At 57.8% G+C, this 230,686-nt stretch carries 205 protein-coding genes, 2 tRNA genes, 1 other RNA gene and 1 riboswitch (2 of these 209 only partly in view); of the genes, 136 read left to right on the plus strand and 72 right to left on the minus strand.

Annotation, left to right across the window (positions count from 1 at the left end; genetic code table 11):
* A protein-coding gene (locus tag IG617_RS10770; RefSeq protein ID WP_192109249.1) for a gamma-glutamyltransferase family protein crosses the window boundary here: on the plus strand, positions 1-1,533 show its 3' portion. 60 nt of this gene lie to the left of the window's left edge; the window shows 1,533 of its 1,593 coding nt (coding positions 61-1,593); the start codon falls outside the window, past its left edge; the stop codon is at positions 1,531-1,533.
* A 91-nt stretch (positions 1,534-1,624) separates the two neighbouring features.
* Positions 1,625-2,539: a LysR family transcriptional regulator gene (locus IG617_RS10775; RefSeq protein WP_192109250.1), complete on the plus strand. Its 915-nt coding sequence runs from the start codon at positions 1,625-1,627 to the stop codon at positions 2,537-2,539.
* Between the two features lie 27 nt (positions 2,540-2,566).
* Here IG617_RS10775 and IG617_RS10780 read toward each other — a convergent pair whose 3' ends face one another.
* On the minus strand, positions 2,567-3,634 hold the full coding sequence (locus IG617_RS10780; protein WP_192109251.1) for a Glu/Leu/Phe/Val dehydrogenase: 1,068 nt from the start codon (positions 3,632-3,634) through the stop codon (positions 2,567-2,569).
* Between the two features lie 237 nt (positions 3,635-3,871).
* Between IG617_RS10780 and IG617_RS10785 the strand changes: the two genes are divergently transcribed.
* On the plus strand, positions 3,872-5,680 hold the full coding sequence (locus tag IG617_RS10785; RefSeq protein WP_209008416.1) for a HoxN/HupN/NixA family nickel/cobalt transporter: 1,809 nt from the start codon (positions 3,872-3,874) through the stop codon (positions 5,678-5,680).
* An 18-nt stretch (positions 5,681-5,698) separates the two neighbouring features.
* On the opposite strand, the gene IG617_RS10790 is transcribed toward IG617_RS10785, so the two are convergent.
* The 3 genes from IG617_RS10790 to IG617_RS10800 are packed head-to-tail and all read right to left on the minus strand — an operon-like array spanning position 5,699 to position 8,541.
* On the minus strand, positions 5,699-6,451 hold the full coding sequence (locus IG617_RS10790; RefSeq protein WP_192109252.1) for a gamma-glutamyl-gamma-aminobutyrate hydrolase family protein: 753 nt from the start codon (positions 6,449-6,451) through the stop codon (positions 5,699-5,701).
* 60 nt (positions 6,452-6,511) lie between these two features.
* On the minus strand, positions 6,512-7,183 hold the full coding sequence (locus tag IG617_RS10795) for a response regulator (RefSeq protein WP_209008417.1): 672 nt from the start codon (positions 7,181-7,183) through the stop codon (positions 6,512-6,514).
* Positions 7,180-8,541, minus strand: coding sequence for a cache domain-containing protein (locus IG617_RS10800; RefSeq protein ID WP_192109253.1), 1,362 nt, complete (start codon positions 8,539-8,541; stop codon positions 7,180-7,182). Before IG617_RS10800 ends, IG617_RS10795 begins: the two co-directional genes overlap by 4 nt.
* Before the next feature lie 191 nt (positions 8,542-8,732).
* Here IG617_RS10800 and IG617_RS10805 point away from each other — a divergent pair, with 191 nt between their 5' ends.
* From IG617_RS10805 to IG617_RS10825, 5 genes are all read left to right on the plus strand, one after another.
* Entirely contained in the window at positions 8,733-9,833 is a 1,101-nt protein-coding gene (locus tag IG617_RS10805; protein WP_192109254.1) for a TRAP transporter substrate-binding protein, read from the plus strand.
* A gap of 85 nt (positions 9,834-9,918) precedes the next feature.
* Positions 9,919-10,953: a TRAP transporter small permease subunit gene (locus IG617_RS10810; RefSeq protein ID WP_192109255.1), complete on the plus strand. Its 1,035-nt coding sequence runs from the start codon at positions 9,919-9,921 to the stop codon at positions 10,951-10,953.
* A gap of 20 nt (positions 10,954-10,973) precedes the next feature.
* Positions 10,974-13,640: a TRAP transporter large permease subunit gene (locus IG617_RS10815; protein ID WP_192109256.1), complete on the plus strand. Its 2,667-nt coding sequence runs from the start codon at positions 10,974-10,976 to the stop codon at positions 13,638-13,640.
* A gap of 69 nt (positions 13,641-13,709) precedes the next feature.
* Complete coding sequence (locus tag IG617_RS10820) at positions 13,710-14,261, plus strand: TRAP transporter small permease subunit (protein ID WP_192109257.1); 552 nt, start codon at positions 13,710-13,712, stop codon at positions 14,259-14,261.
* A 29-nt stretch (positions 14,262-14,290) separates the two neighbouring features.
* A complete protein-coding gene (locus IG617_RS10825) occupies positions 14,291-15,820 on the plus strand; it encodes a TRAP transporter large permease (protein WP_192109628.1) in 1,530 nt (509 codons plus the stop codon).
* Between the two features lie 3 nt (positions 15,821-15,823).
* Here the strand turns inward: IG617_RS10825 and IG617_RS10830 are convergent, their stop codons facing one another.
* Both IG617_RS10830 and IG617_RS10835 read right to left on the minus strand, forming a co-directional pair.
* Positions 15,824-16,561: a response regulator transcription factor gene (locus tag IG617_RS10830; RefSeq protein ID WP_192109258.1), complete on the minus strand. Its 738-nt coding sequence runs from the start codon at positions 16,559-16,561 to the stop codon at positions 15,824-15,826.
* A complete protein-coding gene (locus IG617_RS10835; protein ID WP_209008418.1) occupies positions 16,558-18,570 on the minus strand; it encodes a PAS-domain containing protein in 2,013 nt (670 codons plus the stop codon). The genes IG617_RS10830 and IG617_RS10835 overlap by 4 nt, the downstream gene beginning before the upstream one ends.
* 203 nt (positions 18,571-18,773) lie before the next feature.
* On the opposite strand from IG617_RS10835, the gene IG617_RS10840 reads away from it, so the two are divergent.
* The 10 genes from IG617_RS10840 to IG617_RS10885 all read left to right on the plus strand — a co-directional run bounded on the left by IG617_RS10840 (position 18,774) and on the right by IG617_RS10885 (position 30,112).
* Complete coding sequence (locus IG617_RS10840; RefSeq protein ID WP_192109259.1) at positions 18,774-20,759, plus strand: AMP-binding protein; 1,986 nt, start codon at positions 18,774-18,776, stop codon at positions 20,757-20,759.
* On the plus strand, positions 20,756-21,577 hold the full coding sequence (locus tag IG617_RS10845) for an ABC transporter ATP-binding protein (protein ID WP_192109260.1): 822 nt from the start codon (positions 20,756-20,758) through the stop codon (positions 21,575-21,577). Before IG617_RS10840 ends, IG617_RS10845 begins: the two co-directional genes overlap by 4 nt.
* A gap of 12 nt (positions 21,578-21,589) precedes the next feature.
* Complete coding sequence (locus IG617_RS10850; protein WP_153771856.1) at positions 21,590-22,543, plus strand: branched-chain amino acid ABC transporter permease; 954 nt, start codon at positions 21,590-21,592, stop codon at positions 22,541-22,543.
* A 2-nt stretch (positions 22,544-22,545) separates the two neighbouring features.
* Positions 22,546-23,622, plus strand: a complete 1,077-nt coding sequence (locus IG617_RS10855; RefSeq protein ID WP_153771857.1) for a branched-chain amino acid ABC transporter permease — start codon at positions 22,546-22,548, stop codon at positions 23,620-23,622.
* A 109-nt stretch (positions 23,623-23,731) separates the two neighbouring features.
* On the plus strand, positions 23,732-25,060 hold the full coding sequence (locus tag IG617_RS10860) for an ABC transporter substrate-binding protein (protein WP_153771858.1): 1,329 nt from the start codon (positions 23,732-23,734) through the stop codon (positions 25,058-25,060).
* Between the two features lie 76 nt (positions 25,061-25,136).
* The gene (locus IG617_RS10865; protein WP_420826148.1) at positions 25,137-25,994 is read left to right on the plus strand and encodes an ABC transporter ATP-binding protein; all 858 of its coding nucleotides are present in this window, start codon (positions 25,137-25,139) and stop codon (positions 25,992-25,994) included.
* Positions 25,995-26,016: 22 nt separating this feature from the next.
* On the plus strand, positions 26,017-27,258 hold the full coding sequence (locus IG617_RS10870) for a phenylacetate--CoA ligase family protein (RefSeq protein WP_192109261.1): 1,242 nt from the start codon (positions 26,017-26,019) through the stop codon (positions 27,256-27,258).
* A 168-nt stretch (positions 27,259-27,426) separates the two neighbouring features.
* Positions 27,427-28,506: a ferrochelatase gene (hemH, locus tag IG617_RS10875; RefSeq protein WP_192109262.1), complete on the plus strand. Its 1,080-nt coding sequence runs from the start codon at positions 27,427-27,429 to the stop codon at positions 28,504-28,506.
* A gap of 143 nt (positions 28,507-28,649) precedes the next feature.
* Complete coding sequence (locus IG617_RS10880) at positions 28,650-29,645, plus strand: SPFH domain-containing protein (protein ID WP_192109263.1); 996 nt, start codon at positions 28,650-28,652, stop codon at positions 29,643-29,645.
* A complete protein-coding gene (locus tag IG617_RS10885; RefSeq protein WP_192109264.1) occupies positions 29,642-30,112 on the plus strand; it encodes an NfeD family protein in 471 nt (156 codons plus the stop codon). Before IG617_RS10880 ends, IG617_RS10885 begins: the two co-directional genes overlap by 4 nt.
* Positions 30,113-30,140: 28 nt before the next feature.
* On the opposite strand, the gene IG617_RS10890 is transcribed toward IG617_RS10885, so the two are convergent.
* The 3 genes from IG617_RS10890 to IG617_RS10900 form a co-directional block, all read right to left on the minus strand.
* Complete coding sequence (locus IG617_RS10890) at positions 30,141-30,995, minus strand: OmpA/MotB family protein (RefSeq protein WP_192109265.1); 855 nt, start codon at positions 30,993-30,995, stop codon at positions 30,141-30,143.
* A 29-nt stretch (positions 30,996-31,024) separates the two neighbouring features.
* The gene (locus IG617_RS10895) at positions 31,025-31,792 is read right to left on the minus strand and encodes a motility protein A (protein WP_192109266.1); all 768 of its coding nucleotides are present in this window, start codon (positions 31,790-31,792) and stop codon (positions 31,025-31,027) included.
* Between the two features lie 141 nt (positions 31,793-31,933).
* A complete protein-coding gene (locus IG617_RS10900) occupies positions 31,934-32,950 on the minus strand; it encodes a KpsF/GutQ family sugar-phosphate isomerase (protein WP_192109267.1) in 1,017 nt (338 codons plus the stop codon).
* Between the two features lie 201 nt (positions 32,951-33,151).
* Between IG617_RS10900 and IG617_RS10905 the strand changes: the two genes are divergently transcribed.
* From IG617_RS10905 to IG617_RS10915, 3 genes are all read left to right on the plus strand, one after another.
* Complete coding sequence (locus IG617_RS10905) at positions 33,152-34,615, plus strand: outer membrane beta-barrel protein (RefSeq protein ID WP_192109268.1); 1,464 nt, start codon at positions 33,152-33,154, stop codon at positions 34,613-34,615.
* A 103-nt stretch (positions 34,616-34,718) separates the two neighbouring features.
* Complete coding sequence (locus tag IG617_RS10910; RefSeq protein WP_420826149.1) at positions 34,719-35,981, plus strand: lytic murein transglycosylase; 1,263 nt, start codon at positions 34,719-34,721, stop codon at positions 35,979-35,981.
* 225 nt (positions 35,982-36,206) lie between these two features.
* Complete coding sequence (locus IG617_RS10915) at positions 36,207-37,157, plus strand: SGNH/GDSL hydrolase family protein (protein WP_476705547.1); 951 nt, start codon at positions 36,207-36,209, stop codon at positions 37,155-37,157.
* Between the two features lie 94 nt (positions 37,158-37,251).
* On the opposite strand, the gene IG617_RS10920 is transcribed toward IG617_RS10915, so the two are convergent.
* Positions 37,252-38,694, minus strand: a complete 1,443-nt coding sequence (locus tag IG617_RS10920; RefSeq protein WP_192109269.1) for a glutamate synthase subunit beta — start codon at positions 38,692-38,694, stop codon at positions 37,252-37,254.
* Between the two features lie 91 nt (positions 38,695-38,785).
* Positions 38,786-43,522 carry a glutamate synthase large subunit gene (gene gltB, locus IG617_RS10925; protein ID WP_192109270.1) on the minus strand — a complete coding sequence of 1,579 codons (4,737 nt, stop codon included), beginning with the start codon at positions 43,520-43,522 and terminating at the stop codon, positions 38,786-38,788.
* A 626-nt stretch (positions 43,523-44,148) separates the two neighbouring features.
* On the opposite strand from gltB, the gene IG617_RS10930 reads away from it, so the two are divergent.
* The 5 genes from IG617_RS10930 to IG617_RS10950 all read left to right on the plus strand — a co-directional run bounded on the left by IG617_RS10930 (position 44,149) and on the right by IG617_RS10950 (position 47,921).
* Positions 44,149-44,448 carry a BufA1 family periplasmic bufferin-type metallophore gene (locus tag IG617_RS10930; protein ID WP_153771868.1) on the plus strand — a complete coding sequence of 100 codons (300 nt, stop codon included), beginning with the start codon at positions 44,149-44,151 and terminating at the stop codon, positions 44,446-44,448.
* 73 nt (positions 44,449-44,521) lie between these two features.
* The gene (bufB, locus tag IG617_RS10935) at positions 44,522-45,424 is read left to right on the plus strand and encodes an MNIO family bufferin maturase (protein ID WP_192109271.1); all 903 of its coding nucleotides are present in this window, start codon (positions 44,522-44,524) and stop codon (positions 45,422-45,424) included.
* On the plus strand, positions 45,414-46,193 hold the full coding sequence (locus IG617_RS10940) for an HvfC/BufC N-terminal domain-containing protein (RefSeq protein WP_209008421.1): 780 nt from the start codon (positions 45,414-45,416) through the stop codon (positions 46,191-46,193). Before bufB ends, IG617_RS10940 begins: the two co-directional genes overlap by 11 nt.
* 45 nt (positions 46,194-46,238) lie before the next feature.
* Positions 46,239-46,823, plus strand: coding sequence for a DoxX family protein (locus tag IG617_RS10945; RefSeq protein ID WP_192109273.1), 585 nt, complete (start codon positions 46,239-46,241; stop codon positions 46,821-46,823).
* Between the two features lie 45 nt (positions 46,824-46,868).
* Positions 46,869-47,921: a threonine aldolase family protein gene (locus tag IG617_RS10950; RefSeq protein ID WP_192109274.1), complete on the plus strand. Its 1,053-nt coding sequence runs from the start codon at positions 46,869-46,871 to the stop codon at positions 47,919-47,921.
* A 69-nt stretch (positions 47,922-47,990) separates the two neighbouring features.
* Here the strand turns inward: IG617_RS10950 and IG617_RS10955 are convergent, their stop codons facing one another.
* Positions 47,991-48,437: an Hsp20 family protein gene (locus IG617_RS10955; RefSeq protein WP_192109275.1), complete on the minus strand. Its 447-nt coding sequence runs from the start codon at positions 48,435-48,437 to the stop codon at positions 47,991-47,993.
* Between the two features lie 254 nt (positions 48,438-48,691).
* Between IG617_RS10955 and IG617_RS10960 the strand changes: the two genes are divergently transcribed.
* Both IG617_RS10960 and IG617_RS10965 read left to right on the plus strand, forming a co-directional pair.
* Positions 48,692-49,114: a hypothetical protein gene (locus tag IG617_RS10960; RefSeq protein WP_192109276.1), complete on the plus strand. Its 423-nt coding sequence runs from the start codon at positions 48,692-48,694 to the stop codon at positions 49,112-49,114.
* A gap of 119 nt (positions 49,115-49,233) precedes the next feature.
* On the plus strand, positions 49,234-50,175 hold the full coding sequence (locus IG617_RS10965; protein ID WP_192109277.1) for an alpha/beta fold hydrolase: 942 nt from the start codon (positions 49,234-49,236) through the stop codon (positions 50,173-50,175).
* 26 nt (positions 50,176-50,201) lie between these two features.
* Here the strand turns inward: IG617_RS10965 and hisN are convergent, their stop codons facing one another.
* Entirely contained in the window at positions 50,202-51,008 is an 807-nt protein-coding gene (gene hisN, locus IG617_RS10970; protein ID WP_254170520.1) for a histidinol-phosphatase, read from the minus strand.
* 301 nt (positions 51,009-51,309) lie between these two features.
* The gene (locus tag IG617_RS10975; protein WP_254170521.1) at positions 51,310-52,230 is read right to left on the minus strand and encodes an N-formylglutamate amidohydrolase; all 921 of its coding nucleotides are present in this window, start codon (positions 52,228-52,230) and stop codon (positions 51,310-51,312) included.
* A 191-nt stretch (positions 52,231-52,421) separates the two neighbouring features.
* Here IG617_RS10975 and cpdR point away from each other — a divergent pair, with 191 nt between their 5' ends.
* The 5 genes from cpdR to IG617_RS11000 all read left to right on the plus strand — a co-directional run bounded on the left by cpdR (position 52,422) and on the right by IG617_RS11000 (position 55,168).
* Entirely contained in the window at positions 52,422-52,781 is a 360-nt protein-coding gene (gene cpdR, locus IG617_RS10980) for a cell cycle two-component system response regulator CpdR (protein WP_153771877.1), read from the plus strand.
* Positions 52,782-52,925: 144 nt separating this feature from the next.
* Positions 52,926-53,000 (plus strand) — tRNA-Val (locus IG617_RS10985).
* A gap of 175 nt (positions 53,001-53,175) precedes the next feature.
* Positions 53,176-53,301 (plus strand): type B 50S ribosomal protein L36, encoded by a 126-nt coding sequence (ykgO, locus tag IG617_RS10990; RefSeq protein WP_008551489.1) that lies wholly within the window; start codon positions 53,176-53,178, stop codon positions 53,299-53,301.
* 86 nt (positions 53,302-53,387) lie between these two features.
* Positions 53,388-54,044, plus strand: a complete 657-nt coding sequence (locus tag IG617_RS10995) for a tetratricopeptide repeat protein (RefSeq protein ID WP_192109279.1) — start codon at positions 53,388-53,390, stop codon at positions 54,042-54,044.
* Between the two features lie 107 nt (positions 54,045-54,151).
* Complete coding sequence (locus IG617_RS11000) at positions 54,152-55,168, plus strand: alpha/beta fold hydrolase (protein WP_192109280.1); 1,017 nt, start codon at positions 54,152-54,154, stop codon at positions 55,166-55,168.
* Positions 55,169-55,211: 43 nt separating this feature from the next.
* Here the strand turns inward: IG617_RS11000 and IG617_RS11005 are convergent, their stop codons facing one another.
* The 3 genes from IG617_RS11005 to IG617_RS11015 all read right to left on the minus strand — a co-directional run bounded on the left by IG617_RS11005 (position 55,212) and on the right by IG617_RS11015 (position 56,703).
* Positions 55,212-55,472, minus strand: a complete 261-nt coding sequence (locus IG617_RS11005; RefSeq protein ID WP_153771880.1) for a DUF2312 domain-containing protein — start codon at positions 55,470-55,472, stop codon at positions 55,212-55,214.
* Positions 55,473-55,575: 103 nt separating this feature from the next.
* Positions 55,576-55,872: a DUF1244 domain-containing protein gene (locus IG617_RS11010; protein WP_192109281.1), complete on the minus strand. Its 297-nt coding sequence runs from the start codon at positions 55,870-55,872 to the stop codon at positions 55,576-55,578.
* A gap of 15 nt (positions 55,873-55,887) precedes the next feature.
* Entirely contained in the window at positions 55,888-56,703 is an 816-nt protein-coding gene (locus tag IG617_RS11015) for an N-formylglutamate amidohydrolase (protein ID WP_192109634.1), read from the minus strand.
* A 272-nt stretch (positions 56,704-56,975) separates the two neighbouring features.
* Between IG617_RS11015 and IG617_RS11020 the strand changes: the two genes are divergently transcribed.
* From IG617_RS11020 to pyk, 3 genes are read left to right on the plus strand one after another with little or no spacing between them, the layout of a single operon-like run.
* Positions 56,976-58,283, plus strand: a complete 1,308-nt coding sequence (locus IG617_RS11020) for a glycerate kinase type-2 family protein (RefSeq protein ID WP_192109282.1) — start codon at positions 56,976-56,978, stop codon at positions 58,281-58,283.
* Positions 58,284-58,325: 42 nt separating this feature from the next.
* Entirely contained in the window at positions 58,326-58,814 is a 489-nt protein-coding gene (locus IG617_RS11025) for a DUF1036 domain-containing protein (RefSeq protein WP_209008422.1), read from the plus strand.
* On the plus strand, positions 58,811-60,247 hold the full coding sequence (gene pyk / locus IG617_RS11030; protein ID WP_192109283.1) for a pyruvate kinase: 1,437 nt from the start codon (positions 58,811-58,813) through the stop codon (positions 60,245-60,247). The genes IG617_RS11025 and pyk overlap by 4 nt, the downstream gene beginning before the upstream one ends.
* Positions 60,248-60,325: 78 nt before the next feature.
* Here the strand turns inward: pyk and mepK are convergent, their stop codons facing one another.
* Positions 60,326-62,140 (minus strand): peptidoglycan L,D-endopeptidase MepK, encoded by a 1,815-nt coding sequence (mepK, locus tag IG617_RS11035; RefSeq protein WP_338109965.1) that lies wholly within the window; start codon positions 62,138-62,140, stop codon positions 60,326-60,328.
* Between the two features lie 274 nt (positions 62,141-62,414).
* Positions 62,415-64,007, minus strand: coding sequence for a sigma-54-dependent transcriptional regulator (locus IG617_RS11040; protein ID WP_192109285.1), 1,593 nt, complete (start codon positions 64,005-64,007; stop codon positions 62,415-62,417).
* A 200-nt stretch (positions 64,008-64,207) separates the two neighbouring features.
* On the opposite strand from IG617_RS11040, the gene IG617_RS11045 reads away from it, so the two are divergent.
* The 5 genes from IG617_RS11045 to IG617_RS11065 all read left to right on the plus strand — a co-directional run bounded on the left by IG617_RS11045 (position 64,208) and on the right by IG617_RS11065 (position 69,647).
* Positions 64,208-66,034 carry a M3 family oligoendopeptidase gene (locus tag IG617_RS11045; protein WP_192109286.1) on the plus strand — a complete coding sequence of 609 codons (1,827 nt, stop codon included), beginning with the start codon at positions 64,208-64,210 and terminating at the stop codon, positions 66,032-66,034.
* Positions 66,035-66,072: 38 nt separating this feature from the next.
* On the plus strand, positions 66,073-66,978 hold the full coding sequence (locus tag IG617_RS11050; protein WP_192109287.1) for a heme-dependent oxidative N-demethylase family protein: 906 nt from the start codon (positions 66,073-66,075) through the stop codon (positions 66,976-66,978).
* A 94-nt stretch (positions 66,979-67,072) separates the two neighbouring features.
* Positions 67,073-68,452 (plus strand): ABC1 kinase family protein, encoded by a 1,380-nt coding sequence (locus tag IG617_RS11055; protein ID WP_192109288.1) that lies wholly within the window; start codon positions 67,073-67,075, stop codon positions 68,450-68,452.
* 122 nt (positions 68,453-68,574) lie between these two features.
* Positions 68,575-68,856, plus strand: coding sequence for an aa3-type cytochrome c oxidase subunit IV (locus IG617_RS11060; protein WP_192109289.1), 282 nt, complete (start codon positions 68,575-68,577; stop codon positions 68,854-68,856).
* A 119-nt stretch (positions 68,857-68,975) separates the two neighbouring features.
* Entirely contained in the window at positions 68,976-69,647 is a 672-nt protein-coding gene (locus IG617_RS11065) for a pseudouridine synthase (RefSeq protein ID WP_192109290.1), read from the plus strand.
* Between the two features lie 12 nt (positions 69,648-69,659).
* Here IG617_RS11065 and IG617_RS11070 read toward each other — a convergent pair whose 3' ends face one another.
* From IG617_RS11070 to rpsU, 3 genes are all read right to left on the minus strand, one after another.
* A complete protein-coding gene (locus IG617_RS11070; protein ID WP_192109291.1) occupies positions 69,660-70,253 on the minus strand; it encodes an NAD(P)H-dependent oxidoreductase in 594 nt (197 codons plus the stop codon).
* Between the two features lie 72 nt (positions 70,254-70,325).
* Positions 70,326-71,165 (minus strand): tetratricopeptide repeat protein, encoded by an 840-nt coding sequence (locus IG617_RS11075; protein ID WP_192109635.1) that lies wholly within the window; start codon positions 71,163-71,165, stop codon positions 70,326-70,328.
* 211 nt (positions 71,166-71,376) lie between these two features.
* Positions 71,377-71,607, minus strand: coding sequence for a 30S ribosomal protein S21 (rpsU, locus tag IG617_RS11080; RefSeq protein ID WP_153771893.1), 231 nt, complete (start codon positions 71,605-71,607; stop codon positions 71,377-71,379).
* A gap of 340 nt (positions 71,608-71,947) precedes the next feature.
* Between rpsU and IG617_RS11085 the strand changes: the two genes are divergently transcribed.
* Positions 71,948-73,342: an MATE family efflux transporter gene (locus IG617_RS11085; protein WP_209008423.1), complete on the plus strand. Its 1,395-nt coding sequence runs from the start codon at positions 71,948-71,950 to the stop codon at positions 73,340-73,342.
* Positions 73,343-73,376: 34 nt separating this feature from the next.
* Here the strand turns inward: IG617_RS11085 and IG617_RS11090 are convergent, their stop codons facing one another.
* The 3 genes from IG617_RS11090 to IG617_RS11100 all read right to left on the minus strand — a co-directional run bounded on the left by IG617_RS11090 (position 73,377) and on the right by IG617_RS11100 (position 75,315).
* Complete coding sequence (locus IG617_RS11090; protein WP_192109293.1) at positions 73,377-74,471, minus strand: 5-(carboxyamino)imidazole ribonucleotide synthase; 1,095 nt, start codon at positions 74,469-74,471, stop codon at positions 73,377-73,379.
* A gap of 33 nt (positions 74,472-74,504) precedes the next feature.
* Complete coding sequence (gene purE, locus IG617_RS11095; RefSeq protein WP_286175901.1) at positions 74,505-74,993, minus strand: 5-(carboxyamino)imidazole ribonucleotide mutase; 489 nt, start codon at positions 74,991-74,993, stop codon at positions 74,505-74,507.
* Between the two features lie 115 nt (positions 74,994-75,108).
* Positions 75,109-75,315 (minus strand): YdcH family protein, encoded by a 207-nt coding sequence (locus IG617_RS11100; protein ID WP_192109294.1) that lies wholly within the window; start codon positions 75,313-75,315, stop codon positions 75,109-75,111.
* A 337-nt stretch (positions 75,316-75,652) separates the two neighbouring features.
* Between IG617_RS11100 and IG617_RS11105 the strand changes: the two genes are divergently transcribed.
* On the plus strand, positions 75,653-75,832 hold the full coding sequence (locus IG617_RS11105; protein ID WP_153771897.1) for a YdcH family protein: 180 nt from the start codon (positions 75,653-75,655) through the stop codon (positions 75,830-75,832).
* 63 nt (positions 75,833-75,895) lie between these two features.
* On the opposite strand, the gene IG617_RS11110 is transcribed toward IG617_RS11105, so the two are convergent.
* Entirely contained in the window at positions 75,896-77,530 is a 1,635-nt protein-coding gene (locus IG617_RS11110) for an acyl-CoA synthetase (protein ID WP_192109295.1), read from the minus strand.
* Positions 77,531-77,609: 79 nt separating this feature from the next.
* Positions 77,610-78,374 (minus strand): sulfite exporter TauE/SafE family protein, encoded by a 765-nt coding sequence (locus tag IG617_RS11115; RefSeq protein WP_192109636.1) that lies wholly within the window; start codon positions 78,372-78,374, stop codon positions 77,610-77,612.
* Between the two features lie 194 nt (positions 78,375-78,568).
* Between IG617_RS11115 and IG617_RS11120 the strand changes: the two genes are divergently transcribed.
* Entirely contained in the window at positions 78,569-80,482 is a 1,914-nt protein-coding gene (locus tag IG617_RS11120) for a propionyl-CoA synthetase (protein WP_192109296.1), read from the plus strand.
* Between the two features lie 94 nt (positions 80,483-80,576).
* Positions 80,577-81,368 carry a glucose 1-dehydrogenase gene (locus IG617_RS11125; RefSeq protein WP_192109297.1) on the plus strand — a complete coding sequence of 264 codons (792 nt, stop codon included), beginning with the start codon at positions 80,577-80,579 and terminating at the stop codon, positions 81,366-81,368.
* 15 nt (positions 81,369-81,383) lie between these two features.
* Here the strand turns inward: IG617_RS11125 and IG617_RS11130 are convergent, their stop codons facing one another.
* Positions 81,384-83,192: an ABC transporter transmembrane domain-containing protein gene (locus IG617_RS11130; RefSeq protein ID WP_192109298.1), complete on the minus strand. Its 1,809-nt coding sequence runs from the start codon at positions 83,190-83,192 to the stop codon at positions 81,384-81,386.
* A gap of 249 nt (positions 83,193-83,441) precedes the next feature.
* Here IG617_RS11130 and rpmE point away from each other — a divergent pair, with 249 nt between their 5' ends.
* The gene (gene rpmE, locus IG617_RS11135; protein WP_153771902.1) at positions 83,442-83,666 is read left to right on the plus strand and encodes a 50S ribosomal protein L31; all 225 of its coding nucleotides are present in this window, start codon (positions 83,442-83,444) and stop codon (positions 83,664-83,666) included.
* Between the two features lie 156 nt (positions 83,667-83,822).
* Here rpmE and rcdA read toward each other — a convergent pair whose 3' ends face one another.
* Together rcdA and IG617_RS11145 are read right to left on the minus strand one after the other, a co-directional pair.
* Entirely contained in the window at positions 83,823-84,359 is a 537-nt protein-coding gene (gene rcdA / locus IG617_RS11140) for a protease adaptor protein RcdA (protein ID WP_192109299.1), read from the minus strand.
* A gap of 414 nt (positions 84,360-84,773) precedes the next feature.
* A complete protein-coding gene (locus tag IG617_RS11145; protein ID WP_192109300.1) occupies positions 84,774-84,977 on the minus strand; it encodes a DUF1192 domain-containing protein in 204 nt (67 codons plus the stop codon).
* Between the two features lie 124 nt (positions 84,978-85,101).
* On the opposite strand from IG617_RS11145, the gene IG617_RS11150 reads away from it, so the two are divergent.
* Positions 85,102-86,103 carry an NAD(P)H-quinone oxidoreductase gene (locus IG617_RS11150; RefSeq protein WP_192109301.1) on the plus strand — a complete coding sequence of 334 codons (1,002 nt, stop codon included), beginning with the start codon at positions 85,102-85,104 and terminating at the stop codon, positions 86,101-86,103.
* A 181-nt stretch (positions 86,104-86,284) separates the two neighbouring features.
* Positions 86,285-87,004, plus strand: coding sequence for a DUF1013 domain-containing protein (locus IG617_RS11155; RefSeq protein WP_192109302.1), 720 nt, complete (start codon positions 86,285-86,287; stop codon positions 87,002-87,004).
* Between the two features lie 83 nt (positions 87,005-87,087).
* On the opposite strand, the gene IG617_RS11160 is transcribed toward IG617_RS11155, so the two are convergent.
* The 11 genes from IG617_RS11160 to tkt all read right to left on the minus strand — a co-directional run bounded on the left by IG617_RS11160 (position 87,088) and on the right by tkt (position 99,112).
* A complete protein-coding gene (locus IG617_RS11160; RefSeq protein WP_192109303.1) occupies positions 87,088-88,119 on the minus strand; it encodes a peptidoglycan -binding protein in 1,032 nt (343 codons plus the stop codon).
* A gap of 3 nt (positions 88,120-88,122) precedes the next feature.
* The gene (locus IG617_RS11165; protein ID WP_153771908.1) at positions 88,123-89,112 is read right to left on the minus strand and encodes a flagellar motor protein MotA; all 990 of its coding nucleotides are present in this window, start codon (positions 89,110-89,112) and stop codon (positions 88,123-88,125) included.
* A gap of 172 nt (positions 89,113-89,284) precedes the next feature.
* Entirely contained in the window at positions 89,285-90,079 is a 795-nt protein-coding gene (locus IG617_RS11170) for an inositol monophosphatase family protein (RefSeq protein WP_192109304.1), read from the minus strand.
* 72 nt (positions 90,080-90,151) lie between these two features.
* Positions 90,152-90,715, minus strand: a complete 564-nt coding sequence (gene efp / locus IG617_RS11175) for an elongation factor P (protein WP_153771910.1) — start codon at positions 90,713-90,715, stop codon at positions 90,152-90,154.
* A 141-nt stretch (positions 90,716-90,856) separates the two neighbouring features.
* Positions 90,857-91,930, minus strand: coding sequence for a tetratricopeptide repeat protein (locus tag IG617_RS11180; RefSeq protein ID WP_192109305.1), 1,074 nt, complete (start codon positions 91,928-91,930; stop codon positions 90,857-90,859).
* A gap of 3 nt (positions 91,931-91,933) precedes the next feature.
* Positions 91,934-92,611: a thiamine phosphate synthase gene (locus IG617_RS11185; protein WP_192109306.1), complete on the minus strand. Its 678-nt coding sequence runs from the start codon at positions 92,609-92,611 to the stop codon at positions 91,934-91,936.
* A gap of 101 nt (positions 92,612-92,712) precedes the next feature.
* Entirely contained in the window at positions 92,713-93,780 is a 1,068-nt protein-coding gene (fba, locus tag IG617_RS11190) for a class II fructose-bisphosphate aldolase (RefSeq protein ID WP_192109307.1), read from the minus strand.
* Between the two features lie 258 nt (positions 93,781-94,038).
* Positions 94,039-95,232 carry a phosphoglycerate kinase gene (locus IG617_RS11195; RefSeq protein WP_192109308.1) on the minus strand — a complete coding sequence of 398 codons (1,194 nt, stop codon included), beginning with the start codon at positions 95,230-95,232 and terminating at the stop codon, positions 94,039-94,041.
* Positions 95,233-95,250: 18 nt separating this feature from the next.
* A complete protein-coding gene (locus IG617_RS11200) occupies positions 95,251-95,874 on the minus strand; it encodes a LysE family translocator (protein WP_192109309.1) in 624 nt (207 codons plus the stop codon).
* A 93-nt stretch (positions 95,875-95,967) separates the two neighbouring features.
* Positions 95,968-96,978, minus strand: coding sequence for a type I glyceraldehyde-3-phosphate dehydrogenase (gene gap, locus IG617_RS11205; protein ID WP_192109310.1), 1,011 nt, complete (start codon positions 96,976-96,978; stop codon positions 95,968-95,970).
* Between the two features lie 145 nt (positions 96,979-97,123).
* On the minus strand, positions 97,124-99,112 hold the full coding sequence (gene tkt, locus IG617_RS11210) for a transketolase (protein WP_192109311.1): 1,989 nt from the start codon (positions 99,110-99,112) through the stop codon (positions 97,124-97,126).
* 459 nt (positions 99,113-99,571) lie between these two features.
* Here tkt and IG617_RS11215 point away from each other — a divergent pair, with 459 nt between their 5' ends.
* From IG617_RS11215 to IG617_RS11245, 7 genes are all read left to right on the plus strand, one after another.
* Complete coding sequence (locus IG617_RS11215; protein WP_192109312.1) at positions 99,572-99,868, plus strand: DUF4164 domain-containing protein; 297 nt, start codon at positions 99,572-99,574, stop codon at positions 99,866-99,868.
* Positions 99,869-99,874: 6 nt separating this feature from the next.
* On the plus strand, positions 99,875-100,246 hold the full coding sequence (locus IG617_RS11220) for a cell division protein ZapA (RefSeq protein ID WP_192109313.1): 372 nt from the start codon (positions 99,875-99,877) through the stop codon (positions 100,244-100,246).
* Between the two features lie 56 nt (positions 100,247-100,302).
* Positions 100,303-100,458: non-coding RNA, 6S RNA (gene ssrS / locus IG617_RS11225), on the plus strand.
* Positions 100,459-100,481: 23 nt separating this feature from the next.
* A complete protein-coding gene (locus IG617_RS11230; protein WP_192109314.1) occupies positions 100,482-101,078 on the plus strand; it encodes a 5-formyltetrahydrofolate cyclo-ligase in 597 nt (198 codons plus the stop codon).
* Positions 101,075-101,899 carry a TIGR00282 family metallophosphoesterase gene (locus IG617_RS11235; RefSeq protein ID WP_153771921.1) on the plus strand — a complete coding sequence of 275 codons (825 nt, stop codon included), beginning with the start codon at positions 101,075-101,077 and terminating at the stop codon, positions 101,897-101,899. The genes IG617_RS11230 and IG617_RS11235 overlap by 4 nt, the downstream gene beginning before the upstream one ends.
* Before the next feature lie 120 nt (positions 101,900-102,019).
* On the plus strand, positions 102,020-102,763 hold the full coding sequence (locus tag IG617_RS11240) for a YebC/PmpR family DNA-binding transcriptional regulator (protein ID WP_153771922.1): 744 nt from the start codon (positions 102,020-102,022) through the stop codon (positions 102,761-102,763).
* An 86-nt stretch (positions 102,764-102,849) separates the two neighbouring features.
* Complete coding sequence (locus IG617_RS11245) at positions 102,850-103,155, plus strand: MazG-like family protein (protein ID WP_192109315.1); 306 nt, start codon at positions 102,850-102,852, stop codon at positions 103,153-103,155.
* 14 nt (positions 103,156-103,169) lie between these two features.
* Here the strand turns inward: IG617_RS11245 and IG617_RS11250 are convergent, their stop codons facing one another.
* A complete protein-coding gene (locus IG617_RS11250) occupies positions 103,170-103,931 on the minus strand; it encodes a sulfite exporter TauE/SafE family protein (RefSeq protein WP_192109316.1) in 762 nt (253 codons plus the stop codon).
* A 102-nt stretch (positions 103,932-104,033) separates the two neighbouring features.
* Here IG617_RS11250 and ruvC point away from each other — a divergent pair, with 102 nt between their 5' ends.
* The 18 genes from ruvC to serA all read left to right on the plus strand — a co-directional run bounded on the left by ruvC (position 104,034) and on the right by serA (position 123,683).
* Positions 104,034-104,549, plus strand: a complete 516-nt coding sequence (gene ruvC, locus IG617_RS11255; protein ID WP_153771925.1) for a crossover junction endodeoxyribonuclease RuvC — start codon at positions 104,034-104,036, stop codon at positions 104,547-104,549.
* The gene (gene ruvA / locus IG617_RS11260; RefSeq protein WP_192109317.1) at positions 104,546-105,163 is read left to right on the plus strand and encodes a Holliday junction branch migration protein RuvA; all 618 of its coding nucleotides are present in this window, start codon (positions 104,546-104,548) and stop codon (positions 105,161-105,163) included. Before ruvC ends, ruvA begins: the two co-directional genes overlap by 4 nt.
* On the plus strand, positions 105,160-105,405 hold the full coding sequence (locus IG617_RS11265) for an endonuclease (RefSeq protein WP_153771927.1): 246 nt from the start codon (positions 105,160-105,162) through the stop codon (positions 105,403-105,405). The genes ruvA and IG617_RS11265 overlap by 4 nt, the downstream gene beginning before the upstream one ends.
* Complete coding sequence (gene ruvB / locus IG617_RS11270) at positions 105,395-106,435, plus strand: Holliday junction branch migration DNA helicase RuvB (protein WP_192109318.1); 1,041 nt, start codon at positions 105,395-105,397, stop codon at positions 106,433-106,435. Before IG617_RS11265 ends, ruvB begins: the two co-directional genes overlap by 11 nt.
* Positions 106,436-106,592: 157 nt before the next feature.
* Positions 106,593-108,647, plus strand: coding sequence for a methyl-accepting chemotaxis protein (locus IG617_RS11275; protein WP_209008425.1), 2,055 nt, complete (start codon positions 106,593-106,595; stop codon positions 108,645-108,647).
* Between the two features lie 101 nt (positions 108,648-108,748).
* Positions 108,749-109,225, plus strand: a complete 477-nt coding sequence (gene ybgC, locus IG617_RS11280) for a tol-pal system-associated acyl-CoA thioesterase (protein ID WP_338109968.1) — start codon at positions 108,749-108,751, stop codon at positions 109,223-109,225.
* Between the two features lie 224 nt (positions 109,226-109,449).
* Complete coding sequence (gene tolQ / locus IG617_RS11285; RefSeq protein WP_153771930.1) at positions 109,450-110,157, plus strand: protein TolQ; 708 nt, start codon at positions 109,450-109,452, stop codon at positions 110,155-110,157.
* A 3-nt stretch (positions 110,158-110,160) separates the two neighbouring features.
* Entirely contained in the window at positions 110,161-110,613 is a 453-nt protein-coding gene (gene tolR, locus IG617_RS11290; protein ID WP_192109319.1) for a protein TolR, read from the plus strand.
* Positions 110,614-110,619: 6 nt separating this feature from the next.
* Entirely contained in the window at positions 110,620-111,576 is a 957-nt protein-coding gene (locus IG617_RS11295) for an energy transducer TonB (RefSeq protein ID WP_192109320.1), read from the plus strand.
* Between the two features lie 34 nt (positions 111,577-111,610).
* Complete coding sequence (gene tolB, locus IG617_RS11300) at positions 111,611-112,960, plus strand: Tol-Pal system beta propeller repeat protein TolB (protein ID WP_192109321.1); 1,350 nt, start codon at positions 111,611-111,613, stop codon at positions 112,958-112,960.
* Positions 112,961-113,078: 118 nt separating this feature from the next.
* Positions 113,079-113,564: a peptidoglycan-associated lipoprotein Pal gene (gene pal / locus IG617_RS11305; RefSeq protein WP_192109322.1), complete on the plus strand. Its 486-nt coding sequence runs from the start codon at positions 113,079-113,081 to the stop codon at positions 113,562-113,564.
* A gap of 181 nt (positions 113,565-113,745) precedes the next feature.
* Entirely contained in the window at positions 113,746-114,684 is a 939-nt protein-coding gene (ybgF, locus tag IG617_RS11310; RefSeq protein ID WP_192109323.1) for a tol-pal system protein YbgF, read from the plus strand.
* Entirely contained in the window at positions 114,668-115,990 is a 1,323-nt protein-coding gene (tilS, locus tag IG617_RS11315) for a tRNA lysidine(34) synthetase TilS (protein ID WP_192109324.1), read from the plus strand. Before ybgF ends, tilS begins: the two co-directional genes overlap by 17 nt.
* A gap of 202 nt (positions 115,991-116,192) precedes the next feature.
* Positions 116,193-118,115 (plus strand): ATP-dependent zinc metalloprotease FtsH, encoded by a 1,923-nt coding sequence (gene ftsH / locus IG617_RS11320; RefSeq protein WP_192109325.1) that lies wholly within the window; start codon positions 116,193-116,195, stop codon positions 118,113-118,115.
* Between the two features lie 167 nt (positions 118,116-118,282).
* Complete coding sequence (gene glmM, locus IG617_RS11325) at positions 118,283-119,626, plus strand: phosphoglucosamine mutase (RefSeq protein WP_192109326.1); 1,344 nt, start codon at positions 118,283-118,285, stop codon at positions 119,624-119,626.
* 244 nt (positions 119,627-119,870) lie between these two features.
* Positions 119,871-120,677, plus strand: a complete 807-nt coding sequence (locus tag IG617_RS11330) for an outer membrane protein (RefSeq protein ID WP_209008426.1) — start codon at positions 119,871-119,873, stop codon at positions 120,675-120,677.
* Between the two features lie 164 nt (positions 120,678-120,841).
* Positions 120,842-122,008, plus strand: a complete 1,167-nt coding sequence (locus IG617_RS11335) for a phosphoserine transaminase (protein WP_192109328.1) — start codon at positions 120,842-120,844, stop codon at positions 122,006-122,008.
* Between the two features lie 88 nt (positions 122,009-122,096).
* On the plus strand, positions 122,097-123,683 hold the full coding sequence (serA, locus tag IG617_RS11340) for a phosphoglycerate dehydrogenase (RefSeq protein WP_192109329.1): 1,587 nt from the start codon (positions 122,097-122,099) through the stop codon (positions 123,681-123,683).
* Positions 123,684-123,739: 56 nt separating this feature from the next.
* Here serA and IG617_RS11345 read toward each other — a convergent pair whose 3' ends face one another.
* On the minus strand, positions 123,740-124,633 hold the full coding sequence (locus IG617_RS11345; protein WP_192109330.1) for a DMT family transporter: 894 nt from the start codon (positions 124,631-124,633) through the stop codon (positions 123,740-123,742).
* 339 nt (positions 124,634-124,972) lie between these two features.
* On the opposite strand from IG617_RS11345, the gene IG617_RS11350 reads away from it, so the two are divergent.
* The 4 genes from IG617_RS11350 to IG617_RS11365 all read left to right on the plus strand — a co-directional run bounded on the left by IG617_RS11350 (position 124,973) and on the right by IG617_RS11365 (position 130,294).
* Entirely contained in the window at positions 124,973-126,262 is a 1,290-nt protein-coding gene (locus IG617_RS11350) for an adenylosuccinate synthase (protein ID WP_192109639.1), read from the plus strand.
* A gap of 260 nt (positions 126,263-126,522) precedes the next feature.
* Positions 126,523-128,244 carry a hypothetical protein gene (locus tag IG617_RS11355; RefSeq protein ID WP_192109331.1) on the plus strand — a complete coding sequence of 574 codons (1,722 nt, stop codon included), beginning with the start codon at positions 126,523-126,525 and terminating at the stop codon, positions 128,242-128,244.
* A gap of 76 nt (positions 128,245-128,320) precedes the next feature.
* Positions 128,321-128,426: riboswitch (TPP riboswitch) on the plus strand.
* A gap of 144 nt (positions 128,427-128,570) precedes the next feature.
* Positions 128,571-129,329, plus strand: coding sequence for an ABC transporter permease (locus IG617_RS11360; RefSeq protein WP_192109332.1), 759 nt, complete (start codon positions 128,571-128,573; stop codon positions 129,327-129,329).
* A gap of 26 nt (positions 129,330-129,355) precedes the next feature.
* The gene (locus IG617_RS11365; RefSeq protein WP_192109333.1) at positions 129,356-130,294 is read left to right on the plus strand and encodes an ABC transporter substrate-binding protein; all 939 of its coding nucleotides are present in this window, start codon (positions 129,356-129,358) and stop codon (positions 130,292-130,294) included.
* An 86-nt stretch (positions 130,295-130,380) separates the two neighbouring features.
* On the opposite strand, the gene rpoH is transcribed toward IG617_RS11365, so the two are convergent.
* Complete coding sequence (rpoH, locus tag IG617_RS11370) at positions 130,381-131,265, minus strand: RNA polymerase sigma factor RpoH (protein ID WP_192109334.1); 885 nt, start codon at positions 131,263-131,265, stop codon at positions 130,381-130,383.
* Positions 131,266-131,452: 187 nt separating this feature from the next.
* The gene (locus IG617_RS11375; RefSeq protein WP_192109335.1) at positions 131,453-132,478 is read right to left on the minus strand and encodes an RluA family pseudouridine synthase; all 1,026 of its coding nucleotides are present in this window, start codon (positions 132,476-132,478) and stop codon (positions 131,453-131,455) included.
* On the opposite strand from IG617_RS11375, the gene IG617_RS11380 reads away from it, so the two are divergent.
* On the plus strand, positions 132,477-132,842 hold the full coding sequence (locus IG617_RS11380; RefSeq protein WP_192109336.1) for a hypothetical protein: 366 nt from the start codon (positions 132,477-132,479) through the stop codon (positions 132,840-132,842). The genes IG617_RS11375 and IG617_RS11380 overlap by 2 nt on opposite strands.
* Positions 132,843-132,955: 113 nt before the next feature.
* Positions 132,956-133,030 (plus strand) — tRNA-Glu (locus IG617_RS11385).
* A 40-nt stretch (positions 133,031-133,070) separates the two neighbouring features.
* Here IG617_RS11385 and IG617_RS11390 read toward each other — a convergent pair.
* The 4 genes from IG617_RS11390 to IG617_RS11405 form a co-directional block, all read right to left on the minus strand.
* A complete protein-coding gene (locus tag IG617_RS11390; RefSeq protein WP_192109337.1) occupies positions 133,071-135,797 on the minus strand; it encodes an HAD-IC family P-type ATPase in 2,727 nt (908 codons plus the stop codon).
* A gap of 20 nt (positions 135,798-135,817) precedes the next feature.
* A complete protein-coding gene (locus tag IG617_RS11395; protein ID WP_192109338.1) occupies positions 135,818-136,591 on the minus strand; it encodes a DeoR/GlpR family DNA-binding transcription regulator in 774 nt (257 codons plus the stop codon).
* Positions 136,592-136,655: 64 nt separating this feature from the next.
* Positions 136,656-138,032 (minus strand): coiled-coil domain-containing protein, encoded by a 1,377-nt coding sequence (locus tag IG617_RS11400; protein WP_192109339.1) that lies wholly within the window; start codon positions 138,030-138,032, stop codon positions 136,656-136,658.
* A 104-nt stretch (positions 138,033-138,136) separates the two neighbouring features.
* On the minus strand, positions 138,137-138,658 hold the full coding sequence (locus IG617_RS11405; RefSeq protein WP_254170537.1) for a DUF1134 domain-containing protein: 522 nt from the start codon (positions 138,656-138,658) through the stop codon (positions 138,137-138,139).
* A gap of 247 nt (positions 138,659-138,905) precedes the next feature.
* Here IG617_RS11405 and IG617_RS11410 point away from each other — a divergent pair, with 247 nt between their 5' ends.
* The 7 genes from IG617_RS11410 (at position 138,906) to IG617_RS11440 (ending at position 146,006) form a co-directional block, all read left to right on the plus strand.
* Positions 138,906-139,352, plus strand: a complete 447-nt coding sequence (locus IG617_RS11410; RefSeq protein WP_192109341.1) for a YHS domain-containing (seleno)protein — start codon at positions 138,906-138,908, stop codon at positions 139,350-139,352.
* Between the two features lie 105 nt (positions 139,353-139,457).
* On the plus strand, positions 139,458-140,102 hold the full coding sequence (gene chpT / locus IG617_RS11415; protein WP_192109342.1) for a histidine phosphotransferase ChpT: 645 nt from the start codon (positions 139,458-139,460) through the stop codon (positions 140,100-140,102).
* Between the two features lie 135 nt (positions 140,103-140,237).
* On the plus strand, positions 140,238-143,012 hold the full coding sequence (locus IG617_RS11420) for a hybrid sensor histidine kinase/response regulator (protein ID WP_192109343.1): 2,775 nt from the start codon (positions 140,238-140,240) through the stop codon (positions 143,010-143,012).
* Between the two features lie 2 nt (positions 143,013-143,014).
* A complete protein-coding gene (locus tag IG617_RS11425) occupies positions 143,015-143,494 on the plus strand; it encodes a chemotaxis protein CheW (RefSeq protein ID WP_209008449.1) in 480 nt (159 codons plus the stop codon).
* A gap of 43 nt (positions 143,495-143,537) precedes the next feature.
* Positions 143,538-143,903 carry a response regulator gene (locus tag IG617_RS11430; protein ID WP_153771953.1) on the plus strand — a complete coding sequence of 122 codons (366 nt, stop codon included), beginning with the start codon at positions 143,538-143,540 and terminating at the stop codon, positions 143,901-143,903.
* A gap of 19 nt (positions 143,904-143,922) precedes the next feature.
* Entirely contained in the window at positions 143,923-145,140 is a 1,218-nt protein-coding gene (locus IG617_RS11435; protein ID WP_192109345.1) for a protein-glutamate methylesterase/protein-glutamine glutaminase, read from the plus strand.
* Positions 145,137-146,006: a CheR family methyltransferase gene (locus tag IG617_RS11440; protein ID WP_192109346.1), complete on the plus strand. Its 870-nt coding sequence runs from the start codon at positions 145,137-145,139 to the stop codon at positions 146,004-146,006. Before IG617_RS11435 ends, IG617_RS11440 begins: the two co-directional genes overlap by 4 nt.
* 60 nt (positions 146,007-146,066) lie before the next feature.
* On the opposite strand, the gene IG617_RS11445 is transcribed toward IG617_RS11440, so the two are convergent.
* A complete protein-coding gene (locus IG617_RS11445; protein WP_192109347.1) occupies positions 146,067-146,960 on the minus strand; it encodes a LytTR family DNA-binding domain-containing protein in 894 nt (297 codons plus the stop codon).
* 340 nt (positions 146,961-147,300) lie between these two features.
* On the opposite strand from IG617_RS11445, the gene IG617_RS11450 reads away from it, so the two are divergent.
* A complete protein-coding gene (locus IG617_RS11450) occupies positions 147,301-148,272 on the plus strand; it encodes an MBL fold metallo-hydrolase (RefSeq protein WP_192109348.1) in 972 nt (323 codons plus the stop codon).
* A gap of 148 nt (positions 148,273-148,420) precedes the next feature.
* Here the strand turns inward: IG617_RS11450 and ctrA are convergent, their stop codons facing one another.
* Positions 148,421-149,113 (minus strand): response regulator transcription factor CtrA, encoded by a 693-nt coding sequence (ctrA, locus tag IG617_RS11455; RefSeq protein WP_153771958.1) that lies wholly within the window; start codon positions 149,111-149,113, stop codon positions 148,421-148,423.
* A gap of 373 nt (positions 149,114-149,486) precedes the next feature.
* Here ctrA and fliI point away from each other — a divergent pair, with 373 nt between their 5' ends.
* The 3 genes from fliI to IG617_RS11470 all read left to right on the plus strand — a co-directional run bounded on the left by fliI (position 149,487) and on the right by IG617_RS11470 (position 151,897).
* Entirely contained in the window at positions 149,487-150,812 is a 1,326-nt protein-coding gene (gene fliI, locus IG617_RS11460; RefSeq protein WP_192109349.1) for a flagellar protein export ATPase FliI, read from the plus strand.
* Positions 150,813-150,840: 28 nt separating this feature from the next.
* Entirely contained in the window at positions 150,841-151,248 is a 408-nt protein-coding gene (fliJ, locus tag IG617_RS11465; RefSeq protein WP_192109350.1) for a flagellar export protein FliJ, read from the plus strand.
* 202 nt (positions 151,249-151,450) lie between these two features.
* Complete coding sequence (locus IG617_RS11470; RefSeq protein WP_192109351.1) at positions 151,451-151,897, plus strand: paraquat-inducible protein A; 447 nt, start codon at positions 151,451-151,453, stop codon at positions 151,895-151,897.
* Here the strand turns inward: IG617_RS11470 and IG617_RS11475 are convergent.
* The gene (locus tag IG617_RS11475; RefSeq protein WP_192109352.1) at positions 151,890-152,999 is read right to left on the minus strand and encodes a DUF2336 domain-containing protein; all 1,110 of its coding nucleotides are present in this window, start codon (positions 152,997-152,999) and stop codon (positions 151,890-151,892) included. The two genes, IG617_RS11470 and IG617_RS11475, sit on opposite strands and share 8 nt — an antisense overlap.
* A 208-nt stretch (positions 153,000-153,207) precedes the next feature.
* Between IG617_RS11475 and IG617_RS11480 the strand changes: the two genes are divergently transcribed.
* The 14 genes from IG617_RS11480 to arsB all read left to right on the plus strand — a co-directional run bounded on the left by IG617_RS11480 (position 153,208) and on the right by arsB (position 170,486).
* Complete coding sequence (locus IG617_RS11480) at positions 153,208-154,770, plus strand: aldehyde dehydrogenase (NADP(+)) (protein ID WP_192109353.1); 1,563 nt, start codon at positions 153,208-153,210, stop codon at positions 154,768-154,770.
* 165 nt (positions 154,771-154,935) lie between these two features.
* Entirely contained in the window at positions 154,936-157,311 is a 2,376-nt protein-coding gene (locus IG617_RS11485; protein WP_192109354.1) for a mechanosensitive ion channel domain-containing protein, read from the plus strand.
* A 149-nt stretch (positions 157,312-157,460) separates the two neighbouring features.
* Complete coding sequence (glpD, locus tag IG617_RS11490) at positions 157,461-158,984, plus strand: glycerol-3-phosphate dehydrogenase (protein WP_192109355.1); 1,524 nt, start codon at positions 157,461-157,463, stop codon at positions 158,982-158,984.
* Positions 158,985-159,051: 67 nt separating this feature from the next.
* Positions 159,052-160,551: a glycerol kinase GlpK gene (gene glpK / locus IG617_RS11495; RefSeq protein ID WP_192109356.1), complete on the plus strand. Its 1,500-nt coding sequence runs from the start codon at positions 159,052-159,054 to the stop codon at positions 160,549-160,551.
* 299 nt (positions 160,552-160,850) lie between these two features.
* Entirely contained in the window at positions 160,851-162,455 is a 1,605-nt protein-coding gene (locus tag IG617_RS11500; RefSeq protein WP_276529820.1) for an ABC transporter substrate-binding protein, read from the plus strand.
* Positions 162,456-162,573: 118 nt separating this feature from the next.
* Complete coding sequence (locus IG617_RS11505) at positions 162,574-163,581, plus strand: ABC transporter permease subunit (protein ID WP_192109641.1); 1,008 nt, start codon at positions 162,574-162,576, stop codon at positions 163,579-163,581.
* 91 nt (positions 163,582-163,672) lie between these two features.
* Complete coding sequence (locus tag IG617_RS11510; RefSeq protein ID WP_192109642.1) at positions 163,673-164,527, plus strand: ABC transporter permease subunit; 855 nt, start codon at positions 163,673-163,675, stop codon at positions 164,525-164,527.
* 4 nt (positions 164,528-164,531) lie between these two features.
* Positions 164,532-165,368 (plus strand): ABC transporter ATP-binding protein, encoded by an 837-nt coding sequence (locus IG617_RS11515; protein ID WP_192109357.1) that lies wholly within the window; start codon positions 164,532-164,534, stop codon positions 165,366-165,368.
* Positions 165,368-166,198: a dipeptide ABC transporter ATP-binding protein gene (locus tag IG617_RS11520; RefSeq protein WP_153771970.1), complete on the plus strand. Its 831-nt coding sequence runs from the start codon at positions 165,368-165,370 to the stop codon at positions 166,196-166,198. Before IG617_RS11515 ends, IG617_RS11520 begins: the two co-directional genes overlap by 1 nt.
* A gap of 218 nt (positions 166,199-166,416) precedes the next feature.
* Positions 166,417-167,031, plus strand: a complete 615-nt coding sequence (locus IG617_RS11525; protein WP_192109358.1) for a hypothetical protein — start codon at positions 166,417-166,419, stop codon at positions 167,029-167,031.
* Positions 167,024-168,226, plus strand: coding sequence for an HlyD family secretion protein (locus IG617_RS11530; RefSeq protein WP_192109359.1), 1,203 nt, complete (start codon positions 167,024-167,026; stop codon positions 168,224-168,226). Before IG617_RS11525 ends, IG617_RS11530 begins: the two co-directional genes overlap by 8 nt.
* A 267-nt stretch (positions 168,227-168,493) precedes the next feature.
* Entirely contained in the window at positions 168,494-168,847 is a 354-nt protein-coding gene (locus tag IG617_RS11535) for an ArsR/SmtB family transcription factor (protein ID WP_192109360.1), read from the plus strand.
* A 36-nt stretch (positions 168,848-168,883) separates the two neighbouring features.
* Positions 168,884-169,372, plus strand: a complete 489-nt coding sequence (locus IG617_RS11540; RefSeq protein ID WP_192109361.1) for an arsenate reductase ArsC — start codon at positions 168,884-168,886, stop codon at positions 169,370-169,372.
* A 58-nt stretch (positions 169,373-169,430) separates the two neighbouring features.
* Complete coding sequence (arsB, locus tag IG617_RS11545) at positions 169,431-170,486, plus strand: ACR3 family arsenite efflux transporter (RefSeq protein ID WP_192109362.1); 1,056 nt, start codon at positions 169,431-169,433, stop codon at positions 170,484-170,486.
* A gap of 34 nt (positions 170,487-170,520) precedes the next feature.
* On the opposite strand, the gene IG617_RS11550 is transcribed toward arsB, so the two are convergent.
* Positions 170,521-171,171: a GntR family transcriptional regulator gene (locus IG617_RS11550; protein WP_192109363.1), complete on the minus strand. Its 651-nt coding sequence runs from the start codon at positions 171,169-171,171 to the stop codon at positions 170,521-170,523.
* A gap of 147 nt (positions 171,172-171,318) precedes the next feature.
* Between IG617_RS11550 and IG617_RS21805 the strand changes: the two genes are divergently transcribed.
* From IG617_RS21805 to IG617_RS11560, 3 genes are read left to right on the plus strand one after another with little or no spacing between them, the layout of a single operon-like run.
* The gene (locus tag IG617_RS21805) at positions 171,319-171,453 is read left to right on the plus strand and encodes a hypothetical protein (protein ID WP_276529821.1); all 135 of its coding nucleotides are present in this window, start codon (positions 171,319-171,321) and stop codon (positions 171,451-171,453) included.
* A 4-nt stretch (positions 171,454-171,457) separates the two neighbouring features.
* Complete coding sequence (locus IG617_RS11555) at positions 171,458-172,699, plus strand: NAD(P)/FAD-dependent oxidoreductase (protein WP_192109364.1); 1,242 nt, start codon at positions 171,458-171,460, stop codon at positions 172,697-172,699.
* Between the two features lie 14 nt (positions 172,700-172,713).
* On the plus strand, positions 172,714-173,745 hold the full coding sequence (locus IG617_RS11560; protein ID WP_192109365.1) for a 4-hydroxyproline epimerase: 1,032 nt from the start codon (positions 172,714-172,716) through the stop codon (positions 173,743-173,745).
* Between the two features lie 42 nt (positions 173,746-173,787).
* Here the strand turns inward: IG617_RS11560 and IG617_RS11565 are convergent, their stop codons facing one another.
* From IG617_RS11565 to IG617_RS11580, 4 genes are all read right to left on the minus strand, one after another.
* A complete protein-coding gene (locus IG617_RS11565; protein WP_192109366.1) occupies positions 173,788-174,171 on the minus strand; it encodes a hypothetical protein in 384 nt (127 codons plus the stop codon).
* 132 nt (positions 174,172-174,303) lie between these two features.
* Positions 174,304-174,978 (minus strand): hypothetical protein, encoded by a 675-nt coding sequence (locus tag IG617_RS11570; protein ID WP_192109367.1) that lies wholly within the window; start codon positions 174,976-174,978, stop codon positions 174,304-174,306.
* Positions 174,979-175,048: 70 nt separating this feature from the next.
* The gene (locus IG617_RS11575) at positions 175,049-175,966 is read right to left on the minus strand and encodes a hypothetical protein (RefSeq protein ID WP_192109368.1); all 918 of its coding nucleotides are present in this window, start codon (positions 175,964-175,966) and stop codon (positions 175,049-175,051) included.
* 66 nt (positions 175,967-176,032) lie between these two features.
* Positions 176,033-176,722, minus strand: a complete 690-nt coding sequence (locus IG617_RS11580; protein WP_192109369.1) for a cyclic nucleotide-binding domain-containing protein — start codon at positions 176,720-176,722, stop codon at positions 176,033-176,035.
* 423 nt (positions 176,723-177,145) lie between these two features.
* Between IG617_RS11580 and IG617_RS11585 the strand changes: the two genes are divergently transcribed.
* Positions 177,146-178,054, plus strand: coding sequence for an MliC family protein (locus IG617_RS11585; protein WP_192109370.1), 909 nt, complete (start codon positions 177,146-177,148; stop codon positions 178,052-178,054).
* 61 nt (positions 178,055-178,115) lie between these two features.
* Here IG617_RS11585 and IG617_RS11590 read toward each other — a convergent pair whose 3' ends face one another.
* Positions 178,116-180,191, minus strand: coding sequence for an EAL domain-containing protein (locus IG617_RS11590; protein WP_192109371.1), 2,076 nt, complete (start codon positions 180,189-180,191; stop codon positions 178,116-178,118).
* Positions 180,192-181,944: 1,753 nt separating this feature from the next.
* Between IG617_RS11590 and IG617_RS11595 the strand changes: the two genes are divergently transcribed.
* The gene (locus IG617_RS11595) at positions 181,945-183,066 is read left to right on the plus strand and encodes an ATP-dependent DNA helicase (protein WP_192109372.1); all 1,122 of its coding nucleotides are present in this window, start codon (positions 181,945-181,947) and stop codon (positions 183,064-183,066) included.
* Between the two features lie 26 nt (positions 183,067-183,092).
* On the opposite strand, the gene IG617_RS11600 is transcribed toward IG617_RS11595, so the two are convergent.
* Positions 183,093-183,635, minus strand: a complete 543-nt coding sequence (locus tag IG617_RS11600; protein ID WP_192109373.1) for a TetR/AcrR family transcriptional regulator — start codon at positions 183,633-183,635, stop codon at positions 183,093-183,095.
* A 186-nt stretch (positions 183,636-183,821) separates the two neighbouring features.
* Here IG617_RS11600 and IG617_RS11605 point away from each other — a divergent pair, with 186 nt between their 5' ends.
* The 3 genes from IG617_RS11605 (at position 183,822) to IG617_RS11615 (ending at position 186,074) form a co-directional block, all read left to right on the plus strand.
* On the plus strand, positions 183,822-184,562 hold the full coding sequence (locus tag IG617_RS11605) for an SDR family oxidoreductase (protein ID WP_192109374.1): 741 nt from the start codon (positions 183,822-183,824) through the stop codon (positions 184,560-184,562).
* Positions 184,563-184,768: 206 nt separating this feature from the next.
* On the plus strand, positions 184,769-185,560 hold the full coding sequence (locus IG617_RS11610; protein ID WP_192109375.1) for a ChbG/HpnK family deacetylase: 792 nt from the start codon (positions 184,769-184,771) through the stop codon (positions 185,558-185,560).
* 142 nt (positions 185,561-185,702) lie between these two features.
* Positions 185,703-186,074: a VOC family protein gene (locus IG617_RS11615; protein ID WP_192109376.1), complete on the plus strand. Its 372-nt coding sequence runs from the start codon at positions 185,703-185,705 to the stop codon at positions 186,072-186,074.
* Here the strand turns inward: IG617_RS11615 and IG617_RS11620 are convergent.
* Positions 186,071-187,015, minus strand: a complete 945-nt coding sequence (locus IG617_RS11620) for a glutathione S-transferase family protein (RefSeq protein ID WP_192109377.1) — start codon at positions 187,013-187,015, stop codon at positions 186,071-186,073. The two genes, IG617_RS11615 and IG617_RS11620, sit on opposite strands and share 4 nt — an antisense overlap.
* A 110-nt stretch (positions 187,016-187,125) precedes the next feature.
* A complete protein-coding gene (locus tag IG617_RS11625) occupies positions 187,126-188,211 on the minus strand; it encodes a hypothetical protein (RefSeq protein ID WP_192109378.1) in 1,086 nt (361 codons plus the stop codon).
* Positions 188,212-188,434: 223 nt separating this feature from the next.
* Between IG617_RS11625 and IG617_RS11630 the strand changes: the two genes are divergently transcribed.
* From IG617_RS11630 to IG617_RS11640, 3 genes are all read left to right on the plus strand, one after another.
* On the plus strand, positions 188,435-190,891 hold the full coding sequence (locus tag IG617_RS11630; protein WP_192109379.1) for a Tex family protein: 2,457 nt from the start codon (positions 188,435-188,437) through the stop codon (positions 190,889-190,891).
* 253 nt (positions 190,892-191,144) lie between these two features.
* A complete protein-coding gene (locus IG617_RS11635; RefSeq protein ID WP_192109380.1) occupies positions 191,145-192,077 on the plus strand; it encodes a fatty acid desaturase in 933 nt (310 codons plus the stop codon).
* 4 nt (positions 192,078-192,081) lie between these two features.
* A complete protein-coding gene (locus IG617_RS11640; protein WP_209008428.1) occupies positions 192,082-192,915 on the plus strand; it encodes a phosphate/phosphite/phosphonate ABC transporter substrate-binding protein in 834 nt (277 codons plus the stop codon).
* Positions 192,916-192,921: 6 nt separating this feature from the next.
* On the opposite strand, the gene IG617_RS21810 is transcribed toward IG617_RS11640, so the two are convergent.
* Positions 192,922-193,047: a hypothetical protein gene (locus tag IG617_RS21810; protein WP_274611774.1), complete on the minus strand. Its 126-nt coding sequence runs from the start codon at positions 193,045-193,047 to the stop codon at positions 192,922-192,924.
* Positions 193,048-193,205: 158 nt separating this feature from the next.
* Between IG617_RS21810 and IG617_RS11645 the strand changes: the two genes are divergently transcribed.
* On the plus strand, positions 193,206-194,117 hold the full coding sequence (locus IG617_RS11645; RefSeq protein WP_192109381.1) for a LysR family transcriptional regulator: 912 nt from the start codon (positions 193,206-193,208) through the stop codon (positions 194,115-194,117).
* A gap of 15 nt (positions 194,118-194,132) precedes the next feature.
* Here IG617_RS11645 and IG617_RS11650 read toward each other — a convergent pair whose 3' ends face one another.
* Positions 194,133-195,014 carry a DUF3800 domain-containing protein gene (locus tag IG617_RS11650; protein ID WP_192109382.1) on the minus strand — a complete coding sequence of 294 codons (882 nt, stop codon included), beginning with the start codon at positions 195,012-195,014 and terminating at the stop codon, positions 194,133-194,135.
* Here IG617_RS11650 and IG617_RS11655 point away from each other — a divergent pair.
* Positions 195,013-196,059: an ABC transporter ATP-binding protein gene (locus IG617_RS11655; protein WP_192109383.1), complete on the plus strand. Its 1,047-nt coding sequence runs from the start codon at positions 195,013-195,015 to the stop codon at positions 196,057-196,059. The two genes, IG617_RS11650 and IG617_RS11655, sit on opposite strands and share 2 nt — an antisense overlap.
* Positions 196,060-196,068: 9 nt before the next feature.
* On the opposite strand, the gene IG617_RS11660 is transcribed toward IG617_RS11655, so the two are convergent.
* Positions 196,069-197,769, minus strand: coding sequence for an ABC transporter permease (locus IG617_RS11660; RefSeq protein WP_192109384.1), 1,701 nt, complete (start codon positions 197,767-197,769; stop codon positions 196,069-196,071).
* A gap of 179 nt (positions 197,770-197,948) precedes the next feature.
* On the minus strand, positions 197,949-198,929 hold the full coding sequence (locus IG617_RS11665; protein ID WP_192109385.1) for an ABC transporter substrate-binding protein: 981 nt from the start codon (positions 198,927-198,929) through the stop codon (positions 197,949-197,951).
* A gap of 320 nt (positions 198,930-199,249) precedes the next feature.
* Here IG617_RS11665 and gndA point away from each other — a divergent pair, with 320 nt between their 5' ends.
* Together gndA and IG617_RS11675 are read left to right on the plus strand one after the other, a co-directional pair.
* Positions 199,250-200,683, plus strand: a complete 1,434-nt coding sequence (gene gndA, locus IG617_RS11670; RefSeq protein WP_192109386.1) for an NADP-dependent phosphogluconate dehydrogenase — start codon at positions 199,250-199,252, stop codon at positions 200,681-200,683.
* A gap of 214 nt (positions 200,684-200,897) precedes the next feature.
* Positions 200,898-201,821, plus strand: coding sequence for an MYG1 family protein (locus IG617_RS11675; protein ID WP_192109387.1), 924 nt, complete (start codon positions 200,898-200,900; stop codon positions 201,819-201,821).
* Between the two features lie 51 nt (positions 201,822-201,872).
* Here IG617_RS11675 and IG617_RS11680 read toward each other — a convergent pair whose 3' ends face one another.
* Positions 201,873-202,790 (minus strand): LysR family transcriptional regulator, encoded by a 918-nt coding sequence (locus IG617_RS11680; RefSeq protein ID WP_192109388.1) that lies wholly within the window; start codon positions 202,788-202,790, stop codon positions 201,873-201,875.
* 166 nt (positions 202,791-202,956) lie between these two features.
* Here IG617_RS11680 and IG617_RS11685 point away from each other — a divergent pair, with 166 nt between their 5' ends.
* The gene (locus IG617_RS11685; protein ID WP_192109389.1) at positions 202,957-204,171 is read left to right on the plus strand and encodes an MFS transporter; all 1,215 of its coding nucleotides are present in this window, start codon (positions 202,957-202,959) and stop codon (positions 204,169-204,171) included.
* A 92-nt stretch (positions 204,172-204,263) separates the two neighbouring features.
* Here IG617_RS11685 and IG617_RS11690 read toward each other — a convergent pair whose 3' ends face one another.
* The 3 genes from IG617_RS11690 to IG617_RS11700 all read right to left on the minus strand — a co-directional run bounded on the left by IG617_RS11690 (position 204,264) and on the right by IG617_RS11700 (position 206,565).
* Entirely contained in the window at positions 204,264-205,082 is an 819-nt protein-coding gene (locus IG617_RS11690; protein ID WP_192109390.1) for a sugar phosphate isomerase/epimerase family protein, read from the minus strand.
* Positions 205,083-205,192: 110 nt separating this feature from the next.
* On the minus strand, positions 205,193-206,155 hold the full coding sequence (locus IG617_RS11695; protein WP_192109391.1) for a 2-hydroxyacid dehydrogenase: 963 nt from the start codon (positions 206,153-206,155) through the stop codon (positions 205,193-205,195).
* A complete protein-coding gene (locus IG617_RS11700; protein ID WP_192109392.1) occupies positions 206,152-206,565 on the minus strand; it encodes a VOC family protein in 414 nt (137 codons plus the stop codon). Before IG617_RS11700 ends, IG617_RS11695 begins: the two co-directional genes overlap by 4 nt.
* 635 nt (positions 206,566-207,200) lie before the next feature.
* Here IG617_RS11700 and IG617_RS11705 point away from each other — a divergent pair.
* From IG617_RS11705 to IG617_RS11715, 3 genes are all read left to right on the plus strand, one after another.
* Positions 207,201-208,196 carry an ABC transporter substrate-binding protein gene (locus tag IG617_RS11705; RefSeq protein ID WP_192109393.1) on the plus strand — a complete coding sequence of 332 codons (996 nt, stop codon included), beginning with the start codon at positions 207,201-207,203 and terminating at the stop codon, positions 208,194-208,196.
* Between the two features lie 94 nt (positions 208,197-208,290).
* Positions 208,291-209,175, plus strand: coding sequence for an ABC transporter permease (locus IG617_RS11710; RefSeq protein ID WP_192109394.1), 885 nt, complete (start codon positions 208,291-208,293; stop codon positions 209,173-209,175).
* Positions 209,168-210,199 carry a quaternary amine ABC transporter ATP-binding protein gene (locus tag IG617_RS11715; RefSeq protein WP_192109395.1) on the plus strand — a complete coding sequence of 344 codons (1,032 nt, stop codon included), beginning with the start codon at positions 209,168-209,170 and terminating at the stop codon, positions 210,197-210,199. The genes IG617_RS11710 and IG617_RS11715 overlap by 8 nt, the downstream gene beginning before the upstream one ends.
* A gap of 80 nt (positions 210,200-210,279) precedes the next feature.
* On the opposite strand, the gene IG617_RS11720 is transcribed toward IG617_RS11715, so the two are convergent.
* A complete protein-coding gene (locus IG617_RS11720) occupies positions 210,280-212,379 on the minus strand; it encodes a putative bifunctional diguanylate cyclase/phosphodiesterase (RefSeq protein WP_192109396.1) in 2,100 nt (699 codons plus the stop codon).
* 495 nt (positions 212,380-212,874) lie between these two features.
* Here IG617_RS11720 and IG617_RS11725 point away from each other — a divergent pair, with 495 nt between their 5' ends.
* Positions 212,875-213,534 (plus strand): GntR family transcriptional regulator, encoded by a 660-nt coding sequence (locus tag IG617_RS11725; RefSeq protein WP_192109397.1) that lies wholly within the window; start codon positions 212,875-212,877, stop codon positions 213,532-213,534.
* A gap of 186 nt (positions 213,535-213,720) precedes the next feature.
* The gene (gene fumC / locus IG617_RS11730) at positions 213,721-215,106 is read left to right on the plus strand and encodes a class II fumarate hydratase (RefSeq protein ID WP_192109398.1); all 1,386 of its coding nucleotides are present in this window, start codon (positions 213,721-213,723) and stop codon (positions 215,104-215,106) included.
* Between the two features lie 49 nt (positions 215,107-215,155).
* Here the strand turns inward: fumC and IG617_RS11735 are convergent, their stop codons facing one another.
* Positions 215,156-216,184: a LacI family DNA-binding transcriptional regulator gene (locus IG617_RS11735; protein WP_192109399.1), complete on the minus strand. Its 1,029-nt coding sequence runs from the start codon at positions 216,182-216,184 to the stop codon at positions 215,156-215,158.
* Between the two features lie 233 nt (positions 216,185-216,417).
* Here IG617_RS11735 and IG617_RS11740 point away from each other — a divergent pair, with 233 nt between their 5' ends.
* From IG617_RS11740 to IG617_RS11780, 9 genes are all read left to right on the plus strand, one after another.
* Positions 216,418-217,776: an ABC transporter substrate-binding protein gene (locus tag IG617_RS11740; RefSeq protein ID WP_192109400.1), complete on the plus strand. Its 1,359-nt coding sequence runs from the start codon at positions 216,418-216,420 to the stop codon at positions 217,774-217,776.
* A gap of 75 nt (positions 217,777-217,851) precedes the next feature.
* Positions 217,852-218,841 (plus strand): carbohydrate ABC transporter permease, encoded by a 990-nt coding sequence (locus IG617_RS11745; protein ID WP_192109401.1) that lies wholly within the window; start codon positions 217,852-217,854, stop codon positions 218,839-218,841.
* 10 nt (positions 218,842-218,851) lie between these two features.
* Positions 218,852-219,985, plus strand: coding sequence for a carbohydrate ABC transporter permease (locus IG617_RS11750; RefSeq protein ID WP_192109402.1), 1,134 nt, complete (start codon positions 218,852-218,854; stop codon positions 219,983-219,985).
* A 45-nt stretch (positions 219,986-220,030) separates the two neighbouring features.
* On the plus strand, positions 220,031-221,122 hold the full coding sequence (locus IG617_RS11755) for an ABC transporter ATP-binding protein (RefSeq protein ID WP_192109403.1): 1,092 nt from the start codon (positions 220,031-220,033) through the stop codon (positions 221,120-221,122).
* Positions 221,123-221,549: 427 nt separating this feature from the next.
* A complete protein-coding gene (locus IG617_RS11760; RefSeq protein WP_192109404.1) occupies positions 221,550-222,338 on the plus strand; it encodes a DeoR/GlpR family DNA-binding transcription regulator in 789 nt (262 codons plus the stop codon).
* Positions 222,338-223,417: an ABC transporter ATP-binding protein gene (locus IG617_RS11765; protein ID WP_192109644.1), complete on the plus strand. Its 1,080-nt coding sequence runs from the start codon at positions 222,338-222,340 to the stop codon at positions 223,415-223,417. Before IG617_RS11760 ends, IG617_RS11765 begins: the two co-directional genes overlap by 1 nt.
* A gap of 63 nt (positions 223,418-223,480) precedes the next feature.
* Positions 223,481-224,764: an ABC transporter substrate-binding protein gene (locus IG617_RS11770; RefSeq protein WP_192109405.1), complete on the plus strand. Its 1,284-nt coding sequence runs from the start codon at positions 223,481-223,483 to the stop codon at positions 224,762-224,764.
* Positions 224,765-224,833: 69 nt separating this feature from the next.
* Positions 224,834-225,718 (plus strand): carbohydrate ABC transporter permease, encoded by an 885-nt coding sequence (locus IG617_RS11775; protein ID WP_192109406.1) that lies wholly within the window; start codon positions 224,834-224,836, stop codon positions 225,716-225,718.
* A complete protein-coding gene (locus IG617_RS11780) occupies positions 225,715-226,536 on the plus strand; it encodes a carbohydrate ABC transporter permease (protein ID WP_192109407.1) in 822 nt (273 codons plus the stop codon). Before IG617_RS11775 ends, IG617_RS11780 begins: the two co-directional genes overlap by 4 nt.
* Before the next feature lie 11 nt (positions 226,537-226,547).
* On the opposite strand, the gene fhuF is transcribed toward IG617_RS11780, so the two are convergent.
* The gene (gene fhuF / locus IG617_RS11785) at positions 226,548-227,330 is read right to left on the minus strand and encodes a siderophore-iron reductase FhuF (protein WP_192109408.1); all 783 of its coding nucleotides are present in this window, start codon (positions 227,328-227,330) and stop codon (positions 226,548-226,550) included.
* Positions 227,331-227,821: 491 nt separating this feature from the next.
* On the opposite strand from fhuF, the gene IG617_RS11790 reads away from it, so the two are divergent.
* Both IG617_RS11790 and IG617_RS11795 read left to right on the plus strand, forming a co-directional pair.
* On the plus strand, positions 227,822-229,558 hold the full coding sequence (locus IG617_RS11790; protein ID WP_192109409.1) for an ABC transporter substrate-binding protein: 1,737 nt from the start codon (positions 227,822-227,824) through the stop codon (positions 229,556-229,558).
* A 95-nt stretch (positions 229,559-229,653) separates the two neighbouring features.
* Positions 229,654-230,686, plus strand: the 5' portion of a protein-coding gene (locus tag IG617_RS11795; RefSeq protein WP_192109410.1) for an ABC transporter ATP-binding protein. 35 nt of this gene lie beyond the right edge of the window; 1,033 of the gene's 1,068 nt are visible here — the first part of the coding sequence; the start codon lies at positions 229,654-229,656; the stop codon falls past the right edge of the window.

The following is a 230,686-nucleotide window of genomic DNA, read 5'->3' on the forward strand; positions in this document are numbered from 1 at the left end:
GCGGGAGCTGAAATTCTGGCCGAGGGCGGCTCCGCCATCGAGGCGATGATCGCGGCAGCGTCCACGATCGCTGTTGTCTATCCGCACATGAATGCAATCGGCGGTGATGGTTTCTGGCTGATCGCGGAACCGGGCAAGGACCCCAAGGCTCTCATGGCCTGTGGCAGTGCCGGTTCCGGCGCGACGATCGAGGCTTACAACAAGGCGGGGCATGGTGCGATCCCGACGCGTGGACCACTTGCGGCGCTTACGGTGGCTGGAACCATTGGCGGATGGGCCAAGGCCAAAGAGGCAGCTCAGGCAATTGGCGCCGGCAAGGTCCCGAATACCGAACTTTTGAGCTCTGCAATTCGGCACGCCAAGGAGGGGATCAGCGTTACGCGCAGCCAGACCGCACTGACCTTCGAAAAACTCGCGGAGCTGAAGGATCAACCTGGTTTTGCAGATGTTTTCCTGGTTGACGGCGAGGTTCCTGAAGAGGGCTCGCTGCTGAAGCAGGCGCGTCTTGCCGATACGCTGCAGCATCTGGCCCATGAGGGGTTTGATGAGTTCTACCGCGGCGATGTCGGGGCAGCGATCGCGGATGATCTGGAGCGCATCGGCTCGCCGGTGACCAAGGCGGATCTTGAGAAATTCGAGGCGCGTTTCAAGGACGCCCTTAAGGTCGAACTCAAGTGCGGCACCGTTTTCAATGCGCCGCCTCCGACCCAGGGGCTCGCCTCACTGATCATCCTTGGGCTGTACGACCGTTTGAAAACCGATGGCCGTGAGGGCTTCGACCTTGTGCATGGTCTGGTCGAGGCGACAAAGCGGGCCTTCCTGGTGAGAGATCGCATCGTCACCGACCCGTTGCGATTGCCTGAACCTCCCAGGACATTTCTGACCGCTGACTGGCTTGATGAAGAGGCAGCCAAGATCGACTTGCGCCGGGCGCTCGAGTGGCCGCAGATCGCGAAGCCTGGTGACACGATCTGGATGGGCGCGGTCGACAAGAAGGGCGTATCCGTCTCGTTCATTCAGTCGATCTATTGGGAATTCGGCTCTGGCTGCGTTCTGCCGAAGACGGGAATTACCTGGCAGAACCGCGGCGCGAGCTTTTCCCTTCGGCCGGATGCCTTGAACGCTTTGGAACCGGGCCGGCAGCCGTTTCACACACTGAACCCGGCAATGGCAAGGCTCCGTGACGGCCGCACGATGACTTACGGCACGATGGGCGGCGAGGGGCAGCCACAGACGCAAGCGGCGATCTTCGCGCGTCATGTTCTAAATGGCATGCCGGTTGGCGAGGCAATTGACGCTCCCCGCTGGCTCTTGGGCCGGACATGGGGCGATGAAACGACCTCCTTGCGTCTCGAAGCGCGGTTTGATCCGGATCTTGTCCGGGGCCTGGAAAAGGTTGGCCATGAGGTGGTTCAAATGGCTGATGATTACTCCGATACGATGGGGCACGCCGGCATGATTGTCCGCAATGCGAAAGGCGGCCTTGAAGGTGCGCACGACCCGCGTGCGGATGGCGGTGCGTCCATCGTCTGACAAGGGTGAAGGGCAAGGTCGCTTGCAAAGCTAATGGTTTTCGGGACACTTCTCGAAAGTTGGCAGTTTTTATCGTTGCTTCGGAGAGATCATGGACGCCATTACCCGCATGCGCTGCTTCATTCAGGTGGTCGACAGCAAGGGCTTCTCGGCGGCCGCCCGTGAAATGGGTCGGTCAAAGGCATTGGTCTCGAAATACATCGGCGAACTGGAGGATGAACTCGGAGCGCGTCTTCTCAACCGGACGACCAGACAGGTGTCCCTGACCGAGGTCGGTGAGGTCTACTACAAGGAGACGACAGAGATCCTGCAGCGGATCGATGACCTTCAGGCGTCTGTCCAGTCTTCTCACCAGGCGATACGTGGCCGTCTGAAGGTGTCGGCGCCACGCTCCATGGGCGACAGCCTGATCAATCGCGCGATGATGGAATTTCTCGTCGCAAATCCCGAAGTCAAAATGGACCTTCGCCTGGAGGATCGCTTTGTGGATCTGGTGGATGAGGGTTTCGATGTTGCGATCCGTGTCACCGACCTGGAAGATTCCAGTCTGATTGCGCGGAAAATTGCGCCCTTTCGCGCAGTCGTCTGTGCCACGAAGGAAGTGACGCAAAAATATGGTGTTCCAACGCAGCCGTCGGAACTGGCTTCACGGCCCTGCATTATCGACACGAATTACCGGCAAAAGCAGAACTGGAACTTCATTGTTGAGGGCCAGCGGATCGTGGTTCCGGTCAAGGGACCCGTCGAAGTGAACAGCGCTTCTGCAGGGCGTGATGCAGCACTCTGTAACTTGGGGTTTCTTCGAACCCCTCTGATGTTTGTGGCCGAAGATATTCAAAAAGGTTTGTTGACCACCGTGCTCGATGAATTCCAGCCGGACAATCTTGGCGTCTACGCAGTCTATCCGCATCGCCGGCATCTAACCGGCAAGGTGCGGGCGTTTGTGGATTTTCTGGTCGCGTGGTTCTCGGAGCGCAAAAAGGCAGGTGAGCCTTGCCCAGGTTAACAACGCCAATCGTCAACGGATGCCGGATCAGGGTCGCCGGTTGAGCCGCTCTTCGGCGATCTCATCTGCGATCTGTTCAGGAGGGCGGTTGGCTTCTTCTGCACGGCTGAAGATTGCGCTCATCGTCTCGGCTATGGCGAGTGTCTTGGCTCGGACAGCCTGCTCTCCGCCACCTGGTGTCGCCAGGGCGATGGAAATCACGCCGCCAGCATTGATCGCGTAGTCCGGGGCGTAGAGGATCCCTCGTTTTTTCAGTGCGACACCATCTTCTGTAGTCTGCAGCTGATTGTTGGATGCGCCGGCGACGATTTTTGCGCCGATCTCCGGCACCGTCTGCGCATTGAGGACGCCGCCGAGCGCGCAGGGGGCGAATATGTCGGCATCGACCCTGTGCGCATCCTCCGGCTTTACGGCGGTCGCATCAAAGCAGCTGACCGCTCTTTGGACCGCAGGCTCATGGATGTCGGAAACGATGAGGCTTGCGCCTGCTTCATGCAGGTGTTTGCACAGATCGAAGCCAACGTGGCCCAGCCCTTGAACAGAAACACGCTTGCCGGTCAGGTCGCTAGATCCGAAAACATGACTTGCGGCAGCTTTCAGCCCTTCAAACACACCAAGAGCCGTGAAAGGGGAGGGGTCGCCGAGCCCCGTCGCTCTGGTTCCGCGGACGTGGCGCGTCTTCTCGGCGACGGCTTCCATGTCCTCAGGCGAGACGCCAACATCCTCGGCGGTGATATACGTCCCGGAGAGCCGCTCGACATGAGTGCCGAAAGCCTTCATCAGTTCCGGCGTCTTGTCTTGCCGAGGATCGGCAATGATCACCGCCTTGCCGCCGCCAAGGTCCAGGCCGGCCAGCGCATTTTTGTAGGTCATTCCTCGTGACAGGCGGAGCGCATCGGTCAGCGCTTCGGCCTTTGACGGGTAGGGCCAAATACGACAGCCGCCGAGGGCCGGCCCCAGGGTCGTATCATGCACTGCTATGATAGCGGTCAGGCCGCTTTTCCGATCACGCGCGAACAGCACGTTCTCGTGGTCATCAAACTCGTCGTGTTCAAATGCAGTCGGGACGGGTGGCTTTGAAAACTGGACGTTCATGGTCGTTTCCCAAGGCTGTTATTTCTTGAGATGAATATGATCGACATTTAGAGGATTTTGCGTCCTTTTTCCCAATTGGGAATTTCATTCAGGAATAAAACTTACCTGCGTTGAGCATATGATGGAAAAATAATGCGATGAAGCCAAAGGCGGTTGCAGATCGCTCAGGCCTTGATCCTGCCGCGTTCTCGGGGCACAGATCCCTTGTCATTCTTGCCGATCGATCGGAAACCTGCCTTGTCTGCTGCATTTATGAGCCTTACGGCTCGGATTTTCCTGGCTTTTCTTGCCCTTTTTTCGGCGAACCTTGCGGCTTTGGCCCATCCACACGTCTTCGTGGAAGCGCGCACACGACTGGTCTTTGACGATGACGGAACTGCAACTGCGGTTCGCCACGTCTTTCGGTTCGATGATGCCTTCACGGCCTTTGCCATCCAGGGCTTCGACACGAATGGCGACGGGTCCTTTTCGCGTGAAGAGCTTGCCGAACTTGCCCAGGTGAATATCGAAAGCATGGCGGAGTTCGGGTATTTCACGTTTGGGGACAATACCCGGATCGAATTCGATTTTGATCCGCCAGAGGACTATTGGCTCGAAGTCGCGACTGTCCCGCTCAAGGACTACTGGGCGATGAAGCCGGAAGACTTTGAGGCGATGGCGGAGGACGTCCAGCTCAATGGCACAGAAATGCCGGAGACCGTTCAACTTCTGGAATTGCACTTCCTTCTGCCCATGAAGGAAGGGTCTGATGCCGATCAGACGATCACGCTCGATGTCTATGACCCGACCTATTACGTCGATTTCCGCTTCGGCCGGGAGCCTGAAGCCACTGGACTGGAAAATGCGCCTGGCAGCTGCAAGGTCGAGCGCAAAGAGCCTCCGGCGCTTGATGATGCGACAGCGTTTGCCCTTGCGCAGATTGGTCCGGAACAACGCAACCTTCCGCCAGAACTCCAGTCGGCTGCTGCCAGCCAGGTCAACCAGATGATCATCAACTGTTCTGTTGCGGCCGTTGGTGCAGGCAGCGATAGCGCGTCCGTTGTTGCTGAAACAGGCGAAACAGTGAATTCCAATGAGGCTGTATCAGCCACACCAGCGGAGCCGATCGATGTCAGCCTTGCGGATCGCTGGTTTGGTACGATCGCGCGTCTCCAGCAGGAATTTTATCAAAAGCTGATCGGTGCAATGCGGGCGTTTCGTTCCAATCCAAACGCTGGCTGGCTGCTGATTGGTCTGTCCTTTGCCTACGGCATTTTTCATGCGGCCGGTCCTGGCCATGGCAAGGCGATCATCTCGTCCTACGTGGTTGCCAACAATGAAACCTTGAAGAAAGGTATCGTGCTTTCTTTCGTTTCAGCGTTTGCGCAAGCGGTCACAGCGGTTCTGTTGGTGGGTGTTGCGGCCGTCGTCCTGAAACTCACGTCGATCGCGATTCAGGACACGGCGCGATGGTTTGAGATCGGGTCCTATGCCCTGGTCACAGCGCTCGGTGGGTATCTCCTGTGGCAGAAAGCCTTGCTTCCTATCTTCAGGCCGGCCCATGCGGGCCATGACCATCACTCGCACGATCACCATCATGCACACGACCATAGCCACGATGCTCATGGTCACCACGGCCATAACCATGCGCACCACGATCATGACCATCACATTGGCGAAGACGGGGTCTGCTCGTCCTGCGGTCACGCGCATGCGCCAACGCCGGACATGCTGCAGGGACATATGACGCTCGGCAGAGCCGCGTCGATTGTGCTCGCTGTCGGTCTACGCCCCTGCTCCGGAGCCTTGATCGTGCTTGTCTTCGCGTTGTCTCAGTCGATGTTGGGCGCAGGCATTGCGGCCACATTCGCAATGGCTGTTGGCACTGGAATTACCGTTTCCATTCTCGCCGGTCTCGCGGTGGGTGCCAAAGGGCTTGCGGTGCGATTGTTTGGGGATGGATCCGTCATGGCAACGCGTGTGCACCGGACGATCGAGATCGCCGGTGCCCTAACCGTTCTCTTGCTGGGATTGTCGCTTCTGATCGCGGCGATTGGCTGGGGTTAGCGCCGGAGATTTCTATTCTCAGGTTCTCTGGGCAGCGTAGGCGCGCGCGGCATCTCCAAATGCCTTGAACAGCTTTTGGGAGGGGCCATCGCTGGCAACCCAATATTCCGGATGCCACTGTGTCGCGACGACGTAGCCTTTTGCACCCGTCACGGAAACAGCTTCGATCGTGCCGTCGTCCGCTTGGGCCTCGATCTTCAGACCTTTGCCGAGGTCTCCGAGGGCCTGACGATGGAGTGAATTGACCTCAAACTTCTCGTCACCAATCACCTTGCCGAGCTGACCGCCTGATGCAACATCGACCGTGTGAGCGATCCGGAACCTTTCATCCTGGTGCTCGGAGGTCGGCGCGCGGTGATCAGAGCGGCCCGCCATCTCCTGAATTTCAGTCAGCAGTGTTCCGCCGAAGGCGACATTCAGCTCCTGCATGCCGCGGCAGATAGCAAAGACCGGAATGCCACGTTCAACAGCCCGGCGTAGAAGCGGAAGTGTGGTTGCATCACGGGCTGCATCATATGGACCATTGGCTTCAGTTGCCTCGGCGCCGTAGAGCTGTGGATTGACGTTGGAGCGTGAGCCTGTCGCCAGCACACCATCCACACGGTCGAGGACCGCGTCGAGATCCACTTCTGCGCCCAAAGAGGGTAGAATGACAGGTATCGCGTCGGCGCCGCTCAAGGTCGCTTGCAGATAGGTGGAGGGTGCTGCGTGCCAATCGTAGCCGTCGAGAGGTTTCACGTCGGCGGTGACAAGAATGAGCGGCTTTTTCATTTTCGGGAGATCCGGTTGGGTATCGTGTTTGTCTAATGTTTAGAAGATGCCTGTTGGGAGCTAATCCAGCAACTTGAGTTCCTGCGCGATCTTGTAGAGTTGGGCGGCATTCTTGCTGCCGACCTTTTCTCTGAGATTGAGCCGGTGGGACTCTACCGTGCGGACACTGATGCCTAGATTGGCTGCAATTTCCTTGTTCGGCTGCCCTTCGGCGATTCCGGATAGGACCTGTTTTTCCCGGTCCGTCAATCCATAAGGATCGTTCACCTGGGCCGGCACATTGCCGCCAACGAGTGTGGGGCCGACAGCGGAAGAGAAATAGTAACCGCCACTGGCCACGCTGGTGATTGCCGTCAGCATTTCTTTCGCCGAAATGTCCTTGAGAATGTAGCCTCTCGCGCCTGCCTGAACCACGCCGCGGACATACTCCGGATTGTCGTAAATCGAAAGCACGAGAATGCTGGTTTCGGGGAAACGCTTCCTGATTTCGTTGGCGGCATCCAGTCCGTTCATCACTGGCATTGAGACGTCCATCAAAATGATGTCTGGCCGAAGGGAATCCACCTGTTCAACGGCCTCGCGGCCATTCGTGGCTTCGCCGACGACTTCAAGCGTATCCGTCTGGGCAAGGCGCGCACGAATGCCGTCGCGAACGAGTTCATGATCGTCGGCCAGCAAGACGCGTATCGGGCGCATGTGCAAAGTGTCGGTGGTCTGTGCCATCTTCCTCATGCGGCTCTTTCCGAGGTCTTGTTGAGAGGCATCGTCACACGGATGCGGGTGCCTCCTTCTGCCATGTTCCGGAGCTGGAGAAAACCATCATGAGTTTCCATCCGCTCGCGCATGTTTCTGATGCCGAGACCGCCTCCCTGCGGCAACGGATGTGGCAGACCGCGACCATTGTCTTCAATTGTCAGGCTCAGGGTGTGGCGGCCGACAACCAGCGTAATGGAAACATGGGTTGCGCCGGAATGCCGTGCGACATTGGTCATGGCCTCCTGAACAACGCGGTAAAGCGCTGTCTTCGCGCTGTCTGACAGGCGATCGTGGGTCCGTTCGGGGGACACATCCACTTTGATGCCCGAGTGTGTTTCAAATTCCTTGCCCAAGCTCACAAGTGCGGTTGCCAGACCCATGTCATCCAGAACGCTTGGCCGCAGGTCCCTTGAAATGCGGCGCACTTCTGAAATGGCGCCGTCTAGAATCCGCATGCACTTGTCGGCATAGCCGCGCAGGACTGGTGTCCGGCTGGCTTCGGACTGGATCATCTCGATGCCATACCGAACCGAAACCAGCAGCTGGGAAATACTATCGTGAAGTTCGGTGGAAACGCGCTTTCTTTCCTGTTCCTGTACTTCGAAAATCCGATTGGTCAGCTCCTTGAGCTTGCTGTCGGCAAATCTCTGCTCGGAAAAGCGCACGCCAGCAATCAGCAGTCCTGCGACCACGATCGCAACCAGCGTGATTGCGAAGACGACGATAACGGTCTGCCTGATGGATTCCGAGAAGTCGGCACGTATGGCGGCAACTTCGCGGGCAATGTCATCGGTGTAAAGGCCGGTCCCCAGCATCCAGTTCCACTTGTCCAGAATGATTGCAAAGCCTAGTTTTTCCTCCACCAGTCCGGTGCTGGGCTTGTGCCATACATATTCATGGAAGCCGCCGCCGTTTTGCGCTGTCTCGATCAGATTGCGGATGACGAAATCGCCTTCAGGGTCCTGAAGATCCCACCATTTCTTGCCAACCAGGTGCGCAAGTTTCGGATGCACTAAATTTGTGCCGTCCAGTGAGTAGACGAAAAAATAGCCATCCTCGCCGAAGGTCATGTTGTGAAGGATCTGCTTCACGCTTTCCTGGGCTGCGGCGCGGCCACCGGGTTCGCCTTCATAGATGCGCTCGATCGATGTCAGCGCAAGATTGAGGTAATTCCGGATTTCCTGGCGCTTTGTGGCGAGAATCCGCTGTTCTACGGAGTGAGTTTCAATCTCGATAAGGCGCCGGGCCTGAAAGTAGCTGACACTTCCGATCAGGATGGAAACGGTGATCAGCGGCAAAATCGTGATCAGCATCAATTTTGTTTTGAAGGTCACCTGAGCCTACCAATTATTTCGCGAGGCACGCACGTGGCGCAGGAGTCTTATCGATCATTCAGTAGTATTACTGAGTTGGTGCGCAAAACCACGAATAGCGCTTAACTCCCTGCATCACCTAGACATAACGTCAGATCGGTGCAAGGGTAAGCGCCGATTGGATACGTATCCGATTTGGGAGGAAATAGTTTATGGATCGTCGTTCCTTTATCAAGAAGGCCGGCCTGGGTGCTGGTGGTGCTGTTGCAGCTTCCACTCTTGCTGCTCCGGCTATTGCACAGTCGACCACCGACATGGTCATTGTCTCTACCTGGCCACGGGATTTCCCGGGTCTGGGTGTTTCCGCGCAGCGTCTTGCAGCGCGTATCGGTGAACTCACCGATGGTCGTATCAATGTTCAGTATTTTGCTGCCGGCGAACGCGTTGGCGCATTCGACTCCTTCGATGAAGTCGCTTCCGGCAATGCTCAGGCCTACATCGGCGCTGACTACTACTGGAAGGGTAAGCACCCTGCGTGGGCCTACTTCACGGCTGTTCCGTTCGGTCTGACATATGCCGAAATCGACGCCTGGATCAAATACGGCGGCGGACAGGAACTCTGGGATGAGCTTGCTGGTGAATTCGGCCTGAAGAACTTTGCCTGTGGTAACACCGGCGTTCAGATGGGTGGCTGGTTCAACAAGGAAATCGAAACCGCTGATGACCTCAAGGGTCTGAAGATGCGTATTCCTGGCCTCGGCGGCGACGTCATGGCCAAGCTTGGCGCTTCGCCTGTTTCGCTTCCTGGCGGTCAGATCTACGAAAACCTCGTGTCTGGCGCTGTCGATGCAACTGAGTGGGTTGGTCCGTACAACGACTACTTCATGAAGTTCTACGAAGCTGCGAAATACTACTACTACCCGGGCATGCATGAGCCGGGCTCGCAGCTTGCCATGGGCATGAACGCTTCCTGGTGGAATTCCCTGTCCAAGACGGATCAGGCAATCATCGAAGCAGCTTGTAACGAAGAAAATGCACGTCAGATGGCTGAGACCAACGCTGAAAACGGCGTTTACCTCGACAAGCTGATCAATGAACACGGCGTTGAACTGAAGAAGTTCTCCGACGAAGTTTATGATGCATTCGGTGAAGCTGCTGAAGAAGTGTTTGAAGAAACCGTTCAGCACAGCGATCTGACCGCTCGTACGCACGAGAGCTTTGCAAAGGCCCGTTCAGAAATCGGCCGTTGGATGCTTCTTGCTGACACTGGTTATACCGAACAGCGTAACCGCGTTCTGGGCATCACTGTCTAAGTATTGCGGTTTTAAACGCAGGGGACGGGAGAAATCCCGTCCCCACTCTTGTTGCATCTAAATAAAACCAAAGGGCACATCCGCAATGACGGCCTTGAACACCGTTCAAGACGTGTCTGCCAACTCCAACGCGACAACGGGTTCGTCCAAGAGCCCCGTTCCAGTCCGGACTTTCGGTTGGATCATTCTCGCAGTGATGGCAGCGTTCTTGCTGAACAATTATCTCAACTACTGGCAGGGACTTCCCGGTGTTGCCCCGATTTTCGGCGGTGCCGTGAACGGTTCCATGCCGATCCTTTGGTCCTGGGTGCAGTTGGGCCTTTACGCCATTGCTGTGGTCCTCGCCTTTCTGCATGTCGGGCGGACGAAGCCCGTAACGCTTCGCGAGGATGCTAAGCGCATCAGTGACATCAACGCCTTTTTGATCCGTGCTGCTTTCTGGGCAGTCCTCATAGTCGGGCTTGTCGATACTGTTATTTCCTTCCTTCGCGTCGAAGGGATGCTCGAGGGCATTGTCGGGACAGGGCTTGCAGCTGATCTGGGTCGATCCCATTTCCGCGGCGGCTATGTTCATATGCCGCTTATCGCGCTTTCCGTCGTGATCGCCGCCTTCACCCGGACGCTCGGCTTTACATGGCTTGCGCTGCTCGTGGTTGCTGCCGAGCTCCTGATCGTGATTGGTCGCTTCATCTTCTCTTACGAGCAGGCCTTCATGGCCGACCTGGTGCGCTTCTGGTATGCAGCATTGTTCCTCTTTGCCAGCGCCTACACGCTTCTGGAAGAGGGGCATGTCCGCGTCGATGTGTTCTACGCCGGGTTCAATTCGAGGCTTAAGGGCAAGGTCAACGCCGTTGGCTCGCTTCTTCTTGGCATTTCCCTGTGCTGGGTCATTCTGATCATTGGCATGGGCGGCAAGCAGAACATCATCAATAGCCCGATCCTTTCCTATGAAACGACGCAGGCTGGCTTCGGCCTTTATGTGAAGTACTTGATGGCTGGTTTCCTGGGCGTTTTTGCTGTGTCCATGATGATCCAGTTTGTCAGCTACCTCATGGATGCCGTTGCCGATATGCGCGGTGAACCGGGCGGTCGTGACCACGACGTCCCCGCTGCCCACTAGACCGTCAGAGACTGCTTGATATGGAACTCTTCTTTCTAGCCCTTCTTGTGATCCTGATGGCGACCGCGCTTGGTTCAGGATTCCCGGTGGCCTTTGCGTTGCCGGGTTCGGCGATCATCACCATCGGCATCGCGGCCCTGTCCGGATATATTTTCTCGAGCGGAACAGATGCGTTCTTCGCGCATGGTGGTCCGGGCCAGTGGCTGAGTGCCGGCGTTACCAACTTCCGAGGGATCTATTGGGAGGCTGAGCGCGATACGCTGATTGCAATCCCATTGTTCGTGTTCATGGGAATCATGCTGCAGCGTTCGAAGATCGCTGAGGATCTGCTCGTGACCATGGCGCGCCTGTTCGGACCGGTTCCCGGCGGACTTGGCATTTCGGTCGTGTTTGTGGGTGCGCTTCTTGCGGCGACGACAGGTATTGTTGGTGCAACCGTTGTTGCCATGGGCCTGATCTCACTGCCTGCAATGCTGCGCAACAATTACTCTGTCCCGCTCGCGACCGGTACGATTGCAGCGTCAGGCACACTTGGTCAGATCATTCCACCGTCGATCGTTCTGATCATCCTTGCCGACCAGCTTGCCAGTGCGGTTGATCAGGCAGGTGCTATTCGGCAAACGCTCTACAAGCAGACGACAGGCGAAATTTCGATGCCGTCGGACTTTGCTGTTGTGTCGACCAGTGCCGGTGAAATGTTCCTGGGCGCGTTCCTACCCGGAATGGTTCTTGTGGGCCTCTATATGGCCTTCATTCTCGGGTTTGCGCTGATCAACCCGAAGGCGGCTCCTGCGGTCCACCACGAAGGCAAGTTTGACCGCAAGTTCGCGGTCCAGGTTTTCGTAACGCTTGTCCCGCCGCTGGCACTGATCTTCCTCGTTCTGGGCTCGATCATCGCGGGCATCGCAACCGTAAACCAGGCCGGTGCCATCGGCGCCGTGGGCGCCATGGTTATGGCCGGGTATCGACTGCGTGACGGTGAGCGCGGGGCCTATTCACCTGCAATCATCGCTATCCTCTCACTTTTGGCGATTGCGCTGGTTGTCAGTTTCATCGGTGCGATCAACATCAAACGCATCGAAACCAGTCAGGATCTTCTCGGGCTTGTGATTGCCCTGATTGCTGTCTCCATGCTGCTCATCGCGGTATTCTGGAGTGGTTGGCGCACACTGAAGATTGAAGACACGCTGCGTGGCGTAATGGTCGAGACAGCGAAGACCACCTCGCTTGTGTTCATCATTCTGGTTGGCGCGGCCATGCTGACGTCTTCCTTCCGGGCCTTCGGTGGTGAAGAGCTGGTCAAGGATTTTCTTCTTGGACTACCCGGTGGCTTCTGGGCACAGTTTCTAATTGTCATGATGGTCATCTTCATCCTCGGCTTTTTTCTCGACTTCATCGAGATTGCCGTGGTCGTCGTGCCGATCGTGGCCCCGATTCTCCTCGCTGATCCTTCCGCCAATGTGACCGCAGTCTGGCTCGGTGTGATGATCGGTCTGAATATCCAGACGTCGTTCCTGACGCCGCCGTTTGGTTTCGCATTGTTCTATCTGCGCGGTGTCGCTCCGGCGGTGGTCAAGACCATCGACATGTACAAGGGTGTTATCGCCTTTATTGGTCTTCAGTTGTTTGCTCTGGCGATCGTCGGACTGTACCCACAGCTTGTGAACTACCTGCCGAACAGGGCGTCGCTGCTGTCTGAAACGGCGCCTCCGCCGAAGAACCCGCGTCTGCAATATTGCATGGAGAACCTCGTTTATGAGGACTTCCAGCAAAATGGCGATACTATTCTGTCTGCAATTCAGACCGCTGAAGGGCTCGATGTGAGTTATCTTCCGGAAGATCTGCAAAAGGATCTCGCGAAAGGGTTTGAACAGGCTCGCAGCGCGATTCCTCAGATGACTGCTATTGTCGATGCAGAAGAAGCCGTCGCGGCTGCTGCGGGAGACTATCGCCCTCTTCACGGTGAAGTTCGTGCTCTTGAGCGTGATGCGCGCCGCATCGACGAGACCATTGAGGAGCTGAAGGTTATTGTCAGCCGTTCGGGTGAGACTGGGATCTATACCGTTGCTCAGGGCGAACGGGCTCAAGCGCGGATTGACGTACTGACGGTCGAGCATGACGCACTGCTTGCTGAGATTCCGGCTGAATGGGAGGAGGTCAACAAGACCTTCGCGGACATCCAAAAGGCGGAAACCAAGGCGCGTCAGACCTACCGGCGTACGGTCGATCAGGCCTATGAGCCTTTGAGCGAGGTTCGACTTATTCTATCCGATGCAGACAAGCTTGCGTCCAAGGAAGCCGAAATCGAAGGCTTGAAGGAAGCGATCTCGAACCTGGATGCAGCCGCAGCCGTGGAGCAGATTGAGGCCGTACGGTCGTCTGTGGGTGAAGTCGAAGGTGCGAGCGACATCCGCAAGGGCCTTTCTGCTGCGCGCAAGATCATGCGTGGGAAGACGCCAGACAAGGACGAGGCGATCGCAGAGATCGACAACTCACTGGCCGAGCTCAAGTCCGATCTGGAATGGCGTGAAAGAGGGGCGGCGGAGCTGCTGCCACAGCTTGCGGCCTATGATGAGGTCATCAAGGACAACATCGGTCTTCGCCAACAGTCCCGTCTGCCAGACGGACTTGCGCTGGACGTTGCCGCCTGTCTTTCCGGGCACCGCGATATTTCACTGAACTTCTAAGGTTTAGCGAAATAGGGGATAAGGAACGGGGGAAAGGCAACTTTCTCCCGTTTTTTGTAGGCACGAACCATGATGACGCAAATTCCAAGAGTGGTGACCCAGGTGAACCGCTTTGCCGCATCGATTGCGGCGGCGAGCTTGCTTCTTTTGTTCCTGACGCAGTTTTGCGTGGTCCTGCTTCGCTATGTTTTCGACACTGGCTTTGTCTGGATGCAGGAGTTGCCACTTTATTTTCATGGTGGGGCAGCCCTTCTGGCCATCGGCTACACGCTCCATACCGGTGGCCACATTCGGGTGGATATCTTCTATCGATCGGCAGGCGAAAGACGAAAGGCTCTTGTGGATGCTGGCGGCAGCCTTCTGTTCCTGCTGCCGGTCTCGGTCACGATCTTCTGGTATTCGCTTCCCTATGTGATCGCCTCATGGGCGGTCTTGGAGGGGTCGGCGCAGCCGTCTGGCATCCCTGCGATTTTTGTTCTCAAGACTTTGTTGCCGGTTTTCTCGCTTCTTCTGGCGCTGCAGGCCTTCGCACAATTTTGGAGCGCTTGTTGCGTGCTGTTTGGCGCGCGGGAGATTGATCCAGCGGCGCTTGATCCTGGCGCAGAAGAGGGTCTGCATTGACCTTGCTTTTTGAACATCTTGATCTGCTGATGCTGGTAGTGTCTTTGCTGATGCTTCTGCTCGGCTATCCGGCCGCCTTCACCCTTGGCGGTGTTGCACTTGTCTTTGCCGGAATCGGATTTTTCAGTGGCGTGGGCCCAACAATGGGTGCCATCCCGATACGTGTCTTCGGCACGATCAGCAATGAAACGCTGATTGCGGTGCCGCTCTTCATCGTGATGGGTATCGTGCTTGAAAGAGCGCGAATAGCGGAAGATCTCCTGACTGCGCTCGGATGGCTGTTCCGCAAGGTGCCAGGAGGTCTTGTTGTTTCGGTGACCGTCGTCGGAGCACTTCTTGCCGCCTCCACTGGAATTGTCGGTGCAACGGTTGTGACCATGGGCCTGATCTCGCTGCCTTCGCTCCTAAAGGCAGGCGTGTCTCCACGCTTGGCGACAGGATCCATCGCAGCAGCGGGCACGCTCGGGCAGATTATCCCGCCGTCGATTGTCCTCGTTTTTCTCGCTGATCAGCTCTCGAACGCCTATCAGACCAGCCAACGCGAAATGGGAAATTTCGCGCCTGACCCGTTTTCCATCGCCGACCTTTTCGCCGCAGCCTTCTTGCCCGGCCTCCTGTTGGTCGGCGTCTACGTCATCTATCAAGTTGCGGTGTCTTTGCGAACAAACTCTAGAGCGCGGGATCCTTCAACTGGATCCGCCGAGATGGCAACGGTTGATGTCTGGCTCGCGATGGGGCCGCCGCTTGCCCTGATCCTGTGTGTTCTCGGTGCAATTCTCGGAGGGGTTGCGACACCCACAGAAGCGGCGTCCCTCGGGGTGGCCGGTGCCCTTGTTCTCGCAGGTAGCAGGCAGGTGCCCGACCGTTCTTGGTTGCTGCTCGTGCCTTTGTCAGGCGCGTTCGCCGTTATCCTTACTCAATCTGCTGAGGCACTTTGGGTTGGAAGGGGGGCCGTCTTCACATTCGCCGTTTCTGTCATCGGGACGCTTGCCGTCACCGGAGGGCTGCTGGCCAATATCGTCGTTCTGTTCCGGAGCGGGATCTTGAGCGATGTCTTGCAGTCCGCGGTCGAATTCACCGCCATGGTCTTTGCGATCATGATCGGGGCGACGATCTTTTCGCTCATCTTTCGGGATCTGGGTGGTGATGAGACCGTCTCTGCTCTTCTCCAAGACCTTCCAGGGGGCACGCTTGGCGCGGTCCTGATTGTCATGGCGGTCATGTTCGCGCTTGGTTTCTTTCTCGACTTTCTTGAGATCGTCTTTGTGGTCGTGCCCTTGGTGGCGCCGATCCTGCTGCAGCTGCCGATGCCGGACGGCAGTCCCATGAGCCCAGCGTGGCTCGGAGTGATGATGGCAGTGAACCTTCAGACATCTTTTCTCACGCCCCCCTTCGGTTTTGCCTTGTTTTACCTTCGCGGCGCTGCGCCAAAGGAGGTTGCAACCGCTGACATATATCTGGGGGCAGCACCTTTCGTTGGCCTGCAGCTGTTGGCTCTGATCTGCCTTTGGTTCTTTCCGGACATCGCCACGTGGCTACCCAGGTATCTGTTTTCCTGAGTATCAGGACCAGGTGACCGCCGCGGCAAGCATGTATCCAGAGCCATAGACTGTCCTTATGAGGCTTGGCTTGTGCTCAGTGCTGAGCTTTTTCCGGATGCGTGAGATCCGGACATCGATCGAACGATCCATGCTCTCATCCCGGCCGCCGTGCTCCAGAAGATAGTCTCGGCTCAGCACTCTCTTCGGCGCGCGTAGCAACGCATCGAGCAAGCTTGCCTCCCCGGTGGAGAGGAACGTCTCTTCGCCGTCGGGTGAGGTGAGGCAGTGAGATGAGGGAAGGTATGTCCAGCCTTCAAAGCGCGCTTGCCGTATCGCTGGTTCCGGGGATGGATGATCGCCGGAGCGGCGCAGGATGGATCGGATTCTTGCGACCACTTCCCGGGGGTCGAAGGGTTTGACGACATAGTCATCGGCCCCCATCTCGAGGCCCATTACGCGATCAGATGAGTGATTTCTCGCCGAAAGGACGATGATCGGAACCGAAGATGTCTTCCGGATCTCATTGATCAGGGACATTCCGTCAATGTCGGGCAGACCAAGATCGATCAAGCAGACAGCAGGCGTCTCGAGCTGCAGGGCCTCCAGAAGTTCGCCCCCGGATGCGAATACACGCCCGGAGATCCCGAACGGTTTCATCGCTTCGGTCACCAGCGCGCCGATATCGGGCTCATCATCGACAATGAATGCAAGTGAAGAAGATATGTGGCCGGGGTCTGTGAAGCGGGCGGTCAAGGTCATATGCTCATGATCTGCTTGAGAACGATGGCGAGTTTTTCCGGGCGCAGCGGTTTGGTCAGGACCGGAAAGTCTATTTCCTTCTCCGGCGTCTCGAGATTGCCCCAATCCGCGTAGCCTGTCATCAGTGCTATCCCGAGATCTGCGCGGCTGGAGCGGATTTCTCGGGCAAGGGCAAGACCGTTCATCTGGCCGGGCATGACAATGTCGCTAAGTACTGCCCGAAGTTCAGGGAGCTCCGCTGCGAGAGATCTGGCGTCTTCCGCGCCCTCCGCCAAAAGAGCCGTGTAGCCGAGGTCGCGCACCTGCTCTGCGAGCACCTCCGCGATGTCAGCGTTGTCTTCAACGATCAGGAGAAGCTCGCCATCACCGAGTGGCAGTTCGTTTGAACCGTTTGCATTATTGAACGTGGTGGCATCTGAAATCGGCAAGGCAGGGAGAAAAAGTCTGATCCTGGATCCGTTGCCTACCGTTGAAAGAACCTCGATGGCTCCGCCCGATTGCCGCATGAAGCCATAGACCATAGACAGACCGAGGCCGCTTCCCGTTCCGAAGGTTTTGGTCGTAAAGAAAGGTTCGAAAATACGAAGCTTGGTGTCCTCGTCCATTCCGGCACCGGTATCGGAGACGTTGATACAGGCAAATTTTCCCGGCGTGACATCCAGGTCAGCCGCACGCCGCTCATCTATCTCTACCTCTTCGGACGAGATATGCAGCTCTCCGCCCTCAGGCATGGCATCACGGGCGTTGAACGCGAGATTGATCAGAGCCGTTTCCATCTGTGTCGGGTCTATCCGAGCTGCCACGTTCGGCGGACAATCGTCCACGACAAGTTGGACGGGAGGTGGAAGAGATCCCTGCAGCAGCGCGGAGACGTTTTCCAAAACGGTCGCAAGGGGCACGACCTGGGGATCGACCGGTCGGCCGCGGCTGAAGGCTAAAAGCCTTTGCGTCAGATCCGCTCCCCGCTGCGTTGCCTGCATCATCGGCGAGACACGTGCCTTCAAAGCCTCGGGCTGCAAAGGTCCCTCTTGCCGGCTGAGGCTCAACAGGTTGCCCATCAAAATTGTCAGCAGGTTGTTGAAATCATGGGCCAGGCCGCCGGTGAGTTTGCCCACAGCATCCATGCGCTGCGACTGCATCAACGTCGCTTCGCTGCGTTTTTGCTCGGTCGCGTCCAGGGACAACACGAACACGCCCAGCGTACGACCGTCCTTGGTCATGTCCGGGATCAGCGTTGACCGCATGGACACGGTCTCTCCGTCCGGACGTTTGCGAACATACTCGTAAGATACGGCATTCCCGCGAAACGCATGTTCGATATGTGGTGCGATCTCCCGAAAGAGCGTTTCGCCAACGACTTCTGCAGCGGGGCGATTTGCGACCGAGGCGATGGAGTGCCCGAACCACTCCGCATAGCGCCGGTTGGCGAACCGAAAAATCGGGCCAGGTGCCATATACGCAATGAGTGCTGGGATATTGTCGGTCACCAATCGGAGCCAGTCTTCACTCTGGCGTAGGGCGCGCGTGCGCTCCTCAACGGTTCTTTCCAGTTTTTCCTGCAATTTGCGGTCTTTGGTGACGTCCGTATAGGTGGTCACAAAACCTCCCTGGGGGAGAGGCGTACCGCTCACCGAAATAATCTGGCCGTTGGGTCTGACGCGCTCGAAGTAGTGGGATTCGAACAGCCGTGCCCGATCGAGGCGGCGCTGGATCTTGCCGCTCGTGTCGCCCGGGCCATATTCTCCGCGTTCCGCATTGACGCGCAAAAACTCCTCCAGGTGAGTTCCGCGCTTGGCGAGCGCCTGCGGAAAGTCGAGCATCTCCCAAAGTCCCCTGTTCCAGGCGACAAGACGCAAGTCCTTGTCGAAAACAGAGAAACCCTGATTTACGTGGTCCAGCGCGGCCTGTAGCAGGTCGATCTGTGACTGTACGGTTGTGGTCTCCTCCATGGCCAAGACACTATTTCGGCTGTTCGCGATTGGCCAGAACCTTTCCTTTCTGCCGTGCATTGAGCGCACCTGAAACAATTCGTCACAATTGAAACATACTGCGGCAATGTCGCCGTCCTAGCCTTTCCTTCGGGCTCATCAGTCCAGTTGGCTGTTTCAATAAAACAAAAAGGCCTTGAACGGCGTGGCCAATGGGTTGTTTGATGGGTTCATAAAATTCGACCCCGGCAAACGGGGCGAACCTAAAAGGGATGGAACACGCTATGGCAGGGTTGGCCGACGTCGCTTCGCGCGGCGAGGACACCTTTCCGAAGATTCTGCTGCGCAACGCGCGGGACTTCGGAACCCGGACAGCTTTTCGGGAAAAGGATTTCGGGATCTGGCAAAGCTGGACCTGGGCAGATGTTCTCGATGAAATTCGGAGCTTGTCACTTGGTTTGAAAGAGCTTGGGCTCGCCAAGGGTGACAAGGTTGCCATCGTCGGCTCCAACCGTCCCAGGCTCTACTGGTCCATGGTCGCAGCTCAGGCGGTGGGCGCCGTGCCGGTGCCTGTCTATGCTGATTCCGTTGCCGAAGAGATGGCCTTCGTTCTTGGTCATGCCGAGGTTCGGTTCGCAGTCGTGCAAGACCAGGAACAGGTCGACAAGCTTCAGTCGATGACGGATGAGGTGCCGAGCCTGACCGAAATCGTCTACGACGAGCCGCGCGGATTGCGTGACTATGACCATAGCCATCTTCATCACTTCGAGACTGTGCAGGAACGCGGCCGCGCTGTGCTCGCGGCCCATGAGAATGCCGCTGATGCCTGGGTGGAAGGGTTCTCTGACGCCACGGGCTCCGACATCGCCGTGATGCTGTACACGTCGGGAACGACGGGCAGGCCGAAGGGCGTCATGCTGTCCTTCGACAACCTCGTGATTTCGGCTCGTAACGGAAACCGCTTCGATAATCTTGATGAGACCGAGGAGGTCTTGGCGTATCTGCCGATGGCGTGGATCGGCGATCATGTCTTTTCCCTGGCGCAGGCCTTCACCGCAGCCTATTGCGTGAACTGCCCGGAAAGCATGGATACGATCGACGTCGACCGCCTGGAAATTGCGCCGACCTATTTCTTTGCGCCGCCACGCGTCTTTGAGAACATGCTGACGTCCATCCTTGTCCGAATGGAGGATGCTGGAACCAGCAAGAAAAAGATGTTCGACGTCTTTATGGGGGTGGCCAAGCGCGTCGGCGAAAGGATCCTTAATGGGGAACAAGTCTCCCTGAAGGACAGAGTTTTGTATGGTCTGGGTGAATTCTTTGTCTACGGGCCACTGAAGAACCGCATGGGTCTAACGCGCCTTAAGGTCGGCTATACCGCCGGTGAGGCGATCGGCCCGGAGATCTTCCAGTTCTACAGGTCGCTCGGCTTGAACCTGAAGCAGCTCTACGGTCAGACAGAGGCCAGCGTCTACATCACACTTCAGCCTGATGGGGAAATTTTCGGAGATACGGTTGGCAAGCCAGCGCCGGATGTTGAACTCAAGATCGCTGAAAGCGGCGAGGTTCTATATCGTTCGCCGGGCGTTTTCGTCGGCTATTTCAAGAATGACGAGGCGACCCGCTCTACCAAGACGGAAGAAGGCTGGGTCCACACGGGCGATGCCGGCTTCATCACCGACAACGGACATCTGAAGATCATCGACCGGGCTAAGGACGTCGGAAAGCTGACCGACGGGGCCCTGTTCGCGCCCAAGTATATCGAGAACAAGCTGAAGTTCTTCCCCAACATCAAAGAGGCGGTTGCCTTTGGCAACGAGCGCGAAAAGGTTGGCGTGTTCATCAACATCGATTTGACTTCGGTCGGCTCGTGGGCGGAACGGAACAACGTCAATTACGCCAGTTATCAGGAACTGGCTGCTCATCCCGATGTCTATGAGATGATCGAAAGCCATGTAGACCAGGTCAACCGGGACCTGGCGAGCGAGCCAATGATGGCCGGCGCGCAGATTCAGCGTTTTCTGATCCTGCATAAGGAACTCGACGCGGATGACGGCGAACTGACGCGGACGCAAAAGGTGCGGCGAACCTTCATTTCCGACCGGTATGGGGCTTTGATCGAGGCGCTCTACGACGGTTCGAAAGAGAAATACGTCAAAACGGAAGTGACCTTCGAGGACGGACGCACGGGGGCTATTGAAGCCACGGTAGAGATCCGGGACATGACGCCTCACTCTCTTGGTGCAGCCCATCAGGAGGCGGCAGAATGAACGCTATCATAAGCAACAATGAATTGCCGCAAGATGACTTCGCTGTGGAACGGGAAGACCTCCTGAGAGTCGACAATGTCTCGCTGTCCTTTGGCGGTGTCAAAGCGATCACCAACATCTCGTTCGACATCAAGAAGGGCGAGATCCGCGCGATCATTGGGCCCAACGGGGCCGGCAAGACCTCGATGTTGAACGTCATCAACGGCTTCTATCATCCTCAGGAAGGGACGATCACCTGGCAGGGCAAGGTGCGCCGGAAAATGAAGCCCTATGAAGCTGCCAGCCAGGGTATCGCCCGCACCTTTCAGAATGTGGCGCTTTTCAAGGGCATGACGACACTCGACAACATCATGTCCGGTCGGTCTCTCAAGATGCGCAAGAACTTCTTCCTGCAAATGGCCTGGATAGGGCCGGCGCGGACTGAAGAGATCGAACATCGGAAAAAGGTCGAGGAAATCATCGACTTTCTCGAGATCGAAGCGATCCGCAAGACGCCGGTCGGCAGATTGCCTTATGGCCTGCAAAAGCGCGTCGAACTCGGCCGAGCCCTCGCCATGGAGCCTGATCTACTGCTTCTCGATGAGCCCATGGCCGGCATGAACCTCGAGGAAAAGGAGGACATGAGTCGCTTCATTCTCGACGTGAATCAGGAATTTGGCACCACGATCGCCCTGATCGAACATGATATGGGCGTCGTCATGGATCTCTCTGACCGGGTAGTCGTCCTCGATTATGGCAAGAAGATCGCTGACGGGGCACCCGGAGACGTTCAGGCAAGCCAGGCTGTGATCGACGCTTATCTCGGCGTGAGCCACTGAGGGGAACCAGAGATGCTCTACGATATTTTCATTGACCCCTTCGTCCAGATGGTCGAGATGCCCGACTTTTTCCTGCAGGTCTTGTGGGAAGGGTTTGTGGCGGGGATCCTTTATGCGCTGATCGCGCTCGGCTTTGTTTTGATTTTCAAGGCCTCAGGTGTCTTCAATTTTGCGCAGGGCATCATGGTGGTGTTTGCGGGTCTGACGCTCGTGGGGCTTCATGAGAACGGCGTTCCAGCTTTCCTCGCGCTGATCCTAACCATCGGCGTCATGGGCGTTCTGGCCTATGGTATCGAACGTGTGGTCATGCGCCCCCTGGTCAATCAGCCGGATATCATCTTGCTGATGGCGACCATTGGGCTGACTTACTTCCTGATCGGCTTTGGAGAATTCGTCTTTGGCGGGGAGCCGAAGCGCATGATCGCCGAGGAATTGGGCCTGCCGACCGGCTCTACCGCTTTCGAGATGGGTGAACGTGGTCTGGTCATCCTGCAGCACATTGATATCGCAGCAGCCGTGATCGCGATCATCATGGTGACTGCGCTTGGCATTTTCTTCAACAAAACGCGGATCGGCCGGGCGCTTCGTGCCGTTGCGGATGACCACCAGGCGGCGCTGTCCGTCGGGATTTCACTCAATCAGATCTGGGCAATCGTGTGGTTTGCAGCGGGTCTTGTTGCCTTGGCGACGGGCATCATGTGGGGCGCGCGTTCGGACGTTTCCTTTGCGCTGGAGATCGTCGCATTCAAGGCGTTGCCGGTCCTCATCCTTGGCGGCTTTACGTCGATTCCAGGCGCGATTATCGGCGGATTGATCATCGGCTTCGGAGAGAAGATCGGTGAGATCTACTGGGGCGGCCTCGTCGGTGGCGGGATTGAATCCTGGCTCGCTTATATCATCGCCCTCATCTTCCTCTTGTTCCGTCCGCAGGGTCTCTTCGGCGAAAAAATCATCGAGCGGGTGTAATCATGTTTTATCGCGAAGCTGGCCAGTTCAAGACAAGCTATGAGGCGGATCAGTCGCTCTTTCCAATTCGGCAGGACCGGATCGGTCTGGCTGTCATCTTGCTCGTCGCCTTTATCGTCATTCCACTGACCGCGAACGACTTCTTCCTGACGTCCATCATGATCCCGTTCCTGGTGTTTTCACTGGCGGCGATCGGTCTCAATGTGCTCACCGGATTTGCTGGTCAGCTGTCGCTCGGGTCGGGCGCATTCATGGGCGTTGGTGCCTATGCGGCTTATAAGCTGACCAGCATCTTTCCGGACGTGAATGTCATTTTTCTGGTTCTGGTCTCTGGCGTGTTTTCCGCCGGTGTCGGTGCGATCTTCGGGTTGCCCAGTTTGAGGATCAAAGGCCTCTATCTGGCTGTTACCACTCTTGCAGCGCAGTTCTTTCTCGAGTGGTGCTTCATCCGGATCCCCTGGCTTTACAATTACAATGCATCAGGGGCGATCGAGATACCGAAACGTGAGATGTTCGGGGTGACGATTTCGGGCGCGGAAGCCACGCCGATCGCACGTTACTTCGTGGTGCTGGTCATTACGGTGCTGATCGCAGGATTGATCGCAAATGTGATGCGTGGGCGGATCGGACGGTCCTGGATGATGATCCGCGATATGGACATCGCTGCCGAACTGATGGGGATCAGACCGCTTCAGACCAAGCTTTTGGCCTTTGCCGTTTCGTCCTACATCTGTGGTGTTGCGGGGGCGATGATGGTGTTCTTCTGGCTGAACGCTGCTGAGCCATCATCCTACTCCATCACCCTGTCGTTCCAGATCCTGTTCATGGTCATCCTGGGCGGCCTTGGCAGTATCGCGGGGTCCTTTATGGGCGCGGCCTTTATCTGGATCCTGCCTGTGTTCCTGAAATTTGTGCCGGGTGCGATTGGCATCGAGATCGGGGCCGAGACTGTTGAGCATCTGACTTTCATGATCGTCGGTGCCCTGATCATCTTCTTTCTGATCGTTGAGCCGCATGGTTTTGCGCGGCTCTGGCAAATCGGGAAGCAAAAGCTTCGAGTGTGGCCTTTCCCTTACTAGGCAGCCGCGCTCTGACAACGCCATCTGGACTTCGAACCTGTCCGGGGAGGAATGGCGAAACCGGTTCGGCAGTCGCAATCTCAATCAGCGACTGCAAGGGAGGAAATGGATGAAGAACTTCAAGCAATTTGCGATTGGCTCGGCCGTCGCACTTGCCATCGGGGCATCCGGATACGTCGCGGAAGCCGCTGCAGAGGATGGCAACTATGTGCCGCTCCTGACCTATCGGACCGGACCGTACGCCGGATCCGGCATTCACATCGCCAACGGCATGAATGATTACCTTCAGATGCTCAATGAGCGTGATGGCGGTATCGGCGGCGTGAAGATCGTGATCGAGGAGTGCGAGACCGGCTACAACGCTCAAAAAGGCGTTGAATGTTACGAGGCAACCAAAGGCAAGAATGCCGTTGTCTACAATCCCTATTCGACCGGGATTACACTGCAGCTGATCCCGAAGGCAGCTGTCGACAAGATCCCTGTTCTGTCCATGGGGTATGGCCTCTCAGCTGCGGCTGATGGCAACACGTTCCCATGGGTCTTCAATGTTCCTGACACCTATTGGGATGGTGCTTCCGTTGCCATCAAATACATCGGTGAGCAGGAAGGCGGCCTCGAGAACCTCAAAGGCAAGAAGATCGGTTACATCTTCCTGGACGCAGGCTATGGCCGTGAGCCGATCCCGTTGTTCGAGCAGATGGCTGAAAAATTCGGCTTCGAGTTGGTCAAATACGCGGTTCCGGGCAAGGAAATGCAGAACCAGTCTTCTCAGTGGCTGAATGTTCGCCGTGACCGCCCAGACTACATGATCATGTGGGGCTGGGGTGCGATGAGCCCGACTGCAATCAAGGAAGCCGTCAAGATCCGCTATCCGATGGACAAGTTCATTGGTGTCTGGTGGTCGGCTGGAGATGATGACGCTGCTGCTGGCGGCGAGGGTGCCAAGGGCTACAAGGCAATGAACTTCTCCGGAGTGGGCAGCGACTATCCGGCTATCCAGGACATCAAGAAGCTTGTCGTCGATGCCGGTAAGTCTCAGACGGATCCGGAGAGCATTGGCTCAACGCTTTACAACCGCGGTGTCTTGAACTCGGTCATCATTGCTGAAGGCATTCGTGCCGCGCAGCAGCTGACCGGAAAGAAAGTCATCACCGGCGAAGACATGCGCGCGGGCCTGGAGACGCTTGATCTCACCAATGAACGTTTGGCCGAACTTGGTCTGACCGGCTTTGCTCATCCAATGAAGGTGACCTGTGAAGACCATGCGGGCAGCCACCCTGTCTTTATTCAACAGTGGGATGGAGAAAAGTGGGCTGTTGCCAGTGGTTGGATCGAGCCAATGAAGGACCTGGTTCGCCCACTGCTGGAAGCAGCGGCAAAGGACTACGCTGAAAAGAATGCACCGTGGCCAAAGCGCACGGAAGCCTGCCCGAACTGATCGGTCAGCACGGCCCGTTTCGGGCCAACTGTCCCGCCGCATGTTGCGGCGGGGCTCTTTCCGGAGTGATTTGAGAATGACGATCCAAGCGATGACCAAGCCCAACGACGCACAGACCGTCGACGCGGGCGCAGAAACGATCCTGTCGGTGAACAACATCGAGGTGATCTACGACCACGTCATCCTTGTCTTGAAGGGTGTCTCCCTGACCATACCGAAAGGTGGCATCGTCGCCCTTCTCGGTGCGAACGGCGCTGGCAAAACCACGACATTGAAAGCGGTGTCCAACCTGCTGCGCGCCGAACGTGGTGAAGTCACCAAGGGAAAGATCCTTTTCGACGGCGATGAGGTTCAATCACTGTCACCCAATGAGCTTGTACGCCGCGGATGCATACAGGTCATGGAAGGGCGGCATTGCTTCGGCCATCTTTCGATCGAGGAGAACCTTCTCACCGGCGCTTACACACGCAAGGACGGCGCAGCGGCAGTGCGTGCGGATCTCGAGATGGTCTACAATTATTTCCCGCGCTTGCGAGAGCGCAGGCAGAGCCAGGCAGGCTACACGTCGGGCGGTGAGCAGCAGATGTGCGCCATTGGCCGCGCCCTGATGAGCCGGCCGAAAATGATCCTTCTCGACGAACCGTCAATGGGTCTGGCACCGCAGCTCGTTGAGGAAATCTTCGAGATCGTCAAACAGCTAAATGACAACGAGGGCGTGTCGTTTTTGCTGGCCGAGCAAAACACCAATGTTGCCCTGAGATACGCGACCTACGGGTACATCATGGAATCCGGGCGTATCGTTCTTGATGGGGATGCCAAGGCACTCCGTGAGAACGAGGACGTCAAGGAGTTCTACCTGGGGGTCGGCGGCGAGGGGCGGAAGTCTTTCAAGAACGTCAAGCATTACAAGAGAAGGAAGCGCTGGCTGGCCTAGTCCTGCAACGCGGAGACCGATCATGAACGATGAAATGTTTGATGCGCGCGAGCGGGTGACACCTGCTCAGCGCGAGGCGGAGCTTTTTGCCAGGTTGCCTGATTTTCTGGCTTTTTCTGCCTCCAATGCCCCCGGCTGGGCGCGGCATCTTGCTGGCCAGAACTTAGCGGCTGTGACAGATCGAAACGCCCTGGCATCGCTTCCGGTCCTGCGCAAAACTGACCTTTTGCGGTTGCAAAAGGAAGAGCCGCCCTTCGGAGGGTTTTTGGCTGGCGACCTGACCGGCGTCGAGCGTGTGTTCATGTCTCCGGGTCCGATCTGGGAACCGCAGGCGGTAGGTGAGGATCCCTGGAACGGTGCGCGCGCTCTTTTTGCAGCGGGCTTCCAAAAGGGCGACTTAGTTTTCAATGCCTTCTCCTACCACCTTACGCCGGGCGGATTCATTCTTGATCATGGCGCGCGGGCTCTTGGCTGCACGGTCTTCCCGGCAGGTGTTGGCAACACGGACATGCAGATTGAAGCGATCGAGGTGCTCAAGCCCTCCGGTTTCATAGGCACACCGGATTATCTCAAGGTGCTTCTTGACCGGGCCGCTGAGCAGGGGCGTGACGTTTCGTCGATCAAGAGAGCTCTTGTTTCCGGCGGCGCTCTCTTTCCCTCCCTGCGTGAGGAATACGAAGCGGCGGGCATTTCTGTCGGCCAATGCTACGCGACGGCAGATCTTGGTGTCATTGCCTACGAGAGTGAGGCGCGCGAAGGCATGATCGTCAATGAGGACTACATTGTCGAAATCGTCCGTCCTGGCACTGGAGATCCTGTTCCGGAAGGAGAGGTCGGCGAGCTTGTGGTTACGTGTTTCAATCGGACTTACCCTCTGATCCGGTTCGGGACTGGAGACTTGTCGGCTGTGCTGCCCGGACAGTCTGCGTGTGGCCGGACCAACAGCCGTCTCGCGGGATGGATGGGGCGCGCGGACCAGCGTACCAAGATCAAGGGCATGTTCGTGGATCCTGCCCAAGTTGCCGAAATTGTCGAGGCGTATGACGAGATCGAGAAAGCGCGCCTGACGGTCAAGCGCCTTGGCGAAAGCGACGACATGATGCTGTCGGTTGAAACGGCAGCCGCCGAAGACGAGAACCTGCGTGACAGACTAACGCATTCCCTGCGGGATGTGACCAAGCTCAGGGGTACGGTGTTGCTCGTAAACCCTGGTGCGCTGCCGAATGATGGCAAGGTTATCAGTGACGAACGGGACTATGGCTGAGCGGTGCTCGATCTTCTTGATTTTGGGGGTTCGGATGGCTTCGCTTTAATTTAGAATCATTATGATCTAAAAGCTGAGCTGAAGCGTAAGGAATTATGCCGCATTGGCGAGAGCCACTTGCGCAGTCTATTGCTCCCACGAGACCAACAGAAATCCAGCGGAAATCTTATGACCGTCCAACCGACTTCACCCGTTTCTGCAGATGTTGCAGCTGAGATGCGGAAGGTTCACCTTCCATCTGACCATCCTTCGGTCAAGACCGGTAAGATCGGTGTTCTTCTGGTCAATCTTGGAACCCCGGATGGCACCAGCTATTGGCCCATGCGGCGCTATTTGCGCGAATTTCTTTCAGACAAGCGGGTGATTGAGTGGCCGCGGGCGCTTTGGTATCCGATCCTTTACGGCATCGTCCTGATGACGCGTCCGGGCAAATCGGGCAAGGCCTACGAGGAAATCTGGAACCATGATCGCAACGAGTCGCCGCTTCGTACGATAACGCGGAGCCAGTCAGACAAGCTGTCTGAGATCATGGGTGATCAAGGAGGGCGTTTGTCGATTGACTGGGCTATGCGGTATGGCAATCCGTCGATCCGCTCGCGGCTCGAAGCGCTCAAGGCCGATGGTTGTGATCGAATCCTGATCTTTCCGCTCTACCCGCAGTACTCTGCCGCAACAACGGCAACGGTCAATGACGAGGTTTGCAAGGCGCTTTTGGACATGCGGTGGCAACCCGCGATCCGCACCGTGCCGCCCTACCATGATGACCCGGTCTACGTGAACGCGCTGGCAAAGTCCGTCGAGCAGCATTTAGCCGCTCTGGATTTCGAGCCTGATGTGGTGTTGACGTCCTACCACGGCATTCCGCAGTCCTATTTCAAAAAGGGTGACCCCTATCACTGCCATTGTCAGAAGACGACGCGGTTGATGCGAGACGTGCTTGGCTGGAGCAAAGACAAGCTGCAGGTGACTTTCCAGTCGCGTTTTGGACCCGAAGAATGGCTGCAGCCATACACCGACAAGACCGTCGAGAAGTTCGCCAAGGAGGGCGTCAAGAACATTGCCGTCATGAATCCTGGGTTTGTCGCAGATTGCCTTGAAACGCTTGAAGAAATTGCCGGCGAGGCTGGGGAGATCTTTGAAGAAAATGGCGGAGAGAATTTTTCCCACATCCCTTGCCTGAACGACAGCGGCCTTGGGATCGAGGTTCTTGAGCATATCGTTCGCCAGGAACTGGGCGGCTGGATCTGATCAGATCTGGCCACAACTACATCCGTCTAGGGGAGCCAAGTGCTCCCCTTTTTTGTGTCTCACCGTATCTTGCGGGGTGGCCTCGACTGAGAAACAAACGCATACTCGGAGAAAGTCCCAAGCCTCGCACTTTGGAGCGCTAAATGCCTCAGGAATTCTTCGGTTTCGATATCGTTTTGCTCGTGGTTCTGGTTCTCGTCATTCTGGTCATTTTCGCCGGCGTGAAGACGATCCCGCAGGGCTTCAATTATACCATCGAGCGTTTCGGCAAATATCGGCGCACACTTTCGCCCGGCTTGAACTTCATTGTCCCGTTCATTGACCGCGTTGGGCACAAGCTGAACATGATGGAGCAGGTGCTCGACGTCCCTTCCCAGGAAGTCATCACCCGAGACAACGCCACCGTGACGGCGGATGGTGTGACCTTTTATCAGGTGCTCGATGCAGCACGTGCTGCCTATGAGGTCCTGGGGCTGCAGAACGCGATCCTGAACCTGACCATGACCAATATCCGGTCTGTCATGGGGTCGATGGATTTGGACCAACTGCTTTCAAACCGCGATGAAATCAATGCCCGACTGCTGAATGTCGTCGATGCGGCTGCGGAGCCATGGGGCATCAAGATCACACGTATTGAAATCAAGGACATCAATCCGCCGCGGGATCTTGTTGAGGCGATGGGCCGCCAGATGAAGGCCGAGCGCGAAAAACGGGCTTCGATTCTGGAGGCGGAAGGCAAGCGCCAGTCCGAAATTCTCAAGGCTGAGGGTGAGAAACAGTCGCTGATCCTGCAGGCCGAGGGGCGCCGTGAATCTGCGTTTCGGGATTCGGAGGCGCGCGAGCGTGAAGCTGAGGCCGAAGCCAAGGCAACCAGCATGGTGAGCAAGGCCATCGCGGATGGCGATGTGCAGGCGATCAACTACTTCGTTGCAAACAAATATGTCGAGGCATTCCGGGAACTTGCGACCTCCCGAAATCAGAAGACGCTGATCCTGCCCATGGAGTCGACGTCTCTTCTCGGCGCGCTTTCCGGCATCGGGGAAATCGCAAAAGAGGCGTTTGGCAACACTGACGGCAAAGCCGCGCGTGGCTCCGGCAGAGTTCCGGATGCCGGTACAGGCGAGGGAGCCGACAGTTGAGCATTGTTGAACGGCTGATTGCCGAGCTTGGCCCGTGGAGCTGGTGGATCCTTGGCTTGCTCTTGCTGGGGCTCGAGATCCTTGCTCCAGGAACCATCTTCTTGTGGTTTGGCGTTTCTGCGATTTTGGTGGGAACACTGGCGTTGTTCGTCGACCTGAGCTGGCAGACCGCGCTGGTGATCTTTTTGATCTTGTCGTTCGTCAGTTTGATTATCGGTCGACGATTGATGGCCAAGCTTTCTTCGGAGGCGGGTGATCCAGGTCTCAACCGCCGCGGAAGCCGCTATATCGGCCGTGTTTTCGTGCTGGAAACACCGCTTTCGCAAGGGGCTGGCAAGCTATCTGTCGATGACACGGTTTGGCGCATCACCGGCCCGGACCTTTCAGCTGGAACCAAGATTCGTGTCACCGAGATCGATGGCGCACGGCTTGTGGTTGAAGCTGCAGACGAGACGGCTGAGGCTTAGGCTTTGCAAGGCGGCAATTGGCTCGTCGTCAGAGCTTGTGGCCGGGGGGCACCGGCGGCGCTTCAGCTTTCAGGAGAATGCCGATCCGCCTGTTTGCTGCCAGATAAGGGTCATTCGGGAACATCGGCTCAGTATCTGCCTTGCCGATGACACCAAAGAACTGATCGTCGGGTACGCCATACTCATTCAGGATCTGCCGGGCGACATTCGCGCGCTCGGTCGACAGGTCCCAGCCTGTATAGGACGGGTCAGGTGACTGGCGGCCAGCGGTTGTGTGACCTGTGATCTCGATACGGTTCGGCATCTGGGACAGGACGGGAGCCATTTTGGCCAAGAGCCGTCGTGTCGTCTCATACGGATACTTCGAACCTTCCCGGAACATGGATCGACCGTCCTGATCGATCAAGAGGATGTTCAAGCCTTCTTCCGACTCTTCCAGAATGATGTTGCTGGAAATCTCGGTGATTTCTGGCATCTCCTGCCAGGCTTGGCGCAAAGAAGCGGCTGCCGTCGCAAACTGACGTGGCTTCTCGATCTCGGCTTCGGTGGTGTCGTGCGTGTTTGCCTCGGGACCCTGCTTGCTACGACTGTCGTGGCGAACCTGAGAAAAATCGGAATCGGCCTCCTGAGGAACCTGCGTGATGTCCTTCATGTATTGACGGATCGGGATGCCCTCGACCTCAATGATGCCAGTGCGCTTGGAGGTGTCTTTCACACCGAATGCTTCGCGCATTGAGCCTGCCACCACCTGGAGCTTTTCCTTGTCCTGAATGGAAAAGGAAATGATCAGAACGAAGAAACACACAAGCAGAGACATAAGGTCGGCGAAGGTCACCAGCCAATCAGGTGCACCGCCGCCGCCTTGCTGCTTCTTTCTCGCCATTGAGTGCGTCCTTTACCGTTTAGCGCGAGTTAGGCAGCGTCAGCCATTTCGGCGCGTGCCTTATCCGGCAGGTAGGCGATCAACATCTCCTTGATCAGCGCCGGGCTCTTGGATTCGCGGATCTGAAGCACGCCATCAATGATGAGGGTCTGGTTCACTTCGTCGACATCGAACTTTGCGTCGAGTTTCTCGACGAGGGGCAGACAGATGATGTTTGAAATAAGGGCGCCGTAGAGTGTGGTCAGCAGCGCAACGGCCATAGAGGGACCGATGGCAGCGGGGTCGTCCATGTTGGCAAGCATCTGCACCAGACCCACCAGGGTCCCGATCATTCCAAATGCAGGCGCGGAATCTCCGAGTGCCTTGAACACCCGTTTGCCCTCGGAAAGTCGCGTGAGCTGAAGGTCACGTTCGCGTTCCATGGATTCCTTGATGAATTCGAGCTCGTAGCCATCGGCGATGTATTGGACGCCCTTTGCCAGCACCGGATCGGACACATCCACGTTTTCCAGACCAAGCGGACCGGACTTGCGGACGATTTCACCCAGGTTCGTGATCTCCGAGATCAGATCCCGCGGGCTGGCGCTTTTGCCCGCGAGGGCGACCTTGATGCCTGTTCCGAAGGCGCTGCCGATGTCAGAAAGCTGAAAACGGATCAGCGTCGCGAGCAAGCCGCCGCCGATCACGATGAGCATTGAGGGCACATCGACGAACTGGCCGAAGCTTCCGCCCAGGAAAATCGCGGTCACAACGATGCCGAAGGCACCAATAATCCCGACTAGCGTCGCCAGATCCATTACGCACACCAAAACTACAGGCTCGAGAGCCGTTACAATTTGATGTTCATTCTAAGGTCAGCAAGGCTAATCAATTCCTAACCGCAGCAATCTAAGTGCGTCCCGCGGGGGCGAATTGAAGCAACTTTTGTGAAATGCCCGCTATGCGGCGCCAATGCGCAACAGGTCATGCAGGTGAATGATACCAACTGGACGATTGTCCTCGACAACGAACACGGTTGTGATCTCGGAGGCGTTGATCATCTCGAGCACAGAGCCGGAGAGCGTTGACGGCTCGATGGTCTTTGGGCCTTTGGTCATGATTTCCTCGACCGGTTTGTCCAGGAAATCCGTGCTGATATGACGTCGAAGATCGCCATCCGTAATGATGCCGATGAGGCGGTGCAGGTCATCAGTAACACCCAGGACGCCAAAACCCTTCTGCGACATGAGAACGATCGCGTCGCGCATTGGCAGACCGATAGGGGCGAGCGGAACAGCATCACCGCTATGCATGATGTCTCTTGCTGTTTTCAGGCTGGCGCCCAGGCGGCCTCCTGGGTGGAAGGTCCGGAAGTCCTGAGCGGTGAACCCGCGGTTTTCCAGAAGAGCGATTGCCAGCGCATCGCCAGTTGCCATTTGAACGAGGGCTGAACTCGTCGGAGCGAGACCATGAGGACAGGCTTCTGTTACCGCTGGCATCTTCAGAACAATGTCGGCGGCTTTGCCAAGCGTGCTGTTCTCTCGCGATGTAATGGCAAGCAACGGCACCTTGAAACGACGTGTGAAGGCAACGATGCTTGCAAGTTCCTGTGTTTCGCCAGACCAGGAGAGGGCGATCACGACATCGTCACGTGTCACCATGCCCAGGTCGCCATGGCTTGCCTCGGCCGCGTGCACGAAGAACGCAGGAGTACCGGTCGAGGCAAGCGTGGCGGCGAGTTTGACGCCGATGTGGCCGCTCTTGCCGATGCCGGAGACAATAACGCGGCCAGGAATTTTTGAAATCAGCTCTGCCGCTTCCACGAATGATGCGGAAAGACCATTCTGCAAGGCGGCGCGCAATGCGCTCAGACCAGCAATTTCGGTTTCAAGCGTGCGTTCTGCCGTTGCAAGGAAACTTGGTGTCTCTGATTGCGAGGCGGTCACGGCTGCTGAATCCTTGGAGAGGTCTGGCATTGGGTATCCTTGCTCTTTTACTTGCCCCGAAGGATCGTGTCTAAGCTAGGTTTGATAGAGGTGCAAGTTGAGGGGCGCACCTCATCTGCGGCACCGAGCGATTTTCCGCGACCGTCCTCAATTTGCGAAAATCAACAAACAATTAACCATGATTGGGCACTTTGGCGGTACGTGCCATCAGCCCTTTCAAACCGGTTATAAATGCGACGCCTTCCGCTCATTTTTGTCAGCTTGCTCATGATCTCAAGTGGTCTGACCAACGCCCAGGATCTTGGAGCGGATCTGCGTGGAGGGCTGTCTGCTGACGATAGCGGCAATTCGGATGACCAGGACGGCGTTGATGAGGCGGCAACAGACGCTTCCGACCCGGGTGTCTTCGCGCTTCGTGGTTCTTCCAATGACGCGACAGCAGAGGATGGATCGACGGGTCTCAGTGGCGCTGGCCGGGTTTCGCCGGCCCGGCCTTTTGCTGACCGACTGGCAGCGGTTAGCCGACTGCAATCTACCGGAGGACCGTCGCCAATCGATAGCGTGTTCGGCGGTGACACGAGCTTCGATCAAGCCGAAGGCATTCGCCTGGGAACTTTCACGATTTTGCCAGAGGTCACGATCACTGGCGGCTGGACCGATAATACCTCTCAGACAGCTTCGGGAAGCTCGGGTAAGCAATACACGATTGCCCCCAACATAACGGCATCCTCTGGCTGGTCGCGCCATCAGTTGGACCTAGCCCTACGAGGCAGCTATATCAGCTACCCGGATGCTTCTGATGACGACGACCCCAACTTGACCGCGTCGGCGGCCCTTCGGCTGGATCTAAACAGCCGGACCACCGTCAACGGCACTGCGTCATATACCTATTCACGGGAAGACGCTTCGAGCGCTGAAAGCTCCGGAGACAGCGATGACATCCATCAGCTTTCGGCAGGTCTCGGCGTCACACGGGACGCTGGCCTGCTGGCTGTGACCTTGCGTGGGGCGCTCGACCGAAATGTTTACACCGCGGATGACGATGGCAGCACCTCGAGTGGGCGCGATAACTCGCTCTATTCTGCCAATTTGCGACTGGACGCAAACACCGGTGCGTCGCTTTCGCCATTTGTTGAAGGTTCTCTCCTGGTCCGCCGGTATGATCGAAGCTGCAGCGATTCCATTTGCGAGAAGCGGAATGCAAATGGCTATCAGCTCCGTGGCGGCGTGAACATTGCATCAGGGCCAAAACTGTCAGGAGAGATTGGTGCCGGGTGGCGAATTGAAGATCTTGATGACGCGCGTCTGGACAGCCTCTCTGGGATGGTCGTGGATGCGTCGCTTGTGTGGTCGCCGTCACGTCTGACGACCGTGACCGGCGGTCTTGGAACGAGCTTCGAAGCGACGGACATCGACGGTGCGTCCGGCTCGATCATCTACTCCGGCGACCTGCGGGTCGCCCATGAGTTCAGCGATCGTATCGTTGGAGAAGCGGGTGCGGGGTACAATTACCGAACCTATCAGGGCGCCTCTATCGAAGAGCAGACATTCACAGGTCTGGTCGGGATGACGTTTGCCCTGACGCAGAACATCGCTCTTCGAACTGAGTACAACTATCAGAAATTCACCAGCTCGAGCGAGGGGGGCGATTATGACCAGAACACGATTCAGGCTGGTGTCCGGTTCCGTCATTGAGAGTGTGAAACCGGCTGAACGACATGATTCTGCCGCGAGGCGGTGCCAGCATCTCGCAAGTCGAGCAGCTGGTTTTGAAACAGGAAGGCACTGGGAGGCCTCTATGAAAACTCTGGGAAGTTTCACTGTGCCAATGATCTCGGACATAGCTAAGAAGTGGGCAGAAATGCGCCGAATTTCGTTGACGCTTTTGGTAACCGCTTTTGCTGCGCTGTTTTCGGCGGCTGCAATCGCAGACCAGAGATTTGACCGATTTGTTGCCGACTTCTGGCCAACTGCGAAGGCTTCTGGCATTTCGTCGTCGACTTACCGTTCTGTGTTTACGGGCATGGACCCGGATCCTGACACGCTACGACTGATGGAAAAGCAGTCCGAGTTCGTAAAGCCGGTCTGGGACTATCTTGATAGTGCCGTCTCCGAGGCGCGGGTGACCCGTGGTCGCGAGCTTTTGACTGAATATGATACTGTTTTGCGGAATGTCGAAGCCCGATATGGCGTTGACCGCGAGGCTGTATTGGCCATCTGGGGCATGGAGACCAACTACGGTGGCTTCATGGGCAAGCACAACGTTATTCGAGCGCTTGCAACCCTCGCCTATGCTGCCCCACGGCGAACCAAATTCTGGCGCAGCGAACTGGTGAAGGCACTGTCTATTGTGCAGGCTGGCCATGTTCGTTTCAGCGATATGGAAGGTTCCTGGGCAGGGGCGATGGGCCACACTCAGTTCATGCCGTCGAGCTGGGAAGCTTATTCCGCGGATTATGATGGCGATGGACGGCGCGACATCTGGACGTCGGTTCCGGACGCGCTCGCGTCGACCGCCTATTATCTGAAGAAGCATGGATGGCAGACCGGCAAGACATGGGGCTATGAGGTTGTTCTGCCGCGCTCCTTCGATTTCCGTATGGCGGATGATGATATGAGCCTGACGCTGGGTGATTGGCGTCGTCAGGGTGTTCGCCGGGCGAACGGGCGTGACTTTCCGCGGCCAGGTGACAAGGCAATTCTGGTCATGCCGGCGGGAGCCTCCGGACCGGCCTTTCTGATGCTACGCAATTTCTACGTGATCAAGCGCTACAACAACGCGACTGCCTACGCGCTTGCGGTTGGTCACCTGGCCGACCGGATTATCGGCGGCGGGACGCTGGCTGGCGACTGGTCGCGCGAATATATGCCTCTCTCAAGGTCCGAAACGGCGGAGCTGCAGTCGGAGCTTAACCGTCGCGGATTTAATGTTGGGGCAGCAGACGGCAGGATCGGTCCCGCGACCCGGCGTGGCATTCGAGCATATCAAAAAGCTAGGGGATTGATCCCCGATGGTTATGCTTCTGTGGTTTTGCTGGCAAGGATCAAACTGGACAGCTAGAATTGCCGGCAATGCACTCCGGATGGGACAGTTCCAGTGGCTCTTCGTCGGTTTGGCGCAAATTTCTCTCTGTTGGCTAACGTTCGGAGCGCTTGCCTGATCGCGATCACGCTTGTCTTTTGCGTGTCGATCTTTGGCGAGGCGATGGCGCAAAGTTCGGGCGCTGTTATCCGGCCAGCGCCTGGGAAGTCGAGAAGCTTCAATCCGCTCAGTCCGTTTTTGAAGATGTTTGGTGTAGAGACCAGAAAGCGCCGCACCACGAGATCCAGGCAGGCGGATACTAGTACCCACCGCACTTCGACTGCGGCTGCCCCGAGGTTTGTCGAGACTCCCAAGGACCCTGATGCCGGCATTATTCTGGTCGTTGGGGATCGAATGGCTCGGGGTGTCGCCGATGGCCTTGCGTTCACACTTGCCGACAAACCCATGGTTCGTGTTGAAACCCTGACCGAGGACAAAAGCGGCCTTGCGGGCGACAACGCTCCGGACTGGAACGCGCGTGTTCTTGCGAAGGTGCGCGGGGCGGACGTCAAGGCCGTTGTCATCACAATGGGCCGAGAAGATCTGGGCAAACGCTTTCCGTCCGAACCGCCGATAGAATTTGGTGTCGATGGCTGGTGGTCCACCTATGAGACGAAGGTCGGTAGCCTCGTGCGAACCATCCGTCAGGAGCGCAAACCGGTTCTTTGGGTGGGTCTGGCGCCGACAGGCAACGCGCTTACAAACACCGACATTGTCTTGTTGAACGATGTTTTTCGCGGTCAAACGGAAGCCGAACGCGGATATTTCATCGATCTTTGGGACGTGTTTCTGTCGGACGCAGGTGAATATTCCTCCTACGGTCCGGATGTGGACGGCAAGAACCTGAGGCTGCGCACTAACGACAAGATCGGCTTTACCTGGGCAGGATATCGGAAGGTTGCGTTCTTTGTTGAACGCCAGCTTTCACGTCTTCTTGGAGGCTATGGGGGGCTTGCTTTCGAGGGCGTCGAAGATGACCCTGATTTCATCGTTTTAACTGGGCGAACCACATCCCCGGAAGATGTGCTGCTTGGCGGTGATGTCGATCAGGAAGCTGGTGAGGGTGAAACCCTGGCACACCAGTATTTCGTTGAGGGCAGGCCACTTCAATCAGTGGCCGACCGCGTCGACAACACGGCACGGATTTCTCAATAGCTGGCGATTTCGGAATTTCGGTCTCGTCAGCATCAACCGTGCAAACAAAAAAGGCTGCCGTTCGGCAGCCTTTCCGTCAACTATACTGCGAGTTCTAGACCGGCAGATTGGTCGTGCCGGTGAGGAACTTGTCGACAGCCCGTGCGGCCTGTCGTCCTTCCCGAATGGCCCAGACAACCAGTGACTGACCACGGCGAACGTCGCCTGCGGCGAAGACCTTGTCGATGCTGGTCTTATAGTCGTCCGTGTTGGCTTTCACATTTGTGCGACCGTCCAGCTCGAGCTTTTCACCTGCCTGAGCGATATAGGTGTCGAGCCGTGGACCCGAAAAGCCGATTGCTGCGAGAACGAGATCTGCACGTAGTATGAATTCGGTGCCTTCAATCGGGCGACGTTTTTCGTCTACACGCGCGCATTTTACGCCAGTCACATGTCCGTCTTCGCCGACAAGCGCGAGAGTTGCTGCCGAAAACTCGCGTTCAGCGCCTTCCGCCTGGGACGAGGATGTTCTGAATTTCGTTGGCCAGTAGGGCCAAACCGTCAGCTTGTCTTCCATCAACGGCGGAATGGGACGGATATCCAGCTGTGTGACGGACAGCGCGCCCTGGCGGAAAGCGGTGCCCACGCAGTCAGATGCGGTATCGCCGCCACCGATCACGACAACATGTTTGCCTGCGGCCCAGATCGGGGCCTCATTGCTTGTGGCGCTAATTTCCGGCTCACCGCCGACACGGCGATTTTGCTGGACGAGATAGGGCATCGCCCAGTGGCAGCCCTCCAGCTCCATGCCACCGACACCGGGATCGCGGGGGCGTTCCGCACCAGCGCATAGAATCACGGCGTCATGGCGCTCCGCGAGCTCATCTAGAGACACCGTGCTGCCTACATCGACGTTGTAATGGAAGGTGACACCTTCGGCTTCCAGTTGCGCCACACGCTTGTCGATGTAGTGCTTTTCCATCTTGAAGTCTGGAATGCCATAACGCAGCAGGCCACCAGCCTTGGGTTCGCGCTCATAAAGGTGAACCGTATGACCGGCACGAGCCAGCTGTTGTGCTGCTGCCATCCCCGCAGGGCCGGATCCTACCACGGCGACTGCCTTGCCGGTCTTGGAAGCAGCTGGTTCGGGAACAATCCAACCCTCGGACCAGCCCTTGTCAGCGATGGCTTGCTCAACGGACTTGATGTTCACCGGAACGTCTTCAAGGTTGAGCGTGCAGGCTTCTTCGCAGGGCGCAGGGCAAATACGACCCGTAAATTCCGGGAAATTGTTGGTGGAGTGCAGATTCCGCACTGCCAGCTCCCAGTCACCCTGGAAAACAAGATCGTTCCAGTCTGGAATCTGGTTATGAACCGGACAGCCGGTCGGTCCGTGGCAGAACGGAATGCCACAGTCCATGCAGCGTGCTGCCTGGCGCTGAACTTCATCTTCGGCCAGAGGGATGGTGAATTCCCTGAAGTGGCGAATACGGTCGGAGGCAGGGGCGTATTTCTGTTCCTGCCGATCGATTTCCAAAAACCCGGTTACCTTGGCCAAGGTGACCTCCTCATAAGTCTCTTGTCACATTGTCGGCTGCGACCGGGCATTGGAAAATGCCCGAGAGCCGGTTCAAGTCCAGATTTACGCGCTATTCCGCCGCCACCATGCCGAGGCGCTTCTCCTCCATTTCACGGAGCGCACGGCGGTATTCGACAGGCATGACCTTGACGAATTTGGGACGATAAGTTGCCCAGTCATCAAGAATGGTCTGCGCCCGCGTCGAGCCGGTGTGAAGCACGTGCTTGGTCAAAAGCTGGCGCAGGCGTTCATCGTCATGGCGTGTCATGTCACAGCTGACGTCGACGCGGCCCTTATGCTCAATGTCACCGCCATGGTGATGCAGCTTTTCAAGCAAGTCGTCTTCTTCAGACACAGGCTCGAGTTCAACCATCGCAAGATTGCAGCGGCTGCCGAACGTACCATCTTCGTCCAGAACATAGGCGATGCCGCCGGACATGCCGGCCGCGAAGTTGCGCCCGGTCTGACCAAGGACAACGATAACGCCGCCGGTCATGTATTCGCAGCCGTGATCGCCTACACCTTCTACGACGGCGAGAGCACCCGAGTTGCGCACCGCAAAGCGTTCACCGGCCACACCGCGGAAGTAGCATTCACCGGTGGTGGCTCCGTAGAGTACGGTGTTGCCGACGATGATGGAATCTTCGGGTACGATCCGCGTGTTCTGCGGCGGTCGCACGATGATCCGTCCGCCCGACAAGCCTTTGCCGACATAGTCATTGGCATCGCCTTCTAGGTTGAGCGTGACGCCCTTGGCAACAAAGGCACCGAATGCCTGGCCGGCGGTGCCCTTGAGCATGATTTTCAAGGTATTGTCCGGAAGGCCTTTGGCGCCATAGCGCTTGGCAATCTCGCCAGAGAGCATCGCGCCAGCCGATCTGTCGACGGAGCAGATTGTCTCTTCAACGATCGTCGGTTCCTTGGACTCCAGTGCAGGCTTTGCCGCAGCGATCAGGCGACGATCGAGGATGTCCGTAATTGGATGTTCCTGACGCTCGGTCCAGCGCCTTTCTTCCGGCTTTGCTTCTGGCTGGAAGAAGATACGGCTGAAGTCGAGGCCCTGGGACTTCCAGTGGCTGATTGCCTGTTCCTTGTCGAGGAAGTCAGACCGGCCAATGATCTCGTTAAGGTTCTTCGCTCCGAGAGCTGCCATCAGTTCGCGCAGTTCTTCTGCGACGAAGAAGAAGTAGTTGACGACGTGCTCAGGTGTGCCCTTGAACCGTTTGCGCAGGACCGGGTCCTGGGTCGCAATGCCGACAGGGCAGGTGTTGAGGTGACACTTGCGCATCATCAGGCAGCCAGCGGCGATCAGGGGGGCTGTCGCGAAGCCGAACTCGTCCGCGCCAAGCAGGGCTCCGACGAGGACATCCCGGCCGGTGCGAAGGCCACCATCGACCTGCAGGGCGACGCGTGAGCGCAATCCGTTGAGAACCAGTGTCTGCTGGGTTTCAGCCAGGCCGATTTCCCAAGGGCTACCGGCATGTTTGATCGAGGTCAGCGGTGAAGCGCCCGTTCCACCGTCGAAACCCGAGACGGTGATGTGATCCGCGCGCGCTTTCGCGACGCCTGCGGCAACCGTGCCAACGCCGACTTCAGACACGAGCTTGACCGAGATGTCGGCCGCCGGGTTGACGTTCTTTAGATCGTAGATCAGCTGGGCCAGATCTTCGATCGAATAGATGTCGTGGTGCGGTGGCGGCGAAATCAGGCCGACACCTTGCGTCGAGTGCCGCACCTTCGCAATGACCGCATCCACCTTGTGGCCTGGCAGCTGTCCGCCTTCGCCAGGTTTTGCACCCTGGGCGACCTTAATCTGGATCATGTCGGAGTTGACCAGATATTCGGTGGTCACGCCAAAGCGTCCGGAAGCAACCTGCTTGATTGCAGAGCGCTGCGGGTTGCGGGAACCGTCGGGCAACGGATTGAACCGCTCCGGCTCTTCACCGCCTTCGCCGGTGTTGGACTTGCCACCGATCTCGTTCATCGCGATCGCGAGCGTGGAGTGTGCTTCGCGAGAGATTGAGCCAAAGGACATGGCGCCGGTCACAAAGCGTTTGACGATGTCTTCGGCCGATTCAACCTCAGAGAGGTCGATTGGGTTGCGACCCAATTCGTCTGCGCTCTTGATCCGGAACATACCTCTGATGGAGTAGCGCCCGGATTCAGTGTTCACCATGTCGGCGAAAGACCGGTACATGTCCGGAAGCTTTGAACGCACGGCATGCTGAAGGACGGCAATGGAGTCCGGTGTCCACATGTGGCTTTCACCGCGCATGCGGTAGGCGTATTCACCACCGATCTCGAGCGAGCGACGCAGAACGGCTACATCACCGAATGCCTCATCGTGGCGCTGAACGGTTTCAGAGGCGACTTCATGCAGGCCGACGCCTTCGATCGTGGTCGCCGTTCCCGAGAAATACTTCTTCACGAATTCGGTCGACAGACCGACCGCGTCGAAAATCTGCGCGCCGCAATAGGACTGATAGGTGGAGATGCCCATCTTGGACATGACCTTTAGGATACCCTTGTCGATCGACTTGATGTAGCGCGACACAACTTCGCCAGCATCGACCTCTTCAGGGAAATCAAGTTCGGCATGCATCGAGAGTAGGGTCTCAAAGGCGAGGTAAGGGTTGATTGCCTCGGCCCCGAAACCGGCCAGAACACAGAAGTGATGGACTTCCCGCGCTTCCCCGGTTTCGACGACAAGGCCGACCGATGTGCGCAGGCCCTTGCGGATCAGGTGATGATGAACCGCGGCGGTGGCCAGCAGAGCCGGCAGCGCGATGCGCGTGCGGCTGATCAGGCGGTCCGAAAGGATGATGATGTTGTCGCCGTACCGGACAGCTTTCTCGGCGCGCTGACAAAGCTCTTCCAAGGCAGCTTCCATGCCATCGGAGCCCTTTTCAGCCGAATAGGTGATGTCGAGCGTCTTGGCGGAAAACTGGTTGTCACCAATCTCGCCAATGGCACGAATCTTCTCGAGATCTTCGTTCGTCAGGATCGGCTGCCGGACTTCCAGACGCTTCGAGGACGACAGTCCCTTCAGGTCGAACAAGTTGGGGCGCGGGCCGATGAAGGACACGAGGCTCATCACCAGCTCTTCACGGATCGGATCGATCGGCGGATTGGTGACCTGCGCGAAGTTCTGCTTGAAATAGGTGTAGAGCAGTTTCGACTTGTCGGAGAGTGCCGACAATGGCGTGTCAGTGCCCATGGAACCGATGGCTTCCTGGCCAATGGTCGCCATGGGTGTCATCAGCAGCTTGATGTCTTCCTGAGAGTAGCCGAAGGCCTGCTGGCGATCGAGCAGGCTCTCGCCGGCAACCGGCGCGCGGCCGCGCACTTCTGGCATGTCTTCAAGAACGATCTGTGTGCGATGCAGCCAATCCTTGTAGGGGTTGGCTGTCGACAGTTCCCGCTTGATTTCGTCGTCGGAAACAATCCTGCCTTGCTCGAGATCGATGAGCAGCATCTTGCCAGGCTGGAGACGCCACTTGCGTACTATGCGTTCTTCGGCGACCGGCAGAACGCCGACCTCTGAAGACATGATGACAAAGTCTTCGTCCGTGACGATGTAGCGGGCAGGACGCAGGCCATTGCGGTCAAGCGTTGCGCCGATCTGGCGTCCATCCGTGAAGGCCACGGCAGCCGGACCGTCCCAAGGTTCCATGATCGCGGCATGGTACTCGTAGAAGGAGCGGCGGTTTTCATCCATGAGAGGATTGCCGGCCCAAGCTTCCGGGATCAGCATCATGGCTGCATGGGCGAGCGAATAGCCGCCCATGACGAGGAACTCGAGGGCATTGTCAAAACATGCCGTGTCCGACTGACCTTCATAAGAGATCGGCCAGAGCTTGGAGATGTCGTCGCCAAACAGCGGTGAAGACACGGAAGCTTGTCGCGCGGCCATCCAGTTGACGTTGCCGCGCAGAGTATTGATTTCGCCGTTATGGGCAACCATCCGATAAGGATGAGAAAGGTCCCAGGATGGGAAGGTGTTGGTCGAGAAACGCTGGTGCACCAACGCAAGTGCCGAGATGAAGCGCTCGTCTTTAAGGTCCTTGTAGTAGGCGCCCAGCTGATAGGCCAGGAACATGCCCTTATAGACGATCGTGCGGCTCGACAGCGAGACGTTGTAAAAACCCTTCTCAACGGCATCGGTCTCGGCACGGATTGCGTTGGAAATCACCTTGCGCAGGACGAAGAGACGGCGCTCGAATGCGAGTTCATCTTCGTTTTCGGCGCGCTTGATGAAGACCTGACGTGAGACGGGTTCGGTCGCGGCAATGTCAGGGGCCTTCGACAAGGAGGAATTGTCGACGGGAACATCGCGCCAGCCGATGAGGCTTTGACCTTCGGAGTCGATTGCGCGCTCGATGATTTCCACGCACTTGGCGCGGAGGGCATCGTCCTGGGGCATGAACAGGAAGCCGACACCATAGTCGCCCTGTTTGGGCAGCGTGATGCCCTGTGCCGCCAGTTCTTCAGCGAAGAAAGAATGCGGGATCTGCACCAGCATGCCTGCGCCGTCGCCCATCAGGGGATCTGCGCCAACAGCACCACGGTGTGTCAGATTTTCCAGAATTTGAAGGCCATCTGCAATCACGCGATGGGACTTTTCGCCCTTCATGTGAGCAATGAAGCCGACGCCACAAGCATCGTGTTCGCGCGACGGGTTGTAGAGCCCTTTGTCGGCGGCCTCGCTCAGTCGTGTGGCCAGAGAAGATTTGGTGGCGGTGGTGTTCTCCGCTTCCAGTCCTTCGGCCTGCATGGCTGTGCTGGTCGTCAGCTCTGTCTTCGTCATGTGCGCCCTCACGTTTACCCCAGTTTTACCGTGGCTAAAGCGTCGGGTCACGTTCGGGTCGCGTTCCTGTCCGGACGCGGCTCGTGCGACGACCCTGGCTGCCAGCCTCGGCTCTGTCGAAATATCTAACGTTCCGCCCCCATTAAAGCGAACCGTCGCATTGACGCAGCAGTTTTGTACTGCCACCGAGTGCCCGATCTCCGCCGGGCCTTCGCTTCAGAATTGCCCCCATTTGGCAATTCTCTGGTCGGCTCGGGATGGAAGCCTGTTTCTATCCGCGCTTTTAAGCTGCCACAATCCAGGCACGCTAAAAGGGACAGTGGTCCTGTCCTATTCCGAGCGGCGCGAACATGCCAGATTTCGAAGCGAGGAGCAAGAGCGTTTATATACTCTAAAATTATATTTGTTTCGCCTCTCAAGTTGCGAGTGGCCATTTTAATAACTTTAAACGCATTGGCGAGTAAGAATGTTGCGCGGCTGCGTTTGGGGTATGGTTCCTGCTCTCCCAAAGGTCACAGCCGTTTGATTTCCTATTGATGGAAGAAATGCTCATTTCTTTCTCATGACACGGCTGAATCAGGAACGAAGCCTGTCGTGTTCAGAGATCCTAGACGGAGGAAGTTTCGATGCAGAAAAAGGTCATGACTGCCGCGATCGTTGCAGGCGCTGTTGCAACCGCAGTAGCCGGTGTCGCCGCACCAACAGCCGCAAATGCGCAGGCCAAGGAAAAATGCTACGGCGTTTCCCTCAAAGGCAAGAACGATTGCAAGGCAGGCGCGGGCACGACTTGCGCAGGCACCTCAACGGTTGACTACCAGGGCAACGCATGGACCCTCGTGCCAACGGGCACTTGTGTTTCCATGGAGCTGCCTGATGGCCGCAAAGGCTCTCTGACTGAGCTCGACCGCGACCTTCCGAAGGCGTAATCTAACGTTCAGCGATCGTGCCCGGGCAGGGAAACCCTGCCCGGGACCGTCTCAATGCCCCATGAGAAGTCCGATGACCCACTCATTCGCCACGGAAACATCCAGGAACGACAGGGTTTCCCCTCAGTTGCCGGCGCGGGCGGGTGCGGGTCTCAAGGGTGAGCATGTGCTGCAAATTCTCGAGACCAGACCGGACATTGGTTTTTTCGAGGTTCATGCGGAAAACTATATGGGCGCTGGTGGTGTGCCTCATCGCCAGCTCGAGGCTATTCGCCGCGATTATCCGATATCACTCCACGGCGTAGGCTTGTCGATCGGTGCAGAGAGGCCGCTCGACACGGATCACCTGCAGCGTCTCAAGTCGCTGAATGAGCGCTATGAGCCGGGTCTTTTTTCTGAGCACCTCGCCTGGTCGACCCATGACACGACCTACTTCAATGATCTCCTGCCCGTACCTTATGATGAAGCGACGCTATCACGCGTTTGCGACCATATAGATGGGGTGCAGGAGACGCTTGGGCGGCGGATGCTTCTCGAAAACCCATCGACCTATATTGCTTTCGAGCAGAGCTCCATGACCGAGCTTGAGTTCCTCAAACGGATTGTCGAGCGCACGGGCTGTGGTCTGCTCCTGGACGTCAACAACGTCCACGTTTCCTGCGTCAACCATGAGAGGTCTGCAGAAGACTATCTGGACGCTTTTCCGATGGCGGCGGTTGGTGAGCTCCATCTTGGAGGGCATGCGCCGGATGAGGATGATGCTGGACGTCCGCTGTTGATCGATGCTCATGACCGGGCTGTGGATGATGCCGTTTGGCGGCTCTACGAAAGGGTCGTTGATAAGTGGGGGCCACTGCCGACATTGGTCGAGTGGGACAATGATGTTCCTGCATGGCCGGTGCTGTTGGCTGAAGCGGATGCCGCAGATTCAATTTTGGCTCGGCGTGGTAAAGAGGAGGCGCGGCTTGTCGGTTGACGGTCAACCTGCTGCACCTGCACTGCCTGAGTTCAGTGAGGCCCTTCTGGACACATCCCTGCCAGTTCCGAGCGGTGTCGTTGGGCCTGATGGCAAACCTGCGCCCAAGCGTTTCACCGTCTATCGGAACAATGTTGTTGTCAGCCTCGTTGAGGCGATCGAACAGACATTTCCCGCGGTTCAACGCATGATTGGAGAAGACTACTTCAAGGCGCTCGCGCGGGAGTTTGTTGTCGAGAAGCCACCGAAATCACCGGTCCTGATGTGGTACGGAGCCGAGTTTCCCGCATTCCTGGAAACTTTTGAACCTTTGGCTGCTTATCCCTATCTCGCGGATGTTGCGCGGGTCGAATGGAACTGGCTGCAGGCCTATCACGCGGAAGATGCCATGCCGCTTTCACCCGAGGAACTTGCCGAGGTTGCGCCTGACGCACTTGGCAACATGACATTCAAGATTCATCCGGCTGCAATTGTTGTGGAGTCTGCCTGGCCAATCCTGTCCTTTGTGGCCGTGAACAGGTTTTTGCCGGATGATGACATGGCCATCGATCTCAAAGATGCGCAAAGTGTACTGATTACGCGACCGGATCTGGACGTGGAATTGATGCTGCTGCGGCCCGGCGGGGCATTGTTTTTGGAGCAACTGCGCTCAGGATCCACATTGGGTCAGGCCGCTGAGGCCGCAAGTGTCGGGGTCGAGAATTTTGACCTGTCAGGTGTTCTGACAGATTTTTTATCCGCAGGGGTCTTTCGTACCCTTGCATCATGAGGCTGTGCCGGCTCGGTTCTGGTCACATTGCCAATTGGGGGAAATATGAGCACGCTTATCGGACTACTCGTCAGTCTCTATCATACGGTTTTCGGCACGCTGGAGCGCCTTACGAATGGATGGTTCATCGGGCTTGCCGCCCGGTTTGTCTTCGCAAGCGTTCTTCTTGTCTATTTCATCAATTCTGCCCTCACAAAGATCGGCACCGGAATCTTGGGCTTCCTGTCTCCGAGCTCCGGTGCATATGCACAGATCCTTCCGGGGATGATGGAGCAGGTCAGTTACGACACAAGCCAGATTGCCTTCTTCCCCTTTGGGCTCATCGTTCTTTTGGGAACGTGGAGTGAATTTATCCTTCCGGTGCTTGTTACCCTCGGGCTTTTCACAAGAGCGGCCAGCCTCGGGATGATCGTCTTTGTGGTGGTCATGAGCTATGTCGACATCACCGGTCATCATGTTGATGCGGCAACCATCGGGTCGCTTTTTGACGGCAACCCCGGTTCGCTTATCGCTGATCAGCGTTTGATGTGGGTTTTCGTGCTTCTGGTGCCGATGCTGAAGGGCCCAGGTTTCGTGTCGCTCGATGCCCTACTTGGTTCCTATTATCGCAAGCGTGAACGCTACTACTGAGCAAGTGATCTTGCCCCGGTCTGATAGAGCTGATTAAACCGGGGCATGAATTTTTCCAGCGATAATTGGGCGGGAGCCACGGCGCCGGTGATGGCTGCCCTGGCCCGTCATTCCACCGGGCTTGCCCCCGCATATGGTTCTGATCCACTGACCGAGAGCGTCACGGCCCGGTTTTCGGAGATCTTTGAGACTGACGTCTCAGTGTTTTTCGTCGGGACGGGCACTGCGGCCAATTCGCTCGCCCTTGCTTCTTTCGCCAAGCCCGGCGGTGCGATCTTCTGTCATCCCGATGCTCACATTCAGGTCGATGAGTGCGGTTGCCCAGAATTCATGACCAGCGGTGGAAAGCTGGTCTCGGTTCCTGGCACGGATGGCAAGTTCACGGCTGAGGCGTTGCAGGAGGCAATGTCAGCTTTCCCTGATGGGGTCGTCCATCACGGGCAGGTCGCCAGCGTTTCCATTACGCAGTCGACCGAGTGCGGCACTGTTTATACCCTTGATGATATCGCCCGGATCAAGAGCGTTGCGCTTGAGCGGGATGTTGCCCTGCACATGGATGGCGCGCGATTTGCCAATGCGCTGGTTTCGCTTAGCGCAACACCGGCCGAGATGACGTGGAAGGCAGGTGTAGACGTGCTCTCCTTCGGCGCAACCAAAAACGGTTGCTGGTGCGCCGAGGCAGTTGTGTTCTTCAATCGGGAACAGGCGCGCGGGTTCGAGTATTTCCGCAAGCGCGGTGGGCACCTGTTTTCCAAAAGCCGCTTTGCTGCCGCGCAGTTCGAAGGCTACTTCGAAGAGGATGCCTGGCTTGGGACAGCGGCCCATGCGAATGAAATGGCGCAACGGCTTGCCGATGGTATCCGATTGGCTGGTGGACGGACGGCTTGGCCGGTTGAAGCTAATGAAGTGTTTCCAGTCCTCAGGCGCGACCTGGTTGAGAGGCTTCGCGATGGTGGCGCGGCGTTTTATGAATGGTCGGCCAAGGGTCTGGATCTCTCCATTGCGCCGTCAGCGGATGAGGTCTGTTTGCGACTGGTCACGAGTTTCGCAACTTCCGAAGATGATGTGGATGTTTTCCTGAATTTGCTCGGAACATAGAACACCTAGATGCAACAAAGGGCACCCGGTTTCCCGGGCGCCCGATCAGTTCTCGACAAACGAGAGTGTTTAGTGAGATTTGGTTTCGATCTGCTTTGGTGAGCTAGCGCCAATCTCAATCTTGCGCGGCTTCATGGCTTCCGGGAGTTCCCGGATAAGATCGATGTGTAGGAGGCCGTGCTCCAAATGAGCGCCTTCAACGCGGACGTATTCCGCGATCTGGAAACGGCGTTCGAAAGCACGTGAAGCGATGCCGCGATAGAGAATGTCGCGTTCGGCTTCTTCTTCCTGTTTCTCACCCTTGATCGTCAGCACGTGTTCCTTCGCCTCGACCGTGAGATCGGCTTCGGCGAAGCCTGCCACAGCCATGGTGATGCGATAGGTGTTCTCACCCGTGCGTTCGATGTTGTAGGGCGGATAGCTCGGTGCGTCGGAATTTGCGGTGTCGAGCATTGAAAACAACCGGTCAAATCCAACGGTAGAGCGATAAAGCGGTGAAAAGTCCAAGTGACGCATGTGTTCTGTCCTCTTTAGTTGAGCAACGGATATGGTCTTGCTTCCCGGTCCCCCGATCTGGCGAGATGGAAAGCTTTATGTAGGCCCGATTGGCGCCCACAGAATGTAGATGGTGGCTGGCTTTTTCGCTTTCAAGTGGGCCGGCTTCTGCTGAACCGAAGATGAACAGGTGCTTCCGTTTCGGTTCAACCGCCTTGGGGCAAAGTCTCTTCAACATCAGTACAGCGCTGGTGATGGAAACGAGGAGACACGAGATGTTCATTGCCAAGAAATTCATAACTGCACCAGTTGCCGCTGCTCTTGTCGCTGCAACTCTGATCGGCACCGCTCAGGCGGGTCCTCGCCAGCAGCAGGGTCCCGAGGCGCGCGGTAGCGCGGTCACGCTTGAAGTTGACTATCGGAAAGGGCAGCACAAGGGACGTGGGCATGGCCCTAAATGGGGTCATGGTGAAAAGCGCGGCCATTGGGGCAAGATGGGCCCGCGGCAGGTCCGTCGCAGCCTGAAGCATCGCGGCTTTCACAAGATCCGTATCCTAGGTGAGCGCGGTCCTGTTTATATGGTCCGTGCGCATGGCTGGCGCGGCATGCCGATGCGTCTGGTGGTTGACGGTCATACCGGCCAGATCCTGCGCAAACGTCCAATCCATCGTCACGGCCACTGGAACTATCGCTGGTGATCCGTCGATTTCGAACTGCATCACACGGCCGTTGCCATTTTGGCTGCGGTCGTTTGCGGTTGTAGGGCGCGCTGGCTGCAGCTATCAAAAGGGTGGTGAAACCTTGATGGACAGTGCCCGTGACCTTGATCGACCATCCGGACAATCCCATCCCCGAGGGCTGCAATTCGGGTTCGATACAGACCAGCGACGGTGTAGCCCTTCGCTACGCTCACTGGCCTGCGACAGGCGGACCGCGCCGCGGAACTGTCACGCTCTTGCAGGGACGGGCTGAATTCATCGAAAAATACTTCGAGGTTATCGAAGACCTGCGCCAGCGAGGCTTTGCGGTGATCGCGTTTGACTGGCGGGGCCAGGGCGGCTCCGAGCGGCTTTTGCGCAATCGTTGCAAGGGCCACATCGGTAACATGAAGCGATTTCGCGAGGATCTTCACACGATCCTCCAGAAAGTATCGCTGGCCGAGTACCCGGGACCCCACTTCGCCCTTGCTCATTCCACTGGTGGTGCGGTTCTGCTGTCCGATGCGCTTCGCTTGCGCACCATGCTTGACCGGGTTGTTCTCAGTTCGCCGCTTACGGGGATGCTGGATAATGGCTGGAAGGAGCGCTGGTCCTTTCGAGTTGCCACCGCCTTCAAGTGGATTGGCCTCGGTCGGCTTTATATTCCCGGTGGCAACGGTGATCTCTTTGTCGACTTCGAGGAGAACCGGCAGACCCAGGATAGAACCAGGTTCGAGCGCTTCAATGCGGTCCTTCGGCAAGCGCCGGAGCTGGGACTTGGTTCGCCGACGATCGGCTGGCTCTATGCGGTCTCGAGAGCCATTTTGTCGTTCCGCAAGCGGGAATATGGACCAAGTGTCTCCTTACCATGCCTCGTCGTCGCTGCGGGCAAAGACAGGATTGTCTCGACGCCAGCCACCGAAGAACTGGTGTCGCGGATGAAGTCGGCAGGTTATCTGGAAATCGCCGGCGCTGAACATGAACTGCTGATGGAGCGGGATGCCATTCGCGATCAGTTCTGGGCGGCCTTCGATGCGTTCATCCCCGGTCAGGCTGGCTGACAGGGGATTTTACTCTCGGGACTTGCTCAGATCGCGGCGGTGGCCAACCCCTTGAGAACCAGTTCGTGCAGTCTCGGGTCACCGCTTGCAACGATTTGCCCGCCGTCTGCTGCGGAGCCTCCGGTCCAATTGGTCATGACGCCGCCAGCCCCCTCTACGATCGGGATCAGCGCGACAACGTCATAGGCCTGTAGGCCAGTTTCGACAACGAGGTCGGCGTGACCCGCGGCAACCATGCAATAGCCATAACAATCTGTGCCATAGCGCGCCAACTTGGTTTTGGCTTCGATCGCATCATAAGCGGTCCGCTCCTCACCCTGGAAGAGCGCGGGCGTGGTCGTGAACATGACCGCATCAGCCAGGTTCTGGCAGGATCTCGTCTTTAACGCCTTGGTGCCGATCGGGCCTTTGTACCAGGCAGTGTCGCAGTCACCGACGTAAGCTTCCCTGACATAGGGCTGCATCATCATGCCCAGACGCGGGGTGCCTTTTTCTGCCAGGCCAATGAGTGTGCCCCAGGTCGGCAAGCCGGTAATGAAGGCGCGGGTTCCGTCGATCGGATCAAGCACCCATACGTATTCCGCATCGGTGTTCTCGGGCCCATGTTCCTCGCCAAGGATCCCGTGATCGGGAAATTCAGCATTGATCAGGGCCCGCATGGCGGTTTCTCCTGCCTTGTCGGCGACGGTCACCGGATCGAACCCACCTGCCAGCTTGTTCTCGACATCGTGCCCGGTTCTGAAGTGCGGCATGATGGCGTCGCTTGCCGCCGTTGCGAGACGTTCGATAAAATCCGAGTAGATATGCGAAATTCGCATGTCTGCATTGTTCATTGAGCATACCTTGTGGTTGGGTGGCTGTTCTTCTTGGCTGGCTGAGTATCAAGATTATTACTTATATAAATCAGGTGCTTGTTTTGATACAGATTGAAGCGCATTTACTTGAAAACTGGGCATTTGCTCAGCATTTGATCAGGCTTTGCCTATAAGCTGTGCTTGACGTTTGTGCGATGCGGTGCGAGTTTTATTGCAGCGCGAAACGATCTTTCGTTTTGTGCCGCCCTCCTTGGGCGTTTCCTCCCTAGACTCGGGCCGCCTTTTGAGCGGCCCTTTTTTTATACTTTTTTGCTGGAGCTTACTCTGCGGCCAAGGCGTCGCCGATGAATGAGGCGTCTGGCATCGAAGTCAGGTCCCGCGCAAATCGCGCAAGATCGTCCGCCAGGGCGTTGAAGCCACTATGGGGTGCGTGGGTGACTTCATCCATATACAGGCCGCGATTGATTTCAATCTGAAGCGCATGGAGACCCCGCGCTGGACGGCCATAGTGTTCCGTGATGAAACCGCCGGCATAGGGTTTGTTGCGGTTGACCGAGTAGCCCATGCCGGACAGGAGTGAGGCCGCATATTCTGTCAGCTCTGGCGCGCAGCTTGTTCCGTAGCGGTCCCCGAGGATGAAGTCCGGGCGCTGGTCCGTTGTCTGGCACTTCACGGTCGACGGCATGGAGTGGCAGTCGATGAGAATTGCATGGCTGAATGTCACGTGCGTTTGCGCGAGCAGACGACGCAAGGTCGAGTGATAAGGCTTGTAGATGCCCTCGATCCGAAACAGGGCTTCACTGACCGGCAGCCTATGATGGTAAATTTCCTGCGCTTCACTGACAACGCGCGCCACTGTTCCAAGGCCGCCTGCAACCCGAATGGAGCGAATGTTGGCGTAGGAAGGCAGCCGCCCCTCGAACATCTTGGGGTCCAGCTCATAGGGCTCCCGGTTCACATCAAGATAGGCGCGCGGGAAATGCGCTCTCAAAAGGGGGGACCCGAGCGGAACGACATGCTTGAAGAGGCTGTCGACGAAGGCATCTTCAGACCTGCGAATGCTGTGGCTGTTCAGCCGCGAAGCCTCAAGAAAGCTCTGCGGATACTGGCAGCCAGAATGCGGTGAGTTGAAGACAAAGGGTAGGCGCTGATCCGCCGGAGCAAGGACCTCGAAGGGAGGATGGCCGTTGAAGTCGACCTGATCGGTTCCGTATGGATCGCTGGGGTCGCTCGTTGCCAATTGATACCCTTTCGTTTCCTGATCTAGCATGGTGCCAAGGAATTAACACTCAGTCCACAGAAACTGCCCACCGTCCCCATCAGATCGGTTTCACTCTATCTTTACGCGGGATTCGCACTATAACCGAGCGGGAGGTTGGCGGGGCGTCACCCGTTAGAAATGGTTCCCTCATGAGGTAATGGTTGCAAACGATGTCGCGTATCCTTCTTGCGGAAGATGACAATGACATGCGTCGTTTCCTGGCCAAGGCGCTTGAAAATGCCGGCCACGACGTTGTGTCTTTCGATAACGGCAAAAGCGCCTATGAGCGTCTTCGGGAAGAGCCCTTTTCGCTGCTTCTCACCGATATCGTGATGCCTGAGATGGATGGCATCGAGTTGGCGCGCCGTGCGACGCAGCTGGATCCCGATTTGAAGGTCATGTTCATCACCGGCTTTGCGGCCGTTGCGCTCAATCCGGAATCTGATGCGCCTAAGGATGCAAAAGTCCTTTCCAAGCCTTTCCACCTGAAAGACCTGGTTCAGGAAGTGGATAAAATGCTCGCCGCCTGACGGTTGAGATCGGCTTTTGGCCGGTATCCGGTTGCTCTGTGGAATTGTTTGACGGTTCTGTGAAAAAGGGTGTTGCGTCGGTCACGGATCCTCGTTATATCGCTCCCCACCACAGCGTTTCGGCGCAGTGATACCGAATAATTCGGGCGTGTAGCTCAGCGGGAGAGCACTTCGTTGACATCGAAGGGGTCACAGGTTCAATCCCTGTCACGCCCACCATTTTTGCGCTATTGGCCACTACGGGCTTGATCGGCGCGGGTCTTCCCGGACCAAGAAAATCGGCGCAATGGATTTTCCATGCTGCGGTTTTTCCGGAGAGGGCCAGTCACAGCGAGCGCTTGGGGCGCTCGTTTCATGTTTACGGGTAAGTAAGGCCCTTTCGGGGGACAGTGTCATGAAGATCAAGAATTCGCTTAAAGCGCTTATGGGACGTCACCGCGACAACCGCATGGTTCGCCGTAAAGGCCGCGTCTACATCATCAACAAGAAAAACCCGCGCTTCAAAGCCCGTCAGGGCTGATGCGGGGCGCGATCTCGCGCCTTTGTGATCTCTTGATTGTCCGTTTAACGGATTGACCGCTGCGGCCGACAAGATATCTTGTCGGCATGCGGCTTTTTTTGTTTGTCATTCTGATTCTCGGAGCCATGGGCTCCTCCTTCGCGGAGACGACCCCTGATTTGGGGCCGGAGGCCGATGTCCCGTCTGTCGATGATCTGGACACCCTGATACCGGAAGTCGACGCAGACCAGCCGGCTGTGGTCGATCCGGACGGCCCACCTGGCGCTTCTGAGCTTGATGCCCTGTTTGTACGCCTCAAAGATGCTGAAGGCACTTCCGAGGCGGATCGTATCGCAAGAGAGATTCAGCTTCTCTGGCTGGATTCGGGCAGCGATACTGTTGATCTGATGATGGCGCGGGCTGGTCAAGCGCTGAAGGCCGAAGATCACGCTTTGGCCCTCGATATGCTCGACATTATCGTGACGCTTTCTCCCGATTTTGCAGAAGGCTGGAATCGCAGGGCGACGGTCTTTTACATGCAGCGGGATTTCGCCCGTTCTCTTGTCGATATCGAACGAACGCTCGCGTTGGAGCCGCGCCATTGGGGCGCCATGTCAGGACTTGCGATCATCCAGCGCCGTCTTGGACAGGAAGACCGGGCGCTGGACACCTTCAAGAAGGCCGTCGAAATTCATCCCGGTCTGACCAATGCCCTGGATACGATTGAGGCCTTGGAAAAAGAAGCTGCCGGCGAGCCAATCTGAATAGCTCGAGGCCCTGCCTAGCCGACCCGTCTTGCTCTTCGCTTCCGCTGGTCGGACAAAGCATCTCCGAGCGATTCAAACGCCCTTATGAGGCTACCCCTTAGCGAATGGACATTCAGGCGTTGATCTTTTTCCTGGCCGCTCTTCCGGCGGTTTTGTTGCTCTACACCCTTGTGAGAAGCCGCCGTATCGCAGGAAAGCTGGCGCCTGAAGGCGAGTTGAAGACCGCCGGAGGTGTTCGCTTCCACTATCACTATCGAAGACGCTCGTCTGGATCTGAGTCGCGACCCGTCCTGGTGTTTATCCACGGAGCCAGCGGGAATGCCCTGGACCAAAAAATAGCGTTCCAAGGACGGTTCGGTGAGGACCATGATCTGCTATTCGTGGATCGGCCCGGGCTTGGGCACAGCAGCCGAAAAACGCCTGATCACAACGACCCGATTGAACAGGCGCGATCGATCGGAGCGCTCCTGGATGCCTTGGGCATCTCCTCCTGTTTCGTTGTTGGTCATTCCCTCGGCGCGGCTGTCACTGCTGCCCTTGCGCTGGAGCGATCCGACCTCGTGCGGGGTCTGGCCTTTGTCGCAGCGGCGACACACCCTTGGCCCGGCGGTGTGAACTGGTACTACCGGGTCGCTGCGCTGCCTGTTTTAGGGCCTGTATTTTGCTGGACGCTGACGTTGCCTGTTGGGGAGCTTCTGGCCCCCAAGTCGATCGCGCACGTATTTGCCCCCGAGCAGATGCCACCGAATTATGCGGCCGAGATTGGTTTGCCTCTGCTTTTTCGTCCGCACAGTTTTCGTGCCAATGCGCAGGACGTTGCCAACCTCAAGCGAAATCTATCTAGGCAGTCTGAACGGTATGGAGAAATCGATCAGCCGGCACTTGTCGTCACCGGTACGGATGACAGCGTCGTCTGGCCGAGCATTCACAGCGACGGGCTGATGCAGGATCTGGTGAATGCGAGGTTGCTGGTGCTCGAGGGCGCCGGGCATATGCCGCACCATACCCATTCAGCTCAGATCGCAGCGGAGATCCGCAATATGATGGCAGCTTTGGTGGTGGGGGAGGATATGCGTTCTGCTTCTGGGCCGTCCGGCGCGCAGAACGGGTCGGTAAGGTAGGCGTTCAGCGGCAAGGATGCCGCTGAACTGCGTCGTGCTGGCTTTAGCCTTCAGCGGAGCCAGCCATGCCGAGAGCATGGAGATAGAGATCCAGAACGGCCTCTTCCTCTTCCCGCTCATGGGGCTGTTTTTTGCGCAGGGAGACCACCTTGCGCAGGATCTTTACGTCGTAGCCATTGCCCTTGGCTTCCGCGTAGACGTCCTTGATGTCATCGGAGATGACTTTCTTTTCTTCTTCGAGGCGCTCGATACGCTCTACGAAAGCGCGCAGCTGATCGCCGGCCACTCCGCCCGGATCTGACATGAGAATGCTTCTCCTTGTTGGTATTGTTATCGCTTGGTTTGAAGTTGGAATGTGCCGTGCCAGAGATGATTGGCAAGGTCAAGCCGCTTCACTGTCCCAGCCATCAATGCTCTGGTTTGTTCACTTCGAAGGCGGCTTTTTGTTCTGCAGTTGCTTCACTCTGGAATTTTTCCTTCCAGTCCGAATAGGGCATTCCGTAGACGATTTCTCGCGACGATTCCTTGTCCATTTCAAGGCCGTGCTCCTCGGCGGCGTCCCGGTACCAGTTCGAAAGGCAGTTTCTGCAAAAGCCGGCCAGGTTCATCATGTCGATGTTCTGAACATCAGTTCGGCCCTGCAGGTGTGAAACAAGGCGGCGAAACACTGCCGCTTCGAGTTCGGTTTGCGTGTTCTTGTCCATGATGTCTCTCCTGGCTCAATCGTTGCGATCGCTTCGCGATTGATGATGGCTGATTTGCCTGAGGTCGGAACGCTGCCTCAGATCTTCAAGGATCGGCTGCAATCGATCGGCCCACTCCAACACGCCAGGCCCATCGGCGATCAGGTCCTGTCTGACCTCAAGCAAAGCGTGGGCAATGCCCCTGCGCGTGGCGTGGCGATACATGGTGTCGTTCTTGAGAGCTCCGTCGTACGGCTCGTTATCGCCGACCACAAGGTCGCCCTGGGCTTTCAACTGGTCGATGAAAGGGCGCACGGCGCGCTTGTCGCTGTCCCACAAAATTCCGGCATGCCAAGGTCTCGGGACCCCGCGCCAGACGGCCGTATAACTGTGGATTGAGATGATGACCGGTGGCGGGGCCTTATCAAGCATCTGGTCAAGGGTTGCGTCGACAAGATCATGGTAGGGGCGATGAAAGCGGGCGATACGGCTCTCCCGCTCTGCATGGTCAATGCGAGCATTGCCGGGAACCACGGCGCCGTCCGAGAGCCGCATCACGATCGTCGGGTCGTCCTCGCCGCGATTGGGGTCGATCAGAAGCCGGGAGTAGGTCGTCATCAATGCTGGCGTGCCAAGGCGTTCGGCCAGTTCCACCGTCAATGGCCGGGCGCCGATGTCGTAGCCGATATGTCTTTCAGATTCTACCGCTGGCAGGCCCAGATCGCCATACTCTGGTGGCACCGCATTACTCGCGTGATCGCACAAAAGCAGAAGTCCGCCTGTAAGATCCCCTTCTATGGTCTCGGTGGGATCGAAATGGGCACTTGAGGGCGCGCTGGAAGCGTTGGGCATGGCGGCGGCTGAACTATCTGAATGGTCAATTGTTGTGGTCACACGCACTCGCCGTGCGCGGTTTAGCTTTAGACCAAGCGCTACAGTGAACCAAGCCTGTTGGTTCCTAGATCCACGTAAGGTGCGATCAAATTCAGGAAAGCTGCTATTTCAGGCGGTAACGGCCTTGGCGTGGCGGGAACAAGTCTGCAAATTGATGGAAACCTCGTGATTCTCTTCAGATACATACGGTTCCTGCCGCGACTGAAGAAAGCGCACATGAAAGGCAAAGCATGACTGAGGAACGCCCGAACCTGGAGTTGCTTCGTGCCATGTTCGATGCAGCCGTAGCCGCGGCGCTTCCGGAGAACTGTCTGCCACCGTATTTACCTGCTCCGGCGGAAACTGGACGCATTGTTCTGCTGGCCGCCGGCAAAGGCGCTGGGGCTATGCTGGAAGTGGCGGAGCGGCATTATCGCGAAACCTTGGGGTTGGATCGTGATCGGTTGATCGGGCTCGGCGTGACCCGCCATGGCTATGCCCGCCCCACCGGAACGATCGAATTGATCGAGGCAGGTCATCCGGTGCCGGACGAAGCTGGTGTGAATGCGACACGTCGATGCCTGGAGTTGGTCAAGGCTGCAGGCCGTGACGACCTCATCGTTGTTCTGCTTTCTGGCGGTGGGTCGGCCAACTGGATCGCGCCTGTCACGGGCGTGACGCTTGATGACAAACAGGCGCTGACGAAGGCTTTGTTGCGATCTGGCGCGACAATCGACGAGATCAACAAGGTGCGCAAGCATCTCTCGCGCATCAAGGGTGGTCGGCTGGCGGCCCTTGTCGGCGATGCACGCATGACGACCCTGGCCATCTCTGATGTGCCCTATGATGATCCCGCAGCAATAGCCTCCGGCCCGACTGTGCCAGATGGATCGACGCTCGCGGATGCCCAGGAAATTTGTACGCGCTATGATATCGAACTTCCCGAGTCGGTGCGCGTGGCCTTGAATGACCCTGCGAACGAGACGCTTAAGCCAGACGATCCCGCGTTTGAGCGCGCGGAGTTCAAGATCGTCGCCAGGCCTCAAGCGTCTCTGGAAGTTGCTGGCGAGGTTGCGCGGCTTGCAGGTTACGAACCTATTTTTCTCGGAGACAGCCTGGAGGGTGAAGCCAGAGACCGTGCGCACGAGCATGCCGACCTTGCAAAGGAACTCGCCAAAGAAGGACGGAGAGCGGTCTTGCTCTCGGGTGGTGAGCTGACGGTCACAATTGCCGGTGATGGCAGCGGCGGGCCGAATCAGGAATATGCACTGGCACTGGCACTGGGATTGTCAGAAACGCCGATGGTCTCTGCGCTGGCAGCCGACACGGATGGAACGGACGGTGGAAAAGGTTTGGCGAGTGATCCTGCCGGCGCCTATGTTTTTCCGTCCACCATTAGCCGTGCACGTTCTTTCGGCCTTGATCCCGCCTCATTTTTGGTCAGAAACGATAGCACGCGTTTCTTTCATGCGCTTTCGGACCTTCTTGTCCCCGGTCCGACTTTTACAAACGTCAACGACTTTCGAGCTATCATCGTTGACAATACTGACATGTCCTAGCAAAAAGCTAATGTTATAAAGCCGCGAGACAAACGACTGAATATGAGCAACGATGGGGAACGACGCCGGACGGGGCCTCTTGGGCTTTTCCGCTTTGCTGTGAAGACAGCATTGGGCGCATGCGTGACTCTGCTGCTTTTGTCAGCAACTGGTGGTGTGGCAAAGGCAGATCTTCGTCTATGCAACAAGACGGAGAGCAAGGTCGGGATTGCAATCGGTTACAAAGACAAGACCGAATGGATCACCGAAGGCTGGTGGAATTTAGACGAGAATTCCTGTGAAACACTCGTTCCAGGTGCTCTCGTGTCACGCTACTATTACATCTACGCTGTCGATTATGACCAATTCGGCGAATGGGGGGGGCGCGCGTTCATGTGTACGCGCGAAAAGGAATTCACCATTCGTGGTATTGAAGACTGTGTGGCTCGCGGCTTTGAGCGCACAGGTTTTTTTGAGATCGACACGGGTGAGCAGAGTAGCTGGACAGTTCAGCTGACAGAGCCCGTGCAACAGGGGACAGGCGGGCGATGAGACGTAACCGACGAGTTAAGATACTAGCAACTCTCGGACCCTCCTCTTCAGAACAAGACATCATAGAAAAGCTGTATTGCTCCGGTGCGGACGTGTTTCGCATCAACATGAGCCATACTGACCATGATCGTCTCAAGATGCTCGTTGAGCGCATCCGTTCGGTTGAGGAAAAGGTTGGACGGCCAATTGGAATTCTGGCTGATCTGCAAGGACCGAAACTTCGGGTTGGCATCTTCAAGGATGGCCCGGTCATGCTTGAAAACGGTGCTACCTTCACCTTGGACACAGATCCGGCTGAAGGCGATGTGAACCGGGTACAGCTGCCGCATCCGGAAATCTTGAAGGCGCTCGAACCGACCCACCGTCTGCTTCTGGACGATGGCAAGATTCAGCTTCGCGTCGTCGAGTGCACGGACACTTCAGCAGTGACTGAAGTCATCGTCGGCGGCAAGCTTTCCAACCGCAAGGGCGTCAGCGTTCCCGATTCTGAAATTGCGACGAGCGCGATGACGGAGAAGGATCATCGCGACCTTGTCGCTGCTCTCGAACAGAGTGTTGACTGGGTCGCGCTTTCGTTTGTTCAGCGCCCGGATGATATCGCTGAAGTGCGCAAGATCACACGCGGTCGTGCTGGTGTTCTGGCAAAGATCGAAAAGCCCCAGGCGATCGGCCGTTTGGCTGAGATCATCGAGCTTTCGGATGCCATCATGGTGGCGCGTGGCGACCTCGGCGTTGAGATGCCGCTTGAGCAAGTGCCGGGGCTGCAGAAGCAGATCACGCGTGCTGCAAGGCGTGCAGGTAAGCCGGTCGTGATTGCAACACAGATGCTTGAATCCATGATTACTGCTCCAGTGCCTACGCGCGCTGAAGTCTCTGACGTTGCCACTGCGGTTTTCGAAGGCGCTGATGCGGTCATGTTGTCTGCAGAATCGGCTGCTGGCGATTTCCCGGTTGAAGCTGTCGAGACGATGGACAAGATCGCCCAGGAAGTGGAGCAGGATCCGAATTTCCTGAACATCATCCATGCGCAGCGCACAGAGCCGGAAGCGACAGGTGCTGATGCGATTTCCGCAGCGGCGCGGCAAATTGCTGAAACGCTGAACCTTGCGGCTGTCGTCTGTTACACGACTTCAGGTGCTACTGGTTTGCGCGCTTCTCGTGAGCGTCCATCCTCTCCGCTTATCGTGTTGTCGCCGGTTGTTGCGACGGCACGTCGGCTTGCACTGGCCTGGGGGCTTCATTGTGTGGTCAGTGAAGACGCTGCCAATGAGGATGACATGGTCGATCGCGCTTGCCGGATCTCCTTCACCGAAGGTTATGCCAAGCCTGGTCAACGGATCATCGTGACGGCCGGGGTGCCTTTCGGAACGCCTGGTTCGACCAACATGCTGCGGATTGCATTTGTCGGCAGTGATGGTCAGGGCGGCATTTGACAGTCTAATCGATTAGACGGACCAATATAAAAAAGGCGGCCGCATTGGCCGCCTTTTTTGTCTGATCGGAAGAGTGTCTCAGCGAGCGAATGTTACCGGCAGGACAATGACGGCCGGGCCGTCGAAGCGATCCGTACGCAACGCGCCATATGGGAAGATCTCGAAGCCGCCGCTGACGAATCTGTTGCCTGGTGCCAGGAAGTTTTCCAGCGTTCTCTGCTTCGGGTGACTGAGTGACGCAAAAAGCCCATGCCGGGTGGTGCCGCTGCCGGAAATCAGACGGGGCTCGGTTTTGTCCGGTAATCCGGCAAAGCCTGCAAGCGGATCCTTGATCTCATCAAGCGGGATGCGGCCAGAGACCGACCTCGCGACGGCGTTGGTCGCTGCGCCTGGCCGCGGAAGTTGCGGAGCTTGCATAGAAGATGTGCTGCGTGGCGCAGGGGCAGGCTTGGAAAGCGAAGGAATCGCGGTCGCAGACGCATAGGCGAGCGTTGCCGGGGCTAAGGTATCAGACGCTGGTGAAACCGTGCTGCCGCCAGTTGCTGCAACGATAGCTGCGACCGGATCCGTCGCTGGTGCCACCGGCGGAACGGGTACGTTTCCGGAAATGCTTTGTTCGTTCAGCGCAGCCGCCTGGGTTGCCGCGACCAGTTGGTCAGCCGGTTTTTGCGCCGGTAGTTTTGTGGCGACGTCGAACCTGCTGCTGTCGGCGAGCGGCGCCGGGGGAGTAGGTGTGATGCCCTGTTCAAGTGCGACGCGTTGACTGTCGAGCGTATTGGGAGCCGCAGCAGATGCCAGCTGCGTTAAGGCGTCAGCTTGGGCCGGTACCTCTGGTGCGAGAGACGGCTTTGAAGACGGAACAATGCCCGCAATTATGATCCTGTCATCGGCCTGAGGAGCAACTTCGGGTTCTGATCCCTCTTTCACCACGGGAATTGGCGGTGCCTCGGTGACGGGAGCAGCAGCTTGAGCTGGTGAGGAGTTGTCACCAGACCTGCGAACGCCGGGCAATGCCCCTGGCGGCAGCGGTGCGTCGTTCGGTCGAACGGCCGCGACCCTGGAACGTTGTGCCACGTCATTCGAATTGTTGTTGCGGAACAATGAAGCGAGCAAGTTTCCACCGCCCGAGGCCTGCGCCTCAGCAGGTGCGGGCCGGACAATGTCACCAGAATTGCGTACCGACTGACCAGTGGTTCCGCCTGATCGCACGACAGGTGCGGGGCTTCTGCTGGCGACGATCGTCGGACTGCTTGAACGCTTCTTGCCGGATTTGCTTTCTGCCAAAGCGAGTTTGTATCCCTTCATCGGTTTGCCATCCGACGGGAAATGCAGCGTCTTGCCATCCGGGAAGACCTTGGCAAGCTGAGATCGGGACATGCGCGGCCAGTGACGGACACTGCCCGTGTCCATGTGAACGAAGGGCGAGCCCGACCGCGGATAATAGCCGACACCGCCGACCTCCTGGCGCAAGCCTGTTGCGCGCAATTTGGCCAGGTTCACGCCGGGGATATAGAAATCCATAGCCTTGCCGAGCGTATGCTGGCTGTTTTTGGCCACGCCACGTGAGCGCTTGCGAAGCATGTTGTTGGTTGCAGGCGAGCGATAGCTGGAAACGACGTAAATCGGCTGCTTGCCACGAACCTTCTGATAGACCTCCCAGACAAGATCGAGCAGTTTTGGATCGATGTTGGTGATCTCGTTGCGGCGCCAGTCGCGCAGAAACCGATTGGCTTCGCGCAGACCGGAGGGGATATAGCGGCCGTTCTTCTTGAAGGTGACTTCAACGCGTTCTTTGGTGTGGGTGTTGTAGAGCTTCAACGTCCGGGTCTCGGCGGACGCAGTGCCGATTGCAAAAATAGGCAGTGATGCCAGCAGACACAAAAGGGTTGCCACACGCTGCAGCCCCCTTACGGCGTCGAATCCAACTAACCGTTTACGCAAAATACCATCTCGCCGTTGTTGATGGCCCTTGGCCCATCCCTTGCTCCCCAGCAAAAGCAAAAATAGCTCGCGCAGGTTAAGAAGCTTTTACCCTGTTTTCATTTGAGCCAAAAACGTGGCGGAATTGCAACTTCGCTTTCTTTTTTTGAGAAAGTTTTATCCTGAAAAAGATTGGCCAAAATTTGGCCCCGATCGTCTGGGGCTCCGCAATGGCTTTGCCTTTGTGTCAGGCCGCCGCATCCTTGTTGCCGTCCTGATCTTCCAGACCATATTCCTTCAGCTTTCGATAGAGCGTCGAGCGGCCAATGCCAAGGCGCTTGGCCACCTCTGTCATGCGTCCGGAATAGTGGTTGATTGCGGTTCGAATAAGCTCTTCTTCCACATCCACCAGCTTGCGGACATGACCGTCATTGTCGAGGCTTCGCATGAAGCCGAAGGGGGCTGCGTGGCGAAACGCATCATGAGATGCAGCCGAATGTGTTTGCGCGATTTGGTCGTGGTTCGGCAATGCCGTGTCTGAAGCCGGACTGCCGGCGGCGGGCGTCGACGGGGCTTCTGCTGCCGCTGACATGGGCGCTGCATGAGCCGACATTGACGAACGGCTGGCCACCTGCGGGTTATGGTCTATGGCTGCAGCGACTTGCGGGAAATCATCGGCGGTCAGGCTCGCTCCGTCGCACAGAACGACGGCGCGGAACACGGTGTTCTCAAGCTGACGGATGTTGCCTGGCCAATTGTAAGCCTGAAGCATGGCAAGGGCGTCAGGCGCGATGCTCGCGACTTGCGGCTTTCGCTCTTCGGCGGCAAAGCGCGCCAGAAAGTGACGGGTCAGTGCGGGGATGTCTTCATGTCGATCGCGCAGCGGCGGGATCCAGATCGGGAACACATTCAGGCGATAATAGAGATCTTCGCGGAAAGCGCCTTCTTTGACCTGGTCGATCAACCGGCGGTTCGTCGCAGAAATCAGGCGGAAATCGACTTTCACAGGGCGCTTGGCGCCGATGGGGTCGATCTCGTTTTCCTGGATCGCACGCAGCAATTTGACCTGAACCTCCGGTGGCAATTCGCCGACCTCGTCGAGGAAGAGGGTACCGCCGTGGGCCTCCTGGAATTTTCCGACATGTTTGTCGACCGCGCCGGTGAATGCCCCTTTTTCGTGGCCGAAGAGAATGGATTCGACCAGATTGTCGGGAATGGCGCCACAGTTGACCGTCACGAGCGGCTTGGATTTGCGGTCTCCCGACCCCTGAATAGCGCTGGCGATCAGCTCCTTGCCGACGCCGCTCTCACCTTCAATCAGGATCGGAATGTTCGAAGAGGCAGCACGTTTGCCAAGGTTGATCACACGTTCCATTGCTGGCGAATGTGTGATGATATCCGAGAAGGTCAGTGTGCCGGAGGCCTGCTTCCGAAAGCGGGTGATTTCGCCTTCAAGCGCGGAAGTCTTTAAGAGATTGCGGATGGAGACATCCAGGCGCTCTGGACCCACGGGCTTGACGACGAAGTCCTGCGCGCCAGCGTTCATCGCACTGACAACTGCATCGATCCCGCCATGCGCCGTCTGAACAATCACTGGGATCGAAATCTTTTGGCCGCGAATTTTGGTCAGGACGCCGATGCCATCAAGCTCTGGCATGACCATGTCCAGGATGACGAGGTCGACATCGGCCCCCTCCGGTCCGGTCAGGATACGCACCGCCTCAGCGCCGTTTTCAGCGAGTTTGACCTTGTGTCCAAATTTTTGAACAGCCTCTTGAAGCAGACGCCGTTGGATCGGATCGTCATCGACTATCAGGATTTTGCCGCTATTGGACTGCATCTTCGCCGTTCCCGGATGTTCTATTCTGTCTCAATTCGGGCCATTTTGGTTTGATACCGGTAAACAAATCGTCCTGTAGGTCGAAAAAAATCAGTGATGGACAGATTGCGAAGACAGGCCTGCAAAGCCTACACATTTGGGTAGCTGGTCTTGGTGCTGATCTGTGCCTGCCTGATTTCTTTCAGTTTCGGAGATAACAAATGCCCTTCGACAAAATCGTCCGCACTGTTGCAGAAGGGGCTGCGGCCGAAACACTGGGGCCCTTGCCTGAGTGGGACCTGAGCGATCTGTATGACGGGATCGATGCACCGGAAGTTGCCGCCGACCTGCAGGCTGCGCTTGATCGGGCCAAGACCTTTGAAACCTCCTACAAGGGCAAGCTCGGCGAGTTGGCTTCCGAAAATGTCAGCGCACTCGTTACGGCCATACGGGCTTACGAAGATCTCGAAGACCTTCTCGGGAGGCTGATATCCTTTGCCGGTCTGGTTTACGCCGGAGATACGACCGATCCAAAGGTTCAGAAGTTTTATGGCGACGTGCAAGAGCAGATCACCTCATCGAGCTCCCATTTGCTGTTCTTCACGTTAGAGATGAACAGGATCGACGACCCGGTGCTTGAGACGGCACTCGAAGACAAGGCACTCGCGCATTATCGTCCTTGGATCGAGGACCTCCGCAAGGAAAAACCGTTTCAGCTGGAAGACCGCGTCGAGCAGCTGTTTCATGAAAAATCCGTGACTGGACGTGGTGCCTGGAACCGGCTCTTTGATGAAACCATTGCATCGCTCACGTTTGATGTGAATGGCGAAACTCTGTCAGTCGAGCCGACGCTGACCTTGCTTCAGGATGCGGACCCGCAGAAGCGCGAGCAAGCTGCCGAAGCCTTGGCTCAGACTTTTTCGGAAAATTTGCGAACCTTTACGCTCATCACGAACACGCTGGCCAAGGACAAGGAGATTTCTGACCGTTGGCGCAAGTTTGGTGACATCGCGGATAGCCGTCATCTTGCGAACCGGGTCGAGCGGGAGGTTGTCGATGCCATGGTCGCCGCCGTTCGGGAGGCCTATCCGAAGTTGTCGCACCGTTACTATGCGATGAAGGCGAAGTGGCTCGGCGTTGAGAAACTCAATCACTGGGACCGCAACGCGCCGCTTCCACAAGCTGACAAGAGCGTCATTTCCTGGGATGAGGCGAAAGGAACGGTGCTTTCGGCTTATGGTCAGTTTTCGCCCGATATGGCGGATATCGCCCAGAGGTTCTTCGACGAAAACTGGATCGATGCACCCGCACGATCTGGGAAGGCTCCGGGCGCCTTCGCTCATCCGACGGTCCCGAGTGCGCATCCCTATGTGCTGGTCAACTATCAGGGTAAGATTCGGGATGTCATGACGCTTGCCCATGAGCTTGGGCACGGCGTGCATCAGGTTTTGGCGGGACACAATGGGCCGCTTATGGCTCCCACTCCATTGACGCTTGCCGAAACTGCCAGCGTGTTTGGGGAGATGCTGACGTTTCAGTCGCTGCTGGAAAAGGCAGAAACAAAAGCTGCGCGAAAGATCATGCTGGCGGGCAAGGCGGAGGACATGATCAACACGGTTGTTCGCCAGATCGCGTTTTATACCTTCGAGCGCAAGCTTCACACGGAACGCCGAAACGGCGAGTTGACGTCGGATCAGATCGGCGACCTTTGGCTGGATGTCCAACGTGAGAGCCTCGGGCCGGCCGTGCAGATCAATCCCGGCTACGAAACATTCTGGACCTATATCCCTCACTTCATTCATTCGCCGTTTTATGTGTATGCCTATGCGTTTGGCGATTGTCTCGTGAACTCGCTCTATGCGGTCTATCAGGACGCGGAAGAGGGTTTTCAGGACAAATATTTTGAGCTGCTCAAGGCAGGCGGAACCAAGCATCATTCCGAGCTTCTGGCTCCGTTCAATCTGGACGCGAGCGATCCTGCCTTCTGGAAAAAGGGCCTGTCCGTGATCGAGGGCATTATCGACGAACTTGAGGCAATGGAAGACTGAACCTCCCTAGTGCGGGGAGGCGGTTCGAAGGCTAGCTCATGTCTTTCAAGCATACGCCATATGATGGTTCGAAGCAGCCGTTCACGGTTGGCCTCGAGCCGGTTTCAGAAGCGTTCTGGCTGGAACCGGACGACCACATTGCGGAACATTTGGAACGCAAGGGGGAACTCCTGCGATCCAATCGCGACGCCGTTTTCCGCGCCGAGGCGGATACGGAGCAGGCCCAGCAGGAAACGCTGGCGCTGGTTGTCGACCATCTGCAACGCTGTCATGCTGAGCGCTATGACCTTTCGGCAGAACTGCCGCGCCCGCGCGGTCTGACGAGCAGTGCTTTTCAGGATGACGACGCGCCGCTCGTCGTTGCAGCGCAGATGGTTCAGGAGGATCTGGTTCTCATGCGGCCTAGCCCTGAGGGCTACCGGCTCGCTGCCGCCTGTCTTTGCTTTCCGTCATCATGGTCTCTTGTGCAGAAATTTGGTCAATCCATGCATGACATTCATTTGGGTGTGCCCGGGTTCAACGGTGCGCGCATGGGACATGTCGTTGGCCGCATTTTCGAGAACCTGAAGACCGGACAGCTGATAGAGCGCTATAATTGGTCTATCTACGATGATCCGGATTTGCATCATCCACAACCCAAGCGCATTGCAACAGACACTGCTGAAGAAGACGCTGCATTGCTCGGCCGTTTGTTTTTGAGGGTGGAGCGCCAGACATTACGCCGCCTTGAAGGGACGGGTGACATCGTTTTCACGATCAAAGTTCATCACGATCCAATGTCTGCGCTGCGGGCCCACCCACGCAGTTCTGAGTTGGCCAATGGTCTGCGGCAGCAGCTGCTCGACCTTGAGCCGGATCAATTGGCCTACAAGGGTCTGACTGAACATCAAAGTCGTCTTGCGGATGCTCTCCAGGACCTGAGCCCACCGTCAACGGTCGCGTGATTCTCTCAGCAGTTGGTCTGGTGACTGGTCAAAGTTGGTCTGTGTTCTAAATGAAGACATGGAAATCGAGGCGTAGCAAAGGAGTCCGCTCGAGATGGCACTGGAAAAAGACCGGGAAGGCAACCGGCTGACAGCGCGTGTCGGGCGCTATGCAAAAGTGGGAACCAATGTTGGCGGAATTGCCGCCAAGCTCGCCGGCGCACGTTTGCTTGGTTTCGATATCGACAATGAGAAAAATGCGGCTGAAATCGCTGCTGCCCTTGGCGGGCTAAAAGGACCACTGATGAAGGTGGCGCAGCTGCTTTCCACCATCCCGGATGCCTTGCCGCCTGAATACACAACAGCGCTGGCCGAGCTTCAGGCCAATGCACCCCCGATGGGCTGGGCCTTCGTGAAGCGCCGGATGCGCGCCGAGTTGGGCGCGGACTGGCAATCCCGGTTTCGGGAATTCGGGAAGGAGCCGGCGGCCGCTGCATCTCTTGGCCAGGTCCATCGGGCGGTTGGCACGGACGGGCGCGATCTTGCCTGCAAACTGCAATATCCTGATATGGCTTCGGCCGTCGAAGCGGACCTCCAGCAGTTGCAGATGCTGTTTTCACTGCATCGGCGCATGCAGCCTGCGATCGATACCAGGGAGATCGCGAAGGAAATCAGTGCTCGTGTTCGCGAGGAGCTGGACTACAAGCGCGAAGCTGCCAACATGGCGGTCTATCGAAACGTTCTTCACGACCGTGACGATATCCGTGTGCCGGATGTTGTCGAAGAGCTGTCGACAAAACGTCTGTTGACCATGGGGTGGCTCGAAGGCGAACCTCTGCTGTCGTTCAAGGAGCATTCGCTTGAAGAGCGCAACAGGATTGCAACGACGATGTTTCATGCCTGGTGGCATCCTTTCAGCCATTTTGGCCTGATCCACGGAGATCCGCACCTCGGAAATTATGCCGTCTTTAGCCATGAGGGTGCGCCAGCTGGCGTAAACCTCCTCGATTACGGATGTGTTCGGATCTTTCCCGAAAGCTTTGTCGGGGGCGTTGTGGATCTTTATTTGGGGCTACTGGAAGGGGATGATGCACGTGTTGTGGCCGCCTATGAGCGCTGGGGATTCATGGGGCTGACCAAAGAGCTGATCGAAATTCTGAACATCTGGGCCCGCTTTATCTATGGGCCGTTGTTGACGGACCGCGTGCGGTCTATCGCCGACGGGGTCAGCGCAGCCGAATATGGCCGGAAGGAAGCTTTCAAGGTGCATAAAGCCCTTAAGGAACTTGGTCCGGTGACCGTTCCTCGTGAGTTTGTCTTTATGGATCGGGCAGCGATTGGTCTTGGCGGCGTCTTCTTGCATCTGCGCGCGGAATTGAACTTTTTCCGTCTTTTTAACGAACAGATTGACGGGTTTTCTTCCTCCGCGGTCGCCGAGCGGCAGGAGAAAGCGCTTCGAGCAGCTGGTGTGCCACTGACCCAAACTGCTGCCTGAGAGGCATTTTGCCGCAGTTATGCCTTTCGTAACGCCGTTATTCTTTGAGGAAAGCGTTGCCCGCGTATATGGCTTTATTGTAAACCCGCTATCGAACTCGCAATTTGAACCTGGGGGACTGAATGTCTGACAACTCCGCGCCTGCAATGGACTACGAAGCGCACGAGCGCACGTATGAAGGCTTCATCAACTTCTCCAAGATCGGCACTGTTGCTGTCCTGAATGTCATGCTGTGTCTGATCCTGTTTGCGTTCGGTGGCACTGCGGCGACGATTTTTGGTTGGCTCATGCTCGTTGCGACGCTGATCGCGACTGCGATTGGAATGGCGCTCGGTGAAAAGGGCTGGGTACCGTCCGCGGCAGTTTTCGGTCTGACCGCGGTGATTGCGATCCTGACCGTCTGACCTGGTCTGATTGCCTTTTGGGACGGTCGGCGTAAACGCTGGCGACAAACTCGAGTTGAGAGGCGCAGGAAAGATCTTCTGCGCCTTTTGTTTTGTCGCTCTTGCGCTATAAGCGCGGCATGGCTTCTACGCAGCTCTCTTCCTTCATCTACGATCCTCCTCAAGACCCGCGTCTCGAGGTGATACATGCTGATGACGATATTCTGGTGGTGAGCAAACCTTCGGGGCTGTTGAGTGTTCCAGGCAAGGCGGAAGAGCATTCCGACTGTCTCGAAGCACGCGCCAAAGTTGCTTATCCCGACGCACGGATCGTCCACCGGCTTGATATGGATACATCAGGTGTGATGGTGCTTGCGATGAACCCTATTGCCCATCGTCACCTGGGACTGCAGTTCGAACGCAGGAAAACCGCGAAGAGCTACATCGCCAGGGTCTGGGGAACAATGGAGGGCGAGCTGGGCGAGGTTGACTTGCCGCTTCGCTGTGACTGGCCGAACAGACCAAAGCAGATGGTCTGTCACGAGCATGGCCGGAACGCCGTCACTGGTTGGCAGGTGCAGGCGCGCGAAACTCGAGCCACAAGGGTCAAACTCTTGCCAGTTACAGGACGTTCGCACCAATTGAGAGTGCACATGCTGGTGCTCGGAAACCCCATTCTTGGGGACCGCTTTTATGCAGAAGGGGAGGCCTTGGCTGCGGCAGACCGACTTCAGTTGCATGCGGAAGAGCTGACGTTTCATCACCCTACGGGGGGCGAGCGCGTCACATTCAGCGCAGAGTGCCCCTTCTAGTTTTGCGTAGCCCTAAATCGCCTTCTTACCCATTGCTTCGATTTTTCGGAGCCAGGCGTTTCTATTTTCTGAACTGACCCTGTCGACCATTCCGAAAATTGTGTCACGAACTGGTTTGAATCCAATGAACCGAAGAATATTGCGTTCAAGGCTTTTCAGACCGTGCGCCATGTACCAGAGACGGAAGAAAAATGCGGGCATCCCCATGGTGACAATCACCCGCGCTGACTTTCCTTTTAGCCGCCCCTTCGGGAATTCGCCCGGGCCGGTCGGCTCAAACGCCGTGTCCTTATGCAGCACCTGTTCCAGGAAACCCTTCAGGAGTGCAGGCATGCTGCCAAGCCAAAGCGGGAAGACGATCACCATGTGATCGGCGGAGAGGACAGCGTCCCGGGCAGGGATCAGGCTCTCGGGAGACGGAGCGTTTTCGAAATGCTCCGGCGAGCGCAGGAGTGGAAACTCCAAGCGAGAAACCTCAATCAAGATCACACGATGGCCTGCAGCTTCTGCGTCGCGCCGATAGGCGTTTGCGATTGCATGGCAAAAGTGACCTGATGCGGGATCTGGATGTCCGTCGACGACGACAATCGATTTGCGTGGGGGCATTGCGATCTCCGGAGTGAAAGACAAAGCTCCGGAGATTTTACATGTTGATCGAATGTGCTGCGTTGACAGAGATCAGAGTGATCTTTGTCCCTTGTTCACGCGAGCCAGGCCTTCTCTTGCGAGATCATTCGAGGCGTCGAGGTTGAGCGCCTTGTTGTAGTTGCGCCGCGCATCTTTCGTCTTGCCGAGCAGCTCGAGTGCAACGCCACGATTGGCCCATGCGATCGACGAGCGCTTGTCCAGGTTGACGGCAACCGACAGATCAGAGAAAGCCGCGTTGGGATCGTTGATCGCAAGGTAGGAGATGCCGCGTGCGATATAGGGCTCATCCGCATTGGGGTTGAGACCAATTGCTGTCGCAAAATCCTCGATCGCGCGCTGATGCTGGCCCTGTGCCTGATGGATGAGGCCGCGGTTGTGAAACGCCCTGGCGTCGGAGCTGTTCCTGGCTATGACAGCGTTGAAATCGTTCAGGGCAGGACCGTATTGCCCAAGCTGCCTGTATGCATTGCCGCGACCGACATAGGCCACATCATAGTCCGGCTTGATATTGATCGCCCGGGTGTAGTCGGAAATGGCGGGCTGCATTTGCCCGAGCCGACGATGCACCAGCGCCCGGTTGGCATAGGCTTGATAGGACTGCGGGTCGAGCTGTAGCGCTGTGTTGAAATCGGCGATCGCCTTGTCGAGTTTGCCAGCCTGACCATAGGCAATACCCCGGGTGTTGTAAGCACCTGCATCGCGCGGGTTCGAATCGATCACAGCCGTGAGTGATTCGATGTTGGCGGAAGAGCCGACAGCTGTGTCGACAGGAACGCCCTGATAAATACCGGACGATTGGCATGCGGCCAGCAGAAGCGTTCCCAACAGCAAGGCAACCGATCGGAGCGACGCAAATCGCTTTGTATTCATGAGAATAAGAGCGGATTTGTCATGCTTCATCGATGGGACTGCCTGCTGATCGATAGCGCTTTTCGCCGCGCCTGAATTTACCTTGCGTCTGTTCTTTGGCTAGTAAAGCCATTGGACAATTGCAAGCGCCAAAAGCCAGCTGCGGTCGGCAGCCGGCTTCATTCATAGCGTAGAAAGATTACTTTTCCGAAAAACGTCGGTCAGGCGCAGATTAACCGCGGCCGCCTGTACGGCCCGGGAGAAGACCTTCGCGCTGAGCAAGCTTGCGAGCCATCTTACGGGCACGACGAACAGCTTCGCCTTTTTCGCGGGCTTTTTTCTCAGACGGCTTCTCGAAATGACCGCGGAGCTTCAGCTCGCGGAAAACGCCTTCGCGCTGCAATTTTTTCTTCAGCACCCGAAGTGCCTGATCGACATTGTTGTCGCGAACCAGAACCTGCACGCCTCTGTTTCCTGTATTGTGACGGTTCCCGAGTGCTTCGCGACCGCAATTTCCGATTAGAAGACTAGTAAAGCGATTGTGGCGGCCAGCAAAAATCCCGACATCCCACTCGCTTTGGCGCGCGTCATATCAAAGGTTGCAGCTTCTGTCCACAGGCCTTTGGGTGCTTCTGGGTGTCGTGAGGGAATAATTCGACACTTTTTATTGCTGCGCGCGGCTGGCCAGGCTGCTGGACAGCCTCCTCCTTTGGGACTAGAGGGGGTACTCACCCCTCTTTGGATCGCGAGGGAATTCTCCCATCGCGGACTACAAGCTTTTAGCACCAGTCATGGAGGCCGACTTGGCCGTCGACGACCGATCAGGACAGTCAGACACAGGGCTTTCTCGGCTTTGGCGCAGCGATATTCGACCGACGCTGGCGCTTGGCTTGCCTCTTGCCGGTGCACAGATCGCGCAGATGGCGATCAACACGACGGATGTCTTGATGATCGGCCGTCTGGGGGCGGAAGAACTCGCCGCATCGGTGCTGGCTTTCAATATGTGGATGCTGCTCTGGTTCTTCGGCATGGGCATCATTCAGGCTGTCATTCCCCTTGGCGCTCAGGCGCGTGGTCGCCGTGCGGCCCGTGACCTGCGCCGGACAGTCAGAATGGGTGTGTGGGTGGCCGTGCTCTATTGCCTCCCTGCCTGGTGCATCACGTTTTTCGCGGAAGAAATTCTCGTGGCTCTCGGTCAGGATCCGGATATTGCCGAGATCGCCGGAGGCTATATGGATGCGCTGCAGTGGTCTCTGCTGCCAGCGTTGGTCATCATGGCTATCCGCGGATTTTTGACCGTTATGGAGCGCTCGCAGATTGTTCTCTACGCGACGCTTGCGGGACTCGTTGTGAATGCTGCGCTGGATTATGTGCTTATCTTCGGAGAGTTCGGTTTTCCGCGACTGGAGCTGGTTGGGGCAGGGATTGCCTCTGTCTTTACCTCGGCTGCCACCACGGCGATCCTGCTGATCTACACGAGCCGGCAGCGCCAATTGAAACGATATGCGGTCCTGGGACGACTCTGGCGATCGGACTGGCAGGTGTTCTTCAAGATCTTGCGTCTCGGCTTGCCGATTGGAATCACGCTCGTGGCTGAAGGAGCGCTTTTTGCGGCGTCTTCGATCCTGATGGGCTGGCTTGGCACAATCCCACTGGCTGCGCACGGGATCGCGCTGCAGCTTGCGTCCATCACCTTCATGGTTCCTGTGGGGTTGAGCCAGGCCGCGCTGTCACGCGTTGGCTATGCGGCGGGTAAGAAGGACTTCGACGGTGTTGGGCGTGCGGGTTGGACCGCGCTTGTGATCACAGTGGCCTTCATGAGCTGTTTTGCTGTGGTTTTCTGGATCGTTCCGGCGCCACTTGTCTCGCTCTATCTCGACCTCAACAACCCCCAATCTGCGGAAGTCTTGTATCTGGCAACCTCCTTCCTGGCGGTGGCTGCGATTTTCCAGATCGTTGATGGCGGGCAGATCATTGGCACCAACAACCTGCGTGGTTTGGGAGATACGACCGTCCCACTGATCTACGCCGTGATTGGTTATTGGGTGATTGGTATCAGCCTATCTCTCGGGCTCGGCTTTGGAGCTGGCCTGGGCGGCGTTGGTATCTGGAGCGGTCTCGCGGGCGGGCTGGCCTTTGTCGGCATCCTAACCAACATTCGCTTCTACAGGCGTGAGAGTCTCGGCTTGATGAGCTGAGGCTACGTCTAAAGCGCGGCCTTACCACATTGGATCAGATCGACTTGGGCTTGATGCGGTTCACGTGACCCATCTTGCGGCCCGGTCTGGCTTCCGCCTTGCCGTATAGGTGCAGTCGAGCGGATGGGTCGGCGAGAACTGCAGGCCATCTATCGCATTCGTCACCGATCAGGTTTTCCATAACAACATCGGAATGGCGGCTGCCTGAGCCAAGTTGCCAACCGGCCACGGCGCGGATGTGCTGCTCGAACTGGGACGTCAGACACGCGTCTTCCGTCCAATGTCCGGAATTATGCACACGCGGAGCGATTTCATTGACCAGAAGCGTTTCTTCCGTGCCTGAGCCGCTCAAGAACATTTCGACACCCATCACGCCGACATAATCGAGGCTTGACGCGATACGCTCCGCCATGTCCCTTGCCGTTGATGCGGTTGAAGGCGAGACCTGTGCAGGCACGGTCGACGTTTTCAGAATGTGGTTCTCGTGGTGGTTCTCGGCGATGTCGTAGGCTTGGCAGGTGCCGTCGACGTCGCGCGCGACAATCACGGAAACTTCGCGCTCGAAAGGGATCAGTTTTTCAAGCACGGCCGGAGCGCGACCGATCTTGTCGAAAGCGCCCTTGGCGTCGTCTGCGGTGCGGATTATGACCTGACCTTTGCCGTCATAGCCAAAGCGACGGGTCTTCAGGACGCCGGCACCGCCGAGACGGTTTAGGGCAGCTTCCAGATCGTCGTTGCTGTCGACGGTCGCAAAGTCGGCGATTGCGACGCCGGCTGAACGAAGAAATTCCTTTTCGCTCAGCCGATCTTGAGAAACTTCAAGAGCCTTTACGCCGGGGCGAACCGGCACCCGGCTTGCAAGATGTGCAGCAGTCGGTCCTGGAACGTTTTCGAACTCATAGGTCACGACGCCGCAAGAAGCAGCGAAGGTGTCGAGTGCTGAAATGTCCTCGTAGGGTGCGACCGTATGCGTGAACGAAACATCGAAGGCGGGGCTGCTAGGGTCCGGACAGAAAACATGGGTCTTCAATCCAAGACTGGCAGCCGCCAGCGAGAGCATCCGGCCGAGCTGGCCACCGCCGAGGATCCCGATTGTATCTCCGGGCTTGAGGCGGATCTCGTTGCTCATGGACGGTTCCTTCGCAGATGTGATGGCTGGTGGTTAGCTGTCGACGGGCCGCTCGGTCACCGCGGCGGTTCGTGCCGAGCGGTAATCGTCGAGTGCCTGTTCGATTTGCGGGTTCATCAGCGCGAGAACTGCGGCGGCAAGCAAGGCCGCGTTGGTCGCGCCCGCCTTGCCGATCGCCAATGTGCCAACTGGAATGCCTCCGGGCATCTGGACAATGGAAAGCAGGCTGTCTTCGCCGGAGAGGGCACGGCTTTCGATCGGCACGCCAAAGACAGGGAGTGGGGTCAACGCAGCAGTCATTCCGGGAAGATGAGCCGCGCCGCCAGCGCCTGCAATGATGACCTTGAAACCTTCGTCTTTTGCGCTCTTGGCAAAATCGTACATTCGATCGGGTGTGCGGTGAGCCGAAACAATGCGTGCATCGAAGGCGATCCCGAGCTCGTCCAGAACATCGGCAGCATGTTTCATCGTCGGCCAGTCGGACTGGCTCCCCATGATGATGGCAACTTCAGCTTTTGGCACGTGGCTTATCCTGGATGCTTGAGCGTCTTTTGGAAAGGCGCGGAGTATAGGCAGGTACGGCACCTATGCAAGACTAGATTTCCAACATTGCCAGGACGCTTAGGCGCCAAGAAACTCACGCGATTATATCGGGGAACAACTGGTCTTCGAGACTGGAAATACGGTCCTTGATGAGGAGCTTCTTCTTTTTGAGCCGCTGCATCTGAAGGGCGTCGGCATTGCCTGCAATGGACAGGGCCTCGACAGCCGCATCGAGATCGCGATGTTCCTGGCGCAATTGTGCCAGCTCGATTCTTACGGCTTTGTCTTCCGTGTCAGCCATTTCACTCCCCCGAAAGCCTCTCAGCCGGTGAGCGTTTCCTCACGGCGACGGGTTTCTTCACAAACATCCACAGGCAGAGACATGTAGATGACCCCGAAGGCGACCTAGGCATGCCACAGTGCGTCTTCGCTTGCAATTCTATAAGCTGCTGAAGGCACTCTCAGTTTCAATTTTCTCAAGGGTTTGATCGTTCAATTTTAGCCTTTCTAAAGGCTGAAATCTGAAAGGTGGCCTAAGTCGGCAAAATAATTCTCCCGTTACGTAAACAGGGTTCGACAAGGCCTGTCAGCTTGTGGCACGATAATCCTGTTTGGCCCAACAGACAGGAGGCAATTCCATGTCCATGCAGTCGCATCTCGCAGAACTCGAGCGCCGTCACGCCGCACTGGAACGCAAGATCGAAGTAGCACTTCTCCACCCGAGTACGGACTCACTGGAATTGGCCGATATGAAACGAAAGAAGCTCAAGATCAAAGATCAGATCGAGCGAATACGAAGCGACGAAACGCTCCACTAACGCGGAGCTATTTTGAAAAACGCCGCGGCCCTGACCGCGGCGTTTTTTGTTTCTGACGTCTGCTCAGAGTAACTTCGCCTGCTCACGCAGTGCGTACTTTTGGATCTTGCCCGTCGACGTTTTAGGGAGTTCACAGAAGACTACGGTCCTGGGTGACTTGAAGCCGGCGAGATGTTCCCGGCAGAAGGAGATGATCTCCGCGTCGGTTCTTTCGGTGCCCTGTCGCAATTCGACGAAGGCACACGGAGTTTCCCCCCATTTTTCGTCGGGCCGGGCGACGACCGCGGCAGATGCAACATCTGGATGCTTGTAAAGCACTTCTTCGACTTCGATGGAGGAGATGTTCTCTCCACCTGAAATGATTATGTCCTTTGACCGGTCTTTCAATTGGATGTAGCCGTCCGAATACTTCACGCCCAGGTCACCTGAATGAAACCAACCGCCGGCGAAGGCTTCTGCGGTGGCTTCCGGGTTCTTCAGGTAGCCTTTCATCACCACATTGCCCTTGAACATCACTTCGCCGATCGTCTCGCCGTCGGCGGGAACGGGTTGCATTGTTTCCGGGTCAAGGACGGTCAGGCCCTCCAGGGCCACATAACGCACGCCCTGGCGGGCTTTTTTGGCCGCCTGTTCAGCCGGGGGCAGCGTGTCCCATTCCATCTGCCAGTCGTTCACGACGGCCGGGCCATAGACCTCTGTCAGGCCATAGAGATGAGTGACGTTGAAGCCGGCGTCTTTCATGGCCAAGAGGACGCTTTCAGGTGGCGGAGCGGCGGCTGTGAAGAACTCGACCTCACGGCCGAGTTCCCGCTTGTCTTCCGGCGCAGATCCAAGAAGTGTCGACATGATGATTGGCGCACCACACAGATGTGTCACCTCCTCATTCGCGATCAGATCCCACATGACTTTCGGACGGACCCAGCGCAAACACACATGGGTGCCGGCGACCACTGAGATCGACCAGGGAAAACACCAGCCGTTGCAGTGAAACATGGGCAAGGTCCAGAGATACACCGGATGCTTGGCCATGGACGTGGTGAGAATATTCGCCTGCGCCAGGAGGTAGGCCCCTCTGTGATGATAGACGACGCCTTTCGGGTTGCCTGTGGTGCCAGAGGTATAGTTCAGCGAAATTGCGTCCCATTCATCGGCGGGCAGTGACCACGCGAAATCGGCATCTCCCTCAGCGACGAAAGCTTCGTAGTCGAGTGTGCCGAGCCGCTTTCCATCCTGCGGAAACTCAGGGTCCGAATAGTCAATAACGATCGGCTTCACGCTGGCGAGCGCAAGGGCTTCCTCCATGACCGGCGAGAACTCGCGATCCGTTATCAAGACCTTTGTATTGGCGTGATCCAACTGAAACGCAATGACCGCGGCGTCCAGGCGGGTGTTCATGGAATGAAGCACTGCGCCGGTCATGGGCACGCCGTAGTGGGCCTCGAGCATGGGGGGTACGTTTGACAGCATGACCGTCACGGTGTCGTTCTTGCCGACGCCCACATCGGCGAGCGAGGAGGCCAATTGGCGCGCGCGGGCATAGAAGGTCCGGTAATCGGTTCTTTGTGTGCCATGAACGATCGCAGTTCTTTGGGGAAAGACATCTGCGGCGCGGGCGAGGAAGCTCAACGGGCTTAGCGAGGCATGGTTGGCCTCATTCTTTTCCAGACCGAGTGAAAATGGATGTTCGCCGCTGCTCATGACCTGACCCTCCCTGATCGTTATTTGAGCGCTATCAAAACGATAATTCGGACAGCCTGCAATCTGTCTAAAGGCCTAATCAACCTGCCAGGGCCGTCGCACCATCCCAGACCAGTTTGATGCCGACAACGGTCATCATCGCGTAGGTTAGCTTGTAAAAAATACCCTGATCCACGATCCTGACCAACCAAACGCCTACGATTGTTGCCAGCGGCGCGAGCGGCAGCAGCATGGCAGAGGTCGCAAGGTTTACAGTGTCAAACTGGCCAAGCAAAAAATACGGCACCAGCTTCACCGCATTGACGACCGAAAAGAATATCACCGCTGTGCCGGCAAAGAGCGTTGGAGCGAGCCTGAGCGGGACCATGTAGAGCTGGAATGGCGGGGCTCCGGTATGGCTGACGAAGCTGGTGAAACCTCCAATGGCTCCCCAGAACAGTCCCTTGCCCACGTTGTGATCGCGCGCCTCGTTCGCGCGTGCGCTTTTAAGAACGTAGTCGGCGACGAAAATCAGTGAAATGACGCCGACCAACAGGCGGACGAAGGCCTCGTTCACCAGCGTGGCCGTTGCCCAGCCAACCGCGATGCCGGCCATGGCCGCAGGCAGCAAAATCATCAGGCTGCGGCGGTCCGCATGGCCCTTGTAGGCAATCAGGCCAACCACATCCATCGCGACCAGGATCGGAAGCATGATACCGGCTGCCTGAATTGGCGAAATGACAAGTGCGAGGATCGGGACCGCCAGCATCGCCATGGATCCGCCAAAGCCGCCCTTCGACAGGCCGGCGAGGATGACCGCCGGAATCGCGGCGGCGTAAAAATAGGGATCGGCGATCGGATGCATGAAGATCGTTTCGAAAAAAGCGGAAGCGCGAAGGGGAGCGACAATCAATCATGGCTTTGCTCCTAGGTAAAGTCCCGGCCCCTGCGAATGTCTTATGGCGAGGGTCTTGCGCGACACTCGCATGATACCGCACTCTCTCCGCAAAAGGGCTGTCGTAGAGTGAGGTGCGATGGCCCACGGGAGGAGAAACCACAATGACAAGCCGCTATGCTGCAACCTATCAATCCTGGAAGGATGACCCGCTTGGTTTCTGGGAGACGGCTGCCTCCGAGATCGACTGGTCTTTGCGAGGCGCGCAGGTGTTCGATCCCGATCAGGGTCAGTACGGTCGATGGTTTCCAGGCTGGGAATGCAACACCTGCTACAATTGTCTCGATCGCCATGTCGAGCGGGGGCACCGTGGTCAGCCAGCGCTGATTTACGACAGCCCGATCACCGGCAAGCAGGCGAGCTACAGCTACGAGGAGCTGCTGGACCGCGTTCAGGCTATGGCTGGTGTGCTGCTGGACCAAGGAATCCAAAAGGGCGACCGGGTGATCATCTACATGCCGATGATTCCCGAAGCGGCAATGGCGATGCTGGCCTGCGCTCGTATCGGCGCAATTCATTCGGTGGTTTTTGGCGGTTTTGCTGCTGCAGAACTGGCGACCAGGATCAATGATGCGACGCCAAAAGCCATCATAGCAGCCTCTTGCGGCATCGAGCCGGGAAGGGTCATTGCCTACAAGCCCTTGATCGATGCAGCGGTCGAGCAGGCCTCCCACAAAATCGAGACCTGTCTCGTAATTCAAAGAGAGCAGGCGGTCGCGGCTCTGCAAGAGGGCCGGGATCATGACCTGGGAGCCCTGATGCAAGAGGAGCTCGCAGAAGGCCGGGAGGTCGAATGCGTTTCCGTCAAGGCGACGGACCCGCTCTATGTCCTCTACACGTCGGGAACCACAGGTCAGCCCAAGGGCGTCGTCCGAGACAACGGTGGCCATATGGTTGCCTTGAAGTGGTCGATGTCGAACCTTTATGGCATCGAGCCGGGCGAGGTTTTCTGGGCAGCATCAGACGTTGGCTGGGTCGTTGGTCACTCTTACATCGTCTATGGCCCGCTTCTGCATGGCTGCACCACGATCATGTTCGAAGGCAAGCCGGTCGGGACACCCGATGCCGGTGTTTTCTGGCGTGTGATCTCGGAGCATTCCGTGGTCTCGCTGTTCACCGCTCCGACGGCCTTCCGCGCCATTCGCAAGGAAGATCCTGAGGGCAAATTGATCGGTGACTACGACTTGTCGCAGTTCAGATCATTGTTCCTCGCGGGTGAACGTGCAGATCCCGATACGGTCAACTGGGCGGCTGAGCAGCTTCAGGTGCCTATTGTCGACCATTGGTGGCAGACCGAGTCGGGTTGGTGCATGGTTGGAAATCCGCTCGGTCTCGGGCGATTGCCCGTGAAACCGGGGTCCCCGACGGTGCCTATGCCGGGCTACGATGTCCAGATACTGGATGACGCCGGACATCCGCTTCCGGCAAATACGCTTGGCAATATCGTCGTGAAACTGCCGATGCCTCCAGGATGCTTGCCGACCCTATGGAATGCGGAGCAGCGTTTCCACGACGCCTATCTCGCCGAATTCCCAGGCTACTATAAGACCTCGGATGCGGGCATCATCGACGAAGAGGGATATCTTTCGATCATGTCCCGGACGGATGATATCATCAACGTTGCGGGGCACCGTCTGTCGACCGGTGCCATGGAAGAAGTTCTTGCGACGCATCCGGCCGTGGCGGAATGCGCTGTGATTGGCATTGCGGACAAGCTGAAGGGTCAGCTGCCTTGCGGTTTTGCTGTGTTGAAAGCAGGGGTCGAACAGTCTCACGAGGAAATTGAGGCCGAGCTTGTCAAATTGGTGCGTGAGAAGATTGGGCCGGTTGCCGCTTTCAAACTAGCCATCACCGTGGATCGCCTGCCGAAAACCCGTTCGGGCAAGATCTTGAGAGCGACCATGCGTCAGATCGCAGACCAGGAAAGCTACAAGATGCCAGCAACGATTGATGATCCCGCGATCCTGGATGAGATCGCCGAAGCACTGCAGGAGCATGGCATAAGGGTTCCAAACTGATCTGGTAAAACCCATCGACAGCTGGAAAACATGCTCTTATGGTTCGGGTCGCCGCTTCGGCGGCCCGATTTTTTATAAGGCCAAGAGGTTTTCTGTGTCCCTTGAAAATAAGGTTGCCATCATCACTGGCGCTGCCCGTGGTATTGGCTTTGCAGTCGCAAAACGGTTCGTCATGGACGGTGCCAAAGTGGTTATTGCCGACGTCGATGATGAGGCCGGGCAATCTGCAGCCGATGATCTGAACAAGATTGGTGATGCGACGTATGTGCATTGCAATGTTGCCGAGCGTCTCGATGTTCGCAATCTCGTGGCTGAAACGATCAACGCCTACGGTGATGTCGATATTCTCGTGAACAACGCAGGTGTCGTTGTCGGCGCAGATTTTCTGGAGCTCGAAGAAGAGGACTTCGACCGGGTTCTCTCAATCAACCTCAAGGGCACGTTCCTGTGCAGCCAGGCGGTTGCCCGTCACATGGCGGAGAAGGTTCAGGACGGTGGCGAGCCGGGCACGATCATCAACATGTCCTCGGTCAACGCCGTGCTGGCGATTCCGAACCAGATTCCCTACTGCGTCTCCAAGGGCGGTGTCTCGCAATTGACCAAGACCACTGCGCTTGCTCTGGCGCCCTATGGCATTCGTGTGAATGCCATAGGACCTGGTTCGATCATGACGGAGATGCTCTCGTCAGTGAACGACGACCCGGCAGCTCGTAACCGGATCCTGTCGCGCACACCGCTTCAACGGGTGGGTGAACCTTCCGAGATCGCTGGTGTTGCAGCTTTCCTCGCCTCTTCGGATGCGAGCTATGTCACCGGCCAGACAATCTACGCGGACGGTGGCCGTATGCCGCTGAATTACACAGTGGCTGTCCCTGACGTCGACTGACTTCTCTGGGATCGGTTAGATCTGACTTGCTTTGCTGGCCCCTGCATCGAATTGCAGCCGGGCCAGTTTTGCATAGAGGCCTGCACGAGCTGTGAGTTCGGCATGGGTTCCGATTTCCACGATCCGTCCCGCATCCATAACGACAATTCGATCGGCTTTCAGAACGGTCGCGAGACGATGCGCGATTACGAGCGTTGTTCTGCCTTCCATAAGCCGGTCAAGGGCTTGCTGGACGAGCTGTTCGCTTTCAGCGTCGAGCGCGCTGGTTGCTTCATCCAGCAGCAGGATCGGAGCGTCCTTGAGGATCGCACGGGCAATCGCGATCCGTTGCCGCTGCCCCCCGGACAAGGTCATGCCCCTTTCGCCGACCATTGTGCTGTAGCCGTCGGACGTGGCTGAAATGAAGTCATGCGCTGATGCAGCACGGGCTGCAGCTTCTATATCTTGGCGTCTCGCATCCGGTTTCCCATAAGCGATATTCTCGGCGATGCTTGCGGCGAAGATTGCCGCGTCCTGAGGTACGAGCGCCATATGGCTGCGCAGACCCTTGGGGTCAAGTTGTCTCAGATCCACCCCGTTCAGGGTCACCTGTCCGGAAACGGGATCATAAAAACGCATCAACAGATGAAACAGGGTCGATTTGCCCGCACCGGAAGGTCCAACGACCGCCACCGTTTCACCAGGTTCGACTTTCAGTGATACGTCGTGAACCACCGGAGTGTTCTCGGCCGCCTCATATGCAAAAGAGGTGTGGTCGAAGTCGATGCTGATTTTTTCAGGCGAGGGCAGGGTTTTCGGATTTGCCGGAGGTGCGATCCGGGGTTCGATCTCAAGCAATTCACTCAGGCGCTCTGCGGCGCCAGCGGCCAGTGAGAGCTCGCCCCAGACCTCCGACAGTCCGGCAAGAGAGCTTGCTGCGAGGATTGAGTAGAGCAGGAACTGGCCAAGCTCTCCGCCGCTCATCGTTCCGGTGAGAACGTTGTTTGCGCCGATCCAAAGAACGGCGACTACGCTCGCTCCAATGATGAACATGGCAAAAAACGTCAGTATCGCGCGCTCACGTGTTGCCTTCCTTGCTGCGTGGAAGGCACCTTCGGCCGCGTCCGAGAACCGCTTTGCCGACTGCATTTCATGGGTGAAGGCCTGAAGGGTGCGGATGTTCCCGAGCATTTCACTGGCATAGGCGGCTGCATCGGCGAGGGTGTCTTGTGCGAAGCGGGAGCGTTTGCGGACCTTGCGGCCAAAGCCGATCAACGGCAGGAGAATGATCGGTATCGCGGCAAGGACGATGATCGACAGGCCCGGGCTGGTGACGAGCATCATGATCACCGCGCCGATAAAAAGCACGAAGTTGCGCATGGCTAGGGACGCGCTTGCGCCGAATGCGGATTTTATCTGGGTGGTGTCGGCGGTGAGACGGGACAGGATCTCGCCCGACTTTGAGCGGTCGTAAAACGCCGGGCTCAGTTCCGTCATATGGGCGAAGACATCGCTTCTCACGTCTGCGACGACGCGTTCCCCGATCCACATGACCAGGTAGTAGCGAATGGCACTGGCCAGTGCGAGAGCTGCGACCACGGCCAGCAGGAGGCCAAAGTAGTTGTTGATGAGATCGGAGTTGTCTCCGCCAAAGCCGCGATCGATCATCTGACGGACGGCGGTTGGCAACACCAGAGTGAAGACTGCGGCCGAAATCAGGGCGACCAATGCTCCGGCGACCATTGATTTGTAACGGCCAAGGTAAGGCAACAGCCGCGCGAGCGGCCGCAAAAACTTGCGCCGTTCATTCGTATCATCGCGTTTTGCCTGTTCCGTGCCGGCCAATGTTCGTGCCCCTAAATCAGTCCTGATTCCATGCCGATAGACTTGGGTGATCGGGCCGTGAAAACCAAGAGGTATTTTGCCGCGCCGGAATCGCGCAGACCCCTTGTTTCATCCCACTGCATGGGGTATAGCCCGTCTCCATGTTTCCTGGGCTGTATCCATTGGCGGATTGGCGGCCCATTAGTTTCGTTTGCACCTCAGAGCTATTTCCCTCGATCGGAAGCGCTCGATGTGCAGGAAAGGACAGCCATGAAAGCGGATACGCATCCCGACTACCACACCATCAAGGTCGTGATGACCGATGGTACAGAATTCACAACTCGCTCCACCTATGGTGCTGAAGGCGATACGCTGACCCTCGACATCGATCCGACATCTCACCCGGCATGGACCGGTGGCGACCGTCAGATCATGGACCGTGGCGGTCGCGTGTCCCGCTTCAAGAACAAGTTCGCAGGCTTCCTCGGCTCCTAAGAGCTGCGAAGTTAAGCGCTTGATACGAGACCCGGCTTTGGCCGGGTCTTTTTTTGTGCGAATGTTTGCGGTCTGAGCCTGGAAAGCCTGCGCTTAAACGAAGAAAGCCGCCTTGCGGCGGCTTTCAAGATAGTTCTCGTACATGGCTCTTATGGATCAGCCTGCGTTTCCAAATGCAGCGTGCAGCTGGTTGAGCTGCGCCACGACCGGGTTTCCTTCGGTGTCAGCAGCTTCCTGTTCCTTGTCCTGGTAGAGCATCTGATCCAAGTGCACGACGCGCTCTTGCAGGCGCACCGAACGGTTGACCAGTTCCTTCAGGCTGTCGGGCAGGTCTTCCCAGGCGGGGCCTGTCGAGGCGCTGCTCAAACGGTCGAGGCGCACCTTGTTCTTTTCGGCGCCAGCTTGTTCCCGGGACATTTCGCCCTCGTTGACGGCGCGTTGCAGGAGAAGCCAGGACGCCAGCTGCATGAGACGCGTTGTCAGACGCATCGATTCTGTTGCATAGGCGAGTGAGGCCGGGCGTTCCAGAAGCTTTGCTTCCGTGCGTCCGTCTCCATCGAGATAGACAGCGGTCTCTTCAACGAGCGACATGCCTTCCTGAAACAGCGACTGGAATGTGTCCGAGGTGGCCAGTCGGGGAGCGAAGTGTACCGCCTCGGGAGTTCCGTTGAGGTTGGTGTTCTCATCCGTCATGGTTCGATACGCCTTCTGCTACTGCTCATTCGTTTGCCGCAGGATGTCCTCCTGGCTACCACTACGCGCATGGGACATGCTCTTCATAGGGCTGTGCCACGGTGGGACGGTGCGGCGCCTTGAACAATTGAATTGCAACGGGCGTGCCAGTTGGGCCCAAGGCTCGTACGAACGTGACTGAGAAGATCATAACGCCAGGGCGGGTCAAAAAAAAGAGCCGCGAAGGCCGCGGCTCGAAGTCATTAACAGGGAGGCGTCAAACAGAGTGGACTTGAGCCACTCAGAGATCCAGATGACTGGATAACTATGGTTATCGCGTAGAAAGCTTAATAGCTGGTAAATAGCTAAAGTTTTACCTAACAGATTGAACCAAATTCAGACAGAACGTCTCTGAATGAGATGTAATTGGTAAATTTAACTATTCTCACTTTTGAAGAGGGCGTCGGCGGCGCTGCGAATATTACCACGCTCTGAAAGGACACCTCGCGTGCGTGTGATTTCTGCTTCTAGGAGCGTGATCCGTTCTCGAAGCTCGTCCTCAGAGGGCCGGGACAAATCTTCGCCTACGACAACCGGTTTTGCTGCTTTCGAGGGTCTTGCCTGGTGTTCTTCGTCCATTTTCGGTCTCGTCGTCCGATCGCGCCATCAGTTGGTTTAACTCTGAACCTATCGCGACATGGCTCGATTGTCAGCTGCCTGCCGGCGCGCTACACGGGAGTGAGTTCTGATTGGAGGAAAGCGCATGACCGATTTGCCCGAGAAAATGCTAGCGATCGCAATCACGGCGCCCGGCGGTCCGGACGTTCTGGCTGCCGAGGAGCGCCATGTGCCTGTGCCGCTTGGCGAAGAAATCCTCATCAAGGTCGAGGCTGCCGGCGTTAATCGTCCGGATGTCCTTCAGAGAATGGGTGCTTATCCGCCCCCGAAAGACGCATCGGATCTGCCAGGTCTTGAGGTGAGTGGCACCGTCGTGTCCAAGGGCATCGACGCCAAGAGCTATGAAATTGGCGAGAAAGTCACGGCATTGGTGGCGGGCGGAGGTTACGCTCAATACTGCAAGGTGCACGAAAGTCATGCTCTTCCGATCCCTGAAGGCATGTCGATGATTGAGGCCGCGGCGATCCCGGAGACATTCTTCACCGTCTGGAGCAACGTCTTCGACCGGGTGGGGCTGAAAGCAGGCGAACGCTTTCTGGTTCATGGTGGGACGTCCGGAATCGGCACAACGGCGATCCAGCTTGCAAAGGCCTTTGGCGCAGAGGTCTTCACCACCGTTGGATCTGAAGAAAAGGCAGAGGCGGTTCGGGCGCTCGGAGCCGATCACGTGGTCAACTACAATAAGGTCGACTTTGTTTCAGCGTTTCTGGAGGCCACAGCCAAGGAAGGCATTCACGTGATCCTGGATATGGTCGGCGGAGACTATGTCGAGAAAAACTGGAAGGTGGCAGCGGTCGAGGGACGGATCTGTCAAATCGCGACGCTGAACGGTTTTGCCGAAGACGTGAATTTTTCTCGTCTCATGATGAAGCGATTGACCCATACGGGATCGACGTTGAGACCGCGCGATACAGCGTTCAAGGCTGCGATCGCGGCAGCCTTGAAGGAAAAGGTCTGGCCGCTTCTTTCGTCGGGAAAAATCCGGCCCGTCATGGACTCCACCTTTCCCCTTGAGCAGGCGGCAGACGCGCACCGGCGCATGGAAAGCTCTGGTCACATTGGGAAGATTGTACTGACGGTCGAGTAATGCCTCGGTCCTGGATGTTAGGAAGATGTGTTCCGCAAAGGGAGTTTTCCAGAACCCTTTGCGGGAGTGTTTGCCTTTGGGCAAAGGACACATTATATAGTGTTCAGCTCCCATGAAACTTGAATGGATTTTTGCTTTTTCACCTTGCCGGGTGAGGAAGCCCACAGGAGGAATTTGACCGATGGCGAACACGCCGCTGATGCCGAAGGCAACCGCCGTCTGGCTTGTTGACAATACTGCGCTGAGCTTCACTCAGATCGCGAGTTTCTGCAAATTGCATCCGCTTGAAGTGAAGGCGATCGCCGATGGCGAAGCCGCGCAGGGCATCAAGGGTCTTGATCCGGTTCTGACGGGCCAGTTGGGCCGTGAAGAACTGGAAAAAGCGCAGACAGATCCGAACTACGTTTTGAAGCTGCAGGGCTCCAAGGTCATTGTTCCTGAATCGAAGCGTAAAGGCCCGCGCTATACCCCGGTGTCTCGCCGCCAGGATCGTCCTAACGCGATCTTGTGGCTCGTGCGGAACCATCCCGAGCTCAAGGATGCGCAGATCATGCGCCTGGTCGGCACGACGAAGCCGACCATTGCGGCCATTCGCGACCGGACCCACTGGAATTCGGCCAACCTTACGCCGTCAGACCCGGTGACGTTGAGCCTCTGCAGCCAGCTTGAACTGGACATGGAAGTTGAAAAGGCTGCCAAGAACGCTCCGCCGCGGCCTGAGGGTGAAGTCGAAACGTTGATGCCAGTGGAAGAGACCACGAGCGAAGAAGCCTTGGCTGCCGCCTTCAGCAAGCCGATCGAACGTGAGGTCGAGGAAGAGATCGATGCCGATGCGGTTTTCGCGAAGCTGAACTCGCTCAAGACCGAAGGCGACGGCGCGGACGAGGAAGAGCAGTCCTAGTCGCGTCTCCAGGCGATACATCAAATTCGAAAGCCGCCGGTCGTTCCGGCGGCTTTTTTGTTGAGACTCGGCCGGTAAGCGCTCTAGCGCTCGGTCAGTTTGAGTTCGATGCGACGATTGCGAGCAAGAGCTTCGGGAGTATCGCCTTCTTCCAGGGGCTGGAATTCCCCAAAGCCAGCCGCGACCAAGCGCTTTGGATCGACACCCTTTTCAATCAGGTATCTCACAACCGATATCGCGCGGGCGGCGGACAGCTCCCAGTTGTTTCTCAGTCGGCCGGATCCGGACAGCGGACGGGCATCCGTGTGACCATCCACCCGCAGCACCCAATTGATTTCATCGGGGATTTGCAGGCTGAGTTCCTGAATGGCTTCGGCCAGCTTGTCGAGTTCGCCGGTGCCGTCCGGATTCACCTCTTCCGAGCCTGATGAGAACAGGACTTCAGACTGGAACACAAACCGATCGCCGACGACCCGAATGTCGGAGCGCTGGGACAGGATTTCGCGCAGGCGGCCGAAGAAGTCCGAGCGATACCGGGAGAGTTCCTGCACCCGCTGGACAAGCGCTGCGTTCAGGCGGCGTCCTAGGCTTGCGATCTTTGTCTGACTTTCGCTTTCCTTGGCCTCTGCAGCTTCCAGTGCTGCATTTGCGGCCGCGATCTGGCGTCTCAGAGCGGAAATTTGCTGATTAAGCAGCTCGACTTGCGCCAAGGCCCGTTGGGAAATCTGCTTTTCGTCATCGAGAAGGTTTTCCAGGCGTGCAGCGCGGCCACCGGCCGCTTCCGCACTGCCCGAGCTTGCATCCAGCAATCCAAGCAGGCGGTCACGCTCGCCGGTCGCGTCCCCAAGGCTCGCTTGCAGCCCTGAGATCGTGTCTTCCAGTTCGCTGGAATTGGCCCGCTCGAGCGCCAGAAGCTCGGTCAGCTCGCTGATCTGTGTGTTCAGCCGGTTGAGGACCGTGTCGCGGCCGGACAGCTGCTGACTCAAGAAGAACTGAGCGAGCATGAAGATCGACAGCAGGAAAATAATGACGAGCAAAAGCGTCGCCATCGCGTCGACGAACCCAGGCCAATAGTCTGTGCTTTGAGTACGGCGACGACCGCGCAGACTGGCCATGGATCAGTCCTTAGCTCGGTCGAAAGCGGATGAAATGGAGGTGAGGAGACTTTCGATGCGCTTTTGCTGCTCGCCCTGGCTCTCGGCCCAGTCCCGCATCATCTGCTGTTCGGAACGAACGTGTTTGACGAGACCTTGAATGCCTTCGGCGAGGTTGGACATGGCGTGGGCTGCGTTCTTGCTTCCACCTTCCTCGATTGTTTTTCGTAGCTCGGAAATCGATTCCTGGATCTGTTCGGTGTTGTTTGAAGGGGCCGCCAGGATTGGACCTTCTTCAGGTTCAATGTCGGTGACGGTCGACAGCCAGTCTTCGAGTTCATTGTAGAACCGGTTCTGGGCCTGTCCGGCCTGAAGATCCAGAAACCCTAGAACAAGGGACCCGGTCAGACCGAAAAGCGAGGACGAGAACGCGGTGCCCATGCCCGACAATGGGGCCTCCAGGCCCGCCTTGAGATCTTCGAAGATCACGTTCGCATCGCCCGATCCTACATCGAGCGATTGAATGGTGGCGCCGACGGCACTGACCGTTTGCAGCAGACCCCAGAAGGTGCCGAGAAGGCCGAGGAAAACGAGCAGGCCCGTCAGATAGCGCGAGATCTCACGCGATTCCTCAAGGCGCATGCCGATGGAATCCAGGATGGACCGTGCCGTCGTCGGCGTCAGCGCCATTTCACCGACCTTGTTCCCAAGGAGTGTCGCCATTGGGGCAAGGAGTACGGGAGCGCGCGTATCGAGGCCGGGATCGCCGATGCGGAAACTGTTGACCCAGGAAATCTCCGGGAAGAGACGGATCACCCGGCCAAACAGCAAGAGAATGCCGAACACGGCGACCATGATGATGAGGCCATTGAGGCCCGGGTTGCTCATGAAGGCGACAGAAATTTGCCGGTAGAGAATGAAGGCAATGAAGGAAACGATCACCAGAAAGATGATCATGAAGGAGAGATATGCCTTCGGGCTGGACAGACTATAAGGGTCAAAGTCGCGTGCCATGAGTCGCCAATCAATCGCCTGTTGTTCCTAGCAAGATTGATAGCGTGATTTCCTAAAGGTTGGAAACCGTTATTCGTAAGTTAACCAACGACAACAGGCTCTCACGGGCTTTCCGGCCGGGCAGGCCGCCGAACGGTCAGGTTGGGTTTCGCTGAAAGGTGAGTGCTCGGTATCAGCTGTTGGCCAGCTTGATCAGGCGCAGGATGTGCTTGTGGGCAAATTCATTACCGACAGCGACATTGCCTGTTTCCAGCATCTTGTCCTTGCCTTCGGTGTCGGAGACATAACCGCCGGCTTCGCGAACCATCAGGAGACCCGCCGCGATGTCCCAGGAGTTGAGGTCGTGCTCCCAGTAGCCGTCAAGACGGCCAGAGGCGGTCCAGGCCAGGTCGAGGGCAGCGGCGCCGCAGCGGCGAATGCCGGCCACCTCGGGCATAATATGCCGCAATTCCTTCAGTGCGCGGCCATGATCACCCTTGCCGATGAAAGGAAGGCCCGTGCCGAAGACCATTTCTGGTAGTTCCGAGCGTCCCGCGACGCGCAGACGGCGGTCATTCAGGAACGCACCGCGTCCACGTTCGGCTGTGTAGAGCTCGTCCATGACCGGGTTGTAGATCACTCCGGCGACGATCTGGCCCTGACGCTCCAGGGCAATGGAGGTCGCGAAAATCGGAATGCCGTGAAGGAAATTTGTCGTGCCGTCGAGCGGGTCCACATGCCAGCGATGCTGGCCATCTGTTCCTTCGATCTCGCCGCTTTCTTCCATGACCAGACCGAACTGCGGCCGTGCCTTTGTCAGCTCTGCCTTGATGATCTCTTCGGCCTTGCGGTCGGCTGCCGAGACGAAGTCGCCTGGGCCCTTGCGGGAGACCTGGAGGTTTTCGACTTCGCCAAAGTCGCGAACGAGACTGCGTCCGGCCTTCATAGCGGCCTGAACCATGACATTAAGGAGTGCTGTGCGGGCCATTTTGTGTGCCGTCGGTTCTTGGGTCCGTCCTGAAATTCACAGGCCGGGCCAGGTCAAATGGAATGAGGAGTTTTAGTCGGCGCGGCGTACGTATTCCATCGAGCCGGTGTCGACGATGATGCTTTCGCCCGCCGTAACGAATGGAGGGACCATGACGCGCACGCCATTTTCCATCATCGCAGGCTTGTAGGAGGAAGACTGTGTCTGGCCTTTGACGACTGCATCGGCCTCTGCGATCTGGAGCGTCACAAACTGCGGCAGCGTGATGCCGATCGGACGCTCTTCATGCAGCTCCACGGTGACCATCATGCCGTCTTGCAGGAACGCAGCGCGGTCTCCGACGAAGTCAGCCTGCAGTTCCAGCTGCTCGTAGGTCTCAGTGTCCATGAAAACGAGCTGGTCGTCCTGAGTATAAAGGTACTGGAAGTCCTTTTGCTCCAGGCGCACGCGCTCAACCTTGTCTTCCGAACGAAAACGTTCGTTGAGCTTGCGGCCGTCGATCAGGTTCTTCAACTCCACCTGTGCAAACGCTCCGCCCTTGCCAGGCTTGACGTGCTGGGTCTTGACGACTGCCCAGAGCGTGTCCTGATGCTGGAGAACGTTTCCTGGCTTGATTTCGTTACCGTTGATTTTCATGGAACGACCGACTTGATTGACTTTGTGAAACGAAGATGGATGGCGCAGGACAATACGCAACGGTCCGCGCGAACCAATGTGGGCCTGTCCTACACAATTGCCTGACTGTTTCAAGGAAAAAAGGCGAATTGCGTTACCGCGTCAGGGTGATTTCTGGCTGGGGTCTTCAGCTTCAGGAATAAGCGTCGCGGAGAATTGCTCTGCTTTCTTGCGCGCCTGGAGACGGGTCTCGTCGTCGAGACTTTCAACGTAACCGTCGAGCTGAAAGTCAGAAACGCCGAGCGCCCGGGCCACATAATGCCAGCCAGCAGCTGCCACAGGGTCCAGTTCCCGGCCTCGGCCATAAGCGTACAGTCTGGCAAGGCGGTTCATGGCGACCGGGTTGCCGGCCGTTGCCGCGCGCTCAAACCAGTCGCCGGCCTCCTGCTCATTCGGCTCTACGCCTTTGCCCTGAAAGCGCAGGATGCCGTAGTAGATTTGAGCGGATGTGTGGCCGCGCCGTGCGGCCCGACCAAGCCAGAACGCTCCCTGACCAGCGTCACTCACGCCGCTCAGCCCTTCCAGAAACGACAGGCCGAGCGCGTATTGAGCGTCAGGGTCGTTAAGGGAAGCTGCTTCCTTCAGAAGCTCACGCGCCTTGTCCTCATTGTGCGGCCGGCCTTCCCCTTCCTGATAGAGGAGTGCCAGATTATAGAGGGCGGACGGGTTGCCAGCCTCTGCCGCGATTTCAAAAAGATCTGCGGCCTTTTTCTTGTCCGTGGGGACGCCTTTGCCGAGTAGATGGAATTGCGCGAGCTGCAGGGACGCTCCGGGATCACCCTGTCCTGCAGCAAGCTGGTACCACTGGGCGGCCTTTACAGGATCCTGCCGAATGCCGAGCCCTGTTTCGTGCAAGACACCCATTAGCGTTTGTGCTGCCACGTCTCCGGCTTCGGCTAGTGGCGTTGCCAGGGCCAGAGCTGTCAGATACCAGCCACGCTGAAATACGCCGTAGGCAAACTCGGCATCCGGCGATGTGCCCTCGGGCAGCTTTGGCAAGGGCGTTTGTGTGGGGCCCTTGAGGGTTACTTCGGGAAGAGCGGTTTTGACCGTCTCGGCGGCGCTATCAGCAGCTGTTTCCGGCGCCGTTTCTTGAGCCGTGGCCAGTCCTGCCCCGGCCACCAGAACGGAGGCGCCCAGGATCAAGGCTTTTAAAATGACGGCTCGCGATTGCATGGATTAGTCCATGTCCTCAAACGGGTGATTTTCCAAAATGGCATTGACTTCAGCGACTGCCGCAGCGGTTCCTTCTGCATGCTGCCAGATTGCGTCCTTCAAGGCCACGAAATCTGCACCGGTCGCGGCAGCTTCTTCAACCGAAGCTATTGTGTTGCCTCCAAGGGCCACGCAGGGAGTTTCGAAAAGCTGGGACCACCATTCGGCCTTGGAGAGTGTTTTGGGGTGTGGCGATGCTTGTTCTTCAAGGTCAAGGCGACCGAGAAACAGGTAATCAATGCCGGTTTCCGCTGCTTCCATGTCCTCATGCTTCAGCTTCGTTCCACCAGCACCAACGATTTTCGCGGGCTGAAGACTTTCCACCGCGAGCTTCACGTCTTCCAGTGACGTGTCCACATGGGCACCGTCGGCACCGCAGCGACCTGCGACCTGGGTATCGCCGTAGATAAGCGCTGCTGCGCCGCCTGCCTGGATAACCGGCACAAGTGTCTCGGCGGCCGTTTGCAGTTCCTTGGAATTCGCTTCGGGCATGTAGATCAGAACGGACGCGATATCGCCGCCCTTGAACGCGTCCTCAAGCGATACAGCGAGCGAAGCTGTTTCAAAAGATGGCGGCGTGATAACAAAGAGGCGCGGACGGTTCACGGGTGTTTCCGTTTCTTGGTCTTGAGGGAATTCCAACGTTCTATTGTCCCTAAAGACGGCGAAAGAGGGACGCAAGGCCCCTCTCTCTTAAAGTTCAAAAGATATCGGCAGGGCGTTCGCCCCGGTTTGGCTTCAGATCAACCGATCTTTGGGTCCAGGCTGCCGCTCTTATACTTGGCCGCCATTTCGGCCAGTGTCGCAATCTTGCCGATCTTGGAAGCCTGTCCTGCCGTGTTGAAGTCTTCAAGCCGGGAGACGCAGAGCTTTTCCATGGCCTCACGGGCAGGCTTCAGATACTTGCGAGGATCGAACTCGCCGGGGTTCTCGGACAAGATCTTGCGGATCTGGCCGGTCATGGCCATGCGGTTGTCCGTATCGATGTTGATCTTGCGCACGCCGTGCTTGATGCCGCGTTGGATTTCCTCGACCGGAACGCCCCAAGTTTGGGGCATCTCACCGCCGTATTGATTGATGATGTCCTGCAGGTCCTGTGGGACCGAGGAAGAGCCATGCATCACCAAGGGCGTGTCGGGCAGGCGGCGGTGGATCTCTTCGATGACATGCATGGCCAGAATGTCGCCGTCTGGCTTACGCGTGAACTTATAGGCGCCGTGCGATGTGCCCATGGCGATTGCCAGTGCATCGACCTTGGTTTCCTGGACGAATTTCACAGCTTCATCCGGGTTGGTGAGAAGTTGGTCCTCGGTCAGCTTGCCTTCCGCGCCGTGGCCATCTTCCTTGTCGCCCATGCCGGTTTCCAGCGAACCCAGCACACCAAGTTCGCCCTCGACCGAGATGCCGCCCAGATGAGCCATGTCTGTGACGGTCTTGGTGACACCGACATTGTAGTCCCAATCGCCAGGTGTTTTGCCGTCGGCTTCAAGGGACCCATCCATCATGACAGATGTGAAACCGGCCTGGATCGCCGTCATGCAGGTCGCGGGCTCATTGCCGTGGTCAAGGTGAACACAGACCGGGATATGCGGGTAGATCTCGCAGACAGCGTCCATCATGTGCTTGAGCATGATGTCATGGGCGTAGGCTCTGGCGCCGCGCGACGCCTGGATGATCACAGGTGCGTCGGTCTTCTCGGCCGCGGCCATGATGGCGAGCGCCTGTTCCATGTTGTTGATGTTGAACGCGGGGACCCCGTAGTCGTGCTCAGCGGCATGGTCGAGCAGTTGGCGAAGGGTAATGCGAGCCATTTAATTCTCCCGTTGTCCAGCGCAGCAAATCCGAGAATGACGGGTCGAGATCACCTGTCTATGTTTGCAACGCATCAAATTGATGTCGTTCTAACAAATACATCTGCTTTTGAAAGGCAGGTGGCAGGGAGCTAAATCGATTAAATTACAAATAGTTCCGTAATTTTAGGAACATTTTTAATTTGGCAGTCAAATTAATTATTGCAACAAGAAAATGCACTGCCCCGGAGAAAAGCGGGGCAGTGCCAATGGTTGTTTTTAAGCTTCCAGAGCTTTGACGCCGGGAAGTTCCTTGCCTTCCAGCCACTCGAGGAACGCGCCGCCAGCGGTGGAGACATAGGAAAAGTCGTCCGCTGCGCCTGCATGGTTCAACGCGGCAACGGTGTCTCCGCCGCCAGCGACCGAATTGAGTTTGCCGGATTTGGTGCGCTCTGCTGCGTGGCGCGCCGCTGCAACGGTCGCCTTGTCAAAGGGCGCGATTTCAAAAGCGCCGAGCGGACCGTTCCAGACAAGCGTGTTGGCCGCGTCGATCTTTTCGGCGACCTTGGTTATGGACGCTGAACCGACGTCGAGCATCATGGCGTCTGATGGAATGGCATCAAGCGCGACCGTTTCATTTTCGGCGCCTGCCTTGAATTCCCGTGCAACAACGGCGTCGGCAGGAAGAACGATTTCACAGCCGGACTTTTCTGCAGCGGCCATGATCCGGCGAGCCGTATCTGCAAGATCATGTTCGCACAGCGACTTGCCGACATTGATGCCATTGGCGGCCATGAACGTATTGGCCATGCCGCCGCCGATCACCAGCATGTCGACCTTGCCGACGAGGTTTTCGAGGAGGTCAATCTTCGACGAGACTTTTGCGCCGCCAACGACAGCAAGAACCGGGCGTTTGGGCTCGCCGAGTGCAGAGCCGAGTGCCTCCAGTTCGGCCTGCATGGTCCGGCCAGCATAGGCCGGTAGCAGCTTTGCGATGCCCTCTGTGGAGCCATGGGCGCGGTGCGCGGCGGAGAAGGCGTCATTGACGTAAATGTCGCCCAGTTCAGCCAGGTCCTTGGCAAATGCAGGATCATTTTTTTCTTCGCCCGCGTGAAAGCGCGTGTTTTCGAGCAGGAGAACATCACCGTCGGACAGTTCAGCGATCGCGTCTTCCGCGGACTTGCCAACACAGTCATCGGCAAAGTCGACGGGAGCGAGCAAGAGATCCGCAAGCGGCTGTGCCACCGGTTCAAGCGACATGTCGGCGACGCGTTGTCCCTTAGGACGGCCGAAATGCGCGAGAAGAATGACCTTTGCGCCTTTTTCAGAGAGCTCATGAATGGTGGGCAAAACGCGTTCGATGCGCGTGGTGTCTGTTACCTTGCCGCCGTTCATGGGAACGTTGAGATCCACACGAACAAGAACGCGCTTGCCGGCGATATCCGAGAGGTCGTCGAGTTTTTTGAAAGTCATGTGTCTTGAACCCACCAATCAAGGACGAGAAGAGCTTGTTGTCGCGGCAATCCCGATGCCGAACAACGTCAGAAGAATGCCGAAGGTACGCTCCATCCAGAGTTTCATGCGCATGAAACTCTGCCGGACCGGGGCCAGCGTGAAGAAAACCGTGACCAGGACAAACCAGATGAAAACGCCGGACGCCATGATCACGCCATAGCCGATCTGTGTCCAGAGTGGGGTCTCGGGTGAGGTCACCTGGAGAAACACACTCATTGCGAACATGGTGGCCTTGGGATTGGTTACATTCGTGAGGAAACCCCAGCGAAGGGCCTTGAGCGGAGGCATGCCTCCGTTACCTGTTTCAGCCGGCATTTCTCGCGCCGCGCCACGGTACATGGTCACGCCAAGAAACACGAGATAGGCCGCGCCGATCAGCTTCAAGGCGTTGAAGAGAAAGATCGATTGCGACACCAAAAGGCCGATACCGGCTAGGGCGTAGGTTACGTGAACGGCCAGGGCCAGGCCGATGCCGAGCGCGGTCATGATGCCGGCAAGCCGCCCTCCGACAAGAGAGTTGCGCAAAACCAAGGCAAAGTCGGGGCCAGGGACAATGGCGACGACGATCGTCAGGGTGATAACGGTCAGGAGCTCAAGCAAGCAGCTTTCCTTTCTAGACCTTGATAAAAAAGGCGGATGCGAAAGATCCGCATCCGCCTGTCATTTTGGAACGAGCGTTCATCCCATGGCAGCTTAGATAAGCTTTTCCATTGCTACCGCGGTGTCGGACATGCGGTTGGAGAAGCCCCATTCGTTGTCGTACCAGGTCAGGATGCGGACAAAGGTTCCGTCCATGACCTTCGTCTGATCCATGTGGAAGATCGACGAATGGCTGTTGTGGTTGAAGTCAACGGAAACAAGAGATTCTTCGGTAAATCCGAGGATGCCTTTCAGCTTGCCGTTGGCAGCTTCCTTGATCGCAGCGTTGATCTCTTCGACCGATGTTTCGCGCTTGGCGATGAAGTTGAGGTCGACAACCGAGACATTCGGGGTCGGGACGCGGATAGCGACACCGTCCAGCTTGCCGTTCAGTTCCGGCAGAACCAGGCCGACGGCCTTGGCAGCACCGGTCGAGGTCGGGATCATCGACATGGCAGCGGCACGAGCGCGGTAAAGATCCTTGTGCATGGTGTCCAGCGTCGGCTGGTCGCCCGTGTACGAATGGATCGTCGTCATGAAGCCTTTTTCGATGCCGACTGTCTCATTCAGGACGTAAGCTACCGGTGACAGGCAGTTGGTGGTGCAGGACGCGTTGGAAACAACGAGATCATCTGCGGTCAGAGCGCTGTCGTTGACGCCGAAGACGATGGTCTTGTCTGCGCCGGCTGCAGGTGCGGAAACCAGAACGCGCTTGGCACCTGCTTCAAGATGAGCTGATGCCTTTTCCTTGGCCGTGAAGATGCCGGTGCATTCCATGGCGACGTCGACGCCGAGTTCACCCCAAGGCAGATCCTTGGGATCGCGGATGGCGGTGACCTTAATAGGCTTGCCACCGCCAACGGTGATGGTGTCGCCGTCGACCACGACTTCAGCCGGGAACCGGCCATGTACGGAGTCGTAGCGAAGCAGATGTGCGTTGGTTTCTACAGGTCCCAGATCGTTGATGCCGACGACTTCAATATCGGTCCGGCCGGATTCAACAATTGCGCGCAGAACGTTGCGGCCGATGCGCCCAAATCCGTTGATTGCTACCTTGGTAACCATATTCCACTCCCACATTTCTAACGCGCCTGATCAGGCGCCTGTGCGTTGGCCGCCACTTCGCGGCCGGAACGGAAAGCGCCCCAGTGACACTTTCCGGTTGAGCTGCTCGCGGGAAGGCGCGGGCAGCTTCAAAAAGTCGTGTGCCTTAGGCCTCGAGCTTTGCCTTGGCAGCGGTCACAACGGCATCCGCCGTGATGCCGAAGTGCTCATAGAGCGCCTTGTAAGGACCGCTGGCGCCGAAGCTGGACATCCCGACAAAGATCCCGTCGTTGCCGATGAAGTGATCCCACCCCATGCGGATACCGGCTTCAACGGCGATCTTGACCGGGCTGCTGCCGATGACCGATGCCTGATAGTCTTCTGACTGGGTTTCAAACAGCTCGAAGCAAGGAACCGATACGACGCGGGCGGCAATTCCGGCTTCTGTCAGCTGTGCATGCGCGTCAGCCGCTATTTCTACTTCTGAGCCGGACGCAAAGATCGTTACGGCGGCTTCGTCTTCGCTATCGATCAGAACATAGGCGCCGCGTGCGCAGAGGTTTTCTTCCTCATAGGATTTGCGCTGGGCAACGAGGTTCTGGCGGGTCAAGGCGAGAACAGAAGGCGTGTCATGGGCTTCCAGCGCCAGCTGCCAGCATTCCAGCGTTTCGGTGACATCCGCCGGGCGGAAAAACCGAAGATCCGGGATCGCGCGCAGGGCAGCAAAGTGTTCCACCGGCTGGTGGGTCGGGCCATCTTCGCCAAGACCGATCGAATCATGGGTCATGACATGGATGACACGCTGTTTCATCAGCGCGGCCAGGCGAAGCGACGGGCGGCAATAATCCGAGAAGATCAGGAACCCACCGGAATAGGGGATCATGCCGCCGTGAAGCGCCATGCCGTTCATGGCCGCAGCCATGCCGTGTTCGCGAATGCCCCAATGGATATACCGACCGGAAAAATCATCCGGCGTTACTGGCAGCGTCTGCTTGGTCTTGGTGTTGTTGGAGCCCGTCAGATCGGCAGATCCGCCGATGGTTTCCGGGATCACTTCGTTGAGCACACCCAACACAGCCTCGGAGGCCTTACGCGTTGCCATGGTGGGCTTTTCTTCGGCGAGCTGCTTTTTGTAGTCCTGAACAGCCGTAGCAAAGCCAGCCGGCAGATCGCCGCGGTTGCGGCGCTCGAACTCGGCGCGGGTTTCCCCGTCTTTCTCTGCGAAGCGCTTTTCCCAATCCTTGTGGGCCTGGGCGGAGCGAAGACCGGCGATCCGCCAGGCATCGAGAATGTCGCTCGGGACTTCAAATGGTTCATGCGGCCAGTTGAGTGCTTCGCGTGTTGCGGCGACTTCATCCGTACCAAGCGGGGCACCATGAACGCCGTTGGTTCCGGCCTTCTTCGGAGAGCCAAAGCCGATCGTGGTTTTGGCCGCGATCAGCGTTGGGCTGTCGCTGGACTGTGCCTGGCGAATCGCGCCTGCAATGGCTGCGGGATCATGGCCGTCGACCGAGATGGTGTTCCATCCGGACGCGCTGAAGCGGGCAACTTGATCGGTGCTGTCCGTGATGCTGACTGCGCCATCGATGGAGATGCCGTTGTCATCCCAGATTACGATCAGTTTGTTCAGCTTGAGATGACCTGCAAGAGACAGGGCCTCCTGACTGATGCCTTCCATGAGGCAGCCGTCACCAGCCAGCACATAGGTGAAGTGGTCGACGATATCCTTGCCGAAGCGGGATTCCTGAAGCTTTTCGGCGATGGCCATGCCAACCGCGTTGCCAAGTCCCTGCCCAAGCGGGCCGGTTGTGGTCTCGATGCCGGCGCCATGACCGAATTCCGGATGACCGGCTGTGCGTGCACCGATCTGGCGGAAGTTCTTGATCTCTTCGAGGCTGAAATCTTCGTAGCCGAGAAGATAGAGCAGGCTGTACAGAAGCATCGAACCATGACCAGCGGACAGCACGAAGCGGTCACGGTCGGCCCAGTTAGGGCTCGTAGGGTCAAACTTCAAAAACTCGGTAAAAAGAACAGTTGCGATATCGGCTGCGCCCATGGGCAGGCCGGGGTGGCCGGACTTGGCTTTTTCCACGGCATCGATGGCAAGGAAGCGGATCGCATTTGCCATGCGCTGATGTTTTTCAAGATCGGTCATTTTTGTCCCGTAGCTTGCGTCGGCGGCGCGCCGGATAAATTCAAAGCCCAAGGTGCGGACGTCAACCGTTTGCGTTTGCAAGCGTTTCCCTTGCGACTTGGCAAGAGAGCCGGTCAACTCAGTCCGAAAGGCGCCCGACAAATATCAGGAACCTTGCGCGAGTCAATAAAAGGGCGAAGCGGCGAGCGGTCACAACAGATGTGAAATGCAGTTGAGGATTCTGCCATGGCTGCCATTGACGGGTCTAAGGCGCACTGCCTAATCTCCTGTGCGGCAATTTTCTGACCTCCTTCAGCTTGTAATGGGAACAGGATGTTGTTGCTGCTTGCTCGAAGGCAGCTTGAACAGACAGAGCTAACGCAGCTGTCTAAACTGCGATCCTTTTTAGTGATCGGATTGCAGCTGTATTGGACTGTTTGCTGTGCTGATGCGCGGCCATGGGGGTTGGGTGCGGGTTGAATGACGGAACAGGACGGTCATAAACCGAAGGATGTCAGTGCTGCCTTGCAGCGACTGTCAAAGGCTGTCGGCAGTCTTGAGAGCTCGGTGGAACGCCGCATGCACGCCGATCGCTCCTTGAATGGCTTGCAGGAAGACCTGCAGCGCTTGAGTGAGGACCGGTCCCGTCTCGCAAATGATCTCGACAAGACGGAAGCGCGGGCCAGCCGGCTTGAAGGCGCAAACAAGGATGTCTCTCGCCGGCTTGTTTCCGCAATGGAAACGATCCGAAGCGTGCTCGACACGCACGAGGGATAGACGCAGATGGCGCAGATCAACGTGACCATCAACGGGCGCTCCTTTCGCATGGCTTGCGACGACGGCGAAGAGGATCGCCTGATCGGCCTTGCCGGACGGTTCGATGGCTGGATCAATGAGCTGCGCGGCGCCTTTGGCGAAATCGGCGATCAGCGGCTGACCGTGATGGCGGGTATCATGGCGACGGATCAGCTCGCAGAGCTGGAGCGCAAGGTCAGCCGCCTGGAAGCTGAACTCGAAAAAGAACGCACCGGGCGCGAAACCGTCCTTGAGCAGCACAGCAGTGCTGAGACGAATGTGGCCCAGGCTATCGAAGAGGCTGCGTCGCGTATTGAAGCGCTCGCACAGGGGCTGAGCAAAAGCCTTAGATCCGAATAAGACGGATTCGATTCCTGCAGGGTAGAAAAACCTCGGTTGGACAGCTATATGCTGATCTGCGGCTGCGCGATACGTCAGGAATCATATCCCCGGGGCCTTACGCATCCCTTCGGGAGCTGTCCCTGCTTCGGACCGTGGTCTGTTGCATACGGTGCCCACCTACACAGTAGGTTTCCCGGGATTGCAACTTCCAACGATCGTGCGGCCGTCTCGTTTTCTTTAAGTCCGGGTTGTCATGCCTCTCTCCGATCCCTCAAATGCAGAGAAGAAGCAGAAGCTTCGCCTTGAAGCTCTCGCGCGTCGTGCTGCCATGGACCCGATCGCAAGGGTGGAGGCGTCACTCGCTCTTGCAGGGTATTGCGAGCAACTCGAGCTTCATGATGGCGCGACTGTCGCCGGCTTCTGGCCGATCAGAGACGAAATCGATCCGCGTCCCTTGCTTGATGCCTTGCGCGCCAAAGGGCATCAGCTCTGCCTTCCCGTCGTTTCAGAGCCGCATCTTGTCTTTCGCGCATTTGGCCGCGAAACGGCATTCGAGCCCGCGGGTTTTGGGACGCAGGCCCCCGGACCTGAGGCAGAGGAAGTCAGGCCCGACGTGCTACTGATGCCTTTGGCTGCTTTCGATACATCGGGCAACCGCATCGGATACGGCAAAGGCCATTATGATACTGCGATCGCCGCGCTTGAAAAAACAGGCCCCCTTTTGTGTATTGGACTGGCCTTTTGCGCGCAGGAGATGAGCGATATACCTGCCGAACCGCATGACAAGCCTCTCAATGGTATTTTGACCGAAACGGGCTTTCGACGCTTTCAACACATCGAGGCTTCATGAAACTGCTTTTTCTCGGCGATCTGGTCGGACGTACAGGGCGCACCATTGTCATCGATCAATTGCCAGCGCTTGTTGAGGAACAACAACTCGATTTCGTCGTCGTGAATGGAGAGAATTCGGCCTCGGGCTTCGGGATTACCGAAGCCATTCTGCAGGATGTTCTGGATGCCGGCGCTGATGTGGTGACGACCGGCAATCATGTTTGGGATCAGCGGGATACGCTGGTCTACATCGAGCGGCAGGACAGACTTCTGCGGCCGGTCAACTATCCTAAGGGAACGCCGGGGCGCGGGGCACATCTCTACACGGCGCGCAATGGTGCTCAGGTGATGGTCGCCAATGTGATGGGGCGCGTTTACATGGACGCTCTTGATGACCCCTTCGCCGCGATTGAGCGGGTGGTCAACGAATGCCCGCTTGGGGATGTCGCGGATGCCGTGATCATCGATGTGCACGCAGAAGCTACCAGCGAGAAACAGGCGATGGGGCACATGCTTGACGGCCGCGTCAGCCTTGTCGTGGGTACTCACACGCATGTTCCGACCGCCGATCATCAGATCCTGCCCGGTGGCACTGCCTATATGACCGATGCAGGTATGTGCGGCTGCTATGACAGTGTCCTGGGCATGGATAAGGAAGAGCCGGTCAATCGTTTCCAGCGCAAGATTCCGGGCAACCGGTTCACGCCGGCAACAGGCGATGCAACGATTTCAGGTGTGGCGGTTGAGACCGATGACCGAACAGGCCTGGCGCTGCGCGTCGCGCCAGTGCGTATCGGTGGCCACCTTGAGCCGGTGCTTCCCGATTTCTGGTCGACATAATATCGAGGCGACCAGGTGATGCGCCGGTCGTTTGGGCTGCAGTCGCTGGATTTTACCGGCGGCTTTGCCTATAAGCGGCGCAGATTTTAAAGACACATCCGCATAAAGCCGAGAAGAGCCATGGCAGGACATTCAAAATTTAAGAACATCATGCATCGCAAGGGGCGCCAGGATGCTGTGCGGTCCAAGATGTTTTCCAAGCTGTCCAAGGAAATCACCGTCGCCGCGAAGATGGGCGACCCGGACCCGGATGCGAACCCGCGTCTGCGACTGGCGGTCAACAACGCCAAGGCACAGTCCATGCCCAAGGACAACATCCAGCGTGCGATCAACAAGTCGCAAACGGGTGACGCGGAAAGTTATGAAGAGATCCGCTACGAGGGCTATGGCCCGGCAGGCGTTGCTGTCGTTGTTGAAGCCCTGACAGACAATCGCAACCGTTCAGCGTCCAATGTTCGTTCCTATTTCACCAAATGCGGTGGATCCTTGGGTGAAACCGGCTCGGTTTCGTTCATGTTCGATCGTGTTGGCGAAATCGTCTACAAGCCGGAAGCCGGCGAAGCGGACGCGGTGCTTGAAGCGGCCATTGAAGCTGGAGCGGAAGACGTGCAGTCGGATGAAAACGGTCACACGATCTACACCGCCTTTGAAGATCTGAATGAAGTCGGCAAGGCGTTGGAAGAGGCGTTGGGCGAAGCCGATTCCACCAAGATTATCTGGAAGCCGCAGAACCTGACACCGGTTGACGGGGACAAGGCCCAGACGCTGATGAAGCTGATCGACATGCTTGAAGATGACGACGATGTTCAGAACGTCTTCTCGAACTTCGACATCGATGAAGAAACGATGGCGTCGCTGGCCTGATCCGCGGCTTATCAATTTGAGCGAGATAACCCCGGCCTTGTGCCGGGGTTTTTGTTTCTAAGGAATGGTTACTGGCGGGAACGGTAATGAAACAACGCATCTTTGAATTGACGCAACTTGACCCGAAATCGCTTCAGGAGCGTTCGCTCAAGCTTTGTGAAGAGGCCGGGGAACTGGCCCAGGCTGTTCTTTCTGCGACCGGGGCGCCGAGCTCAGCCTACAAGAACCTGAAGCTTGATGACGTGCGTGAGGAGGCAGCTGACGCAGCAATCGTGGCTCTGAGCGTTCTGGCGCAGACCTGTGATGATGAGGCCATGTTCCAAGAGCAACTCGATCAGCTGTTCGCGCAAAAGTGCGACAAGTGGCAGTCGGTTCTTAAGCGCGGCGTCTGACCGTCAACTCAGATCTACCTAAGCCATGCATCCAGGGCTGGCATGCTGGTGATCGCCGCGATGGCAATCAGGGAATAGGCGATCAGGCGGTAGTATTTCGGGTCAGCCTTGCCGAAGCTCTTCGAGCCGACGAACAGCCCAAGCGCATAGGCGGGTATGCCCGCGACTAGGAAATGACCGACCTCCAGCGTAAAGAAGCCGTTCAGCCAATAGGCCAGGATAGTGCCGATACTCGCGAGGGCGAAGAAGACAATCAGGTTGGCGCGGACGATTGCCGGCTCTTTGGCGCTTGAAAGCCAGAAGGCGACGACAGGCGGACCGGAAACCTGGCTGATTCCGCCGAGCACACCGGCGACGGCGCCCACGCCAAATGAGACCGCACGGGTCGGTTTGCTGTGATAGCGCCATCCCGACACGAGAAGAGCAAGCAGGCCAGCAACGATCGCAAAGATCACCCAACGCAGCATCAACACGTCACCGTTGGCCAGGAACCATGTTCCGGTATGAACGAAAATGACGGAGGCGGCGACCGCCGGAATGACCGTGTTCCAGTCGCATATCCGAACTGCGCGAACGACCAAAGGCATGGCAATGGCGAAGTCGAGAAACAGAAAGCCGGCTGCGGCCGTCGGCGGATAAACAATAGCGGTTGCCATTGGCATGAAGATCATGCCCGCGCCGAAGCCTGCAAAGCCGCGCACTGTTCCCGCCACAAAAAGAACGGCCCCCAGGAACTTGAGTGTTCCGGGTGAAAACGAAGAGAAAATATCGAACATGAGCCTCTGAAACCGGCAAGGCATGGGAAAAGCGCTTAGATGACCTGCCTATCGGCCGGTTGAGCTGGCGTCAACGCGGAAGTTTTGTTACCGGTTTGTTCCATGACACATCCGATTCGAGTTCTCGGCATCGATCCGGGGTTGCGGCGCATGGGTTGGGGCGTGATCGAGGCGATCGGAAATCGATTGACCTTCATCGCTTCCGGCACGGTGACTTCTAACAACAAGCAGGATCTGGCTGAACGTCTCGTCCAGCTGCATGACGGCCTGTCCCGGATTGTCGAACTTCAGGCGCCCATGGAAGCAGCGGTGGAGCTGACGTTCGTCAACAAGGATGCCGGGGCGACGCTGAAACTCGGTCAGGCCCGCGGTGTCGCGCTCCTGGTTCCAGCCCTTGCAGGGTTGCACGTGTCCGAGTATGCGCCGAACCTGGTCAAGAAGACGGTCGTGGGCACAGGGCACGCGGAAAAAGATCAGATCCGGGCGATGGTGAAGGTGCTGATGCCCCGGGCGACCTTTGATACAGATGATGCGGCAGATGCGCTGGCGATTGCTATCTGCCATGCCCATCATCGCGGTTCGACAACTGGAAGACTGGCACGGGCAGGCGCTGCATGATCGGAAAACTCAAAGGCACCATCGACAGCTACGGCGAGGATTATGTGATCCTCGACGTTCACGGTGTCGGCTATCAGGTCCATTGCCCCTCGCGCATCCTTCAGGCCCTGCCGCGTGCAGGGGAAGCCGCAGTCTTGGCGATTGAGACCTATGTTCGCGAGGACATGATCAAGCTCTATGGCTTCTCGGATGATGCAGAACGGGAATGGTTTCGTCTTTTGATGACGGTCCAGGGTGTTGGCGCGAAAGTGGCGCTGGCAATCCTGGGCATTCTCAAAGCCAGTGAAGTTGCCAACGCAATTGCCCTTGGCGACAAGGCGACGATCTCGCGTGCGCCTGGCGTCGGCAAGCGCGTTGCCGAGCGGATCTTGGCCGAGTTGAAGGACAAGGCGCCAAGTTTCGCCTCAGTGGATGCTGAGACAATCGCGGTGTCGCAGACCGTCAATGAAGACATTGCCGCAAGACCTGTGGCCGAAGCCGTGTCGGCTCTGACCAACCTTGGATATGGACAACCGCAGGCCAGTGCTGCGGTAGCCAAGGCGATGCAATCGGCAGGTGAGGACGCTTCCACGGAGACGCTGATCCGTCTCGGCCTGAAGGAACTCGCGCAATGACCGCCGTCATTTTCATTCTGATTGCAATTGTGTTCTTCGTGCTCGGCATGGGCGGGATCATGTATATTGATCACAAGTTCGCTCTCGCCGTCGATGGACGGACCTATTCCATGAAGGGCCGCAAGATTGACACTGAAGACCCTTACGTGCGCCGCCAGTTCAAGAAATTCTACGCCATTCGCGTTGTCTATTCTATCAGCCTGCTTGCACTCCTGATCGTGGTGGTCAGCTATGTCGGATGATCAGCGCCTCGTCACGCCGGAGATCCGCGGCGATGAAATCGACGGCACGATGCGGCCGCAGGCTCTCGATGATTTCGTGGGGCAGGCGCAGGCACGCGCCAATCTGAAGATTTTCATCGAAGCGGCCAAGGCGCGCGGTGAAGCGCTTGATCATGTGCTCTTCGTTGGCCCTCCGGGTCTCGGAAAGACGACCCTGGCCCAGATCATGGCGCGGGAGCTTGGCGTGAATTTTCGCGCAACTTCAGGGCCGGTGATCGCGAAGGCTGGTGATCTGGCGGCGCTTTTGACCAACCTTGAAGAGCGGGATGTTCTTTTTATCGATGAAATTCACCGCCTAAATCCGGCGGTGGAGGAAGTGCTTTATCCCGCGATGGAAGATTACCAGCTGGATTTGATCATCGGCGAGGGGCCCGCCGCCCGGTCGGTCAAGATCGACCTCGCGAAGTTCACCTTGGTTGCGGCGACGACGCGGCTCGGCTTGCTGACAACGCCTCTGCGTGACCGCTTCGGTATTCCTGTCCGGTTACAATTCTATACGGTTCCGGAACTGGAGCACATCGTCAATCGCGGCGCGCGCATCCTTGGTGTCGGCATGACCGAAGACGGGGCTCATGAGATCGCCAAGCGCTCGCGCGGAACGCCGCGCATTGCCGGCCGCCTGCTTCGCCGCGTGCGTGACTTTGCCGTGGTTGCCGGCAACGAAAACGTGGATCAGGCGCTGGCGGACAAGGCCTTGTCACAGCTCGAGGTCGACAATGCCGGTCTGGACAGTCTCGATCGCAGGTATCTCAGCCAGATTGCCATGAACTTCGGCGGAGGGCCTGTCGGCATCGAGACCATTGCGGCTGCACTCTCAGAGCCGCGTGATGCGATTGAAGAAATCGTGGAGCCCTATCTGATCCAGAACGGCTTCCTGCAGAGGACACCGCGCGGACGGGTTCTGACACCTCAGGCTTTTCAGCATCTTGGTCTTGCTGTTCCCAAGAGACCAGATGCGCCACAACTCGGTTTATTCGCCGAGCCCGAGTAGAGTCTTGCGGACTTCTTTTTTTGCGAAGTTCTGCCAAAATTAAATCTTTCTTGGTGAAAGCCGGTTGAATATCCCTCCGTATTTTTTGGGGGGTGTAATGATTCGTAAGCGTCTATCCACAAAGCTTGCTTTGATGTTTTTTGCCGGAACACTGACAATGTGTGTCGCCATTGTCGCAGTGACATCAAACCTTGCCAGCGGGGTCGCCAATTCCCAGGCCGATACCGCTCTCAAAAGTGCCACTCTCGGAAAACGCAAGACACTTGAGCTTGCTTTGGAACAGGTGACGGACAGCGCACGCTTTTTTGTGTCGCTGACCGAGGCCAAAGACAGTCTGATGAAAATGACTGTCGGCTGGAAAAACCTGAAAGAGGGCCAGACGGAAACCCTCCGCAAGATCTTTGTCGAGGACAATCCGCATCCCGCCGAAAAGCGTCATCTGCTGATCGAGCCGGACGCCAAGAACTACTACGTGAACAATCACAAGATCATTCACGCAGCCTATGTCGAGCTTGTTGGTCAGGGCCTGTTTTCAGGCGTCGCCATCGCCGACCCTGATGGAAACATCACGTATTCCTTCAACAAGGGCGCCGAATTTGCACGCCACGTTGATGATGCCCAGCTTTCGGAAAACCCGTTCGCAGCGGCATTGGGACCTGTCGTGGCGGCCAACGCGGCCGGCACCCTGAAGGCCGGAGAAGTATTCCCGTCCGGTTTCATCACCGGTGCCGACGGCAGGGTCAGTCTCGTTCTAGCAGCTCCTGTATTTTATTTGGATCGCTTCTTCGGTGCGGTTGGCCTGGAAGTCGATATGGCGCGGTTTGCATCGTTCCTCAATGATAGCAGCGGTCTAGGCAGCAGCGAAAACATCATGCTCGTTGACTCCAAGGGCACGCTTGTCGAAGTCGGAGACAACGGATTCGCCGAGCGGACCTTTGAGCTCTCGGCCATTCAGTCGGGCGCGGGAATGCTCTCCATCGATGGAATTGATTATCGCTTCTCTCGCGCCGACAGCATGGTGCAGACCAAACCTTTCGGCGTGATTGAGGCTGTGCAGCAAACGGAGCTCTCTGCCGCGGCGAACAAGATCACCTTTGGCGCGATCATCTCCGGTGTTCTTTGCATGTTGCCGATCGTTGGCCTTATCTGGTGGCTGACCGTTCGCATGTTTGCGCCGCTCAACACGCTGTCTGGCGCCGCGCGCAAAATCGCTGATGGTGACCTCGAGGTTGCTGTGGATGCAACCGAGCGTTCCGATGAGATCGGCGAAATGGCGCGCTGTATCGCGATCTTCAAGGAAAACTCGGTCGAGCGCGAACGCTTAGCATCTGAACGCAAAGTTGGCTACATCGCACGTGAGAAGCGTGAAAACCAGATCGACGCGCTGATCAATTCCTTCCGGACGGAAGCGCAAAGCGTGTTGTCTTCGGTCGAAGAGAACATTTTCCGTGTCGAGGAACTGTCAACGACGCTCAGCGACCGGTCCGCATCTGCGGCCGGGCGCAGTTCTCAGGCGGTGGGCGATTCTGAAAACGCATCGGCAAACGTTCAGGCGGTTGCCTCTGCCACAGAAGAGCTGAATGCGTCCATCTCCGAGATTTCCCGGCAGGTCGCCACGACCGCGGAAATCGTCGGCCAAACGACCTCCAACGCCCAGTCTTCCAATCAGAAGATTGCCGGACTGGCCGAGGCTGCCAACCGGATCGGGGATGTTGTGTCCCTGATTTCCGAGATCGCCGAGCAGACAAATCTTCTTGCGCTCAACGCGACCATAGAGGCAGCCCGCGCAGGCGAGGCTGGCCGCGGCTTTGCGGTTGTTGCCTCCGAGGTGAAGTCGCTCGCAGGACAGACGGCCAAGGCAACAGAGGAAATCTCGACCCAAATCGCTGCGATCCAGGCGTCGACCTCGGATGCGGTTGGTGAAATTGCGCTGGTGTCTAACTCGATGGATGAGGTCAACAATTATACCGCAACCATCGCCGACGCTGTTCAGCAGCAGGGATCGGCTACCAACGAGATTTCGCGCAATGTGGCCCAGGCAGCTGAAGGCACGTTGAATGTGTCGTCTGCGGTGGCCTCTCTCAGCGAGGACGTTGCCGAAAACTCCACTTCGGCGGAGCATATGCGTGAAGCAACATTGGAAATGAAGCATCAGGCGGAAAACCTGCGGACCTCGGTCGAGCGCTTCCTTTCGGACGTGGCAGCCGCCTAATTTTCGAGCTCGTGTAAAACACCAGACGGCCCGGCAACAATTGTCTTGTTGCCGGGCCGTCTGCTATTGGGGCTGAGATGACAAACGCAGAGGATATGCGCGTGACGACCTGGCCCGACCTTTCCGGCCGTATTATGGACGGCAAACACTTGCTGCCGGTTCGCGTCTATTACGAAGACACTGATTTTACTGGGATTGTCTACCATGGCGCCTATGTTCAGTTCTTCGAACGGGGCCGGTCCGACTTTCTGCGGCTTGCTAACATTCATCATTCCGAGCTGAAGGCCGGTGTGGATGGTGCTTCGCTCGCATTTGCCGTTCGCAAGATGAACATTGAGTTTTTCAAGCCGGCGACGATCGATGATGTCCTCGAAGTCAGAACCGTTCTCGAGGAGCAAAAGGGCGCCCGCATTGCCTTGCGCCAGGAAATTCTGAGGGAAGGGACTTTGCTCGTCTCGGCCGACGTTCTGGTCGCCGTGATTACGGAGGACGGACGTCCAACCCGTCTTCCGCTTCATCTTGCGCAGCGTCTCGCACAACTCGGAAGCGCGGCTCAAATACCCGGTGATCTGGAATAGTTCCTGAAAATGTTTAGAGTTCACGGACGATTCTTAATTGTCCGGTAACCATAATTGATTCTTTTGAATGCTGACCCCAAGACTAGGCGTCAGTCCCAGTTTCGCCAAAATCGGCAGTCACAGAGACGTTGAGCCTGACACGTCAGCACTAGGGGCAATTTGGCGCGCCGAAATTCGGTTCGCTTGAACAGGTACAGTCTTTCGCCCAAGAGGTCTTTTGTTTCATGAATGAACTTGTCCAGTCGACGTTGGCGGCGCAGGAAGGCGATATTTCGTTCTTCGCCCTCTTCTGGGAAGCACATATCGTCGTCAAGATCGTCATGCTTGGCCTGATCGGCGCTTCCGTATGGTGTTGGGCGATCATCGTCGACAAAACGCTGCTCTATGGGCGCACCAAACGCCAGATGAACCGTTTTGAGACGGTTTTCTGGTCCGGTCAGTCTTTGGAGGAGCTTTACGGCACGCTCCAGAACCGTGTGAACCATTCCATGGCTGCGCTTTTTGTTGCAGCGATGCGCGAGTGGAAGCGCAGCCACGAGGGTGCGCGCCCTGCCATTGGGAGCCTTCAGCAAAGGATCGACCGGGTCATGGATGTGACCATCCAGCGCGAGGCGGAGCGTCTTGAGAGCCGGCTTCTCATACTTGCGACGGTTGGTTCCGCAGCTCCCTTCATCGGGCTCTTCGGCACGGTTTGGGGTATCATGACCGCTTTCCAGGCGATCGCCAGCTCGCAGAGCACCAACCTGGCCGTTGTCGCGCCGGGGATCGCAGAAGCACTCTTTGCAACCGCGCTTGGCCTCCTGGCCGCTATTCCGGCCGTCATTGCCTATAACAAGTTGTCGTCTGATGTCGGCAAAGCCGTTGGCCGCATGGAAGGCTTTGCGGACGAGTTTTCGGCCATCTTATCCCGTCAGATCGACGAAAGGACCTGAGCCATGGGCATGCAGGTCGGAGGTGGTCAAGGCGGAGGTGGCAGACGCGGTCGTCGGCGTCGCCGGCATCAGCTGGTCAGTGAAATCAACGTCACGCCATTCGTGGACGTGATGCTGGTGCTTCTCATCATCTTCATGGTGGCGGCGCCGTTGCTGACGGTTGGAGTGCCCATTGATTTGCCGGAAACCCGGGCGAAGGCGCTGGAAGGCGATACGGAGCCGCTTACGATTTCCGTGAATTCTGCGGGACAGATTTACATTCAGGACACGGAAATCGCCATTGATGAGGTCGTGCCCAAACTCGAGGCGATTGCCGCTAACGGGTATGACGAGCGTATCTACGTACGCGGTGACCAGGATGCTGACTACGGCGTCATGATGAAGATCATGGGCCGAATAAATGCGGCCGGTTTTAAGCGCCTCGGCCTTGTGACCCTCGAAGAACAGGATTCATAGACCACCATGCGTGCTGGTCTCGTTGCGTCTTTGGCCGGCCACGCGGCCGTTTTGGTCTGGGGGCTTGTTGCTCTTCCGGATGCCGAGACCTTTTCGACCAGCCCGGTGGACTCCCTTCCTGTCGAGCTCGTGCCTGTCGAAGAATTGACCAGGTTGCAGAAGGGCGAGAAGACCGAAACCGAGATCCGTGACGTGGCTGCACTGACACCGACAGAGGCCCCGCCCAGGGAGGCTCCGCAGCCGGACGAAAAACCCGGCGATGCAACGGCTGAACAGGCACCTGCTCCGACACCAGAGCCGGCACCCGAGCCCGAGCCTGTTCCGGAACCTGAGCCAGAGCCAGAGCCCACACCGGAACCTGAACCAACGCCCGAACCGGAGCCCGCTCCCGAGCCAGAGCCCACGCCTGCCGCAGAACCAGAGCCTGAGCCGGAACCTGCGCCAGTTGAAGAGCCCAAGCCTGTGGTCACCAATGTGACGCCAAGGACCAAGCCGACGCCGCCGCGCCCGACACAGACGGCCCAGCAGCCGCAGGACGAGAATTTCAATCCGAACCAGATTTCGGCTCTTCTCAACAAGGTTGAGCCAGCTGGTGGCAGCACGTCGACGACGCAGGACCAAGCATCGCTCGGTAGCCGCCAGGGTGCGGAAAATGTTCGCATGAGCCAATCCGAGCTTGATGCTTTGCGCGGCCAGATCGCAAGATGCTGGAGCCCGCCTGTCGGTGCTGTGGGGGCTGAGACGCTCAAGGTCAGGGTCATGTTCGGTCTGGATCGTTCGGGGCAGGTCTCGGGCAGCCCCGAGGTGCTGACATCGAGCTCTCATCCGGCTTTCCGCGCGGCATCCAGCAGCGCAGTGCGCGCAGTCATGCGGTGTGCTCCCTATAACCTGCCGGCGGCCAAATATGACGCCTGGCAGGAAGTGATTATCAATTTCGATCCGCGCGAACTTGTTGGCGGATGAGACGTTACAGAGGAAACAAGGAGCCTTGCTAAAGATGCGCGACGTGCCGAGTTATGCCCGTTTCCTGTCCCGTTTGAAAACGGCGGCAGCTGCCTGCCTGTTGACCGCTGCTGCTGCCCTGCCGGCTGCACCTGCCCTTGCACTCATCGAAATCGATGTGACGCAAGGCCAGATCGAACCGATGCCGGTTGCTCTGCCATCGTTCGGTGCCGAGGGCGGCGATCCGAAGCTTTCGCAGGATATGACGGCCGTGATTGCCGCTGACCTGAAGCGTTCGGGCCTGTTCAACCCGCTGGATCCAGCCAGTTTCATTCAGAAAAACATGAATGTGAACACGACGCCTCGTTTCGGCGATTGGCGCACGATTGGAGCGCAAGCCCTGGTCAGCGGTTCCGTGACCAAGCAGGCTGATGGCCGCCTGCGCGCGGAATTTCGTCTGTGGGATGTCTTCGCGTCTGAGCAGATGCTTGGGCAGCAATTCTATACAACGCCTGAGAACTGGCGTCGTCTGGCCCATATCATTGCAGATGCGATCTACGAGCGGCTGACAGGTGAAAAAGGCTACTTCGATACACGTATCGTCTTTGTTGACGAGACCGGCCCGAAGGACAAGCGCGTCAAGAAACTTGCGATCATGGATCAGGATGGCGCCAACGTTCGCTATCTGACGCGCGGCGACGATCTTGTCCTGACGCCAAGGTTCTCTCCGACAAGCCAGGAAATCACCTACATGTCCTACGGTGCTGCCGATCCGAGCGTCTATCTGCTCAATATCGAGACCGGCCAACGCGAGATTGTCGGAAATTTCCCGGGCATGACCTTCGCACCGCGTTTCTCACCAAATGGGCAGCAGGTCATTATGAGCCTGCAGCAGGGTGCGAACGCGAACATCTTCACGATGGATCTGCGGTCCCGGAAAACCACGCGCCTGACAAATTCCGCGGCGATCGACACAAGCCCGTCTTTCTCACCCGATGGCAAGCGCGTCGTGTTTGAATCCGATCGGGGTGGATCACAACAGCTCTATGTCATGAATGCCAACGGCGGCAATGCGCAGCGCATCTCATTCGGGCCGGGCCGCTATTCCACGCCAGTCTGGTCGCCCCGCGGCGATCTGATCGCCTTTACGAAACAGCATCAGGGCCGCTTCATGATCGGTGTGATGAAACCTGATGGTAAGGGCGAGCGGATCCTCACGGAGGGCTATCACAACGAAGGGCCGGCTTGGTCACCAAATGGCCGTGTTCTGGTGTTCTTCCGCGACACGCCGGGCGCGAATGGCGGACCTCAGGTCTGGACCGTCGACCTGACCGGATACAATGAGCAGCGTGTTGCGACACCTGCCTTCGCGTCGGATCCGTCCTGGTCGCCCTTGATCGATTGACGGATTTAGTTTTTGTCTGTGTTAACGTCTTGCTAACCAACTTTGCCAAGGTCGTCTTAACCAGCTTTGTATAGAGATCGTTCACCCTGTCGGGGCCGGTGGGGATAGGAGAATGAAGATGTTGGAATTGGGGAAGTTTGCGCGAAGCGCAAAAATGTTGCTGGCGATTGGCGCCATGCTGTTTGTTGCAGCTTGTGCCCAGACCCAGCCCGACGGCCTGAAAGGCAACGTCGCACCCGGAACTGGTCAGGACTTCGTCGTGAACGTCGGCGACCGGGTTTACTTTGAAGAAGATCAATCGACGGTCAATGCGCAAGCGCAGGCAACCTTGGACAAGCAGTCTCAATGGCTCGCTAAGTATTCCAAGTACACGATCACGATTGAAGGCCATGCAGATGAGCGTGGCACGCGCCAGTACAATATTGCTCTTGGTGCCCGCCGTGCGGCGGCAGCCCGAGACTACCTGGTGTCGCGCGGCGTTTCGGCGTCGCGCATCAAGACGATTTCCTACGGCAAGGAGCGTCCGGTCGCTGTTTGTAACGACAACAGCTGCTGGTCCCAGAACCGTCGTGCTGTGACTGTCTTGAACAACGTGACCAACTGATCCCTGGATCAAAGCGCTGAAGAGAGGGTCGGATGTTTCCGACCCTTTTTTCGTTTTTGCGGCGCGCAAGCCTTGGTAATTGTTGTTGCATCTGCCAAAATTTGGCCGAAGTCGGCGCGCCCTGTGGTATCCAGCGATACAGATGGCTCAGGCTTCATGCCGAGATAACCAGGAGGATAGTATGGTGACATTTCGAGGACTTGCGGTCCTCTTGGCAGCGTTAGGACTGGCTGTTGTGTTGGCAACGCCTTCCGAAGCGCAGCTTTTCGGTCGGAAGAAGGATGATTCAACAGTTCGTGTAAATGAGCTGGAGGAGCGCCTGAGAGTTTTGACCGGCCAGATCGAACAGCTGTCATTTCAGATGCGTGAATTGCAGGATCAGATGCGGCGCATGCAGGAAGACAACGAGTATCGCTTCCAGCAACTCGAAGGCGGCACGCCGGGCAAACGCTCGGACATCGGGCAGCCGTCTCAAACAAATGGCGCGCAGGAGTTTTCAGGCGCGCCGAAATCGCTTGGAACCTTGCCAGCGTCCGGTTCTGGTGACGCGGATTGGTCGGCGACCGGCGGATATGAAAATGGCGCGACGAACTTGCCAACCAACGGACCGATTGACCTATCGGCACTCGCTGGCGGCGCTGCCGACGTTCCATCAGGTCCGACCGGCCTCGACGCACCGCAGGACCCGCTGACGACACAGTCGGCTCAGACTTTTGCGGGCCTGAGCGCAAGTGGTGATCCGCGTGAGGACTACGACCGCGCCTACAGCTATGCGGTCAATGGCCAATATGCGGCCGCAGAAGAAGGCTTTCGCTCCTTCATCGAGACCTATCCTGACGACAGATTGGCCTCCAACGCTCAGTTCTGGTTGGGTGAGAGCCTTTTGGCGCAACGCAATTACCGCGATGCTGCCGATGCCTTCCTGAAGACCTACACGGACAATCCGGGAAGTGACAAAAGCCCCGACAGTTTGCTGAAGCTTGGGCTTTCCCTGAACGGCCTTGGCGAGGGCGATGCCGCCTGCGCGACCTTTGCCGAGCTGTTGAACAAGTTCCCAAATGCTGCACCTGCCGTGCTCAGCCAGGCGCGGGAAGAACGTAGCCGTGCGCAGTGCTCCTGAGCTGCACGCCGGCGATCAGGTTCTAAGCTCAGATCAGATCGACCGGACCTTCAAGAATTTTCATGCCTTTTCCTGTCTCGCGATCGGCGTGTCAGGCGGCTCTGATTCACTCGCCCTTCTTTGTCTGCTGCATGACTGGCAACAACGCTCGCGTTGGCCCGGTCGCCTTCTTGTCTTGACCGTGGATCATGGTCTTCGGGACGAAAGCCCACAGGAAGCAGAGTTTGTAGGTGATCTTTGCCTCAAGATTGGCGTCGACCACAGGACGCTTCGTTGGACGTCTGCCAAGCCAAAATCAAATCTTCAGGACGAGGCCCGAAAGGCGCGTTACAGGCTTCTTGCCGAGGCAATGTCCGAGGACAATGCGGAAGCGCTTGTTCTGGCTCATCATCAAGATGACCAGGTCGAGACATTTCTTGATCGGCTTACGCGGGGCAGTGGCGTTTATGGCCTCGGCGCAATGCGTGCGGACGAGCGCTCTGGTCCAGAGGGATTGCGCCTCCTGCGGCCATTGCTGGACGTTCCAAAATCACAGTTGCAGGCGACCTTGCAGCAGATGGGTCAGGGTTGGTGCGAAGACCCCTCAAATGACAGCACGGACTACAAGCGTGTTCGATTGAGACATCTGGCGGCGGAACTCGCTGCGGAGGGCTTGGATGTCGAACGTCTGGTCGACACTGCAGGACGGCTTCGGCGCGCCGCCGATGCCATCGATTCATGGGTTGACCAAGTCTTGCAGAACAATGTTGAGGAGCATCCCGCCGGACCGCTTGCCTTGCACAGCGAGCAGTATTCCGGATTGCCGGAGGAAGTTCGGCTCAGACTGCTTTCACGCCTGATCCTGAGGGTAACGAGAACCGCGTATCCGCCGCGGCTTGCCAAGCTTGAGGCCCTTGATCTTGCGCTGTGCACCGATGAAAACGTTCGCTCGACCCTTGGTGGTGCGCAGATTGTGCGCTTTGGAGACCGTTTTTGTTTCTGGAAGGAAGCGGGGCGGCACCCGCCGGAAACCGCAAACCTGTGCGGGCAGGGGAGTATGGTTTGGGACGACCGTTTTCGTATTTCGTCAATGCGGGGTGCAATAGTCGAAGAGGGTGTGATGATTGGGCCATTGGCTGGAGCACCTGCAGCGGACGGTGAGTTCACCTTTCCTGAAGGCATGCCGAGGGACGCTTTTGCCACATGTCCGGCAATTTGGCGGCGCGAGAAGCTCTTGCTGGTTCCCGGTCTTTTCCATTCCGATCCGGAGATTGAGGCTTCGATTGCAGTGGAACACCTGCGAAAATTGCCAATGCGCACGGTTTAGCTTTGCAAAAACGCCGTCGATTTTTTGCCGGCTTTGTCGTGGATAAGAAAAAAAGCACCTGATTCATTTCGAGATTTAAGAAAAAAGTCAGTGCAGTTGCGCAAGAATGGCGCACCGCCTTGGCAGAGGGCTCTCTGCGACCTATCTTGGGATCAAGTACAAACCCGCGCACGTTGCCGCCCTTGGCGGTAAAGGGATCGAAATGAACGCAAATTTTCGCAACTTCGCACTTTGGGTGATCATTGCTTTGCTGCTGATCGCCTTGTTTCAGCTGTTCCAGAGCCCAGGCCAGCGGAGTGCGACCAATGAGGTCGCCTTCTCGCAGTTCCTGAATCAGGCCGAGCGCGGTGAAATCCGCGATGTGACCATTCAGGAGCAGCAGATCTCCGGTCACTACAACAGTGGTGGCTCGTTCCAGACCTATTCGCCGGAAAACGCGCAATATGTCGATCTACTCCGTGAGAAGGGTGTGCTGATCAACGCACGGCCGCCTTCAGAGAATTTCTCGCTGCTTGGCGCGCTTTTCTCATGGCTGCCGATGCTGATCATTCTCGGCATCTGGATTTTCGTGATGCGCCAGATGCAGGGTGGAGCTGGCGGCAAGGCGATGGGCTTCGGCAAATCGAAGGCCAAACTGCTCACCGAGGCTCATGGACGCGTTACGTTTGAAGACGTTGCTGGTATCGACGAAGCCAAGGAAGATCTTCAGGAGATCGTTGAGTTCCTGCGTGATCCGCAGAAGTTCCAGCGCCTTGGAGGCCGGATCCCACGCGGTGTTCTTCTGGTCGGTCCTCCGGGCACCGGTAAGACGCTCACCGCACGGGCCGTTGCGGGTGAGGCGAATGTGCCGTTCTTCACCATTTCGGGTTCTGACTTTGTCGAAATGTTTGTTGGCGTCGGCGCGAGCCGTGTCCGCGATATGTTTGAGCAGGCGAAGAAGAATTCTCCTTGCATCATCTTTATCGATGAAATCGATGCTGTTGGACGTCACCGCGGCGCTGGTCTCGGCGGCGGCAATGATGAGCGCGAGCAGACATTGAACCAGTTGCTTGTGGAGATGGATGGTTTTGAGCCCAACGAAGGCGTCATCATCATCGCTGCGACCAACCGTCCTGACGTTCTGGATCCGGCGCTCCTGCGTCCGGGCCGTTTCGACCGTCAGATCGTTGTCCCGAACCCGGATGTCACTGGCCGCGAAAAGATCCTCAAGGTTCACATGCGCAAGGTGCCGCTCGCGCCCGATGTCGATGTGAAGACACTGGCACGCGGTACGCCTGGCTTTTCTGGTGCTGACCTAATGAACCTTGTAAACGAAGCGGCGCTTCTGGCAGCTCGCCGGTCCAAGCGTCTGGTGACGATGGCCGAGTTCGAGGATGCCAAGGATAAGGTGATGATGGGCGCGGAACGCCGCACCCTGGTCATGACCGAAGAAGAAAAGAAGCTGACGGCCTACCATGAAGCCGGTCATGCATTGGTCGCGCTTCATCAGGAAGCGTCTGATCCAATCCACAAGGCAACCATCATTCCGCGCGGACGTGCGCTTGGAATGGTCATGCGCCTTCCGGAGAAGGACCAGGTGTCCCTGACGCGGGCGAAGTGCAAGGCCGACCTTGCTGTTGCCATGGGTGGGCGCGTGGCCGAGGAAATGATCTTCGGCTATGAAAAAGTCACTTCCGGCGCGTCTGGCGATATTCAGATGGCAACCAAACTTGCCAGGGCAATGGCGACGCAGTTTGGTATGTCAGACAAGCTCGGCCCGCTGCTCTATGGCGAGAATCAGGAAGAGGTGTTCCTCGGCCATTCCGTCGCCAAGAACCAGCATGTCTCCGACGAAACGCAGAAAATCGTCGATGCGGAGATCAAGTCCTTCGTCAATCAGGGCTATGAGACCGCAAAGAAGGTTCTGGGTGATTACGAGGACGAGCTGCACACCATTGCCAAGGGCCTTCTTGAGTACGAAACCCTGTCGGGTGACGAGATCAAGAACCTCCTGAAGGGTAAGCCGCCGGTGCGCGACACTGATGACGATCAGCCGATTGGACGGTCTTCGGCTGTTCCTTCTGCAGGGGTCAAGCGTGGCGGTGACGAGCCAAGCGGCGGCATGGAGCCTCAACCGCAGGCCTGATCCAGCCATAGTCCACTAAATGAAATGCTCGGTCCTTGACCGGGCATTTTTCTTGGCAAATATCCGTAACATTCGCTCATAATTTTTGAACCGTTTTGTGGGACGATCCGGGTTAGGGTCTGGGCTCAAAAGACCTGCGACGAACACTTACAGGGACATCAATTCTCATGCGCAAGTTCTTCGGAACGGACGGCATCCGCGGCCGTGCAAATGTATTTCCCATGACAGCCGAAATGGCGCTCAAGGTCGGCATGGCCGCTGGGCTGGCCTTCAAGAATGGTGAGCATCGCCACCGGGTCGTGATCGGCAAGGATACGCGTCTGTCAGGGTATATGATCGAAAATGCGCTTGTTGCCGGATTTACGTCCGTTGGTATGGATGTCTTCCTCCTTGGCCCGATGCCGACACCTTCCGTTGCCATGCTGACCCGATCCCTGAGGGCCGACCTTGGGGTGATGATTTCCGCATCTCACAACCCATTCCACGACAATGGCATCAAGTTTTTCGGACCGGACGGGTTCAAGCTTAGCGATGGCATTGAGCTTGAGATCGAGGCCCTGGCTGAAAGCGATATGATCAATCGTCTTTCCGGTTCGGGAGAGCTCGGCAGAGCGCGGCGAATTGAAGGGGCGCAGCAGCGTTATATCGAATTTGCCAAGCGTACTTTGCCGCGCGAGATGAGTCTCGAGGGTCTGCGCGTAGTCATCGATTGCGCCAATGGTGCCGCCTACAAGGTTGCCCCAGAGGCACTTTGGGAGCTGGGCGCAGATGTTGTCAGCCTTGGAGTGTCTCCTGATGGTTTCAACATCAACAAGGATTGCGGGTCGACCTCCACGGATGCGCTGGCCAAAAAGGTCCATGAAGTACGCGCCGATATCGGCATCGCTCTTGATGGCGATGCAGACCGGGTGATCATCGTTGACGAGAATGGCAACGTGATTGACGGTGACCAGTTGATGGCCGTCGTCGCCCAATCCTGGCAGGCTCACAACCGCCTTTCCCAGCCAGGTATTGTTGCGACTGTCATGTCCAATCTTGGGCTCGAGCGTTATCTCGGTGACCTTGGGCTGTCACTTGCACGGACCAAGGTTGGTGACCGCTATGTGGTCGAGCATATGCGGGCACAGGGCTACAATGTGGGCGGTGAGCAGTCTGGCCATATTGTTCTGTCTGATTTTGCGACGACGGGAGACGGCTTGATCGCAGCCCTTCAGGTCATGGCCTGTGTGAAAGACATGGGCCGGTCGGTTTCCGAAGTTTGCCGGCGGTTCGATCCAGTGCCTCAGCTGTTGAAGAATGTGCGCTACAGCGGTGGTACCCCACTTGAGCAGGCTGACGTAAGGGCCGCTATCGAAGATGGTGAGCATCGGCTTGGTAATTCGGGCCGGCTTGTCATTCGGGCGTCCGGAACTGAACCACTCATCCGCGTCATGGCGGAGGGAGATGACGCTGGCCTCATCAAGCAGGTCGTCAATGACATCGCCGATGTTGTTGCCAGGACGGCCGCCTGACGACATCACGAAATGCTGTTGAACGTATGAACTCACGAAGAGGCATCACTTTTTAAGTGGTGCCTTTCTTTCATTTATATTAACGAGATCTTGCGACGTTAAGTTTATATTAAGGTAAAAAAACGGCGTTAAAGAACAGGGTTAAGTCGACCTTAATCATTTTTGACCAATCTGCCCTTGATGTATCTAGCGCGACCCGCAGAGGATTATGCGGACGCCTGACGTAAAGGACGAGGACATGGTCATGTTTTTAAAGCGATTGTCTTTGACCGGCGCCGCAGTGGTTCTTTCAACTGCGGCCATGGCGGCGGATCTTCCGGCCCCGGTCATTGAGCATATTCCGGAAGTTCCGGCTGCCGGCGGATGGTATCTGCGCGGCGATATTGGCTACAAGGTTTATGAGGATCCGACCGGCCGGTTCAACGATCCCGTTGCCGGTGATTTCCGTTATCAGCGTGAGACCATGGACGATGCCTGGATGATCGGCGTTGGTGTCGGTTATCAATTCACCGACTACTTCCGCGGCGATGTCACGCTCGACTATGAAACTGCTGCAGAAGCCAAGGGCTATGCGGTTTGTGGAACTTGTACCGGTGGGTTCTCAGAAGAGAGCACAGACATTGATGTCTGGACTGTGATGGTCAACGGGTATGTGGATATTGGTACGTGGCACAATATCACGCCTTATGTTGGTGCGGGCATTGGTGCGGCCTACGTTCGTACGAGCGGCACGACCTCTGTGAACCCAGGTGCCTCCGCCGTTAAATACGACGGCGACCACGGCGAATGGAACTTTGCCTGGGCGTTGATGGCTGGTGCTTCCTATGCGGTGACGCCGAACTGGAGCATTGATGCGGGCTATCGCTACAAGAATCTCGGCACCGCCAAAACGGTCAAGTATTACAACACCGGGTCCGGCAACACGCGCTCCGAGTTCAAGGATCTGACCGCCCACGAATTCCGTCTGGGTGCTCGCTATACCTTCGACAGCTATGCGGCGGCTCCAGCTCCGAGCTACTACCCGGCACAGCCGATCACCAGCAACTTCTAAGCTGGTCTTCATAAGCGATTTGGAAAGCCGGCCCAGCGGGTCGGCTTTTTCTGTTTGCGCGACAGTTACCTCGAATTGAATTGACGAACTGCCGGAACAGTCCTATCCCCATCAGTGGGCCACCCCTCCCCAACGAGGGGCTCCTATCTGTGAGGGTAGATTACATGACTATAGGAATCTCGAAGCCGGACGTGCGTCCGGCCAATCCAAATTTTTCGTCCGGACCCTGCTCCAAGCGACCTGGCTGGTCCCTTGAGGGCCTCGCCGATGCGCCGCTTGGCCGGTCTCATCGCGCCAAGGTTGGAAAAGCCAAGCTGGCCGAGGCGATAGACCTGACACGCGAAGTGCTCAAGGTTCCCGCCGACTACCGGATCGGCATTGTCCCCGCATCAGACACCGGCGCTGTCGAGATGGCCATGTGGTCTCTTCTTGGTGCTCGTCCGGTCGACATGCTTGCCTGGGAGAGTTTTGGTTCTGGCTGGGTCACGGACGTTCTGAAACAGCTGAAGCTGGACGGTGCCCGCAAGATCGAAGCGCCCTATGGCGAGTTGCCTGATCTAGCAAGTGTCGACTTTTCCCACGATGTCGTCTTCACCTGGAATGGCACGACCTCCGGCGTTCGCGTTCCGAACGCGGATTGGATCCCTGCCGACCGTGAAGGCCTGACGATCTGTGACGCCACGTCTGCTGCGTTTGCGCAGGATCTGGAATTTTCCAAGCTCGATGTTGTGACGTTCTCCTGGCAAAAAGTGCTCGGCGGGGAGGCGGCGCACGGGGTCTTGATCCTGAGCCCACGGGCGGTCGAACGTCTCGAGAGTTATGTCCCATCCTGGCCTTTGCCAAAGATCTTCCGCATGACAAAGGGCGGCAAGCTGATCGAAGGCATCTTCAAGGGTGAGACGATCAACACACCGTCCATGCTCTGCGTCGAGGACTATCTCGATGCCCTGAAATGGTCTCAGTCCATTGGGGGCCTGGAAGGCTTGAAGGCTCGCGCAGATGGCAATTTGAAAGTCCTCGCCGACTGGGTCGAGAAGACCAACTGGGTGGAATTTCTGGCTGTCGAGCCGGCGACGAGGTCCAATACGTCGGTCTGTTTCAAGGTGGTTGACCCGGACGTGACGGCGCTTCCTGCGGATGCTCAGGCTGCATTTGCCAAGGCGATGGTTGCTGCGCTTGATGCCGAAGGCGTTGCCTACGACATCGGTGCCTACCGCGATGCCCCCTCCGGTCTGCGGATCTGGTCGGGAGCCACAATCGAAGCGTCTGACCTCGAGGCTCTGGTTGCCTGGCTTGACTGGGCTTTCGCCGATCAGAAAGCGCGCCTCTAGAGGCTGCAAATTCTTCAAGTGACACGGAAAATGTGCTCGACCGGTGACCCGGCCGAGCCCTCTTCAACACAATTGAGGAGTGCGCCTTATGGCTCCGAAGGTACTGATTTCAGATAAGCTGTCGCCTGCCGCCGTCCAGATCTTCAAGGATCGCGGGATCGACGTGGATTTCCAGCCTGACCTTGGCAAGGACAAGGAGAAACTCCTTGCCGCCATTGGCGACTATGATGGTCTCGCAATTCGGTCGGCCACAAAGGTCACGGAAAAGATCATTGCCGCAGCCGATAACCTCAAGGTGATCGGTCGGGCCGGTATCGGCGTCGACAACGTTGATATCCCGCATGCAACTGCACGCGGCATCATCGTCATGAACACCCCGTTCGGCAACGCGATCACCACGGCTGAACACGCAATTGCGATGATGTTCTCGGCGGCACGGCAGATTCCGGCCGCGGATGCATCGACCCAGGCGGGCAAGTGGGAAAAATCCCGGTTTATGGGGAAAGAGATCACCGCAAAAACGTTGGGCCTGATCGGTTGCGGCAATATTGGTTCGATCGTCGCCGATCGGGCGATCGGCCTCAAGATGAAGGTGGTCGCTTTTGATCCGTTCCTCACGCCCGAGCGCGCCGTGGTGTTGGGCGTCGAGAAAGTCGAGCTCGACGAGCTTTTGCGCCGTGCCGATTTTCTGACGCTGCACACGCCTCTGACGGACAAAACCCGTAACATCATCGATGCGGCGGCGATCGAAAAAATGAAGCCTGGCGCATTCATCATCAATTGCGCCCGTGGGGGCTTGGTTGATGAGGCGGCAGTTCGCGCTGCGCTGGACGAAGGTAAGCTCGGCGGTGCCGCCTTTGATGTCTTCGTTCAGGAGCCGGCAAAGGAAAATACCCTGTTCGGTGCTCCCAATTTTGTCTCGACGCCGCATCTTGGGGCATCAACCAGCGAAGCACAGGAAAATGTCGCGCTGCAGGTCGCGGAGCAGATGTGCGATTTTCTGCTGGAGGGGGCGGTTTCCAACGCGCTCAACATGCCATCGATATCGGCGGAAGAAGCTCCCAAACTGACGCCATTCGTTCAGCTCGCCGAACAGCTGGGTTCTTTTGCCGGACAGCTCACCGAGAGCGGGATCAAGAAGGTGCGTCTGGAATATGCTGGCGCTGTGGCCGATCTCAATACAAAGGCGCTGACTTCAGCCGCGTTGACAGGGGTTCTGACCCCTCTGCTTCAGACCGTAAATATGGTGTCCGCCCCTGTGGTTGCCCGTGAGCGGGGGATCGAAGTGGAAGAAATTCGCCGCGAGAAAAAAGGTGCCTATGAAACCTACATCCGGCTGACCCTGGTCACGGAGCATCAGGAGCGCTCCGTTGCGGGAACCGTCTTCGCAGATGGCAAGCCAAGGATTATCCAGGTCAAAGGCATCAACATGGAGGCGGAACTGGGCGCGCATATGCTCTATGTCACCAATGAGGACAAGCCTGGTTTCATTGGTCATCTCGGAATGGAACTTGGGAGCGCAGGCGTGAACATTGCGACCTTCAATCTTGGACGTATCGCAGCTGGGCAGGATGCGATTTGTCTTGTCGAAGTTGACGGCAAGGTGCCCCAGGAGGTGATGGACCGTTTGGCTGCGGTCTCTCATGTGAAGCAGGTGAAGTCTCTGTCGTTCTGAGAACGGGCATCCAGCCAATTTGTTGGAGAGGCGGTCCTTTGGGCCGCCTTTTCTTTTTAGGTCAGACCGAGGCGGCGGAGGATGATGCGGCCGTCGAGAACCAACAATCCCAAGAGCAGCAGGCCAAGTCCGCCAATCTGGAAGCCCGTCAGGCTCTCACCTAAAATTATCACGCCAAAAAGGATCGCGGTTGCCGGTACGATAAGGGTCACCAGAGATGCATTGGTCGCGCCGGCGTCCGCAAGGAGCCTGAAATAGATCAGGTAAGCCGCCGCTGTTGCGACCAGTCCAAGGGCCAGGACGTTGGCCCAGACTTCAAATGAAACACTGGTCATCGTCCAGCTGCCTGACGACAGAACGGCGATCGGCAACATGATGAGGCTTGAGCCGGTGAGCTGTCCGGTCGCCGATATGACTGGCGGCAGATCCTTGAAACGCCTCGCATAGGCGGCGGCCAGCCCATAGGACAAGGCTGCCCCCAGACACGCCAGTTGGGCCCATAGTGGATCGTGACCAGCTCCTGTCAAATTCGGCAGGAGCATTATCGCGACACCTGCAATGCCCAAGACGACACCTGCAGCCCTATGAAACTGGACGGTCTCCTGCTGGAGCAGAACTGCGGCAATGACAAAGGTGAAAATCGGGGTCGTCGCGTTGAGGATCGACGCCAGTCCCGCGGAGATTTCGGTCTGTCCCCAAAAGAGAAGCGAAAAGGGAACGGCGTTGTTCAGCAGTCCCATGACGAGAAAAGAGACCAAGAGCGTGGGAGAGAGTGGGAACGAGATGCCCCGGAGTCGTAAAACGAAATGAAGGGCCAAACCTGCAATCAAAACTCGAAGAAAGACCAGAACAAGTGGTGGAATTTCCGCGACTGCCACCTTGGCGAAGAGAAATGAACCGCCCCAGATCGTGCCGAGCAGAAGCAGCAAAAACCAGTTCGCCAGTGTCATTGATCTATCCATCATCACGGGTTGTTCGATTGCACTGCCTAACAGCTGTGAGCAGTAGACGACACCCGAAAACCGATGTGAGAGACAGCTGTAGCAGGGTATCCGGCATTCATCGCGAACTGCCGAGAACGGGCGGCTTAGTGCGGTGCCGATTGAGTTAGGTATCTGATATTGAACGACTTTTAATGCTCCTGCGAAAAAGCGGCTCCAGGGCTCGCAAGTTGATGACCAAATGGCTATAGTCCGCCGCGTTTGCCTCGGATACCCGTTCGGGGCTCGATGTGTTTGCGCCTTATTCAAAAGGCGCCTGTAATGCCGCTTCAGGAGGGCGTTTATTCCATGGCCAATGTGGTTGTCGTCGGATCGCAATGGGGGGACGAAGGCAAAGGCAAGATCGTTGACTGGTTGTCCGAGCAAGCCGATGTGATTGTCCGTTTCCAGGGCGGCCACAATGCCGGCCATACGCTGGTGATTGATGGTGTCAGCTACAAGTTGTCCCTTCTGCCTTCAGGCGTCGTGCGCGGCAAGCTCTCGGTCATCGGCAACGGTGTCGTTCTGGATCCGCATGCTCTTGTGGACGAACTTGAGCGCCTCAGGGTCCAGGGCATTGTTGTCACGCCGGAGAACCTGCGCATTGCAGAGAATTCGACGCTGATCCTTTCGCTTCATCGCGAGCTGGACGCCCTGCGCGAGAATTCAAACACAGGGACGCGTATCGGCACCACCAAGCGTGGTATCGGTCCTGCGTATGAGGACAAGGTCGGCCGCCGTGCGATCCGCTTGATGGACCTCAAGAACCTGTCGACGTTGCCAGCAAAGATCGACCGTTTGCTGACCCATCACAACGCTTTGCGCCGTGGCCTCGGGCAGGACGAGATTTCGGCGCAGGCGATCTATGACGAACTGTCGAGCGTTGCCGACAAGGTGCTGCCTTTCATGGATTCCGTCTGGTACCTGCTCGATGGGCAGCGCAAGGACGGCAAGCGCATTCTGTTTGAAGGCGCCCAGGGTGCACTGCTGGATATCGATCACGGTACCTATCCGTTCGTGACGTCTTCGAACACGGTCGCAGGACAGGCGGCCACAGGCTGTGGTCTTGGTCCAGGTGCCATCGACTATGTGCTTGGTATCACCAAGGCCTATACGACGCGCGTTGGCGAAGGGCCGTTTCCGACTGAGCAGCAGAACGAAGTCGGTGAGTTTCTTGGCACACGTGGCCATGAATTCGGCACTGTGACTGGCCGTCGGCGGCGTTGTGGCTGGTTTGATGCGGTGCTGGTCCGTCAGACGGTTTGCACCTCGGGCATCAATGGCATAGCGCTGACCAAGCTCGACGTTCTTGATGGTCTGGAAGAGATCAAAATCTGTGTCGGCTATGAGCTTGACGGAGAGCGAATCGATTATCTCCCCGCGTCACAAGGTGCGCAGGAACGGGTCGTGCCGATTTACGAAACCTTGCCGGGTTGGAAAGAATCCACAGAAGGTGCACGCACCTGGGCCGATTTGCCTGCGCAGGCCGTCAAATACGTTCGTCATGTGGAAGAACTGATTGGTGCACCGGTTGCGCTTCTTTCGACCAGCCCGGAACGCGACGATACAATCTTGGTTCAAAACCCCTTCCAGGGCTGATTTTCCAAGGTTTGCAAATGCTTGAGACCGGCGCCGCTTTGTTTCCGGAAGGGACAATGCGGCGCTTTTCTTTTTGCTTGGTTCCCCAGGCGGAGCAGCTGCTGTTGATGATTGCAGAACTTGAAAGAGTTGCGCGGGAGGTGTGTTGGGATCACGGGACTTGTGACCGCCAACAAGGGCTTCGCCTGCGCAAGAGTTTGGTATAAGCCTGTCTAAAGACATAAGAGATTTGACCGGGCGCACATCCGACGGGCAGGAAGATGGCTGACTACTATTCCATTTTGAAAAAGACGATCGCATCGCTGCCGGAAAACAACGGAGCAGCGCGGCGAAGTGTTTACAGCCGTGCCCGCAACGCAATCGTCAACCAACTCAAGGCCTACGAGCCGCCTTTGTCTCCCTCCGAGATTACGTCTGAGCAGCTGCGGCTTGAGGAAGCCATTCGGAAGGTCGAGGCAGAAGCCGCGCGCGAGAGTCTTGGCCTGACATCGAAAGCCAAGGCGCCGCCATCAACTGAACCTGCGGCCACTCCAGCCCCCCAGGCTCCTACGCCGACTGCGAAAGCCACCGATCCAGTTGGTTCTGCGCCCGAAACACCGTCCGCGCCGCAAAATAAACCAACAGAACCGGTCCGAACCGAGCCGGTTTTGCCGGAGCCATCGACGTCTTCGCCGCTGAAAGATGTGGTTGAAGAAGCCGAAAACCTCGGTGAAGCTTCCCACAAAGCGGTCCAGGACACAAAAGATGCCATGGTCGGGGACCGTCCTTCGGAACGGTTGGAGCCACTCTTTGGTGCCAGTGAAGAAACCCACGATGCGCTTGATGACACGGGACTGGACGAGGGTGCATCCGCTGACGCGGTAGCACCTGCCATCGCGGATAAGACGGAGCGCGCCAAGTCCCGCCGCAAGCCACGTGAACGCAAGAGTGCGTCTGCAGCGCTCAAGGGAGACGGCAAGTCCTCCATCTTGCCGATGGCATTGGTTGGCGTGTTGGTGATCATCGCGATCGGAATCGCAGCGGTCCTTTATTCCCAAAGGGATATGGTCTCCGGCATCGTGGCAGGGTCAGATCCTGTGGTCACGGAAGAACCGGTCGAAGCTGCTGTCGACGATAGCCAGCCCACCGAGACAACAGCCCCGACAGAAACCGAAACTTCAGTCGAAACGGACGTTGCGTCGAAAAATGAAGACCGCTTGCTTGATGAAGATGGCGAGCCTGCGGCTGCTCCTGATGCGCGGAGTGTCACGACCACGCTGATTACCCCGGGCGAAGACAGTGTGCCACGCAGCACGCCATCCGAAGCAGAGACACCGGATGCGCCGGAAACTGCCGAGGTGCCAGAGGTGACGCCGGAAGAACCGATCGTTCCTCCCACGGTAACATCCGAGGACCGCGTCCCGTCGATCGTGTCTACGCCGCCGGCAGATGCCACGCCGGGTGTCCAAAAGTCGATCCTCTATGAAGAGGGTGAGAACTCCAATGGTGCGGGAACGGCGTCCCAGGGTGAGGTCGTTTGGTCGGTGGATGAAGAGACCGATCTCGAAGGCAATGCACAAAGCGTGTTGAGCGCTGTTGTTCGCATCCCTGAGCGTAACGTTGCGGTCGATATTCGCATCAAGCCGAATGATGATGCGTCTCTACCCGCGAGCCATCTCGTCGAGATCAAGTATGATTTCCCGGAGACATTCTCTGCGGGAGATGTGGTGAATGTTCCAGGTCTGGTCATGAAACCGACCGAAGAGGCCCGCGGCGACGCTTTGATTGGGGCGTCGGTCAAGGTTTCGCCGGGATACTTCTGGATTGCACTTTCCAGCATCAGCAGCGAGATGGAGCGCAATATGGGGCTTCTGCGCGAGAGGGGCTGGATCGATATCCCGATGCTCTACGACAACGGCAAGCGCGGTATCCTGACCCTTGAGAAAGGCGAGGCCGGCAGTTCGGCTGTGGAGCAGGCGATCGCGGCGTGGCAGGCCGGCTAGACACGGCCTCTTTCCAGAACAGTTGATTTTTTAGATGCACCTGCTTGTCTTTTCGGGTGAGCCGGTGCATTTTCACTCTCGGTCCGAGGGGTGTTCCTGCACAGGAACTGAGATGGCTTAGAGCCGAACCCTTAGAACCTGATCCGGGTCATGCCGGCGAAGGGACGGAAGCCTTTAGCCTTTCCCGGATCTCCATTGTCGGTTTCGGTTTGTCCGAAGACGGGAGATCCTGTTGTGTTGAGAATTATCCGTGCGTTCGCGCGCGCGCTGCCGTTGAAACATGAAGCCTCCTGCAGTGCTTTCAGCTGCTCGCTGAGGCATGCAGCATGATCGTCGCGGCGTTTTCTTCCGCTTTTCGCATTGCTGTAGGCCTCTTGCTCTTCGGTCTGGCTTGGGACCTGCTCGTCCGGCTGCTCGAGATTCCACCCTACATGCTGCCAGGCCCGATGCGGGTCGCCTCTGCGTTTCACGAGCGCGGTTTCTTTCTTCTGGAACACGCGGCTCTGACGGCTTCGGAGACGCTCATCGGCTTTTTCTTCGGCGTTCTGGCTGGATCGGTGTTGGCAATCTTGATGTGGTTGTCGCCGCTCGCTCGCAGGGCAGTCTTGCCCGTAGTCCTGGTCACCCAGGCCCTTCCGGTCTTTGCCATCGCTCCGATCTTGGTCCTGTGGCTCGGATTTGGCCTGACGTCCAAGATCGTCATGGCGGTTCTGGTGATCTTTTTTGCGGTAACCTCAGCCTTTTATGATGGTCTGCGCCGCGCCGACAGCGGCCTTGCCGACCTTGCGCGGCTCTATCGGATCTCCCGCTTCAAGGAGCTGCTCTACTTCCGCATTCCCGCAGGATTGCCGGCGCTTGCGTCCGGTATTCGGATTGCTGCCGTTTTCGCACCGATTGGCGCGATCGTCGGGGAGTGGGTCGGCGCCAAGGGCGGTCTTGCCTTCATCATGCTCCAGAGCAATGCGCGGATGCAGACGGACGTGATGTTCGCCGCCCTGATCCTGCTTGCGCTCATGGTGCTTGCCCTTCGTTTTTCCGTCGACGCTCTCACGCGGCGGCTCGTTCCCTGGCAGCGCGAGGACTAGTGCTGCCTTTTTCTGGAGGAAATCCCTTGAAAACCCTATTCTCATCGCTTCTTGCAGCTGCTTTGCTTGTGGCAACGCCCGCGGTGGCAGCCGAAAAGCTCACGGTGCTATTGGACTGGTTCACCAACCCGGATCATGCGCCGGTGATCACGGCCAAAACCAAGGGTTTCTTCGAAGCCGAAGGGTTGGATGTCGAGCTGATCGAACCAGCAGACCCAGCTATGCCTCCAAAGCTTGTGGCCGCAGGGCAGGCCGATATTGCCATCTCCTATCAGCCGACCTTGCATGCGCAGATCCATGAAGGATTGCCCCTCAAGCGCATTGGCACTCTCGTCGCGACGCCGTTGAACTCCGTCATCGTTCTGGAAGATGGTCCTATCAAGGAGCTTTCCGATCTCAAAGGGAAGAAGGTCGGTTTCTCCGTTTCGGGGTTTGAGGATGCGATGCTGGGACAGATGTTGAAGTCTGTCGGCCTCAGCTTTGATGATGTTGAGCTGATCAATGTGAATTTCGCGCTGTCGCCGTCTCTGATGTCAGGCCAGGTCGATGCTGTGATCGGCGCCTACCGGAATTTCGAGCTGACGCAGATCGAGATCGAGGGCAAGAAGGGCAAGGCGTTCTATCCTGAAGAAAATGGCGTGCCGGTTTTCGACGAACTTATTTACGTCGTCCACAATGATCAGGCCGAAGATCCGCGCTATGCCAAGTTCATGGCGGCGATCGAGGCTGCAACCATCTATCTGATCAATCATCCTGAGGAGGCCTGGGAGGCTTTCATCGGCGCTTATCCGAACCTGGATGATGAGCTGAACAGCCGTGCCTGGGTCGACACGTTGCCGCGCTTTGCCAAGCGGCCATCAGCACTCGACGAAGGACGCTATCAGCGTTTCGCCGAGTTTATGGCAGCAAATGGTCTCATTGATGAGGTGGTTCCGGTCGAGAGCTACGCAGTCGAAATTCGCTGAGCAGCGCGTCTATCTGAACGGCGGATAGACAAAGAAAAACCGGGCGCCAAAGGCGCCCGGTTTTGTATCTCATATAGGACACTAGGTCAGGCGCTTGGGTGCTCAAATTCACGAGCGCTGCTGCGCACGGCCTTTTGAACCTTCTCAAATGCGCGGACCTCGATCTGACGAACCCGCTCGCGGCTGACACCAAATTCTCCAGAAAGGTCTTCCAGGGTCATCGGATCCTCGGTCAAGCGGCGCGCTTCGAAGATACGGCGCTCGCGGTCGTTCAGCACATCCATGGCGTCGGTCAGGAGTTTGCGCCGTACATCCAGCTCCTCCTGATTGGCCAGCATGGTCTCCTGGCTCTCGGAATCGTCAACCAGCCAGTCCTGCCATTCGCCCGCGTCAGCCTCGGCGCGCACAGGCGCGTTCAGGCTCGCGTCGCCGCCAAGGCGCCGGTTCATGGACACGACCTCTTCCTCGCTGACGCCAAGAGTGGTCGCGATCTGATTGACCTGATCCGGCTTCAGATCACCCTCGTCCAGAGCCTGGATCTTGCCCTTCAGGCGACGCAGGTTGAAGAAGAGACGTTTCTGATTTGCCGTGGTGCCCATCTTTACGAGGGACCAGGAGCGCAAGATATATTCCTGGATCGCTGCCTTGATCCACCACATCGCATAGGTGGCCAGGCGGAAGCCCTTGTCCGGCTCGAAGCGCTTGACGGCCTGCATGAGGCCCACGTTGCCTTCGGAAACGACTTCTCCGATCGGCAGGCCGTAGCCGCGATATCCCATGGCAATCTTTGCAACGAGACGCAGGTGCGAATTCACCAGGCGTTCGGCAGCCTGAGGGTCTTCATGCTCCTTGTAGCGCTTGGCGAGCATGAACTCTTCCTGCGGCTGGAGCATTGGAAACTTGCGAATTTCATCGAGGTAGCGGCTCAATCCGCCTTCCCCGGCAGTCAACATCGGTACATTCCGGGCCATTGAATGCGCCCCCTTTCTCCCGAGTAAACGTTCCCTCTGGAAAGCCTGGTTCCGCAGATCCCCCACGCAAACCAAGCCTCAATTCTCGAGGCAAACGCACCTTATCGGCGGCCGTTCCCCGGCCCGCCGTAGACTTTAATATAAGTAGCAATTCGGCGATTGCATGGCTTGGAAAGAGAAAGCTATCCTAAAATTTTCGTAATGCTCGCAAAAGCTCTTCGAAATCAGTAGGATACGGGCTCTCAAATCGGAGCGTTTCTCCGCTCACGGGATGGGCAAATGCCAATAGTCCGGCATGCAGCGCCTGCCGGGAAAAACCCGCGATCGCGCTCTTCAGCGGCTCTTCGAGACGATTGACCTTGGTCTTGTAGCCCGCTCCATAATCCTGATCACCGATCAAGGGATGATGGATATGGCCCATGTGGACCCGGATCTGGTGGGTGCGACCCGTCTCCAGGCGGCACTCCATGAGAGAGGCGAGCGCGGGTTGATCTTCAGAGCCAAAACGTTCCTTCACCTGCCAATGAGTGATGGCGTGCCGGCCACTGGTTTTGACAACCGCAATTTTCTGCCGATTGACATTTGACCGCGCCAGGTTTGCGTCGATCGTGCCTTTGAGGCTTGAGGGCGCGCCCCAGACCAGCGCCGAATAGGCGCGCTCGAGCGGCCCGGTCTTGCCATGGTCGGCGAATTGCGCGGAAAGGCCCTGATGTGCGACGTCGGTTTTGGCGACGACCAGCAGGCCACTGGTGTCTTTGTCGATGCGATGGACGATGCCAGGCCGCTTTACACCGCCAACGCCAGAGAGGCTGTCGCCACAATGATGGATCAATGCGTTCACAAGTGTGCCGGTCCAGTTGCCTGCACCGGGGTGGACCACAAGCCCTGCGGGCTTGTCGACAACGATGAGATGGTCATCCTCAAAGATGATGCTGAGAGGAATGTCTTCTCCCAGCGGCTCAGGATCTTCCGCCTCCGGAACGGTCAGGGCCAATAGCTGCCCTTCGTTGACCCGGAATTTGGGCTCCAGTATCTTGGCGCCGTCCACGGTGACCTCGCCGGCACGGATCAGCGCTTGCACGCGATTGCGGCTCAAAGTATCCAGCTGTGCTGCCAGGACGGCATCCAGGCGCTTGCTGGTGTCTTCTGCATCAACCTGATAGGTGAAGTCCGCGTCCATGTCGGCCGTGTCTTCCGGAGTATTATCGTTCATGAATCAACCTGAGCTCGACGGAAAAGGGGGCCAGGGGCCTGAGGATCAACCGCTTGATCCGGCGACCTTGCGTGTGCAAACGCGGCTTAAGCGTTTGCTGGCGGGATCGTCCCTTGTCATGTTTGCGGGATTTATCGCTGTCTTCGCAGCAATCTTCTACAAGATCAACTATTCTGATGGCAGTGTTCCGAAAGGAACGATTGCCTCAAGCATCGCAATTGGTCCCAAGGCTGTCGTCGAGGACATGGAACTTGTCGATGGCAGACTGGTTGTCCTGATCCGTGAAGGCGAGGCAACAGCACTTCTTCACTTTGATACAGCCACTGGCAGCTTGCTCGGCCGGACCAATCTCGTCTCGCGCTGATATGCAGTTATGAACAGGCCTATGCGGTAAATTGCGAAAAGGGGCTTGCGCGGATCCGTCCATGGTTTTATACGCGCAATCCTCAGCTCGCGACAGTGTTCACGAGCAACTGTGCGCCCATCGTCTAGCGGTTAGGACGTCGCCCTTTCACGGCGAAAACAGGGGTTCGATTCCCCTTGGGCGTACCACTCTGCTCTTTTGAAATTTTGTCTTTGATTTTTCGGGCTGTCAGGCTTTGTCTGTCGTCGGCGCGCCAGTAAGTGCCATCCTCATACGTTTTTCGATTTCCAGGATAACGTAGAGCACGAAACCCAGCGCGATGATCAGCGCCATATCCTTTGCCGCAAGAGGCCTGGTCTCGAAAACAAGCTGCAATGCTGGAAGATACGTCATCGCCAGCTGCCCAAGCACCACCATCGCGATCGCAATCCAGACCGGTCTCGTGCCCAGCCAGGCGCTGAGGGAAAAGCGGCTGACATGCATGGTACGGACAAACAGCAGCTGGAAGATCTCCAGGAAGACGAGCGTATTGACCGTTATGGTGCGTGCATATTCTACCGAATGCCCTTGATCCTGGATGTAAACAAACATGCCGAAAACAGCGGCCATGAAGAGCGCTGACACCAATGCGATGTGCCAGACAAGCTCTCCGGTGAGCAGGGGCTGGCTGCGCTTTCTGGGTGGACGGGACATTGTCCCCAATTCGCTCGGCTCAAAGGCCAGTGCCATGCCGAGGGTCGATGCGGTGATGAGGTTGATCCAGAGAATTTGAGCAGCGGTGATCGGTAGGGTCAGGCCGAAAAGGATCGCCGCGGCCACGATCATGGCTTCGCCTGTGCTTGTTGGCAGCGTCCAGCCTATCACCTTGACGATGTTGTCATAGACGGTTCGTCCTTCACGCACCGCATCTGCGATGGAGCGGAAATTGTCGTCGGCGAGCACGAGGTCTGCAGCTTCGCGCGCGGCCTCACTGCCTTTAAGACCCATGGCGATGCCGGCGTCGGCGCGCTTGAGTGCAGGGGCGTCGTTGACGCCATCTCCGGTCATGGCGACGGTCATGCCGAGTGTCTGAAGTGCGGCGACCAGCCTCAATTTGTGTTCCGGATTGGTTCTGGCAAAGACGTCGGTCTCCATTGCGCAATCGCGCAATTCGGCGTCAGTCATGACGTCAATGTCCGCGCCGGTCAGAATGTTGCCGGGCTTTTCGAGGCCAATCTGGCGGCTAATGGCAGCAGCTGTTCCGGCGTGATCACCGGTGACCATCTTGACCTGAATGCCCGCGGAACGGCAGTCGGCGACCGCTTCGATGGCCTCCGGGCGCGGAGGATCCATCAGGCCGACAAGTCCGATCAGAACAAGACCCTGCTCCAGATCTGTGGAGGAAAGGCTGGTCTGATTTGGTGAGGCATGTTTTTCAGCCAGGGCAAGAACCCGCTGTCCGGCGTTCGCGAGCGCTTCCGCGCGTTGGTGCCATTGCCGTTCGTTCAGCGGCTCAGGCGTCCCATCCGACCCAAGTTCTTGGGTGCACATGGCAAGAATGCGCTCAGGAGCACCCTTGATCGTGATGAGGGTCTGTTCAGAAGCATCGCTGGATTGGGGGCCGGTTCGGGTCAGCGTCGCCATGTAGCGGTAGCTGGCGTCGAAAGGCAGCAGCGCGACACGATCCCGGGGAGCTTCCTTATTTGGAGAAATCTTTCGAGACATGGCCAGCAGAGCGCCCTCCATCGGGTCACCTTCGACCTTCCAATGCCCGTCGTCCTGATGGAGCATGGCGTCGTTGCAGAGCTCTGCCGCGCGCGCGAGCCGGAAAAGATGCAGGTCGGCAGATGTGGCTTCAATCGGTGAAGCATCGTCTGATCGCAGGATCCTTCCACTTGGCTCATAGCCTTCCCCTTCGACGCGGAACTCGCCGGTAGTGAGGCAAATGTTGGTGACCGACATTTCGTTGAAGGTCAGGGTTCCGGTCTTGTCGGTGCAAATGACGGAAACGCTTCCAAGCGTTTCGATCGAGGGAAGGCGCCTGACGATTGCATTGCGTTTGGCCATGGCCTGGACGCCGATGGCGAGAGTGATCGTCAGAACCGCTGGCAGACCCTCGGGTATAGCGGCAACGGAAAGCCCGACAATGGACATGAACAGCAACTGGGGATCCTGATGAAGGACCGCATAGCCATAGGCAAACAGCAGGGCTCCGAGAATGAGGATCAGGGCCGTGAGCCAGCGGGCGAATATACTCATCTTGAGAAGCAGAGGTGTCTGCAGTTCCTCAATGCCCGAGAGCAGGCCGCTGATCCGCCCGATTTCGCTCTGCGTGCCGGTGGCGATCACCACGCCAAGACCCTCTCCCATGGTGACCATCGTGCCGCTGTAGGCCATGCAGCTTCGCTCTGCGATGGCCACATTCTCTGGGACGGGTGAGGTCTGTTTTTCGACCGCGACGGACTCGCCCGTCAGGATCGCTTCCTGGATAAACAGGCTGTTGGCGCGCAGCAGGCGCAGGTCTGCGGGGACACGCTCGCCCGCTTCAAGCACGACGATGTCACCGGGAACAACGTAGCGGCCTTCTGTTGAAAGCCGCCGCGCGTCTCGCAGGACGGTTGCCTGAGGCGAGAGGATCTTGCTGATGGAGGCCATCGCGTTCTCTGCCCGGCCCTCCTGGACAATCCCGATGAGGGCGTTGGCGATGACCGCGGCAAGGATGACCAAACTGTCCGTCAGGTGGCCGAGCATCAGGGTTATCCCTGCGCAGCCGAGAAGGACGTAGATCAGAACGCTGTTGAACTGATGGAGAAACCGCCGCAGCAGGCTGCGGGGCTTTGCCGATGGCAGGGTGTTCGGCCCATATTCCTGAAGCGCGCGCGCTGCCTCTTCAGGCGACAGTCCAGATTGCCGACTGTGAAAGTGCTTCAGGGCGTCATCTACAGGGAGCGAGTGCCATGGAGCGTCTGTGGACATGCTGGGTCCCGTTTGTCGGATCAGTCCCCGTCGACTTCGCCGGTCTCGATCAGGTCGACTTCTTCTTCTTTCGCAATCTGCCGGATCCGCTCTGATGGGCATTGATCTGTGACAAAGGTGTCGACCTGCGACAGGTGCCCGACGCGCACAGGGGCTGTGCGCTCAAACTTGGTGCTGTCCGCCACCAGGATCACGTGCCGGGCGTTTTCCATGATCGTCTGCGTGACCCGAACTTCGCGATAGTCATAGTCCAGAAGTGAGCCGTCCGGATCGATGGCCGACGCGCCAACAATAGCGAAGTCGACCTTGAATTGACGCATGAAGTCGACGGCAGCTTCACCGACGATGCCGCCATCAGCATGGCGCAAGACACCACCGGCAACGACCACCTCGATTTGCGAGTAGCCGCGCATCAGGCTGGCGACATTGATGTTGTTGGTAATGGCCATCAATCCGCGATGCTGGAGCAATGCCTGCGCAACGGCTTCGGTCGTCGTGCCGATGTTGATGAAGAGCGACGCGTTGTCGGGAATCACTTCCGCGACCTTTGAGGCGATGTCGGCCTTCTCCTTGCTGGAGATAATCCGCCTTGCTTCGTAACCCACGTTTTCAATGCCAGACGACAGCAGGGCGCCACCATGGGTTCTTGCAAGCAGGCGAAGCTCACATAGCTCGTTCAGGTCCTTGCGGATCGTCTGGGGACTGACATCGAAGCGTTTTGCCAGATCATCAACACTGACCCGGCCGGTCTGACGTGCGATCTCCAAAATGGCGTTGTGTCTGGCAATCAGCATTACTGTTGTTGTGTCCTCGGCCGATGACCTGTCACGGTGGGCTTGGCGTTATTGCGGGGGAGGCTCAGGCCACATCCCGTTTTTTGGTTCCGGGCGTGCCGGCCCGCTTCGCGGCGTTGGGCTTGGCGGCCGCTTTTGTCTCTGCCATAGCGCCCTTTTCCGTTGAAGGTCTGGCGGCGACCTCTCCGGATTTTTTACTTGAGGCCTGCGGCCGGGCGGATCCGGCGCTGGGCGTCTTTTGGGTGGGCGCTGCCGTCGGTGCGGCCTTATCTGACTGGGCCGCGTTGGCGCGGCTTGAGCGCACGATCCGGTTCACGAGTGCATTAGCGTTGGCAATGGCCGCTTCTGATGGTTTGGACGCGGGCTTTTTGGTGTTCTCAGCGGTGGCGGTAGGACTGGGCGAGACAGCCTTGCTGCTGCCGGGTTTGGCGGCCGCCTTGGCGGGCTTTGCTTTTCCTGCTGCCGCAGGTTTCCTGCCGCTGGAGATCTGGGCAGTCAGCGCGGCGAGTTCTGAGCGAACGGATGCAAGCTCCGGAGCTGCTCTCAAGTCCTGGCGCAACTTTCCAACCTGGGCCCTTGCGCGTTCGAGGGTCCTCTCGCGATCATGAACAATCGCAGTCAGCCTGGCCTTTTCGTTCTCTGCCCACTTCAGATCGCGCTGGAGTTTCTGGACCTGGTCGTCCGTTGGCTCCTTGCTTTGGTCGAGGATGAGGGACAGCCGGGTCACCTCGGCCTGGGCGGAGATATACTGGGTTTCAGCGTCGACGAGATTGGCTTCGAGCTTGGCAACCATGGCCCGAAGCTCAGTCTCATTGGTCTGTAGCAGCGGGTCGGACGCTTGATCGGCACGCACACCACCCTCGGTTTGCGCCAATTGCCCCTTCAAGGTTGCAATCTGTGCCTCGAGGCCGGTGATCGTGGTCAAAGCCATCATGTCGTCAGATGGAGCCCATGCAGCGACAGGTTCTGCCTTTTTCAGAAGGTCCGCGTCGGCACGCGCTGCAGCGAGTGCCTGTTCGGTTTCTGCAAGACGAGCGCGGGTTTTTTCGAGTTCGGTGGCAAGGGCACTTGATCTTGCCTTTCGACCACCGGCTTTTTGCTGTGCGGCTTCAAGCTCGGCCTTAAGAGCAGACAGTTTTTGCTTATGCGAAGTCTGCATCTTGACCATGTCGGCGGTCAGTCTGCCGGCTTCCAGTCTGTGTTTGGCGCTATTCTGACGCTCGTTCTCTGCCAGTCGCTCAGCTTTCCGCAGGGCCAGCGCATGCTTGGCGCGCTCAACGTCTTGTGCTGCGCGGACTTCGATGAAACTGGCCGGATTGACCGCTTTCATTGCCTCCTTGGTGAGGCGTACCGCGCGCTTGTAGATCGCGGGAAAGATGGCTGCCGCCAGCAATGTGGCGAGGAAAAAACCGAGTGCAATATACATTGCCGCTTCGATCACGACCGGCTCCGTCAATTGTTCAAGAATACAAAAAGCATCCCATCAATAGACGAGCCGGTCAATTCAGCCAAGTTCTAACGTTGTGCAAGCGTGGTTTTGCCGCCTCAGAAAGGGTTCCAGGTCGGTTTGTCGGTGAACTTCAGATAACCCATGTTGATGCCAAGGCGTGCACCAACGCCTGCGCGCACCGGTACGACGACGATGTCGTGGTTCGTGAGCACGGTCATGCCGACACCTCCGACGAGATAGGCCGACCCATTCACGCCGAGGAAGCGATTGTAGATCGCTTCGATCGACGGAAGGTCATACACCAGCATCATGGTACGTGCGCCGTCACCGCCGAAATCCCAGCCCACCGATGGGCCTTGCCAGAAAATCTTATGGGTGCCGGCGTTGCGCGTATAAAGGTGGCCCTCGCCAAAACGCGCGCCGGCGACAAAGGCGCCAGAGCCTTCTTCACCCAGAATATAGCCATTGGGTTCGCCAAATTGGCTGAAGGCCCGTTCGACAACCGAAGCAAGCCCGCCTGAGACCGATCCAAAGAACTGGTGGCCTGCAGTCACGATCTCGTCTTCGCCATAGGTCTGCGGCGGCAGCGTGCTTCCCTGATCGGCTCGCCCGTCCATCGTGGTGGCGGAAAGGACGCCAAGCGCGAAAAGAGCCAAGAGAGCTCTCCGTGCGAAGGTAGTTGCGAGCCAATTCATTAAGCCGGTCTCCTGTGCAGAGGCGTTTCGCTGCGTGTCGGGCGCGGGATTGAGCGCCATGATGATGTAGACTCTACTGGGTTCGATCGATGATTCGCCTTATCGATCGGAAGAATCAGGAAGCGAATCAATGCCAAAGTGTATTGTAAATAGGTCATGTGTGTGGCTGATGTCCGCAGTGACGTGCTTTGGCATCATGGTCTTTGGCGAAAGTTTCGCACGTCCCCAGATTTTTATCCCCGATCCCATTGCCGGCTATGCGATTGGCGGCCACGACCCGGTGGCCTACTTCGTGGACCGGCGACCGCGTCAGGGAAGCCGCAAGCTGGAACTCAAATGGGGCGGTGCCGAGTGGGTTTTCGTCAACAAGGGCAATATGGAGGCTTTTAAAAGATCTCCAGATACTTACGCGCCCTTGTTCGCCGGCTGTGGCGCTTATGCCCTTGCGGAAGGTTTCGCAACCGCCGGCAATCCCTTCATATTCGCGGTCGTCGATGGAAAGCTTGTTTTCTTCCACTCGGTCGTCAATCGCTTTTTGTTTGTCGTCAACGCCAAGCAGTTAATGGCCGATGCCGAGGTCCATGCGCAGAAAACCGGGTGCAAACCTGCTTTGTAAGTTCCGCCTCCGGCTTGGCAGCGTAGTCTGTCGTGTGTATCCCTGAGTTAACCGTTATTCGAATCACCTTGCTGGCCCCGCGCCCTTGAAGAGCTTTGAAACGCCATGTCCGAACTCAAAGAACTTTCCTCGCTTGATCTGTCCGCTCTGGTGGCAAGTCGTGTGTGCCACGACATCATCAGCCCGGTCGGGGCGATCACCAACGGCCTCGAAGTCCTGGACGAGGAAGGCTCGGAGGACATGCGCGAGTTCGCCATGGACCTTATTCGCAAGAGCGCGCGCCAAGCTTCCGCAAAGTTACAATTTGCTCGTCTTGCATTTGGTGCGGCGGGTTCTGCGGGCGCCGAGATTGACCTGGGCGATGCTCAGGTGGTCGCGACGGGCTTCATGGAAAATGAGAAGTCCGATCTGGACTGGCAGGTTGCGCGGCACCTGATGCCGAAAAACCTCGTCAAACTGCTGCTCAATCTTATTCTCATCGCGAACCAGTGTGTTCCGCGCGGTGGTGAGATTTCCGTCCTTATGGAGGGCGAGCCGAGCAGCCCGAGCTTTATTCTGACCGCGAAAGGCTTGAACCCGCGCATCCCTCTGGGCATGCAGGAAACTCTTTCCGGTGAAGAGCCTGAGCGTGTTGACGCCCATTCGGTTCAGCCGATTTATACGGTTCTTCTTGCGCGTGAATGTGGAATGTCTCTGTCCATGTCAAAGGAAGAAGACACAGTACGCATCACCGCCCAAAAGGCTGCATAAACATACTTTCTAAAAGTCTTCGAGGTGCTTCAGCGTATCTTAACTGTTTCGGCCCAACCTCACTGACATGGACATCCCGGTCCAGCCGCCTCTAGTAGGCGCGGAACCAGTAACCAAGTCGGGTGAGCGCAGGCCATGGACGACCTCCTCAGGGAATTTATAACTGAGACGAATGAAAGTCTCGATGTTGTTGACGTAGAGCTCGTAAAGTTCGAGCAAGAGCCCAACAACGCGACGATCTTGAACAATATTTTTCGTCTCGTTCATACGATCAAAGGAACATGCGGCTTTTTGGGCTTGCCTCGACTTGAGGGGATTGCGCATGCCGCAGAGACCCTCATGGGCAAGTTCCGCGAGGGAGTGCCTGTCACACCCGAGGCGGTTTCCCTTATCCTGAGTTCGATTGATCGCATCAAGGACATTCTTGGCGAATTGGAAGCGGCTGAAGGCGAAGAGCCTACAGGCGACGACAGCGATTTGATCTCTGAACTCGAGCGCATGTCGATGAGTGCAGAAGCTGTCGTAAGTGGTGGTGAAGCCGCTGAGCCAGCCGAAGAGCCGGCAGCGGCTGCCGACGTGCTTCCTGAGCAGACCATGGAACGCGAATTGCGTCCTGGTGAAGTGTCTCTGGATGATTTAGAGCGTGCTTTCCGTGAAACCGAGATTGAGGTCGAGGTTGCTGACGGAGAAGCCGGGGCTCCTGCAGCTGCTGATGAAGCAGCCGCTCCAGTAGAAGTCGCCGCTCCTGCCAAGGTTGAGGCAGCTGCCAAGCCGGCCGCCAAAAAACCTGAAAAGGAAAAGGACGAGCCTGCGGAAAAGAAAGCCGGTGGTTCTTCCGTTTCCAATCAGTCGATCCGCGTTGCTGTCGATACGCTCGAACACCTGATGACAATGGTTTCCGAACTGGTGCTGACACGCAACCAGCTTCTGGAAATTGTTCGCCGTCATGAAGACAGCGAGTTCAAGGTTCCTCTGCAGCGCCTGTCCAATGTGACTGCCGAATTGCAAGAGGGCGTGATGGCGACCCGGATGCAGCCAATCGGCAACGCGTGGCAGAAGCTTCCACGTATCGTTCGTGATCTCAGTCAGGAACTTGAGAAGCCGATCGAACTGGAAATGATCGGCGCCGAGACCGAGCTGGATCGTCAGGTCCTTGAGATGATCAAGGATCCGCTGACCCACATGGTTCGGAACTCTGCCGACCACGGTCTCGAAATGCCCACCGAGCGGCGTGAAGCCGGTAAGCAGGATAAGGGTACCATTACCCTTGCTGCCTATCATGAAGGCGGGCACATCATCATCGAAGTGCGTGATGATGGTAAAGGTCTCGACGTTGACAAGATCAAGCAGAAGGTCATCGAGCGCGGGCTCGCGACCGAAGCCGAGATCGACAAGATGTCGGATGCGCAGATCCACAAATACATCTTTGCTGCCGGGTTCTCGACAGCTGCTTCAGTCACCAGTGTCTCCGGACGTGGCGTCGGCATGGATGTCGTTCGCAACAACATCGAACTGATCGGTGGTACCGTTGACCTGCGCTCGACTCCGGGCAAGGGCAGCAGCTTCATCATCAAGATCCCGCTGACACTGGCGATTGTCTCGACCCTCATCATTGAGGCCGCCGGCGACCGCTTCGCAATTCCTCAGCTGTCGGTTGTTGAGTTGGTGCGTGTTCAGCACAATTCCGAACATCGTATCGAGCGGATCAAGGACACACCGGTCCTCCGTCTTCGAAACAAGCTCCTGCCGCTTGTGCATATGTCTCAGCTTCTGGGTATCTATGAAGGTGAGGACATCGAGAAGGCGATCGATGACGACAACGGCTTCATCGTTGTCATGCAGGTCGGTAGTCAGACCTTCGGTGTTGTGGTTGACGGCGTCTTCCATACGGAAGAAATCGTGGTCAAGCCCATGTCCACCATGCTGCGGAACCTCAATATGTTCTCCGGCAACACCATCTTGGGTGATGGCTCGGTTATCATGATCATCGATCCAAACGGTGTCGCAAGTGCCATGGCCAGCCATGCATCCAGCGCGGTCGCCGAACAGAGCGAAGACGAAGCAGAAGAGACGGGCCGCAAGGCGCATACAAGTCAGTCGTCTATTTCGCTGCTCTTGTTCCGTGCCGGTGCTCCAGAGCCCAAAGCGGTGCCGCTCTCCCTGGTTACACGCTTGGAAGAGTTCGAGGTCTCGAAAATCGAGCGCTCAAATGGCCGCGATCTGGTTCAGTACCGTGGGGCTCTCATGCCGTTGGTCTACATCAACGACGGAGATCAGCATAAGCTCGAGGGAACCCAGCCGATGCTGGTCTTCTCAGACAGCGGTCGCTCCATGGGCCTCGTTGTCGATGAGATCGTCGACATTGTCGAAGATAACATGAACATTGAAGTCGGCTCCGAACGTCCAGGCGTTCTTGGTTCGGCGGTCATCAAGGATCGTGCAACTGAGATTATCGATCTCGGTTACTATCTCCCGCAGGCCTTCGAAGACTGGTTTATGCGCAAGGAAATGGACATTCAGGCCCTCACCAAGAAGGTTCTGTTTGTCGATGACAGCTCGTTCTTCCGCAACATGCTGACGCCGGTTCTGAAAGCGGCTGGTTACGATGTGACCACTTGTGACAGCCCACGTCAGGCACTTGATCTGCTAGAGGATGGCAGGAAGTTCCATGCTGTTGTCAGTGACATCGAGATGCCGGAAATCAACGGCTTCGAATTCTGCGAAGCCATTCGTCGGGATCCTCGCTTCCGGAACATGCCGGTCCTGGCCCTCTCGGCCATGGTCACGCCGGCGTCGATTGAACGGGGACGCCAGGCCGGCTTTGACGACTATGTCGCCAAGTTTGACCGCCCCGGCCTTATCGCCGCGCTCAAGGATGTGTTCTCTGGTGAAATGGGAGTTGCAGCATGACCATGATCGAAAACAATGTTTCGGCTGGTGGTGACACAATTCAGTACGTCACCGTGGTGATCGGAGGCCAGTTGTTTGGCCTCCCGATTTCCCAGGTTCACGACGTGTTCGTGCCGGAAAGCGTGACGCGCGTGCCTTTGTCTGCTCCCGAAGTGGCAGGGGTTCTGAACCTCCGCGGACGGATTGTAACGGCGATCGACATGCGCCGCCGCCTCCATCTTCCGCCTCAGGAAGATGGTCAGATGATGGCTGTCGGTATCGAGTACAAGCACGAAAGCTACGGTCTCGTGATCGATGCTGTCGGAGAAGTGCTCAACCTTCCGGGCAGCTCCGCAGAATCCAATCCGTCCAACCTGGACAAGCGTTGGGCCGAGATCTCAGGCGGCGTGCATCGTCTCGATGGCAAGCTGATGGTCATTCTGGATGTGGCCCGCCTGCTTGGCACGATGTTCCCAGAGCCAATGGCAGCGGCAGCAGCGTGATAATCGGCCGGCTTCGTCCGGCCGTTCAACGGAGACAAACGAGATGAAACAATGTCTTGTCGTCGATGATTCAAGTGTCATCCGGAAAGTGGCTCGCCGCATTCTGGAAGACATGAACTTCGATATTACCGAAGCCGAAGATGGCCAGCAGGCTCTGGACGAATGCCGGAAGACCATGCCGGACGCAATCCTTCTGGATTGGAACATGCCGGTCATGGATGGTCTGGAGTTCCTGACCAGTCTTCGTGGCGAAGATGGCGGTGAAAAGCCGATTGTCGTGTTCTGTACGACGGAAAACGACGTGGCTCATATCGCCCGCGCGATCCGGGCTGGTGCCAACGAGTACATCATGAAGCCCTTCGATCGGGAAATCGTCGAAGCAAAGTTTCAGGAAGTCGGCCTCATCTAATTGCGACTGGACCCTGTAAATGGCCTTTGCACAACAAAATATCACGACCGGGGCAAACCCGGGCACGGATCCCATCCGCGTAATGGTCGTCGACGATGCCGTCGTTATCAGAGGTTTGCTGACCCGTTGGTTGGACTCTGATCCCGGACTTTCGGTCGTCGGATCACACAGAAACGGCAAGCTTGCCGTTGACGACATTGAAAAGAGCAACCCGGACGTGGTTGTTCTCGATATTGAAATGCCGGAAATGGACGGCATGACCGCGCTGCCGCTGATGCTGGCCAAGAAGCGTGACCTTGTGGTCATCATGGCCTCAACACTGACACGCCGGAATGCGGAAATCAGCTTGAAAGCACTTTCGCTTGGTGCTGCCGATTATGTCCCCAAGCCGGAATCCACTTCCGAAGTCACGACCTCAGTCGATTTCCGCCGCGAACTGATCGACAAGGTCAAGGCGTTGGGCATTCGCGCCCGGCGGATGCGTGGCCCTGGACGCACCATGCGTGCTGCAACGAATGCAGGACGGACGGTTTCCCAGGCTCCTGTCGGTCGCTTGGCGAACACACGTGAGCCGCTGCGGATGGCGCAGGGTGGAACGGGTGCCGCCGCGGCCCCGGCTGCCGCCTTCAAGCTTCGTCCCTATGCAGCGGTCAAGCCGCGGATCCTGGCAATCGGGTCTTCCACTGGCGGACCCCAGGCACTTCAGCAGGTGATGAAGGACATTGGAACCGCCATTCAGGACGTTCCGGTCGTCATCACCCAGCATATGCCGCCAACCTTTACCGCCATTCTTGCCGAACACGTCGGCAAGGCGGCCATGCGTCCTGCAAAAGAGGGTGCACATGGCGATGTCTTGCAGCCGGGCAACATCTATGTTGCCCCGGGTGGAAAGCACATGATCCTTGAAAAGGAAGCCGGTGCGGTCAAGATCTGCCTGACAGATGGCGAGCCTGTGAATTTCTGTAAACCCGCTGTCGATCCACTCTTCGACAGCGTCGCCAAGATCTATGGATCGGCGACATTGGGTCTTATCTTGACCGGAATGGGTCATGATGGCGCAGCTGGCGTGAAGACGATTGCCGCAGGTGGCGGCAGCGTTCTGACCCAGGATGAAGCCACGAGCGTTGTCTGGGGTATGCCAGGTGCCGCTGCAAACACCGGGATGTGCAGCGACGTGTTGCCGCTTCCTGAAATCGGTCCCAAAGTAGCGCGCGTATTAAAGGGGAACGCTCGATGACCCCGGCTGAGTTCGAGTTTCTGAAGAAATTCCTCAAGGACAAGTCAGGCCTGGTCCTGTCCAACGACAAACAATACCTGGTCGAAAGCCGCTTGCTGCCAGTCGCAAGAACCGCGAAGCTCGATACGCTGAGCGGTTTGATCGGAAACATGCAACGGGGTGGCAACTCGAAGCTGGAAAACGATGTCATCGAGGCTATGACGACAAATGAATCGTTCTTCTTTCGTGACAAGACACCCTTCGACCACTTCAACGACACCATGCTGCCGGCGCTTCTCGAAGCAAGGGCGCGGACACGCGCCCTGAAGATCTGGTGCGCTGCAGCGTCTTCCGGGCAGGAACCTTACTCCCTGGGCATCTGCCTCAAGGAAGCAGGGCCGAAGCTGGCAGGCTGGCGCACCCGTATTCTTGGAACGGATCTGTCGAACGAGGTTCTGGAAAAGGCCAAGGCTGGCCTCTACAGCCAGTTTGAAGTTCAGCGCGGTCTCCCGATCCAGATGCTTTTGAAGTATTTCGATCAGAAGGGCGACATGTGGCAGATCAACCCGGACATGCGGGCGATGATCGAGTGGCGCAAGCTGAACCTCCTCGATAATTTCAGCCATCTCGGCGAATTCGACATTCTGTTCTGCCGCAACGTGTTGATCTATTTCGACCAGCAGACGAAGTCGGAAATCCTCGACCGTCTTGCCAAGATGGTGCCGGATGACGGCTTCCTGGTTCTGGGTGCCGCGGAAACGGTCGTTGGGCTGACAGACGCCTTCAAGCCTGTTCCGGGCAAGCGCGGCCTGTTTCAGCGCAAGCAGGCAGCAGCACGGCCGGGAGCTGTCGCTCCAAGATTGGTCGCGGGCGCTTCCACGCGCTGAACCCAAGCACCTTGGCGTGACTGAAAACATTGCGGCGGCCCACGGGTCGCCGTTTGCTTTTTAGCTGCTCGTGCCGAAGCGCTCCATGGCGCTCTTGGCGTTGCTGCGGCTCACCGGAACCGTCGACCCGTCCTTCATCTTCAGGCGCAGATTGCTGCCGTCGCGATAGCAATGCTCGACTCCGTCATGGGCGACCCAATGGCTGCGGTGGACCTGGCTGCCCATTTCTTCGGGAAGCAGCTTCATCAGATCGGCAAAGCGAAACAGGATCATGCGTGTCTCGGCCTCGCCGATCAGGCGGACATAGTGTTCCTGGGCCTCCGCACGCAGAAGACGGGTTTCAAACGCCGGCTCGAGTTGTTGCAGGAACGGCGTTGCTGGTGGTGACGTGACCTCTTCGGAGGCGACCTCGTCTTCCGTCGGGACGCCTTCGGACACTTTGTCCAGCCCGTCAGGTCTCGTCTCTTTGCGTTCCTCAGAAGATGCCTCTTTGGCACTGTCTTCCGTCTCTACGCTCTGCCGAAGGATCCAGGGGGCGGTGATGAGCAGGCAGAGCGCCAGATGATTGTCCAGCAGAAAGCCCAGCTCATAGACAAAGACGACCAGCCGGTCGCCAACCGGATGTGAGTTTCCCTGGCCCTCGAACGGCACACCAACCATCGGCAGGCGCTCGAGTTCCGGAAGACCCAGGATGATGTCCATGGCCGTGGTTGCGAGGACAAACGGGGCAAGTGTCGCGAGGCTGGTCGCGAGCACCAGAACAAAGCGGTGGCGCTGCACGCCGGCGATCTGGACGGCGATCTGAAGGCCGCCGATAAACAGGGCTGCTTCCAGGGCAATACGGACGAGCCAGTAGCCATAAGCGCCGAGCAGATGCCATCCGTCCGGAACAGCAATTTGTGTGGCGGCAATCAAAACGGCACTCAGACCGCTCAGAATTGACAACTCCTTCATGGGTAAGGGAACCAAGATCGCCTCCGATGGTGTGATTTTTACCCTACCATCTAAGATGCATGAATGGGAGATCCATTCTAACTCACTGCCATTTCAAATAAAAATCACTTGACCGCAGGACGTTCGCGCATTTCGTGAAGAAAACGGGTGGGCTACTTTCCGAAACAGTCTGCGGTGCCACATTCTCCTATGGAATTTGATCTGGTCCTGTGGCGGACCGCCCGCCTCGCTTTCCCTATGGGGTCTGTGGAGGCGGGTAGCCGTCCGACACTGCCTCATTCTGTCCGAGAAACGGCTGAGTGACTTTGGGAGGGGCCTTGAAGAAAATCAGGAGAATGACATGAGCGATCTGAAGGTCGAGATTTCCCGCCGCGCTGCGCTTCTGGGCGCTGGTGGCGCTGCTGCAGGCGCCGTTCTCGCAAGCTCGAGCTCAGTGCTGGCCTCTGCCGACAAGCAGGGCGTTCTGGCCAACCCGGTTGCGCGCTATGGCGTCGGGGATTTCGAGATCAACACGTTGCTTGACGGCGTCGTGCCTGTCGGTGAGCCGCAAAAGACCTTCGGAATGAACGTCGAGGCGGCCGAGTTCGAAGCCGTGTCCACGGACAACTTCATTCCCGCCGACAGCTTCAAGACCTTTTTCACTCCGACCCTGGTGAACACTGGGTCCGAGCTGGTTCTGTTCGATACCGGCGTCGGCGAGGGTGGCCGTCCTGCACGTGGCAACATGCGCGCTGCGGTCGAAAGCGCAGGCTACTCGCCTGAGCAGGTCGATATCGTCGTTCTGACCCACATGCATCCCGATCACATTGGCGGCCTAATGGAAGGCGGTCAGCCGGCTTTTGCGAACGCACGCTATGTAACGGGCGCAGCCGAATATGACTTCTGGTCTAAGATGGATCCGGAAGCCAATGGCGTGACCAAGCTTATGGCGAAGAACGTCAAGCCGCTGGCCGAGAAAATGACCTTCCTGGAAGATGGTGGTTCCGTCGTTTCAGGTGTCACTGCCATGGCGGCGGGCGGTCATACGCCGGGGCACATGGTCTACATGCTCGAAAGCCAGGGCAAGCAGCTCCTGTTGGCCGCAGACACCGCCAATCACTACGTCTGGTCGCTCGCCCATCCTGATTGGGAAGTGCGCTTCGACATGGACAAGGGCGCCGCAGCTGCGACGCGCCGCAAGGTTCTTGGAATGCTCGCAAGCGACAAGGTGCCGTTCGTTGGCTATCACATGCCGTTCCCGGCTGTGGGATACGTCGAGGCGGATGGCGACAACTTCCGTTATGTCGCGGAGAGCTATCAGCTAAGCCTCTAATGCGTGGCCCCACCATTCAACATTAGAGGCACTGAGCGGCCAGGTCTTGATGACCTGGCCGTTTTTTTATCCGCGGCCGCCTGAACAAACAAAAACCCCCGCCGGAGCGGGGGTCTTAAAATCGTATCGGGACGTTTAAGTCCGAAGATCAGGCAGCCTGTTCGACTTCTGGTTCGCGCAGCACGTAGCCGCGGCCCCAGACAGTTTCGATATAGTTCTTCCCTGATGTTGCTGCGGCGAGCTTCTTGCGCAGCTTACAGATGAAGACGTCGATGATCTTCAGTTCCGGCTCGTCCATGCCACCATAGAGGTGGTTGAGGAACATTTCCTTGGTAAGGGTCGTGCCCTTGCGCAGGGAAAGCAGCTCGAGCATCTGGTATTCCTTGCCCGTCAAATGGACGCGCTGGCCGCCAACTTCGACGGTCTTGGTATCCAGATTGACCTTGAGGTCGCCAGTCACGATGACCGATTGGGCATGGCCCTTCGAGCGACGGACGATGGCGTGAATACGTGCGACAAGCTCATCCTTGTGGAAAGGCTTGGTCATGTAGTCATCGGCGCCAAAGCCGAGACCACGAACCTTGTCCTCGATGCCGGCATTGCCGGAGAGGATCAAGATAGGCGTCTTGACCTTAGAGACTCGCAAGGTGCGAAGAACCTCATAACCGGACATGTCCGGCAGGTTCAAATCGAGCATAATAATGTCATAATCGTACAGCTTGCCGAGGTCGATACCTTCCTCGCCAAGATCTGTCGTGTAGACGTTGAAGTTTTCAGACTTCAGCATGAGCTCAATGCTCTGTGCTGTCGCACTGTCATCCTCAATCAACAATACACGCATGCCAATCCCCTTATGTTGCCTTTCCTGGGCAAGTCGCAACGGCTCTGTCGGTGCCTGCTACGTAGGACTGTTATTAACCCCGACCCAAAGCTAGTCGTTTATGGTTAACAAAATCTAATTCGTAGCGGCAAGCTCCAGGGGAAGTAATCTGTGAAAAACGGCAAGTTCTTGAGTCCGCTGAAAAAATGCCGGAATCAAGGAGCTTAATGTTTTACATTAGGAAGCGGTGCTAACCGACTCCGTTCAGATTCATTCTCCACAAAACTGCTGGACCCTGAAATGGCTCTCGCCTGTCAACGTTCCGTTCATTAAGATTAAGCAGAGACGTAAACGATAGGTTACCAAAACCGTTAACTGCTGAAAGGAATTCGATTTGAAGTCGCTTTTTGCCGAAATCGATTCGCTTATGGCGACTGAAATTTACGGTCGGGTCGTCGCCGTGCAGGGACTTTTGGTGGAAATTGCTGGGCCAATCCACGAAATGAGCGTGGGTTCGCGACTCATGATCGACAGTGGCGAAGACAATCCGAAAGTTCCGGCCGAGGTTGTGGGTTTCAGGGATAACCATGCTCTGTGCATGCCGTTCTCCGGTCTTGAGGGTGTCCGGATGGGCTGCAAGGCCGTTATCACGGCGCGTGACAGCGTTGTTCATCCTGCGAACGGCTGGCTGGGCCGGGTCGTAAATGCCCTGGGCGAACCGATCGACGGCAAGGGCGATCTGCCCGGTGGCGAGGTTACCAGAAAATTGCGCAGCTCACCGCCGCCGGCGTCTGATCGCGCCCGCGTTGGAGGACCCTTGGATCTTGGCGTGCGTGCGCTGAACACCTTTGTGACCTGCTGCGAGGGCCAGCGCATGGGCATCTTCGCCGGTTCAGGCGTCGGCAAGTCCGTGCTCATGTCGATGCTTGCGCGCAACACGGACTGTGACGTCGCCGTCATTGGACTGATCGGTGAACGTGGCCGTGAGGTCCAGGAGTTCATTGAGGATGATCTGGGCGAGGAGGGGCTCGCCCGTTCGGTAGTGATTGTTGCGACATCCGACGAAAGCGTCTTGATGCGCCGTCAGGCGGCCTATCTGACCATGACGGTTGCCGAGCATTTTCGCGATGAAGGCCAAAACGTGCTTTGCATGATGGATTCGATCACCCGCTTTGCCATGGCGCAGCGGGAAATCGGCCTCTCGATCGGCGAGCCTCCGACCTCGAAGGGCTATACGCCGACGGTTTTCACCGAGCTGCCGAGACTTCTCGAGCGCGCCGGCCCAGGCAAAGTCGGGAGCGGCGCGATCACCGGTCTTTTCACAGTGCTCGTGGAAGGGGACAATCACAACGAGCCGGTGGCCGATGCAGTTCGCGGTATTCTCGATGGCCATGTGGTGATGGAAAGAGGGATCGCCGAGCGTGGGCGCTATCCGGCCATCAATGTGCTAAAGTCGGTTTCCAGAACAATGCCGCGCTGTGTGCCGTCAGAAAATCTGCCGGTCCTGCGCCGGGCCAAGCAGCTTTTGTCCACCTACACGGACATGGAAGAGCTGATCCGCCTGGGCGCCTACAGAAAGGGATCTGATCCTGTGGTGGATGAAGCGATTGCCCGTTTCGAGCCGATGGAGGCGTTTTTGAACCAAGGTAAGGACGAGGCAACCTCGCTGCAGGATGGTTATTTGCAGCTTGCCAACCTTTTGGAAATGACTCCGGGGTAGTATCGGTCTGCTAGGGGAGTATTGAGTAATGAAAACCCGAGACAGTCTAATTCGCCTGAAGCGTTTTCAGGTCGATGACAAACGGCGGCAGTTGTCTCAGATCGAGACGATGATCGCAGAATTCAACCGGATGGCCGACGAACTCGACGACCAGATCCGGAGTGAACAGGAACGCGTCGGTATTACCGATGTGGGGCATTTCGCCTATCCGACGTTCGCAAAGGCTGCGGCAACACGCCGTGACAATCTGAAAAATTCCGCGCTGGAATTGGATGAGCAGCTTGAGCGTGCGCGTGATGAGCTGAATGAAGCCATCGAAGAACTGAAAAAGTTCGAGCAACTGGAAGAGCGCGACCAGCAGCGTGAGCGCACGGCCCAGGAAATTGCCGAACAGGATCAGCTGGACGAGATTGCGGCCCGCGCCCGGGGGCGCTGATCAATCTTTTTCTGCTCTCCTGGCGGATCTGTACTTTCATAAAGGCTCGAAGCGGTAAACCGGTTCGGGCCTTTATGCTGTCTAGCTCAAGCTGGTTCGCGTCTGGGCTGTGTTATAGGTTCTGCGAAGATAGGCTCTTGGGCCTGCTTTTGCCGATCCGCGATTGGGTCGGGCTCCTCCTTGAGAAGGTTTTCAGCCGCGCATGCGTTTTGCCATTGCCTTGTTGCTTCCCGTCGCAACGTTTTCCTTTGCTCTCGGGCTGACCCTACCGCTCATGCGGTTCGAGAGGTTGTTCATTCTGGAGGATCGGCCGTCGCTGGTGGATATGGTTCTGGTGCTGTGGCGCGATCAGGAACATGGTCTTGCCGTCCTGATCGGAGCGGTCTCGATCGGATTTCCGGCCCTGAAAATCCTGTTGACCCACGTCGCCGCGCTGTCAGGTAGCGCGAGCAGATCGCTTCACTTCCTGAGCATGGTCAGCAAGTGGTCGATGCTTGACGTGATGCTGGTTGCGCTGGTGTTGTTTGCTGCAAAAACGAGCGGATTGGCGGCAGCCAGTGTGCTGCCCGGCCTATGGTTTTACGCAGCTGCCACGCTCACAACGGCACTGGCCGCATTCCTTTGCGCGCGTCGCAAAGTCCTTAAATAGCGGCAAGACGACGGGTTGTGTCGCGCCGCGGTCGAACCCTGCGCTTGGCTGCAAATGCGCCATCGCCGCGGCGCTTTTTGCCCGCGTTTTTGCCAGTCTGGGCAGCGACATAAGCCGAGATCCATTCGGCGGCCTTGGAACTTGGAATCCGCAGATGCTTGCAGCGTGCCTTTGCCAAAAGCGAGAAGGCATCGGTCGACAGGCCCGCGGATTGAGCGATGGCGACGATCTGTTCGACATCTCCCTTGAAGACCGCGTTTCGAGCGGTGCCGGCCGCAACTCGCGCCTGTTGGCCAAGAAGGTCGGCAACGTGCGCGAGGCGCTCATCCTGCAGCATCAAGACGACGAGTTCGTTCAATGAGATTTCGCTGGCTTGCGCATAGTCCCAGAGGGGCTTGCCGTCCAGCTGGTCGATCTTGGCGCCATGTTCCTTGCGCAGCTCACGCAGCCTGGCAAGCTTGTCCAGGTCGGACTTGGACAGCACTCCGGTAATCAGCTTCTGCAGACGCTTCTGGGTTGCTCCGCGAACATGGGGCATGAGCATGGTGCAGACGGTCGGGGTGAGGTCGGAGCGAAGGGCCAGATCCTCACGCAGCACAACATCCTGAACAGCGTGGCGCACGAGCGCCTTCAAGGCGATTTGTGAAAGACGTATTTCCCGGTTGCCGGCCAGGATGCGGTGAACGACCTTCGACCCGCGCCGAACCAGCTTGTCGGAGACCTTGGTGTTGATGTCCGTGCGTCTGGCGAGAACCTGGAGATGCTCGTCATCCAGCTCTTCGGCCAGCCGGAGAAGGTTCTCCGGGTTGAACGCCGGGAATTTTTCAAGCACCGGCAGAGCAATCGAGATGTCGTCACTCGCAAGTGTCATGGCAAGGTTGATTGGCGTACGGAGCTCCGACGCGATCTTGCGCGACAACTGGATGCGATCAGGTTTTGGCGCGCTGGTGTAGAGCAAAACAGCGATCTCGCCGAACATCTGCAGCTCCTCTTCGGAGCGTTTCTCGATGCCGCGAACGAGAATATCTGCCAAACCAAGCATCAGCGCACCGCGCGCTTCGGCCGTGTTTTCCTTTGCCATTTCAAGCAGCTGATAAAACATCCAGTCCCCCATAGGCGGAACAGTACAACTAACCTTGTTAGAACTACGTTATGAAACATGGTGAATTTTTGGTTTCAGTCTGGGCTTCCGTGCGCCTTCCAACGTGATCGCGGCTTGCATTTGCCGGCATGGCGTGGAAAGCCCTTGGAAATCTTCTGGCGGCTCCGCCAGCGCGCGGTATCAAGAGTGAAATTGAGAAGGAAAAGCCATGCTGAACGGTAAGCATTTGATCGATGGGGCCTGGGTCTCAGGTGGCGGGACTTTCCAGACGGTCAATCCGGCAACCGGAGAGGTCCTTCAGGCCGCCGTTCAAGACGCTGATGCCGAAACGGTCGCCAAGGCAGCCGAAGCTGCGGAACGTGCGTTTGCAGATTTCAGCAGCACCTCGACCGCAGATCGGGCGAATTTCCTCAGGGCGATTGCCGACGAGATCGAAGCGCGCGGTGCTGATCTGACGGAAATTGGATGCAAGGAGACGGCGCTTCCCGAAATGCGTCTGAACGGCGAGCGAGGCCGCACCACAGGCCAGTTGCGGCTGTTCGCGGACTGGATCGAGGAAGGCAGCTGTTTCGATGCGCGGATAGACCGGGCGTTGCCCGATCGTCAGCCACTGCCACGGCCGGACATCCGGCTGATGCTGAAACCCATTGGTCCTGTCGGCGTCTTCGGCGCCTCGAACTTCCCGCTGGCGTTTTCGACCGCAGGCGGGGATACGGCATCTGCCCTGGCAGCAGGGTGCCCTGTGGTTGTGAAGGGGCATCCGGCCCATGCGGGTACGGCTGAGATTGTTGCAGAAGCGATCCGTGTTGCGATTGAAAAGACCGGCATGCCAAGCGGCACATTCGGTCTTGTCCAGGGCGCGAGCCAGGCCTCCGGCGGTGCTCTGGTGACGCATCCCCTGATCAAGGCCATTGGCTTTACCGGATCCTTGCGCGGTGGCCGTGCCCTCTTTGATCTGGCTGTATCCCGGCCGGAGCCGATCCCATTCTACGGCGAGCTCGGGTCGATCAACCCGACCTTCTTGATGCCGCAGGCGCTCGCGGCGCGCGCGGATGAAATTGCGACCGGGTGGGCGCAGTCTCTGACGATGGGTGTTGGGCAGTTCTGCACCAATCCAGGCCTCGTCATTGCGCTCGACGGGCCGGATCTGGATACCTTCTTGAAAGCGGCCTGCAAGGCGCTTGGAGATGTCGCGGCCCAGACCATGCTGACCGCAGGTATCGCCAAGGCGTATGCGGCTGCAATTGCAGAACGCGAGCAAAGCGGCAAGGCGACAGTCGCAATGAAAGGCGAGGGCACTGGCGGCGCTTGCGATGCAGCTCCGGTGGTCTTTGATGTCAGCTCCGAGGTGTGGCTGGAAAATCCCGCCCTTCACGATGAAGTTTTCGGCCCGGCGGCGGTTGTCGTGCGCTGTGCCGATGCGGCGGCGGTCATCAAGGTGGCTGAAGCTCTTGAGGGACAGCTGACGGCAACCTTCATCATGGATGATGCCGACCTGGAAGCGGTCTCGCCTCTGCTTCCGATCGTTGAGAGGAAGGCGGGGCGCTTGATCCGCAACAACTTCCCGACCGGTGTCGAGGTCAGTCATGCGATGATGCATGGCGGTCCCTATCCGGCGTCGACAGATGTGCGCTCCACGTCGGTTGGAACAAAAGCGATCGAGCGCTTCCTGCGGCCGGTCTCTTACCAGAATTTCCTGTCTGACATGCTGCCGCACGCCATTCAGGATGGAACGGAAACCCCGCGCCTGGACAATGGCAAGCGGTCCTGAAGGCGAATGTCCGGTCCGAGTTGGGGAAGGGCGCATGAATATGCGCCCTTTTCTGTTTGTGCGTGGAACGGTAACGCTACCTTGTGCGTTAAAAACGGGGTATTGCAGCGCTTGAACGGAGCCAAGCAAGACACTTCGACCAGACAAGCAATCGGATTTGAATGAATGACAGCTTCTGCCCGCATTTCTGCAATCGCCTTTCTTCTGTTTGCCTGTGTGGTGCTGCCGTCCGTTTCTTTTGCGCAAGGGATACCGCTTACCGGGTCCGCGACTTCATCGGAGAGTTCCGGGGAGGCGAGTGACACGGCGAACGCCGAGCCGTCGCTTGATGCGGCCAGTGAGGCCTTGATCAAGGTTCTGCAGAACCCGGAAAGTCGCGACGCGCTGATCCAGCGTTTGAAAGAGCTGCCTTCAGATCAAACCGGGGAGACGAGCGCAAGCGGTGCCGCGCAAGCGAGCGGTGAAGGGGCTGCCAGCGCTTCGCAGACCGATGGCGATGCCGCGGCCACAGGCAATGATCAGACCTTTGCCGTTCGCCTTGGGCAGTACACGCGTTCTACCGTCGACAGCGCAGTTGCGAGCTTCGCACGCGTCCGGCATGCTCTGAATGGTCTGGTGCTTCTGGCCAACGGCGACGTGCAGGTGCGCTGGGAGAAAGCCCGGCAGGCGACGATTGAAGTGGTGCTGGTCCTGGGAGTTGCCTTTGTCGTTTTTCTCCTGGGCCAGCGGCTGCTTCACATGTTCTTCCAGCGCTACGTTCTCAAGGCGCAATATGGCGGTGTGGTCATGCGGGTCTTCCTGCTGGCTGTCACCACGCTTGCAGATCTCCTGACGGTCGGGGCGGGCTGGGCCGCTGGCAACAGCGCTGCGCTTTTCACGTTCGGAGGGCTTCAGAGCGGCGCGTCTCTGCTCGAGAGCCTGGCGCTGAACGCGTTTCTGATGACAGGCGTTGCCAAAGTCGGGCTTCGCTTCGTGTTTGCGCCGGAGCGGCCCATGCTGCGGCTTTTGCCTTTTGATGATGCGTCTGCAGTTTACTGGGCGAAACGCCTCGGTTTCGTCGTGTCCTTCTTCGGCTACGGGCAGATGCTGGGCGTGCCGGTGGCCAATCTCACTGTGTCCTTCGTCGTTGGTAACGCGGTTCGGGTGCTCGTGGTGCTGCTTGCCGCCGTGTTCCTCCTCGCGCTCGTTCGCAAGAACAGCCGTCATGTTGCGGAAGGCATCAAGACCTATGCCCAGAACCTTTCCAGCGATCTGGCGCAACGGATCCTGGTCGGGGTGGCCGAAGTCTGGCATTGGCTTGCGTATCTCTACATTCTGATGGTGCTCGGCGTGTGGATGTCTCGCCCATTTGACGCAGTTGCCATCGTCATGCAGGCGACCGGCTATTCGATCCTGACGATCATGGGCGGGTTCCTGGTGTCATTGGCCATCACGCGGACCATCACCGGAGGCATCAGGCTTCCGGAAGACGTGCGCACGAACCTTCCTGCGCTTGAAACGCGGCTGAATACCTTTTTGCCGCGGATGCTGAGGATTTTGCGTTTTGTCGTCTTCGCCCTGACGGTTCTGGTCCTGCTCGAAATCTGGGGTGTCTTGAGCCTGAGCAACTGGCTGACGTCGCCGAGCGGCGTTGAGCTGCTGGGGCGTTACGGCTCCGCGGCGCTGGTGCTTCTGGTCGCCTTCGCCATCTGGCTTGCGGTCATGTCATGGGTTGACCTCAGGCTTCGCGAACACGCGGGCTATGTGGTGACCGCGCGCGTCCGGACGCTGTTCCAGTTGTTCCGCAATGCATTCACCGTCGTGATCATCGTGATGGCGGCGTTGCTGTCCCTGTCCGAAATCGGGATCGATATCGCGCCGTTGATTGCCGGTGCAGGTGTTGTCGGTCTTGCCATCTCGTTTGGCGCACAGACCCTGGTCAAGGACATCATCACGGGCGCCTTCATCCAGATCGAGAATGCCATCAACGAGGGGGATGTGGTTACGGTCGGCGGTGTCACGGGGACCGTCGAACGACTGACCGTCCGCTCTGTTCGCATGCGTGACCTCGAAGGCACGACACACATCGTGCCGTTCTCTTCGGTCGATATGGTCTCCAATTTCATGCGCGACTTTTCCTACCATGTCGCGATCATCGGCGTTTCCTACGACACGGACATCAAGCATGCCAAGGCAGCGCTGCTGGAGGCATTCCAGCGCTTGCAGCAAAGCGAGTACGGTGGCCGGATCATTGGCGATCTGGAGATGCATGGCGTCACCAACTTCGGCGACAGCGCGATTGATATCCGCGTGCGGATCAAGACCACGCCTGGCGATCAGTGGTCGACCGGGCGCGCTTACAACGAGTTTGTGAAGGAAGTCTTCGACGAGCTGGGCATCGAGATTCCATTCCCGCAGGTGACGTATCATTCGGCGGTGCCCGCCGCTCCGGCGGAGGCTGGTGCCCTGCCTCCATCTGAAAAAGAAACAAAGGGCCAGGCCAAGCCGAGAAAGACGCCCGATGTCCCGGCTTTGGATACCTCCATCGCACCTGACGAATAATGCATGCATTGTTGAAAATGATAAAAAACCGCCGCTGGATGCCAGTGGCGGTTTTGTTTGATTGAATTTCGTAAAGTTTCGTTTTATTTTCGCTTTCAGGGATAAATCGCGTTTGTGAGCGCGAGCAAAAGGCTCCGGGAGAGAAGTGAATGACGCCCGATTATGATCTCGTGGTGATCGGCGGTGGGATCAATGGCACCGGTATCGCGCGCGACGCAGTTGGCCGGGGAGCATCGGTTCTTCTGGCGGAAATGGGCGATCTTGCAGGGGCAACGTCCTCCGCGTCGACGAAGCTGATCCACGGCGGACTGCGGTATCTCGAGTATTACGAATTCGACCTGGTGCGCAAAGCGTTGAAGGAACGCGAGGTCCTTTGGCGGGCCGCGCCGCACATCATCTGGCCGTTGCGTTTCATCCTGCCCCATCACAAGGAACTGCGCCCCGCCTGGCTGCTGCGCCTGGGGCTTTTCCTCTATGATCACCTTGGCGGCCGCAAGCTTCTGCCGGCGACAAAGACCGTCAAGCTCGATCAGCCGCCGTTCTCTCATGGCCTCAAGGCCATGTTTAAAAAGGGCTTTGAGTATTCCGACTGTTGGGTCGAGGATGCGCGCATGGTGGTCCTCAATGCACGCGATGCCGCTGACCGGGGTGCGGACATCCTGACACGCACCAAGTGTGTGAATGCGCGCCGGCAAGGCAGCTTGTGGGAAGTCGTCCTCCGCGACCTTGAAAGCGGAGAGGAGCGTACGGTGACGGCTAAGGCTCTGGTCAATGCGGCCGGGCCTTGGGTTGCCGACATGCTGTCCGGTGTCGTCGGTGCGAACCGGACCTCAAACGTGCGTCTGGTCAAGGGCAGCCACATCGTGGTCCGCCGGCTGTTTGATCACGACCGCTGTTTCATTTTCCAAAATGGCGACGGCCGGATCATTTTCGCCATTCCCTATGAGCGCGAGTTCACGCTGATCGGAACGACAGATGTCGACTATGACGCCGATCCGGACGAAGTGAAGATTTCGGATGGCGAAGTGGAATACCTTTGCCAGTCTGTGAGCGAGTATCTTGAGACCACGGTAACGCCGGAAGATGTGATCCACACCTATTCCGGTGTGCGCCCGCTTTACGATGACGGTGCCGAAGACGCCAAGGCCGCAACACGTGACTACGTGCTGGAGCTTGAGGGCGGCGAGGACGACCGCGCTGCCCTGCTTTCGGTTTTCGGCGGCAAGATCACCACCTACCGGAAACTGGCTGAACAGGTGCTCGAGAAACTCGAGCCATTCCTGCCCTTCAAGCGCGGCGTCTGGACAGCTTATGCGCCGTTGCCGGGCGGTGATTTTGGCCCGCTTGATTTCGATGCCCAGGTGAGTTCGCTTGAGGCAGACTTCCCCTTCCTTGCGAAAGTGCATGCCGAGCGTCTGGTTCGCGCCTATGGAACCGATGCACGCCTGTTCCTGGCAGATGCGAAAAGATCAGAGGATCTTGGCACGTGTTTCGGGGCGGATCTGTACGAACCTGAAGTGCGCTGGCTGATTGATCGGGAATGGGCGCGCGCCGCAGAAGACATTCTCTGGCGCCGGTCGAAGCTGGGTCTGCATTTCTCCGAGACTGAAACAGCTGCTCTCGAGGCATTCATCAAGCGCTATCTTGCGGAAAAAGCCGAAGCTGCTGCATAAAACCAACAAGACAGAGGTGATCTGCGCTTTCAGCGACAGGTCCCCATCCACATAGGGAGAAGTTGCCATGGCGGGTGCCATTCTGGCCATCGATCAGGGAACCACGTCCAGCCGTGCGATCGTGTTTGGCAGTGACTTTCAGCCGATCAGCGTCGGCCAGATGGAATTCAAGCAACATTTTCCGAAATCCGGATGGGTCGAGCATGACCCTGAGGACCTTTGGTCTACGACCGCCGCTGTGTGCCGCGAGGCATTGGAGCGTGCCCATGTGTCCGTCGCGGACATCGCGGCCATCGGCATCACCAACCAGCGGGAAACCGTTGTCATTTGGGACCGGAAGACAGGCAAGGCCGTTTACAACGCCATCGTCTGGCAGGATCGCCGGACGTCGGAGTTCTGTGCCAAGTTGCGCAAGGACGGCCATGAGGCGCTGTTCACCGAAAAAACGGGCCTCCTGCTCGATCCTTATTTTTCCGGGACGAAAGTTGCGTGGATCCTCGATCATGTCGAGGGCGTCCGCGAACGTGCAGAGCGCGGCGAATTGGCCTTCGGGACGGTCGACAGCTGGCTGATCTGGCATCTTACTGGCGGCGAGCGTCATGTCACGGATGCGACCAATGCGTCCCGGACACTGCTCTTCAACATCCACGACAATGTTTGGGACGAAGACCTGTGCCGGTTGCTGGGCGTTCCCATGTCCATGTTGCCGGAGGTTTGCGATTGTGCCGATGATTTCGGCATGACCCGGGCGGATCTCTTCGGCAAGCCGCTGCCGATCCTGGGTGTCGCTGGTGATCAGCAAGCGGCGACCGTCGGTCAGGCATGCTTTGAGCCGGGCATGGTCAAGTCGACTTATGGCACCGGTTGCTTTGCCTTGATCAACACGGGCGACAGCCCGGTGACGTCACGCAATCGCCTCCTGACCACCATTGCCTATCGCCTGAACGGCAAACCGACCTATGCCCTGGAAGGGTCGATCTTCGTTGCCGGCGCGGCGGTTCAATGGTTGCGTGACGGCCTTGGCCTGATCTCCTCGGCGGAAGAGACGCAGGGGCTGGCGGAGAAGGCGGACCGGGAACAGCCGATTTACATGGTGCCGGCTTTTGTCGGCCTTGGTGCACCCCATTGGGACGCGGATGCGCGCGGTGCCATCTACGGGCTCACCCGCGCGACCGGGCCGGCGGATTTTGCACGGGCCGCGCTTGAAAGCGTCGGCTATCAGACCTGTGATCTGATCGATGCCATGCAGGCTGACTGGAGCGCGCAAGGCGAGACCGTGCTGCGCGTTGATGGCGGCATGACCGCCTCTGACTGGACCATGCAGTTCCTCGCCGACATTCTCGGCGCGCCGGTCGATCGGCCAAGTGTGGCCGAAACAACAGCGCTGGGAGCGGCCTGGCTGGCGGGATCACGCGCAAGTGTTTGGCCTGGGCAGGAGGAATTCTCCTCAAGGTGGCACCTGGACAGAAGATTTTCCCCGGTCATGGCGAAAAGTGAACGTGATCGTCTTCTTGCTGGCTGGCGCGACGCTGTCCGCCGTACGCGCTCGACCTCTTCGCAGGCGTGATGGCTCACCGTCCCGTGCAGGTTGGTATAATGCCAATAAATACAATCGTTTAATTGTCAGTGGCGAACAGGTTTCCATAAGGGAAACCTGTTCTGCCTGAATAGGGTTCAGCGTAGTCTTTATTACGGCAGCAACCCTTACCTAGTAAAAATATTTCGAAAACGCCCTTAAATTCGAAATTTTTCTGCTGTTGATTTTACTGAAAAAACGGCCTTAGTTTGCCCCGGTCCAAGACACCTCCAAGCCACATTTCATGATGGCAACGTGTCTGGATTCTTCATCAAGGGGAGAACAGTTTGATGAAAATGACGAAAGCCTTGAAGGCTACCCTACTCGGTGTCAGCCTTGCGACGATCGCGGCGACCGGTGTGTCCGCAAAGACACTGGTTTACTGCTCTGAAGGGTCACCTGAAGGGTTTGATACCGCGCTTTACACCGCCGGCACGACCTTCGATGCCTCTTCCAAGCCGCTCTACAACCGTTTGGTTGAATTCAAGCGCGGCACAACGGAAGTGCTGCCAGGTCTGGCTGAGAGCTGGGAAGTTTCCGAAGACGGTCTGGAATACACCTTCAACCTGCGCAAGGGCGTGAAGTTCCACACCACGAGCTTCTTTACACCGTCGCGCGATTTCAACGCCGATGACGTTGTCTTCTCCTTCGAGCGTCAGCTCAAGAAGGACCATGCCTGGAACCAGTACACTGCCGGTGCTGCATGGGAATATTTTGACGGCATGTCCATGCCGGACCTGATCAAGGAAATCGTCAAGGTTGATGATTACCAGGTCAAGTTCGTCCTGAACCGTCCGGAAGCGCCAATGCTGGCGAACCTGGCAATGGACTTCGCTTCTGTCCTGTCCGCGGAATACGCTGACAAGCTGGAAGCTGACGGCAAGATGGAAATGCTGAACCAGGAGCCAGTCGGCACCGGTCCGTTCTCCTTCGTTGGCTACCAGAAAGATGCGGTCATCCGCTACAACGCTTTCGCCGACTATTGGGGTGGCAAGCAGCCGATCGACAACCTGATCTTCGCGATCACGCCGGATGCGGCGGTTCGTCTGCAGAAGCTGAAGGCTGGCGAATGTCACGTGATGCCTTACCCGGCTCCGGCTGACATTGCTGACATCCAGGCTGACGACAGCCTGACCATGATGGAACAGCAGGGCCTGAACGTCGGCTACCTTGCCTACAACACCAAGGTTGCTCCGTTCGACAACAAGAACGTCCGCAAGGCGCTGAACCACGCCATCAACAAGCAGGCGATCCTCGACGCGGTTTTCCAGGGCTCCGGCCAGGCTGCGAAGAACCCGATCCCGCCGACGATGTGGTCCTACAACGACGCCATCGAAGACGATGCCTACGATCCGGAACTGGCCAAGAAGATGCTGGCTGACGCCGGCGTTTCCGACCTGTCCATGAAGATCTGGGCAATGCCTGTGCAGCGTCCGTACAACCCGAACGCCCGTCGTATGGCTGAAGTCATGCAGGCGGACTTTGCAAAGGTTGGCGTCGATGTCGAGATCGTTTCCTACGAATGGGGTGAGTACCTGTCCCGTTCGAAGGCTGAAGATCGTGACGGTGCCGTGCTTCTCGGCTGGACCGGTGACAACGGCGACCCCGACAACTTCCTGGCCGTTCTTCTCGGCTGTGACGGCGTTGGCGGTTCCAACCGTGCCCAGTGGTGTAACGACGAGTTTCAAGCCCTGATCGAGAAGGCCAAGACGGTCTCCGACAAGGCAGAGCGCACCAAGCTCTACGAAGAGGCTCAGGTGGTCTTCAAGGAAGAAGCTCCCTGGGGCACCATTGCTCACTCGGTTGTCTTCATGCCGATGTCTTCCAAGGTCACCGGCTACGTCATGGACCCGCTCGGTGGTCACTGGTTTGACGGTGTCGACATCGCCGAGTAAACCGGCTTGAAAATCAGGCGCCGGCGTGATCAACGCCGGCGCCTTTGTCTATTCGACCGGCGGTCATCCTGCTGTTTCCCGGCAAGATCCGCTGGTTCGTCATATCCGGACCCACGATATGTTTCGCTTCCTCTTCAGCCGCCTTGGCCTTCTGATTCCGACGTTCTTCGGGGTCACGCTGGTGGCTTTCAGCTTCATTCGGCTTCTGCCGGGCGATCCACTTGATCTTCTCGCCGGCGAGCGGGGGATTGACCCCGAACGCAAGGCGCAGCTGATGGCCCAGATGGGCTTCGACCGCCCGCTTTGGGAACAGTATCTCGACTACCTGCTCAACATTTTCCAGGGCGATCTCGGCACTTCCTTTGCCTCGAAGAAGCCCGTGCTGGACGAATTCCTGACGCTCTTTCCCGCAACGGCGGAACTGGCGCTCTGCGCGATCATCATTGCTGTTTGTCTTGGCATTCCGGCGGGTATCTTTGCTGCGGTCAAGCGCGGCTCGGTTGCCGACCAGGCGATCATGGGCACTGCCCTTGTCGGATATTCCATGCCGATCTTCTGGTGGGGCCTGCTGCTGATCATCCTGTTCTCGGGCATCCTGCAATGGACCCCGGTGTCTGGACGTATTTCGCTCATGTTCTTTTTTCCGCAGGTGACCGGCTTCATGCTGATCGACAGCCTGCTGTCCGGTGAAAAGGGCGCTTTCCTGTCGGCGGTGCGTCACCTGATCCTGCCGTCCGTGGTTCTGGCGACAATCCCGCTGGCCGTGATTGCCCGCCAGACCCGGTCCGCGATGCTGGAGGTTCTTGGCGAAGACTATGTGCGCACGGCGCGCGCCAAGGGTCTGCCGCCTTTCCGCGTCATCGGCTTTCATGCGCTGCGCAATGCTTTGATCCCGGTGATCACCACCATCGGCCTTCAGGTTGGCGTGCTTCTGGCTGGCGCGATCCTGACCGAGACGATCTTCTCCTGGCCGGGCATTGGCAAGTGGCTGGTCGACAGCATTTCACGACGCGACTACTTCGTGGTTCAGGGCGGATTGCTGCTGATCGCGGGCATCATCATGCTGGTCAACCTGATCGTTGATCTGCTCTACGGCCTGATCAATCCGCGCATTCGGCACAATTGAGCCGAGGGACGAGAAAATGACAAAAAACGCCTCGGCCGCAGCGGCCACCCAAGACACGCTGGAACAGGAAAGCCGCAATGCCACCAAGGCGATGCTGCTCGAGTTCTGGTACTATTTTTCCCAAAACAAGGGCGCGGTTCTCGGCCTTGCCGTCTTCGTGCTGCTCGTTCTGGTCGCGCTCTTCGCGCCTCTCGTCGCACCGCATGATCCTGACGTCCAGTATCGCGACAGCTTCCTGGTTCCGCCTGTCTGGCTGGAGGGCGGCAAGGCTGCCTTTCTGCTGGGTACGGATGCGGTCGGACGCGACATCCTTTCGCGTCTGATCTTTGGCGCAAGGTTCTCGCTCTTCATCGGGATCGTCGTCGTGACGATCGCGCTGGTCGGGGGGATCGTCATCGGTCTCGTGGCCGGCTACATGCGCGGCTTCGTCGACACATTCATCATGCGCGTGATGGACATCATCCTCGCGTTTCCGTCCCTGCTTCTGGCGCTGGTTCTTGTTGCCATCCTCGGGCCGGGCCTGATGAATGCCATGATCGCCATCGCCATCGTGTTGCAGCCTCACTTCGTTCGCCTGACCCGCGCGGCGGTTCTGAGCGAAAGATCCCGCGACTATGTGGTTGCGGCCAAGGTTGCCGGCGCCGGTCATTTCCGGCTGATGTTCAAGACCATCTTGCCAAACTGCCTGGCTCCGCTGATCGTTCAGGCGACCCTGTCGTTCTCGAATGCGATCCTTGACGCGGCAGCGCTCGGCTTCCTCGGCATGGGCGCGCAGCCGCCAACGCCCGAGTGGGGCACGATGCTGGCCGAAGCACGTGAGTTCATCCTGCGGGCCTGGTGGGTCGTGACCTTCCCCGGTCTTGCCATCCTGATCACCGTTCTGGCCATCAACCTGGTCGGCGATGGTCTGCGCGATGCGCTCGATCCCAAGCTGAAAAGGAGCTGAGCCCATGCCGCTTCTTGAAATTCGCAACCTGAAGGTTGAGTTCGACACCGCGAAAGGCGCGTTCAAGGCGCTGGATGGGGTCGACTACACGGTCGATGCGGGCGAGGTGCTGTCCATTGTCGGCGAGTCCGGTTCGGGCAAGTCGGTGGCCATGCTCGCGGTGATGGGGCTCTTGCCAGACACGGCGACCATCACGGCAGACGTCATGGAGTTCGAGGGCGGGGACCTTCGGACCCTGTCTTCCAGGGAACGACGGAAGGTCATCGGCAAAGACATCTCGATGATCTTCCAGGAGCCGATCGCGAGCCTCAACCCGTGTTTCACCATCGGCTTCCAACTCGCCGAGACCTTGAAGATCCACACGGACCTGAGCGGCCCTGAGCGCAAGGCACGGGTGCTTGAGTTGATGCGTGCGGTCGGTATTCCGGATCCGGAGGGCCGCGTCAGCGCCTTCCCGCACCAGATGTCCGGTGGCCAATGCCAGCGTGTCATGATCGCCATGGCCATTGCCTGTTCGCCAAAGCTTCTCATTGCCGACGAGCCAACCACTGCGCTTGATGTGACGATCCAGAAGCAGATCCTGGATCTTCTGGTTCAATTGCAGCAGGAGAGCGGTATGGGACTGATCATGATCACCCATGACATGGGTGTGGTCGCCGAGACGGCCGATCGGGTTATCGTTCAATACAAGGGTCGCAAAATGGAAGAGTCGGATGTGCTCTCCCTCTTCGAAAATCCGCAACATACCTACACAAAGGCGCTGCTCTCGGCTTTGCCGGAAAACGCCACGGGTGACCGGTTGCCGACTGTCAGTGATTTTGCCGAAGCGGGAGGTTTCTGATGAGCGACGATGCCATCTTGAAGGTTCGTGATCTCTACCGGACCTATGACATTTCCGGCGGCCTGTTCAAGAAGGCCAGTCAGCTGACCGCGGTCAAAGGTGTCAGCTTCGACGTGGAGCGCGGCTCGACTCTTGCTGTTGTTGGCGAGAGTGGCTGCGGCAAGTCCACGCTTGCCCGCATGCTGACCATGATCGACGCACAGACCTCCGGATCCATCGAGGTCGACGGCCTGCCGATTGATATCTCGAAGACGGGCATTTCCAAGGATATGCGCCAGAAGGTGCAGATCGTCTTCCAGAACCCCTACGGGTCGCTCAATCCACGCCAGAAAATCGGTCACGTACTTGAAGAGCCCCTGCTGCTCAATACGGACATGAGTGCGGCCGAGCGCCGGGACATGGCCCTGGCCATGCTGGAGAAGGTCGGGTTGCAGCCGGAGCACTATGGCCGCTATCCGCACATGTTCTCCGGCGGTCAGCGCCAGCGTGTTGCCATTGCCCGGGCTATCATGCTCAAGCCCAAACTGCTGGTGCTTGACGAGCCGGTATCGGCGCTGGACCTCTCCGTCCAGGCACAGATCCTGAACCTTTTGAAGGACCTTCAGGACGAGATGGGCCTGACCTATGTGTTCATCAGTCATGACCTGTCGGTCGTCCGCTATCTCGCGGACAAGGTGATGGTGATGTATTTCGGCGAGGTCGTGGAATACGGCACCCGGGAGGCGGTTTTCGAGAACCCGCACCACGACTACACGAAGACACTGTTCGCGGCGACGCCCCAGGCGGATGTCGACAGCATTCGCAAGAGGCTGGCGGCAAAGGCTGCCTGACGTCGGAGTTTACAGGTTTGAATGTTTGAAAGCGCGGCTGGTCCGCGCTTTCTTGCTTTGAGGCGCAGCCGCTGCGGAGTCGCTGGTCAATGACACATGCCAAAAATGCGTGTCTTTGTTGGTGTTTACCACTTTCATTTCCCGTTGGGTCAGCCTATCAATTTATGGCGCGGGCCTGGCCGGTCCTTTGGCAAAACCTGAGCGAAGAGTAGCGTCCAATGAAACGAAGCCGATCGACCAGCCTGTTTCTTCTCCCGGCTCTTTTGGTGATGGCTCCGCTGCCTGCGATGGCTGAAGGCGCGGCATCCGAGGGCCAGACGGCGCCTTGGTGGACTGCGCCGGGAGAGACGGACACCACGGCTTTTTCCGCTCTCGTTCTCTTGTTTCTGCTGATATTCGGCGTCTTCCACCTCTATGCGCGCTTCGATCGCTTTGCGGAGAAGCACAACGAGGGGACGCCGCTTCAGACCACCGTTCCGACGCTTCTTATGGTCGCATTTGCCTATGAGATTTTCCCGCCCCTGAGCCATTTCAGCATTCTTCTGCCGCTCTCCCTCATCGCAACCGCGCTTGCGCGCGATCTCATGCTCTGGTTCGAGCCGGTGAAGGAGCACACGCTCAAGGGCGAGATTGAAGGTGTCATGCTGGAGGAACTGCAGCGCGAACATATTGGCGAACATGACCGGTATGGGCAGCGGGTGCGTCCGTCATCGGAGGAAGTCACGCAGGCGCAGCCTGTGACGGTCGAGCCGGAGAGGGAGGTGAAAACGACACCGCCGCCTGGACCTCAGAAGCCAGTTTCACAATCCGGTGGAGTGACCGACAATGATTGAGTTGACCGTTACCTCCATCCCGTTCGTCCTGCGGATCCTTTACCTGCGTTGGCGCGGTATGCCGATCACGCTTTACAACGTGCACATGGCGCTCTTCGCCTGGCTTGCGCTTGCCTTCGTGGTCTTCTTCACGGTCTTTTATTACTATCCGAAATCCTACACGGGCTTTGTCCCTTTCCGCACCGTGCCGGTTGTCAGTGAGAACGGCGGCACAGTGACCCGGATTGCGGTCGACAACGGAACGCGCGTGGAGCCGGGTCAGCTTCTCTTCACCGTCAGCGATGCGACGGAACAAGCGGCGGTCAGAACGGCCGAACTCAAGCTGGCCGAGATCGAAAAATCCTTCGATCTGGCTGAGGCGCAGGTCCGTTCCGCTCAGGCCTCTCTGGACCGGGAGAACGCGTCGCTCCGCCAGGCCATTGAAGTCTATAATGATCAGGAAGAACTGCGCCGGCGCGACTCTGCCGCCTACACCGCCACACGCTACGAGGCCGCTGTTGCGGACAAGGCGACTGGTGAGGCCAAGGTTGCACAGGCACAGGCCTTCCTTGATGAGGCAAACCTGCAGCTGCAGGAAGTTCTCCCCGCCCAGCGTGAAAGCGCCAATGCGGCCTTGGAGCAGGCACAGGTCGAACTTGATAAGACCGTCGTGCGGTCGGAAGTCAGTGGCATGATTGATCAGCTGACCCTGCATGTCGGTGCGCGTGCGTCCCAAATCGCAACCAGCCCGGCGATGCTCATCATTCCCGACCGGGACGAGGCACATCCCAAGCGTGTCTTCGCCGGCTTCTCCCAGGTTGCCCGTTCGGTGCTTTATGTCGGCATGCCGGCCGAGGTGGCATGCGACACCAATTTCAACGTTGGCATGGTCGACGCGGTGCTGCCCGCGCGGATCCTTGCCATCCAGCCCGAGATTGCAGCAGGGCAGGTCACGGCCACGGGTCGATTGCTTGAGCCGTCACAGTTCTCAGCGCGGGGCGAGGTCGCCGTGCTCTTCGAGATGGTTTATCCGGAGCACAAGGAGCTTCTGGTCAACGGCAGTGGCTGTATCGTTCAGACCTATGATCGCAATCTGCCTCATGGCGTCTTCGGTCATATCCTGGGCGGGCTCGGGATCATCAAGGCCTGGGGCCTTCGGATCAAGGTCTGGATTGCCCTTGTGACCGGTGTTGGCCTTGCCGGCGGTGGTCACTAAGGGCCGCCTCAAAGATCACTTCCATTTGGGGTCTGCTCGCGAAAGCGACGCGTTTCTGAAACGCGGCAGCCCCCAATTGCGCTGAGGCTTGCCGACTGGTGAAGCCGCGCATTTTGTCTTCCTGAGAAACGTTTGGTGGTGGGGTCAAGGCCGTGGCCGACAGATCCCATTCTGCCTGATTTAATGCAGCTTAGCCTTTGACCCATATCGGCCGCCCACGGTTGGATTCCGGCTTGCAATCGTTTATATTTCGATTATTCTCGAACTATGGAAAAAGAAGTTGCTCTCGATGCTTTGGCAGCCCTTGGTCAGGAAACCCGCCTCGACGTCTTTCGCCTGTTGGTGAAGGCCGGACAAGAAGGCATGACTGCGGGCTCCATATCTGATGCGCTCGGCGTCTTGCCCAATACCCTGTCGACCCACCTGGGTGTTCTGTCGCGGTCTGGACTTGTGCAGGCCAGCCGCGACGGACGCTCGATCACGTACCGTGCGGAGCTGTCCTGCATGCAATTGCTTGTCACATATCTGCTTCAAGATTGCTGCGGCGGCAATCCAGAGCTCTGCGCGCCGCTCTTGAACATCATGACGTGTGAGCCTTCCTCCTCCGGCTCGCCCGATTGAACTCCCTTTTCCGCCACGTGAGGCTTCGATTTCCAAATGCGTAATGTTCTCTTTGTCTGTACGGCGAACTCCGCCCGATCTGTCCTGGGCGAAGGCCTGCTTCGTCATCTTGCCGGCGATCGCTACCAGTCGTTTTCAGCCGGTTCCACGCCCCGTGGCACGGTCAATCCGGATGCGCTGGAGTGTCTTGCCCGTCACGGGATCTCCGCAGAAGGCTTCCGCTCCAAGAGCTGGGACGAGTTTTCCGGCCCGGACACGCCGGCGATGGACCTCATTGTCACCGTTTGCGACAACGCCGCCGGCGAAGCCTGTCCGATCTGGCCGGGGCACCCGTTGGTCGCGCATTGGGGCATTGCCGATCCGGCGAGTGAAAAGGACGACGACGCCGAACGGGCTGCGGACTTCGATCTTGCCTATGAGCGCATGAAGCGCCGGATCGAGGCGTTTCTTGCCCTTCCCGACACTGTCTTTGATGCCCCCGATGCCAAGGCGCAGCTCAGCGCCATCGGCAATCTGAATGACTAACTCACCCCTTTAAATTCACTCCGCACCTGGGGTGAACTCGTGTTTAGGAGACTGAATTATGGCTTCCGTGGATGAAACGCCTCTCGGCGTGTTTGAGCGCTACCTCTCGGTCTGGGTGGCGCTGTGCATTGCCGCAGGCGTGATACTCGGGCTTGTTGCTCCGGGATTGTTCTCGGTTATTGCCGGTCTTGAATATGCGAACGTCAACATCGTCGTCGCGGTCTTCATCTGGTTGATGATCTACCCGATGATGGTCAACGTCGATTTCGCCTCGCTGAAGGATGTTGGCAGGAAGCCGAAAGGTCTCTGCATCACGCTGGTGGTGAACTGGCTGATCAAGCCCTTCACCATGGCGGCACTCGGGATCTTGTTCTTTGAATACCTGTTCGTTGACCTGGTCAGCCCGCAGGATGCCAAGGAATATATCGCCGGGATGATCCTGCTTGGCGTTGCCCCCTGTACCGCCATGGTTTTCGTCTGGAGCCAGCTGGTCCGCGGCGATGCCAACTACACCTTGGTGCAGGTTTCCATCAACGACATCATCATGGTGTTTGCCTTCGCCCCGATCGCCGCTCTTCTGCTCGGCGTGACCAACATCATCGTGCCCTGGGAAACGCTGCTCCTGTCGGTGATCCTGTACGTGATCATTCCGTTGGCTGCGGGCTATGTCACCCGAAAGATGCTCGATGGGACGGACAACGAGGAACGCATTGCCGAGTTTACCGCCAAGGTGAAGCCGTTCTCGGTGATGGGGCTTCTGGCCACGGTGGTTCTGCTGTTCGGTTTCCAGGCACAGACCATTGTCGACAAGCCGATGGTGATTGTTCTGATTGCCATCCCCCTGCTTTTGCAGAGCTACGGCATCTTCGCCATCACCTATGCCTGGGCCTACTTGTGGCGGGTGCCCTTTGCGACCGCAGCTCCGGCGGCCTTTATCGGCACGTCGAATTTCTTCGAGCTGGCCGTTGCCGTTGCGATCAGCCTCTTTGGCCTCAACTCGGGCGCGGCGCTGGCAACAGTTGTCGGTGTCCTGGTTGAAGTGCCGGTCATGCTGTCGCTGGTGGCGTTTGCCAACCGGACACGCCACTGGTTCCCTGAGCCGGCGTCCGCTTAAGTCCTGGAGCCCTGGAAGCTTTTGCTTTCAGGGCTCAGTCTATGCTGGCGACGAGAGCGGCTGCCTGCCGGCGCAGGTGCTGCATCAATTCCTCGGCTTTTTCCAAGGCGATCTTTTCGTCGCCTGATTCAATCGCCTTCATCAGCTCGACGTGGTTCCAGGCGGCCGGGTTAAGGTCAGCTTCGCCGAGGTATCTGAACCAGAAGCGACGGCTGAGTGTTTGCAGCGGGCCGACCGCCTTGGCGGCAAACGGGTTGCAGGACGCGGTGGCGACGATCTCGTCGAATTTCTTGTCCAGGCGCAGGAAATCCGCGACATCCGCTTCGGCTGCGGCGGAGCGCATGTCGTCCGCGCAGCTTCGCAATGCGTCCCGCTCTGCACGGCTAGCGAGGCGCGATGATGCGCCTGCCAACAGGACCTCAAGGCCGTGCCGGGCCTCCATGACCCTGGCGAAATCGGCCGGATTGATCTCCGCAATCACAATCCCGAGCCTTGGGCGGATTGTGATCAGGCCCTCCCAGCTGAGCCTTTGAAGCGCCTCGCGGATCGGCGTCCTGCCCATTCCGAATTCTTCCGTCAGCCGGCTTTCGGTGACGGCCTCGCCCGGCTTGAGCTTCAGCGTGACGATGTCTTCTTCCAGGCGTCGATAGGCGGTGTCGGTCAGACTGTCTTTTTCGTTCGCCATCTTGTCTTGCCTCCCGCATCTGGCGCGTCGTTCCGCTGCAACACGGATTTTTCACCTGATGCATCACTGATATATCAGAGATTGACAAAAGGAAAGCGGAGGCGCAGTCTTGCCTTTCGATAGGGTTCAATTTCAGGGGTGCCCCCAATGTGGACGGGCGTTTTTCCGGCTGTCGCGATGAAGTTCACAGACGACGACGCGCTCGATGTCGCCGAACTGGAGCGCCTTGACGCAGTTATCAAATCCGCCCTTGCAAATCGCGCTGAATTGCCAACTCTCTAAGATCATGACAACACCTCACGTTCATATCCTCGGGGCCGGGATCATAGGCCTTACGACTGCTGCGGTTCTGGTGGAGCGCGGCTGCAAGGTTACCATTCTCGACCGGGAAGGTCCGGCAGCAGGTGCAAGCCAGGGCAACGCCGGTGGCATCGCCTGGACCGATGTCGCTCCCCTTGCCTCGCCGGGTGTTTGGAAGCAGGCGATCTCCTGGCTTGCCGATCCTCTCGGGCCGCTATCCGTGCGACCCTCCTACAGTCTCAAGATCCTGCCGTGGATGGTGCGGTTCCTGGCCGCCTCCACAAAGGCCCGCGTGCGGGAAAGCAGGGAAGCGCTTGCCGTCTTGAGAGCCGACGCCCTTCCTGCTTGGGAACGCGTGTGGAAGCTGACCGGAACCCACAATCAGGTCCGTTACAGCGGATGTCTCGAGGTCTTTGACAATGAAGCCCAGTTCCGCAACAGCTTGAGTTCCTGGGCCGAGCAAAGAGACTATGGCATCGAGGTGCGCGAGCTTTCCGGGGATGAAATCCGGGACCGTGAGCCGGAGCTTTCGCCAACTGTCGTGGGTGGTGCCTTTGTTCCCGGCTGGGCGCAGATGGATGATCCCAAGAAGCTCTGCCTTTCAATTGCCGATTGGCTCGTTGCACAGGGCGTTTCTTTCGAAGTCGCCGATGTTCAGCGGGTTGAGGCAACCAATGAAGGCGCCGCTCTGACCCTGGCGGATGGTTCGAGGCTCAGTTGCGGGAAGCTGGTGATTGCCTGTGGTGCCTGGTCCCGGAAATTGACATCCCAGCTTGGCGATCCTGTGCCGCTTGATACGGAGCGCGGCTATAACATCACTGTGCCGGAGCCGGGCGTGTCGCTCAGCAATTTCGTCATGCTGCGCGGCCACGGGTTTGTTATGTCACCGCTGGAAACGGGCCTGAGGATTGGCGGCGCCGTTGAATTTGGCGGTTTGGAACTCCCACCGAACTGGCAACGGGTCGACGCGATGATTGCCAAGGCAAAGACCATTTGTCCTGGGCTCGATGCCAGTTCCGGCAAGCGCTGGATGGGATACCGCCCGTCACTGCCGGACAGCCTGCCGGTGATCGGAAGATCTTCGGCGAGCGAGCATATCGTCTATGGCTTCGGGCATGCCCACCACGGGCTGACAGAGGCTGCAACGACCGGCCAACAGTTGACCGCACTCTTGCTCGGCGAGACACCTTCCCTTGATCTCGCACCGTTCCGTGCGACCCGTTTCTGACAAGAGGACCACCCATGGCCCGCCATACGTTCTTCTGCATCGACGGACACACCTGCGGCAATCCGGTTCGTCTGGTTGCGGGTGGGGCGCCGCAGCTGCCGATGGACTCCATGTTCGAACGGCGTCAGTCCTTTGTGCGCGACTATGACTGGATCCGCACCGGCTTGATGTTCGAGCCGCGGGGCCACGACATGATGTCCGGCTCAGTCCTCTATCCGCCGTCAAGCGATGCCTATGATGTCGGTGTGCTTTACATCGAAACCAGTGGCTGTCTGCCCATGTGCGGTCACGGCACCATCGGAACGGTCACGATGGCGCTTGAGGAAGGCTTGCTGGTGCCGAAAACGCCTGGTCAGGCGCGGCTTGAAACGCCCGCCGGTCTGGTGCTCGCCGACTACACGATGGACGGCGAATATGTATCTTCAGTCAGGCTGACCAACGTTCCCTCGTTCCTGGCAGCAGAAGGCTTGGAGATCGAGTGCCCCGAGTTCGGCCCACTGGTGTGCGATGTGGCTTATGGCGGCAATTTCTATGCGATCTTCGAACCGCAGAAGAACTTTTCCGGTGTCGGATCCGTTGCCGTCGATCAACTGGTGGCGGTCAGCCCAAGGCTTCGGGATGCGCTGAATGAAGCCTTTGATATTCGCCATCCGGACAACCCGGAGATCAAAGGTATCTCCCATATTCAATGGACCGGGCCGGCTGAAGACCCGAAAGCTGATGCCCGCAACGCGGTCTTTTACGGCGACAAGGCCATCGACCGCAGCCCTTGCGGCACAGGCACGTCCGCGCGCATGGCGCAGCTATTTGCCAAGGGCAAGCTCAAGGTTGGCGATCGCTTCGTGCATGAAAGCGTTATCGGGTCGTTGTTTACGGGCGGAGTGAAAGCTGACGTTCTCGTCGGCACAAAACGGGGCATCATTCCGACCATCGAAGGCTGGGCGGTGAAGACCGGCACCAGCACCATCACTCTGGATGAACGCGACCCTTACATGGCCGGCTTCTCGGTCACCGGTACCGGCGTCAAACGCTATCCGAGACCGTGACGGGTGCTGCCAGTTCGTCTGACCGCGCACCCGTCTTAGCCATCACTGACACGCGGGAGCGCCAAGGTGATTGTTTCCCGCAACTGCATTCACATTGATGATTTGATCGGAGCCGCGGGCAAGGAAACAGTAGCTATCGTTGCCAACGACCTGAAAAAAGCAGGAGGCACCTCCTGTTGGTATCTCGATGTTTACTGCCGCTGTGATGGCAAAAACTGTCGCCGTTGCGGCTCTTGTCGCGGCGCTGTTCGGATTTTTCCGGAACAAGATCCCTGTGTTTGGCGCGGCGACGGGGATCGCGGAGAATTGCCTGCAGTCTGCACTGAACGGCAGGTCTACGGCCTGGGCCGGGCTGGCGGTCACGAAGGTGAAAGCTGCGATGGCAGGCAGGCCGAAGCGACGCAGGTTGTTCGTGAAACGGGTCATGGCATAAACTCCTTTTATGGGCGGTGTCCTCTCAAGGACGCCGTGCGACGTTGAATGTGAGGTTGCGTTCCAGGCGCCGTTGAAAAACGGGGCAAATACTGGGCGCTATGAGAATGCTCCTCGACGTTCGCCTTATTGGGCGGTCTGGATGTTGAATGTTTTCAGCAATCCCGCCTTTGCCAGATCGATGATGTCACCGCTCTTTTTGAGGCTGGCAACGAAGTCCTCGGCACTCGCGATTTGCATGTGAGCCAGATGGTATCCCGTCCAGGTCAGTTGCAGACCCAACGAACGGACCTTGTGTTGCTCAAAGCCATGGCCGCTCTCAGTGACAGCAGACAAAGTCACATCGCATTTGACATAGTTGAGGCTTGGCGCACTCTTATCGGTGGCATTGACGGCGACCAGCAGGATCGACGCGTCCAGGGTGTCTTGCGGTTCAAGGTCCACTAGACGCTTGGACAAGGCAGTTTCGAAGATTTTCTCGAAGCTGCCGCCGAAACCCTCACGCAAATCGAGTGTTTTTAAAGTCAGGGCTTCTGCCTTGCGAGCGATCTCTGGGGTCAGTGTCTCCGGCAAGTCGAGTGTGTCAGTGCTTGTGTTGGTTGACGTGTTAACAAGCGTCAATGCGGGCAGAGCTTCCAAGGATTCGAGAAGTCCTGAAGGTTGTTTGTTTGCGGCCATTGGCTTCAAATGAGCCGCAATGATTCCAAGATAGCTTCGAAGCACGGCAAGGACCTTGGGGTTGCATTCGGATGCTCCCTTTGGCGTAAACTCAATGAAAACGGGTACCAGTGAATGGGACATGACGCCTCCCGTAGATCTTGATGGTTGACGGGAGCCGACCGGGGTGACCGGTCGGCAATGAGTATCGTCGCTAGCTCTTCTTTGCGACGTCGTGACCGAAGAAGTTCTTGGCCTTTTCGACGTCGTCTTTGGTGCTGCCGGTGATGACGTCGTCCCAAGCCTTTTTGTTGTCTTTCTGGGCTGGGTTGGACATGCTCGCCCAGTTGAGCAACAGCGTTCCTTTTTGATATTTGAAATCAAAATCAAACACTTCGGCCGAGGCGCAGGTCGAATAGACCGTCTTTTCCTTTTCGGTGAAGTGAATGAAATAGTACTCTGCGAGCGTCATCAGCTCCCAGTTGCCGGCGGAGTTCTGAACTGGTTGGTATCCAAAGGAAAGATGATAGGTATTCATCTCTTTCGACTTGGACTTCACCCCTGCGCGAATTTGATCGCCCATGCTGGTCAGAAAGTTTGTAAAGGCAGGCGCAATTGCCGCGCCAGCAGCCCATGCGACCATGCTGGTCAGGAAACTTGTCGCAATTTCAACGCCTTTGAAATGCTCTTCATAGTGGTAACTGGTAATGTCCGTCGGCGTGTAAAATTCCGCCGGCAGAACGCTCAAAGGGGCCTGCCAATTGTTGGGGTCGGCCCACTTGTCGGGTTGACGCTGGAAATTATTCGACATCCAGGCCGTGACCAGGCCCAGCCCTGACTGCAGATAGTACTGCTGCTGGGTCAAGAGGGTCTGGAAGGCCTTCTTGTCCGCGGCTGAAACGCTATCGGGCAGCGTGCCGTTGAACTGCATCACCGACCCAGTGGTGTTCCCATCGGCTTGAAACAGTTCTGGCGTTTTTGTGGGGGCGGCGACCAGTTCTTCGGCCTTGAGCGGTCCGGCTGGGCCAGCAAAAAATTTGCCTGCTTTTTCAATCTGAGCTTGAAGTTGGGCTGACATGGTAACTCCTCCTAAAGTTGCTGATGGCGTCCCTTGCCTGTAAGGGTCGAACAACCATAGGCGGCAGCAGATCTGGCGGCTGTTCCCCGGGGAACAGGTGCATAAATTAGTTCCGTAGGGTCAGGTGTCAGTCGGGGACGAGAAGCGTCCGAGGGTTTCAGGGCTTGTGATCCTGATCTGCCCAGCCTCAATCCGGATTGCACCAGCTTCTTTGAACACCTGAAGATGACCATTCACTTTCGGCCGAGTTGCATTGGTGAGCTGTGCCAGTCGCTCCTGCGTGAAATACGTCGGGTAGAAGAGCATGAGCTTTGCGTCATCAAGAAAGAGGCTCAACAAGAGGCGGGCCAATCTTGCGCGGAGCGAATACAAGGCAATAACTTCGATGGTCTCAATCGCTTGCCGATACGCATCGAACATTCCCTGGTGTAAGGCCGCGTTGAACGGTGCCTCATCAAGGATCATGCGAAGCGTTGAATTCGGGACTTGAAGAACGGTGGCGTTGGTTTCTGCAATATGGTCGGCAGGCGACACCGTGCCTTCCAAAATACTGCCCAAGCCCACGAAATCTCGATCGGTGCACATTTTCAAGATCACCTCGCGCCCGCTCCAGGACGTCAGAGAGACTTTGACAAGACCGGCGGTGATGAGCATGAGCGAGCTTTGTGCTGCGCCCTTTCTCAAGAGAGGGGTGCCCTGTTTGAAACGGCGTGTTGTCGCGCGTGACGCGACGAAGCTTTGCACCGTTGAATCAAGCTTACAAAAGAGGCTGCACTGCGAAACGATTTCCAAGCGTTCGCCTTCGTCCACGGTACACTCCAGATACAACCGTAGCTTTTACTTGGTCATCGTTTGAGCCCGCTCAAGCATCGAGAAAGCTGAAAAGTAGATTTATCTGATCATGACAACTTTAATTATATTATAATGGAGCAATGTTTCCTAATGGCAATGGCGTGAATAGGAGAGATTGATACCTGAAGGTCTCGTTTTACATGCGGATGTTCTGAATATCCGGGGCAGGTCACATTGAATAAGTTAATGCATTAATTGCGACTTTATGAGAGGTGACCATTTTTTGGCGGTGGCAATTTTCCAACCGCGCATTCTCCGTTCGAATGGCTGAGTGGGTTCATCTTCGGTTCATCCGCGCTATCGTACGAAGGATTTTGTGACTTCGAGCCCGCTTGCCCCCAGGGCATTGGGTATTGCTAATTTTCTTGGGTGGACTTGTTTATGCGACTTTCTTCAATTTTTTCAGCCTGTGTGCTTCTGGCTCTTTCCTCTTCTGCCTATGCGTCGCCGGACGTTGATTTCCCGCAACCGGGCTATTCCTATGGCGGCAAGGTCCGCAGCGGTCCGGGCATGCAGTATCGACAGACCGGTAGCCTGCAGGAAGGCAACAGGATCAACATCCTCAATGGCACCGGCGTGATGATGAACGGCTACGAGTGGTTCGAAATCCGCTACCGCAATGGCCGGACCGGCTACCAGTGGGGCGGGATCATGTGCTCGCAGAACCATTATCCGACCATCTTCAGGGTTTGCGACGGGCCTAAGCTGAAGGTGCAAGGGTCTCCCAAAGTCCAACCGCCGGTCGCGCCAGCCGGTCAGCCCGGTGTGAATGGATATGACGCAGCGAAAGTCCTTCATCCAGGCGGCAGCTTCACGGCCGTTGGCAGCGGCCAGTGGCAGGAAGCCGATGCAAACGGACGGGTCAATTTCTATTTCCAGGAACAGTCCCGGGACGAATGGTCCGTGTATCTGTTCGATGCCTCCCGCAACGTCTCACTGCAACTCGACCTGCATCGCCGGCAGGTGTTTTACGGTGTTGGCAATGCGGCCAAAACGGTGCTGTACCCGATCACGGGTTCTTATGCTCAAGGCCGGTCCACGACCCCGCCGGCTCGCTCAAACACGGTTCATTATACCTGTGAGGAAGGTCTGCCCTTGACGGTGACCTATGTTGAAAGCGGCAGGGCGCATATGCTGTTCACCATCGACGGCTCTCCGGAAAAGCGGCTTGACGTGGCTGTCTCCGGGTCCGGGTCACGCTACACGAATGGAAGCTACACGCTTTACAGCAAGGGCAATACCGCCATTCTGGAGCATCCCAGCGGTCTCGACAAATGCGTCGCACGCTAATTCTGGCGCTCTCTGGCTGATATCATCGGACGCTGCTGTCCCTTCTGCGGCGTCCGAACAATCACTTTGTGGAGCGGCGTAGTGGTTCTACGCCCAGGTCGGCCTGAAGGTGTTCCGTCATGTTGGTCGCCGTCATGGGCTTTGCGCAGTAGAAGCCCTGAATTTCGTCACAGCCCATGTCTCTCACCTTTGCTTCAAGCTCTGCGTTCTCAATGCCTTCAGCCACGATGCTGACCTTCATCAGCTTGCACATGGCGATCATCATCTTGACGATGGGTTCGCTGCGCGGCAGGTCCCTGATCAGGCTCCGGTCGATCTTGACGCAATCGGCAGCCATGTCGTTCAGACGCGAAAAGTTCGAGTAACCCGTGCCGAAGTCATCGATGGCGATCTTCACGCCGAGTTTGCGCAACGCTTTCAGATTCTGGTGAACCGTCTTGTCACCCTCGACCAGAAGGGTCTCCGTCATTTCCAGCTCAAGTCCGGAACTGTCGCAGCCAAACTCCTGGAGCGCGTCTTGAACCTGTTCGGCGAAATCGAAACTGCTGAGCTGACGCTGTGACACATTGACCGACACAAAGATCTCGATCCCCTGACTGCGCCAGCTTTTCTGTTGCTTCAGCGCATCGCGCAGAATCAATAGCCCCAGATCGTTGATCAGCCCGGTCTTTTCACAAAGCCCGATGAAGGCGTCGGGCATAATGAGCCCACGCTTGGGATGGTTCCAGCGGGCGAGCGCTTCCACGGCGACAATGCGGTTCGTCGCCAGGTCAACGCGCGGCTGATAATAGGCCACGAAATCGTTTCTCTTCAGACCTTCGCGGATGTCCGTCAGGGTCTCAAGCTCGGTTTCCTGATCCTGCTTCATGCGGGCGTCGAAATGGCGATAACGGTTTCGCCCTGCTGCCTTCGCCTGGTACATGGCCAGGTCCGCGTTCTTCATCAGTTCCTGCGCCGTTTCGCCGTCCTGCGGCCAGCGCGCGATTCCAATGCTTGGCGTCACTGAAAGCTTGCGGCCATCATGACGGACAGGAAGAGACAGGGCGTCCAGAATCTTGCCGGCGATGTTGCAAAGCTGCTGAGGGTCGTCTTCGGGAACAGTGGCAAGCAGCAGGAACTCGTCACCGCCGAGTCGGACGACTTTGTCGGTGCCTTCGCAGATCGCGCGCAGACGCTTGGCAACGCGTATCAGCATTGTGTCGCCATGGCTGTGGCCGAGCGTGTCGTTGATTGCCTTGAACTGATCCAGATCGATGAAAAAGACACCGACGATGTGGCCGTCTGCTTCGGCCTGGGCCGTCATCTGCTGGTGGAGGATCGGCAGATGGATCCGATTGGGCAGGCCTGTCAGCGGATCGGTATAGGCTTGAGATTTTGCCCGTGCCTCGGCTTCCTTGAGGTCGCTGACATCGGTCTCGCTGACGTGGATCGACGGCGCGCCCGACACGGGGTCGTGGCACGTGCGCGCGGTCACCTCATGCCAGCGTTCGCCCTTGGTGGTGGCGACCTTGGTGATGATGCTGATCTGCCCATCCGTCCGCAGCGCTTTCAGGAGCTTGTCGAAATCGCGTTTGCGAACGAAACGGCTGTGGAGATGGGCGTTTTGGGCATCGAAGGCCGCGCGTGCGGCCGGATTGAGATACAGCGCCTCGCCGTCCTCATGATGCAACGAGATCATAAGCTGGGTGTGGAGCAGGGCATCCGAACTGCGGATGGACTCCGGTTGCTCCACGACCTCGTCATGGCCCTCGCACAGCATGGCCATTCTGCCATCGTCTAGTTCGATGCCGACGTAACGCACCCTGAGCGACTTCGGCACGCCTTGCGGATACAGCGTCCAGACCTCGGAAAAGGCTGCATCATGCTCGATGAAGTCAGCCTGAAACTGCTTCACGCGCTGGGAGACGGAGGGCGACATGTCGGCCTTCAGGTTCCTGGCTTGCAGCTCCCCAAGGTCGGTTGCGTCCCAGACCGCCAGCGCTGCCTGGTTCGCCCAGACCACACGGCTTTCATCGATGTCGAAAACCCAGATCGCGGCCTCAAGACGGTTGAGGATCGCGCTCTTGTCGGTCACATCCGAAAGCGTCACCGCGTCGCCATTCTCCCCGCGAGAGACCTTTGCAACTGAGCGGTTCACCAGTGATGTCTCCGGGCTCTGCGCCAACCATTTTCCGTTTCGGCCAAGGCTCAAAACTCCGTCAGAAAGCAGAAACAGTTGGGAGCGTCTGGATGCTGCATTTCAGGCTGAATATCGTTTAAGGACCAGACCTTAGAGGCAGATCGTTTAAAGAATCTTCCCAAGGGGAAATTTCGGCGATTTTGATTGCCGCAGCGGAGCGACCAAACGAACAGCACCAATCCCGCCGCAGGATGTCTCCCCGGCGTTTTGGTTGGTTTCAATTTCCCGTCAGAAACGGGATGGCAGGCGCTCCGGACTTGCCGGGAGCGATTGGAAAGGTGGGAGGTGACAAGGCCGTCGCGCCTGCCCAGGTTCCGTGTCCCAAATGACTGAACTTGCGCCTTTCTCTTTTCTGCGCCCCGGAAGTAGAGCGTCCTCCGGTTTGCCAGATACGAGACGCGCCTGAGATCTGCCGCGTCACTCCCCGCTGCAGGTTCAAGCTGCCAGTCACCGGATAGGGGCTGGTCCGTTACACCAGACCTCATCCTCGAAACCCGGTCCCCACCACCGCGAACGGACGGTCCGCACTCGGCCCCGTGATGGCAGGAACGGGAGTGATCATACGACAGGTTGGGCGAGGGAGGATAAGTTCCTGCTATTCATAGGCAGTGGGTGTGTTTTCAATATCTTAGGAAATGCCTATCCCCATCCGCATGAGGGATAAGGTCTGCCCCACCCCCTCTTTGCCTTCCCTGCGAAGGCAGGGATCGAGTAATCGCCGGCGCTTCTGCACGAGCTGTGAGGTCCCGGCGTACTGGATCCCGGATCTCCGCGTTGCTCGTCCGGGAAGGCGTGGGGAGAGAGGCAAGGCTGGACCACACCCACTGGCGTCATCCTCGGGCGTGTCCCGAGGATCCACTCTTCCTGTGTCTGCCGCGAACCTTCCTGGATTGCCGGGACAAGCCCGACAATGACGAGGGAGAGGTTTGTTTTCAGCCGCGAGGTCCTGCCTCCACCACTGCCGTCATCCCCGCCTTGTGCGGGGATCTATTGGCTTCCGAAGCCCCAAGGTCAAAGCAGAGAATGCGCGGCAGTTTCTCGCCCACTCACGAACCTTCCGCTGGCTGCTTTGTGGATTGGATCCCCGCACAAGGCGGGGATGACCGGCGGTGGTTCGGTGAATGTATTGCGCTAGAGGGTCATTTCCGGCCAACACACCCTCTGCCGTCATTGCAGGACTTGATCCTGCAATCCACGCCGTTACATGTCTTCAAATCGAAGTGGTTCAGCGGGGCAAGGTCGAGCCATGGCATGACGGAGTGGATGAGGGGCGTTGCCTTGGCCATGGTGTCATTCGGAGGGCTAGTGGTTTCAGTGAATGCCGCGCCCACAGTGCCTTCCCTGCGCATGCAGGCATCTAGTAATCGCAGGCGGTGCGCTAGGAACCATAGGGTCTCGGCGTACTGGGTCCCGGACCTTCGCTGCGCTCGTCCGGGAAGGCGGGAGCGAGGGGCAAGGCTGGACCACACCCACCGTCGTCCTGTTGCTTCCGTCATCGGAGAACAGAGCGAAGCGAAACGCCACCAAACTCACTGGCGTCATCCTCGGGCGTGTCCCGAGGATCCACTCTCCAGGTCTTCGCGGTGATGCTCTTTGGATTGCCGGGACACGCCCGATAAGGACGAAGCTGAGGTGAGCGTGCATTCGCCGTAGCCACTTGCGGCAAATCACGTTATGCACGGGAACACCAGAACGAAACGGGAAACACTGCATGGCCTGGTCGCCGGAACAGGAAAAGGCGTTGAGTGAAACAGCTGCCTGGCTGAAGCGCGGGGACCGGCAGGTTTTTCGCCTGTTCGGCTTTGCCGGTACGGGCAAGACGACGCTGGCGCGGCATCTGGCCGAGGGCATCGACGGGGACGTTTGCTTCGGCGCTTTCACCGGCAAGGCGGCGCATGTGCTCCGGCAAAAGGGCTGCGAGGACGCAGGCACCATCCATTCCATGATCTACCGGCCGCGCTCTTCCAAAGAGGAAGAGGAGACGGATGACGACGCGGATGATACGGGGCCGCAGTTTGCGATCAAGCGGGACAGCGCGGCGGCGAGTGCCAAGCTGATTGTCATCGATGAATGCTCCATGGTGGACGAGGACCTGGGCAAGGACCTTCTATCCTTTGGAACGCCGGTTCTGGTGCTGGGCGATCCGGCGCAGCTGCCGCCAGTCAAGGGCGGTGGCTATTTCACCGAGGCCGAGCCGGATGTGATGCTGACGGAAGTACATCGTCAGGCCCAGGACAATCCGATCGTGCGCATGTCCATGGATATTCGCGAGGGCGGAAAGCTGGACTATGGCGAGTATGGCGAAAGCCGCGTCATTCACCGGCGGGACATCGACAAGGACCAGATTCTGGGCGCCGATCAGGTGCTCGTCGGCACAAACAAGACGCGGCGGCTTTACAATGGCCGGATCCGCGAATTGAAAGATTTTTCGACGCCGATGCCTGCGGTTGGCGACAAGCTGGTCTGCTTGCGCAACGACAAGACCAAGGGGCTGCTCAATGGCGGCCTGTGGTCGGTGAAGCGTCTGCGCCCGCCGCGCGGCAACACCCTGCGCTTTGACGTCGTGCCGGAAGATGAGGCCGGAAAGACAACCGTCAAGGTGCGCGTGCTGCCGGCAATGTTCGAAGATGGCGCGGAAGCCATTCCCTATGCGATCCGGCGCAAGGCGGATGAGTTCGACTATGGCTATGCGCTGACCGTTCACAAGGCGCAGGGCTCACAGTGGGATGACGTGGTGCTCTTTGATGAAAGCTGGGCCTTCCGCGAACACAAGGACCGGTGGCTTTACACGGCGGTGACCCGAGCGGCCGAACGCATCACTGTTGTGCGCTAGGCTGCGATGACACGGTGGGGGACCGCCTAGTCCTCAGGCAGGGCGGAAAGCGCAACTTCGACCATTGCATCTAGCTCGGACAGGGGAAGCCCGGAACGGGCCATCGCACCGATCGCAGCAGATTGTCCGGTGAAAAAATTGGCCAGCGCGAGCGTGTCGGCCCCCTTGGAGAGCTCTCCGTCTGCTTTTGCGTGGTCCAGCCTTTCAAGGTAAGCGTCACGCCGCTTGGCATTCATCTGCGCCAGATATTCGCTGATGCGATCTTTTTCCCTCGAGCATTCAAAGGTGCTGTTGATGACAAAGCAGCCCATGGGCAGCCCGCTGCCCTTGAGCGAATGCATCATTCCAGACAGGGATTGGCGCAGTGCCTCCTTTAGGGGTGTTGAGGGTGAAAGCAATTTCTCCAGCATCGGGCTGACGACCGTCTCGTCGTAGTGCTCGAGTGCCTTCTGGAAGATCTGTTCCTTGTCTCCCAGGTTTGCGTAGAGCCCAGGTTTGGCCATCCCGGTGGCCTTCACCAAATCGGCCATTGAGGTGCGTTCAAAGCCCTTGTCCCAATAGAGCTGCATGGCTGACTCCAGCGCGGTGTCAGGATCAATTTTTCTAGGGCGGCCTCTGGTCATCCTGGTTTCCAGTTTTGATCTTCAATTATTATACTGATCGGTATTTTATTCTCTTGAAATCCGAATTCAAGGCCCTTAATTAAATACCGAACGGTACTAATTTAAGTGGCCGACGTATTGAGGATCGGGTTTATGAGCAAGATTGAAGGAAAGACGGCCCTGGTAACCGGGGCCAATCGCGGGATTGGCAAGGTTTTCGTAAAAGAGCTGCTCGACCGCGGCGTCGCCAAGGTCTATGCGGCTGCGCGCAAGCCGGAGAGCCTTGAAGACCTGGCTGCTGAAAGCGGAGGGCGGGTTGTCGCAATCAAGCTGGACGTCACCAGCGCGGAGGATGTGGCAGCCGCTGCTGCGCACACGGATGTGTCCCTCCTGATCAACAATGCCGGCACTGCCGCATTTTCCGGGTTCGTCAACGCCGATGCCATCGCGCAGGGCCGCTCGGAAATGGACACCAACTATTTCGGCACGCTTAGAGTGTCACAGGCCTTTGCCCCGGCGTTGAAGGCCAATGGCGGCGGTGCGATCATCAACCTCGGATCGATCGCGTCCTTGGTCAATTTCCCGGTTCTTGGCACCTATAGCGCCTCCAAGGCGGCGGTCCATTCGCTGACCCAGGGCCTCAGGGCGGAACTCGCTGGTCAGGGCACAACGGTGGTTGGCGTCTATCCCGGACCGGTCGACACCGACATGGCGGAAAAGCTTGACGCCGACAAGACGGCGCCGCTGGAGGTCGTCCGGCAGATCTTTGATGCCCTGGAAAAGGGAGAAGAAAGCGTGTTCCCGGATCCAACATCTGTCCAGCTTTACGGCCAGTTGGTGGCGGAGCCGGATGCCACGGCAAAGTTCGTCGGCGCGTCCTATCTGCCGGCCTGACCATTCCAAGGCGGTCTTCGGGAGCGTGTCTGCTGAGACGCTCCCGCTTTCGCCGGCCTCATATGAAATACACCGAGACCTGCGCGGTACGAGCGCGGCAGTTGGCGGCGATATATTGAATTTCATTTGCACTGAATTGGAGTCCGGCATGGGCTAGGGTGGGGTGCTGCCTGACAGTGGGCCTGCCGAACTGCGAGACTGAACTGATGCCATCTGATATCCGCTTGCTCGTCCGTGCCGATGACGCTGGCTCAAGCCTGTCTTCCAACTTCGGATGCCTTCAGGCCTGCGCCGAGGGCATCGCTCGCAGCGTTGAGGTCATGATGCCCTGTTCATGGGTCACGCATGCCGCAAGCCTTTTCAACGCGCGGCCAGAGATTGATGTCGGCATTCATCTAACCCTGACGAGCGAATGGGATGCGGTGAAATGGCGGCCCCTGACGTCTGCAAAAAGTCTTACAGACGAGCATGGGAACTTCCTTCCGCTCGGGTTGCCCCGAGAGCATGATCGCAGACGGTGTCTGGCAGAAGCGGACTGGTCGCTTGATGAGATTGCGAGCGAATTCAGGGCTCAGGTCTCGCTTGGTGTTGCCATGTTTCGCGGTGCCTCACACGTCAGTTCACACATGCTGAAACACTTCAAAGACCTTGATCCAAAGATCGGTGAAGTGATCGCAGACATTTGCGATGATTTTGGCCTGGCAGACGATGCGTTTGGAAACGGATTGCCCAGGATCGAGGGCTATCCGAAGCATCCAAGAGATGCGGAGAGCCGGATTGCGTCCTTCAAACAGCAGGCCTCCACGTTGTCGCCGGGAACATATATTTTCATCGACCATCCTGCGATCGAAACGGCGGAACTCGCAGCGACCGGACACGTGGGGTATGAGGACGTTGCAGCCGACCGCGTTTCCTGTCTGCAGACGCTGACAAGTGATGCATTGAAGCAGCATCTCGATGACATCGGCGTCGAGCTGATCAGCTACACAGACCTTTAGCGCAACGGCTGCGTCATAACGTCAATCGACCACTTCAGCCATGCCGCTTGGCAAACAGAAAGCTTGGGTTGTTTTTCGAGTGCAAGCGAACAGGCAGTTCGCCAATATCGTCTGGCCAGCCTGACACCGAAGGGAACGTCGCATGCCGCTGAACCGAATAACGCTTTATGTGCGAGACGTTGAGGAAAGCGCGCGGTTTTACGCCAAGCACTTCGGCTTTGAGGTCTTTCGTGAGGAAGGTGACCGCATTGTTGAACTGACGCATCCGGACGGCGGGGCCAGCCTGATGCTGCATCCTGCCGCCAAGTCCCAGAAGATGGGGCAGGTGCTGGTGAAGCTGGTCTTTGACGTTGAGGACGTCGTCGCCTTTTGCGCTGTCCGCGCGCAGGAGGGGCTGAGCTTTGGCTCACTGCACAAGGGGGAAGACTACGTCTTTGCCAATGCGAAAGACCCGGACAAGAATTCCATTTCGGTTTCCAGCCGGGCCTTTCGGCATTTGCGTAAGTCCGATTAAACCACTGTCACCCGGTAGCCCAAGCGCGGGAAGTGGACATGAAGATCGCCGCATTCGGGGTCGTTGCGGTGGATTGTGACCGTGTCGGTGCTGGCACCGGCAATGGTGCCTTCGACCGGCTGTTCGCCGCCATCCACGTCAGGTGAGATCACCACGGCCATGCCTTTCTCGAGGCCCTGCGGGTCGTTGGTGATCGCTGCATCAATCGCTTTTGGGGTAGAGGTTTTCGCGCGCTCATTGGCCTCTTCGGCGGAGAGTTCACTCATGGCGCCGTGGCCAAGGTCGGTCACGTTCTTCTCCCAGCGTTCCAGATCCGGGAATTCGGCAAGAACGGCGGGCCCGCCGGCAAAACGGCCGCGCAGGAACCAGACCACATGGAAGAACTGAGCGTCGATGGCACCGGGCGCATCGCCCGTCAGGAATGCCCGTCCGTCTGACAGCTGGCCGTTCAGCCAGGACAGCTGGGTCCGCATTTGGGCGACCAGATGCGGCAGGTCGGCATTGGCAGCCTTCAGGCCTTCGACCCAATCGGCGCCGAGATAAAGCCGTCCGCGGTCTTGCGCAAAATCTGCCGGCAGGGCGTCGCCTGCCGACCCCAGCACGATCTTGACCACGAGATCGAACAAGGCGCCATCAGTCCAGCGGCTCAGAGACCACATCAGTCCGGCGTCATTGGCCGGGAAGAAGGAGGGTGCCGGGTGCCGGTTCTCGATTTCACGCAGGATGGCCTGGCTGTCGCAATAGATGTCTGCGCCGATCTGCATCACCGGCGTGCGGCGATAGCCGCCGGTCAGCTTGATGAGCATCGGCTTGGGCGGCAGGCGCGGGATCTCGACCGAGGCCCACGGCAGCTTCTTAATGCCCAGCCCGACCCGCACCTTTTCGGCAACGGGCGACTGAGGGTAATTGTGTAAAATGATTTCGTTTGCGAGATCGGTCATCTGATCCTCCCGGGAATATGATCGCACCGTTGGTACCGCGACCGGACGCAAACGTCATACGGAAAAGGATGCCGAAGGTTCGAAACTGCGCGGGCAGCATGCCGGATGTTTCAGTATCCGAAGGTGACCGGATCGTCGCGCTGTTCCGGTCTGAACCTGAGAAGCGGCTCTGGAATGCGGGAAGCGAGCGGATCCATGTGCTTTTGCAGGTAGTAGCCCGCAGCCACCGTGGCAAAGCCGATGGCGGTCAGAACGAGCGCCAGCGTCAGGTCGTCTTCATGGACATCGAACCGCCAGATGATGACGGTCAAAATACCCAAGGCGCCGAACCCGATCCCGGACGGCCGCCTCAAAAAGACAGATAGGGCAATGGCGAGAAGGCAGGTGGCAAGGAAGATCCATTTGACCGGGTCACTGCCTTCGCTGAACAGGATCCCGAGACCCGCCGACAGGGGCAGCATGCCAAGCTTGTTGAGCCAGAAGCCATGGTTCACCGGCGCCTTGAGGTCCATCCACCAGCCAGCAAGATAGATCAGCAGGCCAAAGGAAATCAGGTGCCACTGAGAGATCACCTGCAGACCATGCGGATCGTAGAAGGCGCGGACGGCAATCTCCTGCGTCAGGGCAATGATCGCGAGGATGACAAGGCTCCAGGCGGGCAGAAAGGCGAAGCGCTGCAGGACAAACAGGCCGCTCGCCAGAAGAATGAGGGACGGAGCGACTGCGGAGCCCAGGATCCAGGTCAGCAGGTCCTGCTGGTACAGCGGAATGACGTTCTCTTCGGGAACCTGGTACTCGTTTGAATAGTCGAAGAAGTACTTGTAGTCGTCGCTGCCGGTTTGCAGCGTGATGTAGGCGAGCGTCAGGCAGAGGGCGAAACCGGTCGCAAGAATTGCGCACAGCAGCTTCGACTTTTCGCGTCGCTCCAGAATGAGGGATAGCCCGAGGAACACGACGGCGTAGATTGCAAACAGGGTTGCGAGCAGGGCTTCGGAGATCTCGGCCGCTTCCATTGAGAGTGCGACCAAGCCCATGATGACAATGCCTGCGCCGCCGACCCAGAGGATTGTCGTGAAATCAAGCTTGAAGCCGGTCTCGTCTGCAGAGTTTTGCGGGATCAACGCGGCAATCGCATCCCGCTGTGACGTTTTGATGATCCCCTTCTGGACGGCAATGTCCAAGACCTTCGTATCCATGAGGCTCCCCAGCAGCTCGAAAATGAAGGACGTGTTCTGCGTGTGCGCAGGACAAATTCACGTTTGCAGAGAACTATGCCGGTTGCAAGCTGGCGGTAGGTCCACCAGCAATGATGTGATGTGCTGATCACCTGTTCTGGGGATCTCGTGCGTTGGTCCCTTTATCGCCTCATCTTCGGGCACTATCTTCGCTTGCCCTCAAGCGTGATGGAAAAGTCCCGATATGTCCGAATCCTCCGATCTGACCCCGCCTGCCACCAACGGCAAGAAGTCCGCCGGTCTGCCGACCGATGTGGCGATCCGCATCGCCCGGCGCATTGCCGATGAAATCGCCTGCAAGCCGGATCAGGTCAGTGCGACGGTGGCCATGCTGGACGAGGGGTCAACGGTTCCCTTCATTGCCCGCTACCGCAAGGAAGCGACCGGCGGGCTGGACGACACCCAGCTTCGGAAGCTGGAAGAGCGGCTGATCTATCTGCGGGAGCTGGAAGACCGGCGCGTCGCCATCGTCAAGTCGATCGACGAACAGGGCAAACTGACTGATGACCTGGCGAAAGGCATTGCGCTGGCCGAGACCAAATCGGCTCTCGAGGATCTTTATCTGCCCTTCAAGAAGAAGCGCCGGACCAAGGCCCAGATCGCGCGGGAAGCCGGGCTGGAGCCACTGGCTGACCTGTTGCTCGGTGACCCGATGAAAAACCCGGAAGCGGAGGCTGCTTCCTATGTCGATGGCGACAAGGGTGTTGCGGACGTGAAAGCCGCCCTTGATGGCGCGCGGCAGATCCTGATGGAGCGTTTCGCCGAAAACGCCGGGCTCGTTGGCCAGTTGCGGCGCTACATGAATGACAAGGGCGTCGTCACCTCCAAGCTGATCGATGGTCAGGCCGAAAAAGGTGCGAAGTTCGCGGACTATTTCGACTATTCCGAGCCCCTGTCGAAGATCCCCAGCCACCGGGCGCTCGCGCTCTTCAGGGGGCGCAACGAAGGTATTCTGTCGGTTGATCTGACCGTGGACGCCGACGATGTCTCACTGGTCAAACCGGCCGAGAAGCTGGTTGCTGACACCTATGGCATCGCAGATCAGGGCCGCCCGGGTGACAAGTGGCTGATGGACGTGGCGCGCTGGGCGTGGAAGGTGAAACTGGCCCTGCATCTGGAGCTCGACCTCATGGGTGTCTTGCGCGACAAGGCCGAGGAAGAGGCAATCCAGGTGTTCGCCCGCAATCTGAAGGATCTGCTTCTGGCCGCACCTGCCGGGGCAAAGTCAACGCTGGCGCTGGATCCTGGCATCCGCACCGGCGTCAAGGTTGCCGTTGTCGACGAGACGGGCAAGCTGATCGACACGGCGACGGTCTATCCGTTCCAGCCGCGCAATGATGTCTCCGGCTCACGGGCCACGCTGCTGGCGTTGATCGCCAAGCACAAGGTCGGGCTGATCGCCATCGGCAATGGCACGGCGAGCCGGGAGACGGACCGGCTGACGGCCGATGTTCTGGGCGACATTCCGCCGGCCAGCCGGCCGGTCAAGGTGATCGTGAATGAGGCAGGCGCCTCGGTCTATTCGGCCTCGGAACTGGCGGCGAAGGAAATGCCGGATGTGGATGTCAGCCTGCGCGGCGCGGCCTCCATCGGCCGCCGGCTGCAGGATCCGCTGGCGGAACTGGTGAAGATCGAGCCCAAGTCCATCGGTGTCGGCCAGTACCAGCATGACGTCAACCAGACAAAGCTGGCCCGCGCCCTCGATGCGGTGGTTGAAGATGCGGTGAATGCGGTGGGTGTGGATCTCAACACGGCATCGCCCGCCCTGCTGACGCGGATTTCCGGCCTGTCCGACAGTCTGGCGCGGGCGGTGGTGGACCACCGCGACAGCATAGGCAAGTTCACCAGCCGCAAGCAGCTGAAGGATGTGCCGCGGCTTGGCGCCAAGGCGTTTGAACTTTGCGCCGGTTTCCTGCGCATCACCGGCGGGGCGGACCCGCTGGATGCCTCATCGGTACACCCGGAGGCCTATCCCCTGGCCAAGCGCATCGTGAAGGCTTGCGGCCGCGATCTCCATGAAATCATGGGCAACAGCGGGCTTTTGCAGGGGCTCGATCCGAAGGACTTCACGGACGAGCGCTTCGGTCTGCCGACGGTGCGCGATATCCTGTCGGAGCTGGAGAAGCCGGGCCGCGACCCGCGTCCGGAGTTCAAGACCGCTGCTCTGCAGGATGGGGTCGAGGAGATTTCCGATCTGAAGCCGGGCATGAAGCTGGAAGGCACGGTGACCAATGTCACCAACTTTGGCGCCTTCGTTGATGTCGGTGTGCATCAGGACGGGCTGGTGCATGTCTCCCAGCTGGCGGACAAGTTCGTCGATGATCCGCACAAGATCGTCAAGGCTGGCGACATCGTGAAGGTGACGGTCCTCGAAGTGGATGTGAAGCGCAAGCGCATCTCCATGACGATGAAATCGGCCGCAGACTATCAGGGCCAGAAAGAGCGTCAGGCCGATCGCAACCGGGATGACCGGGGCGGCGGTGGTCCGGGACGTGGCCCGCGTCCGGGTGGCGGCAAGCCGAGAGGCCGGGGGCCTGGTGGCGACGGTTCAGGCGGCGGTGCGCCGCGCGGAGACGGTGCTGGTGGCAACAACGCCATGGCCGCCGCGCTGGCTGCGGCGATGAACAAGGGCAAGAAATAGACGTTCAAACGAGGCGTGGACCGCGCGGCCCCGGGATAGACACAGATTTCTGGGGCCGACTGTCATGACCGTTGAGGCGATTTTGGTGATCCGATAGCGCCTTTTTGCAGCTGCGTGGATACTTATCCGCAGTCGGTGATAAAAATCACTTCCTGTCAGATTTGTTCATAAGTCTCTCGTTGTCTCAGGCAGAGCGATCTGGCACCTCATCCCTTGGAAGCCTAAATTTTTTCAAATTTTCCAAGGGGATGAGGTGCTGCAGCCGAAAGTTTGCGAGTGGCCGACGCTTGCGTTGATCGTTGTGGTCCATGGGATCTGGCTGGCTGTTCTGTCGTTTGAGACCGGGTTGGGACTGGCCGTAAGCCTTGCCATCGCGGCGGTCATGGTGACCCTGCACAGCTCATTGCAGCATGAAGTCCTTCATGGGCATCCGACCCGCAATGCCTGGATCAACGAAGCACTGGTCTATCTGCCGCTGGGCGTCTTTGTCCCCTACCGCCGCTTCAAGGCACTGCACCTGCGCCATCACAACAATGACCGGTTGACCGACCCTTACGATGATCCGGAAAGCTTCTATTATGCCTGGTCGGACTGGCAGGGCCTGCCGAAACCCTTGCGCTGGATCCTGTCGGTGAACAACACGCTGCTCGGCCGTCTGACGATCGGGCCGCTGGTGTCCATGGTCGGCTTTTGGGGCGCCGAGGCCAGGGGGCTTCTCGCCAACGAGCCGGGCGTTCGCAATGCCTGGGGGCATCATGCTGCCGGTCTGGCGCTGGTGTTCGTCTTGGTGACGCAGGTGGCTGGCCTCGACTTCTGGGTCTATGCGCTCCTCGTCGCCTATCCGGCCATGAGCCTCTTGATGCTGCGCACCTTTGCAGAGCACAGGGCGCATGAAACCCCGGAAGGTCGCTCGGTGATTGTCGAGTTCTGTCCGGTGTTTTCTCTGCTCTTCCTCAACAACAACCTTCACGTGGTGCATCACGCCCATCCACGGGTGTCCTGGTATCAGCTGCCGATGCTTTACCGCAGCCGACGAGAGGAATGGCAGAAACGCAATGACGGCTACGTCTACCCCAGCTACGTTGCGCTCATGCTGCAGTATTTCCTGACGCCGAAGGAGCCGGTGCCGCATCCGTTGGTCGGTGTTCGCAATGCCGACAGCAAGGCAATGAACAGGGACGCATGAAGTGATGTTGGATCAGCCGCGGTACAAGCCAATCGCTTTGCCGATGTATGACTGGCCGGAAGTCCGCGCTGCGACCGAGGTTCTTGAGTGCGAGTTGAGCCGGGCCATCTTCAAGGCAGTGGACATTCACCCGAACCAAATCTGGAACTGGCGGCCGGACCAGGATGAACTGCCGACGCGCTGGGCCAATCGAGGCCTCTTGCTCTCCCAGACGTGCGGCTATCCGCTGGTGACATTCCTTCAAGGCAAAGTCGAACCGCTGCTGACCCCGCATTACGATGCGCCTGGCTGCGAGGGGCCGCTTTACTGCAGCCATATATTGGTGCGGGCGGGCAGTGGATTTGACCGGCTTGAGGACCTTGAAGGCAAGCGCGCCGCCTTCAACAGCCGGGACAGTCAGTCCGGCTACAATGCCTTTCGCCATTGCGTCGCGCAGGTCGCTGGCGGCAAGGCCTTTTTCGGTGAGACCCTTGAGACGGGCGGTCATCTGAAATCGATGGAGGCCGTCGCTGCCGGGAAGGCGGACGTCTGTTGCACCGATGCTGTCTGCCTGGATCTGGTGCGCCGCGTCCGGCCGGGGCTTTTCAGCGCGCTCAAGGCCATTGGCCGCAGCCGGCAGGTTCCGGGGCTGCCGCTGGTGACGGCTGCAGGTCACCCTCGCAGTGTCATCGAAAACATCCGTGCTGCCGCTGTGTCGGTCTTCGAGGCGCGCAATACGCAAGAAAGCCGCGAACGCCTGGGCATTCGCGGCTTTAGTGTTTTATCGTCTGACGACTATCGGCCCCTGATCGAGATGCGGCTGGAAGCCGAAAATCTCGGGTATCCGGAGCTTGTCTAGCCGGGATTACTTGCGGCCTTTGCGAGCCTGTCCAGCGCGCAGCGTCTGGTTCATTTGACCGAGCTGAGCTGCGGAGTGGCCGGAGACAACGCCCATCAGGGTCGTGCCGAGGATCTGAGTCAGATATGTCATGGCATTTCCAATCCCAAGTTGGTTTTTTACAACGCGGTCCTCGATCACGATGTTCCCGGGCCGCTTGAGACTGATATGATCCTTCAAGGCCTTTCAATCAAACGAATTGTTTTTATATATTGGTTCAATAATATTGAACTGAACGCAGGGGCGACTTGATGGAAACGACACCCAACCCGGGCACAACGCTGATCGACATGGAACTCTACCGGACGTTTCTGGTGATCGCGGAGACGTCGAGCTTCACCAAGGCCGCAGAACTGGTCGGGCGAACCCCGTCCGCCGTGTCGATGCAGATCAAGAAACTCGAGGGAATCCTTGGGGTTTCGGTCTTCGTCCGGGAAGGGCGCAGCGTCCGGCTGAGCATGGAGGGCGAGGCGCTCCTTGGCTACGCCCGCCGGATCCTGATGCTGAACGAGGAGGCGGTGGGCCTGTTCCTCTCGCCGAACGTCGAGGGGGAAGTGCGCTTTGGGGCGCCGTCGGACTTCGGAACGCGATTCCTGCCGACCTTTTTGTCGCGCTTCGCCCGCACCCATCCGGGCGTGAATGTGGACGTGCATCTGGACGGCAGCCCGCATCTGAACAAGGAACTGAAGAACGGCGACCTGGACCTGGTCCTGTTCACCGCGCGACCGGACAGCGAGCTGGCCAAGGGCGGCGAGATCGTTTTCACCGAACCGTTGGTCTGGGCCGGTCTTGAAAATGGCGTTGCCTACGAGCGTGACCCCCTGCCACTGGCGGTGGCGACGTCAGGCTGTCCTTGGCGGCGCGCGGCCCGGATCGCGCTCGACAGCGTGCAGAAGCCCTACCGGATTTCCTACACCAGCTTTCACAGCGCGGGACAGGAAGCAGCCCTGCTTGCTGATCTCGCCATCGCGCCGTTCCCGGCAAGTGTGGTCGAGCATCCCTTGCAGGTTCTGGACGAACGCCATGACCTGCCGGAGATCGGCAACTACCACATCATCATGCAGCGGCGTCCGAGAGCGGGCAAAGCCACCCGCGCCTTCGCCGAACACGTCATCGAGTGTTTCCGCGAGATGTCGCATGGCATGAGCGGGCAGGCCGCGTGATGAAGAGTGTAAATTCTAGCGTGCTTTGAGATCTTTGAAGAAATCAAAAGTATCTTTGTCTAAAATTAGACTCTCAAGCTTGTGAATTGGCTTGATTCCGGAGCCTACTATTTTATTTGTAATCACGGAGTGATGGAACTTTCTCGATATTTCTTTTAGATATCTATATTCCGTAATAAAGTGATTTCCAGCTGTTTTATCTACGCATTTGAAAAGCGCGTGAGCCACAAGGTCTGGGATGGCGAGTAAAATCTCATTTTGTTTTGGTTGTGCGCTAATGTTATTTGCGTCGATGTGTGTCAGTATTTTGGTTGGCGTATATAGCGGTGTCTTCCGGCAGCGTTTAATATAGTTCTTTAATGCGTTATAGTCAAAATTACCTTCTTCAAATACAATGTCTACGTCGTTTCGACTAATTTTCTTCTCTTTTAGAAAGGCGCAGAGGTATTCTATAAGGTAGGAGGCGCACTTATTGTAAAATTTCTTATTGTCTCCATCGATTGTTGATTTGTACTCTTTGAGTGTTTCCTTTCTTGAGATGAGTCCGAACAATAAGATTTGTTGTTCTGAGGCTTCTTTTGCGAATTTTATCTTCTGAATGTGATTTAGTTCTGAGCAGTGCAATTCCTTTTTTATAATTGCTTTCAAATTCACCAAAGCTTGTCTGATTTCATCCTTTTTGACCTCTGGTATCAGGGCTCCGCCCATTGTCATGTATGGCGATGACCCCGGGGTGTTGTCGGTTCTAATTTTACCGATACCTGCATCGCCACTCTCGTCGATGTAAAACGTGTACTTCATCCTGATCCTCGTAATTGAGGTGGGTATTTGTCTAGAAAATGCGTCAAAAGCTGTCTTTAATTCCAATGTCATAAAATGCGGGTATTCGCCCGTCATGACAATGCGCCTTTCTTCCGTCCGGAAAACCTTCGGATCCCACGCCGCCCTTGATGATGTGTCCCTTGAGATCGATACCGGCGATTTCTTCGTCGTTCTCGGCCCGTCCGGTTGCGGAAAATCGACGCTTCTGCGCGCGATTGCCGGGCTCGAGCCGATTGACAGCGGCGACATTCACCTGGCCGGCACGCAGGTGGCGGGCAAGGGGCTGCATCAGCCGCCGGAAGCGCGCAATGTGGGCGTGGTGTTCCAGTCCTATGCGTTGTGGCCGCATATGAGCGTTCGCCAAAACGTTGCCTTTCCGCTGGAAACGGCAAAGCGGGCCGGAACTTATGTGACGGCCCGGACGAACAACTGCCTTGAAACCGTCGAACTGACACCGTTTGCCGATCGCAAGCCGGCAGATCTCTCCGGTGGCCAGCGGCAGCGCGTGGCGCTGGCCCGCTGTCTGGCGCAGGGGGCGAAGACCGTGCTCATGGACGAGCCGCTGGCAAACCTCGATCCGCATCTGCGCAGTGCGATGGAAGCGGAACTGGCCGAGTTTCACAAGAAGAGCGGGTCAACGACCCTCTTCATCACCCACGATCAGCGCGAGGCCATGGCGCTTGCCGACAAGGTCGCGCTGATGTGGGACGGCAAGGTGCTTCAGGCGGACACGCCAGAGGGGCTTTATGACCGGCCGGTCAACGAACGGGTGGCGGGCTTCATTGGCCGCAGCACGATCCTTTCTGGCGAAATCCTCGCCGTACGCGGCGAACGCGCGCTGGTTTCCCTGGCGGGGCACGCCGTTGAAATTCCCTGCCCGCAGGACACGGAAATCGGCATGGCCCGGATCATTGTCCGGCCGGAACACGTGCGCACCACAGGCGAGGACCGGGACCTGGAGACGGTCGTTGACCGCGTCACCTATCGCGGCGGCTTCTGGGAAGCCAATGTGCGGCTCGACGGGCAGGAGCAGGCGGTTCTGGTCAATATCCCGCACAAGGCAGCTGCCGGCGACAGCCTGGCGATTTCCATCGACGGCGGCTGGGTGCTGCCAGCCTGATTTTCTCTCCTAGCTGCGCCAGGGGATGGTCCCGGCTGGCACCTTTTTGGTGAGTGCATTCATCGCCACCATGATGACGATGGTTGCCAGGACCACCACGACCGACATGGCAGCTGCCAGCGTGGTGTAGCCGCCGTCTTCATAGTTGAAGATGGTGGTGCCGATGGTCTCGTTTCCGGTCGACCACAAGAGGGCCGATACAGTGACCTCATTGTAGGCTGTCAGGAACACGAGGATGCCGCCCGATGCTGCGGCAGGGGCGACGAGCGGTGCGAAGATCTTGCGTATCCGACGGCCGAAGCCCGCACCCGAAACCCTGGCGGCGTCTTCAAGGCTCATGTCCATCTGCAGGAAGGCAGCGACGACAGGCTTGAGGCCGACGGCGACGAAGCAGGAGACATAGGCGATCAGGATGATCCAGAGCGTGCCGTAAAGGGAGATGTTGACGATTGGCAACGGCCTGATGAACGCCAGGATAAAGGCGATCGACATGACCAGACCGGGGACGGCAAAGGCGATCTCTGCCTGCGATCCAGCGATCCCCGCCATCAATCGCTGCCCTGCCTTGCGGCTGACGAGAAAGTAGCCGAGCAGGATCGAAAGACCGGCAATCACCAATGCGGCAAGTGTGGCAATGCCGGTGGAATTGGCGAAGGCCCGAAGTGTCACCGACTGGCGCCACAGAACCTCGGCGAAATTGCTCAAGGTCAGTGTTTCGAGCGACAGATCCAGTCCGTAGGTTTTGACCAGCGAGGTGGCCAAAAGAGATGCTGCCGGCAACAACAGCACCGAAGCGACAAACAGCCAAAGCAGTGCTTCGACCGGCAGGCGGTGCTTGCCAAGGGCAATGTCGAGCGGTGCCTGAGGCAGGCCGACCAGAGCCGAGCGCATGCGTTTTTGCAGGACAGTCTGGATGACGATGGCGACCAGGGCGACCAGTGCGAGAATGACGGAGATGATCGCCACATTGGGCAGGACGTCCGGACCGAAGCTTGCCAGCCGCCGCCAGACCAGGACTGGCAGCGTCGTGTAACGGGCCGGAATGCCGATGAGGGCGTTGATGCCGAAGTTGCCGAGCGCGGCGACAAAGGCGAGGGCAAAGCCTGCCATCAGCGCGGGCGACAGCAGCGGCAGCGTGATCTTGACCAGCATGCGCGTGGCGCCCGAGCCGCTGACACGGGCGGCATCGGACAGCTCGCGCGGGAAGGATCTGAGCGCTGCGCGGACCAGAAGAAACACCAGCGGGCTGTGCTGCAGCGTCAGGAGCAGCACTAGGCCCTCTCGGGAATATAGTGGGTGATCCGAGCCGAGTTCCGGCGCGATCGAGAGCCAGCGCAGAACCGGACTTGCCGGGCCAAGCGCCTGGATCCAGGCGATGGCCGTCACATGGGGCGGGATCATCATCGGCAGCAAGATCAGGAAGACGAGAAGCCCCTTGGCGCGCACGTTGGTGAGGCCGATGACAAGGGCGAGCGCGGTGCCGAGAATGGTCGCGAAGAGGGCCGAAAGCGCACTGCTTTCCAGTGAGTGCCAAAGTGCCCGGAGGACCGACCGGCTCTGCAGGGCCTCGAGAAGGGGCGCAATATTCAGGCTGCCTTCTGCCGTCAGGCCGATCTTGAACAGGAGCAGCAGGGGCAGGCCGCAGATCGCCGTGATCGTGAGGACGAGAAACACGAGGGTTAGGCGTTCTGTGCGGAAGATGGCGGTCATGAAGCGGCGATCAGAAGCGTGGGTGGTGGGGCGTGATCAGGGCGTTCCTGGGAACGAGGAACCAAGGCTGGCAGACGGTTTCGGCGCCTTGCGTCCCGGTTTCCTCAGGCTAAGCCTCAGAAAACGGACAGCGGCGCAGGGTGTTGCCCGCGCCGCTGTCTTAGTTTTTGAGAGGCCGATTAGCCGCCGAAGATCTCGGTGAACTTCATCTTGTTGGCAGCGTCGGATTCCAGAGCAGCAGCCGGATCGAAGTCCATCAGCTTTATGTCTTGACGCGCCGGGAAGCCTTCAGGACCAGCAACAGCCGGGTGTGCCGGCAGGTAACCCTGGGACGAGGCCAGCTTCTGGCCTTCTTCGGAGATCAGGAAGTCAACAAAAGCCTTGGCAGCGTCCGGGTTCTGAGCGGTGGAGAGGATCGCGACCGGCTCGGTGACAGCAGAAACGCCTTCTTCCGGGAAAACGAACTCAACCGGAGCGCCTTCCAGCTTGTTGCGGATCGGCAGGAAGTCAACGACGAAGCCGTAGAGCTTTTCACCACCGGCAACAGCCTTGTAGGTGCCGCCGTTGCCGCCCTTCGGGTTGGCGCCCTGGTCAGCCAGGCCTTCGTAGTATGCCCAGCCGAGATCCGGGTTGGACGTCAGAGCGGCCATGTGGATGGTGGCAGCGCCGGATGTTAGCGGCGACGGCATGGCGATCTTGCCCTTTGCGTCGGCTTCCAGCAGATCCTTGTAGGAGGTCGGCTTGATCGGCGCATTGGTGTTGTAAACGATGCCGGTGGTGATCAGCTTCGTCGAGAAATAGGTCTTGTCGTCGTCCATGATCGCAGGATCATAGGCGGAAACGTCAGCACCTTCGTGCGCCATCAGGCGGCCTTCGGCCTTCAGGCCTTCCATGGTGACCATGTCGGCGATCAGGAGAAGGTCAGGCTTGGGAGCGCCAGCTTCGAATTCAGCGCGCAGCTTAGCCATGATCTTGGTGGTGCCGTCACGGACCCACTCGACTTCAACGCCCGGGTTTGCGGCGGAGAATGCGTCGACGGTTGCCTGCGCGTCCTTGTTCGGCTGGGAGGTGTAGAGCACCAGCTTGCCGGAAACGTCGGCTGCGAAGGACTGGCCGGTGGCAGCAGCAAGCATCGTGGCTGCAATAAGAAGCTTTTTCATCATGAGGATCCTCGTAGAATGCGTGCCGCAGGAGGGATGCGACTGCGAGGCGCTCTAGCAGTCTTTCATGACAGTTTAAGTAAGGCGTCTTCGGATTTTGATGGTGATATTAGCTGGCTAATTTTCTCGTTTCAGTCACAGGTTGAAGTTCGTCGTGCGGCAATTTCCGCCGATAGTCGGCGGCGTCATTGGCGACTGGCCATGGAAAATGCAAAAGAGCGCGCAAGGTTGGATTAGGCAATTGCCGGAATGCGGTCGCATGGGCTATCACTCCGCAACCAAGAAATTCCCAAACGAAACTATTGTGAAAGGAAGCACCCATGGCCGAAGCAGTTACGGGCTCAGCCGAAATCGGATTGATCGGGCTGGGCACGATGGGTGGCAACCTGGCGCTGAACATTGCGGAAAACGGCTTTTCCATCGCCGTCTTCAACCGCACGGCGGACAAGGCGGACAGCTTTCATGCCTCGGCAGGGGCTCTGGCGGACAAGATTGTCCCGACAAAGACGCTGGAAGACTTCGTCGCGGCCATAAAGAGCCCGCGCGCGATCATCCTGATGGTGCCTGCCGGTGATGCTGTGGACGCCCAGATCGCCGCCTTGCGTCCGCTGCTGGATCCGCAGGACCTGATCATCGATGCAGGCAACGCCAACTATCACGACACCAACCGCCGGGATGAAGAAGCAAAAGCGGCCGGCGCGCGCTTCATGGGCATCGGTGTCTCCGGTGGTGAAGAAGGCGCTCGCTTCGGCCCGTCGATCATGGCCGGTGGACCCGCCGATGGCTGGGACCAGGTCGGTCATGTGCTGGAGGCCATCTCCGCAAAGCATGGCGACGTGCCTTGTGCCGCGCATCTCGGGGACGCTGGCGCAGGTCATCTGGTCAAGACCGTTCACAACGGCATTGAATATGCCGACATGCAGATGATCGCGGAAGTCTATGGCGTCATGCGCGATGGATTCGGCATGACGTCTGCCGAGATCGCCGAAGTCTTCGAAGGCTGGAACGGTGGCATCCTGCAGTCCTACCTGATCGAAATCTCCGGCAAGGTTGCCCGAGCGACCGATCCTGAGACTGGCCGTCCGATGCTGGACATCATTCTGGACAAGGCCGGTCAGAAGGGCACGGGCCGCTGGACCGCGATTGAAGCCCTGATGCTGGGCACACCGGCCAGCGCCATCGAGGCAGCAGTTGCCGCGCGCAATCTGTCCGCACGTCTTGATGAACGCAAAATGGGCGAGGCGGTTTTTGGCGCGGCGCCTCAGGCTTCCGACAAAGCCGTGATCGCGACACAGATGCTGGAAGCCGCGCTCGTTGCCGGCAAGATCATCTGCTACGCGCAGGGCTTCGGCCTAATCCTGGAAGCGGCCAAACAGTATGGCTGGGCCATGCCTTTGCCGGAGATCGCCAAGATCTGGCGTGAAGGCTGCATCATCCGCTCTGCCATGTTGAACGACATGGCCGATGCGTTGGCGGAAGATCCGTCCCGCAATCTGATGCTTGCGCCGTTCTTCTCGGCCAAGCTGAGCGAGACCCACGACGCGCTGCGCAAGGTCGTTGCCGAGGGCGCGCTGAAAGGCCTGCCGGTTCCCGCGCTTTCCGCCGCGCTGTCCTACTTCGACATCATGCGGACGGAACGCTCGACCGCGAACATGCTCCAGGGCCAACGTGACTTCTTCGGCGCTCATGGTTTTGAGCGCACCGACAAGGACGGCTCCGGCTACCACGGGCCATGGGCCATGAACGCCAGCTAGGCTGACATCGGTCACGATCGACAAATTCAAAAGGAAAGGCCGGAGCGATCCGGCCTTTTCGTGTTTAAAGAGCGGTCAAAGGGCGCTGGCCTTAACTTAACTTGAACAGAGATGTTGATCTGCCGGCCATTCGCTGTGAAAAGGCCCGTGAATTCTCAAGCAATCGACTGCCTGATCGCCTTTTGACCTGAAAGCCCGCCTGGAGCCGCGCCACATGACCATCTCCCACCTTGTTACCCATTCGGGCGGCTTCCATGCGGACGAAATGCTGTCGTCGGTCGTGCTGACAAGGCTCTATCCCGATGCGAAGCTGACGCGGACGCGGGACCGGCAGTGGATCACGCCAGCTGCGGGCAAGATCATCTATGATGTCGGCGGGGCTTATGACGGGGAAGCGCAGATCTTCGATCATCACCAGAGGCCTGGCCCGCTGCGTGAAGACGAACAGCCTTTCAGTTCCTTCGGCTTGATCTGGAAACACTATGGCCGTGCCTATCTGGCGGCGATGGATGTGCCCGAGCAGGACATTGAGGAGATTCACGGCTCGTTTGACGAAAAATTCGTGCTGCCGATCGACCTTCTGGACAATGGCGCGATGGATCCGTCTGTGGCCGGTCCGCTGTCCGCCCTGACATTGCCGTCTCTTCTGGGCAGCCTGAAGCCGGTCTTTGATGATGCGTCGCCCACTGCGGATGATGATGGGTTTTTTGCAGCTCTGCCGATTGCCCGCAGTTTTGTCGAAGCGTTTATCGGCAACCTTGCTGCGAAGTATCGTGCTCAGACCATCGTGCTGGATGCGATTGCAAAGGCCGGCACGTCACCGATCCTCGAGCTGCCAATGGGCATGCCATTTCGCTCCGCTTTGGATAAGGCGGAGGCCGACCACATTCTCTTCATGGTCAATCCGCGCGGCGATGACTGGGCGCTGAACGGCATCAACCTGTCCAGTGACACCTTTGATCAACGGGCGGATCTGCCTGCTGCATGGGCGGGTCTGACGGATGCGGCTTTGGAAGAGGCGTGCGGCGTCAAGGGCGCGAAGTTCTGCCACAACGCCCGCTTCATCGCGGTGGCGGACTCCCGCGAAGCAATCCTTCAAATGGCAGAGCTTGCGGTGAAGGAAGTGCAGCAAGTCTGATACGCGGGTATGCAAGGCCGTAGCTGCTTGGGGCGGGGTTGAGGCGCTTCCCTATTCGCTGAGTTTCATTTTCTCCCGGATGTCGGCTCGGGACTCGATGGCCAGGTCGATGAACGCACGGGTGGGCGGTTCGACCTGGTCTGCGCGGTGATGAAGGACAAAGGGAACCGGCCCGGCGTCCTCGAGAAGCGGCAGGCTTTTGCACCCTGCCATGTTGAGCTGACGAATGCAGCCTGGCGCAATTGAAACGCCAAGGCCGGAGGCGACGCCGCTCAAGACCGCCTGCATGCTGTTCGACTGGTGCGCAATGTCGATTGAAAATCCGGCGTCGCGGCAGGCGCTGACGATCTGGTCGAAAAGGCCAGAGGCACCGCTGCGTTGAAACAGGACGAAGGGGACGGGCGCCAGGTCGCCGATCTGCAGGGTCTGCCTAGCGGCCAGGGGATGATCATCCGGCACGAAGGCCATCAACCTGTCGACATAGATTTCCAGGCTCTCGACGTCGGCTGCGCCGCGTGGCGGCAGGGCGCGGGACAGGGCAATGTCCAACTGACCTGCGGCCAGTGCCTCGGCCTGGGCGTCGGCGTTCATTTCCGTCAAGGTGACCTGAACGTCGGGAAAGTCTCGTGTGAAGGCACGAACCAGACCGGGCAGAAAGGCCTGGCAGGCGGAGCTGATAAAGCCGATCCGCAAGCGGCCGATCTGACCGCTTCCGGCCCTTTGCACCAGTTTGCGCGCCCGCTCTTCATGGGCCAGGATCTCCAGTGCCTCGCGCAGCAGTGTTTCGCCTGCGGCGGTGATCCTGACATCTCGGGTCGACCGCCAGAAGAGACGGACGCCCAATTCTTCCTCGATATCGGATATCTGCCGGCTGACGGCGGGCTGGACCGTATTGAGTGCCCGGGCCGCTGCGGAAAAGCCCTTCAACTGCGCAACGGTGACGAAGGTTCTCAGGACCCGTATTTCCATGGCGGCACCTATACGAATTTGCTATCAATTATATATGTAATTAGCATTTTTGTTATTGAGAAGCAGCGCTTATTTCCCGTGTACAGAGGCGCTGGCGCAAGCTGGCCAGTCACAATTCCCGACGCCGTGACGAAACCGACGCCGGACGTCACATGAGGAAATGAACATGACCGACAAGGACCAAGCCAATCCCCTATCGGGACCACTCCTGTTGCTGATGGCTGCGGCGGTCTCCGCGACCGCGGCCACGCTGTATTACAATCAGCCACTGCTGCCGGAGATCGGGAAGACCTTTGGTCTTGGGGATGAGGCCCTAGGCCTGGTCCCGTCTGCTTCGCAGATGGGATACGCTGTCGCCATCCTGCTCATCTCGCCTCTTGGCGACACCATCGGACGCCGGGACCTGATCAGCTATCTTTCGATGCTGCTGACAGTTGCGTTGTTGGCCGTCTTCGTGGCGCCGAACTTTGGCGTTCTGGTGGCCGCATCCTTTGTCGCCGGACTGGGTGCCAACATCACCCAGCAATTGATCCCGCTTGGAGCGGCCCTCTCCAATCCTGACACCCGGGGCAAGACGATGGGCACGCTGATGACCGGTTTGACAATCGGCATCCTGCTGTCGCGAACGGTGAGCGGTTCCATTGCAGAGTACTTCGGCTGGCGTTCGGTGTTTCTGTTTGCTGCGATCCTGGCAGCGCTTTTTGGCGTTCTGCTGAGGATGAAGCTGCCAGCTCAAAAGCCTCAGGTCTCCCTTCGCTACCCGGAGCTGATCGTCTCCATGTTTGGCTTGATCAAGACACACAGGCTGCTGAGGGAGTCGGCCTTGACCGGTGCTCTCTGGTTCGCTGCGTTCAATGCGCTCTGGGCAACGCTGGCCATTCATGTGACTGCCGAGCCCTTCTTCTTCACGGTTCAGCAGGCGGGTTTGTTCGGCCTGGTGGGCATCGCGGGTATTTTCGGCGCGAAGGTATCAGGACGCCTTGTCGATACCTTCGGACCGGGCCGTCTGATCTCGGTGGCGCTGGTCTGCGTCGCCTTGTCCTTCGTGGTGCTGGCGATCTGGGGCGACAGCCTGGTAGGGCTTGTTGTTGGCATCATTCTGCTCGACCTCGGTGTCTTCGGGGCGCAGATACCAAACCAGGTGCGGGTCTTTTCGATCGATCCGAGTGCACAAAGCCGGATGAACGCAGTCTACATGCTCGGGTATTATCTCGCAGCTGCCTTTGGTTCGGCTGCCGGGGTGAAGATCATGAGCCTGGCAGGCTGGCACGGCGTTGCCATCTTCGGGTTGAGCCTCGCGGTTCTCGCTCTGCTCTATCACCTCCGTCACCAGATGAAACCTGATCAAGGCGCGCGATCAGAGGTCACGCAGCAGGGTTGAAGGTCGAATGCTTGATGGCGACCCGGCAAGGCCTGCGGATCGCAGACCTTGCCGGATTGCTTGTTGAGACGTCCGATCCAACTGCTCCGGCGTTACTGCCCCAGACCCATTGCCTTCATATTGGCAATGGAGGCCGGGAGGCCGGAATGGTCGCGCAGTTCGATGATCAGCCGGGGCTGACTGTCGAGTTTGCCAAGCGCTGCGAAGACGGACGGCCAGGGAATGGTGCCTTCGCCCAGGGTCCAGTGCCGGTCGGCGTAGCCGTCCGCGTCCTGCAGGTGAATGTGACGGAGGCGGTTGCCGGCAGCCTTGACGTAATAGTCGACGGGCGGAGCGCCGGTGCTGCCATGAGCATAATGGGCATGGCCTGTGTCGATCGAGACGGCGACGGCCTTGGAGTTGAAGCTGTCGGCGAGCTTCACCCGGTCATGGGGGTCCTTGTCCTCAATGTTCTCGATAACCAGCTCGCAGCCAATGTCTTCAGCGCGTTTCACGGCGTCGGCCATGGACAGGTGGCAGAGCTCGACCATGCGGTAGCGGCCGCCGTCGTAATTGTCGAGGTTGTTGTAGTCCCAGGTCGAGAACGGGCTGTGCACGACCATGTGGGTTGCGCCCAGTGCCTCGCAGACATCGAGGCCCTGGCCGAGGCGGCGCTTGACGATTTCACGTACATCCGGATCCATCGTGTTGACCGTGAATCCCCAGAATGGGCCATGAATGCCGAGGCGACCTTCATGACCGTCGAGAACCGTCTTGGCCCGCTCAACGACCGAAGCCCAGTCGCCGTTCAAAACAGTCGCGTCAACAAAGTCCTGCAGCTCGAGATCGCGCGGCTTTTCCAGCATCACATCGCGAAGTGTCTCGAAGGAGTTCAGGTTCAGCGCGGCGCCGAGAATGGGAAGATCGGTCATAATGTCAGCCTGTCAGTGAAGATGGCCGCGTAATCGCGGCCCCGGCGATGTCATAGACAGACTGTTTGACAGAGCCGCGACAACGGCGGCTCCAGCTTGCATGTTTCTGCTCAGTATCCCCGGGTGCGATCGACGCTTTCGGGGATTGTGCCGCTCTTCATATATTCGGCGATGTTTCCGGCCACGATCCTGGAGGCCGTCGACTGGATGGTCGGGGCTGAAATGTGCGGCAGGACGGTGACTGCGGGATGATCCCAGTAACGGTGGTCTTCGTGCAGAGGCTCGGTCGCAAAGACATCAAGCACTGCATGGTCGATATGCCCATTGTCCAAAGCGGTGAGCAGGGCGTCGTCGTCGATGATCGGCCCCCGGGCAAAGTTGATCAGGCTTGCGCCCGCCGGCATCGACGCAAGCGCTGCGGCATCCATCATGCCTTTTGTGTCCGGTGTCAGAGGCATCAGCAGCATAGCGATGTCCGCCTTGCCGAGGGCTGTCTTGAAGCCCTCTGTGCCGGAATGTGTCTCGATGCCGTCGATCTGTTTCTGGCTTCGGCTCCAGCCGCAGACGTTGAAGCCATTGGCTTTCAGGCGCAGCGCGGCCGTCTTGCCCAGGTTGCCGAGGCCCAGGATCGTGACCGTGCGTTCCGACGGCAGCTTGAGTGTGTGCTCGAGCCAGGCCTTCCTGGTTTGTTGGCGGGCATAGCGCGGCATGTTGCGGTGGAGGTACAGCGTCCAGGCGAGCACGGCTTCGGACATTGTTTCGGCCATCTGCGGATCGACCATGCGGACAATGGCAGGTCCGTCCTTGGGGAGTTCGCTTGTCAGGCGCTCGACACCGGCCCAAAGACTGTGAACCCATTTCAAGTTGGGCAGGTTCAAAAGCTCGGCAGGATCCGGGTTGGCGACAATCGCGACCTCAGCGGCCTGTCTTTCTTCAGGCGTAAGGCCGCCAAGCAGTTTCACTTCGAGGCCAGAGGTGAGGACCTTGTTCAGCGTCTCGAGCCAGTCCTGCAATTCTTCGGCAGGAGCTCTGGCGACGAGCGGCAGAATGCCGTGCGATCCCCGGGCACTCATGACGCAAAAATTCCGCTGGTATCGGCAAACCCTTTAACTTCAATCGGGTTTCCGGAAGGATCGCGGAAGAACATGGTGCTTTGCTCGCCGGGCTCGCCCTGAAAGCGGATCGTCGGTTCGAGGACGAAGTCCAGCTTTGCGGCGGTCAGCTTGTCGGCAAGCTTTTTCCAGGTTGGCATGTCCAGCACCACACCGAGATGGGGCATGGGGACCATGTGTTCCCCGACCTTTCCGGTGTTGGTCGTCTTGAACGGTTCGCCGAGATGAAGGGAAATCTGGTGGCCGAAGAAGTCGAAATCGACCCAGGTTTCGGTGCTGCGACCCTCCTTGCAGCCCAGGAGATCGCCATAGAATGTACGGGCCTGGTCCAGATCTGTGACGTGATAGGCAAGGTGAAAGCAGGAAGGCATCGGTGTCTCGTTTTCTTGCGGCAGGGAAGAGTGTCTCTACTTCGCATTTATACGCATTGAGCGCGAGTGGTCAGGGGCGCATTCTCGGTGGCACGCGGAAAATTTGCATGTGAACCAGGGATTGCGCGCGCAAGATGTAAGCCGGCGTCGACAGGAGGCTTGTCGAATTTGCGATATTATTGGCAAAAATATTTCTGATTTGCCATCGTGAGAATCACTTGCCGGCATATTAAAGGCATAAAAATGACGCCTTCGCGCAGGAAGCTGTCGCAAATGCGCCGTCAATTGAATGATCCTTGCAAGAGCGCTCGAATATGGCTTCCGGCTGTTGTGTCTCCGGGTTCATAGTGTAAAGTAGCTCTCGATCAGATCCTGTTTGAAGCGAGAAAATATTTCTCCGTTCCTTGGGCTGCGCCTACAGGGATGCGCAGGATTAGTGTCAGATAGAAGTGGAATAATGCGTCGAATTGTATCCAAAACTGAATATCGAAAACAGTTTGTGGATCTCCGCGTGACTGGCCGCTTTATTACCAAATCTGCGAAAATGATTTCTGATGCTGAAAACTACTCTTCGAGTGTTTTCGCGTCGTCTTTTCTTCCATCACCTAACAGACAGACTGCAGTGGAGTAATCACATGAAGAAGTTGTTTGTATCGGTCGCTGCCGCGACCCTTTGCATGGGCGCGTCTTCAGCAATGGCTGCTGAAGAATGCGGTACCGTAACCGTCGCTGAAATGAACTGGGCGTCAGCCGGTGCCATCGCACACATCGACAAGATCATTCTTGAAGAAGGTTACGGCTGCGAAGTCGAGCTGGTCAGCGGCGACACCATGCCGACTTTCACCTCCATGAACGAAAAGTCCGAGCCTGACATGGCGCCGGAACTTTGGATCAACGCTGTACGTGAGCCGCTCGACAAGGCTGTCGCTGCAGGCGATCTGATCATCGGCGGTGAGATTCTCAATGAAGGTGGCGTCGAAGGCTGGTGGGTTCCGACCTACATCGCAGAAGAACACGGCATTACGACTGTTGCTGAAGCTATGAAGCATCCTGAGCTGTTCCCGGGCGCTGAAGACGACAGCAAGGGCGCTTTCTTCAACTGTCCGTCAGGCTGGAACTGTCAGATCACGACTGGCAACCTCTTCAAGGCCTTTGGTGGTGAAGAAGCCGGCTTCGAGCTGGTCGACACGGGTTCTGCCGCTGGTCTCGACGGTTCAATCGCACGTGCGTTCGAGCGCAAGGAAGGCTGGCTCGGCTACTATTGGGCGCCAACTGCGATCCTCGGCAAGTACGACATGACGCTGCTCGACTTCGAAGTGCCGCATGACAAGACCGAATGGGACACCTGCACGGTTCTCACAGAATGTGCTGAGCCGAAGAAGAACTCCTGGGTTGCTTCGGAAGTCTACACGGTCGTCACCGACGACTTTGCAGAAAAAGCCGGTGTTGCCATGGAATATGTCAAGGGCCGCAGCTGGGACAACCGCACCGCCGGTAAGGTTCTGGCTTGGATGACCGACAACCAGGCAACCAACGAAGATGGCGCTTTCTACTTCCTGGAAAACCACTCCGACGTTTGGGAAAAGTGGGTCTCCCCTGAGGTTGCAGAGAAGGTCAAGTCTGCCCTCTAAGACGCTATTTTGAAAATACGCTCTTCAAATAGCCCGGAGCCCGCGTTCTGCGCGGGCTCCCATTAGGAACCTCCAGGATACCAGGAAAACGAACATGGACTGGGTCGAGTTTCCATCCCTTGGCCGCCGCGACCTTCGCGACTTGCGATTGGCCGTGGATGGTAGTTTCAAAGAATTCACACGTGCCTATGGCGAAACGCTGGAAAGCATTTTCGAGCCGCTGAAGACCTTTTTGGTCTGGCTTGAAAGTCTCCTGATCACATCGCCCTGGCCGCTTGTCCTGCTTGCCCTGCTGGCGATCGTCTTTGTGATGAGCCGCAGCGTCAAGATCACTGTCGGGTCAATGATCGCGCTTCTGCTGATCGGATACTTCGGCATGTGGGAAGACACCATGCGCACCATTGCCATGGTCGCTGTCTGTACACTGGTTGCGATTGTGTGCGGCATTCCCATCGGTATCTTGATGGCGCGCTCCGATCGTGTTCAGGCACTTGTCAATCCGGTGCTCGACCTGATGCAGACCATGCCAAGTTTCGTCTATCTGATCCCGGTGGTCATGATCTTCGGACTGGGCAAGGTCCCCGGCGTTATCGCTGTTGTGATCTATGCGATCCCTCCGATGATCCGACTGACCAACCTGGGTATCCGCCTTGTTGATACGGATGTTCTGGAAGCGGCTGACGCCTTCGGGTCTTCTGCCTGGCAGAAGCTGACGAATGTGCAGCTGCCACTGGCCCTGCCGACGATCATGGCCGGGATCAACCAGTGCATCATGATGTCGCTCGCCATGGTCGTGGTTGCCTCCATGATCGGCGTGAAGGGCCTGGGACAACCGGTTCTTCAGGCGATTAACAACCAGTATTTCACCATGGGTGTCATGAACGGACTGGCCATCGTTGCCATTGCGATCATCTTCGACCGTGCGACCCAAGCTTATGGCAAACGCCTTCAGAAACATTCGGAGGTCGTGCATGGCTGAGGCAACTGGAATTGAGATCCGCAACCTTTACAAGATCTTCGGTCCCGATGGGGAGACGATGGTCGAGAAGGTCAAGGCGGGCATGTCCAAGACCGAGCTGAACGAGGATTTCAATCACGTTCTTGGTCTGAACGACATCAACATCTCCATGCCCGGCGGCAAGATCCAGGTGGTGATGGGCCTTTCGGGGTCGGGAAAGTCGACCTTGATCCGGCACATCAACCGTCTGATCGACCCAACGGCGGGCGAGGTGCTCTACGGTGATGAGGACGTCTGCAAGATGTCTGCTCGTGAGCTTCGTGAGTTCCGCCGGCACAAGACTGCGATGGTGTTCCAGAAGTTTGCGCTTCTGCCGCATCGGACCGTGATGAAAAACACGGTCTACGGTCTTGAGATCCAGGGTGTGGGTGCCAAGGAAGCTGAAGAGCGCGCGGCACGCTGGATTGCCCGGGTCGGCCTTGAGGGTTTCGAGGACTACTATCCGAACCAGCTCTCCGGCGGCATGCAGCAGCGTGTTGGCCTTGCGCGGGCCCTGACCAACGATGCGGACATTCTCTTGATGGATGAGGCGTTCTCGGCGCTTGATCCGTTGATCCGGATGGACATGCAGTCGGTTCTGCTCGACCTTCAGGAAGAGCTGCACAAGACGATCGTCTTCATCACCCACGATCTGGATGAAGCGCTGCGCCTGGGAGATCGCATCGCGATCCTGCGCGACGGAGCTGTTATTCAGCAGGGCACCGGCCAGGACATCGTTCTGAATCCGGCGGATGAATACATCTCGAGCTTCGTCAAGGAAGTGAACCGTGGGCGTGTCATCATCGTCGACACCGTCATGGATCGCGACAACAAGCTCGAAGGCGGACTGACCATTCCGACCGGCGTCATGCTGGAAGAGGCTGCCAAGAGCTTTGCCGATTCCGGAGAGAGCAAGGCGAATGTTGTCGATGCGTCGGGAACGCCGGTTGGCATTCTGACAGTTCAGGACACCATTACCGCCATGGTGACACCAGCCTCGCACTAATGGGCGCTGGATCATACCAAATCGAAGAGGGCTTCGCAGTGCGGAGCCCTTTTGGTGTCTCGGGAGACTGGATACCAGACCTAGGAGGCGACCCGCTGTTTGTCTCGCCCGGTTTGACGTGATCCTGCCAGATTGGTTCTCAGCTCTTCGGTCAGAAGCGCTTGTTCGACATTGGACGGCACGTCGCTCGCGGGTATGGGGCGCCCGAATAGAAAGCCCTGAACCTGGGCGCAGCCGGCCTCGGTCAGGAAGTCGAGTTGAATTTTGTTTTCCACGCCTTCTGCCAGAACCGGAATCTTGAAGCTGTGACCGAGGAGCACGGCCGAGCGGATGATGGCGCGTGACCGGGGATCGGTTTCGATGGATTGCGTGAAGACACGGTCCACCTTGATCTTGTCGAAGGGGAAGTTCTGCAGCGTGTTGAGCGACGAGTAACCAGTGCCGAAGTCATCCATGGAAACCCGAACTCCCATGTCCCTGAGAGCCTTGATCGCCTGAAGCACGCGGTCATGGTCCTCGATGATGCTGCTCTCCGTCAATTCGATCTCGAGACGCTGCGCGGGCAGGCCGGTTTCGATCAGGATCTGGGACACAATCGCCGGGTAATTGCTGCGCGACAGCTGCAGCGGCGATGCATTGACTGAGACCGGTATGGCGGGATCCCAGGAGACGGCATGCTGACAGGCGGCCTCCAGAACCCATTGACCGATGTCGAGGATCTGACCTGTGCGCTCGGCGATCGGGATAAAGTCCGCGGCGCCGATAAGCCCCTTTTCGGGATGCTCCCAGCGCAAAAGTGCCTCATAGCCGGTGAGCTCCAGAGTGCGGGCGTCATTTTGAGGCTGGACGTAGAGCCGGAGCTGGTCGTCGGAGATTACGGACTTGAGATCGGCGGCGATGACGGCCTGCCGGCGATTGGCCTCCTCCATGCCATCGACATAGGTCTTGATCTGGTGGCCGCCGATCCGCTTGGCGCGCTTGGCTGCAAGAGCTGCTCTCAGAACCAGCGTGTCGAGATCGTTGCTGTCATCCGGGAACATTGCAATGCCGATGCTGGCATGCAGGTTGAGCGTATAGTTGTTCCAGTGGATGGGCTGCATGACGATGTCGCGGATCTTGTAGGCAAAGAGCATGGCCGCGTTGAGGTTCGGCACATTGCCCTTGAAGGCCACGAACTCATCGCCGTTGAAACGGGCGAGGAGCTCATCCTCTGCCAGGTCACCGAGAATATTCGCCGAGACGGCAGACAGGACCTCGTCGCCCGCGCCATAGCCATGCAGATCGTTGATCGCCTTGAACTGATCAAGGCTTATGAACAGGACGGCGGCCTGATCGCCGCTTGCTTCCTTTTCCACCAGCTGCGCCGAGATCATCTCGCTCAGATACTGGCGGTTCGGCAGGCCGGTTATCGGATCGTGCAGCGCAAAGTAGCGATACTTTTCCGTCGCTGCCCGCGTCCCCTGCGCGTCGATTGCATGACCAGCCGCGACAACGAGCATCAGCACGCCAAGTGCCAGAGCGACCGTGGTCAGAAGAGTGTATTTGTCCAGGACTGACGGCCCGATTTCCATGCCGCTGACAGGAATGAAGGTGACTGCTGCCGTGCCGATGAAATGCACACACAGGATTGCGGCCATGAGGCAGATGCTTGCACCGACGTTGCAGTAGCGGGAGTAGGGTCTCGCAAATCTGTTCAGGGCAAGCGCGCCGAGCAGGCCGCCGAAGGCAATGGAAGATGCCACCAAGCTCAGATCCCATGACTTGACGCCCGGCATGATGATCGCCGCCATGCCAATGTAATGCATCGCGGCAATTCCAAGCCCGATGACCAGGCCGCCAAGTTCAATGAACAGCGGTATGCCGCGCAAGGTCGCCAAAAAAAGTCCGAGGCCGGACATTAAGATGGCGACGATAAACGAGAGTATTGTGAGCTCGGCGTTGAAGGTGTGCTGGGCCGTGGCATCGTGATCGATCATGGCGATGAAATGCGTGCCCCAGATGGCGCTGGCACAGGCGATGCTGGCCAGGAACAGGCTCAGATGACGACGGGACCCCGTCTCGCTGTTGACGCGGCTGTAGAGCTTGATCGTGAAAAGGCAGCCTGCGAAGCCGACCAAGCTCGCCGCGGCCAGCGACAGAACATGATACTCGGTCGCTATGCTGGACAAGACGGTAAACATGATTTTCTCCTGGAAAGATCAGTTTCCGGCGAAAATCCAAATACAATAATAACAATCGCTTCTGGTGACTTTATTAGTTAGTAAAATGTCAAAGTTACGTAGTGTAATTTAAAAATTACAATGTGAATATTTTTCATCTTTCTGTGGTGTATCTAAAGCGCAACCCGCAAAAAAGACGGTGCTGGAGCGCCGTGCATTTCTTTTGGGTTAATTTCATCAGGGCGATCTGATCAACAAATATGCAGCTTTTGATGTGTCCAACTGCTCAGAAACCATTTTTGTCGACAATAATGCGAATTCCCAACGTCAATTTGTATCTTGTGTAAAATCTGATTGATATTTTTAACAAGGACTAACCAAATTGTCGTCAAAACGTTTGGCGCTTGGACGGTTAAGTATAGAGCGCCTCAAAAGGGTCAGTTTGTTCATTTAACCCAACAAGATATTCGTTGTTATTGAAAAAATTCTGGGACCGCATTGCCTATGGCAGTCAAATTGAAATCGACACGAGTCGACAGGGCTTATGATCGCCTGAAGGAGGATATTCTTTCCAGTGGACTGCCGCCAGGTTTCCAGGCTCCCGAACCGGATATTGCTGAGCGTTTGGGGATGAGCCGGACGCCGGTGCGCGAGGCTCTGATCCGCCTTGAGGCCGATGGCCTGGTCGAGCTGGTGCCGCGGAGGGGCGCAAAGGTTCTGGCGCTGTCACTCGAGGACCTTTCGGAAATCTACGACCTCCTGATCGCGCTTGAACCCTGTGCGCTTGCGAAGCTGACCAGTGAAAAGATCGACGCGGAAGCGCTCGAGGAACTGGAGGCACTGATTGGCGAGATGGAAGGTGCGCAGCGCGCGCGCGATCTTGACGCCTGGGTGGACGCAGATGACAGGTTTCATCGCAAGCTGCTCAGTTTGAGCGGAAATCAGCGGCTGACACACTTCACCGGATCTCTTCTTGACCAGGTGCATCGCGGCCGGATGGTGCTGTTGCGCATGTTGAAAGCGCCGATTGGCAACGTCCAACAGCATCGCGACGTGCTGGCCGCCATTCTCACGGGAGATGGCGCGGCCGCGGCGGATTTGGCACGGCGGCATCGCATCGCTGCAAAGCAGGCTCTGGAGGATGTCTTCAGCAGCTGTCGGTTGTCACAGGTCTGAGCCATTCGGATCTGGGGGAGGGGAAAATACATGGCGGGTCTGTTGCCTTCTTATCTGACCGCCCTTGCAAAGCTCTTCATTTATGTCAGCGTATTTGGACCGGACGATCACATGTCCGTCGTCTGAGCCCTATGGCTGGGACTGCGGCATGTGCCGGCGAGACACGAGTGCAGAGTGGAGCAATTCATGCGTCTTGAAACCGACGGTATCGGCCCGATTGAAGTTGCTGACGACCGCTACTGGGGTGCCCAGACACAAAGGTCGCTGAAGTATTTTTCCATTGGCACGGATGTCGTGCCGATCGAACTCGTTCACGCTTACGGGATCCTGAAGAAGGCTGCGGCGCTGACCAACCGGGACCTTGGCCTGCTCGATCCCGAGCTTGCCAGTCTCATCAGCACCGTTGCGGACGAGGTCGCCAAGGGTGATCTCGATGACCACTTTCCCTTGCATGTCTGGATGACGGGCAGCGGCACCCAGACGAACATGAATGTCAATGAGGTGATCTCGAACCGCGGGATCGAGCTGGCGGGCGGCGTGCTGGGGTCAAAGACCCCGGTGCATCCGAATGATCACGTCAACATGTCCCAGTCCTCTAACGACACCTATCCGACGGCCATGCATATGGCGGCTGCGATCCTGACGTCGCAGCGGCTCTTGCCCGAGGTCCGCTATCTGCGGGACAAGTTGCAGGTAAAGGCGGACACATGGAGCTGGATCATCAAGATCGGCAGAACCCATCTGCAGGATGCAACGCCCTTGACGCTTGGCCAGGAATTCTCCGGCTACGTGCATATGCTCGATGAGGATATGGCGCGCCTCGAATTTGCACTGGGCGATGTCTTCAAACTGGCTCTTGGTGGCACGGCCGTGGGCACCGGCATCAACACGCATCCGGAGTTCGCGGAAAAGGCGGCTGCCGAAATCGCGCGGTTGACAGGGCTGCCGTTCGTGACGGCGCCGAACAAGTTTGCGGTACAGGGCGCGCATAATGCGCTTGTCATGCTGTCTGGTGCCATGAAGTCGCTGGCAAGCTCCCTATACAAGATTGCGAACGACATTCGGCTTTTGGCCTGCGGACCTCGCTGCGGCCTGAACGAGCTGACACTGCCGGCCAATGAGCCAGGTTCGTCCATCATGCCGGGCAAGGTGAACCCGACCCAGTGCGAGGCGCTGGCCATGCTGGCGATCCAGGTCATGGGCAATGATGTGACGGTCGGCCTCGCAAGCAGCGGCGGGCATCTGGAGATGAATGTCTACAAGCCGGTGATGATCAATGCGGTTCTGCAGTCCGGCCGGATCATGGCAGACGGTGCGCGTAATTTTGCCGATTTCCTCGTCGAGGACATGGTGGCAAATGAAGACCAGCTTGCCGCCTACCTTGAGCGGTCACTCATGCTGGTGACAGCGCTCAGCCCGGTCATCGGCTACGACAAGGCGAGTGAAGTTGCGCATCAGGCTTTCGAGCAGAACAAGACCCTCAAGGAGACTTGCCTCGAACTTGGCTATGTCACCGCAGAAGAGTTCGATGCTGTCGTGGATCCGGCCAAGATGGTGTCATCGAGCCTCTAGGGCTCGCACACTGGTTCAGAGCTGCGCTCTTAGGAGAGCTGGCCCGCTGTCAGGCTTGCGTTGGTAGGGGACCTGTCGACTGACCGATGATCAGCTCTGCTTCCAGGTGTTCGCTGACGATGGTGTCCGGGTTCGGAAGGATCTTTTCGATCAAGAGCTGGGCCGCGCGGCTGCCTGCGTCACGAACGGATGAGCGGGTGCAGGTGAAAATTGGAACATCGCCGCAATTGGGCAGAAACGACAGGGCGTCGTCATGGGTAATGACTGAGATGTCACGGCCGATCTTCAGGCCGCATAATCCGATGGCCCGCGCGACGCCAATCGCCGTGATCATGCTTGAAACCATAAAGGCGGTTGGGGGCTCGGGTGACTTGAGCATTTCAAGCGCGCTGTCGGCGCCATAGGGCTCTGTCATGTCCGCCGCGCGCAAAAGCTCGGGGATGGTCTGTAAGCCTCGGTCGTGATGGGCCTTGTCGAACCCGGCGCGCCGCCGCGCGGCAAAGTCCATGTCCTCAAGGCCGTTCAAAAGGGCAATCCGCCGATGACCCAGATCGAGCAGCAGATTGGTCGCCCGCTCGAAGGCGCGCCCGTTGTTGACGTCAATCCAGGATGTCGCATGTTCCAGGCCGGGCACGCGGCCGTGGATCAGGAAGGGAAGGCCGAGCTCCTTCAGGAGGGCAGGTCTCTCATCGCTTGAGCGTGGCCCGTGCACCATGACGGCATCTGTCTTTTTCTTGGAGGCGATCTCGCGGTAGGCGGCTTCGACATTGTGATCCTCGACGACCGAGATGATCATGTCGTAGCCATGTCGGGAGTAGGTCTCTCCGGCTCCGGCGATGAACTCCATGAAAACCGGGTTCATCATCTCATGCAGGGAGCGCGGGATGACGTGGCCAATGGACATGGAACGCCCGGTCGCAAGGCGTCTGGCTTGCTGATTGGGAGCGTAGCCAAGCTTGCGGGCCATTTCCTCAACGCGGCTGCGTGTCTCGGCGCTCACTTCCGGATAGCCGTTCAAGGCGCGGCTGACCGTCGTCTGAGACAACTCCAGTGCCTGGGACAATTCCTTCAAGTTCAACCGGTTTGCTCCAAATCCAAATCGCTTTGGTTTCTTTTGGCATGTTGGGATGCGGAGTTAAATGTCAAGTTTGTGCCACAATGGCTTTCTTGACAAGAACGTGGTGTCGAGACATGTTGAGACGTAATTCAAAGCGGTTTGGATGGGTGTTTTGGAGGAAAATACAACCATTTCAAATTGCTCGACGTTTTAGGTGCGCGCAGGCGTGCCAGTCTGGATCTGGGAGGATCGTGATGATTTTGCGTTTTGGGACTACTACGGCTGCGGCGGCGCTCGCAGTCGGGCTGACAAGCATGTCAGCTCAAGCGGAGCTTGTGTTCAAGCCGGGTGAAGACTCGCGTTTCAACTGGGAGAGCTATGAGGCGCTGAAGGTGAACGATCTTTCCGGCAAGACGGTGACAGTGTTTGGTCCCTGGCTCGGTCCGGACAAGGATCTCGTCGAAAACACGATGGCTTATTTCGAGGAGGCCACTGGGATCGATGTTCAATACTCGGGCTCGGACAGCTTCGAACAGCAGATCGTGATCGATACGCAGGCTGGCTCTGCCCCCGATGTGTCGATCTTCCCCCAGCCGGGTCTTGCCTCCGATCTCGCAGGCAAAGGGTTTCTGGCACCGCTTGGTTCTGACACCGCCGATTGGGTGCGTGACAACTATGCCGCGGGCCAGTCCTGGGTTGATCTGGGAACCTTCAAGGGAAACGACGGTGAGGAAGAGCTTTTCGGCTTCTTCTACAAGGTCGATGTGAAATCGCTGGTCTGGTATAGCCCGGACAACTTCGACGATGCGGGCTACGATGTTCCGCAGACCATGGAAGAACTGAAGGCGCTGACAGAGCAGATTGTTGCTGATGGTGGCACGCCATGGTGCATCGGGCTCGGTTCTGGCGGAGCGACCGGCTGGCCCGGGACCGACTGGGTCGAGGACATGATGCTCCGCACCCAGCCGCCGGAGGTCTATGACCAGTGGGTCCGCAATGAGATCCCGTTCAACGACCCAAAGGTTGTTGGCGCGATCGAGGAGTTTGGATGGTTTGCGAACAACGAAAAGTTCGTCGATACGCCGGGCGCCGTCGCTGCATCTGATTTCCGTGACAGCCCGAAGGGCCTCTTTTCTTCACCGCCGGCCTGTTACATGCATCGCCAGGCGTCGTTCATTCCGTCGTTCTTCCCGGAAGGCACCGAAATGGGCGTCGATGCGGACTTTTTCTATTTCCCGGCCTATGAAGGCAAGGATCTGGGGGCTCCGGTCCTTGGCGCCGGTACCGTCTTTGCGTTGACGAACGATACGCCAGAAGGCCGTGCGCTGATCGAGTTCCTGAAGTCGCCAATCGCCCACGAAGTCTGGATGGCGCAGTCCGGCTTCCTGACACCGCACAAGGGTGTCAACGTGGATGCCTATGCGGATGACACGCTGAAGGGTCTTGGTGAGATTCTGCTCGGGGCAACGACCTTCCGCTTCGACGGATCCGATCTGATGCCTGGTGCTGTTGGCGCCGGCTCCTTCTGGACGGGAATGGTCGACTTTGTCGGCGGCAAGCCGGCCGATCAGGTCGGCACGGAAATCCAGGCGAGCTGGGACGCAATCAAGTAAGATGAAAAGACGGAGCGGCCGCGATCGAAAAGCGCGGCCGCCTCGGACCTTTCGGGACCTTTAGGGAGGGATCCCATGGAACAGCTGTTGCTGGCGCTCGTGTCCATGGCGGCAGGTGTCGGTGCCTGTGTCTTGTACTTCTGGGGAACAAACAAAATTCTGGACGGGATCTTCCCGGCCAGAGGGGAAAATGCGGGGCGCAACATCTTGCGTGCCAACAGCATTCGGCCCTGGCTGTTTCTTGGTCCTGCCATAGCGCTCCTGACGCTCTATCTGATCTATCCGGTGATCAACTCCGTGATCCTGTCCTTCTATGGGCCGTCCGGTAAGAGTTACGTCGGAACCGCGAACTACAGTTGGCTCATTTCCGACGCCGGCTTTCGCGAAAGCCTGCGCAACAACCTGCTCTGGCTGTTCGTTGTGCCGGCTGCGTCTACCTTCTTTGGCCTGATTGCAGCGGCTCTGACAGACCGGATTTCCTGGGGCAACATCGCCAAATCGCTGATCTTCATGCCCATGGCGATCTCGTTTGTCGGTGCGTCGGTGATCTGGAAGTTCGTCTATGACATCCGGGGCGAGAACATCGAACAGATTGGATTGCTGAATGCGATTGTCGTTGCGCTGGGCGGTGAGCCGCAGGCCTGGATCACGCTGCCTTTCTGGAACAACTTTTTCCTGATGGTCATCCTGATCTGGATCCAGACCGGCTTTGCCATGGTGATCCTGTCGGCTGCGCTGCGTGGTATTCCGGAAGAGACGGTGGAGGCGGCGGTTCTCGATGGCGCCAATCCCTTGCAGATCTTCATGAAGATCAAGGTTCCGCAGATCTGGGGGACGATCGCGGTTGTCTGGACGACCATCACCATTCTGGTGCTCAAGGTCTTCGACATCGTGCTGGCCATGACCAATGGCCAATGGGGCAGCCAGGTTCTGGCCAACTACATGTTCGACTGGATGTTTCGCGGGCTGGACTTCGGCCGTTCGGCGACGATTGCCATCGTGATCATGGTGATGGTCATTCCGATCATGATCTGGAACATCCGCGAAGCGCGGAAAGACGTTTGAGGAGAGGCGCATGCAAGGTATCGCAGGGCAGCGCCCGCTTCTGATCTGGGTCGTCCATCTGTCTGTGGCAGCACTTGTGCTGCTCTGGACGATCCCGACCTTTGGTCTTCTCGTGTCTTCTTTCCGAGATGGCGACCAGCTGTCCGTTTCGGGCTGGTGGACCGCCTTGACGGCGACCGAGCGCAACATCATTTTCCGCGCGCCTGCCTCTGCCGCCCAGGTTCAGGACGGTGACCAATGGGTGATTGCGGGGAACGTGTTCGAAGGGCAAACCGAGGGCGAGGTGACCGCTTTCGGGTTTTCCAGCAAGGCACCTGCCGCCTTTGCTCCCGGGCAGGCTGCCGAAATGAGACGCGGGCAGGTGCTTGAGGTTTCCCGGAACGGGGATTTTCGAATTGCATCGCCCGAGGAAATGAAGGGCAAGCGCGGCGCACGGATTTTCTACACCTCCATCGACCCGCCACGGTTCACCCTGGAAAACTATCGGAATGTGCTGTTTTCCGAAGGCATTGGCCGTTCCTTCATCAACACGCTGACGGTGACCATCCCGGCGACCATCATCCCGATCCTGATCGCGGCGTTTGCGGCCTATGCTCTGGCCTGGATGCAGTTCCCCGGCCGGGCCCTGTTGCTGGCCGTGGTCGTCGGTTTGCTGGTCGTGCCGCTTCAGATGTCTTTGATCCCGCTTTTGCGGCTCTATACGGATATTGGCATCGGCAAGAGTTACATCGGCATCTGGCTGGCACACACCGGCTTCGGCCTGCCGCTCGCGATCTATCTGCTGCGCAACTACATCAAGGGTCTGCCCAAGGAAATTATCGAGAGTGCCAAGGTGGACGGGGCGTCCGACTTCGAGATCTTTATCAAGATCGTCCTGCCCCTGTCGTTTCCCGCGCTCGCCTCTTTCGCCATCTTCCAGTTCCTGTGGACCTGGAACGACCTTCTGGTCGCGACCGTGTTCCTGGGCAACAACGAGGAACAGCTGGTCATGACCGGACGGCTTCGGGAGCTTCTGGGCTCGCGCGGTGGCAACTGGGAGATCCTGACGGCATCGGCCTTCGTCTCGATTGCCGTGCCGCTTCTCGTCTTCTTCTCGCTGCAGCGCTACCTGGTGCGCGGGCTTCTCGCAGGCTCGGTGAAGTGACATGAGCAAACACAACAACACGGCATATAGTATGGAGCTCGCGGCATGACTTCCGTTTCCCTGAAGGACGTCAGCAAGTCCTATGGCTCGGTCGAGGTTCTTCGGAACATCAATCTGGACATCGAAAAAGGCGAGCTTGTTGTCTTTGTCGGACCGTCAGGGTGTGGCAAGTCCACCCTCTTGCGGATGATCGCCGGCCTCGAGACGATTACGGGCGGCGACCTGCAGATCGACGGCGAGCGGATGAATGAGACGCCTCCGGCGCAGCGCGGCATCGCCATGGTCTTCCAGACCTATGCGCTTTACCCGCACATGAGCGTCCGTGACAACATGGCGTTCGGCATGAAGATTGCCAAAAAGCCAAAGTCGGAGATCGATGCTGCGGTGGACAACGCGGCGCGCATCCTGCAGCTGGAACCCTATCTGGATCGGCTGCCCAAGGCGCTTTCCGGTGGCCAACGCCAGCGGGTCGCGATTGGCCGGGCCATTGTGCGCGATCCCAAGGTGTTTCTGTTCGATGAGCCTCTGTCGAACCTGGACGCGGCGCTTCGTGTGGCGACGAGGATCGAGATCGCCCAGCTGAAGGAAAGCATGCCCGAAAGCACGATGATCTATGTGACCCATGATCAGGTGGAGGCGATGACGCTCGCCAGCCGTATCGTGGTTCTGCATGGCGGAAACATTGAGCAGGTTGGAGCGCCGCTTGATCTTTACGAAAGGCCGGCGAACACCTTTGTGGCCCAGTTTATCGGTTCTCCTGCCATGAACATGGTCGCGGCTCAGGTGACAGAGACGGGGGCGTCCACGACGGTTCAGATCCGAAAGGGAGCGGCTGCAACGGTGCAAGTGCCATCGAAGCCGGGAGATCAGAGCTCGCTGGTGCAGCTGGGTGTGCGTCCCGAGGATCTGGTGCTGACCGAGGGCAGTGATTTTCTGCTTGAGGGAACGGTTGCGATCGTGGAAGCGCTTGGCGAGACGACCGTACTCTATTTCGAGGGCAAGGACGGCGAGGTCGGGCTGATTGCCAAACTGCCCGGAATCCAATCTATCGGCAAAGGCACGAAGGTGCGGTTGACGGCAGCGCCGGACAAACTTCATCTCTTTGATGCCGAGGACGTGTCCTTCCACTACCGGTAAGTGCAAGCCTATTGGCATCACTGAGCAAGAGCGCCATCTGATGGCTGCCTTACGCTGGGCGGCTCGGTCTGACCTGGCCTTGGGCGATGAGCCTCTGGCGTTCCAATTGCTCCGGGCGCGGGTTGTCTCGGTAACAATCTGCGGCTTTATCTCAGCGCTTCAAACTCAACCCTCACGACATGCATCGGCTTTCCGAGCGATGCCGGGCGCGTGTGCTTTCGCATGAGTGGCTACGTGCAGGTCGGGGTGACGGAAATTGTCATCTCATGTTCATGTGAGCGTTGAGATACGTTCATATGAACATTCTATCACTCCAGCGAATTCGCAGAAGGGCATCGTTCCGGAGAGGAGCTGTGAACCTGTGCGGAGATTCTGCTCCAAGGTTTTGCTGGACACAAGCGGAAAATTTGAAGGGAACGAAAGCAAGATGTTGGGTCAGATCGATATCACAGAACGGCAAGCAGAAATTGCTGATCTGGTTCAAAAGGCCGGCTTTGCTTCGGTTGAAGAACTGGCTGCCCGTTTTGAGGTGACGACCCAGACCATCCGCCGCGATGTCAATGGCCTGTGCGAGCAGGGGCTCCTCAGACGAACCCATGGCGGGGTTGAGCCGCCCGCACCCTCAGGCAACAGTCACTACAGCACGCGGCAGATCCTGAACCTTGCCCAAAAGAAGCAGATTGCGGATCTGGTGGCGAGTGCCATCGACAACGGAATGTCGCTCGCTTTTTCCATTGGGACGACGCCGGAAATCGTCATGCAGGCGCTCACCGGCCATGAAGCGCTGTGCGTCTTCACGAATAACCTCAACGTGGCTTTTACAGCGTCCGTCAATCCGAGCTTCCAGGTCACGATCGCAGGCGGCAGGCTGCGGCACGGCGACCGGGATATTCTCGGCACCGCCGCACAGGATTTCTTCTCGAACTACAAGGTCGATATCGGCATCTTTGGCGTTGCCGGCGTCGATGAAGACGGCACGCTGCTCGATTTTCATGAAGATGAAGTCGCCGCGAGGCAGTCGATCCTGGCCAACTGCCGGCAATCGTTCCTTGTCCTCGACCATACGAAGTTCGGCCGGACCGCTCATGTGCGCGGTGGCCACATCTCAGACGTCTCGCATGTCTTCAGCGATCGACCGGTCCCCACGGGGGTCGAGGACGCCCTGTCTGATGCCTCAACCCGGATCATCACGGGCAACGAGCTGGAGGGGGCATGATGTCTGATCCGCTGACGGGAGCTCACGCAGGCAAGGCGATCCGGCTGGAGAACGTCAGCAAGCTGTTCGGTGAAAGCCGGGCCGTGGATGATGTCTCGATCGAGATTCCTGCCGGTTCCTTCACGGTTCTGCTGGGGCCGTCTGGCTGCGGCAAGTCGACGACCCTGCGCATGATCGCAGGTCTTGAAGGCACTGACGAAGGCAGGATTTTCATTGGCGGAGATGATGTCACGGGCAAGCCGTCGTCCAAGCGCGACATCTCCATGGTCTTCCAGTCCTATGCGCTTTTCCCGCATCTGAGTGTCGCCGAGAACATCATTTTCGGGCTCAGGGTGCGCAAGGTCGATGCGAGAGAACGCAGAGAGAAACTGGCGCGTGTCGCGGACCTTCTGGGTCTGAGCGAGCTCTTGGAGCGCAAGCCGGCGCAGCTCTCCGGCGGACAGCAGCAGCGCGTGGCGCTGGGGCGCGCCATCATCGGCGAAAAGCCGGTCTGCCTGATGGATGAACCGCTGTCCAATCTTGATGCGAAACTCCGGCACGAGATGCGTGTGGAACTTCGCGGCCTTCAGCAGCGCCTGGGCTTCACCATGGTCTACGTCACCCATGATCAGGTCGAAGCGATCACGATGGCGGATCAGGTGGTGCTTTTGAATGCTGGTCGCGCGGAGCAGGCGGCGACGCCTCGTGATCTCTATGAGCGGCCTGCAACGCCTTTCGCAGCACGCTTTATTGGCACGCCGCCCATGAACCTCATCCCCATGTCGGCGATCGAGCCGCTTCAGGACATGCCGACCGGGCTCTTGCTCGGTGTGCGTCCCGAAGCCTTGTGCCTGGCAGATGACGGAGGTCTGAGCGGCACCGTTCGCTCCGTTGAATATCTGGGCGCCGATACCCTGGCCGACTGCGAGGTCTCGGGCTCCCTGTTTCAGGTTCGCCTGCCCGGGTCGCGCTCTGTCTCCACGGGCGAGGCCTTGCGCTTCACCGCATCGACTGCGGATCTCCATGTTTTCGATCGGCTCTCCGGCGGACGCCGGGATGACCTGATCCCAGAAATCGGATCGCGATTGCGGCCCCAATAGCTGTGCTGTCGGGCGCAGACGACGCGCTTCATGCGCGAAGGCTCAAACCAAGGAAGTTTTGAGATGATTAAGTCCACATTCCTTAAGGCCGTTGCTGCAACGGCTCTTTCTGTCAGCACCTGGGCGTCTGCCCATGCGGTTGACCTGCAGTTCTATTTCCCGGTCGCAGTTGGCGGAAAGGCTGCCGATACCATTCAGGCTCTGACCGATGAATATGTTGCGGCCAATCCTGACGTGAAGATCGACGCTGTCTACGCCGGGTCCTATCAGGACACGGTTGCCAAGGCGATCACCGCTTCGCGTGGCGGCAACCCGCCTCAGCTGTCTGTGATCCTGTCGGTCGACATGTTCACGCTGATCGACGAAGACCTGATCCAGCCGTTTGACAACTATCTGACGACGGATGAGGACAAGGCCTGGGTTGACGGCTTCTATCCAGCGTTCATGGAAAACAGCCAGACAGGTGGCAAGACCTACGGCATTCCTTTCCAGCGTTCGACGCCAGTTCTTTACTGGAACAAGGAAGCTTTCAAGGAAGCCGGTCTTGATCCTGAAGTCGCTCCGGCGACCTGGGACGAAATGGTCGAGTTCGGAAAGAAGCTGACCAAGAAAGACGCTGACGGCAAGGTCTCTCAGTGGGGCGTTCGCATCCCGTCTTCCGGTTTCCCTTACTGGCTGTTCCAGGGTCTTGCGATCGAAAACAGCGCGACCCTTGCCAATGCTGAAGGCAACAAGACCAACTTCGATGATCCGAAGGTCGTTGAAGCGCTTCAGTACCTCGTCGACCTGAGCACCAAGCACGAAGTGATGGCTCCTGGCATCATCGAGTGGGGCGCAACTCCGAAGGCATTCTTCGAAGGTCAGACAGCCATGATGTGGACTTCCACGGGCAACCTGACCAACGTTCGTGACAACGCTCCGTTCGACTTCGGCGTTGCCATGCTGCCGTCCAAGGAAACCCGCGGTGCACCGACTGGTGGCGGTAACTTCTATCTGTTCAAGGGCGCTTCCGACGAGCAGAACAAGGCGGCTGTCGAGTTCGTTCAGTGGATCACGGCTCCTGCCCAGTCTGCAAAGTGGACCATCGCAACCGGATATGTTGCCCCGCGCGCAGAGACCTGGGAAACCGAAACGATGAAGGCTTACACAGCTGACTTCGCTCCGGCCCTGATCGCCCGCGATCAGCTCGCGTTCGCGAAGGCCGAACTTTCGACCTACCAGAACCAGCGCGTCACCGGCATCTTCAACGATGCACTGGCCTCTGTGATCACTGGCAAGAAAGACGCAGCGACCGCTCTCAAGGAAGCCCAGGCTCAGGCCGACGGCATCCTCTCCGAGTACCGCTAAATCCCATGAAGACCGGGCGGCGTCCGCTGCCCGGTCTTTGTCTCAAGACGTGAACTGACGGACCTTGCCATGCGGGTGACATTCAAACGGGACTGGATTCATAGCTGGCTGCTGTTGCTGCCGGCGATGGTGTTCCTCTTTGCCTTTACCCATATTCCGGCGGTCACGACCTTCATCAACAGCTTCTATTCAACGCCGCGCGGTCGCAGGCCTGCCAAATTCATCGGTCTGGAAAACTACGAGCGGCTTTGGGACGACCCGGTGTTCTGGAAGGTTATGTTCAATAACCTCTGGTTCGCGCTGGGGACGATTCCGCTTTCGATTGCGCTTTCGATCGCGATGGCCCTTTGGGTGAATGACAAGCTCGCCGGGCGAAGCCTGGTGCGCATGGCCTACTTCACCCCCACCGTCCTGCCCCTGATTGCTGTCGCCAATATCTGGCTGTTTTTCTACACGCCGGGCTTCGGCCTTTTCGATCAGGTCTTCGGAGCTCTCTTTGGCTGGTCAAGCACCAACTGGCTTGGTGATCCGGCGACGGCACTGAACGCCGTCATTGTGGTGACAGTCTGGAAAGAGGCCGGATTCTTCATGATTTTCTATCTCGCGGCCTTGCAGGCGATCCCCGTTTCGCTCGTCGAGGCCGCAAGGATTGAAGGCGCAAGCCGCTGGACGATTTTCTGGCGGATCACGTTCCCGCTTTTGATGCCGACGACGCTATTCGTCTCGATCAACGCGGTGATCAATTCGTTCCGGCTGGTGGACCATATTTTCATTCTGACCGATGGCGGTCCGGACAACGCTTCATCGCTTTTGCTGTTTTACATCTATGAAGTGGCGTTCCGGTTCTGGGAGACCGGCTATGCGGCAACCTTGACCGTCGCCTTGCTGCTGCTGTTGTCGGCGCTCGCGATTGGGCAGTTCTTCTTCTTCGATCGCAAGGTGCACTACAAATGAGTTGGTCTGGTCCCACGCTCGATCGTGTCCTGAACACAGCTGCTGCCTGGACGCTGGCGCTGTTGTGGATCCTTCCGCTTGCCTATGCGATCTGGACAGCCTTTCATCCCGCGGCCTATGAAGCGCGTTTCGTCCTGACGGCGCCGTTGACCATGGATAATTTCGCCAAAGCCTGGTCCGCCGCGCCATTCGCGCGCTATTTCCTGAACACGTTTGTTCTCGTCAGCCTCATTCTTGCCGGCCAGTTTTTCCTTTGTACGCTCGCTGCCTATGCCTTCGCACGCTTCGAATTTCCGGGGCGCTCGCTGCTGTTTTCGCTCGTGTTGCTGCAGCTTCTGGTGATGCCGGACATTCTGATCGTCGAGAACTACAAGACCATGCGGCTGCTGGACCTTGTCGATACGATCCCGGCAATCGCATTGCCGTATCTGGCAAGCGGGTTCGGCATTTTCCTGTTGCGCCAGACCTTCATGACGATCCCTAAGGAGCTGGATGAGGCGGCGCGGATTGAAGGTGCTTCCTTCCTGGGTGTGCTCTGGCGGGTCTATATCCCGCTCGCCAAGCCAACCTATCTTGCCTATGGACTCGTTTCGGTCAGCCACCACTGGAACAATTTTCTCTGGCCGTTGATCGTGACCAATTCAGTCGACACACGCCCGGTGACTGTTGGCCTGAGTATCTTCTCAGCAATCGACAGCGGCGTTGAATGGTCGGTGATCAATGCGGCCACGCTGATGACCAGCGGACCATTGCTTATCGCCTTCCTGCTGTTCCAGCGGCAATTCGTTCAAAGCTTCATGCGCGCAGGCATCAAGTAGCGCTTTCGGTACTACTTGCTTGCGCCCAGCACGAGCGGGCGGCGGTCGTTGCCGTAGGTTGGCTTCAAGGAGCAGTCCTGACAGCGCGCGACGCCCTCAAGGCCGTATCTCAGGCAGCAGACGCGGCGCGTTCTGGTGGCTTCGGAGCCGGAGGGGCGATAGGGGCTGAACAGCGGATTGCGGTTGCCATCCGGCTTTTTCGGGCTGCCGGTGATTGCTTTCAGATCGATGTCCTGGCTGCCGCTCCACAGGACCTCATGGGTGTAGTCGATGACGACGGCTGCGTTCATCCAGAACACTTTGGCGGAAACGCCACTTCGGGCCGACAGTGAGAAGACAAGCGGGGACAGGTGACCATCGATCAGGGGTGCGAGCCGATCGAAGGGTGTGTCCGTATCCAAAGCTGGGGCGACATAGGGATCGGTTAGTTCAAACCCCCGCGGCTGACCGGAGGCATCCAGCGCGAGACGCAGATTGGCAAGAGATGCGGGCAGCTGGGACCTAGCCGCGCCGGCCAAGAGTATCAGCGGTGGCAGCAGAAGGCCAAAGTACCATTGGGACCAGTAGGAGACGGATGATCTCGCGTCATCGCCGGGAAAGCTGGTCTCCGCATAAAAATCAAGAAGGTGCTTGAGGCTCGCGGGATCGGTGAGATCCGAGCATCTGCGGCCCTTGTCAGAATCGGGCGTGATCGCAAAACGCTCTCCGAGATGCGCCGCGTGGCCGTGAAACAGGCCGTCCATATAATCGCGCAGATCAATCTGGTCATCGGGGCAGGGCTCTGCGCCTGGCATTTGCGAAATTCCGTGGCTCTCTGATCGGCGTTTGCTGTCAGGTTCCTGACCTGGCTATGCGCCTCTTGGCTTGAAAACAGTCTGCGCGCAGCCGTGTCCGACCGGGCAGGCTTCGCTGCCTACACAAGTAACCTTGCTGGTCACTTGAGGGCAAAGGAAACTTGAGTGTCAGGCTCGATTTTATCGTTCAAGCTTCATTTTCCTCAAGAGCTTGCGCTTCGCGGTCGGGTTGCTCTTTTGCTTGCAGATGTGGGGTGTTTCGGCCTGTCCAAAGGGGCTGAAAGCCGCATTGTTCTACCTTCGTTGGGGCAGTGTTTCTGTCGTTTTTAGTGATCTATCTGATTCCGCTGGGGCATTTAATCTCTCGCCAGCCTCTTTGCGAGGATCTTCGCGGCAATTGCTATAGATCACGTCAATTTTCCATTGACCTTCATTTTCTTTCGATTGATATTCGTTTTACCTGCACTTGCGGGTCGTTTTGGGAGGAAATTATGAAACAGAGATTCTTGTCCGCGGTGGCCGCCGCGGCAGTGCTCTCCTATGCCGGTCAGGCTTTTGCCGGCATGGACGAAGCAAAAACCTGGGTGGAGAATGAATTCCAGCCGTCCGTTCTGTCGCAGGACGAGCAGATGGCCGAAATGGAGTGGTTCGTCAACGCAGCCGGTCCGTTCCAGGGTATGGAAATCAATGTGTTGTCGGAAGGCATCCCGACACACACTTATGAATCCAAGACCCTGACGAAAGCCTTCGAGGAAATCACCGGCATCAAGGTCAACCACCAGATCCTCGGCGAAGGTGAAGTGGTGCAGGCTGTTCAGACGCAGATGCAGACGAACCGGAACCTCTATGACGCCTATGTCAACGATTCCGATCTCATTGGCACCCATTCGCGTCTTCAGCTCGCTGTCAATCTGACCGACTGGATGGCGGGTGAAGCCAAGGATGTGACGTCTCCGACGCTCGACCTTGAAGACTTCATGGGCGTGAGCTTCACAACCGGTCCGGATGGTGATCTCTACCAGCTGCCAGATCAGCAGTTCGCGAACCTCTACTGGTTCCGCAAGGACTGGTTCGACCGCGAAGATTTCCAGAAGGCATTCAAGGAAAAATACGGCTACGATCTCGGTGTTCCAGTCAACTGGTCTGCCTATGAAGACATTGCCGAGTTCTTTTCCAAGGACGTCAAGGAAATCGACGGCGTCACGATCTACGGCCATATGGACTACGGCAAGCGTGCACCGGATCTCGGCTGGCGCATGACCGATGCCTGGCTTTCCATGGCTGGCGCCGGTTCGCCGGGTGAGCCAAACGGTCGTCCGATCGATGAATGGGGCATCCGTATGGAAGCGGATTCCTGCAACCCTGCCGGCGCAAGCGTGTCGCGCGGCGGTGGCACCAACGGCCCGGCTGCTGTCTACGCCATCCGCAAGTGGGACGAGTGGCTTCGGAATTATGCGCCTCCAGGCGCTGCCGATTACGACTTCTACCAGTCGCTTCCTGCTCTGAGCCAGGGCAATGTTGCGCAGCAGATCTTCTGGTACACCGCGTTCCTGGCCGACATGGTCAAGCCGAAGTCCGAAGGCAACAACACGGTTGATGATGCCGGTATGCCGTTGTGGCGCATGGCTCCGTCGCCCCATGGTCCTTACTGGCAGGAAGGTCAGAAGGTTGGCTATCAGGACGTTGGATCCTGGACGATCCTCAAGTCCACACCGACCGATCGTGCCAAGGCTGCATGGCTCTATGCCCAGTTCGTGACTTCCAAGACTGTTGACACGAAGAAGAGCCATGTTGGTTTGACCTTCACCCGCGACAGCACGGTTCGCCACGAGAGCTTCACCGAACGTGCACCAAAGCTCGGCGGCGTGGTTGAGTTTTATCGCTCGCCGGATCGTGTTCGCTGGTCGCCGACGGGTGTCAACGTGCCGGACTATCCGAAGCTGGCCCAGCTATGGTGGCAGCAGATCGGTGATGTGAACTCCGGTGCGTTCACGCCTCAGGAAGCGATGGACCGTCTTGCAAGCGAGATGGACCAGGTGATGGCCCGCATGCAGCGTGCGGATGAAGCCAACAACACCTATGGCGGCTGCGGCCCTCGCCTCAATGAGGAGAAGGATCCGTCAGAGTGGCTCGGAAAGGGCGGCGCAAAAGCCAAGCTCGACAACGAGAAGCCACAGGGCGAAACCATCGCCTATGACGAGTTGATCGCACAGTGGAACGCTAACTAAGCTAAGCGTTCTGACTGTCGAGACGACATCCCGGGGCAGTCTTGCCCCGGGAACCTTTGGCCCGCGCTTAGCGGACGAAAAAGTGCGAATACCCCATGTCTCTTGAACTCATCGATGTTTCGAAGCGCGTCGGCGTTGAGCAACATATCTATCCGACCAACCTGACGCTCGAAGCCGGCGGGATGAACATTCTTCTCGGCACGACTTTGTCGGGCAAGACCACCTTGATGCAGCTGATGGCCGGGCTGGACAAGCTTACGACCGGCTCGATCCGCTTCAATGGCGAGGACGTGACCCGGACCGCTGTTCAAAAGCGCAATGTGTCGATGGTCTACCAGCAGTTCATCAACTATCCGAATTTCAGCGTGTTCGAGAACATCGCATCCCCCTTGCGGGTGGCCCGCATGGCCGAGGACGAGATCAAGCGCCGCGTGTGCGAGATGGCCGAGTTGCTCAAGCTGTCAGGCATGCTCGACCGGCGTCCGTCAGAACTTTCCGGTGGCCAGCAGCAGCGCACAGCGATGGCGCGCGCGTTGGTCAAGGACGCAGATCTGGTTCTCCTGGATGAGCCGCTCGCCAATCTGGATTTCAAGCTCCGCGAGGAATTGCGCGACGAGCTGCCGCGATTGTTCGCGAACCGTGAGTGTGTGGTCGTTTATGCCACAACCGAACCTGTCGAGGCCCTGTTGTTTGGTGGGAAGACGGCAACCCTGCACAAGGGCCGTGTGACCCAGTTCGGCCCAACGGGCGACGTCTACCGCAAGCCGCAAGATCTTGTCAGTGCCGAGGTGTTTTCCGAGCCGCCGATCAATCATGCGCAGGTGACCAAAAATGGTGAGACGCTGACGCTGGTCAGTGGCGCCAGCTGGTCCGCGACCGGACAAGCTGCCGCCTTGCCAGATGGCACTTACACCCTCGGTCTTCGACCGCACCATGTGACGCCGGCTCAATCGGGAAGCCAGCCGGTCGAGGTTGATGGAAACGTTATGGTGACGGAACTCAGCGGTTCCGAAAGCGTGGTGCATTTTCATCTGGGTGGACGGACCTGGGTGTCCCAGTCCCACGGCATACATCCGTTTGAAGTCGGGGAGCAGGCGACACTCTATGCAGATGTGTCTCAGGCCTTTT

Source organism: Roseibium polysiphoniae (assembly GCF_014842925.1).
GTDB classification, from domain to species: domain Bacteria; phylum Pseudomonadota; class Alphaproteobacteria; order Rhizobiales; family Stappiaceae; genus Roseibium; species Roseibium polysiphoniae.

Excerpts from the sequence above, each read along its gene's own strand:
- IG617_RS11025 (WP_209008422.1), top strand. The coding sequence starts at position 58,326 with ATGAGCAACGATGGGGAACGACGCCGGACGGGGCCTCTTGGGCTTTTC.
- IG617_RS11625 (WP_192109378.1), bottom strand. The coding sequence starts at position 188,211 with ATGGATACGAAGGTCTTGGACATTGCCGTCCAGAAGGGGATCATCAAA.
- IG617_RS10900 (WP_192109267.1), bottom strand. The coding sequence starts at position 32,950 with ATGCCAGACCTCTCCAAGGATTCAGCAGCCGTGACCGCCTCGCAATCA.
- IG617_RS11360 (WP_192109332.1), top strand. The coding sequence starts at position 128,571 with ATGATCGTCGCGGCGTTTTCTTCCGCTTTTCGCATTGCTGTAGGCCTC.
- IG617_RS11430 (WP_153771953.1), top strand. The coding sequence starts at position 143,538 with ATGAAACAATGTCTTGTCGTCGATGATTCAAGTGTCATCCGGAAAGTG.
- IG617_RS11070 (WP_192109291.1), bottom strand. The coding sequence starts at position 70,253 with ATGCCCCCACGCAAATCGATTGTCGTCGTCGACGGACATCCAGATCCC.
- IG617_RS11235 (WP_153771921.1), top strand. The coding sequence starts at position 101,075 with ATGAAACTGCTTTTTCTCGGCGATCTGGTCGGACGTACAGGGCGCACC.
- gndA (WP_192109386.1), top strand. The coding sequence starts at position 199,250 with ATGGCCGAAGCAGTTACGGGCTCAGCCGAAATCGGATTGATCGGGCTG.
- IG617_RS21810 (WP_274611774.1), bottom strand. The coding sequence starts at position 193,047 with ATGACATATCTGACTCAGATCCTCGGCACGACCCTGATGGGCGTTGTC.
- IG617_RS11120 (WP_192109296.1), top strand. The coding sequence starts at position 78,569 with ATGACAAGCCGCTATGCTGCAACCTATCAATCCTGGAAGGATGACCCG.
- IG617_RS11380 (WP_192109336.1), top strand. The coding sequence starts at position 132,477 with ATGAATCAACCTGAGCTCGACGGAAAAGGGGGCCAGGGGCCTGAGGAT.
- IG617_RS11685 (WP_192109389.1), top strand. The coding sequence starts at position 202,957 with ATGACCGACAAGGACCAAGCCAATCCCCTATCGGGACCACTCCTGTTG.
- IG617_RS11790 (WP_192109409.1), top strand. The coding sequence starts at position 227,822 with ATGAAACAGAGATTCTTGTCCGCGGTGGCCGCCGCGGCAGTGCTCTCC.
- IG617_RS10960 (WP_192109276.1), top strand. The coding sequence starts at position 48,692 with ATGTTCATTGCCAAGAAATTCATAACTGCACCAGTTGCCGCTGCTCTT.
- IG617_RS11695 (WP_192109391.1), bottom strand. The coding sequence starts at position 206,155 with ATGAGTGCCCGGGGATCGCACGGCATTCTGCCGCTCGTCGCCAGAGCT.
- IG617_RS11750 (WP_192109402.1), top strand. The coding sequence starts at position 218,852 with ATGCAAGGTATCGCAGGGCAGCGCCCGCTTCTGATCTGGGTCGTCCAT.
- fba (WP_192109307.1), bottom strand. The coding sequence starts at position 93,780 with ATGGCTCGCATTACCCTTCGCCAACTGCTCGACCATGCCGCTGAGCAC.
- IG617_RS21805 (WP_276529821.1), top strand. The coding sequence starts at position 171,319 with ATGTGGACGGGCGTTTTTCCGGCTGTCGCGATGAAGTTCACAGACGAC.
- IG617_RS10825 (WP_192109628.1), top strand. The coding sequence starts at position 14,291 with ATGCTGGTAGTGTCTTTGCTGATGCTTCTGCTCGGCTATCCGGCCGCC.
- IG617_RS11245 (WP_192109315.1), top strand. The coding sequence starts at position 102,850 with ATGAAACAACGCATCTTTGAATTGACGCAACTTGACCCGAAATCGCTT.
- IG617_RS11760 (WP_192109404.1), top strand. The coding sequence starts at position 221,550 with ATGTTGGGTCAGATCGATATCACAGAACGGCAAGCAGAAATTGCTGAT.
- IG617_RS11115 (WP_192109636.1), bottom strand. The coding sequence starts at position 78,374 with ATGCATCCGATCGCCGATCCCTATTTTTACGCCGCCGCGATTCCGGCG.
- tolB (WP_192109321.1), top strand. The coding sequence starts at position 111,611 with ATGCGCGACGTGCCGAGTTATGCCCGTTTCCTGTCCCGTTTGAAAACG.
- IG617_RS11345 (WP_192109330.1), bottom strand. The coding sequence starts at position 124,633 with ATGACACTGGCGAACTGGTTTTTGCTGCTTCTGCTCGGCACGATCTGG.
- IG617_RS11440 (WP_192109346.1), top strand. The coding sequence starts at position 145,137 with ATGACCCCGGCTGAGTTCGAGTTTCTGAAGAAATTCCTCAAGGACAAG.
- IG617_RS10805 (WP_192109254.1), top strand. The coding sequence starts at position 8,733 with ATGGATCGTCGTTCCTTTATCAAGAAGGCCGGCCTGGGTGCTGGTGGT.
- chpT (WP_192109342.1), top strand. The coding sequence starts at position 139,458 with ATGTCCGAACTCAAAGAACTTTCCTCGCTTGATCTGTCCGCTCTGGTG.
- ctrA (WP_153771958.1), bottom strand. The coding sequence starts at position 149,113 with ATGCGTGTATTGTTGATTGAGGATGACAGTGCGACAGCACAGAGCATT.
- tkt (WP_192109311.1), bottom strand. The coding sequence starts at position 99,112 with ATGACCGATCTTGAAAAACATCAGCGCATGGCAAATGCGATCCGCTTC.
- IG617_RS11705 (WP_192109393.1), top strand. The coding sequence starts at position 207,201 with ATGAAGAAGTTGTTTGTATCGGTCGCTGCCGCGACCCTTTGCATGGGC.
- IG617_RS10945 (WP_192109273.1), top strand. The coding sequence starts at position 46,239 with ATGAGCACGCTTATCGGACTACTCGTCAGTCTCTATCATACGGTTTTC.
- IG617_RS11395 (WP_192109338.1), bottom strand. The coding sequence starts at position 136,591 with ATGCTGATTGCCAGACACAACGCCATTTTGGAGATCGCACGTCAGACC.
- IG617_RS10790 (WP_192109252.1), bottom strand. The coding sequence starts at position 6,451 with ATGAAAAAGCCGCTCATTCTTGTCACCGCCGACGTGAAACCTCTCGAC.
- IG617_RS11595 (WP_192109372.1), top strand. The coding sequence starts at position 181,945 with ATGGCCTGGTCGCCGGAACAGGAAAAGGCGTTGAGTGAAACAGCTGCC.
- IG617_RS11450 (WP_192109348.1), top strand. The coding sequence starts at position 147,301 with ATGAGCGATCTGAAGGTCGAGATTTCCCGCCGCGCTGCGCTTCTGGGC.
- IG617_RS11770 (WP_192109405.1), top strand. The coding sequence starts at position 223,481 with ATGATTAAGTCCACATTCCTTAAGGCCGTTGCTGCAACGGCTCTTTCT.
- IG617_RS11110 (WP_192109295.1), bottom strand. The coding sequence starts at position 77,530 with ATGAGCAGCGGCGAACATCCATTTTCACTCGGTCTGGAAAAGAATGAG.
- IG617_RS11000 (WP_192109280.1), top strand. The coding sequence starts at position 54,152 with ATGGACATTCAGGCGTTGATCTTTTTCCTGGCCGCTCTTCCGGCGGTT.
- IG617_RS10835 (WP_209008418.1), bottom strand. The coding sequence starts at position 18,570 with ATGCACGGCAGAAAGGAAAGGTTCTGGCCAATCGCGAACAGCCGAAAT.
- IG617_RS11755 (WP_192109403.1), top strand. The coding sequence starts at position 220,031 with ATGACTTCCGTTTCCCTGAAGGACGTCAGCAAGTCCTATGGCTCGGTC.
- IG617_RS11040 (WP_192109285.1), bottom strand. The coding sequence starts at position 64,007 with ATGCAGTCCAATAGCGGCAAAATCCTGATAGTCGATGACGATCCGATC.
- IG617_RS11160 (WP_192109303.1), bottom strand. The coding sequence starts at position 88,119 with ATGGCCAGTCTGCGCGGTCGTCGCCGTACTCAAAGCACAGACTATTGG.
- IG617_RS10775 (WP_192109250.1), top strand. The coding sequence starts at position 1,625 with ATGGACGCCATTACCCGCATGCGCTGCTTCATTCAGGTGGTCGACAGC.
- IG617_RS11375 (WP_192109335.1), bottom strand. The coding sequence starts at position 132,478 with ATGAACGATAATACTCCGGAAGACACGGCCGACATGGACGCGGACTTC.
- ruvC (WP_153771925.1), top strand. The coding sequence starts at position 104,034 with ATGACACATCCGATTCGAGTTCTCGGCATCGATCCGGGGTTGCGGCGC.
- ykgO (WP_008551489.1), top strand. The coding sequence starts at position 53,176 with ATGAAGATCAAGAATTCGCTTAAAGCGCTTATGGGACGTCACCGCGAC.
- IG617_RS10890 (WP_192109265.1), bottom strand. The coding sequence starts at position 30,995 with ATGGCGAGAAAGAAGCAGCAAGGCGGCGGCGGTGCACCTGATTGGCTG.
- IG617_RS11470 (WP_192109351.1), top strand. The coding sequence starts at position 151,451 with ATGCGTTTTGCCATTGCCTTGTTGCTTCCCGTCGCAACGTTTTCCTTT.
- fliJ (WP_192109350.1), top strand. The coding sequence starts at position 150,841 with ATGAAAACCCGAGACAGTCTAATTCGCCTGAAGCGTTTTCAGGTCGAT.
- IG617_RS10915 (WP_476705547.1), top strand. The coding sequence starts at position 36,207 with ATGTTTGGTGTAGAGACCAGAAAGCGCCGCACCACGAGATCCAGGCAG.
- ruvA (WP_192109317.1), top strand. The coding sequence starts at position 104,546 with ATGATCGGAAAACTCAAAGGCACCATCGACAGCTACGGCGAGGATTAT.
- IG617_RS11715 (WP_192109395.1), top strand. The coding sequence starts at position 209,168 with ATGGCTGAGGCAACTGGAATTGAGATCCGCAACCTTTACAAGATCTTC.
- IG617_RS11355 (WP_192109331.1), top strand. The coding sequence starts at position 126,523 with ATGGCTGACTACTATTCCATTTTGAAAAAGACGATCGCATCGCTGCCG.
- IG617_RS11510 (WP_192109642.1), top strand. The coding sequence starts at position 163,673 with ATGCTGCTCGAGTTCTGGTACTATTTTTCCCAAAACAAGGGCGCGGTT.
- IG617_RS11170 (WP_192109304.1), bottom strand. The coding sequence starts at position 90,079 with ATGGCCCGCACAGCACTCCTTAATGTCATGGTTCAGGCCGCTATGAAG.
- rcdA (WP_192109299.1), bottom strand. The coding sequence starts at position 84,359 with ATGACGGATGAGAACACCAACCTCAACGGAACTCCCGAGGCGGTACAC.
- hisN (WP_254170520.1), bottom strand. The coding sequence starts at position 51,008 with ATGAACAATGCAGACATGCGAATTTCGCATATCTACTCGGATTTTATC.
- IG617_RS11150 (WP_192109301.1), top strand. The coding sequence starts at position 85,102 with ATGACCGATTTGCCCGAGAAAATGCTAGCGATCGCAATCACGGCGCCC.
- IG617_RS11275 (WP_209008425.1), top strand. The coding sequence starts at position 106,593 with ATGTGTGTCGCCATTGTCGCAGTGACATCAAACCTTGCCAGCGGGGTC.
- tolR (WP_192109319.1), top strand. The coding sequence starts at position 110,161 with ATGGGCATGCAGGTCGGAGGTGGTCAAGGCGGAGGTGGCAGACGCGGT.
- IG617_RS10830 (WP_192109258.1), bottom strand. The coding sequence starts at position 16,561 with ATGACCTTGACCGCCCGCTTCACAGACCCCGGCCACATATCTTCTTCA.
- IG617_RS11090 (WP_192109293.1), bottom strand. The coding sequence starts at position 74,471 with ATGAGCAACGAGATCCGCCTCAAGCCCGGAGATACAATCGGGATCCTC.
- IG617_RS10865 (WP_420826148.1), top strand. The coding sequence starts at position 25,137 with ATGACGATCCAAGCGATGACCAAGCCCAACGACGCACAGACCGTCGAC.
- IG617_RS11700 (WP_192109392.1), bottom strand. The coding sequence starts at position 206,565 with ATGCCTTCCTGCTTTCACCTTGCCTATCACGTCACAGATCTGGACCAG.
- IG617_RS11515 (WP_192109357.1), top strand. The coding sequence starts at position 164,532 with ATGCCGCTTCTTGAAATTCGCAACCTGAAGGTTGAGTTCGACACCGCG.
- IG617_RS11630 (WP_192109379.1), top strand. The coding sequence starts at position 188,435 with ATGTCCGAATCCTCCGATCTGACCCCGCCTGCCACCAACGGCAAGAAG.
- IG617_RS11645 (WP_192109381.1), top strand. The coding sequence starts at position 193,206 with ATGGAAACGACACCCAACCCGGGCACAACGCTGATCGACATGGAACTC.
- IG617_RS11065 (WP_192109290.1), top strand. The coding sequence starts at position 68,976 with ATGGCTTCTACGCAGCTCTCTTCCTTCATCTACGATCCTCCTCAAGAC.
- IG617_RS10850 (WP_153771856.1), top strand. The coding sequence starts at position 21,590 with ATGCTCTACGATATTTTCATTGACCCCTTCGTCCAGATGGTCGAGATG.
- IG617_RS11445 (WP_192109347.1), bottom strand. The coding sequence starts at position 146,960 with ATGAAGGAGTTGTCAATTCTGAGCGGTCTGAGTGCCGTTTTGATTGCC.
- IG617_RS11655 (WP_192109383.1), top strand. The coding sequence starts at position 195,013 with ATGACAATGCGCCTTTCTTCCGTCCGGAAAACCTTCGGATCCCACGCC.
- IG617_RS11485 (WP_192109354.1), top strand. The coding sequence starts at position 154,936 with ATGACAGCTTCTGCCCGCATTTCTGCAATCGCCTTTCTTCTGTTTGCC.
- IG617_RS11390 (WP_192109337.1), bottom strand. The coding sequence starts at position 135,797 with ATGTCCACAGACGCTCCATGGCACTCGCTCCCTGTAGATGACGCCCTG.
- IG617_RS11165 (WP_153771908.1), bottom strand. The coding sequence starts at position 89,112 with ATGGCACGCGACTTTGACCCTTATAGTCTGTCCAGCCCGAAGGCATAT.
- IG617_RS10795 (WP_209008417.1), bottom strand. The coding sequence starts at position 7,183 with ATGAGGAAGATGGCACAGACCACCGACACTTTGCACATGCGCCCGATA.
- cpdR (WP_153771877.1), top strand. The coding sequence starts at position 52,422 with ATGTCGCGTATCCTTCTTGCGGAAGATGACAATGACATGCGTCGTTTC.
- IG617_RS11600 (WP_192109373.1), bottom strand. The coding sequence starts at position 183,635 with ATGCAGCTCTATTGGGACAAGGGCTTTGAACGCACCTCAATGGCCGAT.
- IG617_RS11050 (WP_192109287.1), top strand. The coding sequence starts at position 66,073 with ATGTCTTTCAAGCATACGCCATATGATGGTTCGAAGCAGCCGTTCACG.
- ybgF (WP_192109323.1), top strand. The coding sequence starts at position 113,746 with ATGGTGACATTTCGAGGACTTGCGGTCCTCTTGGCAGCGTTAGGACTG.
- bufB (WP_192109271.1), top strand. The coding sequence starts at position 44,522 with ATGACCCACTCATTCGCCACGGAAACATCCAGGAACGACAGGGTTTCC.
- IG617_RS11555 (WP_192109364.1), top strand. The coding sequence starts at position 171,458 with ATGACAACACCTCACGTTCATATCCTCGGGGCCGGGATCATAGGCCTT.
- IG617_RS11075 (WP_192109635.1), bottom strand. The coding sequence starts at position 71,165 with ATGAATACAAAGCGATTTGCGTCGCTCCGATCGGTTGCCTTGCTGTTG.
- rpoH (WP_192109334.1), bottom strand. The coding sequence starts at position 131,265 with ATGGCCCGGAATGTACCGATGTTGACTGCCGGGGAAGGCGGATTGAGC.
- gap (WP_192109310.1), bottom strand. The coding sequence starts at position 96,978 with ATGGTTACCAAGGTAGCAATCAACGGATTTGGGCGCATCGGCCGCAAC.
- IG617_RS11565 (WP_192109366.1), bottom strand. The coding sequence starts at position 174,171 with ATGACCCGTTTCACGAACAACCTGCGTCGCTTCGGCCTGCCTGCCATC.
- IG617_RS11055 (WP_192109288.1), top strand. The coding sequence starts at position 67,073 with ATGGCACTGGAAAAAGACCGGGAAGGCAACCGGCTGACAGCGCGTGTC.
- IG617_RS11475 (WP_192109352.1), bottom strand. The coding sequence starts at position 152,999 with ATGTTTTATCAGCTGCTTGAAATGGCAAAGGAAAACACGGCCGAAGCG.
- IG617_RS11295 (WP_192109320.1), top strand. The coding sequence starts at position 110,620 with ATGCGTGCTGGTCTCGTTGCGTCTTTGGCCGGCCACGCGGCCGTTTTG.
- IG617_RS11265 (WP_153771927.1), top strand. The coding sequence starts at position 105,160 with ATGACCGCCGTCATTTTCATTCTGATTGCAATTGTGTTCTTCGTGCTC.
- IG617_RS11585 (WP_192109370.1), top strand. The coding sequence starts at position 177,146 with ATGCGACTTTCTTCAATTTTTTCAGCCTGTGTGCTTCTGGCTCTTTCC.
- IG617_RS11060 (WP_192109289.1), top strand. The coding sequence starts at position 68,575 with ATGTCTGACAACTCCGCGCCTGCAATGGACTACGAAGCGCACGAGCGC.
- gltB (WP_192109270.1), bottom strand. The coding sequence starts at position 43,522 with ATGACGAAGACAGAGCTGACGACCAGCACAGCCATGCAGGCCGAAGGA.
- ftsH (WP_192109325.1), top strand. The coding sequence starts at position 116,193 with ATGAACGCAAATTTTCGCAACTTCGCACTTTGGGTGATCATTGCTTTG.
- IG617_RS11500 (WP_276529820.1), top strand. The coding sequence starts at position 160,851 with ATGAAAATGACGAAAGCCTTGAAGGCTACCCTACTCGGTGTCAGCCTT.
- arsB (WP_192109362.1), top strand. The coding sequence starts at position 169,431 with ATGGCTTCCGTGGATGAAACGCCTCTCGGCGTGTTTGAGCGCTACCTC.
- IG617_RS11425 (WP_209008449.1), top strand. The coding sequence starts at position 143,015 with ATGATCGAAAACAATGTTTCGGCTGGTGGTGACACAATTCAGTACGTC.
- IG617_RS11335 (WP_192109328.1), top strand. The coding sequence starts at position 120,842 with ATGACTATAGGAATCTCGAAGCCGGACGTGCGTCCGGCCAATCCAAAT.
- IG617_RS10855 (WP_153771857.1), top strand. The coding sequence starts at position 22,546 with ATGTTTTATCGCGAAGCTGGCCAGTTCAAGACAAGCTATGAGGCGGAT.
- IG617_RS11405 (WP_254170537.1), bottom strand. The coding sequence starts at position 138,658 with ATGGACGGGCGAGCCGATCAGGGAAGCACGCTGCCGCCGCAGACCTAT.
- IG617_RS10950 (WP_192109274.1), top strand. The coding sequence starts at position 46,869 with ATGAATTTTTCCAGCGATAATTGGGCGGGAGCCACGGCGCCGGTGATG.
- IG617_RS11010 (WP_192109281.1), bottom strand. The coding sequence starts at position 55,872 with ATGGACAAGAACACGCAAACCGAACTCGAAGCGGCAGTGTTTCGCCGC.
- IG617_RS11480 (WP_192109353.1), top strand. The coding sequence starts at position 153,208 with ATGCTGAACGGTAAGCATTTGATCGATGGGGCCTGGGTCTCAGGTGGC.
- ruvB (WP_192109318.1), top strand. The coding sequence starts at position 105,395 with ATGTCGGATGATCAGCGCCTCGTCACGCCGGAGATCCGCGGCGATGAA.
- IG617_RS11675 (WP_192109387.1), top strand. The coding sequence starts at position 200,898 with ATGACCATCTCCCACCTTGTTACCCATTCGGGCGGCTTCCATGCGGAC.
- IG617_RS11710 (WP_192109394.1), top strand. The coding sequence starts at position 208,291 with ATGGACTGGGTCGAGTTTCCATCCCTTGGCCGCCGCGACCTTCGCGAC.
- IG617_RS10905 (WP_192109268.1), top strand. The coding sequence starts at position 33,152 with ATGCGACGCCTTCCGCTCATTTTTGTCAGCTTGCTCATGATCTCAAGT.
- rpmE (WP_153771902.1), top strand. The coding sequence starts at position 83,442 with ATGAAAGCGGATACGCATCCCGACTACCACACCATCAAGGTCGTGATG.
- IG617_RS11045 (WP_192109286.1), top strand. The coding sequence starts at position 64,208 with ATGCCCTTCGACAAAATCGTCCGCACTGTTGCAGAAGGGGCTGCGGCC.
- IG617_RS11420 (WP_192109343.1), top strand. The coding sequence starts at position 140,238 with ATGGACGACCTCCTCAGGGAATTTATAACTGAGACGAATGAAAGTCTC.
- IG617_RS11100 (WP_192109294.1), bottom strand. The coding sequence starts at position 75,315 with ATGGCTGACACGGAAGACAAAGCCGTAAGAATCGAGCTGGCACAATTG.
- IG617_RS11680 (WP_192109388.1), bottom strand. The coding sequence starts at position 202,790 with ATGGAAATACGGGTCCTGAGAACCTTCGTCACCGTTGCGCAGTTGAAG.
- IG617_RS11620 (WP_192109377.1), bottom strand. The coding sequence starts at position 187,015 with ATGACCGATCTCGCAAACGAAATCATTTTACACAATTACCCTCAGTCG.
- IG617_RS10860 (WP_153771858.1), top strand. The coding sequence starts at position 23,732 with ATGAAGAACTTCAAGCAATTTGCGATTGGCTCGGCCGTCGCACTTGCC.
- IG617_RS11640 (WP_209008428.1), top strand. The coding sequence starts at position 192,082 with ATGTTGGATCAGCCGCGGTACAAGCCAATCGCTTTGCCGATGTATGAC.
- IG617_RS11410 (WP_192109341.1), top strand. The coding sequence starts at position 138,906 with ATGTCCGCAGTGACGTGCTTTGGCATCATGGTCTTTGGCGAAAGTTTC.
- IG617_RS11570 (WP_192109367.1), bottom strand. The coding sequence starts at position 174,978 with ATGTCCCATTCACTGGTACCCGTTTTCATTGAGTTTACGCCAAAGGGA.
- IG617_RS10910 (WP_420826149.1), top strand. The coding sequence starts at position 34,719 with ATGAAAACTCTGGGAAGTTTCACTGTGCCAATGATCTCGGACATAGCT.
- glpD (WP_192109355.1), top strand. The coding sequence starts at position 157,461 with ATGACGCCCGATTATGATCTCGTGGTGATCGGCGGTGGGATCAATGGC.
- IG617_RS10880 (WP_192109263.1), top strand. The coding sequence starts at position 28,650 with ATGCCTCAGGAATTCTTCGGTTTCGATATCGTTTTGCTCGTGGTTCTG.
- IG617_RS11740 (WP_192109400.1), top strand. The coding sequence starts at position 216,418 with ATGATTTTGCGTTTTGGGACTACTACGGCTGCGGCGGCGCTCGCAGTC.
- IG617_RS11610 (WP_192109375.1), top strand. The coding sequence starts at position 184,769 with ATGCCATCTGATATCCGCTTGCTCGTCCGTGCCGATGACGCTGGCTCA.
- pal (WP_192109322.1), top strand. The coding sequence starts at position 113,079 with ATGTTGGAATTGGGGAAGTTTGCGCGAAGCGCAAAAATGTTGCTGGCG.
- IG617_RS11220 (WP_192109313.1), top strand. The coding sequence starts at position 99,875 with ATGGCGCAGATCAACGTGACCATCAACGGGCGCTCCTTTCGCATGGCT.
- IG617_RS11535 (WP_192109360.1), top strand. The coding sequence starts at position 168,494 with ATGGAAAAAGAAGTTGCTCTCGATGCTTTGGCAGCCCTTGGTCAGGAA.
- IG617_RS11525 (WP_192109358.1), top strand. The coding sequence starts at position 166,417 with ATGAAACGAAGCCGATCGACCAGCCTGTTTCTTCTCCCGGCTCTTTTG.
- IG617_RS11605 (WP_192109374.1), top strand. The coding sequence starts at position 183,822 with ATGAGCAAGATTGAAGGAAAGACGGCCCTGGTAACCGGGGCCAATCGC.
- IG617_RS10955 (WP_192109275.1), bottom strand. The coding sequence starts at position 48,437 with ATGCGTCACTTGGACTTTTCACCGCTTTATCGCTCTACCGTTGGATTT.
- IG617_RS11660 (WP_192109384.1), bottom strand. The coding sequence starts at position 197,769 with ATGACCGCCATCTTCCGCACAGAACGCCTAACCCTCGTGTTTCTCGTC.
- IG617_RS11105 (WP_153771897.1), top strand. The coding sequence starts at position 75,653 with ATGTCCATGCAGTCGCATCTCGCAGAACTCGAGCGCCGTCACGCCGCA.
- IG617_RS11505 (WP_192109641.1), top strand. The coding sequence starts at position 162,574 with ATGTTTCGCTTCCTCTTCAGCCGCCTTGGCCTTCTGATTCCGACGTTC.
- IG617_RS11215 (WP_192109312.1), top strand. The coding sequence starts at position 99,572 with ATGACGGAACAGGACGGTCATAAACCGAAGGATGTCAGTGCTGCCTTG.
- IG617_RS11005 (WP_153771880.1), bottom strand. The coding sequence starts at position 55,472 with ATGTCAGATCCGGGCGGAGTGGCCGGCGATCAGCTGCGCGCTTTCGTA.
- IG617_RS10845 (WP_192109260.1), top strand. The coding sequence starts at position 20,756 with ATGAACGCTATCATAAGCAACAATGAATTGCCGCAAGATGACTTCGCT.
- IG617_RS11155 (WP_192109302.1), top strand. The coding sequence starts at position 86,285 with ATGGCGAACACGCCGCTGATGCCGAAGGCAACCGCCGTCTGGCTTGTT.
- IG617_RS11550 (WP_192109363.1), bottom strand. The coding sequence starts at position 171,171 with ATGGCGAACGAAAAAGACAGTCTGACCGACACCGCCTATCGACGCCTG.
- efp (WP_153771910.1), bottom strand. The coding sequence starts at position 90,715 with ATGAAAATCAACGGTAACGAAATCAAGCCAGGAAACGTTCTCCAGCAT.
- IG617_RS11520 (WP_153771970.1), top strand. The coding sequence starts at position 165,368 with ATGAGCGACGATGCCATCTTGAAGGTTCGTGATCTCTACCGGACCTAT.
- IG617_RS10780 (WP_192109251.1), bottom strand. The coding sequence starts at position 3,634 with ATGAACGTCCAGTTTTCAAAGCCACCCGTCCCGACTGCATTTGAACAC.
- pyk (WP_192109283.1), top strand. The coding sequence starts at position 58,811 with ATGAGACGTAACCGACGAGTTAAGATACTAGCAACTCTCGGACCCTCC.
- serA (WP_192109329.1), top strand. The coding sequence starts at position 122,097 with ATGGCTCCGAAGGTACTGATTTCAGATAAGCTGTCGCCTGCCGCCGTC.
- IG617_RS11690 (WP_192109390.1), bottom strand. The coding sequence starts at position 205,082 with ATGACCGATCTTCCCATTCTCGGCGCCGCGCTGAACCTGAACTCCTTC.
- IG617_RS10895 (WP_192109266.1), bottom strand. The coding sequence starts at position 31,792 with ATGGATCTGGCGACGCTAGTCGGGATTATTGGTGCCTTCGGCATCGTT.
- IG617_RS11530 (WP_192109359.1), top strand. The coding sequence starts at position 167,024 with ATGATTGAGTTGACCGTTACCTCCATCCCGTTCGTCCTGCGGATCCTT.
- IG617_RS10840 (WP_192109259.1), top strand. The coding sequence starts at position 18,774 with ATGGCAGGGTTGGCCGACGTCGCTTCGCGCGGCGAGGACACCTTTCCG.
- IG617_RS11020 (WP_192109282.1), top strand. The coding sequence starts at position 56,976 with ATGACTGAGGAACGCCCGAACCTGGAGTTGCTTCGTGCCATGTTCGAT.
- IG617_RS11015 (WP_192109634.1), bottom strand. The coding sequence starts at position 56,703 with ATGCCCAACGCTTCCAGCGCGCCCTCAAGTGCCCATTTCGATCCCACC.
- IG617_RS10820 (WP_192109257.1), top strand. The coding sequence starts at position 13,710 with ATGATGACGCAAATTCCAAGAGTGGTGACCCAGGTGAACCGCTTTGCC.
- IG617_RS11765 (WP_192109644.1), top strand. The coding sequence starts at position 222,338 with ATGTCTGATCCGCTGACGGGAGCTCACGCAGGCAAGGCGATCCGGCTG.
- IG617_RS11615 (WP_192109376.1), top strand. The coding sequence starts at position 185,703 with ATGCCGCTGAACCGAATAACGCTTTATGTGCGAGACGTTGAGGAAAGC.
- tolQ (WP_153771930.1), top strand. The coding sequence starts at position 109,450 with ATGAATGAACTTGTCCAGTCGACGTTGGCGGCGCAGGAAGGCGATATT.
- IG617_RS11435 (WP_192109345.1), top strand. The coding sequence starts at position 143,923 with ATGGCCTTTGCACAACAAAATATCACGACCGGGGCAAACCCGGGCACG.
- IG617_RS11250 (WP_192109316.1), bottom strand. The coding sequence starts at position 103,931 with ATGTTCGATATTTTCTCTTCGTTTTCACCCGGAACACTCAAGTTCCTG.
- IG617_RS11330 (WP_209008426.1), top strand. The coding sequence starts at position 119,871 with ATGTTTTTAAAGCGATTGTCTTTGACCGGCGCCGCAGTGGTTCTTTCA.
- glpK (WP_192109356.1), top strand. The coding sequence starts at position 159,052 with ATGGCGGGTGCCATTCTGGCCATCGATCAGGGAACCACGTCCAGCCGT.
- IG617_RS10810 (WP_192109255.1), top strand. The coding sequence starts at position 9,919 with ATGACGGCCTTGAACACCGTTCAAGACGTGTCTGCCAACTCCAACGCG.
- glmM (WP_192109326.1), top strand. The coding sequence starts at position 118,283 with ATGCGCAAGTTCTTCGGAACGGACGGCATCCGCGGCCGTGCAAATGTA.
- IG617_RS11540 (WP_192109361.1), top strand. The coding sequence starts at position 168,884 with ATGCGTAATGTTCTCTTTGTCTGTACGGCGAACTCCGCCCGATCTGTC.
- IG617_RS11230 (WP_192109314.1), top strand. The coding sequence starts at position 100,482 with ATGCCTCTCTCCGATCCCTCAAATGCAGAGAAGAAGCAGAAGCTTCGC.
- IG617_RS11240 (WP_153771922.1), top strand. The coding sequence starts at position 102,020 with ATGGCAGGACATTCAAAATTTAAGAACATCATGCATCGCAAGGGGCGC.
- IG617_RS10995 (WP_192109279.1), top strand. The coding sequence starts at position 53,388 with ATGCGGCTTTTTTTGTTTGTCATTCTGATTCTCGGAGCCATGGGCTCC.
- IG617_RS11650 (WP_192109382.1), bottom strand. The coding sequence starts at position 195,014 with ATGACGGGCGAATACCCGCATTTTATGACATTGGAATTAAAGACAGCT.
- IG617_RS11180 (WP_192109305.1), bottom strand. The coding sequence starts at position 91,930 with ATGCAATCGCGAGCCGTCATTTTAAAAGCCTTGATCCTGGGCGCCTCC.
- IG617_RS11145 (WP_192109300.1), bottom strand. The coding sequence starts at position 84,977 with ATGGACGAAGAACACCAGGCAAGACCCTCGAAAGCAGCAAAACCGGTT.
- fumC (WP_192109398.1), top strand. The coding sequence starts at position 213,721 with ATGCGTCTTGAAACCGACGGTATCGGCCCGATTGAAGTTGCTGACGAC.
- hemH (WP_192109262.1), top strand. The coding sequence starts at position 27,427 with ATGACCGTCCAACCGACTTCACCCGTTTCTGCAGATGTTGCAGCTGAG.
- IG617_RS11775 (WP_192109406.1), top strand. The coding sequence starts at position 224,834 with ATGCGGGTGACATTCAAACGGGACTGGATTCATAGCTGGCTGCTGTTG.
- IG617_RS11350 (WP_192109639.1), top strand. The coding sequence starts at position 124,973 with ATGGCCAATGTGGTTGTCGTCGGATCGCAATGGGGGGACGAAGGCAAA.
- IG617_RS11745 (WP_192109401.1), top strand. The coding sequence starts at position 217,852 with ATGGAACAGCTGTTGCTGGCGCTCGTGTCCATGGCGGCAGGTGTCGGT.
- fhuF (WP_192109408.1), bottom strand. The coding sequence starts at position 227,330 with ATGCCAGGCGCAGAGCCCTGCCCCGATGACCAGATTGATCTGCGCGAT.
- IG617_RS11665 (WP_192109385.1), bottom strand. The coding sequence starts at position 198,929 with ATGAAAAAGCTTCTTATTGCAGCCACGATGCTTGCTGCTGCCACCGGC.
- IG617_RS10815 (WP_192109256.1), top strand. The coding sequence starts at position 10,974 with ATGGAACTCTTCTTTCTAGCCCTTCTTGTGATCCTGATGGCGACCGCG.
- IG617_RS10930 (WP_153771868.1), top strand. The coding sequence starts at position 44,149 with ATGCAGAAAAAGGTCATGACTGCCGCGATCGTTGCAGGCGCTGTTGCA.
- IG617_RS11560 (WP_192109365.1), top strand. The coding sequence starts at position 172,714 with ATGGCCCGCCATACGTTCTTCTGCATCGACGGACACACCTGCGGCAAT.
- IG617_RS10870 (WP_192109261.1), top strand. The coding sequence starts at position 26,017 with ATGAACGATGAAATGTTTGATGCGCGCGAGCGGGTGACACCTGCTCAG.
- IG617_RS11195 (WP_192109308.1), bottom strand. The coding sequence starts at position 95,232 with ATGACTTTCAAAAAACTCGACGACCTCTCGGATATCGCCGGCAAGCGC.
- IG617_RS11780 (WP_192109407.1), top strand. The coding sequence starts at position 225,715 with ATGAGTTGGTCTGGTCCCACGCTCGATCGTGTCCTGAACACAGCTGCT.
- IG617_RS11720 (WP_192109396.1), bottom strand. The coding sequence starts at position 212,379 with ATGTTTACCGTCTTGTCCAGCATAGCGACCGAGTATCATGTTCTGTCG.